This is a genomic window from Mesobacillus persicus (genome assembly GCF_900109925.1).
GTDB lineage: Bacteria > Bacillota > Bacilli > Bacillales > Cytobacillaceae > Mesobacillus_B > Mesobacillus_B persicus.
The window spans coordinates 1-230,686 of the sequence record NZ_FOBW01000001.1; the positions used below are offsets into that span (position 1 = coordinate 1).

The 230,686-nt window shown below is 39.9% G+C and carries 220 protein-coding genes, 1 tRNA gene, 3 pseudogenes, 4 riboswitches and 1 other annotated feature (1 of these 229 cut by a window edge); of the genes and pseudogenes, 161 read left to right on the forward strand and 63 right to left on the reverse strand.

The window, feature by feature from the left end; all coding sequences use genetic code 11:
* Positions 1 to 21 precede the first annotated feature (21 nt).
* From BMX30_RS00005 to BMX30_RS00075, 15 genes are all read left to right on the forward strand, one after another.
* Positions 22 to 95 (forward strand) — tRNA-Ile (locus BMX30_RS00005).
* 221 nt (positions 96 to 316) lie between these two features.
* A riboswitch (cobalamin riboswitch) is annotated at positions 317 to 515 on the forward strand.
* 144 nt (positions 516 to 659) lie between these two features.
* A complete protein-coding gene (locus BMX30_RS00010; RefSeq protein ID WP_090739897.1) occupies positions 660 to 1,637 on the forward strand; it encodes an ABC transporter substrate-binding protein in 978 nt (325 codons plus the stop codon).
* A complete protein-coding gene (locus BMX30_RS00015; RefSeq protein WP_090739899.1) occupies positions 1,600 to 2,658 on the forward strand; it encodes a FecCD family ABC transporter permease in 1,059 nt (352 codons plus the stop codon). The genes BMX30_RS00010 and BMX30_RS00015 overlap by 38 nt, the downstream gene beginning before the upstream one ends.
* Before the next feature lie 3 nt (positions 2,659 to 2,661).
* Positions 2,662 to 4,131 carry an adenosylcobinamide amidohydrolase gene (locus BMX30_RS00020; protein WP_090739901.1) on the forward strand — a complete coding sequence of 490 codons (1,470 nt, stop codon included), beginning with the start codon at positions 2,662 to 2,664 and terminating at the stop codon, positions 4,129 to 4,131.
* Positions 4,128 to 5,111, forward strand: coding sequence for an adenosylcobinamide-phosphate synthase CbiB (gene cbiB / locus BMX30_RS00025; RefSeq protein WP_090739903.1), 984 nt, complete (start codon positions 4,128 to 4,130; stop codon positions 5,109 to 5,111). Before BMX30_RS00020 ends, cbiB begins: the two co-directional genes overlap by 4 nt.
* On the forward strand, positions 5,068 to 6,156 hold the full coding sequence (gene cobD / locus BMX30_RS00030; protein WP_090739905.1) for a threonine-phosphate decarboxylase CobD: 1,089 nt from the start codon (positions 5,068 to 5,070) through the stop codon (positions 6,154 to 6,156). The genes cbiB and cobD overlap by 44 nt, the downstream gene beginning before the upstream one ends.
* Entirely contained in the window at positions 6,126 to 6,728 is a 603-nt protein-coding gene (locus BMX30_RS00035; RefSeq protein ID WP_090739907.1) for a bifunctional adenosylcobinamide kinase/adenosylcobinamide-phosphate guanylyltransferase, read from the forward strand. The genes cobD and BMX30_RS00035 overlap by 31 nt, the downstream gene beginning before the upstream one ends.
* Positions 6,729 to 6,840: 112 nt before the next feature.
* Positions 6,841 to 7,635, forward strand: coding sequence for an adenosylcobinamide-GDP ribazoletransferase (gene cobS / locus BMX30_RS00040; RefSeq protein WP_090739909.1), 795 nt, complete (start codon positions 6,841 to 6,843; stop codon positions 7,633 to 7,635).
* Complete coding sequence (locus tag BMX30_RS00045; RefSeq protein ID WP_090739911.1) at positions 7,593 to 8,210, forward strand: histidine phosphatase family protein; 618 nt, start codon at positions 7,593 to 7,595, stop codon at positions 8,208 to 8,210. Before cobS ends, BMX30_RS00045 begins: the two co-directional genes overlap by 43 nt.
* Complete coding sequence (locus BMX30_RS00050; protein WP_090740832.1) at positions 8,162 to 8,602, forward strand: bifunctional adenosylcobinamide kinase/adenosylcobinamide-phosphate guanylyltransferase; 441 nt, start codon at positions 8,162 to 8,164, stop codon at positions 8,600 to 8,602. Before BMX30_RS00045 ends, BMX30_RS00050 begins: the two co-directional genes overlap by 49 nt.
* A gap of 42 nt (positions 8,603 to 8,644) precedes the next feature.
* Positions 8,645 to 9,238, forward strand: a complete 594-nt coding sequence (locus BMX30_RS00055) for a cob(I)yrinic acid a,c-diamide adenosyltransferase (protein WP_090739914.1) — start codon at positions 8,645 to 8,647, stop codon at positions 9,236 to 9,238.
* Positions 9,231 to 9,722, forward strand: coding sequence for an ECF transporter S component (locus BMX30_RS00060; RefSeq protein ID WP_244532465.1), 492 nt, complete (start codon positions 9,231 to 9,233; stop codon positions 9,720 to 9,722). The genes BMX30_RS00055 and BMX30_RS00060 overlap by 8 nt, the downstream gene beginning before the upstream one ends.
* A gap of 8 nt (positions 9,723 to 9,730) precedes the next feature.
* A complete protein-coding gene (locus tag BMX30_RS00065; protein ID WP_342028051.1) occupies positions 9,731 to 10,450 on the forward strand; it encodes an ATP-binding protein in 720 nt (239 codons plus the stop codon).
* Positions 10,443 to 11,051, forward strand: coding sequence for a histidine phosphatase family protein (locus tag BMX30_RS00070; protein ID WP_090739920.1), 609 nt, complete (start codon positions 10,443 to 10,445; stop codon positions 11,049 to 11,051). Before BMX30_RS00065 ends, BMX30_RS00070 begins: the two co-directional genes overlap by 8 nt.
* 211 nt (positions 11,052 to 11,262) lie before the next feature.
* Positions 11,263 to 13,968, forward strand: a complete 2,706-nt coding sequence (locus tag BMX30_RS00075) for a PAS domain S-box protein (protein ID WP_090739922.1) — start codon at positions 11,263 to 11,265, stop codon at positions 13,966 to 13,968.
* A 184-nt stretch (positions 13,969 to 14,152) separates the two neighbouring features.
* Here BMX30_RS00075 and BMX30_RS00080 read toward each other — a convergent pair whose 3' ends face one another.
* Positions 14,153 to 14,734, reverse strand: a complete 582-nt coding sequence (locus BMX30_RS00080) for a hypothetical protein (protein ID WP_090739924.1) — start codon at positions 14,732 to 14,734, stop codon at positions 14,153 to 14,155.
* 196 nt (positions 14,735 to 14,930) lie between these two features.
* On the opposite strand from BMX30_RS00080, the gene BMX30_RS00085 reads away from it, so the two are divergent.
* Positions 14,931 to 15,485, forward strand: coding sequence for an HD domain-containing protein (locus BMX30_RS00085; protein WP_090739926.1), 555 nt, complete (start codon positions 14,931 to 14,933; stop codon positions 15,483 to 15,485).
* 51 nt (positions 15,486 to 15,536) lie between these two features.
* A complete protein-coding gene (locus BMX30_RS00090) occupies positions 15,537 to 16,562 on the forward strand; it encodes an ADP-ribosylglycohydrolase family protein (protein WP_090739929.1) in 1,026 nt (341 codons plus the stop codon).
* Positions 16,563 to 16,631: 69 nt separating this feature from the next.
* Here the strand turns inward: BMX30_RS00090 and BMX30_RS00095 are convergent, their stop codons facing one another.
* Entirely contained in the window at positions 16,632 to 16,811 is a 180-nt protein-coding gene (locus BMX30_RS00095; RefSeq protein ID WP_090739931.1) for an H-type small acid-soluble spore protein, read from the reverse strand.
* Positions 16,812 to 16,973: 162 nt separating this feature from the next.
* Entirely contained in the window at positions 16,974 to 17,324 is a 351-nt protein-coding gene (locus BMX30_RS00100; protein ID WP_090739934.1) for an ASCH domain-containing protein, read from the reverse strand.
* A gap of 156 nt (positions 17,325 to 17,480) precedes the next feature.
* Here BMX30_RS00100 and BMX30_RS00105 point away from each other — a divergent pair, with 156 nt between their 5' ends.
* Complete coding sequence (locus BMX30_RS00105; protein WP_090739937.1) at positions 17,481 to 17,858, forward strand: PH domain-containing protein; 378 nt, start codon at positions 17,481 to 17,483, stop codon at positions 17,856 to 17,858.
* A gap of 33 nt (positions 17,859 to 17,891) precedes the next feature.
* Here the strand turns inward: BMX30_RS00105 and BMX30_RS00110 are convergent, their stop codons facing one another.
* The 5 genes from BMX30_RS00110 to BMX30_RS00130 all read right to left on the reverse strand — a co-directional run bounded on the left by BMX30_RS00110 (position 17,892) and on the right by BMX30_RS00130 (position 20,800).
* Positions 17,892 to 18,737 (reverse strand): manganese catalase, encoded by an 846-nt coding sequence (locus tag BMX30_RS00110; protein ID WP_090739939.1) that lies wholly within the window; start codon positions 18,735 to 18,737, stop codon positions 17,892 to 17,894.
* A gap of 180 nt (positions 18,738 to 18,917) precedes the next feature.
* Positions 18,918 to 19,211, reverse strand: a complete 294-nt coding sequence (locus BMX30_RS00115; RefSeq protein WP_090739941.1) for a YetF domain-containing protein — start codon at positions 19,209 to 19,211, stop codon at positions 18,918 to 18,920.
* 44 nt (positions 19,212 to 19,255) lie between these two features.
* Complete coding sequence (locus BMX30_RS00120; RefSeq protein ID WP_090739944.1) at positions 19,256 to 19,948, reverse strand: DUF421 domain-containing protein; 693 nt, start codon at positions 19,946 to 19,948, stop codon at positions 19,256 to 19,258.
* Positions 19,949 to 20,139: 191 nt separating this feature from the next.
* Complete coding sequence (locus BMX30_RS00125) at positions 20,140 to 20,490, reverse strand: spore coat protein (RefSeq protein ID WP_090739946.1); 351 nt, start codon at positions 20,488 to 20,490, stop codon at positions 20,140 to 20,142.
* 19 nt (positions 20,491 to 20,509) lie between these two features.
* On the reverse strand, positions 20,510 to 20,800 hold the full coding sequence (locus BMX30_RS00130; RefSeq protein ID WP_090739948.1) for a ferritin family protein: 291 nt from the start codon (positions 20,798 to 20,800) through the stop codon (positions 20,510 to 20,512).
* Positions 20,801 to 21,166: 366 nt separating this feature from the next.
* On the opposite strand from BMX30_RS00130, the gene BMX30_RS00135 reads away from it, so the two are divergent.
* From BMX30_RS00135 to BMX30_RS00150, 4 genes are all read left to right on the forward strand, one after another.
* Positions 21,167 to 21,451, forward strand: a complete 285-nt coding sequence (locus tag BMX30_RS00135) for a YhdT family protein (protein WP_090739950.1) — start codon at positions 21,167 to 21,169, stop codon at positions 21,449 to 21,451.
* Positions 21,448 to 22,893, forward strand: coding sequence for a sodium/pantothenate symporter (gene panF / locus BMX30_RS00140; RefSeq protein WP_090739952.1), 1,446 nt, complete (start codon positions 21,448 to 21,450; stop codon positions 22,891 to 22,893). The genes BMX30_RS00135 and panF overlap by 4 nt, the downstream gene beginning before the upstream one ends.
* An 89-nt stretch (positions 22,894 to 22,982) precedes the next feature.
* Positions 22,983 to 23,360 (forward strand): MazG nucleotide pyrophosphohydrolase domain-containing protein, encoded by a 378-nt coding sequence (locus BMX30_RS00145; protein ID WP_090739954.1) that lies wholly within the window; start codon positions 22,983 to 22,985, stop codon positions 23,358 to 23,360.
* A 61-nt stretch (positions 23,361 to 23,421) separates the two neighbouring features.
* Positions 23,422 to 23,853 (forward strand): DMT family transporter, encoded by a 432-nt coding sequence (locus BMX30_RS00150; protein WP_090739956.1) that lies wholly within the window; start codon positions 23,422 to 23,424, stop codon positions 23,851 to 23,853.
* Positions 23,854 to 23,903: 50 nt separating this feature from the next.
* Here BMX30_RS00150 and BMX30_RS00155 read toward each other — a convergent pair whose 3' ends face one another.
* Together BMX30_RS00155 and BMX30_RS00160 are read right to left on the reverse strand one after the other, a co-directional pair.
* Positions 23,904 to 24,080, reverse strand: a complete 177-nt coding sequence (locus BMX30_RS00155; RefSeq protein ID WP_090739958.1) for an H-type small acid-soluble spore protein — start codon at positions 24,078 to 24,080, stop codon at positions 23,904 to 23,906.
* A gap of 20 nt (positions 24,081 to 24,100) precedes the next feature.
* Positions 24,101 to 25,495 (reverse strand): FAD-dependent oxidoreductase, encoded by a 1,395-nt coding sequence (locus BMX30_RS00160; protein WP_090739961.1) that lies wholly within the window; start codon positions 25,493 to 25,495, stop codon positions 24,101 to 24,103.
* Between the two features lie 318 nt (positions 25,496 to 25,813).
* On the opposite strand from BMX30_RS00160, the gene BMX30_RS00165 reads away from it, so the two are divergent.
* From BMX30_RS00165 to BMX30_RS00190, 6 genes are all read left to right on the forward strand, one after another.
* Complete coding sequence (locus BMX30_RS00165) at positions 25,814 to 27,526, forward strand: PucR family transcriptional regulator (RefSeq protein ID WP_090739964.1); 1,713 nt, start codon at positions 25,814 to 25,816, stop codon at positions 27,524 to 27,526.
* A 270-nt stretch (positions 27,527 to 27,796) separates the two neighbouring features.
* Entirely contained in the window at positions 27,797 to 28,987 is a 1,191-nt protein-coding gene (locus BMX30_RS00170; protein ID WP_090739967.1) for a M24 family metallopeptidase, read from the forward strand.
* 103 nt (positions 28,988 to 29,090) lie between these two features.
* On the forward strand, positions 29,091 to 30,284 hold the full coding sequence (locus tag BMX30_RS00175; protein WP_090739969.1) for a cystathionine gamma-synthase family protein: 1,194 nt from the start codon (positions 29,091 to 29,093) through the stop codon (positions 30,282 to 30,284).
* A gap of 234 nt (positions 30,285 to 30,518) precedes the next feature.
* A complete protein-coding gene (locus tag BMX30_RS00180) occupies positions 30,519 to 31,736 on the forward strand; it encodes a M20 metallopeptidase family protein (RefSeq protein WP_090739971.1) in 1,218 nt (405 codons plus the stop codon).
* Between the two features lie 21 nt (positions 31,737 to 31,757).
* A complete protein-coding gene (locus tag BMX30_RS00185) occupies positions 31,758 to 32,804 on the forward strand; it encodes a homoserine dehydrogenase (protein ID WP_090739974.1) in 1,047 nt (348 codons plus the stop codon).
* 30 nt (positions 32,805 to 32,834) lie between these two features.
* A complete protein-coding gene (locus tag BMX30_RS00190; protein ID WP_090739977.1) occupies positions 32,835 to 34,268 on the forward strand; it encodes an aldehyde dehydrogenase family protein in 1,434 nt (477 codons plus the stop codon).
* Positions 34,269 to 34,352: 84 nt separating this feature from the next.
* Here BMX30_RS00190 and BMX30_RS00195 read toward each other — a convergent pair whose 3' ends face one another.
* Positions 34,353 to 34,658, reverse strand: coding sequence for a spore coat protein (locus tag BMX30_RS00195; RefSeq protein WP_090739979.1), 306 nt, complete (start codon positions 34,656 to 34,658; stop codon positions 34,353 to 34,355).
* Complete coding sequence (locus tag BMX30_RS00200; protein ID WP_090739982.1) at positions 34,655 to 34,861, reverse strand: hypothetical protein; 207 nt, start codon at positions 34,859 to 34,861, stop codon at positions 34,655 to 34,657. Before BMX30_RS00200 ends, BMX30_RS00195 begins: the two co-directional genes overlap by 4 nt.
* 154 nt (positions 34,862 to 35,015) lie before the next feature.
* Here BMX30_RS00200 and BMX30_RS00205 point away from each other — a divergent pair, with 154 nt between their 5' ends.
* Genes BMX30_RS00205 through BMX30_RS00215 form a run of 3 tightly spaced genes read left to right on the forward strand, consistent with a single transcriptional unit; the run spans position 35,016 to position 36,762 of the window.
* Entirely contained in the window at positions 35,016 to 35,225 is a 210-nt protein-coding gene (locus BMX30_RS00205; protein ID WP_090739985.1) for a spore coat protein, read from the forward strand.
* A gap of 21 nt (positions 35,226 to 35,246) precedes the next feature.
* Positions 35,247 to 35,606, forward strand: a complete 360-nt coding sequence (locus BMX30_RS00210) for a spore coat protein (RefSeq protein ID WP_090739987.1) — start codon at positions 35,247 to 35,249, stop codon at positions 35,604 to 35,606.
* Between the two features lie 16 nt (positions 35,607 to 35,622).
* On the forward strand, positions 35,623 to 36,762 hold the full coding sequence (locus BMX30_RS00215; protein ID WP_090739989.1) for a zinc-dependent alcohol dehydrogenase: 1,140 nt from the start codon (positions 35,623 to 35,625) through the stop codon (positions 36,760 to 36,762).
* Between the two features lie 121 nt (positions 36,763 to 36,883).
* Here BMX30_RS00215 and BMX30_RS00220 read toward each other — a convergent pair whose 3' ends face one another.
* Positions 36,884 to 37,582, reverse strand: coding sequence for a YetF domain-containing protein (locus tag BMX30_RS00220; RefSeq protein ID WP_090739991.1), 699 nt, complete (start codon positions 37,580 to 37,582; stop codon positions 36,884 to 36,886).
* 188 nt (positions 37,583 to 37,770) lie between these two features.
* On the opposite strand from BMX30_RS00220, the pseudogene BMX30_RS23835 reads away from it, so the two are divergent.
* Positions 37,771 to 37,842: pseudogene (locus BMX30_RS23835) on the forward strand (YjcZ family sporulation protein); the annotation flags it as partial.
* A 117-nt stretch (positions 37,843 to 37,959) separates the two neighbouring features.
* Here BMX30_RS23835 and BMX30_RS00230 read toward each other — a convergent pair.
* The 3 genes from BMX30_RS00230 to BMX30_RS00240 form a co-directional block, all read right to left on the reverse strand.
* Positions 37,960 to 38,796: an STAS domain-containing protein gene (locus BMX30_RS00230; protein WP_244532466.1), complete on the reverse strand. Its 837-nt coding sequence runs from the start codon at positions 38,794 to 38,796 to the stop codon at positions 37,960 to 37,962.
* Between the two features lie 242 nt (positions 38,797 to 39,038).
* Positions 39,039 to 39,863, reverse strand: coding sequence for an alpha/beta fold hydrolase (locus BMX30_RS00235; protein ID WP_090739998.1), 825 nt, complete (start codon positions 39,861 to 39,863; stop codon positions 39,039 to 39,041).
* A gap of 177 nt (positions 39,864 to 40,040) precedes the next feature.
* A complete protein-coding gene (locus tag BMX30_RS00240; protein WP_090740001.1) occupies positions 40,041 to 40,139 on the reverse strand; it encodes a YjcZ family sporulation protein in 99 nt (32 codons plus the stop codon).
* A 268-nt stretch (positions 40,140 to 40,407) separates the two neighbouring features.
* Between BMX30_RS00240 and BMX30_RS00245 the strand changes: the two genes are divergently transcribed.
* Both BMX30_RS00245 and BMX30_RS00250 read left to right on the forward strand, forming a co-directional pair.
* Positions 40,408 to 40,995: a TetR/AcrR family transcriptional regulator gene (locus BMX30_RS00245; RefSeq protein WP_090740004.1), complete on the forward strand. Its 588-nt coding sequence runs from the start codon at positions 40,408 to 40,410 to the stop codon at positions 40,993 to 40,995.
* Positions 40,996 to 41,086: 91 nt separating this feature from the next.
* Positions 41,087 to 43,582 (forward strand): annotated as a pseudogene (locus BMX30_RS00250) (cytochrome P450); the annotation flags it as partial.
* Positions 43,583 to 43,768: 186 nt separating this feature from the next.
* On the opposite strand, the gene BMX30_RS00255 reads toward BMX30_RS00250, so the two are convergent.
* Positions 43,769 to 45,151: an MFS transporter gene (locus BMX30_RS00255; RefSeq protein WP_244532467.1), complete on the reverse strand. Its 1,383-nt coding sequence runs from the start codon at positions 45,149 to 45,151 to the stop codon at positions 43,769 to 43,771.
* A gap of 857 nt (positions 45,152 to 46,008) precedes the next feature.
* On the opposite strand from BMX30_RS00255, the gene BMX30_RS00260 reads away from it, so the two are divergent.
* The 4 genes from BMX30_RS00260 to BMX30_RS00275 all read left to right on the forward strand — a co-directional run bounded on the left by BMX30_RS00260 (position 46,009) and on the right by BMX30_RS00275 (position 51,549).
* Positions 46,009 to 47,859, forward strand: coding sequence for an assimilatory sulfite reductase (NADPH) flavoprotein subunit (locus BMX30_RS00260; RefSeq protein ID WP_090740010.1), 1,851 nt, complete (start codon positions 46,009 to 46,011; stop codon positions 47,857 to 47,859).
* 26 nt (positions 47,860 to 47,885) lie between these two features.
* A complete protein-coding gene (cysI, locus tag BMX30_RS00265) occupies positions 47,886 to 49,607 on the forward strand; it encodes an assimilatory sulfite reductase (NADPH) hemoprotein subunit (protein ID WP_090740012.1) in 1,722 nt (573 codons plus the stop codon).
* A gap of 259 nt (positions 49,608 to 49,866) precedes the next feature.
* The gene (locus tag BMX30_RS00270) at positions 49,867 to 50,472 is read left to right on the forward strand and encodes a hypothetical protein (protein WP_090740015.1); all 606 of its coding nucleotides are present in this window, start codon (positions 49,867 to 49,869) and stop codon (positions 50,470 to 50,472) included.
* A gap of 21 nt (positions 50,473 to 50,493) precedes the next feature.
* Entirely contained in the window at positions 50,494 to 51,549 is a 1,056-nt protein-coding gene (locus BMX30_RS00275) for an alpha/beta fold hydrolase (RefSeq protein WP_090740018.1), read from the forward strand.
* A 104-nt stretch (positions 51,550 to 51,653) separates the two neighbouring features.
* Here the strand turns inward: BMX30_RS00275 and BMX30_RS00280 are convergent, their stop codons facing one another.
* Positions 51,654 to 51,827, reverse strand: a complete 174-nt coding sequence (locus BMX30_RS00280) for an aspartyl-phosphate phosphatase Spo0E family protein (protein WP_090740020.1) — start codon at positions 51,825 to 51,827, stop codon at positions 51,654 to 51,656.
* A 470-nt stretch (positions 51,828 to 52,297) separates the two neighbouring features.
* On the opposite strand from BMX30_RS00280, the gene BMX30_RS00285 reads away from it, so the two are divergent.
* The 4 genes from BMX30_RS00285 to BMX30_RS00290 all read left to right on the forward strand — a co-directional run bounded on the left by BMX30_RS00285 (position 52,298) and on the right by BMX30_RS00290 (position 53,309).
* Positions 52,298 to 52,474: a DUF2187 family protein gene (locus BMX30_RS00285; RefSeq protein WP_090740024.1), complete on the forward strand. Its 177-nt coding sequence runs from the start codon at positions 52,298 to 52,300 to the stop codon at positions 52,472 to 52,474.
* A gap of 156 nt (positions 52,475 to 52,630) precedes the next feature.
* Positions 52,631 to 52,780, forward strand: coding sequence for a hypothetical protein (locus BMX30_RS23290; RefSeq protein WP_170843743.1), 150 nt, complete (start codon positions 52,631 to 52,633; stop codon positions 52,778 to 52,780).
* A gap of 51 nt (positions 52,781 to 52,831) precedes the next feature.
* Complete coding sequence (locus tag BMX30_RS23295; RefSeq protein ID WP_170843744.1) at positions 52,832 to 52,987, forward strand: hypothetical protein; 156 nt, start codon at positions 52,832 to 52,834, stop codon at positions 52,985 to 52,987.
* Positions 52,988 to 53,108: 121 nt separating this feature from the next.
* Positions 53,109 to 53,309, forward strand: a complete 201-nt coding sequence (locus BMX30_RS00290; RefSeq protein WP_090740027.1) for a hypothetical protein — start codon at positions 53,109 to 53,111, stop codon at positions 53,307 to 53,309.
* A gap of 130 nt (positions 53,310 to 53,439) precedes the next feature.
* Here the strand turns inward: BMX30_RS00290 and BMX30_RS00295 are convergent, their stop codons facing one another.
* Positions 53,440 to 53,928, reverse strand: coding sequence for an HIT family protein (locus tag BMX30_RS00295; protein WP_090740030.1), 489 nt, complete (start codon positions 53,926 to 53,928; stop codon positions 53,440 to 53,442).
* A gap of 577 nt (positions 53,929 to 54,505) precedes the next feature.
* On the opposite strand from BMX30_RS00295, the gene BMX30_RS00300 reads away from it, so the two are divergent.
* A complete protein-coding gene (locus BMX30_RS00300; RefSeq protein ID WP_090740031.1) occupies positions 54,506 to 55,549 on the forward strand; it encodes an ATP synthase beta subunit C-terminal domain-containing protein in 1,044 nt (347 codons plus the stop codon).
* Positions 55,550 to 55,616: 67 nt separating this feature from the next.
* Here the strand turns inward: BMX30_RS00300 and BMX30_RS00305 are convergent, their stop codons facing one another.
* From BMX30_RS00305 to BMX30_RS00315, 3 genes are read right to left on the reverse strand one after another with little or no spacing between them, the layout of a single operon-like run.
* Complete coding sequence (locus BMX30_RS00305) at positions 55,617 to 56,987, reverse strand: aldehyde dehydrogenase (RefSeq protein ID WP_090740034.1); 1,371 nt, start codon at positions 56,985 to 56,987, stop codon at positions 55,617 to 55,619.
* A gap of 51 nt (positions 56,988 to 57,038) precedes the next feature.
* Positions 57,039 to 58,238: an iron-containing alcohol dehydrogenase gene (locus BMX30_RS00310; RefSeq protein WP_090740037.1), complete on the reverse strand. Its 1,200-nt coding sequence runs from the start codon at positions 58,236 to 58,238 to the stop codon at positions 57,039 to 57,041.
* Positions 58,239 to 58,277: 39 nt separating this feature from the next.
* Positions 58,278 to 58,895, reverse strand: coding sequence for a TetR/AcrR family transcriptional regulator (locus BMX30_RS00315; RefSeq protein WP_170843745.1), 618 nt, complete (start codon positions 58,893 to 58,895; stop codon positions 58,278 to 58,280).
* Positions 58,896 to 59,079: 184 nt separating this feature from the next.
* Here BMX30_RS00315 and pdhA point away from each other — a divergent pair, with 184 nt between their 5' ends.
* The 9 genes from pdhA to BMX30_RS00360 all read left to right on the forward strand — a co-directional run bounded on the left by pdhA (position 59,080) and on the right by BMX30_RS00360 (position 70,614).
* Entirely contained in the window at positions 59,080 to 60,147 is a 1,068-nt protein-coding gene (pdhA, locus tag BMX30_RS00320; protein WP_090740042.1) for a pyruvate dehydrogenase (acetyl-transferring) E1 component subunit alpha, read from the forward strand.
* Positions 60,144 to 61,124 (forward strand): alpha-ketoacid dehydrogenase subunit beta, encoded by a 981-nt coding sequence (locus tag BMX30_RS00325; protein WP_090740046.1) that lies wholly within the window; start codon positions 60,144 to 60,146, stop codon positions 61,122 to 61,124. Before pdhA ends, BMX30_RS00325 begins: the two co-directional genes overlap by 4 nt.
* 195 nt (positions 61,125 to 61,319) lie before the next feature.
* The gene (locus tag BMX30_RS00330; protein WP_090740048.1) at positions 61,320 to 62,657 is read left to right on the forward strand and encodes a dihydrolipoamide acetyltransferase family protein; all 1,338 of its coding nucleotides are present in this window, start codon (positions 61,320 to 61,322) and stop codon (positions 62,655 to 62,657) included.
* Positions 62,658 to 62,714: 57 nt separating this feature from the next.
* Entirely contained in the window at positions 62,715 to 64,079 is a 1,365-nt protein-coding gene (locus BMX30_RS00335; protein WP_211482042.1) for an FAD-binding oxidoreductase, read from the forward strand.
* Between the two features lie 225 nt (positions 64,080 to 64,304).
* On the forward strand, positions 64,305 to 65,072 hold the full coding sequence (locus BMX30_RS00340) for a hypothetical protein (protein WP_090740052.1): 768 nt from the start codon (positions 64,305 to 64,307) through the stop codon (positions 65,070 to 65,072).
* A 71-nt stretch (positions 65,073 to 65,143) separates the two neighbouring features.
* The gene (locus BMX30_RS24195; RefSeq protein WP_342028052.1) at positions 65,144 to 65,662 is read left to right on the forward strand and encodes a hypothetical protein; all 519 of its coding nucleotides are present in this window, start codon (positions 65,144 to 65,146) and stop codon (positions 65,660 to 65,662) included.
* A 22-nt stretch (positions 65,663 to 65,684) separates the two neighbouring features.
* Positions 65,685 to 65,969 carry a hypothetical protein gene (locus BMX30_RS00350; RefSeq protein ID WP_090740055.1) on the forward strand — a complete coding sequence of 95 codons (285 nt, stop codon included), beginning with the start codon at positions 65,685 to 65,687 and terminating at the stop codon, positions 65,967 to 65,969.
* Positions 65,970 to 65,990: 21 nt separating this feature from the next.
* A complete protein-coding gene (locus BMX30_RS00355) occupies positions 65,991 to 69,644 on the forward strand; it encodes a multicopper oxidase domain-containing protein (protein ID WP_090740058.1) in 3,654 nt (1,217 codons plus the stop codon).
* Positions 69,645 to 69,726: 82 nt separating this feature from the next.
* Positions 69,727 to 70,614 (forward strand): LSm family protein, encoded by an 888-nt coding sequence (locus BMX30_RS00360; protein ID WP_139195369.1) that lies wholly within the window; start codon positions 69,727 to 69,729, stop codon positions 70,612 to 70,614.
* 425 nt (positions 70,615 to 71,039) lie between these two features.
* Here BMX30_RS00360 and BMX30_RS23160 read toward each other — a convergent pair whose 3' ends face one another.
* Positions 71,040 to 71,558: a hypothetical protein gene (locus tag BMX30_RS23160; RefSeq protein WP_139195370.1), complete on the reverse strand. Its 519-nt coding sequence runs from the start codon at positions 71,556 to 71,558 to the stop codon at positions 71,040 to 71,042.
* 629 nt (positions 71,559 to 72,187) lie between these two features.
* On the opposite strand from BMX30_RS23160, the gene BMX30_RS00370 reads away from it, so the two are divergent.
* Positions 72,188 to 72,439 (forward strand): hypothetical protein, encoded by a 252-nt coding sequence (locus BMX30_RS00370; protein ID WP_090740067.1) that lies wholly within the window; start codon positions 72,188 to 72,190, stop codon positions 72,437 to 72,439.
* A gap of 214 nt (positions 72,440 to 72,653) precedes the next feature.
* On the forward strand, positions 72,654 to 72,902 hold the full coding sequence (locus tag BMX30_RS00375; RefSeq protein WP_090740070.1) for a hypothetical protein: 249 nt from the start codon (positions 72,654 to 72,656) through the stop codon (positions 72,900 to 72,902).
* A 93-nt stretch (positions 72,903 to 72,995) separates the two neighbouring features.
* Here BMX30_RS00375 and BMX30_RS00380 read toward each other — a convergent pair whose 3' ends face one another.
* The 3 genes from BMX30_RS00380 to BMX30_RS00390 all read right to left on the reverse strand — a co-directional run bounded on the left by BMX30_RS00380 (position 72,996) and on the right by BMX30_RS00390 (position 75,444).
* On the reverse strand, positions 72,996 to 74,402 hold the full coding sequence (locus tag BMX30_RS00380; RefSeq protein WP_090740072.1) for a hypothetical protein: 1,407 nt from the start codon (positions 74,400 to 74,402) through the stop codon (positions 72,996 to 72,998).
* 101 nt (positions 74,403 to 74,503) lie between these two features.
* Positions 74,504 to 74,965, reverse strand: coding sequence for a hypothetical protein (locus BMX30_RS00385; RefSeq protein ID WP_090740074.1), 462 nt, complete (start codon positions 74,963 to 74,965; stop codon positions 74,504 to 74,506).
* 62 nt (positions 74,966 to 75,027) lie between these two features.
* On the reverse strand, positions 75,028 to 75,444 hold the full coding sequence (locus BMX30_RS00390) for a hypothetical protein (RefSeq protein WP_244532468.1): 417 nt from the start codon (positions 75,442 to 75,444) through the stop codon (positions 75,028 to 75,030).
* Between the two features lie 267 nt (positions 75,445 to 75,711).
* On the opposite strand from BMX30_RS00390, the gene BMX30_RS00395 reads away from it, so the two are divergent.
* From BMX30_RS00395 to BMX30_RS00420, 6 genes are all read left to right on the forward strand, one after another.
* Positions 75,712 to 76,314 (forward strand): SCO family protein, encoded by a 603-nt coding sequence (locus BMX30_RS00395; protein WP_090740077.1) that lies wholly within the window; start codon positions 75,712 to 75,714, stop codon positions 76,312 to 76,314.
* Between the two features lie 210 nt (positions 76,315 to 76,524).
* Positions 76,525 to 77,481, forward strand: a complete 957-nt coding sequence (gene msrA, locus BMX30_RS00400; RefSeq protein ID WP_090740079.1) for a peptide-methionine (S)-S-oxide reductase MsrA — start codon at positions 76,525 to 76,527, stop codon at positions 77,479 to 77,481.
* Positions 77,482 to 77,580: 99 nt separating this feature from the next.
* Positions 77,581 to 77,844 (forward strand): hypothetical protein, encoded by a 264-nt coding sequence (locus BMX30_RS00405; protein ID WP_090740081.1) that lies wholly within the window; start codon positions 77,581 to 77,583, stop codon positions 77,842 to 77,844.
* A 195-nt stretch (positions 77,845 to 78,039) separates the two neighbouring features.
* Entirely contained in the window at positions 78,040 to 78,471 is a 432-nt protein-coding gene (locus tag BMX30_RS00410) for an SRPBCC family protein (protein WP_090740084.1), read from the forward strand.
* Complete coding sequence (locus BMX30_RS00415) at positions 78,472 to 78,798, forward strand: ArsR/SmtB family transcription factor (RefSeq protein WP_090740086.1); 327 nt, start codon at positions 78,472 to 78,474, stop codon at positions 78,796 to 78,798.
* A 361-nt stretch (positions 78,799 to 79,159) separates the two neighbouring features.
* Positions 79,160 to 79,918 carry an AAA family ATPase gene (locus BMX30_RS00420; RefSeq protein ID WP_090740088.1) on the forward strand — a complete coding sequence of 253 codons (759 nt, stop codon included), beginning with the start codon at positions 79,160 to 79,162 and terminating at the stop codon, positions 79,916 to 79,918.
* Positions 79,919 to 80,033: 115 nt separating this feature from the next.
* Here BMX30_RS00420 and BMX30_RS00425 read toward each other — a convergent pair whose 3' ends face one another.
* The 5 genes from BMX30_RS00425 to BMX30_RS00450 form a co-directional block, all read right to left on the reverse strand.
* The gene (locus BMX30_RS00425) at positions 80,034 to 81,401 is read right to left on the reverse strand and encodes an MATE family efflux transporter (RefSeq protein WP_090740090.1); all 1,368 of its coding nucleotides are present in this window, start codon (positions 81,399 to 81,401) and stop codon (positions 80,034 to 80,036) included.
* A gap of 444 nt (positions 81,402 to 81,845) precedes the next feature.
* A complete protein-coding gene (locus BMX30_RS00435) occupies positions 81,846 to 82,922 on the reverse strand; it encodes a polysaccharide deacetylase family protein (protein ID WP_090740094.1) in 1,077 nt (358 codons plus the stop codon).
* Positions 82,923 to 83,169: 247 nt separating this feature from the next.
* Entirely contained in the window at positions 83,170 to 83,562 is a 393-nt protein-coding gene (locus BMX30_RS00440) for a GNAT family N-acetyltransferase (RefSeq protein WP_090740095.1), read from the reverse strand.
* 139 nt (positions 83,563 to 83,701) lie between these two features.
* Complete coding sequence (locus BMX30_RS00445) at positions 83,702 to 84,604, reverse strand: C40 family peptidase (RefSeq protein ID WP_244532469.1); 903 nt, start codon at positions 84,602 to 84,604, stop codon at positions 83,702 to 83,704.
* A 218-nt stretch (positions 84,605 to 84,822) separates the two neighbouring features.
* Positions 84,823 to 85,008, reverse strand: a complete 186-nt coding sequence (locus tag BMX30_RS00450; protein WP_090740096.1) for a hypothetical protein — start codon at positions 85,006 to 85,008, stop codon at positions 84,823 to 84,825.
* Between the two features lie 382 nt (positions 85,009 to 85,390).
* Here BMX30_RS00450 and BMX30_RS00455 point away from each other — a divergent pair, with 382 nt between their 5' ends.
* The 3 genes from BMX30_RS00455 (at position 85,391) to BMX30_RS00465 (ending at position 87,892) form a co-directional block, all read left to right on the forward strand.
* Positions 85,391 to 86,152: a class I SAM-dependent methyltransferase gene (locus tag BMX30_RS00455; protein WP_090740098.1), complete on the forward strand. Its 762-nt coding sequence runs from the start codon at positions 85,391 to 85,393 to the stop codon at positions 86,150 to 86,152.
* 111 nt (positions 86,153 to 86,263) lie between these two features.
* Positions 86,264 to 86,650: a hypothetical protein gene (locus BMX30_RS00460; RefSeq protein WP_090740101.1), complete on the forward strand. Its 387-nt coding sequence runs from the start codon at positions 86,264 to 86,266 to the stop codon at positions 86,648 to 86,650.
* 228 nt (positions 86,651 to 86,878) lie between these two features.
* Positions 86,879 to 87,892 (forward strand): DUF3231 family protein, encoded by a 1,014-nt coding sequence (locus BMX30_RS00465; RefSeq protein WP_090740104.1) that lies wholly within the window; start codon positions 86,879 to 86,881, stop codon positions 87,890 to 87,892.
* 362 nt (positions 87,893 to 88,254) lie between these two features.
* On the opposite strand, the gene BMX30_RS00470 is transcribed toward BMX30_RS00465, so the two are convergent.
* A complete protein-coding gene (locus tag BMX30_RS00470; protein ID WP_090740107.1) occupies positions 88,255 to 89,385 on the reverse strand; it encodes a S1C family serine protease in 1,131 nt (376 codons plus the stop codon).
* Positions 89,386 to 89,402: 17 nt separating this feature from the next.
* Positions 89,403 to 90,614, reverse strand: coding sequence for an FxLYD domain-containing protein (locus tag BMX30_RS00475; protein ID WP_090740109.1), 1,212 nt, complete (start codon positions 90,612 to 90,614; stop codon positions 89,403 to 89,405).
* Between the two features lie 284 nt (positions 90,615 to 90,898).
* On the opposite strand from BMX30_RS00475, the gene BMX30_RS00480 reads away from it, so the two are divergent.
* Positions 90,899 to 91,333, forward strand: a complete 435-nt coding sequence (locus BMX30_RS00480; protein ID WP_211482043.1) for a hypothetical protein — start codon at positions 90,899 to 90,901, stop codon at positions 91,331 to 91,333.
* Positions 91,334 to 91,541: 208 nt separating this feature from the next.
* Here BMX30_RS00480 and BMX30_RS00485 read toward each other — a convergent pair whose 3' ends face one another.
* Both BMX30_RS00485 and BMX30_RS00490 read right to left on the reverse strand, forming a co-directional pair.
* Positions 91,542 to 92,069, reverse strand: coding sequence for a polysaccharide deacetylase family protein (locus BMX30_RS00485; protein ID WP_090740846.1), 528 nt, complete (start codon positions 92,067 to 92,069; stop codon positions 91,542 to 91,544).
* A 122-nt stretch (positions 92,070 to 92,191) separates the two neighbouring features.
* Positions 92,192 to 93,196 (reverse strand): glycosyltransferase family 4 protein, encoded by a 1,005-nt coding sequence (locus BMX30_RS00490; protein ID WP_090740112.1) that lies wholly within the window; start codon positions 93,194 to 93,196, stop codon positions 92,192 to 92,194.
* Between the two features lie 643 nt (positions 93,197 to 93,839).
* Here BMX30_RS00490 and BMX30_RS00495 point away from each other — a divergent pair.
* The 3 genes from BMX30_RS00495 (at position 93,840) to BMX30_RS00505 (ending at position 97,859) form a co-directional block, all read left to right on the forward strand.
* A complete protein-coding gene (locus tag BMX30_RS00495) occupies positions 93,840 to 94,703 on the forward strand; it encodes a mechanosensitive ion channel family protein (protein WP_090740848.1) in 864 nt (287 codons plus the stop codon).
* A 237-nt stretch (positions 94,704 to 94,940) separates the two neighbouring features.
* Complete coding sequence (gene dacB / locus BMX30_RS00500; protein WP_090740115.1) at positions 94,941 to 96,443, forward strand: D-alanyl-D-alanine carboxypeptidase/D-alanyl-D-alanine endopeptidase; 1,503 nt, start codon at positions 94,941 to 94,943, stop codon at positions 96,441 to 96,443.
* 822 nt (positions 96,444 to 97,265) lie between these two features.
* Complete coding sequence (locus tag BMX30_RS00505; protein ID WP_090740118.1) at positions 97,266 to 97,859, forward strand: kinase; 594 nt, start codon at positions 97,266 to 97,268, stop codon at positions 97,857 to 97,859.
* A gap of 121 nt (positions 97,860 to 97,980) precedes the next feature.
* Here the strand turns inward: BMX30_RS00505 and BMX30_RS00510 are convergent, their stop codons facing one another.
* The gene (locus BMX30_RS00510; protein ID WP_090740121.1) at positions 97,981 to 99,363 is read right to left on the reverse strand and encodes a class II fumarate hydratase; all 1,383 of its coding nucleotides are present in this window, start codon (positions 99,361 to 99,363) and stop codon (positions 97,981 to 97,983) included.
* Positions 99,364 to 99,569: 206 nt separating this feature from the next.
* Here BMX30_RS00510 and BMX30_RS00515 point away from each other — a divergent pair, with 206 nt between their 5' ends.
* Positions 99,570 to 100,220 (forward strand): acetate uptake transporter, encoded by a 651-nt coding sequence (locus BMX30_RS00515; protein WP_090740124.1) that lies wholly within the window; start codon positions 99,570 to 99,572, stop codon positions 100,218 to 100,220.
* A 179-nt stretch (positions 100,221 to 100,399) separates the two neighbouring features.
* Here BMX30_RS00515 and BMX30_RS00520 read toward each other — a convergent pair whose 3' ends face one another.
* Positions 100,400 to 101,215: a S1C family serine protease gene (locus BMX30_RS00520; RefSeq protein WP_090740126.1), complete on the reverse strand. Its 816-nt coding sequence runs from the start codon at positions 101,213 to 101,215 to the stop codon at positions 100,400 to 100,402.
* A gap of 7 nt (positions 101,216 to 101,222) precedes the next feature.
* On the reverse strand, positions 101,223 to 101,522 hold the full coding sequence (locus tag BMX30_RS00525) for a hypothetical protein (RefSeq protein WP_090740129.1): 300 nt from the start codon (positions 101,520 to 101,522) through the stop codon (positions 101,223 to 101,225).
* Positions 101,523 to 101,662: 140 nt separating this feature from the next.
* On the opposite strand from BMX30_RS00525, the gene BMX30_RS00530 reads away from it, so the two are divergent.
* Positions 101,663 to 101,953 (forward strand): DUF1292 domain-containing protein, encoded by a 291-nt coding sequence (locus BMX30_RS00530; protein ID WP_090740131.1) that lies wholly within the window; start codon positions 101,663 to 101,665, stop codon positions 101,951 to 101,953.
* Positions 101,954 to 101,972: 19 nt separating this feature from the next.
* Here the strand turns inward: BMX30_RS00530 and BMX30_RS00535 are convergent, their stop codons facing one another.
* Positions 101,973 to 102,812 carry a hypothetical protein gene (locus tag BMX30_RS00535; RefSeq protein WP_090740134.1) on the reverse strand — a complete coding sequence of 280 codons (840 nt, stop codon included), beginning with the start codon at positions 102,810 to 102,812 and terminating at the stop codon, positions 101,973 to 101,975.
* A gap of 32 nt (positions 102,813 to 102,844) precedes the next feature.
* Positions 102,845 to 103,336, reverse strand: coding sequence for a MarR family winged helix-turn-helix transcriptional regulator (locus BMX30_RS00540; RefSeq protein WP_090740137.1), 492 nt, complete (start codon positions 103,334 to 103,336; stop codon positions 102,845 to 102,847).
* Positions 103,337 to 103,570: 234 nt separating this feature from the next.
* Here BMX30_RS00540 and ilvA point away from each other — a divergent pair, with 234 nt between their 5' ends.
* The 3 genes from ilvA (at position 103,571) to BMX30_RS00555 (ending at position 107,269) form a co-directional block, all read left to right on the forward strand.
* Entirely contained in the window at positions 103,571 to 104,779 is a 1,209-nt protein-coding gene (gene ilvA / locus BMX30_RS00545) for a threonine ammonia-lyase (RefSeq protein ID WP_090740139.1), read from the forward strand.
* 721 nt (positions 104,780 to 105,500) lie between these two features.
* Positions 105,501 to 106,349 carry an aldo/keto reductase gene (locus BMX30_RS00550; RefSeq protein WP_090740142.1) on the forward strand — a complete coding sequence of 283 codons (849 nt, stop codon included), beginning with the start codon at positions 105,501 to 105,503 and terminating at the stop codon, positions 106,347 to 106,349.
* A gap of 14 nt (positions 106,350 to 106,363) precedes the next feature.
* A complete protein-coding gene (locus tag BMX30_RS00555; RefSeq protein WP_090740145.1) occupies positions 106,364 to 107,269 on the forward strand; it encodes a macrolide 2'-phosphotransferase in 906 nt (301 codons plus the stop codon).
* Positions 107,270 to 107,403: 134 nt separating this feature from the next.
* Here the strand turns inward: BMX30_RS00555 and BMX30_RS00560 are convergent, their stop codons facing one another.
* Positions 107,404 to 107,736: a DUF3889 domain-containing protein gene (locus tag BMX30_RS00560; RefSeq protein WP_090740147.1), complete on the reverse strand. Its 333-nt coding sequence runs from the start codon at positions 107,734 to 107,736 to the stop codon at positions 107,404 to 107,406.
* A gap of 500 nt (positions 107,737 to 108,236) precedes the next feature.
* Between BMX30_RS00560 and BMX30_RS00570 the strand changes: the two genes are divergently transcribed.
* The 7 genes from BMX30_RS00570 to BMX30_RS23300 all read left to right on the forward strand — a co-directional run bounded on the left by BMX30_RS00570 (position 108,237) and on the right by BMX30_RS23300 (position 117,255).
* Positions 108,237 to 110,165, forward strand: a complete 1,929-nt coding sequence (locus BMX30_RS00570; protein WP_090740153.1) for an endonuclease MutS2 — start codon at positions 108,237 to 108,239, stop codon at positions 110,163 to 110,165.
* A 164-nt stretch (positions 110,166 to 110,329) separates the two neighbouring features.
* On the forward strand, positions 110,330 to 110,779 hold the full coding sequence (locus BMX30_RS00575; RefSeq protein WP_090740155.1) for a GNAT family N-acetyltransferase: 450 nt from the start codon (positions 110,330 to 110,332) through the stop codon (positions 110,777 to 110,779).
* 248 nt (positions 110,780 to 111,027) lie between these two features.
* Positions 111,028 to 112,257, forward strand: a complete 1,230-nt coding sequence (locus BMX30_RS00580; protein ID WP_090740158.1) for an MFS transporter — start codon at positions 111,028 to 111,030, stop codon at positions 112,255 to 112,257.
* Positions 112,258 to 112,313: 56 nt separating this feature from the next.
* Positions 112,314 to 113,870, forward strand: coding sequence for an acyl-CoA carboxylase subunit beta (locus tag BMX30_RS00585; RefSeq protein WP_090740161.1), 1,557 nt, complete (start codon positions 112,314 to 112,316; stop codon positions 113,868 to 113,870).
* Positions 113,871 to 114,239: 369 nt separating this feature from the next.
* Positions 114,240 to 115,763 (forward strand): glycine betaine uptake BCCT transporter, encoded by a 1,524-nt coding sequence (locus tag BMX30_RS00590; RefSeq protein WP_090740164.1) that lies wholly within the window; start codon positions 114,240 to 114,242, stop codon positions 115,761 to 115,763.
* A 169-nt stretch (positions 115,764 to 115,932) separates the two neighbouring features.
* The gene (locus tag BMX30_RS00595) at positions 115,933 to 116,994 is read left to right on the forward strand and encodes an LLM class flavin-dependent oxidoreductase (RefSeq protein WP_090740167.1); all 1,062 of its coding nucleotides are present in this window, start codon (positions 115,933 to 115,935) and stop codon (positions 116,992 to 116,994) included.
* Between the two features lie 93 nt (positions 116,995 to 117,087).
* Positions 117,088 to 117,255 (forward strand): hypothetical protein, encoded by a 168-nt coding sequence (locus BMX30_RS23300; protein WP_170843742.1) that lies wholly within the window; start codon positions 117,088 to 117,090, stop codon positions 117,253 to 117,255.
* Positions 117,256 to 117,380: 125 nt separating this feature from the next.
* Here BMX30_RS23300 and BMX30_RS00600 read toward each other — a convergent pair whose 3' ends face one another.
* Entirely contained in the window at positions 117,381 to 117,830 is a 450-nt protein-coding gene (locus BMX30_RS00600; protein ID WP_090740169.1) for a S1 domain-containing RNA-binding protein, read from the reverse strand.
* Positions 117,831 to 118,054: 224 nt separating this feature from the next.
* On the opposite strand from BMX30_RS00600, the gene BMX30_RS00605 reads away from it, so the two are divergent.
* The 8 genes from BMX30_RS00605 (at position 118,055) to BMX30_RS00635 (ending at position 127,079) form a co-directional block, all read left to right on the forward strand.
* The gene (locus BMX30_RS00605) at positions 118,055 to 119,500 is read left to right on the forward strand and encodes a DEAD/DEAH box helicase (RefSeq protein WP_090740172.1); all 1,446 of its coding nucleotides are present in this window, start codon (positions 118,055 to 118,057) and stop codon (positions 119,498 to 119,500) included.
* A 152-nt stretch (positions 119,501 to 119,652) separates the two neighbouring features.
* Complete coding sequence (locus BMX30_RS00610; protein ID WP_090740175.1) at positions 119,653 to 119,868, forward strand: DUF2187 family protein; 216 nt, start codon at positions 119,653 to 119,655, stop codon at positions 119,866 to 119,868.
* Between the two features lie 359 nt (positions 119,869 to 120,227).
* Positions 120,228 to 120,419, forward strand: a complete 192-nt coding sequence (locus BMX30_RS00615; RefSeq protein WP_090740177.1) for a hypothetical protein — start codon at positions 120,228 to 120,230, stop codon at positions 120,417 to 120,419.
* A gap of 93 nt (positions 120,420 to 120,512) precedes the next feature.
* Positions 120,513 to 120,665 (forward strand): hypothetical protein, encoded by a 153-nt coding sequence (locus BMX30_RS23305; protein WP_170843747.1) that lies wholly within the window; start codon positions 120,513 to 120,515, stop codon positions 120,663 to 120,665.
* 184 nt (positions 120,666 to 120,849) lie between these two features.
* Positions 120,850 to 124,071 (forward strand): DEAD/DEAH box helicase, encoded by a 3,222-nt coding sequence (locus BMX30_RS00620; RefSeq protein WP_090740850.1) that lies wholly within the window; start codon positions 120,850 to 120,852, stop codon positions 124,069 to 124,071.
* Positions 124,072 to 124,238: 167 nt separating this feature from the next.
* On the forward strand, positions 124,239 to 124,577 hold the full coding sequence (locus tag BMX30_RS00625; protein ID WP_090740180.1) for a hypothetical protein: 339 nt from the start codon (positions 124,239 to 124,241) through the stop codon (positions 124,575 to 124,577).
* A 230-nt stretch (positions 124,578 to 124,807) separates the two neighbouring features.
* Positions 124,808 to 125,788 carry a DNA-binding transcriptional repressor DeoR gene (locus BMX30_RS00630; RefSeq protein WP_425283725.1) on the forward strand — a complete coding sequence of 327 codons (981 nt, stop codon included), beginning with the start codon at positions 124,808 to 124,810 and terminating at the stop codon, positions 125,786 to 125,788.
* 76 nt (positions 125,789 to 125,864) lie between these two features.
* On the forward strand, positions 125,865 to 127,079 hold the full coding sequence (locus BMX30_RS00635; protein WP_090740183.1) for a NupC/NupG family nucleoside CNT transporter: 1,215 nt from the start codon (positions 125,865 to 125,867) through the stop codon (positions 127,077 to 127,079).
* An 81-nt stretch (positions 127,080 to 127,160) separates the two neighbouring features.
* On the opposite strand, the gene metH is transcribed toward BMX30_RS00635, so the two are convergent.
* From metH to BMX30_RS00655, 4 genes are read right to left on the reverse strand one after another with little or no spacing between them, the layout of a single operon-like run.
* Complete coding sequence (gene metH / locus BMX30_RS00640; protein WP_090740185.1) at positions 127,161 to 130,616, reverse strand: methionine synthase; 3,456 nt, start codon at positions 130,614 to 130,616, stop codon at positions 127,161 to 127,163.
* The gene (locus tag BMX30_RS00645) at positions 130,609 to 132,459 is read right to left on the reverse strand and encodes a bifunctional homocysteine S-methyltransferase/methylenetetrahydrofolate reductase (protein WP_090740187.1); all 1,851 of its coding nucleotides are present in this window, start codon (positions 132,457 to 132,459) and stop codon (positions 130,609 to 130,611) included. The genes metH and BMX30_RS00645 overlap by 8 nt, the downstream gene beginning before the upstream one ends.
* Before the next feature lie 5 nt (positions 132,460 to 132,464).
* Positions 132,465 to 133,643, reverse strand: a complete 1,179-nt coding sequence (gene metC, locus BMX30_RS00650) for a cystathionine beta-lyase (protein WP_090740189.1) — start codon at positions 133,641 to 133,643, stop codon at positions 132,465 to 132,467.
* On the reverse strand, positions 133,643 to 134,755 hold the full coding sequence (locus BMX30_RS00655) for a methionine biosynthesis PLP-dependent protein (protein WP_090740191.1): 1,113 nt from the start codon (positions 134,753 to 134,755) through the stop codon (positions 133,643 to 133,645). Before BMX30_RS00655 ends, metC begins: the two co-directional genes overlap by 1 nt.
* Positions 134,756 to 135,036: 281 nt before the next feature.
* A riboswitch (SAM riboswitch) is annotated at positions 135,037 to 135,147 on the reverse strand.
* 271 nt (positions 135,148 to 135,418) lie between these two features.
* On the opposite strand from BMX30_RS00655, the gene BMX30_RS00660 reads away from it, so the two are divergent.
* Positions 135,419 to 135,688 (forward strand): hypothetical protein, encoded by a 270-nt coding sequence (locus tag BMX30_RS00660; RefSeq protein ID WP_090740193.1) that lies wholly within the window; start codon positions 135,419 to 135,421, stop codon positions 135,686 to 135,688.
* 138 nt (positions 135,689 to 135,826) lie between these two features.
* On the opposite strand, the gene qoxD is transcribed toward BMX30_RS00660, so the two are convergent.
* The 4 genes from qoxD to qoxA form a co-directional block, all read right to left on the reverse strand.
* A complete protein-coding gene (qoxD, locus tag BMX30_RS00665; RefSeq protein WP_090740195.1) occupies positions 135,827 to 136,108 on the reverse strand; it encodes a cytochrome aa3 quinol oxidase subunit IV in 282 nt (93 codons plus the stop codon).
* Position 136,109: 1 nt separating this feature from the next.
* Complete coding sequence (gene qoxC, locus BMX30_RS00670) at positions 136,110 to 136,706, reverse strand: cytochrome aa3 quinol oxidase subunit III (RefSeq protein ID WP_090740197.1); 597 nt, start codon at positions 136,704 to 136,706, stop codon at positions 136,110 to 136,112.
* Positions 136,706 to 138,652: a cytochrome aa3 quinol oxidase subunit I gene (qoxB, locus tag BMX30_RS00675; RefSeq protein WP_090740199.1), complete on the reverse strand. Its 1,947-nt coding sequence runs from the start codon at positions 138,650 to 138,652 to the stop codon at positions 136,706 to 136,708. Before qoxB ends, qoxC begins: the two co-directional genes overlap by 1 nt.
* Positions 138,653 to 138,726: 74 nt before the next feature.
* Positions 138,727 to 139,626 (reverse strand): cytochrome aa3 quinol oxidase subunit II, encoded by a 900-nt coding sequence (qoxA, locus tag BMX30_RS00680; protein ID WP_090740201.1) that lies wholly within the window; start codon positions 139,624 to 139,626, stop codon positions 138,727 to 138,729.
* Between the two features lie 433 nt (positions 139,627 to 140,059).
* On the opposite strand from qoxA, the gene BMX30_RS00685 reads away from it, so the two are divergent.
* The 12 genes from BMX30_RS00685 to ppdK all read left to right on the forward strand — a co-directional run bounded on the left by BMX30_RS00685 (position 140,060) and on the right by ppdK (position 153,959).
* A complete protein-coding gene (locus BMX30_RS00685) occupies positions 140,060 to 140,485 on the forward strand; it encodes a hypothetical protein (RefSeq protein WP_090740202.1) in 426 nt (141 codons plus the stop codon).
* Positions 140,473 to 140,760: a YxcD family protein gene (locus BMX30_RS00690; protein WP_090740204.1), complete on the forward strand. Its 288-nt coding sequence runs from the start codon at positions 140,473 to 140,475 to the stop codon at positions 140,758 to 140,760. Before BMX30_RS00685 ends, BMX30_RS00690 begins: the two co-directional genes overlap by 13 nt.
* Positions 140,761 to 140,837: 77 nt before the next feature.
* Positions 140,838 to 143,420 (forward strand): DEAD/DEAH box helicase, encoded by a 2,583-nt coding sequence (locus tag BMX30_RS00695; protein ID WP_090740206.1) that lies wholly within the window; start codon positions 140,838 to 140,840, stop codon positions 143,418 to 143,420.
* 119 nt (positions 143,421 to 143,539) lie between these two features.
* On the forward strand, positions 143,540 to 144,808 hold the full coding sequence (locus BMX30_RS00700; RefSeq protein WP_090740208.1) for a LysM peptidoglycan-binding domain-containing protein: 1,269 nt from the start codon (positions 143,540 to 143,542) through the stop codon (positions 144,806 to 144,808).
* Between the two features lie 99 nt (positions 144,809 to 144,907).
* Positions 144,908 to 145,055: riboswitch (FMN riboswitch) on the forward strand.
* Positions 145,056 to 145,194: 139 nt separating this feature from the next.
* A complete protein-coding gene (ribD, locus tag BMX30_RS00705; RefSeq protein ID WP_090740210.1) occupies positions 145,195 to 146,277 on the forward strand; it encodes a bifunctional diaminohydroxyphosphoribosylaminopyrimidine deaminase/5-amino-6-(5-phosphoribosylamino)uracil reductase RibD in 1,083 nt (360 codons plus the stop codon).
* Positions 146,278 to 146,290: 13 nt separating this feature from the next.
* Positions 146,291 to 146,947, forward strand: coding sequence for a riboflavin synthase (gene ribE, locus BMX30_RS00710; RefSeq protein WP_090740212.1), 657 nt, complete (start codon positions 146,291 to 146,293; stop codon positions 146,945 to 146,947).
* A 13-nt stretch (positions 146,948 to 146,960) separates the two neighbouring features.
* Positions 146,961 to 148,154, forward strand: a complete 1,194-nt coding sequence (locus tag BMX30_RS00715; RefSeq protein ID WP_090740214.1) for a bifunctional 3,4-dihydroxy-2-butanone-4-phosphate synthase/GTP cyclohydrolase II — start codon at positions 146,961 to 146,963, stop codon at positions 148,152 to 148,154.
* A gap of 14 nt (positions 148,155 to 148,168) precedes the next feature.
* Positions 148,169 to 148,639 (forward strand): 6,7-dimethyl-8-ribityllumazine synthase, encoded by a 471-nt coding sequence (gene ribH, locus BMX30_RS00720; protein ID WP_090740216.1) that lies wholly within the window; start codon positions 148,169 to 148,171, stop codon positions 148,637 to 148,639.
* 190 nt (positions 148,640 to 148,829) lie between these two features.
* Positions 148,830 to 149,582, forward strand: a complete 753-nt coding sequence (locus tag BMX30_RS00725) for an exodeoxyribonuclease III (protein ID WP_090740218.1) — start codon at positions 148,830 to 148,832, stop codon at positions 149,580 to 149,582.
* Positions 149,583 to 149,824: 242 nt separating this feature from the next.
* Positions 149,825 to 150,478: a transcriptional regulator CcpN gene (ccpN, locus tag BMX30_RS00730; protein ID WP_280139913.1), complete on the forward strand. Its 654-nt coding sequence runs from the start codon at positions 149,825 to 149,827 to the stop codon at positions 150,476 to 150,478.
* Positions 150,475 to 151,296: a pyruvate, water dikinase regulatory protein gene (locus BMX30_RS00735; RefSeq protein ID WP_090740220.1), complete on the forward strand. Its 822-nt coding sequence runs from the start codon at positions 150,475 to 150,477 to the stop codon at positions 151,294 to 151,296. Before ccpN ends, BMX30_RS00735 begins: the two co-directional genes overlap by 4 nt.
* Complete coding sequence (gene ppdK, locus BMX30_RS00740; protein ID WP_090740222.1) at positions 151,296 to 153,959, forward strand: pyruvate, phosphate dikinase; 2,664 nt, start codon at positions 151,296 to 151,298, stop codon at positions 153,957 to 153,959. The genes BMX30_RS00735 and ppdK overlap by 1 nt, the downstream gene beginning before the upstream one ends.
* A 189-nt stretch (positions 153,960 to 154,148) precedes the next feature.
* Here the strand turns inward: ppdK and guaC are convergent, their stop codons facing one another.
* Positions 154,149 to 155,132 (reverse strand): GMP reductase, encoded by a 984-nt coding sequence (gene guaC, locus BMX30_RS00745; RefSeq protein WP_090740224.1) that lies wholly within the window; start codon positions 155,130 to 155,132, stop codon positions 154,149 to 154,151.
* Between the two features lie 254 nt (positions 155,133 to 155,386).
* Here guaC and BMX30_RS00750 point away from each other — a divergent pair, with 254 nt between their 5' ends.
* The 18 genes from BMX30_RS00750 (at position 155,387) to BMX30_RS00835 (ending at position 174,219) form a co-directional block, all read left to right on the forward strand.
* Entirely contained in the window at positions 155,387 to 157,063 is a 1,677-nt protein-coding gene (locus tag BMX30_RS00750; protein ID WP_090740226.1) for an ABC1 kinase family protein, read from the forward strand.
* Between the two features lie 116 nt (positions 157,064 to 157,179).
* On the forward strand, positions 157,180 to 157,608 hold the full coding sequence (locus BMX30_RS00755; RefSeq protein WP_090740227.1) for an EamA family transporter: 429 nt from the start codon (positions 157,180 to 157,182) through the stop codon (positions 157,606 to 157,608).
* A 7-nt stretch (positions 157,609 to 157,615) separates the two neighbouring features.
* A complete protein-coding gene (glsA, locus tag BMX30_RS00760) occupies positions 157,616 to 158,557 on the forward strand; it encodes a glutaminase A (protein ID WP_090740229.1) in 942 nt (313 codons plus the stop codon).
* A gap of 187 nt (positions 158,558 to 158,744) precedes the next feature.
* Complete coding sequence (locus BMX30_RS00765; protein ID WP_090740231.1) at positions 158,745 to 159,104, forward strand: Na-translocating system protein MpsC family protein; 360 nt, start codon at positions 158,745 to 158,747, stop codon at positions 159,102 to 159,104.
* Between the two features lie 203 nt (positions 159,105 to 159,307).
* Positions 159,308 to 159,613: an iron-sulfur cluster assembly accessory protein gene (locus tag BMX30_RS00770; RefSeq protein WP_090740233.1), complete on the forward strand. Its 306-nt coding sequence runs from the start codon at positions 159,308 to 159,310 to the stop codon at positions 159,611 to 159,613.
* A gap of 140 nt (positions 159,614 to 159,753) precedes the next feature.
* Positions 159,754 to 161,403 carry a DEAD/DEAH box helicase gene (locus BMX30_RS00775; RefSeq protein ID WP_090740235.1) on the forward strand — a complete coding sequence of 550 codons (1,650 nt, stop codon included), beginning with the start codon at positions 159,754 to 159,756 and terminating at the stop codon, positions 161,401 to 161,403.
* Between the two features lie 2 nt (positions 161,404 to 161,405).
* Positions 161,406 to 162,011, forward strand: coding sequence for a branched-chain amino acid aminotransferase (locus BMX30_RS00780; protein ID WP_090740237.1), 606 nt, complete (start codon positions 161,406 to 161,408; stop codon positions 162,009 to 162,011).
* Positions 162,012 to 162,123: 112 nt separating this feature from the next.
* Positions 162,124 to 162,522, forward strand: coding sequence for an acyl-CoA thioesterase (locus BMX30_RS00785; RefSeq protein ID WP_090740239.1), 399 nt, complete (start codon positions 162,124 to 162,126; stop codon positions 162,520 to 162,522).
* An 89-nt stretch (positions 162,523 to 162,611) separates the two neighbouring features.
* Positions 162,612 to 163,364 (forward strand): SDR family NAD(P)-dependent oxidoreductase, encoded by a 753-nt coding sequence (locus BMX30_RS00790; protein WP_090740241.1) that lies wholly within the window; start codon positions 162,612 to 162,614, stop codon positions 163,362 to 163,364.
* Positions 163,365 to 163,812: 448 nt separating this feature from the next.
* A complete protein-coding gene (hutP, locus tag BMX30_RS00795) occupies positions 163,813 to 164,250 on the forward strand; it encodes a histidine utilization transcription antiterminator HutP (protein WP_090740243.1) in 438 nt (145 codons plus the stop codon).
* Between the two features lie 107 nt (positions 164,251 to 164,357).
* Positions 164,358 to 165,893 carry a histidine ammonia-lyase gene (gene hutH / locus BMX30_RS00800; RefSeq protein ID WP_090740245.1) on the forward strand — a complete coding sequence of 512 codons (1,536 nt, stop codon included), beginning with the start codon at positions 164,358 to 164,360 and terminating at the stop codon, positions 165,891 to 165,893.
* Positions 165,894 to 165,922: 29 nt separating this feature from the next.
* Entirely contained in the window at positions 165,923 to 167,590 is a 1,668-nt protein-coding gene (gene hutU / locus BMX30_RS00805; protein ID WP_090740247.1) for a urocanate hydratase, read from the forward strand.
* Positions 167,591 to 167,719: 129 nt separating this feature from the next.
* Positions 167,720 to 168,985 (forward strand): imidazolonepropionase, encoded by a 1,266-nt coding sequence (gene hutI / locus BMX30_RS00810; protein WP_090740249.1) that lies wholly within the window; start codon positions 167,720 to 167,722, stop codon positions 168,983 to 168,985.
* 119 nt (positions 168,986 to 169,104) lie between these two features.
* Positions 169,105 to 169,318: a binding site (T-box leader), on the forward strand.
* A gap of 59 nt (positions 169,319 to 169,377) precedes the next feature.
* The gene (proB, locus tag BMX30_RS00815) at positions 169,378 to 170,463 is read left to right on the forward strand and encodes a glutamate 5-kinase (RefSeq protein WP_090740252.1); all 1,086 of its coding nucleotides are present in this window, start codon (positions 169,378 to 169,380) and stop codon (positions 170,461 to 170,463) included.
* Between the two features lie 15 nt (positions 170,464 to 170,478).
* Positions 170,479 to 171,726 (forward strand): glutamate-5-semialdehyde dehydrogenase, encoded by a 1,248-nt coding sequence (locus tag BMX30_RS00820; RefSeq protein WP_090740256.1) that lies wholly within the window; start codon positions 170,479 to 170,481, stop codon positions 171,724 to 171,726.
* 48 nt (positions 171,727 to 171,774) lie between these two features.
* The gene (locus BMX30_RS00825; RefSeq protein ID WP_090740258.1) at positions 171,775 to 172,881 is read left to right on the forward strand and encodes a branched-chain amino acid aminotransferase; all 1,107 of its coding nucleotides are present in this window, start codon (positions 171,775 to 171,777) and stop codon (positions 172,879 to 172,881) included.
* A 79-nt stretch (positions 172,882 to 172,960) separates the two neighbouring features.
* Entirely contained in the window at positions 172,961 to 173,218 is a 258-nt protein-coding gene (locus tag BMX30_RS00830) for a hypothetical protein (RefSeq protein ID WP_090740260.1), read from the forward strand.
* 77 nt (positions 173,219 to 173,295) lie between these two features.
* Entirely contained in the window at positions 173,296 to 174,219 is a 924-nt protein-coding gene (locus tag BMX30_RS00835) for a CBASS cGAMP-activated phospholipase (protein WP_244532470.1), read from the forward strand.
* Between the two features lie 39 nt (positions 174,220 to 174,258).
* Here BMX30_RS00835 and BMX30_RS00840 read toward each other — a convergent pair whose 3' ends face one another.
* Entirely contained in the window at positions 174,259 to 175,068 is an 810-nt protein-coding gene (locus BMX30_RS00840) for an AAC(3) family N-acetyltransferase (RefSeq protein ID WP_090740264.1), read from the reverse strand.
* A 222-nt stretch (positions 175,069 to 175,290) separates the two neighbouring features.
* Between BMX30_RS00840 and BMX30_RS00845 the strand changes: the two genes are divergently transcribed.
* The 6 genes from BMX30_RS00845 to BMX30_RS00870 all read left to right on the forward strand — a co-directional run bounded on the left by BMX30_RS00845 (position 175,291) and on the right by BMX30_RS00870 (position 181,149).
* A complete protein-coding gene (locus tag BMX30_RS00845) occupies positions 175,291 to 176,487 on the forward strand; it encodes an iron-containing alcohol dehydrogenase (RefSeq protein ID WP_090740266.1) in 1,197 nt (398 codons plus the stop codon).
* A gap of 39 nt (positions 176,488 to 176,526) precedes the next feature.
* Positions 176,527 to 177,984 (forward strand): CoA-acylating methylmalonate-semialdehyde dehydrogenase, encoded by a 1,458-nt coding sequence (locus BMX30_RS00850; RefSeq protein WP_090740268.1) that lies wholly within the window; start codon positions 176,527 to 176,529, stop codon positions 177,982 to 177,984.
* A gap of 277 nt (positions 177,985 to 178,261) precedes the next feature.
* Entirely contained in the window at positions 178,262 to 179,128 is an 867-nt protein-coding gene (locus BMX30_RS00855) for a dimethylarginine dimethylaminohydrolase family protein (protein WP_090740270.1), read from the forward strand.
* A gap of 197 nt (positions 179,129 to 179,325) precedes the next feature.
* Entirely contained in the window at positions 179,326 to 179,916 is a 591-nt protein-coding gene (locus tag BMX30_RS00860) for a class I SAM-dependent methyltransferase (protein WP_244532471.1), read from the forward strand.
* Positions 179,917 to 179,979: 63 nt separating this feature from the next.
* Positions 179,980 to 180,753: a class I SAM-dependent methyltransferase gene (locus BMX30_RS00865; protein WP_090740272.1), complete on the forward strand. Its 774-nt coding sequence runs from the start codon at positions 179,980 to 179,982 to the stop codon at positions 180,751 to 180,753.
* Between the two features lie 90 nt (positions 180,754 to 180,843).
* On the forward strand, positions 180,844 to 181,149 hold the full coding sequence (locus BMX30_RS00870; RefSeq protein WP_090740274.1) for a hypothetical protein: 306 nt from the start codon (positions 180,844 to 180,846) through the stop codon (positions 181,147 to 181,149).
* A gap of 94 nt (positions 181,150 to 181,243) precedes the next feature.
* Here BMX30_RS00870 and BMX30_RS00875 read toward each other — a convergent pair whose 3' ends face one another.
* Positions 181,244 to 182,404 (reverse strand): glycosyl hydrolase family 18 protein, encoded by a 1,161-nt coding sequence (locus BMX30_RS00875; RefSeq protein WP_090740276.1) that lies wholly within the window; start codon positions 182,402 to 182,404, stop codon positions 181,244 to 181,246.
* 239 nt (positions 182,405 to 182,643) lie between these two features.
* Here BMX30_RS00875 and BMX30_RS00880 point away from each other — a divergent pair, with 239 nt between their 5' ends.
* The 7 genes from BMX30_RS00880 (at position 182,644) to BMX30_RS00910 (ending at position 190,068) form a co-directional block, all read left to right on the forward strand.
* On the forward strand, positions 182,644 to 183,498 hold the full coding sequence (locus BMX30_RS00880; RefSeq protein WP_090740278.1) for a MurR/RpiR family transcriptional regulator: 855 nt from the start codon (positions 182,644 to 182,646) through the stop codon (positions 183,496 to 183,498).
* Positions 183,499 to 183,523: 25 nt separating this feature from the next.
* Positions 183,524 to 184,906, forward strand: coding sequence for a YjiH family protein (locus tag BMX30_RS00885; RefSeq protein WP_090740280.1), 1,383 nt, complete (start codon positions 183,524 to 183,526; stop codon positions 184,904 to 184,906).
* Between the two features lie 28 nt (positions 184,907 to 184,934).
* On the forward strand, positions 184,935 to 186,068 hold the full coding sequence (locus tag BMX30_RS00890; RefSeq protein WP_090740282.1) for an amidohydrolase: 1,134 nt from the start codon (positions 184,935 to 184,937) through the stop codon (positions 186,066 to 186,068).
* 24 nt (positions 186,069 to 186,092) lie between these two features.
* Positions 186,093 to 186,902, forward strand: a complete 810-nt coding sequence (locus tag BMX30_RS00895) for a GNAT family N-acetyltransferase (RefSeq protein WP_090740284.1) — start codon at positions 186,093 to 186,095, stop codon at positions 186,900 to 186,902.
* A 2-nt stretch (positions 186,903 to 186,904) separates the two neighbouring features.
* Positions 186,905 to 188,014 (forward strand): o-succinylbenzoate synthase, encoded by a 1,110-nt coding sequence (menC, locus tag BMX30_RS00900; protein WP_090740286.1) that lies wholly within the window; start codon positions 186,905 to 186,907, stop codon positions 188,012 to 188,014.
* A 206-nt stretch (positions 188,015 to 188,220) separates the two neighbouring features.
* Positions 188,221 to 189,114 (forward strand): MBL fold metallo-hydrolase, encoded by an 894-nt coding sequence (locus BMX30_RS00905; protein WP_090740288.1) that lies wholly within the window; start codon positions 188,221 to 188,223, stop codon positions 189,112 to 189,114.
* 108 nt (positions 189,115 to 189,222) lie between these two features.
* Positions 189,223 to 190,068, forward strand: coding sequence for an MBL fold metallo-hydrolase (locus tag BMX30_RS00910; protein WP_090740291.1), 846 nt, complete (start codon positions 189,223 to 189,225; stop codon positions 190,066 to 190,068).
* A 203-nt stretch (positions 190,069 to 190,271) separates the two neighbouring features.
* Here the strand turns inward: BMX30_RS00910 and BMX30_RS00915 are convergent, their stop codons facing one another.
* Positions 190,272 to 191,414: a DUF2515 domain-containing protein gene (locus tag BMX30_RS00915; protein ID WP_244532472.1), complete on the reverse strand. Its 1,143-nt coding sequence runs from the start codon at positions 191,412 to 191,414 to the stop codon at positions 190,272 to 190,274.
* 80 nt (positions 191,415 to 191,494) lie between these two features.
* On the opposite strand from BMX30_RS00915, the gene shc reads away from it, so the two are divergent.
* Positions 191,495 to 193,381 (forward strand): squalene--hopene cyclase, encoded by a 1,887-nt coding sequence (gene shc / locus BMX30_RS00920; RefSeq protein ID WP_090740295.1) that lies wholly within the window; start codon positions 191,495 to 191,497, stop codon positions 193,379 to 193,381.
* A 70-nt stretch (positions 193,382 to 193,451) separates the two neighbouring features.
* A complete protein-coding gene (gene trpB, locus BMX30_RS00925) occupies positions 193,452 to 194,621 on the forward strand; it encodes a tryptophan synthase subunit beta (RefSeq protein ID WP_090740298.1) in 1,170 nt (389 codons plus the stop codon).
* Between the two features lie 53 nt (positions 194,622 to 194,674).
* Here the strand turns inward: trpB and BMX30_RS00930 are convergent, their stop codons facing one another.
* The 3 genes from BMX30_RS00930 to BMX30_RS00940 form a co-directional block, all read right to left on the reverse strand.
* Complete coding sequence (locus BMX30_RS00930; RefSeq protein WP_090740300.1) at positions 194,675 to 195,151, reverse strand: YndM family protein; 477 nt, start codon at positions 195,149 to 195,151, stop codon at positions 194,675 to 194,677.
* A 137-nt stretch (positions 195,152 to 195,288) separates the two neighbouring features.
* Entirely contained in the window at positions 195,289 to 196,725 is a 1,437-nt protein-coding gene (locus tag BMX30_RS00935; protein WP_090740302.1) for a carbon starvation CstA family protein, read from the reverse strand.
* A 310-nt stretch (positions 196,726 to 197,035) separates the two neighbouring features.
* Positions 197,036 to 197,827 (reverse strand): hypothetical protein, encoded by a 792-nt coding sequence (locus BMX30_RS00940; protein ID WP_090740303.1) that lies wholly within the window; start codon positions 197,825 to 197,827, stop codon positions 197,036 to 197,038.
* Positions 197,828 to 197,949: 122 nt separating this feature from the next.
* On the opposite strand from BMX30_RS00940, the gene pepF reads away from it, so the two are divergent.
* Positions 197,950 to 199,740, forward strand: coding sequence for an oligoendopeptidase F (gene pepF, locus BMX30_RS00945; RefSeq protein ID WP_090740305.1), 1,791 nt, complete (start codon positions 197,950 to 197,952; stop codon positions 199,738 to 199,740).
* Between the two features lie 130 nt (positions 199,741 to 199,870).
* On the opposite strand, the gene BMX30_RS23310 is transcribed toward pepF, so the two are convergent.
* A complete protein-coding gene (locus BMX30_RS23310) occupies positions 199,871 to 200,008 on the reverse strand; it encodes a hypothetical protein (protein WP_170843749.1) in 138 nt (45 codons plus the stop codon).
* Between the two features lie 133 nt (positions 200,009 to 200,141).
* Positions 200,142 to 200,227, reverse strand: a riboswitch (cyclic di-GMP riboswitch).
* Positions 200,228 to 200,399: 172 nt separating this feature from the next.
* Between BMX30_RS23310 and BMX30_RS00950 the strand changes: the two genes are divergently transcribed.
* The 4 genes from BMX30_RS00950 to BMX30_RS00965 all read left to right on the forward strand — a co-directional run bounded on the left by BMX30_RS00950 (position 200,400) and on the right by BMX30_RS00965 (position 205,697).
* Positions 200,400 to 201,407, forward strand: coding sequence for an NADP-dependent oxidoreductase (locus tag BMX30_RS00950; protein WP_090740307.1), 1,008 nt, complete (start codon positions 200,400 to 200,402; stop codon positions 201,405 to 201,407).
* A 179-nt stretch (positions 201,408 to 201,586) separates the two neighbouring features.
* Complete coding sequence (locus BMX30_RS00955; RefSeq protein WP_090740855.1) at positions 201,587 to 203,974, forward strand: penicillin acylase family protein; 2,388 nt, start codon at positions 201,587 to 201,589, stop codon at positions 203,972 to 203,974.
* Between the two features lie 242 nt (positions 203,975 to 204,216).
* On the forward strand, positions 204,217 to 204,843 hold the full coding sequence (locus tag BMX30_RS00960) for a DUF421 domain-containing protein (RefSeq protein ID WP_090740309.1): 627 nt from the start codon (positions 204,217 to 204,219) through the stop codon (positions 204,841 to 204,843).
* Positions 204,844 to 205,142: 299 nt separating this feature from the next.
* A complete protein-coding gene (locus BMX30_RS00965) occupies positions 205,143 to 205,697 on the forward strand; it encodes a TVP38/TMEM64 family protein (RefSeq protein ID WP_090740311.1) in 555 nt (184 codons plus the stop codon).
* Positions 205,698 to 205,782: 85 nt separating this feature from the next.
* On the opposite strand, the gene BMX30_RS00970 is transcribed toward BMX30_RS00965, so the two are convergent.
* The gene (locus BMX30_RS00970; protein ID WP_090740313.1) at positions 205,783 to 206,304 is read right to left on the reverse strand and encodes a hypothetical protein; all 522 of its coding nucleotides are present in this window, start codon (positions 206,302 to 206,304) and stop codon (positions 205,783 to 205,785) included.
* A 198-nt stretch (positions 206,305 to 206,502) separates the two neighbouring features.
* Here BMX30_RS00970 and BMX30_RS00975 point away from each other — a divergent pair, with 198 nt between their 5' ends.
* From BMX30_RS00975 to BMX30_RS01025, 11 genes are all read left to right on the forward strand, one after another.
* The gene (locus BMX30_RS00975) at positions 206,503 to 206,781 is read left to right on the forward strand and encodes a hypothetical protein (RefSeq protein ID WP_090740315.1); all 279 of its coding nucleotides are present in this window, start codon (positions 206,503 to 206,505) and stop codon (positions 206,779 to 206,781) included.
* Between the two features lie 155 nt (positions 206,782 to 206,936).
* Entirely contained in the window at positions 206,937 to 207,272 is a 336-nt protein-coding gene (locus BMX30_RS00980; protein ID WP_090740317.1) for a metal-sensitive transcriptional regulator, read from the forward strand.
* 21 nt (positions 207,273 to 207,293) lie between these two features.
* Complete coding sequence (gene copZ / locus BMX30_RS00985; RefSeq protein WP_090740319.1) at positions 207,294 to 207,500, forward strand: copper chaperone CopZ; 207 nt, start codon at positions 207,294 to 207,296, stop codon at positions 207,498 to 207,500.
* Positions 207,501 to 207,582: 82 nt separating this feature from the next.
* The gene (locus BMX30_RS00990) at positions 207,583 to 210,003 is read left to right on the forward strand and encodes a heavy metal translocating P-type ATPase (RefSeq protein ID WP_090740321.1); all 2,421 of its coding nucleotides are present in this window, start codon (positions 207,583 to 207,585) and stop codon (positions 210,001 to 210,003) included.
* A 12-nt stretch (positions 210,004 to 210,015) separates the two neighbouring features.
* Positions 210,016 to 210,138, forward strand: a complete 123-nt coding sequence (locus BMX30_RS24040) for a hypothetical protein (protein WP_280139918.1) — start codon at positions 210,016 to 210,018, stop codon at positions 210,136 to 210,138.
* A gap of 212 nt (positions 210,139 to 210,350) precedes the next feature.
* Complete coding sequence (locus BMX30_RS00995) at positions 210,351 to 211,718, forward strand: sensor histidine kinase (RefSeq protein ID WP_090740323.1); 1,368 nt, start codon at positions 210,351 to 210,353, stop codon at positions 211,716 to 211,718.
* 48 nt (positions 211,719 to 211,766) lie between these two features.
* On the forward strand, positions 211,767 to 212,441 hold the full coding sequence (locus tag BMX30_RS01000; protein WP_090740325.1) for a response regulator transcription factor: 675 nt from the start codon (positions 211,767 to 211,769) through the stop codon (positions 212,439 to 212,441).
* An 11-nt stretch (positions 212,442 to 212,452) separates the two neighbouring features.
* Positions 212,453 to 212,689: a hypothetical protein gene (locus BMX30_RS01005; RefSeq protein ID WP_090740327.1), complete on the forward strand. Its 237-nt coding sequence runs from the start codon at positions 212,453 to 212,455 to the stop codon at positions 212,687 to 212,689.
* A gap of 155 nt (positions 212,690 to 212,844) precedes the next feature.
* Positions 212,845 to 214,053: a cell wall-binding repeat-containing protein gene (locus BMX30_RS01010; protein ID WP_090740329.1), complete on the forward strand. Its 1,209-nt coding sequence runs from the start codon at positions 212,845 to 212,847 to the stop codon at positions 214,051 to 214,053.
* Positions 214,054 to 214,288: 235 nt separating this feature from the next.
* Positions 214,289 to 214,735, forward strand: a complete 447-nt coding sequence (locus BMX30_RS23840) for a PCYCGC motif-containing (lipo)protein (protein WP_425283726.1) — start codon at positions 214,289 to 214,291, stop codon at positions 214,733 to 214,735.
* 9 nt (positions 214,736 to 214,744) lie between these two features.
* Positions 214,745 to 215,449 (forward strand): c-type cytochrome, encoded by a 705-nt coding sequence (locus BMX30_RS01025; protein WP_090740333.1) that lies wholly within the window; start codon positions 214,745 to 214,747, stop codon positions 215,447 to 215,449.
* Positions 215,450 to 215,554: 105 nt separating this feature from the next.
* Here BMX30_RS01025 and BMX30_RS01030 read toward each other — a convergent pair whose 3' ends face one another.
* The gene (locus BMX30_RS01030; protein ID WP_090740334.1) at positions 215,555 to 215,800 is read right to left on the reverse strand and encodes a CUE domain-containing protein; all 246 of its coding nucleotides are present in this window, start codon (positions 215,798 to 215,800) and stop codon (positions 215,555 to 215,557) included.
* A 180-nt stretch (positions 215,801 to 215,980) separates the two neighbouring features.
* Here BMX30_RS01030 and BMX30_RS01035 point away from each other — a divergent pair, with 180 nt between their 5' ends.
* The 5 genes from BMX30_RS01035 to BMX30_RS01055 all read left to right on the forward strand — a co-directional run bounded on the left by BMX30_RS01035 (position 215,981) and on the right by BMX30_RS01055 (position 220,251).
* Positions 215,981 to 216,712, forward strand: coding sequence for an urease accessory protein UreH domain-containing protein (locus BMX30_RS01035; RefSeq protein ID WP_090740336.1), 732 nt, complete (start codon positions 215,981 to 215,983; stop codon positions 216,710 to 216,712).
* Between the two features lie 93 nt (positions 216,713 to 216,805).
* A complete protein-coding gene (locus BMX30_RS01040) occupies positions 216,806 to 217,624 on the forward strand; it encodes an undecaprenyl-diphosphate phosphatase (RefSeq protein ID WP_090740338.1) in 819 nt (272 codons plus the stop codon).
* 213 nt (positions 217,625 to 217,837) lie between these two features.
* Positions 217,838 to 218,809, forward strand: coding sequence for an oxygen-dependent tRNA uridine(34) hydroxylase TrhO (trhO, locus tag BMX30_RS01045; protein WP_090740340.1), 972 nt, complete (start codon positions 217,838 to 217,840; stop codon positions 218,807 to 218,809).
* Between the two features lie 136 nt (positions 218,810 to 218,945).
* Positions 218,946 to 219,245, forward strand: coding sequence for a DUF3219 family protein (locus tag BMX30_RS01050; RefSeq protein ID WP_090740342.1), 300 nt, complete (start codon positions 218,946 to 218,948; stop codon positions 219,243 to 219,245).
* A 1-nt stretch (position 219,246) separates the two neighbouring features.
* The gene (locus tag BMX30_RS01055) at positions 219,247 to 220,251 is read left to right on the forward strand and encodes an LLM class flavin-dependent oxidoreductase (protein ID WP_090740859.1); all 1,005 of its coding nucleotides are present in this window, start codon (positions 219,247 to 219,249) and stop codon (positions 220,249 to 220,251) included.
* Positions 220,252 to 220,293: 42 nt separating this feature from the next.
* Here the strand turns inward: BMX30_RS01055 and BMX30_RS01060 are convergent, their stop codons facing one another.
* Positions 220,294 to 220,545: a DUF2533 family protein gene (locus BMX30_RS01060; protein ID WP_090740344.1), complete on the reverse strand. Its 252-nt coding sequence runs from the start codon at positions 220,543 to 220,545 to the stop codon at positions 220,294 to 220,296.
* A 367-nt stretch (positions 220,546 to 220,912) separates the two neighbouring features.
* Here BMX30_RS01060 and fabF point away from each other — a divergent pair, with 367 nt between their 5' ends.
* From fabF to BMX30_RS01075, 3 genes are all read left to right on the forward strand, one after another.
* Complete coding sequence (gene fabF / locus BMX30_RS01065) at positions 220,913 to 222,154, forward strand: beta-ketoacyl-ACP synthase II (protein WP_244532486.1); 1,242 nt, start codon at positions 220,913 to 220,915, stop codon at positions 222,152 to 222,154.
* Positions 222,155 to 222,483: 329 nt separating this feature from the next.
* Positions 222,484 to 222,852 carry a replication termination protein gene (locus BMX30_RS01070; RefSeq protein WP_090740347.1) on the forward strand — a complete coding sequence of 123 codons (369 nt, stop codon included), beginning with the start codon at positions 222,484 to 222,486 and terminating at the stop codon, positions 222,850 to 222,852.
* Between the two features lie 148 nt (positions 222,853 to 223,000).
* Positions 223,001 to 223,675 (forward strand): NUDIX hydrolase, encoded by a 675-nt coding sequence (locus BMX30_RS01075; protein WP_090740349.1) that lies wholly within the window; start codon positions 223,001 to 223,003, stop codon positions 223,673 to 223,675.
* Here BMX30_RS01075 and BMX30_RS01080 read toward each other — a convergent pair.
* Entirely contained in the window at positions 223,672 to 224,493 is an 822-nt protein-coding gene (locus BMX30_RS01080; protein WP_090740351.1) for an MBL fold metallo-hydrolase, read from the reverse strand. The genes BMX30_RS01075 and BMX30_RS01080 overlap by 4 nt on opposite strands.
* Positions 224,494 to 224,751: 258 nt before the next feature.
* Here BMX30_RS01080 and ilvD point away from each other — a divergent pair, with 258 nt between their 5' ends.
* Positions 224,752 to 226,437, forward strand: a complete 1,686-nt coding sequence (gene ilvD / locus BMX30_RS01085; protein WP_170843751.1) for a dihydroxy-acid dehydratase — start codon at positions 224,752 to 224,754, stop codon at positions 226,435 to 226,437.
* 189 nt (positions 226,438 to 226,626) lie between these two features.
* The gene (gene htpG, locus BMX30_RS01090) at positions 226,627 to 228,504 is read left to right on the forward strand and encodes a molecular chaperone HtpG (protein ID WP_090740352.1); all 1,878 of its coding nucleotides are present in this window, start codon (positions 226,627 to 226,629) and stop codon (positions 228,502 to 228,504) included.
* Positions 228,505 to 228,548: 44 nt separating this feature from the next.
* On the opposite strand, the gene BMX30_RS23315 is transcribed toward htpG, so the two are convergent.
* Entirely contained in the window at positions 228,549 to 228,722 is a 174-nt protein-coding gene (locus BMX30_RS23315) for a hypothetical protein (protein WP_170843752.1), read from the reverse strand.
* Positions 228,723 to 228,874: 152 nt separating this feature from the next.
* Between BMX30_RS23315 and BMX30_RS01095 the strand changes: the two are divergent.
* Positions 228,875 to 229,816: pseudogene (locus BMX30_RS01095) on the forward strand (SDR family oxidoreductase).
* 110 nt (positions 229,817 to 229,926) lie between these two features.
* Positions 229,927 to 230,686 carry the beginning of an AAA domain-containing protein gene (locus tag BMX30_RS01100; protein ID WP_090740354.1) on the forward strand. The gene runs 1,490 nt beyond the window's last position, so only the first 760 of its 2,250 coding nucleotides appear in the window; the start codon lies at positions 229,927 to 229,929; the stop codon falls past the right edge of the window.

The following is a 230,686-nucleotide window of genomic DNA, read 5'->3' on the forward strand; positions in this document are numbered from 1 at the left end:
AACGAAATGCATAGACAATAGGGGCCTATAGCTCAGCTGGTTAGAGCGCACGCCTGATAAGCGTGAGGTCGGTGGTTCGAGTCCACTTAGGCCCATTTATAATAGGTTGCTTTAATACTCCATATATTTTCAGGGTGATTGCTTTATCGCAATCACCCTTTTTGTATATCGTTTTATTAGTAACGGCTCACCCTGTGTCATTTACTTATTCGCGTAGTTAATTACTGTATGAGGGCAATTCGACAATTTTTCGCAAATTTAGAAAAAAGTCTGTCCATTAAACTCCTTATAGGTGTATAATTCTTTTTAGCGGAAAATTTCATAATGAAGAATGGGTGTCTTTTAAAAAGATTGTATCTTTTTAAGACTTAATAGGGAAGTTGGTGAAATTCCAACGCGGTCCCGCCACTGTAAATGGGAGCTTATTGCATTAGCCACTGTACCATTAGGTATGGGAAGGCGCAAAACGAGCGATGACCATGAGCCAGGAGACCTGCCTGATTCTTTGCACCACAAACCTACGAGGATAGGAGGTGTTTGGCAGGATTACATACATACGTAAGTACCTATACAAACATCTCCATGTCTCTAGTGGAGATGTTTTTTTTGTAAAAAGGGAAGAAATAGAGATTCCCAATTACTAAATGGAGGAATGAAGGATGAAGAAGCTTTACACCTTATTATTTGCCTTATTATTGGCGGTGGGAATCCTCACTGGCTGCGGAGGTAGTCCTGAAGAGCCAACAGTCGAAACCCCAAATGAAGAGAATCAAGCTAGTGAACAAGAGGAAGCAAGTTTTCCTCTTACAATAACGGATGCCCTCGATAATGAGGTTGTCATTGAAGCAAAACCAGAGAAAATTGTGTCTTTAATCCCAAGCAATACTGAGATTGCATATGCATTAGGTTTAGGGGAACAAATTGTCGGGGTGTCTGATTTTGATAATTTCCCTGAAGAAGTAGTAGAAAAAGAAAAGATTGGTAATATGGAGATTAATATTGAAAAAATTATTTCTTTATCCCCTAATCTTGTTCTTGCTCATGCATCGAGTGCTCATAACTCAGAAGCTGGTCTACAGCAGCTAAAGGATGCAGGAATTGCTGTTCTGGTTGTAAACGATGCCCAAAATTTAGAGGATGTGTATAAAGGAATTCTTATGGTAGGAAGTGCGACAGGCGAGTTAGATGAGGCAGAAACAATTGTTGCTGATATGAAGGAAAAGATAGAAGAAATTCAAGCAAAAGTAAAAGAAATAAAAGAAACAGATCGTAAGACAGTGTTTGTTGAAGTGTCACCAGCACCTGAAATTTATTCTGTAGGTGCTAATACCTTTATGAATGAAATGCTCCAAATCATCAACGCTAAAAACGTAGTAAGCGAAGACGGTTGGCCGAAAATGGATCCGGAAGCAGTTATCGAGAGAAATCCGGATGTCATTATTACGACTCATGGATATTACACAGGCGATCCTGTAAGTGATGTGGTAAGTCGAGATGGCTGGCAGGATATTACAGCAGTTAAAAACGAGCAGGTTGTGGATGTCGATTCAGATATGGTTACCCGAACAGGTCCAAGGATTGCTCAAGGAGTAGAGGAAATTGCAAAAGCTGTTTACCCGGAAATTTTCAACCAATAAATATTTAGCTTATTTACTGGCTTCCGTATTTCTTTTAATGGCAATGCTATTAGGAATATCGATAGGTACGGTTTCCGTGCCTATCTTGGATATCATTGGAATCATTGGTGCTGAAATTTTCCGCTATTCACTAAATGAAAGCATTGATCCAATGCATAGCAATATCGTCATGAATATTCGGTTGCCACGGGTGATTTTGGCTGGGTTAGTTGGGGCGTCTCTCGCAATTGCGGGAGCCGCCTTTCAAGGTTTATTGAGAAACCCGTTAGCGGATCCCTATACCCTTGGTGTTTCCTCTGGTGCATCAGTTGGTGCGGTCATTACGCTTTTCTTTGGAGTTTCCATTCCACTAGCGGGAATGTTTACCCTACCAATATTAAGTATTACTTTCGCCTTTTTAACGATTATGATGGTATTATTTTTTGCTCGTAGAATTGACCGAGGAATGAAGGTAGAAACAATTATTTTAACCGGAATTATTTTCAGCTCGTTTTTAGGGGCATTTATTTCCTTGATGATTGCGCTGACCGGCGATGAATTAAGACAGATTATTGGTTGGCTCATGGGGAGTGTCTCGATGCGAGGATGGGACTACATTAACATCATCTTCCCATTCTTCTTAATTGGCTCATTCATTCTATTAATGAATGCTAAAGAAATAAATGCTATGTCTTTTGGAGAGGAAAGGGCCCAGCATATTGGTGTAAATGTTCAAAGGAGAAAAATGCTTGTCCTTATTGCGGGTTCCATATTAACTGGGGCTGCTGTTGCCGTTTCTGGGACCATCGGGTTTGTTGGACTAGTTATCCCACATTTAACGCGGCTATTATGGGGACCAGATCATCGCCATTTACTACCATTGTCTATTTTTACGGGAAGTGGATTTCTTATTTTAGCAGATTTAGTGGCACGCACGATTATATCGCCAACGGAACTCCCGATTGGTGTGATTACATCAATGATAGGAGCTCCCGTTTTTGCGGTCATTTTAATGAATAGACGGAAGGAAAGAAGAGGGTAAAGGATGCTTAAGATTCAACAATTGACAGGCGGATATACTGGAGAGGCTATCCTAAAAAATATCTCTTTTGAGGTTGAAAAAGGAGAATTATTTGGAATTCTGGGACCAAATGGGAGTGGGAAAACCACCCTGCTAAAAATGTTAAGCGGGGTACTTCCTTTCTCTAATGGTAATATTCTTTTAAAAGATAAACCACTAAAACAATATAGTGCAAGGGAACTAGCGAAAATTATCGCTGTCCTTCCACAGCATTCTAGTCAGGCGTTTTCTTATACCGTCAAAGAAACGGTGTCCCTTGGCAGGTATGCTCATCAACAAGGGTGGTTTCAAACATGGTCAGAAATGGATGAACAAATTGTTCGGCAGGTAATGGGACAAACGGGAGTTGCCCAGTTTGAAAATCAGGACATACAACTGCTTTCAGGTGGGGAGAGACAGCGAGTTTTTTTGGCGCAGGCTCTTGCACAAGAACCGGAGATTTTATTGTTGGATGAACCAACGAATCATCTTGACCTATCGTTTCAAAAGGATTTACTGGACCGATTAAAAGGATGGACAAATGAACGCAATTTGACGGTAATTTCCATTTTTCATGACTTGAATTTGGCCGGGTTATATTGTGACCGTCTCCTTCTCATGGAAAACGGGAAAATTAACCTGGACGATCTCCCAAATGAAGTGCTTCGTGAAGAAAGGATTCGAGCTGTTTATAAAACGAAAATACAAAAACAGTCACATCCAAAAGTACCTGCTCCGCAAATGGTGTTGTTACCAGAAATAAAGGATAATCAAACTGACGACGTCTCAATCGATGAAGCGCTCTTACAAATTTCAGGAGAGTATCTCGCTCTAAAGTCTCCAATTCCTCTTCGCACGATGTCTTCAGGAGTAGTTGGCTCTGGGACTGGTTGGCATAAAGTGTTTATCAACCGTCATGTTGATAAGAATTATCATTGTGATGATTATCGTGATGATATGGTTGCCTTTATAAAAGAGAATGACTTTGAACCAGGAGAAACGGTCGGAATGATGACGGCTGTTATGATCGAGGATGTTGACTATCAGCTATTACGAGATGTAGATTTTTCCGTGTTAATTGTCGTTACAGCAGGGGTTGGCAATGCCATCGATGCTTCAAGAAGTATGGAACATACCTTTCAGTTGTCCCCTGGGACAATCAATACGTGGGTGTTTGTCAATGGCCACTTGACCGAGGAAGCTTTTATCCAAAGTATCATGACAGCTACTGAAGCGAAAACAAAAGCCCTCCATGAACTTGAAGTAAGAGATAAGGTTACAGGTTCAATTGCAACTGGGACTTCAACGGACAGCATTTCGATTGCGGCTACGCAAAGGGGGCGTCACCTTGAGTTTGCTGGTACAATTACACCTCTAGGTAAGTTAATAGGTAAAGGCGTTTATGATTGTACGATTGAAGCCATTAAGAAAAGCCGACAAAGGGTGAAGATATGATTCTATATCATCTGATTGCTCTTACTTTTGCCGTTCTAATTGATCTCGTAGTTGGCGACCCACCAAATTGGCCTCATCCTGTAAAATGGTTTGGTTCCCTGATTAGTAAATTAGAGAATAGATGGAATAAAGGAGTGTATCAGAAAGAAAAGGGCCTCATGATGGTGCTAACGGTATTAGTTGTTGTAGGAGGGTCGTCGTTCCTACTTGTGGTTGGTGCTTATTCTATACACCCTTTGGTGGGGATCGGGATTGAAGCGATTTTAATTGCGACGACCATTGCCCAAAAGGGTTTAAAAGAAGCGGCGTTAACTATTTATAGGCCACTCGAAAGAAACAACCTTGCGGAGGCCCGTGTCAAGTTATCGTATATTGTTGGTCGAGATACCCAACATCTACAAGAAGAAGAAATCACAAGGGGTGCTGTTGAAACGGTTGCTGAAAATACGAGTGACGGAATTACTGCTCCTTTGTTTTGGGCGCTAATAGGGGGGGCTCCGTTTGCAATGGTGTACCGAGCGATCAATACATGCGATTCGATGGTGGGCTATAAGAACGAAAGATTTCGTGATTTTGGCTGGGCATCAGCAAGGTTTGATGATATCGTGAACTGGATTCCTAGCCGCCTGACATCCATGTGTATGCTAATAACTAATCAACCAGAGTTAATATCCCGCACAAGGGCTAGAAAAATAGTATGGAGGGATGCGAAAAAGCATCCTAGTCCCAATAGTGGCTGGGGAGAAGCAGCGGTTGCCGCAATCCTTGGTGTCCAGCTTGGGGGGATTAACTATTACAAAGGAGTCATTTCTAATCGAGCAAGGATGGGCGATCCAATAGTCCCATTAGAAAAGAATCATATTTTAAAAACCAACCAAATTGTGACGAGAACTTTACCATTCTACTTACTATTATTATGGACAGGAGGGGTATTGATTGAATTGGCCCGAACATGGATCAAATCCGCATTATTTATATGAAGCATTAAACAAGGAGTTTCCAGATAATAGGGTTGATTTCAGTGCCAACATTAATCCGCTTGGACCTCCACCACTAATCAAAGAAAATTGGAATTCTTTGTTGAGCACCATTAGTGATTACCCTGATCCAAATGGTATCGAGCTAAGAAAAAGGATTGCAAAAACGGAAGGATTGGATGAGAACCAGGTCCTTATTGGGAATGGTGGTGCCGAAATGATCTCACTTATTGGTCGGCTTCTTACTGGCCAACGGGCACTGATTGTGCAGCCCGCCTTTTCCGAATACGAGCAAGCCTGTCGGGTGAATGGTGCCATTGTAGATTATCACCAGTTAACATCAGGAAGCTGGGACCTAGATTTAGAGAGTTTGCACAAAAAACTGAGGGATACGGATGCGGTATTTATTTGTAATCCTAGCAATCCAACAGGAGTTTATTATTCCAAACCAGTTTTGATGGAATTACTTTTCGCCTGTAGAGAAAATAATTGTCTCCTTATAATTGACGAGGCATTTTACGATTTTATTTATTATTATGAATCTTTGGTTGAATACATAGAAGAGTTTCCTAATTTACTTATTATTCGTTCGATGACGAAAATGTATGCTATGCCTGGCTTGAGACTTGGCTATTTGCTAGCAGACGCAAGGGTAATTGAGAGGGTTGCGAAATTTCAGCCGCAATGGAGCATGAATGCGATTGCGCTGAAAGCAGGGGAATGGTGCCTAGAAAGTGAAATTTATAGAAAGGAAACAATAAATCTTATTGTACAGGAAAGAAAGCGACTCTTTGCTTTCTACCATGGTGTACAATTCAATGTCTCACCGTCTGAGACAAATTTTTATTTACTAAAGGATCCTGTTCTCGATGATCAGATTCCTTTATTTCGATTTTTACTTGATAAAGGCATTGTACCTAGACATACAATGAATTTCCCTGGCCTTGAGGGTAAATGGCTTCGGTTTGCGATTAAAGCTCCGGTTGAAAATGACCGATTGATGGAGGCGATTGTAGAGTGGCGGAACAATCATTCCTCATCTTTATAAGCGGTGGCGTTCGAAGTGGGAAAAGTCAGTTTGCGGAAAAGCTTGCGGTTGATTTATCAGGATTAACTCCAGATAGAACCGGTAATACTCCATATCAGCTACATTATATCGCCGCAGGTCAGGCAAGTGATGAAGAAATGAAAACGAGGATCTTACGACATCAAACAGATCGTCATTTTAGTGGACTAAATTGGATTACCTGGGAACAACCTACTGAGCTAACAAAGCTTTCCGAAGTGTTCAGTAAACATGATGTTGTGCTCCTAGATTGTTTAACGACCTTACTAAACAATGAATTTTTTAAAGAGGAAAACCTGTGGGGAAATATCCTGTTTCAAGAGCAGATAATGGCAGAGATACTCGAAGCTATCGAGAAGATTACGAGTTCTTGCCATGCTTTAATTGTTGTTAGCAATGAGGTTTTCTATGATACAAGCGGAGATCAAGAGCTCATTTATACATATAAAAAAATACTGGGAAAGCTTCATCAGAAAGTAGTCGCAAAGGCACAAAAGGCCTATCTTGTTGAATCCGGGATTCCTCTTTTAATGAAAGGGGGAAAGTCCATATGAAAGGAAATACGTTTCAAGGTAAATCATTTAATGGTGGTAATAGCATAGCTGTAACTCGGATCATTGGTGCGTATCGGCTCTATCTGAGAAAATATAATTGGAGAAGCATATCATGAAATGGCTTAAGGGTTTATTAATCAATTTTCAATTTTTCACAAGCATTCCAGTGCCTTTTACGATACCTATGGACCGAGAGCATTTGGGGAAGGCGATTAAGACCTTTCCTTTGCTTGGCTTGGTACAGGGGGGGCTTTATGCAGGTATTCTCTTTGCCCTGACCGAATGGACGATGTTTTCAAGTTTAACAGTGGCCATTGCACTTTGGTTAGCCGGAATTATTTTCACTGGTGGCATTCACCTTGATGGTTGGATGGATGCCAGCGATGCCTTTTTCTCGTACCGTGATCAAGAAAAACGTTTAGAAATAATGTCTGATCCAAGGTCTGGCGCTTTTGCGGTCTTGTCGGTCATTGTCTTGCTAGGTACGAGGTTCTTTTTTATATATGAAATTGTTTTAATGCATGAGCCGATAACCTATATATTAGTAGCATTCATTCCTATTTTAAGCAAAATGGTCATGGGGGTTCTTTTATTAACAATACCTTCAGCGAAAAAGGAAGGACTGGGGACGCTTTTTAAAGATGCAGCAACAGATAAGACGTTGCTTGTTTACCCCATTTATTTGGTTATATTTATTGCTGCTAGTATCGGATTCATTGGTGATGGGGCCATGTTTGGAATCTGTGCTATGATTCTGGCCGCATTTCTACTTATTATTTATTTAAAGAAGAAAACAATTAGCTGGTTTGGAGGTATGACAGGTGATGTTCTTGGAGCCAGTGTGGAAGGGACAGGACAGCTTTTATGGATGACATTGTGGTTATTACATTATTTCGCCATGGGGTAACCGAGGAAAATAAACGTCAAGCCTATTTAGGCTGGAATGATTCTCCGCTTCTCTTCGAAGAAAAAGAGAGGTTATCTAAATTGCAGCTTAGAGATGAAATGGTTTTTTCAAGTGATTTAGGTAGATGCTTGACGACCGCTGCCATTCTATTTCCTCGTACAACACCCGAAATAATAACAGAATTGCGTGAACTGCATTTTGGGGAATGGGAAGGGAAGACCTATTCAGAGTTAGTTCAGGATATTCTCTATGAACAATGGCTGAACGATTTTTATTCCGTAAGGCCACCTGAGGGTGAATCATTTCAGGAATTTGCTCTACGAGTAAATGGTGGTTGGGAGAAGGTAAAGAAGGACTTGGAAGAGAATAATCAGACTAGAGCTACAATCATTACCCATGGGGGAGTGATTAAATATTTATTGTCGCAACTTGCTCCAGAAGAGAAGGAGTTTCACGATTGGAAGGTTCCTCATGGAAATGGATTTGAACTTAAGTGGAACAAAGACCAATGGAGGAGGGGAGAGCGTTGCATTTCGTTACAGGAGGTGCCTTTAATGGCAAATCCAAATGGGTGAAAGAATATTATCAATTAAACAATACACATTATGAGTGGATATCTGCTTATCAGCGAAAGGCTGTTCCCGAAAAGTCGGAGAGACCCGGTAGCGGAAGCGTAATTGTTTTAGAAGGAATCGAAATGTGGGTAAAGGATTGGGTGGAAATATTTGAGGTTCATGAAATCCGTGAAAAATGGCAGGATCTACTACGGCAATGGGTAGAGTGGGAAAAGCAACACCCCTTGTGTAAGGTTATTATAATAGGAAATGACCTTTCTAAAGGGATTGTTCCAATTGATGCCAAACAAAGGAAATGGCGGGATGTAACGGGATGGATTTACCAAGATACGGTATCTGCATCACAGCGTGTCGATTTGGTTTGGTACGGGATAAATCAACAAATTGGATAGGCAAAAATAGCATCACATATTTTAGGAAAAGGGGAGATTGGAATGAAATTATATACAAGAACAGGGGATAAAGGAAAAACGAGCTTGATTGGGGGCCGAGTCGATAAGGATGATGTCCGTGTTGAGGCCTATGGAACAGTGGATGAAGTGAATTGCTTTGTTGGCCAGGCCGTGACACAGTTGAACTCGGATATTTTTCAAGATGTGTTAGCAGACCTTGAAAAAATTCAACATGAGCTTTTTGATTGCGGTGGGGATTTGGCCAATGTATCGAGTAAGCGTGAACTAAAACTGACAACAGAATCAATTGACTATCTTGAAAAACGGATTGATGAATTGATTGTCGAAGCTCCTGAACTTGAACGGTTTATTTTACCTGGCGGTGCTCCAGCAGCTGCATCCATTCATATTGCAAGAACAGTCACACGAAGAGCTGAGAGATTAGTTGTTACATTAAGTAAGACAGATAGTGAAGTTCCTGAAACAGCGCTCAAGTACTTAAATCGGTTATCTGATTACTTTTTTGCTTTAGCAAGGGTGATTAATTTTAGGTTGAATCAGAAGGATGTAGAGTATGTCCGTAGTGCGAAGGTTTTTCGTGATGGAAAGCGGAAGGAAGAAAAACAAGGTGAGTAAAAAAATCACACTGACTTCCCTTCTTATCGCGCTAACGGTGGTCGGAGCAACAATCAAGGTTCCAGCCATTATTGGGAGCGTGGCTTTCGATTCGTTTCCCGCTCTCCTTGCCGCTGCACTGTTGGGTGGCCCTGCTGGTGCTGTCGTGGCTGGTATGGGTCATTTGCTCTCCGCTTTGATGGGAGGTTTCCCCCTTGGTGCACTTCATGGACTGGTTGCTATTGAAATGGCCTTGCTCGCTTTTATCTTTTCGTTTTTTTACAGCTCAGGGAGAAGTTGGGTTGCAGCGATTCTTTTTGTATTAGGTAACACCTTTGCTGCCCCGCTTCCCTTTTTGTTTATAATGGGAGAAGCCTTTTACTTAGCGTTACTACCAAGTCTTTTTGTGGGTTCCTTATTAAACATGGCTATTGCTTTGGTGGCAATTCCTAGGTTAATAAGTATTCTTGGGCCGAGACTTTCAGAAGGTAAGGTTAACTTATGAGGGATGTTTTGTTTATTCCATTTAATCAGGAAGAAGAACTTGTCATCGCTAGTGACAACAGTGGCGCCATCGGGATGAAAGTAGACGACGAAGTCAAGGTCCCATACGAAACGGTTGCCTATTTCTCGTTTCGGGTGGCGGCAATGGAGTGTATCTCAGCAGGAGGGGAACCATTTGCTGTAACACTACAAAACTTTTGTGGAGAATTGGCATGGGAACACCTGAGGGCCGGAATTGAAGAAGGCCTAGAAGAGCTGGGACTAGCCGAAGTAGAAATTACGGGTAGCACAGAAAGTAATTTTAGCTTAAAACAGTCTGCGATTGGTGTAACAATCCTTGGAAAAAAGAAAATAAGCAAGCTAGACAAACAACTTAATTATTCACCTCAATTAGAAATAGCCGTCATTGGCTCACCGCTAGTGGGCAATGAGGTGATTGAAAAGGGGGCGGAAGTTGTCCCATTATCGACGTTTTATGAGATCAACTCTCTAGAGAACGTCAGCACTTTACCCGTAGGTTCAAAAGGAATCCTGTTTGAACTCAATCAATTGTTTAGCAATCTGAAATTTTCCGAGACTGATATAAACTCGAACATAGACCTTATGAAATCATCGGGACCATCAACGTGTTTTATCGTTGTTTATCCTATTGAAAAACAGGATGAAATTGAAGGGATAGCAGGCACTTTATTACATAAAGTTGTAGGAAGGAGGAGCTCTCATGCTTAAGGTATATGTAGTCCGTCACGGTGAAACGGAGTGGAATGCAGAGAAACGAACCCAAGGACGGTTGGATTCAAAGCTAACCGAAAAAGGGAAGAGAGATGCCAATTTATTAGGGGAGCGCTTAAAGGGGGTCAACTTTACTCGGATATTCAGCTCGCCAAGTAACAGGACCATGGAAACAGCAAAACGTGTAAAGGGTACGAGGTCAACTCCAATTGAGACGGATGAAAGATTATATGAAATCGATTTAGGAGCCTGGCAAGGAAAAACAGAAGAAGAGATAAAAACACAGTATCCGGAGCAGTTTCATTTTTATTGGAATGAGCCACAGCGGTTTGAAAATATACTCGGAGAAAATTTCTTGGACGTTAAAAAAAGAATTGAGAAATTTTTTAATGAACTTGAGAGAGAGACCCCTACTGGCAATTTACTCGTGATCACCCATGGAGTAGTTATTAAGTCTTTGTACAGCCTCTGTAGAAATGCTGATGTGGAAAAAATATGGGACCCGCCCTTTATACACGGGACTAGTTTGACAGTTATAGAGATTCATGATGGCGTTAAAAAAATTATGCTTGAAGGATGTATAAGCCATAGCAGCTAGACTTGTATTTAGAGTCTAGTTTTTTTATGTTCGATATGTTGGAGGACTAGTTCATCAAACTCTAAGCAGGATTTTAAAATCCTAAGTAAATCTCTTAAAAATGATGATATAATACCTTCATGTGATAAAAATACAATATGATTAATATTCTTATCATTTATATAAATGTTATCCAACAACAAGGAGACTGTTTTTTTAGGAGAGAGGTACAATGGTAATCTTTTACGAGAAGGCGCATTACGGTGGTCCTGTACGCACTGTTTCAATAGATGAAATGAAATCAATGCTAGATTTGCATTCTTTTCTGCTAGGAATGATTACGCGAGGGGATTCTTTGTCCCAAATTTTAGAGACATTATCTTTAACACTCGAAGAGCACTTTAAACGGAAAATGCATTGTTCGATTCTGTTAGCAGCAGAGGAAAATAACCTAACCGTTGGCTCAGCTCCAAATCTTCCAAATGAATTTAGTGAGATGCTTCATCCGGTCAAAATAGGGCCATCTGAGGGTTCATGCGGAACAGCTGTTTATCGAAATGAACCAGTAATTACAATAGATATCGAAAAGGACCCTTTATGGGACAATTATCGTGATAGGGTGTCAAAGTTTGGAATCAAGGCTTGCTGGTCCATCCCAATTTCAATTGGTGATCAAGTAATGGGGAGTTTTGCCGTATATCATACAGAAATTTGTAGGCCGACGGAATATGAATTTGAGATCCTTAAAACCTGTGCAAATTTGGCTGGATTCGCGATTGAGCGGGATAAGAGGATTCAGCTGGAAAAGCAGTTGAAAGAAAGTGAACAGCGCTTTAAATCATTATTTGACCATTATCCTGAATCCATCCATATGATTTCATTAGAGGGGGATTTTTTAGGATGTAACGATAAAGCCCTTTCAGTGTTCGGGTATGAACCGCAAGAGTTTGCAGGGAAAAAGTTCCACTCTTTCGTACTTGAAGAAAATAAACAGGTTATAACTGCATTTAATAAAGCAATCGAAGGAAACGTTCATCATTGTCAATGTAAAACCATTCATAAAAACGGAAACGCGCTCTTTATTAATCTGACCTTTTTACCGATTCTCGTAAAGGATAGCGTAGTAGGAGTATACGGTATTGCTCGGGATGTTACCTATGAGAAGCTTCTAGAACAGGAGTTGTCCGTTAGCCATAAGGAAATTGAACATATTCTAAAAAATCACCAAGGAATGATTTTTAAATATAAAAAAGAAAATGGTCAGTTTATTCATACGTTTGGAGCAGGGCAATTATTTGACCGACTTGGAATGCCTTTAGAAGAATTTACTGGTAAAACATTAGCTGATATTCTACCGGCCGATGAGGTAGCTCGTAAGATTGTTTATTATGAGAAGGCGTGGAAAGGCTTACAAACAAGCTACGAGGCTAGTGTAAGGGATATAGATTATGTAGCAACTTTACGGCCTATCTTTGAAGAAGGGAAAGTCACTGAGGTCATTGTTTCTTGTAGTGATATTACCGAACTGAAAAAAACGCATGATGATCTTAGAAAAACACAGGAACTGATGGAATCCTTTGTCCATAATACAGGCGATGCGATTGCTACAATGGACATAGAAGGGAAACTAACTTTTGCCAATCAAGCTTATGTGGAAATGTTCGGATATCCTAAAGGAGAAAATTGCATTCCGAGTATACCGGATAATTATCGCAACGAATATCGGCTCCTTTTAGATACAGTTAAAAATGGTACAAAGGTAAAGGGGCATGAGACAGTACGTAAAAGGCTAGATGGGGATATCGTTCCTGTAAGCGTCACATATGCTCCCTTAAAGGATAAAAACGGTTCATTTAATGGGTTTTCCGCTATTATTCGCGATATAACTGAGCAGAAACGAATAGAAAAGGAGCTAGAAGAAAACAAGCAACGTTACCAATCGTTATTTTTTTCTAATCCTGATTTAGTTTACAGCCTTGATTTGGAAGGCGTCATCACGAATATTAACCCTTCAGTTCAGAGGTTAATCGGGTATTCTCCCGAACAAATCATAGGGGAAAACTTTCGTCTCTTCGTTAATGATCAATCTCTATGTCATACGGAGGCAAGGTTTAAGGAGACGATGAAAGGGATTCCACAGACCTACGAAACGGGGCTTTTCCATAAGAACGGCCAAACTGGTTTCTTTCATATAACAAATCTACCTATTATTGTGAATAATCAAATCGTTGGTGTATACGGGATAGCAAAGGATATTTCTGAGATAAAAAAAGCGGAAGAATATCTCCGGAAATCAGATCGTTTATCTGCGATTGGTCAGTTAGCCGCGGGAATTGCTCATGAAATACGAAATCCGCTTACTTCCATAAAAGGTTTCTTGCAGTTCCTACAGGAAAAAAGCCAAAATCAGGAATACTTTGAGATTATGCTCCGTGAAATCGACCGGATTGAATTAATTACAAATGAGTTTCTTATTCTAGCAAAACCACAAGCCAAAAAATATAGCCAGACATCAATCAAGTCTATCCTGCATGGCTTCCTTCCATTGGTGGAAACACAAGCGAACTTGAGCAATATTGCGATTAAAACGGAAATCGATGAACTGATTCCTGCCATATATTGTGACCCTAACCAAATTAAACAGGTATTCCTAAATATAATGAAGAATTCAATTGAATCAATGCCGGAAGGCGGAAAAATTAAGATTAGGGTAATGAAGAAAGACGGCCATATAAAAATATTAATTGAGGATAGCGGCTGTGGCATTCCACCTGAGCGATTAAAGCGGATTGGTGAACCGTTTTATAGTACGAAGGAAAAGGGAACAGGTCTTGGGCTGATGATTATTTTTAAAATAATAAAAGAGCATAAAGGAAGTATTCAGATTAACAGTGAATTGAATGAAGGGACCCAGGTGGAAATCTGTATTCCATACTAAGTAAAATCTGTTGCCTGCTGCGTCTCGCTAGGTGAGAGGAGGGGGAAATCTAGATATACTCTTATTTTCCTGTTCGTACCTTATCACTCGTATTAGTCCGCAATTTTTTTATACAGGGAACGATAATTTTATTATGTAAACTTATGAACTTGTGAGGGTGAAAAAGGGGGGATTCCCCTTTTCCCTACTCATTCGCTCTACCTCCAAGGGTTACGGTGACACTAACTTTTCCTTGCTGGTTTTTATTTACTATAACGACGAAATTCCCCGGCTCGTCCCCTCTAAAGCTTTGGCTAGAAACAGTATCCCTTAAAGATTCACTTCGATATTGAATAATTTCTTGGTCACTATCTTCATTTATTCTTTTTAATTCCATGGCGTCTGCTGGAATTCTTTCTCGTATATACGAATCCATTTGCTCTTCAGTCAAGGGATGTCCAGGTTTGTATGCAAACTGGTATTGAACATTTACCGCACGGTGTGTTTCGTACGTAACAATCATGAATTCTCCCTGATACCTGGCAATTTCCAAATCCCCATAGTTTTTGCCGTAAGCGTGATCAAACTGATGACGGGTAGCACCAATCCCAACTTCTTCTGAAATCAGAGAGGTGTTTTCAGGCTGATCTTGTGTTTTTGCGCGTATTTCTTCTCGTGAAGGGTTATTTAGGTCTTCGAGAATGACGATTTTTTCCTCATCGGCATTACAAGCCGTTAAAACGGCGAAAAGGATTAACGAAATGGCCAAGAACATCATTCTGTTCATTCAACGATCTTCCTTTCTAAATATTGTATTTTTTAGCATTCCCAAAATAAGACTGAGTATGAAAAGGATATCGAACCTCTTATTCTTGTTTAGACGTATTTTTCTGTCCCTAGTTATATTTCCAAAATGAATTACACAACACACAAAAGTGGTAAAATAAGTGAAAGAAGCAAATTTCGAGGGGGGATAATCTTAAATGGAACTTATAGAGAAAGCACTTCAAGTTGCGACGCAAGCTCATGATGGACAATATCGTAAAAATACAAAGATTCCTTATATCATGCACCCAGTAGCTGTAGGGATGATATTGATGAAGGCTGGCTATGAGGATAATTTGGTCGCGGCCGGAATCCTTCATGACACTGTAGAAGATACCTCTTTAACCTTAAATGAAATTAACCAATGGTTTGGGCCGAAAATAGCTGAAATTGTTGATGGGTGCTCAGAACCCAATAAGTCACTCAGTTGGGAGCAGAGAAAGGAACACACGATTCAATTTTTAGCATCAGCTCCTGAAGAAATTAGAATTGTAGCATGTGCAGATAAATTACATAATATTCGATCCATCTTACATGATTTTGTATTAGAGGGGGATGAAGTCTGGTCTCGCTTTAACCGGGGACGAGAGCATCAAGAATGGTATTATCGAAGCATAGTAAAAAGCCTTGGGCATAAATCGAAGTTTAAGCTGCTTGATTATTTGAATGCAGATGTGGATCAATTATTCGGCGTAAATCCGGAATTTAGATAAGAGAAGGGGATTTTTCCCTGGCTCAAATGATGAGAACATACGGAGGATAATATGCAGAATTTGTATCGAGGTTGTTTAATTGGCGGGGCTATTGGCGATGCACTTGGCTGGCCTGTAGAATTTATGAGGCTCGAGGAAATCAGAAACAAGTACGGGGAAGAAGGAATTAAGACTCTCGATATCCGTCCCGGTGGTCCTGCTGAAATAACGGATGACACGCAAATGACGATGTTTACGGCTGAAGGACTGCTTCGTGCAGAAAATCGGGGGAACAATAAAGGAATTGTCGATGTACCAACGATGGTTTATAAAAGTTATTTGCGTTGGTTGTCAACACAAGGGATTGAAACGGATGTAGAGAAGGATGGCTGGATTTATCCCATTAATGTTTTACATAATAGAAGGGCCCCTGGTAACACTTGTTTGAGTGCGTTGCATAGTGGGACCATTGGACAAGTTTCAACGCCAATCAACGACAGTAAAGGTTGTGGTGGTGTGATGCGGACCGCACCTGTTGGTTTACTTTATCCTAAGGAAAGAGCCTTTCAACTGGGAAGTGAACTAGCAGCGATTACTCATGGGCACCCTAGTGGATTTCTGTCTGCTGGTGGTCTGAGTTATATAATTGCAAGCATTCTTGAAACTAGAGATTTACCATTAGCGGTAGAGCGGATGGTGGAGGAATTAGCAAATTGGCCGAATCATGAGGAATGTAGCACACTGGTAGAAATGGCGCTGAAGCTTGCCTACTCTGATGTAGATGACGAAGAAGCCATTCGGACCTTAGGTGAAGGATGGGTTGGCGAAGAAGCATTGGCGATTTCGATTTTTTGCTCTCTAAGATATCAAGACGACTTTCAAAAAGCAGTCATAGCCTCTGTAAACCATAATGGCGATAGCGATAGTACGGGAGCAATTACTGGTAACATTTTGGGAGCCCTATTAGGGTTAGAGGGGATTCCAGTACAGTGGATAAAAGATGTTGAGCTTAAAGATGAAATCATACAGTTGGCGGACGATGTTTTGACTAGATATGAAGAGAGTGAATCCTGGCATAGAAAGTATCCTGGATGGTAAGGGGAAAATGGCACCCGGAGTCAATTTAGTCTCTAGTGCCATTTCTAATTAGGTGGCTTAAAGCTAGATTTATTCTTCCTTTAAATCATTGATAGGTACTGGCATTGGTTCATCCCGAGTATCTCTGCCCGTGACGGTTGCCATTTGCGATGAATCATCTACATTCTCAATCCAGACGGGTACTCCGTGATAGTTGACAGGAATTTCTGCTTTGGAAGATAAAATTTGTTTGACACGATTCAAGTCCATAAATAATCACCTCGAAATTTAGTTTCTTTGGAAGTCAAAGTAAAGCCCTAATATGAAACTAAACATTAGTATTTTCTATTTACCGTAGATTATCAGGAGTTTACATGTAAATTTATGTAAAGTGGCAGGCACCATCCAATTTCTGGATGGTGCCTGCATAGGTTATTGGGTGATTGGGCTAAATTCGTGGACCCAGACGACTGTTTCTGGATTCCATGTCATGCCGTGATGGGAGGATAAGACAGCCTTCTTATAGTCTTCTACTGTGCTAAACCCATCTTGAAGAACATCTTCATCCGTAAGGCTTCCTAACGTCATAGAGTAGACTCGGTTGATGACAAACTTTTTATTGCTAAGAGTGAATATTTCGCCGACATCGGCATAGCGACCATTTCTGCGGACAACGGTTCTAGTGCCATTAATTACATTTTCAATGTCTTGTGGTCTTACGACAAGACGCTCAATTGGACCCGTCTTTGGTGACAACTCGTTAAGTGTTTTTTGATTATCCATTGAAAAACCTCTTTCTATCTTAATTACCTTTATAATGTAACATAAAAAGAAATTAGATCAGGAAAGTACAAGCGAACATTTTATGAACAAACAAGAGGGATACTAATGTGGTAAGTAGAATATAAACAGTAATAAAGATGGGGAAGGTGGATGTAAATGGGATTCTTAGATGGTCTATTAGGGAATGTATCCGAGGTTGATGTCAAAGAGGTAGAGCGCGAATTAGAGATCATTGTTACCGATGATGAGCAGGTTGAGAAGGCCTATAAATTAATTCGTGATTTAATTGTGTTTACAAATCTACGCCTGATTTTAATTGATAAACAAGGAATGACAGGGAAGAAAGTGGAGTATCATTCTATTCCATATAAAAGCATTACCCATTTTAGTGTAGAAACAGCGGGCAGTTTCGATCTCGATGCAGAATTGAAGATTTGGCTATCCGGGTCACAACAGCCAATCTCCAAGCAGTTTAAAAAAGATAAAAATATCTATGACGTACAAAAGGCACTCGCAACATATATAGCAAAATAAAGAGAAGTTTGCCGGTTGGCAAACTTCTTTTATTTAGTGTGCAGATGGTGGTGGGGGCATATCGCTTGGAATGGTCCCGTGAACGTATAATGGAGCCGGCTTTAAAATCGGAATTTGTCCCATTGCTTCGGGGTCAGAAATGTATTCAAATTCACCCTTGCCATCAAAGCTCGGACCCGATGCCCAACGTCCTTTCTTGCTCTCATTCCCTTTTGAGAAATCCATAAAGGAGTATGAAACTTCTTGTTTTTCGTACTCAGTGTTAAAAGTACTTGGTACTACAGGTCCCTCACGTTCTTCTAATTCATGGATAGCAGCTAACCATTGATTCTGGTGCATCGTGTCTCTTGCAATTAAAAAGGAAAGCATATCGCGTACACCCGGGTCATCCGTGATTTCATAAAGACGGACTGCCTGTAGTCTACCTTGAGATTCTGCATTAAGATTCGCTCTAAAGTCGGCCAATAAGTTGCCGCTAGCAATTGTATAGCGAGCCGTCCAAGGATAACCTACACTATCATCTGGTTTAGCACCAAGACCACCGACAATCGCATGCTGTGGGTTCATTCCACCCATAACTGCGCCAATAACAGGATCCTTCGCTGCTTGTTCCTGTTCTTCGATTGGTGCATTATCAAGGAGCTGCGCAATCATTGTAGCTAACATTTCAACATGGGCAATTTCTTCTGTTCCAATGTCAAGAATCATGTCACGATATTTTTGGTCAGCACGGCAGTTCCAGCCTTGGAATAGATACTGCATCATAACGGAAATCTCACCAAACTGCCCACCTAAAATTTCTTGAAGTTTTTTCGCATAAACTGGATCTGGACGCTCTGGCTTTGCATTGTATTGAAGCTCTTTAATATGATAAAACATTTCAAATCCTCCATTTCATTACGCAGTCATTTTATTATTTCGTAATTTGGCCAGGAGTATGTGTGAATTAGTACGTAAGAAAGAGGAATCACTGTCTAGCTTGGAAATAAGGTTTTAGAATTTGCCCGTAAAACCACGTGGGCTTGCCCAGTGGAGTAAGTCAGAAAATCTCGAAGATGTCTAATGTAAAAGATTTTTACACTCATTAATAAACAATGACCCATCCTGTTGGACTTCAGCATGAATAACATCTGATACCGAGTGTATCCCAAGTTGTTTTAATTGCTGGTCAAGCCATTGTTCATCAAGGTTTAGCTTCTCTAAGTTAGTTGTATTGGTGACACCGTTAGAAATAACTTCCGTAGGGTATGGATAATGTATGTTTTCAAAATGGCTCATATCAATATAATCTGACTGGTATTTCGGTTGGAGAAAAGATTTGACCACTTGAACTAGTACTTGCTGCAAACCCATTAAATCACCACCTAATATTATTTTTAGAGAGGTATCTCAATCATCTAAGGAACAAAATCCTGCCGCTTATCGATATATAATGACCCATCCTGTTGGACCTCAGCGTAAAAAACTTCAGAGACCGAGTGAACTCCTGATTGTTGTAATTGTCTATGTAACCATTTTTTATCAAGGTTGAGTTTTGACAAATTATTTGTGTTAACAATACCGTCTGAAATGACTTCTGTTGGGACGGGGAAGTGTGTGTCTTCCTGTTTATCTTTTAAGTTGCTTCTATTCGTTTGGATGGATTCGTTTTTCATAACTGAAAGAGTACCGTCCACCTCAAAAATGGCGAACTTCACATCAGTTAGTGAAAAAACATCTTTCTCCCTAAGCATGGCACGAAGAGAATCGACGTCAAGTTGAACTTTCCTTAGGGCTCTTTCCATTATTCTCCCTTGTTTGATGACAATAACCGGATCGCCGTCAATAAATTTCCGGAAGGCCCTAGACTTCATGTCAATATATCCTATCAATAAGGTTAGTAGAGTCCATCCTACTAGGGCGAGGATTCCATTCCTTATGCTAAGCGAATGGTCAATAATGAGAGAGCCACCTAGAGTACCAATTGCCATAGCTGAAACAAAGTTAAATAAAGTTAACTGACTTATCTCTTTTCTCCCCATAAACATGGTCAACAATAACAAGGCGAAGAAGGAAACAGTCAACCGAATGAACAATTCTTGTAGCTCCACAAGAACTCCACCTTTCAGTGTAATGTTGCACAAAGAATCATAAAATCAGGATGAAAAGGGGGCCATTTTCTAAAAATGGTTGAATTGAGAACGATTTAGAAGGACATCGAAAAGATAAATGTAACGTGGCGAGCAAATCAGATGGTTATTAATAGAGGGGCTAGAGTGTAAAACTCTAGCCCATTTCAAGTTTATTGATACGGAAATTGCGAAGAGTAATTGCTAAACTGTTGATAGGCTTGGTCAATCGTTTGTTGTTTTTCAGCTTCTAGCTTATACACACCATTCTTAAACATCAGATTGAAAAGCTGACGACAGCTATCATGGGTCTCTTGAAGAATTTGAGTCATATCGTTATACAACTGGTCATGGCTGGCTTCACGAACGGCGATATTCAAACTATCTGTAATATATTTACAGGTACTTAGGCCATCGTTAATAAAATCCCGATCATTCATTTCAGGACCTTTAACTTGTGGCAAATCTAGGCCTTTTGGATTTTTAATCGTACTGCTGTTTTGCGATTGCTGTTGGTTTTGCATCCATTTTCACCTCGTTTTATTAATGCTGTTGGTTTTGGTTTTGATTCTGATTTGGACTAGGGACATTAGCCATAGTTGCATCGTTATTTGTCTGTAAGTGTGCCAATAATCTTTGATAGTGATTTTGATGCATTCTTCCTGCGTTGTCGAGAGCTTGTTTCATTTCCTGATCAGATACTTGCTGAGCAAGATGATGGAACTTTTTTAAAGCGAGTAGTTCCCAAGATAGGGCATCTTTCAAGTAAAGCATATCCTTAGTTGTAATAACTTGAGGAGGAGTTTGCATAGGTGCTTGTTGAGTATTATCCATAATTTCGCTCCTTGCATTGTAATATTTTGACAAGGTTAGAGTGAGCATATTCATGTGTAAATATTCGTAATTTGTGTGATTGAACACGTTTAAAATTTCTTAGGTAGTCTTTTTTTAGTTTCACCTAAGATCAAAATAGATCAACACAAGTGTCCTGAACTGTGATTAAACTAGCACCTTGTTTAAATAGCGCGCAAACAGATGCTTTCGTAGTAATAAGTAAATGGACAAGTGTCCACAGAGTAATGGAGACAAAAGCTGCTAAACTATTCAAAAAAAATAATACTATAATGTGGTGGTTTATATTAAAATACAAATGAACGTACTAGGATAGTTATATTTGAACAACGTGAAAGGAGTCAGGCAATGAAAAACGGAATCAGTGATAAAGATCCGCGCTTTAAAATAGCCCAAAGGGAAGCTTGGATTGGCGTTATTTTGGTAATTATTAATTTTGTTTGGTGGTTTGGGTTTGCGTACGGAATGGGTTCCGAATCTGTCGAAAGCTATACGTATATCTTCGGTTTGCCAGCTTGGTTTTTCTTCAGCTGTGTAGGTGGGTTTGTTTTAATGGTGATTTTAGTAATATTAGCCGTTAAGCTTCTTTTTAAAGAGGTCCCATTCGATGACGAAACGGAGGGGACAAGATGAACTGGGCGGTAATAATCCCTTTACTTCTTTTCTTAGTCATCATCTTTATTATTGGATTTTGGGCGAGTACTTACTTGAAGTCTTCGAGCTCATTTTTACAAGAATATTTTCTTGGTGGTCGTCAGCTCGGTGGATTTATTTTAGCGATGACGATGACAGCAACTTATGGTAGTGCGAGTAGCTTTATTGGTGGGCCTGGAGCTGCTTATACTCAAGGATTAGGCTGGGTATTGCTCTCCATGGCACAACTTGCAACTGGATATTTCGTTTTAATGATTCTAGGTAAGAAATTCGCTATTGTAACTCGGAAATACAAGGCGATAACACTTGTCGACTTTTTAAAAGAGCGATATCAAAGCAAATGGGTGGTACTTTTATCTGCTGCGAGTATTATCATTTTCTTGTTTTCAGCGATGGCTGCGCAATGGGTCGGTGGTGCTAGATTAATTGAATCACTAACTGGGCTTTCCTATACGAGTGCATTATTTATTTTTGCAGTATCTGTCCTTATTTATGTTATTATCGGTGGTTTTAGAGCGGTTGCACTCACGGATGCTGTGCAAGGGACGGTGATGTTTTTTGGGACGCTCATACTATTGGTGGCGACGATTATTGCTGGTGGAGGGATCTCGAACATCGTTTCGGATTTAACGGCAGAAAATCCAAACCTTATTACCCCATATGGTTTTGATGGCGGATTGACTCCATTATATGTCTCGTCTTTTTGGATCTTAGTCGGTGTCGGGGTAGTCGGACTTCCGCAAATAACGGTTCGAGCAATGTCTTATAAAAATGCAAAATCGATGCATCGAGCGATTATTATCGGAACGATTGTCATTGGGTTTATTATGTTAGGAATGCATTTAATCGGTGTGTTTGCTCGTCCAATATTGCCTGGAATAGAAGTAGGAGATACAGTCATGCCGTTATTGGCAATGGAAGTTCTCCCAGCTTGGCTCGCGGGACTCGTACTTGCAGCACCAATGGCTGCCATTATGTCAACGGTTGACTCTTTACTATTACTAGTTAGCTCGGCCGTTGTCAAAGATATCTATTTAAATTATATAAAACCTGATGCTAGCAACCAAACAGTGAAAAATATGAGTTTTGGAGTGACAACGATTCTTGGGGTTCTAGTCTTTTTAATGGCCCTTAGCCCTCCAGACTTAATTATTTGGTTAAACTTATTCTCGTTTGGTGGTCTTGAAGCGGCGTTTATTTGGCCAGTCGTCATGGGGTTGTATTGGCGCACCGGAAACAAATATGGTGCGATTTCCTCGATGATTGTAGGTGTTGGGTCTTATATTCTGTTCCACCTATACTTTCCTAATCCATTTGGAGTTCATACGGTTGTTCTACCTATTATTTTATCCCTTGTTGCTTTTATTGTGGGGAGCTTGGTGGGAAAACAACGGATTACGGAGTCGGTCAAGGTTGCATAAAAAGAAACGCTTGGAGTGGGTCCAGGCGTTTCTCTCTCTAATTTAGTAAGTTATAAACCATAAACATTAAGAATTCGGAGGTCCATTAAATGAAAGAAGTACAAGCTTTTGCTGATACGTTTCAGAAAGAGATGGGGTGGGTGATTAGTGATGAGAGCTTTGAGAAGAGTAGGGCCTCCCTGCTAAACAATTATATGCTACTGACAACGGAAATGGCTGAAGTAGCTGAGGAGCTGCGCAAGGCGTTTAATATAGCCTACCGCTCCATTCAGAACGGGATGGAAGAGAAACAGGCGTTTGAAGAGGCAAAGGGTTTGGTGAAGGAAAATATCGGAAAAGAGCTCGCTGACTGTCTAGCCTATATAATGAAGTTTTATAATTATTTTGACATAGACGCCGAAGATAGCTTCTATCAAAAAATGGAGGAAGTGAAAAACCGGACGAATAAAGACGTAACCAGAAAATAGGATGGCACCATCCAGTTTGTGGAATTCGAACGCAGGTATTATACATAGGGAGATGGAGTAGGTGAAATTGATTTTTTCTCTACTGGCTTTAGCTGGTGGAATTGCTATGGGAATCCAAGCAGTCGTAAATGGGGGATTAGGAAAGAAAGTCGGAACGTTAGAGGCTTCTTTTATTTCTTTTTTTATTGGAACAGCTGCCTTATTTTTTCTTGTCCTCTTTTTGGGAAAGGGGAATCTACTAGCAATATCCGAAGTACCCAAGGGACAACTAATCGGCGGGTTACTCGGGGCATTCTTTGTCGTTGTGCTAGTGATTGTTTCACCAGAGATTGGTGTCACAGCAACACTTATTTCAGTCATTGTTGGTCAATTATTAATCGGATCTTTAATCGATCATTTTGGCTTGTTCGGAGGAGAACGGTTTCCGATAGATTTTAAAAAGGGGATTGCTTTATTGCTAATGCTTGCCTCTATCTATATATTCCAAAAATAGTAAAGTGCCAGGCACCATCCAGATAACTGGATGGTGCCTGGCACTTTACATTATTCTTCCAATCCATCGATGCTAACGAGCTGTTTTTCTTCGTGTGTTCCTCGTGCTGTGATAACGGCCATGCTGGATGTTTGGTCGACGCTTTCAATCCAGATGGGTATGCCGTGGAAATGAACAGATATCTCTTCTTCAGAAGCAAGGATTTCTTTCACACGCTCTAGGTCCATTTGAACTCACCTCGATGGTATTATGTCCGAATTGTATGGTCATTATGAGCACTGGAAGTTCCTGTTGCTACTTTCTTAAACAGAATGGCTTTTAATACTTTCGGACTAAACAATTTCACCGGATGTGCTTTAAGATGCAGGACATGGATAAAGGTTTCATAAACATCTTTGTTTGTTGCACTAGCGGTTACGACCTTTTTTATATAGGATTGCAAAAATGGTAAACCAAGAAATCTCTTTCCTGTTGTATGGTTGAACCGAAAATCCTCCGTTAAAGCGATCATCCATGGAATATCAAGAAGTTTACTAAACTTACGGTGTGCAAATTGAGATATTTGGTTAAGAGATCGATTTTTGGTTGCTTTTTCTAAGACTTCCTTTAATGCCGTTGCCTCAAGGGCAGAGAGACTCATCCCTTGGGCAAATACTGGATCAATCCGGCAAAAGGCATCACCCATGACCACTAATCCGTTTGGAAATTTTTTTAGTTTGTCATAATGATATCTTCGTAAGGAAGGAAAACGATAGATACTTACTTCTGATGATGGTTTCCCGCGGTCTATCGCTTGATAAATCGTCGGATGGTCTAGGGCTGCTGCATACTCTAGAAATGAATGGTCATCGGCAGGGGGATTTTCAATACCATAGCCAAGCAAAGTAACCATCCACTTATTATCCTCGATTTTATAGATGCCCCCTCCACGTGCTTGTCCTGGTGGGTTCGGATAAATGAGTAATCCTTTCCAATCTTTTTCTATTGGTGAGAGTGTGTGGTAGGCCCTACTAGCATAAAACAGATCCACTTTTACTTCTGTTTTTTCAGGCTGAGGATAACCCAACTGCTTCAACCATTTTGGCGTTTGCGTGGCTGCACCAGAAGCATCGATGATTAAATCAGCATTGAATTCTTTGATTACTCCAAAATTTGTTCGGTATGTAACGCCGGTGATTTTAGTTTTATCAGGATTCGTTAGAATCGTCGACACCTTTGCACCATAGATAAAATGGATATTATTAATCTGTTCAAGTCTGCGCTGAAGGTGGCCTTCTAAGAACGGTCGACTTTGTTGTAAGGTTTGAATATCTGAATGATGCTTAATTTTCCAGCTTCCATGATGGTACCAGGAAATGTCTTTTGAAAAATTAGATGGAATGGCTCCTGAAGTCAGAAGTTCATTTGTAATTCCAGGGAAAAGATCTTCAAGAATGTCCTCGCCACTTTTTAATAGAGCATGACCATGTGATCCTTGAGGAACTCCACTTCGCAAAGAAGTTTGGTCGCTCTCTTTATTTTTATCTAGTACCATTACTTCGTTAAAATAATCGGAAAGCACTCGAGCTGCTAATTTACCAGCTATACCTCCGCCAATTACAATGGCACGTTGCCCAAGTCTAGACTTACTTCCTGTTGCCATATTGAATAATCCTCACTTTAGTTCAATTTACCTACCAGTATACCAAGTTACTAAACCATGCACCACCAATGAAGTGATGGAAGATAACTGGAAGGTGCCAGGCACCTTCCAGTTATCTTCCATTTCAGGTCGCGTATGAAATAAGTAAAATTCATATTATATGTTTTTTAACAATACGTATGTAGTATATATTGTATTGGTTGGTTGCAACTTGGTTGTCGTTTTCATATTGTTGCCGAACAACATAAATCCTATCTTGTTCACGATAGTCACTGTCGAATCCTTAGCCATAGGGGTTATAGGTCAAAGGGGGATATTATGAAGCTTACAATCGGCGATGTTTTAAAATTAGATATTATGAAAACCGCTAGCATAAGAACGGGTGAAGAGCATGTTAACGAACGGTATGTTCAATGGATTTCTGTCATTGAAACACCCGTTGAGAACTTTGTTCGTCAAAACGAATTAGTGTTGAGCACAGCGATTGGCAGTGGGCACGATTTAATTCTGTTTAAAAAATTTGTTGAAGATATAATTGAATCCGAAGCATCAGCCCTCTTGGTCGCATTAGGGCGACATATTTTTGATATTCCGAAGGAGGTATTGGATTTAGCAGAAGCACATGACTTCATTTTAATTGAAATCCCTTGGGAAGTTCGGTTCGGAAATATCATTGAAGAGGTTATGAGAGAACTAAACAATCGTCAGCAAAAAGATAGGGAAAGGTCGGAAAAGATTCAACAGGAGCTATTAAAATTAATTCTGCAAGAAAAGGGCCTTAAGCAAATCCTGCATTTCATTGAAAAACAGGTTGGTTATCCTCTTGTTATTACCGATCGCGGAGGGATCATTCATGAGCATTACAATCACTCTCATAGGCTTATAAAAAGTTGGAATGATTATGTAATAGAAGGTGTCATACCGGTTAAAGAAGGGACTTCACTATTACCGCATGATCCAATGCTCCACAAATTTCAACTGATTAAACTTGAAGGATACACAGCTCTTCAACTCCCAGTATTTCAAGTTTCAGGCGACATCCAAGGATATTTGTATTTGTTATTACCTCCCCAAGTGCCTGTCGACTCCTTTTTAACAAACTACATTGTTACCGTGTTAGAACATTCCACTACTACCATAGCTCTCTGGCTATCTCGTAAAAATGCAATCGAAAAGACGGAAATGCGTCTTCGCAGTGACTTTGTTTTAGAACTGGCTAAGGGGAACATTCATTCGTGGAATCAAGCAAACTCTCGAGCTAAATTATTAGGGTATAATTTAAGGTTACCCTATTTTTGTATTTTGGGTTATCCAGAAAATTTACAAAATTTATATGAGAAAATCAAAAGAGAAGAAGGTTCATTTAAGCAATGGATTGAGAGTATGATTCGTTATATCGAAGAAGAAATTTATTACGCTGCACAATCGTTAAAACGAGAAATTATGATGACTTATGAGGAGGATCAATTGCTTATTTTTATCGAAACTCTACCAGGTCAAACAAATGAAAACCCCGCTGCGTTTCTGGATCTTGTAGAGCGTCGCCTTAGAAATTTATTGCCTGATGTCGTTCTATCTTGGGGGATTGGCAATTACCATGAAGACCTTAATGGATTTAAAAAAAGCTATGAAAATGCCAAGTTAGCTTTAACAATTGGTCAACGGAAAAACGGAGCAGGTAACCGTACATTATACGAACAAACACATATCGACCGAATCCTCCTTGCCATTGCTCAGAATGAGGAAATGAAGGAAGTGATCTTGTCAACGATTAAACCTCTTGTCCTATATGACCAGCAAAGAAATATGGATTTAATCGGGACCTTAAACTCTTATCATCAATGTCATGGAAATGTGAGTCAAACCGCCCGATTTCTAAATCTTCATCGACAGTCCCTTTTATATCGGCTCCGTAAGATTGAATCATTGACTGGGTTATCTCTTGTCGATCCAGATGATCTATTTTTATTAGATTTAAGCATTAGGATTTGGAAGATGGGTCACTATGAGGGGAGTAGAATAGACACATAAGCCATAGTAATAAGAGGCTTAATAATTAAGGTCCAACGACGGCGGTTGCTCAATATTTGTTGAGCAATCGCCGTATTTTTATATCCAATTTTGCCCTTAATGGGGAGAATCCCGAATTAGGTATCTACCTATTTTCAGATAATTTGACAGGGGTGCTAGCTAAAAGTTCATACATGTTGACGAATGACCATTTATTCCCTTTTTTACTATTATAAAATTAATCAATTGATTTAAATGCTTAATACAGGAGAGAGCAGGAGGAATGTTCCTATGGGTTTTGGAACAGCAGAATATCTGGAGAGAATTCGTAAAACGAAGGAAAGAATGGCAGAAAAGGGAATAGAAGTGTTACTTGTGACCGACCCAGCGAATATGAACTATTTATCTGGCTATGATGCATGGTCCTTTTATGTTCATCAAATGTTAGTAGTCATTGATGACGAGGATCAGCCACTTTGGATTGGAAGGGGGCAGGACGCCAATGGAGCCAAGTTAACAACCTGGCTGTTTCATGAAAATATCTTTCCCTATCCAGATGATTATGTTCAATCTACCACAAAACACCCAATGGACTATGTTGCAGAAATTTTAAAACAAATCGGTCAAGATCAACGGTCCATAGGAGTCGAAATGGAACATTATTATTTTACGGCTCAATGTTATATGAGATTAAGTGCCGGACTACCTAATGCCACCTTTAAAGATGCCTCCCATCTCGTCAACTGGGTACGTATCGTGAAATCAGATGTCGAGATTGAGTATATAAAGCGTGCGGCGAAAATATCTGAGTTAGCGATGAATAAAGGAATCGAGTTAATTGATATAGGAGTGCGGGAATGTGATGTCGCTGCTGAAATCTTTCAAACACAAATTAAGGGTACTGCTGAATTTGGTGGCGACTATCCAGCAATCGTTCCTTTGCTTCCCTCAGGAGAGAGAACGAGCACACCACATTTAACATGGACCGATGAAAGGTACGAAAAAGGAGATATTGTCACTTTAGAGTTGGCAGGCTGCTATAAAAGGTATCATTCTCCACTTGCGAGGACGGTTAGCATCGGAAAGCCAGAGCAGAAGGTTCAGACACTGTCAGATATTGTCGTCGAAGGACTAAATGCTTGTCTAGATATGATTAAACCCGGAGTCTCTTGTGAGGAGATTGAAGAGACTTTTAGGAAAACCATAGCAAAAATTGGTGCAACAAAGGAATCACGACTTGGATATTCAATGGGTCTAAATTACCCACCTGATTGGGGAGAGCACACAGCAAGTATCCGTCAGGGGGATAAGACTATCCTAAAGCCAAATATGACCTTTCATCTCATTCCTGGTATATGGTTGGATCAGTACGGGTTTGAGGCGAGCGAGTCGATTCGAATCACAGAAACTGGCTGTGAAACATTTGCATCCTTACCAAGGCATTTAATTATAAAAGATGGATATTTAGAGGGCATTAGCTAGCGTAGCGAAAACTCGGCCATCCACTTACGTTAGATCGATGGATTGCGAAAATGGGACGTTCGATTCTGTAGTCCCAGTGGAAATTTTTGTGAGGAGTGATCTTATGAAAGATAGTAAAGTTGGAACAAAAGCTGTTTGGGCTGGAGAAAAGGATTATTTGGTTCATGGAGCGACCCAGGTTCCCGTCGTGTTGAGCGTAGCGTACGGGTACGATGACATGGATGAATGGTACGATGTAGCGGTCGGAAAGAAAAAGGGGCATATTTATGGTCGTAACACGAACCCTACCGTCCAATCATTTGAGGATAAAGTGAAAATTTTAGAAGGGGCGGAAAGTGCAACGAGCTTTTCTACTGGGATGGCAGCCATTAGCAATACGTTGTCAACGTTTTTAGTTCCTGGTGACCGGATTGTCTCCATTAAAGATACGTATGGTGGGACAAATAAAATTTTCACAGAATTTCTACCAAGGCAGCAGGTTGAGGTCGTTCTTTGTGATACAGGTGACCATGAACAAATGCTGAAGGAAGTCGCGAAAGGTTGTAAGATTCTCTACTTAGAGTCGCCTACAAATCCGACTGTAAAAATTACCGACATTGAGCGAATGGCTAAGGCTGGAAAAGAAGTAGGTGCATTGGTGATTGTCGATAATACTTTTGCTACACCTTTGAATCAAAATCCGCTATCACTAGGAGCTGATTTGGTTCTCCATAGTGCAACGAAATTCTTAGGTGGTCATGCAGATGCATTAGGGGGAGTTATTTGCGGTCCAGAAGAGCTTATCGAGAAAATTTACCATTACCGGGAAATTAACGGGGCAACGATGGATCCAATGGCGGCTTATCTGATGTTACGTGGGATGAAGACTTTGCATCTACGAGTTCGTCAGCAATGTGAAAACGCAATGGCACTGGCAAAGTATCTACAAACGGAAGAGTTAGTTGAAGGGGTTTATTACCCGGGGCTAGAAACGCATCCGAACCATGATATCGCCAAGAAACAAATGAAGGATTTTGGTGGCATGCTTAGCTTTGCCGTGAAAGGCGGAGTTGACACCGTACGAAACCTGCTTCCTAAATTGCAATATGCGAATCGTGCGGCAAACCTTGGTGCAGTGGAAACCACAGTTGGTCCTGCTCGGACAACAAGCCATGTAGAATGTACCCCGGAGGAAAGGGCGGCAATGGGAATTCCTGAAGGGTTGATTCGCGTTTCTTGTGGGATTGAAGAAATTGAGGATATTATTGCTGATTTTGAACAGGCGTTTAATTTTATTAAAGAGAATGAGCTTTGTTAAAAGGGGATTCCCCCAAAATGGAGCTTACTGGACTTCTGCGGTAGTAGGGACAGAAGAGACGTTACATTATGTCTAAAGGGTGAGGGGACTGCATAGTCCCCAGGCAGATCCTATTGTGCACAAATGTCCCATTCTGAAATGAGTACACAAGTTTAATAGGAGCTGACGATTAAATAATTATCTACGAAATTAGGTGTGAATTCCGTATCTTTTATAGAAAGAAGGGGGAGATTGATGGCACAGTCTGACCTTATTTTGGAGAAAGTAAGTTCATTGTCCGATCGATTGGTTGAATGGCGCCGTATGTTTCATCAAAATCCGGAACTCAGTTTTCAAGAGTTCAAAACCTCACGTTTGGTTGCTGAAACGTTACGTTCGATAGCTGGGATGAAGGTTGAAACCGGTATTGGCGTGGAAACTAGTGTAGTAGGGACGTTAACTTATGGTGAAGGACCCACTATTGCGATTCGAGCGGATATGGATGCCTTACCTATCACCGAGGAAAACCGTGTCATTTACGCTTCTAAAAATGATGGAGTGATGCATGCGTGCGGGCATGACGCTCATACTGCTATATTGCTAGGGGTAGCACATGTCCTTGGAGAGGTGTTTCAAAAAGGTCAAATGTCGGGTACGGTGAAATTCATTTTTCAACCGGCAGAGGAGAACACAGATGAAAACGGCCTGTCGGGTTCTCCATACTTGATTCAAGCGGGCGTTTATGATGGTGTCGATGTAGCGTTAGCTCTTCATATGTGTCCGTGGCTTGAAGTGGGGGCCTTTCAAGTGAATGATGGTTACAGCATGGCAAATATCGATGTATTTGAAGGAAGAATTTATGGCACAGGAGGACACGGGGCTTATCCGGAGCTAGGGACAGATCCGATTTGGATGCTTGGTCCAGTAATGCAAGCGTTGCATGGAATTATTTCACGGAGAATTTCTGCTTTAGATTCCGGAGTAGTTAGCATCGGGCAAATTCATGGAGGTACAGCCAGTAATATTATCCCATCAGAGGTCTCCCTCGAAGGGACGATTCGAAGTTATTCTCCAGAAGTTCGCGATCTATTAGCTGTAGAATTGGATAAGGCGTTTTCGATTGTAGAGAATTTTGGTGGACGTTATTCCCTTCAAGTTCATAAAGGGGAACCAGCATTGAAGAATAGTTCGATTGTTAATTCGTGGTTGGTTGAGACCATCAAGGAGCTTTATCCAGAATTTGTTATTACCGACGGCCAATTCGGTATGGGGGGAGAAGATTTCGGATATGTGACACAAAATCTACCGGGCTCGATGTTTTTCCTCGGGTGTGCTCGTTGTGAGGGAAGTCATCGGGATTTACACACGCCCATCTTCGATATTGATGAAGCTTGTTTACCTATAGGAACGGCAGTTTTATCACAAACGGCTGCGAAGTTTTTAAGAGGGGAAGTGACTCTCTCAGAATCTTAATCTAGTGGGGGTGTTTAGAGGATGACTAAAAGGTTAGCTTTTATTGGTTTTGGCGTAGTTGGCCAAGGGCTTGTTGAAATTTTACGCGATAAAAAAGAAGTTCTGAAACGAGAAGAAGAATTCGACCCTGAAATTGTCGCAATCTCGGACTTAATGAAGGGGTCGATCTACCATCCAGATGGTCTAGATATCGATACCGCAATCAAGGTATTACAGGAAACGGGGAATCTTGAAAACTATCCAGCTAATTCTGGGTTAATAACAGGTTGGGATAGCTTAAGGACGATTCGGGAATCGAATGCCGATACGATCATCGAAGTTTCTTATACAGATGTTAAAACAGGGCAACCGGCAATTGACCATTGTAAAGCTGCATTTGAGAGTGGGAAAAATGTTGTGATGACCAATAAAGGACCTGTTGCACTTGCATATAAAGAGTTAAATGAAATGGCTCAAAAACATAATGTGTCCTGGGAATTTGAAGGCACGGTCATGAGTGGAACTCCCGCATTAAGAATGCCGATTGCGACACTTGCTGGTAATGAAATTACGGAAGTGCGCGGAATTTTGAATGGCACGACAAATTTTATCTTAACGAAGATGGAAACTGATAGAATGAGCTACGAAGAGGCATTAAGGCAAGCTCAAGAATTAGGGTACGCTGAGGCTGATCCAACAAGCGATGTTGAGGGCTATGATGCACGGTATAAAATTGTGATTCTATCGAACCATGTGATGAAGGCCCCACTAACGGTTGAGGAGGTTGCATGCAAGGGAATTACAGATCTGACGATAAAAGACATCGAAGAGGCGAAGGCAGAAGGAAAGCGTTGGAAGCTAATAGCGAAAGCCCGTACAGAGCGAGGAAAGGTGCTAGCCTCGATTGGTCCAGAAAAAGTAGATCTATTAGACCCGCTTGCTTCAATCAGTGGTGCGACGAACGCGATTAGCTATGAATGTGATCTTTTAGGAACCGTGACATTAAGCGGTGCAGGGGCTGGAAAAAAGGAAACGGGATTTTCCTTGTTAATCGATCTCCTAACCATTCATCGTGAAAAGCGTCCTTAAAGATTAATTCATGGAAAGGCGGGAAGGCTGATGAGAACGCAAATGACTGGTCGCAAAATGTTTTTTGCTGGGAAGTGGGTTGGAAGGAATAGAAGCATTGACGTAAGGGACCCACAGGATAACAGCCTTATTGACACAGTACCAGCTGCTACAGCCGAAGATATTCTTCAATGTGTTGAGGAGGCAAAAGAGGGAGCGAAAATGGCTGCTGCGATGTCTGTTCATGAGCGAATGTCGGTGATTAATAAAGCGGCAGCTTATATTGAGGCAAATCAGGAAGTCTATGCTTATACGATTTCCCGTGAAGGGAGTAAAACGATACGTGAAGCAACAAAAGAAGTAGAGAGATGCATACAAACCTTGAGAATTAGTGCTGAAGAGGCGAGGAGAATCCACGGTGAGACGATTTCGTTCGATCAAATGCCAGGGAGCGAAAATCGGGTAGGGTACTATCAGCGAATTCCGATCGGAATCATTGGCGCAATCACTCCGTTTAATGATCCTTTAAATTTGGTTGCACACAAGGTTGGGCCTGCGATTGCCGCTGGCAATGCTATCATTGTCAAGCCTGCAACGGTCACGCCACTTAGTGCATTACTGCTAGCTGAAGCATTTGCTGAAGCTGGACTGCCAGCGAGGGTGTTATCGGTTATTACTGGCTATGGAAGTGAAATTGGCGATGCTCTCGTTACTCATCCTGCAGTTCGAATGATTTCGTTTACTGGAGGCCTCGAAGCGGGTGAAGGAATTGTTCGCAAAGCGGGACTTAAAAAAATCAGCATGGAGCTGGGGTCGAACTCTCCAGTTATTGTTCTAGAAGACGCCAATCTAGAAGAAGCAGTAGCTGCAACAGTTTCCGGTGCGTTTTGGGCGGCAGGACAAAATTGTCTAGGTGTCCAGCGAGTATATATTCAAGAGCAAATTATGGAAGCATTTCAGCTTGCGTTTGTTGAAATGACCAATCAGTATCGTGTTGGGAATAAACTATCTGAGCAAACGGACATGGGACCTTTAATAAGTGAAAAGGAAGCAATTCGTGTTGAAAACATCGTCAATGAAGCAATTGAAAAAGGTGCTCGGTTGTTAACGGGTGGAATTCGTGAGGGTGCATTTTATTCACCGACTGTTTTAACAGATGTACCGGAGAATTGTACGATTTCGAAGGAAGAAATCTTTGGTCCGGTTGTTCTTCTGTATTCGGTCGAGAATCTTGATTTAGCAATAAAGAAAGCAAACGATGTGGAATACGGATTACAAGCCGGTATTTTCACAAATGATGTGCGGAAAGCACATGAAGCGATTGCCAAGCTAGATGTTGGTGGCATTATGGTTAACGACAGTAGTGACTACCGTATTGATGCAATGCCTTTTGGAGGAGTGAAAAAATCTGGCCTCGGCCGCGAAGGGATCAAATATGCCATCGAAGAAATGACAGAACCAAAAGTCGTGTGCTTCAAATTATAGACGGGTGCCAGGCGCCATCCAGAAACTGGATGGTGCCAAACTGGATGGTGCCTGGCACCTTACATTTATATACATAATGCAAGATTACATCATTTTATTTGCGAGATTGAGGGCGGTTTTGGATGCTGTTAGGTCAACTTGTAATTGGTCGGCCAAATGATGTGGGTGATAATACCCTTTGGCGACCATATAATTAGTGATTTTTTCATGTGTTTCGATTGCATCTCGTAGTTGTTCTCTTAAAGCTTCTTTTAACTCAGGTGTGGCTGTTTCTGTAATCGCAACCGCATAGTTTCTAATCCCAGATTTAATGGAAATTAAAAAATCAGTTGCAATGACTTGATCGGTCATACCGCCCATTCCCATCATATTTTGCATTAACTGATTCATGCCTGTTCCTCCCGATTTGTTAAAAACTTTGTCAATTGGTGTATATGTTGACTACAAAGAGTCGCATCGCTTTCTAGGATTGTTTTCAACTCTTCATCCTGAGCAAGTTTGCTCATCGTTGATGACTTTGTAAGGCTAAGATTTTTGAAGGTCAATATCTCATGGACATCAAGTGTCTCGTGTAAGCCTAAGAACTTTGTCATGTTATTCACTCCATTTTCCCATTTTTACTCTCTTTTATTATCCATGTTGGCCTCAAGTTTATACCGAACACCTTAATGTAAGAATATCCCACAGAAATCTCATAACTAATGGGGGAAAATACATTTGTCGATAACCATTTTGGAGGTGGCTTTTATGGAAAAGGAAACTTTGGCACTGCACGAAACACTCGAAGCCCATGAAATTTTAAATTTTAAAACGGTTTGCTTGCTAAGGTCCAAATTAATGCAAGGAATTTGTTTTGATAATGATTTAAAAGCTTTGATGGAAAAAGATGTTCAACAATCTATTAAGGATATAAATGAGCTAGTTGGCTATTACAAACAAAACGAATTACTACACTAATGATTTCGGAGGTGATAAAACATGAAAGATTACTTAGATCCGAGAAATGCAGAAGGGATGCCAAACCTAGCTGATTCTGCATTCGCTATGGACTTTTTATTAACAGTTAAAAACGGAATACGTAATTATAGTTTTGCCCTCACTGAAACAGCTAGTCCTGAACTAAGGAAGGTACTAACGAGACAAATGGAGGCTGCAATGGATTTACATGGTGAGATTGCAGATTTAATGATTGAAAAGGGATGGTTAAATCCTAATGATTTTAAGGCGCAATATGAGGTGGATTTAAAGGCAGCAGAGACGGCCGTTCAAATTGCCGAGTTAAATTTATATCCGAACGATACAGACCGAAGAGGTATGTTCGCTACACCAGATAAATAAAAGGAGGGATGCACTAGTGAAAGCTGTAACGTACCAAGGCATTAAAAACATAGAAGTCAGAGAGGTTAAGACTCCTGATATAAAAAATGCGGATGATATTATTGTGAAAGTCACTACATCAGCAATCTGTGGTTCTGATTTGCATCTGATACATGGGATGATTCCTAACTCACCTACAGATTTCGTCATTGGTCATGAACCGTTAGGAATTGTTGAAGAAGTAGGTCCAGAAGTAACTAAAGTCAAAAAGGGAGACCGTGTAATTATTCCGTTCCAAGCGGCTTGTGGACACTGCTGGTACTGTAACCATGATCTGACGAGTCAGTGTGACAATTCAAACCCTCATGGGGAAATGGGCGGATTTTTTGGTTATTCGGAAACAACAGGAGGCATCGCTGGTGGACAGGCCGAATATTTGCGTGTCCCTTATGGCAACTTTACGCCATTTAAAATTCCCGAGGATTGTGAAGTTGAGGATGAAAAGCTGGTTCTACTCGCTGATGCAGCAGGTACCGCCTATTGGAGTGTGGAACATTCGGGGGTAAAAGAAGGGGATACGGTGGTCATACTTGGCTGTGGACCAATAGGCCTTTTGGCGCAAAAGTTTGCTTGGTTAAAAGGAGCGAAACGGGTAATTGCCGTTGATTACATTGATTACCGTCTCCAACATGCTAAACGGACCAATAAAGTTGAAATCATTAATTTTGAACAGCATCAAAACACAGGAGAATATATTAAGGAAATCACTCAAGGTGGAGCAGATATCGTAATCGATGCAGTTGGTATGGATGGAAAATTCACCCCGATGGAATTTCTAGCCACGGGTATAAAAATGCAAGGTGGTGCAATGGGAGCACTTGTTATCGCTAGTCAGGCCGTTCGTAAAGGGGGAACGATTCAGGTAACGGGCGTTTATGGTGGGAGATATAATGCCTTTCCGCTAGGAGATATCTTTCAACGGAACGTTGATTTAAAGACAGGACAAGCTCCAGTTATTCCTTATATGCCAATTCTTTATGATTTAGCTAATAAAGGTACTGTAGACATGGCAGACATAATTACCCATGTCCTTCCATTAGATCAAGCAAAACATGGGTATGAAGTCTTTGATACGAAAACCGAGGATTGTATAAAAGTGGTTTTGAAACCACATTAAAAAAGGGTGTTTCCGTAAAAATTGGGTATTAAATCCTAAAGGCGAAGCAGATGTTCTTATTAGGTTCATAAAACAAAAAAAGAACTGCTTACTTAATAATAAAGAGTAAGCAGTTCTTTTTTTAATGTAATAAGTTCTGTTTACTGTCAGTGAAAAGTGTACCATCCTGCTGGACTTCTGCATAAAAAACATCAGAAACGGAGTTTACACCTGCTTGTTGTAATTGTTGTTCTAACCATTTTTCATCAAGGTTTAGTTTGGATAAGTTATTTGTTAAAATCCTACCATCAGTAACTACCTCAGTTGGAATTGGAACAGCCTTTTTAGTCGAACTTACCTTATTCATATCACTCTTTGTAAGTGGTTGCCTGGGTTCCTTTGGCATCACCGATAGCTTCCCATTTGTTTCGAAAATTGCATAATCGACATCAGCTACTGAAAAAATACTGTTTTGTCTTAACATCGCTTTCAGTGAGTCAATATCTAGTCGGCTTTTACCTAGAGCCCGCTCAACAATCTTTCCTTCTTTGATGACTGTAATGGGGTCACCGGTAATAACCTTTCGAGCTTTTTTGGATTTGATATCAATATAATCCATTAAAAGAGTGAAAGCTGACCAGCCTACTAAAGCTAGTACTCCATTTTGAATGCTCAGATTTTGATTCACAACAAGATTCGCCGCAATGGAACCAATTGCAATTGCAGAAACGAAATTAAAAAACGTCATTTGACTAATTTCTTTTCTTCCTAGAGATCTTGTTAGGAAAAATAACACAATAAAGCCTATAGCAATACGAATAATTAGTTCAGGAATATCCATTATGCACCATCCTTTTTAGTTTCCAACATATGTTATTTATTTGTTGACTAAAGGCATTTTATTCACAAATGATGAGAGGAAATGGATAATTTACCACCGAGTATTGGTCACTTGAGCCCAAACATAAAATAGACAAATTACATAATTTAATAGTGATTTAAAACCATGGAGGTGTAGTTATGAGTGGAGTGAAAGGTGGATACGGAGCAGGATTTGCTTTGCTTGTAGTCTTATTTATTCTTCTAATCGTCGTTGGTGCCGGAGGATATGCTGGTGGTGGAGGATACGGATATGGTCCAGGATATGGTTATGGAGTTTGGTAAACTATGAACGTAAAAAGCAAGCTTCGCCTAGAAGCTTGCTTTTGAATTTATGGATTAATGGACCTCTACTTCGAGGAATTTCTTCAACGTAAGTTGCAGTGTCCCTCTTGTCTCCACATTTTCTCTAAAGGAAATACCTGAGTGGATCATATTCTTGACTAACTCAGGGCGTAATCCCGTAAGGACTGACTCACACCCCATCATTGAAATTCCATTTAGGATTTTTTGAAAATGGTCAATAATATTTTTCTCCATTGTAACGATACCCGAAAGGTCAATAATCAGGGTTTGAACCTTTAAATCGGCGATTTCCATTAGTACTTTCTCTTCAATTGTCTTAATTCGATAAGAATCTATCATTCCGATTAAAGGCAAAACAGATACATTTGAACTGACTGGAATAATCGGAACTGATAAATGTTCAACTAATTTTCTTTGTTCACTAATTAACTCATCTTTGTAATGAGAATAACTCAGAAAAAAATTATTTAGAAACTGATCAATTTGATCGTTGATTCGTTTTTCTTGGGTATAAAACCGATCAAGATCGTTCGACTTATTGGTTAAACGATCGAACTGGTATAGGAAATACCACAGTGTACGCCTAATGGCTTGAACCCATTCTAATTTGAAGGCGAGTGTAAGCGAATGCTTCGCCCAAACAATCCCTTCTTGTTCAGCGAACTTGACAAGTTCATCCTCTTTTTGTTCAACAGCGTATAATACTAATTTTTGGGCATTGGCTAAGAGGTCAATATTACCGGTTTTCAATATATCTTTTATTTTGGATGCTACATTAACTGCTTCAGATAAGAGTTTTTTCTCAAAGCTGGGTTTATTATCGACGATAAATTCTGTTATATAATCCCTCGAGTTAAAAGTTAAGTCCACAAAGGTCACCTCTTTTACCATTTCTTGTAAAAATCAATATCGAACACCTTTTGTTTTTAGAGCTCTGTTAATGGACATTGTTGATTTTACTAACCAAAAGGGGATGGAGCAAAAACAACATGATAGAAAACAGAAGTCCTTTACAAGGAATTATTTCCACAATTGGGATTTTACACTATGAATATAGTGGAAAGCAATGTGATTTAACAAAAAAATGACATTTATCCTAGTAGATTCTAAGTTTAGTGCTGGTATAGATATCTATTCAAATGACTGATTAGTTCATTTGCAAATAAACTGGGATTATCCAACATCGAATAGTGTCCACTGTTTGGAAGAATTTTTAGTTGAGAACCTGGAATGGTTTTGTGTAAAAGCAAGCCCCAGTATGGAACTAGATAACGATCATGTTGGCCCCATATTAGAGTGGTTGGAAAGGGTAAACTTGTTAATTTTGGCACAAGCCATTCCGTTTGGCTGTGGTGGAGGGCCAGTGATGCTTGTTGGAGGTGCTTGGGTCCATCAGGGTATGAAAATGGGGCGACAAAATTTTCAATTATTTTTGGTGTTAATACTTGTGGGTAATAGAGACCTTCCCGAAGCATACGTTCTATAAATAATGGAGAGGGTTCAAATTCAAAGGCAATCGGCCAGCGAATAGAGACAACTTTTGGCAAAGGCCAGTTGGCAAATGCAACTCCATCTGCAATCACCATACTTTTCATAACCTGAGGATAGGAAACAGCGATATTCTGAACAACCCCACCACCTAAGTCGTGTCCGACAAAATGGGCTTTAGGTATACCAAGTTTATTTAGGAGTTGAACAACGTAATCAGCTTGTTTAGGTAAAGTTAATTCCGAGGCGCTGGCGCGGTCAGACTTTCCATAACCAATCATATCAACCGCAATGAGTTTGAACTTCCCGTGCAAGAAAGGAATCACTTGGTCCCATAAATGAGAGTTAGTTGGAATTCCATGTATAAAAACAACTACATTATTTGATGGCGCGTCATAAAAACGATAATTCATCTGGAAATTTCCGACCTGCATTTTATATTCCGGCAAAATACACTCACTCCTTAAAATTTGTACTGTAATCAGAGTAAATGGTATGCAATTAGTGCTAATATATTGCCTGTCAGTGTAGGTAGAGAGAATATTTTCGGTATGCTTTGTACCCGCATATAAAAAAGCAAGCCCCTATATCTAGAAGCTTGCTTTGATATTCTATCGTTTTATATTCTAAAATGTGAAATATCCGCTAGCCCCTACGATGATTAACAGAATGAAAAGCACCACGATAAGGGCGAAACCTGTACCTGCATATCCTGTTCCGCTCATTCGTAATCACCTCCTAACTTTCTACACTACATACTCTATGCAGTTAACGGAATTGCGTTCATGTATTCCTACCCTTTGAAACTTTTAATTTTTATTTAGAGCTTATCCCGATTAGTTGGGGGGCAATTGGTGAGGGATCAACTAGAAAAAGGCTGGTAATTGTCGAAATTTGTTGGCAGATTTTGTATGTTAACCTATTGTAATAATTTTCATAATAATATATAAATTAAGTTAGTAAGTATTCACTAACCGAAAGAGTGGGGTTGCGATGGGAGCGAAAACAGACACGAAGAAAAAAATCATTCAGAAGGCGCGAAAGCTGTTTGCCGAACGAGGGTTTAGTGGCGCGACTACGGCTGAAATTGCTCGTCGTGTTGGAGTATCCGAAGCAGCTCTTTATAAGCATTTTAAGAGCAAGAAAGAGATTTTTCTAGCTTGCATCACTCCTTCTGTCCATGTGAAATTGGATGAAAATAAAGAACCTGATGTTCAGGATATTATTCAAGCTAGAATGGATCTAGTTCGTAACAATCTGGACAGCTTTAATATTCTTTTTCGAGAGTCACCCTACCATCCCGAGCTTGCGAAAATGTTTTTAGATCAAGTCTACGCACAAGATCAGAATATGAAGCAACTGATGAGCAAGGTCTCAGACGGGAATTTAACTACTGCCCAATCCCTTCTTTACGAAATTGCGATAACGAGTGCAATCTGGGCAATCCTTAACTTTGAGAAAATACAGGAGCAGGTCACATCTGAGCCTTCAGAGAAAATGACTTTTGGAAATGTGGCAGAAGAAATTGCCGGATTCGTTTTAAATGGTGTGTCAGGAAAACAGGAAATCAATAATGGGTAAAAAGATTTGGCTTATGCTTATCGGAGTTTATAAAAAATAACTCGGTGAGGGCCTTTCTTTAGATATAAAAATATGTTTGGGGGAAATTTTTATGGAGAAGCTCATGCGACTTCCACAGCCGAAAACGTTTGGGCCGCTTGGCAACGTGCCTTTAATTGACAAAGATGCGCCAACCTTATCATTATGCAAGCTGGCAGAGGAGTATGGCCCCATTTTCCGAATGGAGTTTTTTGGGGGATTTTCAACGATTTTTCTTTCTGGCCACGAATGGGTAGCTGAAGTATGCAATGATTCGAATTTTGACAAGAGTCTTGCCGGCGGCTTGCATTTTGTTCGTGCCTTTGCGGGAGATGGCCTGTTTACAGGGAAGACACCGGAACCAAATTGGCAAAAAGCTCATAACATCCTTGTTCCTTCTTTTAGCCAGCAAGCGATGAAAGGGTATCATTCCATGATGGTCGATATAGCTTTGCAGCTTGTCCAAAAATGGGCACGGCTGGATAAGAATGAGAGTATTGACGTGCCTGATAATATGACAAGGCTGACCCTAGATACCATTGGTCTATGCGGATTTAACTATCGATTTAATAGTTTTTATCAAGAATCCCATAATCCTTTTATTCTAAGTATGGTAAATGCGTTGGATGAAGCGATGCATCAGAGTGTCCGGCTACCAATCCAAAACAAATTATTACTCTCTAAGAAACGACAGTTTGAAAGTGACATTCAATCGATGTTTTCGCTTGTTGATAAGTTAATTAAGGAAAGACGGGAAAATGGAGATCAAGGGGAGACGGACCTGCTAGCTCGTATGTTAAGCGCCAAAGATCCTCAGACTGGGGAACAACTAGACGATGAAAATATTCGCTATCAGATCATTACCTTCCTAATTGCAGGGCATGAAACAACAAGTGGACTTTTATCATTCGCTCTTTATCTGATGTTAAAGGACCCAGATGTGATGAAGAAGGCGTATGAAGAAGTCGATTCGACTTTGACTAGTCACCTTCCAAGCTATGAACAGGTAACAAAGTTAAAATATATTAGGATGATTTTGAATGAAGCATTACGCCTATATCCAACAGCTCCGCAATTTACACTGTTCGCCAAGGAGGATACCGTTTTAGGCGGTAAGTATCCGATTAAGAAACGGCAAAATGTTGCGATACTCCTACCTCAGCTTCATCGTGACAAAAATGCGTGGGGTGAAGATGCTGAAGAGTTCCGTCCAGAGCGGTTTGAGGATCCGAAGAAGGTCCCACACGATGCCTATAAGCCATTTGGAAATGGACAGCGAGCCTGTATTGGAATGCAGTTCGCTCTCCACGAAGCAACATTGGTTCTAGGAATGATTCTACAACACTTTGAATTAATTGATCATACAAACTATGAGTTAAAGATAAAACAAACAATGACTCTGAAACCAGGCGATTTTACGATGCGCGTCAAATTAAGAGATAAAAAAATCTTAGACCCATTTGCTACAACAACAGTTACGAGCTCGGCAAAGCCGAAACAGCAGGCTCAGAGCGGCAAACTTATCGGGGTAAATAATCGTCCTTTACTTGTGCTCTATGGTTCTAACATGGGAACAGCAGAGGGAATTGCCCGTGAAGTTGCAGACGTTGCTAGTCTACATGGGATTAGAAGTGAGGTTGCAACGCTTGATGATAAAATTGATCAATTACCAACAGACGGTGCCGTTATCATAGTCACGTCCTCATATAATGGAAAACCACCAAAAAATGCACGGAAATTTGTCAAGTGGTTGGATACCGTTGAGCCCGGACAGCTAAAAGGAGTTCAATACGCAGTGTTTGGGGCAGGGGATCGAAACTGGGCAAACACTTATCAAAATGTTCCGAGCTTAATTGATGAGCAACTTGCACTTAAGGGGGCTACAAGGTTCTCTGTACGAGGTGAGGCGGATGCAAGTGGTGAGTTTGAAAAGCAATTGAAAGCATGGAAAATGCGCCTATGGGAAGAAGCATTACAAGCATTTGAATTAAAGTGGGAATCAGATGAAAAGCAGCCCGATAGTGGACTAATTATCGAGTATATCTCGAACCAAGAAAAGACAGTAGAGGACAACACGTTAAATCCTAATTTGCATGAGGTTTTAAATATCTCAACATCTGAAGGGATTGAGTTCCAGGAAGGTGATAAAATTGGGGTTTTCCCAAGCAATTCTCCAGAACTTGTTAACCGTGTGATAAAACGCTTTAAACTAGAGGGGAAGGAGCAGGTTATTTTAAAAGCTAGCGCGGGTACTTTCGGACACTTCATTTTGGATCGACCTGTGACGCTTAAGGACATTCTTAAAAATAGGGTGAATCTGCAACAACCTGCAACCCGTAAACAATTACAGGAACTCGCGGTTTATACAGTTTGTCCTCCTCATAAATTTGAACTAGAAGCAATAATGGAAGAGGGGATATACGAGAACCGGGTCTTAGAGAAGCAATTATCGATGCTCGACCTTCTAGAAAAATACGAAGCGTGTGAACTACCATTCGAACGGTTTTTGGAGCTAGTGCCTCCCCTTAAGCCAACATACTATTCTGTTGCACCTGCAAAACAAACAAGTGATACAGGGTCTGTTTTCGTGTAAGTATTTGGTCCATTAGATAACAGGAAAACGGTCATGTTGTGTGTTCCATGAAACTATTCATGGGGCACTTTTTTTGTGCAGTTTCCACCCATCTGGGGGAATAGTCACAAATACAAAAAAAGCAGAGAGATAGGGTAAAGTCAGTTCTCTCTGCTTCATCGCTTATTTTATTTTACGTTTGTGTAAATCAGCAAGGATTTGCGGGTATAGTTTATCGAGTTTGTACATTGACATTAAGATTGCCTGAAGAACTGCTAAACCTAATGGGAGGTAGATATTTAGAACAATTATCATCGATGTTGCTGCGGGTGTTTGTTCTTCCGCGGCACCTACATAACCTCCAAATGCCAGTAACCAACCGATCAAGGCCCCACCAAGACCGGCGCCCACTTTCATTCCAAAACTAGCTGCACTATTTACAAGACCTTGTGTTCTAAAGCCGAATTTCCATTCTCCATATTCAGCGGTGTCATTGATCATGGCATATAAGAACATAATGGTAGGGACTAAGCCAAAACCTTGAACGACTGTTCCTGTAAGGAAGATTGGAAGACTTGTTAGGTCAATTAATTTAATAATTGGGCCGAAAATACCAATAATTGAGACAATAAGAGCAATATTCCGCTTTCCAAATTTGTCAGTAAGTTTTGCTGCAAAGAAAAATCCAATCATAGATGGTAAAAACAACAATAAGCTAGCGATAGAAAAATAAGCGGCATTCCCCAGGATGTACGTTGTATAGTACAATCCTGCTCCTGTTACGAGGGCATTAAGCGTATATGTGATAACACAGTAAAGGGTCATGATCAGCCAATACTTGTTTGTGAATAAGGCCTTTAATCCGATTTTAAGTGGAACGATCTCTTTGTTTAGGGCAGCAGAGCCCTGTCCAACTCGTTCCTTTGTTGACCGGAAAGCTAGATAACTTGTTACCATGATCGTGACCCCACTAAATGCGGCAACGACCGTCCATCCTGTTTTCCCCCCGATCGCACTTGCTACAGGCTGAGCTAGGATCATAATTGAGAGTGTAGCCAACATCGTAAAAATGCCAGTATAAATGTTAAGGATTGAACGCCCCTGAGGTTCTTGTGTCATTAGACCAAGCAGCGTTTTGAAAGGAATCGAGATGGCTGTATAAACCAAAATTACGAGAATATAAGTCACATAGGCATAAACGATTTTACCAGAAGTACCAATATCTGGAACTGAGAAGAGTAGAATCGTGGCTAAACCGAGTGGTACCCCCATCCATAATAACCAAGGACGAGCCTTTCCATGTTTGGATTTCGTTCGGTCTACGAGCGTACCCATTCCAATATCCGTTACCCCGTCAAACAGCCGGGCAACAAGCATAAGTGTTCCGACTACCCCAGCGGATATTCCGGCCACATCTGTGTAGTAATAGGTCAAAAACGTTCCCACTAATGTCCAGGTTAATATTACCCCAAAAAAACCAAGTCCATAATTCACCATCTCCTTATGACCTGGTCTTTCAACTTGAACTACTGTTGATGGTTGAACCTGTTGTTTTTCTGCAATCATTTCTACATCCCCCTGTAAGTGTAATCTTTCTATCGTTGTATGCGGTTACATTTCACCTAAAAATGAAACGTACTAACCGTTCGGTATGTAAAGTATAACTCACATTTTCAGATAATTCTACATATTTTTTATAGTTTTTATTTTTAATTTTTAAGGGTGTTATAAAGGATGATTCGAAAGGTAAGTGTTGTGAAAATAGAAACCTGTTAATAATCAACGAGAACTCGTCTTCATTAAGACGTTAAAGATGAAAGTGGGCGAGGAATTAGTGGAAACCATCTTCATTTAATAATGAAGATGAAACCCAGTCAACATCAACTTTGAGGATGCCCTGCTAACGCTATGGGTACTCTGGTTTCGAAAGGCTCAGAGGGTACCTACGAAAACATATGGATTAGGTTCCGAAGGTTTCAGAGGGAGCTACGAATTTCAAGTGGATTGGGTTTCGAAGGTTTCAGAGGGAGCTTGCGAATGCCAAGGGAATGCGGTTCTAAAGGGGATTGAGAGATATCCCTAAAGTGATTATTCAGTAAATGAAAAAAATGATTGGATCTTTTCAGAGATTGAAACTCTAGATTTGATTTAAAATAAAGTATTCCTATTTGTTCACTTGTATTTATTTTAAAAATGAGCTTTTAATGATAAAATGAATAACGAGAGGAGAAGAAGCTACATGGGGTCAATTAAAAAGTTAGACAAAATAATCGTTTAATGTATAAAACCGACTTGACTTATAGGAATAGTAAAATTATTATAAACTTAATCATTTTTTGACTTTAAACTTATTTTGCATTATGAATCTAGCGAAATAATGACAAAGTACGACAAGTATAGAATCCTTTGTGAGGTGGATATTGTTGCAACTTCAGGTATTGAACAGTCCGTTTAACCAGGAGCAGGCAGAGCTCCTTAACCGTCTTCTGCCGACCTTAACTGAATCACAAAAAGTCTGGTTGAGTGGTTTTCTTGCTGCCTCTCAGTCGGTTTCCTCAGCTGCTGCACCTATAGATACACCATTAGCACAAGCGGTAGAACACCCTAACCAGAACAAAATGCAAGCAATTTCTAAAGAGGTGACGGTTCTTTACGGTTCACAAACAGGAAATGCGCAAGGGCTTGCAAAAAAGGCAGCTAGCAAGCTTGAAGAGAAAGATTTCCAAGTTACGGTTTCGTCGATGAGCGATTTCAAACCGAATAACTTAAAGAAAGTAAAGAACCTACTCATTCTTGTTAGTACACATGGGGAAGGGGACCCGCCAGATAATGCGCTGTCTTTCCATGAATTTCTGCACGGAAGACGAGCACCTAAGCTAGAAGATCTCCATTTCTCTGTATTATCACTTGGGGACAGCTCGTATGAGTTTTTCTGTGAGACAGGAAAACAATTTGATCAGCGACTTGAAGAACTTGGAGGTACGAGGCTTTATCCGCGTTTTGATTGCGACCTGGATTTTGATGAGCCGGCGGCGGAGTGGCTTGAAGGTGTCCTTAGCAGTTTAACTGAAGTGCAGGGCGGAACCGAAGCCCAATCAGGAAATGCATCTCCTGACGTTCCAACGACAACTCAAGTGGCTGAATCTGTGTACTCGCGAACGAATCCATTTAAAGCTGAAGTTCTTGAAAATTTAAACATAAATGGTCGTGGTTCCAATAAAGAAACACGCCATCTTGAATTATCACTAGAAGGGTCTGGTCTTTCCTTTAAACCCGGAGATAGCCTAGGAGTCTATCCTGAGAATGACCCCGAACTAGTACAAATGTTAATTGAAACATTGAACTGGAGCCCAGAACAAACGGTGACCATTAATAAACAGGGTGACATCCGCTCCTTAAAAGAAGCGCTGATTTCCTATTATGAAATTACTGTTTTAACAAAGCCACTATTACAAAAGGTGGCTGACCTTTCGAAGCATGAAGATTTGCATGCGCTTTTGGCTAAAGGAAATGAAGAACAACTTAAAGCCTATATCGATGGCCGTGATTTGCTTGATTTAGTTCGTGACTTCGGACCATGGGGGAGCTCGGCACAAGAGTTCGTTTCCATTCTTCGAAAAATGCCATCTCGGTTATATTCAATAGCCAGCAGTTTAACGTCCAATCCAGATGAAGTTCATTTAACGATTGGCGCTGTCCGCTACGATGCACATGGCCGCGAGCGCAAAGGGGTTGCCTCTATTCTATGTGCAGAGCGTATACAACCAGGGGACACTTTGCCTGTTTATATTCAACATAACGATAACTTCGCTCTTCCAGAGAATCCGGAAACGCCAATAATTATGGTGGGACCGGGAACAGGTGTAGCGCCTTTCCGTTCGTTTATGCAGGAGCGAGAAGAAATTGGCGCAGAGGGAAAGTCTTGGATGTTCTTCGGAGATCAGCATTTTGTCACGGATTTCCTTTATCAAACAGAATGGCAGCAGTGGTTGAAAGACGGTGTCTTAACGAAAATGGATGTCGCATTTTCTCGTGATACGGACGAAAAGGTCTATGTGCAACACAGGATGCTTGAGCAAAGCCAGGAGTTATTCGCATGGCTACAAGAAGGAGCAGTGGTATACATCTGCGGGGATGAGAAGAACATGGCCCATGACGTCCACAATACCTTGATTGAAATTATTGAAAAAGAAGGCAGTATGAGCCGTGAAGAAGCGGAAAACTATCTAGCCGAGATGCAACAGCAAAAACGTTATCAACGTGATGTATACTGATTGGATTTGAAAGGAGATTTATCAACATGGTGAAACAAATTTTAGCAAGACCAGATGGCCCACCAAGCGATGTTGAGGACATAAAAGAACGAAGCGATTATTTGCGTGGGACATTAAAAGAAGTCATGCTAGATCGTATTAGCGCAGGAATTCCTGACGATGACAACCGATTAATGAAACATCATGGGAGCTACTTACAGGATGACCGTGATGTGCGGAATGAACGTCAGAAGCAAAAGTTAGAACCAGCGTATCAATTTATGCTTCGCGTTCGTATGCCCGGTGGTGTATCAACCCCATCTCAATGGCTAGTAATGGATGATTTGGCTGATAAATATGGAAACGGAACGTTAAAGCTAACAACACGTGAGACCTTTCAAATGCATGGAATTTTAAAATGGAATATGAAAAACACGATTCAGGAAATCAACGGCGCCCTTTTAGATACCATTGCTGCCTGTGGGGATGTGAACCGTAATGTCATGTGTACATCGAACCCCTACCAATCTGAGATACATGCTGAAGTTTATGAATGGTCGAAAAAATTAAGCGATGATTTATTACCACGCACGAGAGCTTATCATGAAATCTGGCTCGATGAGGAAAAAGTGGCTGGCACTCCGGACGTAGAGGAAGAAGTGGAACCTATGTATGGCCCACTCTACTTGCCTCGTAAGTTTAAGATTGGAATTGCTGTTCCACCATCAAATGATATTGATGTTTTCTCACAGGATCTTGGATTTATTGCGGTTATTGAAGACGATAAGCTAGTCGGATTTAACGTCGCAATTGGTGGAGGGATGGGCATGTCCCATGGGGATACATCTACGTATCCACAGCTTGCCAAAGTAATTGGTTTCTGTCAGCCAGATAAACTCTATGAGGTTGCCGAAAAGGTTATTACAATCCAACGTGATTACGGGAATCGTTCCGCACGTAAAAATGCTCGCTTCAAATATACAGTCGATCGACTAGGGTTAAATACTGTGAAGGAAGAATTGGAAAACCGCCTTGGCTGGACTTTAGGGGAGGCTAAAGCCTATCAGTTTGACCATAACGGTGACAGATATGGCTGGGTTAAAGGTGTAAAAGGTAAATGGCACTTAACGTTATTTATTGAAGGTGGACGCATTGCAGATTTTGACGATTATAAGTTGAAGACAGGCTTGCGTGAAATTGCTAAAATCCATACAGGGGATTTCCGCTTAACCTCAAATCAAAACCTGATAATCGGGGATGTTTCTACTCAGAAAAAGAAAAAAATAATCGAATTGGTGGAAAAATACGGTTTAACGGATGGCCAGCAATATTCGGCGCTGCGCCGCAGTTCGATGGCTTGTGTTGCTCTTCCAACATGTGGATTAGCAATGGCAGAAGCAGAACGTTATTTGCCCACTCTAGTAGATAAAATAGATGAAATAATTGAAGCAAACGGCCTACACAACGAAGAAATTACGATACGGATGACCGGGTGTCCAAATGGCTGTGCTCGTCACGCCCTTGGTGAAATTGGTTTTATCGGAAAAGCTCCTGGCAAATACAATATGTATTTAGGTGCAGCTTTCGATGGTAGTCGCTTAAGCAAAATGTATCGGGAAAACATTGGTGAAGAAGAAATCTTAAATGAACTTCAACAGATCCTTCCACGTTATGCAAAAGAACGTGAGGATGGAGAGCACTTTGGAGACTTTGTCATCCGTGCTGGTATCATTAAAGCAACAACTGACGGTACGAATTTTCATGAATAATAGTTAAAAAGGCAGGTTATTCAACCTGCCTTTTTTAATGTTTTCAAAATATTCATTTTTACACAAAAAAGTATATTGTATTCCTCATGTCTTACGGTGTAAAATTATGGAGAAATTAGGAATTTTTAAGGGAAATTAAATGTATGGGCGTGATAATGGGTGCATATAAGATGTTAGCTATTGTCACCAAAGGATTTATTTTTTTGAAATAAAAATGAATGACTATTCATTCGAGACAAATTAATAGGGGTGAAGGGAAATGTCTGATGAAAATATGAATAATCCTTATGAGTCTTTTAGACGATTAAGTGAAATGTGGGAAAAAGGCTTAAATGACCTATTGATTCAATCAATCGACAATCGTGAGTTGATTCGCATGACACAACTTGGGGTTGGGGTTCACTCAAGGTATATAGAGAGGCTAAAAAGAAATCAGGAATTGATGGCTAATATCATGAACATTCCTACTAAAAATGATGTAGCGAATGTAGCAAAGCTTACTGTACAAGCAGAAGAAAAGGTAGACACTCTCCAACAGCAAATTTGGAGTTTACAAGATAGCTTCGCTCTAGCGAATCAAGAGCAACACAAGCTTCTTGCTGAAATCATGGAATTTACCAAACAACTCCATACTGAATGGGTTCATTCGGCAAAGGATTTAGCAGAAGCTAAAAAAATCACCACCGAAATGAAGAAAATGAGGCAAGAGCTTGTAGAGGCAAGGGACTTGAAGACAAACCTTTTAGAATTAAAGCAGGAACTCATTCATTTTTCTGATCTGAAAAATGAAGTCAATGTTTTAAGAGAGCTATTGAAAAAGGAAAAAGAAGATACTGCACTAGCTGTAGCAGGTGCAAAAGAATAACCTGAGGGGGAGTAGGACGGTATGGCGGCAATCACTCGATTCAAACTACCAGTAACGAATTTAGAAACAGAACGTGAACGTTGGCATCAACTTTATAATGTTTTACATGAGCCAAAGCCTGAAATCAAGTCTTCACCTAGACAGTCAGTCTGGAGGAAGAACAAGTCAGTTTTATGGTTTTATCCGGCTCAAGAGAAAAAACACGATGTTCCTATCTTTATGGTTTATTCGCTTCTAAACAAACCGTATATCCTTGATATTTCAGAGGAAACTAGCGTGATTGGAAACCTCAATAAACAGGGGTATGATGTCTATATGTTTGATTGGGGTTCGCCGGGGCTAGAAGACAAGGGAATAACCTTGGATAACTACGTTCTAGATTATTTGGAAATGGCAGTTAGGGTAGCTTTACGACATGCTAAAGCCCCGGAGATTTCCTTAGTTGGTTACTGTATAGGTGGGACTTTGTCGGCTATGCTGGCTTCGATAACAGATCTGCCAATTAAAAATTTAGTTTTAGCAGCTGTTCCCATTGACTATAGCGATTTTATTTTACCTGATAAATGGGTTAAAGCCATGCATGACGGAACCTTAAGTCTGGATCGAATGATTGATGCTTACGAAGTTATCCCTTCCGAATTTTTGTATACAACCTTTTTAGCTCTACAGGGTTTCAACATCGGACCTAATGTTAACTTAGTTACTCGGGCACATGATAGAAAATATGTTGATAAATGGCGGAGAATGGACAAGTGGACGAGGGATGCGGTTACGTTTTCGGGAGCTGCCTTCAAGCAAATGCTAAATGACTTATACAAAGATAACAAGCTTGTTAAAGGAGAAATGACTCTTGCTGGAAAGAAAGTAGACTTAAGCAAAATTAAATGCAGCCTTCTTGTCATTACGTCTACCAGGGATGAGCTAGTACTAGAAAGCCAGAGTCTCCCTGTTATGGAGCTTGTTTCAAGTGAAGACAAAACGTATCAGCTTGTGGAAGCTGGACATGTGTCAATTTGTTTGACAGGCCAGTTCGCTTTTGCTGTTGAACCATGGCTTTCTACTCGGTCCAAGTTTTAGGGAGATTAATATAAGAAGAATTGAAAAAGCGGGAAGACATTATCATGTCCTCCCGTTTTATTTTATATATAAGACAAATTAAATCGCCATAAATAAACAATGTCTTAAATAGGATATTGTTCAAGATTATTTTTCATAGCAAGAGTAATTAGTTTGTCTAAATCTTGGCTTATTTTTAATGTTTCATGGGAGGAGATCCCTGTTATAGAGGCAGTATGGGTCATTTCTAACCGTTTCACTTCAATCGACCGTTCAAGGTTTACGTGATTGTTTACCATTAAAGCACCTCCAGATTTTTAATCACCAATCAATATTGTCACCATATAAATCCATATTACAAGGTATAGATTACTAGTTTTAACCGAATTGATGAAATTTTTGTGTCAGTTTTTATTTTGCTGAATAGATTAGTTACAAATGTAAGCGTATACATTTTTTCGAATATATGACAAGTACTAAGAATAAAAATCTTATACAAAGCTTTTTTGAATAGAAAAGGCAAGAAAATAAGGTGCATTAAATGTGCCAATTCAAATAGTATGTTCTTTAACCAAATTTTCAGGGACAAACAATATTCGAACAAAGAAAAATCCTGTTAGAAATGTTTACAAAACCAGTGACTTTTCACTCTAGTTATATTATATTTTGATTAGTCAGAATTTTTAATTAATGTTTGGTAAACATGCATTTTTATTTTTTTAAAATATGTAAGAGCAAATAAAAGTTTATTTGAAAAGGAGATGTCGATATGGGGACTAGAAAAGCAGTTGTTGGTGATAAAATTATCTCAGTTAAAGGGATTAAAGGCAAAGTCGAAAAGGTAAAAGAGAATTCTGTTATTGTTGAAATTATCGAGAATTTATCTGAGTATGAGTTCATGAATAACCGGACAGTTGTTTCCCATAAAAATTATATGGTTATATGAACATTTGATGAGTTTTAATATTTAGACTAATATTTGCCTTTCTCAAGGTTAAATCCACTTTAGGATTTCAACAATCCTTACGAAAACAGCCTAACATAATATTTCTTTATATTGGAAAACTATGCCCATCTTCAAAATAGTGGGAGGTAGTTTGCGATGGATAAGGAAAAGCTTGATGAACTTCTTCGTGAATATGGATATCCGCAAGAGGCAATTAATCGGTTTATGAAGGAAACTGAGGAATTAGACTTTGAGGAAGCAAAGAAACGAATCATGCCTTATCGGGACATAACAGCTGATAGATAGAAAACGAAGCGGTGGCTTATTATTCGATTTACTTAGAAGAAAGGTGATCCAATGACCAAAAAGCAAGAGCGCAAGGAGCAGGAACATAAAAAGCCTGAAAACGGACTTTATGGGATAGATGCAGACACCAGCTTGCAGTCAGTTAACTTCGCGACAACCGAGAATGCCTATTTGAACGAGCATTTTCAAGAGGAAGCGGATGATTAATGATTATTTTGAGGCTTGTAAGAGGTAACCAACCTTTTTACAGGCTTTTTTGCCTTTTCTACCAATTTTATGACATTTTTGTAGTTGAAGATGTTACAATGTAGGGGTTAGGGGGGATTGTATGGTTATTCAGTCAAATATGTCTTCGAAAGCAATCATCGAAATTTGGGGAACGACAATAGATGTGTTTAAAAAGTTTAATGTCCCGATTGCTGGGGATCCGCTTAAGACACTAGTTGATGATGACAAACTTCCAGAGATACTTAAAGAACTGAACCAAACAATTGGGAGCTCTAGTGTTACTTGTACCGAAGGTGGTTGACATATACAGTTGGATAGGGTAGGTAACCCCAGTTAAATAACTCGTTGTTCGTTAAAATCTGACTATTTTTATATAATAAAATAATACGAAAAAGACTTGAGGAATGTAAGCCTTAAGTCTTTTTTTAGTATTAGAATGAGGTTAGAGCGATTTTTAATTTTTTAGTCGCTTCAAGCACCACTCTAATATTTTCATGATTGTTCATTTTGTGTCTAGCATGGAGCAGGACAGGTCGTACGGATTCCACCGATCGTCCAAACTCGTTCATCCACTCATATCTTGGAACCATCCAAGTATGAAAGTGGTGGGTCGTATCTTCATTATAAAAATAATAAACATGTTCGATACCTAAAACTTCCCGTTGCGCCTTCCTAATTTTCGTGATGGTATTTATATAATCAAGCTTCTCCTCATCAGTCAGTTCATCAAAACTCTTAATATGTCGTTTGGAAGCGAGGATGATTAAGCCTTTAATTGGATAGGCAACATCTTGATGGGCATGAAAATGATTGGTTTCAATCACCGCACCTCCATCTGGCTTAACCAAACCGCTAGTTAAAGCACAGCTTAGACATTCAACCTCGACCGTTTTTCCAGTTGATAAAGTAATACTTCTCATTCGATGCCCTCCTTCATTGAATTCTAGTGATTCACACTAGGCTTATTGCTGCCTTATTAATTATAATTCTTTTTTATTGAGACATTCAGTTTAATTACAACAACCTACCTCTGTATTTCTAAATATTGCTGACGTAGGCTTACTGTGAAATCCTTTATGTAAGGGTTAACTTTTTTCTGGATTTTCCTTGTTTTCTAGGACTTTTTAAATAACGCTCTTTTCGGAAGAATTCCGCTTAGTTAGTAATTTTTATAAAAAATAGCTTAGTTAGACGGAGAAATTCCGCTTATTGACTCGAAAAACGTGAAAATGTGGCATTTTGCTTGCATAACCGGAAAATCTCCCCTTATTTACCTAGAAACGAGCTCCATTCTGTAATTAACCGGAGAACCTCCGCTTATTTTTCTTTTGCTGGTTTATCAATATTTCAAAAAGCAACAAACTTTGAGAAGAGAGCCTTAAATAAAGATTAGCAACAGTCATCTAGATTGTTAAAAAAATAATTACGTTTAAAAGTAACTACCGCTTGCTCTTTAGAGTAATATGTATTACTTTTAAAAGTAAGGAGGGGAATAAAATGGAAAACTTAAGATTAAATGTTCCGTTGCTAAGGCGAAGGGTACCAAATCTTACGAGTGCTGCACGTTCAGTTGGATTAAGGCCTGCAACAGTTTCAAACCTGTGTACAGGCAAAATACCAGTTGGCCGCTCCGAGGTGCGTACCTTAGTGGCACTTGCGTCATTGGCCCAATGTACTTTAGACGAGTTAATTTTGAGAGGGGAGACGGTTGAAATGATTGAAACGAAAATTAAAACATTAGATTTGTTTGCGCCTATTGTTAAAGGGGGAACGGTTGGACTTGTTGCTCGACCAGGTATGGGGCAATTAGTTGTGCTTACTGAGTTGTTTTACAGATTAACAAGAGAAGGATATAAAACCATCTTTCTAAAACCCCAGGAAAACTATCCCGAATTAAGTGACACGATTAGTGAAGTAGATATAGTAGTTGACTCCATTGAAAAAGCGTTTGAAGACATCAAGGCAGTCGGAGGAAGTCATGATGTGATTTTTGCTGCCGATCGGTCGCATGTTCTGACCGGAGAAATCTATGACTTGCAACAAAAGATAGAGGAAGCCGGTGTTCAATCGGTGACGACCTTCCTTCTTGATTTAAAAGGAGCGTCTGTTGATGAGGATTTACCATATGGTCCATTAGAAACATTATGGCAATTTGACGCCGACCTATCTGCTCGTCATAAATATCCAGCTGTTAACCCAATTTACTCAACATCATCCGTATTAGAAGGAGCCCACCTAGATCAAACCCATCTTACCATTCAACAAAGAGCCCAAAAACTTTTGCGCCGTTACCGTGAATTACGTTCGCTGGTTAATGTAAAAGGGATAGACGGAATCCCGGCTTCAGAAATTCAAGTCTTCAATCGAGGGGAACGCTTAGAAGCCTACCTTACCCAGCCATTTTATGTCGCAGAAACCTTTACAGGGCAAAAAGGAGAAAGTGTCGAGCTTGAAACGACAATTAACGATGTACGGAAGATTATAGACGGAGGGACAGATTCTAAAGAGCTTGAGAAACTGAACTTCATCGGGAGCTTATAAATGCTTCACCAAGAGGCTTTAACCATGAAAATGGAAGGTGCCAGGCACCTTCCATTTTCATGGTAACTTACTTAATGAATTTTTTAATTTTTTTGAGTCCGTCTTTCATATTTGGGTAGCGGAATGGGAGGTCGAATTTGGTTGTTTGTTTTAGAACGCTTTTTTCATGTGAGAATGTGTCAAAGCTACCCTTTCCATGATAGGCTCCAATTCCACTTGTACCGACGCCACCAAACGGGAGGTGGGGGGAACCAAGGTGGTAGACGGTATCATTAATGCAACCACCACCAAACGTTACTTGGTTCAACACTTTGGTCTGTATATCGTCATTTTCCGAAAACAGATATAGCGCTAATGGCTTTGGATGGTTGTCGATTCCTTCAATGGCTTCCGCTAAATTCTCATATTCCAGGATTGGTAGAATCGGTCCAAAGATTTCATCCTCCATGACAGCATCTCCCCAATTGATTTCAGTAAGGACAGTTGGTTCGATCCTTAGCCTCTCAGGGTTAGAGCTTCCTCCAATTAAAACCTTGCCATTATCTAGAAATGTTTTAAGTCGGTTAAAATGCCTTTCACTAACAATTCGTGTGAAATCGGGATTTTCTAATGGCGTATTTCCATATAACTCCTTAATTGCATCTTTAAATAATTCAATAAAGGGATCTCTAATGCGCTTATGAAGGTAAAGATAATCAGGCGCAACACAGGTTTGGCCAGCGTTGACAAACTTGCCCCATGCGATTCGTTTCGCTGCTAACTTCAGATTCGCGTCTTCGTGAACGATACATGGACTCTTTCCACCTAACTCCAAAGTAACTGGAGTTAAGTTTTTAGCCGCAGCTTCCATAATGACCTTCCCAACCGGCACACTCCCGGTAAAAAAGATGTAATCAAACTTTTCTTCAAGCAAAACTTGGCTCGTTTCGACCCCACCTTGAACAACCGCGATAAACTCTTCAGGGAAGGTTTCTGCGATGAGTTGAGCGAACACTTCAGACGTGTTTGGAGTTAACTCTGAAGGTTTAATAACCGCACAATTTCCCGCCGCTATAGCCCCGATTAATGGAGCCACAGCTAGCTGAAATGGATAGTTCCAAGGAGCAATAATAAGCGCTACGCCGTAGGGTTCTGGATAAATATAACTGGCAGACCCAATATGAGTAATAGGCGTTTTAACCTTTCTAGGTTTTGCCCATGATTTTAAGTGGTTTATGGTAAACTTGATTTCTTCAAGTACAATCATGATTTCGGTTGTGTAGGCATCAAATTCTGACTTGTTTAAATCAGAACGTAGGGCTTCCATTAGAGGTTTTTCATAGTCTCTAACGGCACTTCGTAATTTTTCAAGAGCTTCGAGACGGTAAGATAGATCTTTTGTTTTTTCTGTACGGAAGAAGGATTTTTGTCTTGTAAGTAGTGAGCTGTAGTTTTCCATCTACACAGCCTCCTCAATTCAAATAAATTTTTAGCTTAATCATAAGTATACCTAATTTTTAATGATTTGATAGAGAGAATACAAATCCCCTTTGGAGAGTATCTTCGGTACTGGGTAAAGCGGATTCGCTTCTTTGTAGGCCCTGTCAATCATTAACGGAAGATCAGACTCATTAATCCCATTAACCTTATTTGGAATATCCATTTTTTCATTTAATTTCTTAATTGCTTCAATAAACTGTTGGGCTTTTCTTTTGTTCGTGTCATCGGCATGACCAACTCCGACCACATCTGCAAGATCTGCTAAACGTTCATATACACTATCGCCATAGTACTCTAGGACGTGTGGGAGAATAATCGCATTGGCAAGACCATGGGGAACCGAGTAAAAGCCTCCAAGGGTATGAGCAATCGCATGTACATATCCAACATAGGCACGGGTAAAAGCGATTCCCGCCAAATAAGCTGCCCTTTGCATATTTGTTCGGGCCTCAAGGTTCGCCCCATTGTTATAGGCCTCCTCGAGGTTTTGAAAAATTAACTTAACCGCTTCTCGACTACATTGTTCAGTTTCAGCTGTATTGCTCTTGCCAATATATGCTTCAACTGCGTGGGTTAAAGCATCCATGCCTGTTGTTGATGTAATATGTGTGGGGAGGTTAACAGTCAGTAAGGGATCGAGAATCGCATGGTGGGGAATAAGGGACATATCATTAATTGCATACTTCTCATGGGTCTTACTGTTGGAGATGACGGCCGCAACGGTTGCTTCACTCCCAGTACCTGCTGTGGTTGGAACTGCAAACAGGGGAGGAATCTCTTTGCGCACCTTTAATTGCCCCTTTAGCTGGGAAAGCGTCTTATTTGGTCTGGCCACACGGGCGCCAACTGCCTTTGCACAATCCATCGGTGACCCGCCCCCAAAGGCGATAATCGCCTCGCAATGCTTTGCGATATAAATTTTCAAAGCTTCCTCGATGTTTTCGATTGTCGGATTTGGCACTGTCTCGTCGTAAACTGAAAACTCTACCCCTCTCTCTGTTAGGCCTTCAAGCAACCCTTCCATTATTCCAAGGGTGACAATGCCTTGATCAGTGACGATTAATACGTTTTTAATCCCTCTGTCTTTCAACAGGTTCGGGAGCTCAAGTACACTATTTGCTCCTTCCAACAACTCGGGCTTTCGCCAGGGGAGGAGTGGGGAAATCAGTCTGAATGACTTCTGGTACAGCCTGTAATAAAGGGTTTTCATCTAATTATTCCCTCGCTTTCGATTAAATTAATTATCTCTCTACCGATACAAACCGTTCACATACATTTGTGCTAGACTACTAGCGATGACTCGATAGTCCTTATCTGTTTGTTTGAGGGCAACTTTCCACATATACTTTTCACCTGTGTAAAATAACACTCCAGCGACTACTTCAGGATCAAAATCCTTATGTCGTGTTAGACCTTTTTCCATTGCCTGTTTAACATTGTCGGAAATGCGTTCAATGAATTTTTTGATGAAATTCTGCCAGTTTTCATTGATTATATGCGACAACCCGATAGCTTCATGTAAAACTTTCAAAGCCAGTTGATATTTAATTGCAAGTTTAAGAAAGTTTTCTATGTTTCTTTGGGTGACCGCTAGGGACTCCTCCTTCGAATTGACAGTAAATTCTCCATTAGCAATCTGGTAAAACTCCTCCAAAACTTCTTTTATTATCGTTAAAAAAATTTCTTCCTTTCCCCCTGGGAAATGGGTATAAGCAGTTCCATATCCAATTGATGCCTTCTTAGAGACCATGGCAATTGTAGTCTCTTTAAAGCCAAATTCAATGAATAACTTTTTAGCGGATTCAAGGATCTTGGTTCTGGAATGTTCACCTCTGACCTTTCGTTTATCTTCTAGATTGTGGGTCAATTTAATCAACTCCTGCTCCTATTCTTTTTTTGTCGAAATCAAAGGTTTTGTTGTCTGAAAACTTAAAAGATTATAAAAATAAATTGACTCGATCATAACATAGACACTATACTAAAATCAAAAGATATTGACACCATATCAACTTCTTTTTTTATATTAATCTATTTAAGAATGGGGGATTTGTATGTGGTTGGAACCGAATGAAACGATTGTGAACAAGGTTCAGGTTTTGGATGAAACAGGAAAGTTAATTGGATCACACCCTGATGTGAATGATGATGAACTGTTGGCACTATATAAATGGATGGTTCAGGCGAGAACCTTTGACCAGCGCGCGCTTAAGCTACAGCGTCAGGGGAGAATCGGTACATATGCACCAATGATAGGGCAAGAGGCGGCACAGGTTGGAAGCGCTTTCGCTTTGAAGAAACAGGATTGGATTTACCCTAGCTATCGGGAAGTCGGTGCCTGTCTTGTTCACGGAGTGTCAATGGAGAACTTTTTCTTATATACAATGGGCCACATAAAAGGTGGAACTTCAGCACAAGGAACCAATGTTTTTCCTGTACAAATCATTATAGGTGCGCAGTGTTTGCACGCTGTCGGTAGTGCGTGGGCATCAAAGTATAAGGATGAAAGCAGTGTCAGTGTGGCTTACATCGGTGATGGCGGAACATCGCAGGGTGATTTTCATGAGGCGTTGAACTTTGCAGGTGTTTATAAATTGCCTACGGTCTTCTTTGTTCAAAATAACCAATGGGCCATTAGTGTACCTAGGTCGAAACAAACGGCGAGTGCGACGATTGCCCAAAAAGCAGCTGCCTATGGGATCACAGGAATCCAAGTAGATGGAAATGATGTGCTAGCGGTTTACTCAACGATGAAAGAGGCATTAAGACGTGCCCGTGAAGGAAAGCCAGTGTTGGTAGAAGCAGTTACCTATCGTCAAGGTCCGCATACGACAGCTGACGATCCAACCAAGTATCGTCAAAATGGTGAGCTCGAACAATGGCTTGCAAAAGATCCCCTTAAGCGCATGAAAGCCTTTCTTATTGAACGTGGGATTTGGAATGAAGAGTTAGAACAAGTAGAGTTTGAAACTGCAAATGACAAGGTGACAAAGGCATTCGAGATAGCGGCAAGCACTCCTAGCAGTAAAACTGTTGAAGTGTTTGATTTCGTCTATGAACAAAAGCCAAGCCAGCTTGCTGAACAACAAAACTCAATTCAGGTAGAGGGGGTAGTAAAATGACAGCGATGACAATGATTGAAGCGATAAATTTTACGCTAAAAAAAGAAATGGAGCGAGATCAAAATGTCATTTGTTTAGGAGAAGATATTGGGAAAAATGGTGGGGTGTTTCGAGCCACCGATGGCCTGCAAGAACTTTTTGGAGAAAACCGTGTTGTCGATACTCCCATTGCTGAATCCGCAATTGTTGGTGCTGCTGTTGGGATGGCGACAAGAGGGTTGAGGCCAGTAGCTGAAATCCAGTTCCTCGGCTTCATTTATGAAGCGATGGATCAAATGGCAGCACAAGCTTCACGGATTCGCTTTAGATCTGGGGGAACAATTACCGCACCCATGGTTGTTCGTGCACCGTTTGGTGGCGGAGTAAGAACACCTGAGCTTCATTCTGATAGTTTAGAAGGGTTGTTTTTACACTCGCCTGGGATGAAAGTCGTTATGCCAAGCTCAGCCTATGATGCGAAAGGCTTACTGGCATCTGCGATAAGGGATAATGATCCGGTGCTATTCTTGGAACCGATGAAACTATATAGAGCGTTTAAAGAAGAAGTACCTGAAGAGGATTATCTGCTTGGAATTGGTAAGGCAAACATTTTAAAAGAGGGAGAAGACTTAACGATTATTACCTACGGTCCAACGGTACCACTCGTAAAAAATGTCGTTGCAGAAATCGAGAAAACTCAAGGTCTATCAATTGAAATTATCGATTTAAGAACCATTTCCCCTCTAGATGAAGAAACGATTCTTTCTTCTGTCCAGAAAACAGGCCGTGCCGTCATTGTTCATGAAGCGGTGAAAGCGGGAGGACCAGGTGCAGAGATATCAGCGTTGATCAATGAAAAGGCATTATTCCATCTAACTGCTCCAATCATTCGTGTTACCGGGTTCGATACACCATACCCAGTTCCATCGGTTGAAGATGACTGGTTGCCGAATGCGACTAGAATTGGCCAAGGAATAAGAGAAGTGTTATCTCACTAATTTTAAGCTTTGTTAAAGGACACTGTTGATTGGAGCGGAAGGCACTCGACTCCTGCGGGAGTACGGGGCAGGGGAGACCCCACAGGCGCGTTAAGCGCCGAGGAGGCTCCCCGGCACGCCCGCGGAAAGCGAGTGCCTGGAGTGGAAATCAACAACCAAGTTTAACAGAGCAAATTTTAAAAGGAGTTGCATCATATGGCGTACGAATTTAAACTCCCTGACATTGGGGAAGGTTTACATGAGGCACAGGTCCTTGCGTGGTTCATCAAGGTCGGCGACTATGTAAACGAAAATGACAATATTGTTGAGGTTCAAACAGATAAAGCGGTTGTTGAAATCTCTTCCCCTGTATCCGGAACCGTCCAGGCTCTAGGAGCGGAGGAAGGTGAAGTCGTAAAAGTAGGTAATACATTGGTTACGGTCCTTGAGGAGGCTAAAATAGGGAGTCATCCTCAGCAAGAACAAACAGAAAATTCGCCCCAACAAGATTCAACGCATTTAAATTCACTACAAAGTTCAACAGCACAGCAAAAAGAAGTCACAGCTACTCAACCTAAACAACAGCATATTTCAATTCAAGCATCAAATGCACCAGCAACTCGTCCGATAAAAAAACGCGTGATTGCAGCACCGTCTGTTAGAAAGTTGGCTAGAGAATTAGGGATTGATATAACCGATGTTCCCCCAACAGGAAAAGCAGGGAAGGTAACCGATGAAGATGTGCGGAACTTCCAGAGGCAATCGGCACAAGAGACAGCGGCAGCCCTAGCACCTGAAATCGAGGTTAAAGAAACGGAACAGACGGTAGATATACCAAAAGCGTTGGAGAATAGTGATCGTAGAGAAGCAATCCAAGGGATCAGGAAGGTTATCTACGATAATATGAGAAAGTCAAAATCAACAGCCATCCATTGTACAGGAATGGACGAAGTGGTCATCACCAAACTCGTTGACGTGAAAAAACAGCTGCAACCCTATGCTGAAACGATGGGTGTGAAACTGACTTATTTGCCGTTTTTTGTAAAAGCTCTATCGAAAGCATTAAAGCATCACCCGATATTTAATGCATCAGTTGATGATGAAAAAATGGAAATCGTTTACAAAAAAGACATCCATATTGGGATTGCTACCGCAACCAATGAAGGACTGATCGTACCTGTAATTAAACATGCAGATCGCAAGACAGTATTGGAAATTGCTCAAGAAATTCAGGACCTTTCCAAACGATCACGGGAACGTAAGCTAAAACCGGCCGAGTTGACTGGCAGTACGTTTACGATTTCAAACACGGGTGCTAGCGGTGGTTGGTTTGCAACACCAATCATTAATTACCCAGAAGTAGCGATATTAGGAGTACATTCGATAAAGAAACGCCCAATTGTCGTGAACGATGAAATTGTGATTGGGCATGTAATGGGTACGTCGTTAACGTTTGATCATCGCATCATTGATGGTGAGCCGGCGAATAACTTTATGGCACGTGTCCATGCCTATATTGAAAACCCTGAAAGGTTGATTTTAGAGAGTTATTAAATGCTTGTTGGTAGGACGGGCTAGGAACCTATATTAGTAGATTCGGAGGTTGCCTTTATGACATTGATGTATGATCAATTATTAAACATCATCCGAGATGTAGACAGAATCTCTCTTAATGAAACGATTCTTGAACAGCATAGCAAAGGAATGACCTACCATACTCCACAAAAACCTGAACTAGTGGTGTACCCGCAAACGAAAGAGGAAGTAAGTCAAATTCTTACTTATGCAAATGAAAGGTGTATACCTGTCACGCCATTCGGAGTGGGAAGTAGTCTTGAGGGGCACATCATCCCTGCCCAAGGCGGAATTACAGTCAATCTTTCACTAATGAACAAGGTGGTGGAAGTTCGCCCAGAAGACTTTTTGGTAAAAGTCCAGCCAGGAGTAACCAGAAGTCAGTTAAATAAGGAATTGAAAAGGCATGGGCTGTTCTTTCCGGTCGACCCTGGAGCTGATGCAACGATTGGTGGAATGGCCTCGACAAACGCCAGTGGCACGAATAGCGTTAAATATGGAACAATGAAAGACCAAGTGTTAGGACTAGAAGTTGTTCTGGCTGATGGTCGTGTTGTCAGGACTGGGGGAATGGCTGTTAAATCATCTGCTGGCTATAACTTGACTAGTTTGCTCGTCGGCTCTGAAGGAACTCTAGGAATTATTACGGAGATTACGTTACGCCTTCAGGGCATTCCTGAAATAATCGTAGCAAGTAGAGCCCTTTTTGCTTCCATTGAGGCAGCGGGTAATGCTGCAGCAGCTATGTTGAAATCGGGCCTTGATTTAGGAAAGGTTGAGTTAGTAGACCAAGCAACGATTCAGGCTGTTAATGCTTATAAAAACACCGATTATCAAGAAGTTCCAACCTTGTTCATTGAAATGAGCGGCAGTGAGCAAGCCGTTAAAAAGGATATGGAGCTAGCTCAGGAAATAGCGGTGGAAGAAGGCTGTCAATTGTTTGAATCTGAAAGTGACTCACTTGCAAGAGCAAAGCTTTGGGAGGCAAGACATCATGTTGCCTTTGCCATTCAGGCTGCTAATCCAGGAAAAGGTTTGTTATCAACAGATGTGTGCGTCCCGATTTCGGAACTTCCTAATGCGATCAAGGAAACGAGGAAGTTGATTGAACGGCACGGAGTGGAAGCCGCAATCTTTGGTCATGTTGGAGACGGAAATTATCATGCGGTGCTTTCAATTGATGCAAACGATCCGGAAAGTGTGAAAAAAATTGAAGAGATTAATCAACAGATTGTGGCTTATGCGTTAGCAAAGGGTGGAACATGCACTGGAGAGCATGGAATCGGTTTAGGGAAAAAACAGTTTTTACGTTTAGAGCATGGTGAGGCTGTTGACATTATGAAAGAGATTAAGGTGGTCTTTGATCCAAAAAGAATTTTAAATCCAGGAAAAATCTTTTAAATATAATCTCTATCCATATACGAAGAGTAACGGCTCCTTTCGATCGAAAGGGGCTTTTATTGTGGGCTGATTAGAAATTTAGTACGATCGTGCGATAAAGGGCACGTGCTCACCAACTTTTTGCCTGTTTTATGTAGGTATTCGTTTGTTTTCTTATAATCTATATACCATATAATGCCACCAACCATAGGATATAAGGACTATGATTAGGGGGGAGGGAAAAGATTGAGAACGGGGATGCGGCATCAAGAATACATTAAAGCCTTACTTGAAAAAAGGGCAAAAGAGCAAAGAAAAATTAATCCAATACATGAAACAGGCGAGAAACTTACTTCCCCTCCAAGTGCAACGACCCTAGAAGAAAACAAATTACTAACGGAGTATATCGAACAGGCAAACTTGCAAAAACTTGCGAGTTCAATTCCAACCCAAAAACACCCATTATTCCTGAAAAAGTTCTTCAAAATGAAAAGGAATCAGCAAGTCGTTGTATATGTGAATAAGAATGACAGCGTTTATGAGGTAATGGGTAGAGTCAGTACCGTTGGGCGCGACTTTGTCATGTTGAATAATTTAACAGATCGTATATGGATTCCCTATGGTGTGATTAGCTCGGCAAATATCCCATCAGGAGTCCCAAACTTTACAAACTCACATCAATACTTTCTCTATGACAACGAGTTGAAAAAGAAACTGATGACGAACTTTGGAGACACCGTTTCAAAAAGAGACTTACTGAAGCAACAATTTTATGAAGAAACACTAAGGACCAATGTAAACTCATGGAGAGGACTTTGGGTCGAGGTGACTAGTAACGCGAAAAGTTATATTGGTAGGATCGAGGTTTCTGAGAAAAAGGGGCTAACACTAAGAAGTATGTTCGATGGTAATGAAATACAATGGGCGGATATAACTCATATCCAATCGATTGGTTCAATTTCTAAATGGAAGCACTGTTTCAAGGACATATGGAACAAGATGTTTTCAATTTAGGAAAATAGTCGTTGCCTTGAAGACTTGTCAGAATATGATGACTATAACATAACGAATGGAGGATGAAATCTGTGTCAGAAAAACATTCAAAGTCTGAAGAAGAAGTAGAGATTGAGGTCAAACTTAAAACAGAAGTGAAAGACGAGATGGGTGACCAATTTGACTACCACGAAGATAAAAAGGAGGTCGAAGAAGCAGTAGATAAGCATAAGCCGGATGTTGAAGAAGAGGAAGAGGCAGAGGAAGAAGAACAGGAAGAAGAAGAAGAACAGGAAGAAGAAGAAGAAGAGGAAGAGAGTCCCGAGATTGAAAGCGATGACCTCTTTCGTCAATTTGAGTACCTTATGGGTGACTCGGTCTTAATTGTAACGGAAACTCAGCAGCTAAATTTATTAGGGCAAACGTTCAGACCTATATTCTGCGGAACCGTTTGCGAAGTTGAAACCGGTCACATTACATTGTTCCCAGTAACCATTAAACTACTAAATGCACCCTTTCATCAATCCCCGTTTCCGCTCTCAATCCCTTTTGAAAAAATTGCGCACTTTACCCCTGATTTCGATTGCAATATGAGATTTCCACTAGTCTAAAAATGGAAAAGGAGGTTTATCAATGTCACAACAGTCAATTAACCAATTACATGACGAAGGCTTAATTGAGCATTTTACGATGGGAAAGGGGTACCGCGTGTTTATTTTAACCCCGTCTTACCCATTTATGTTTATTGGAGAGATTAAGGATGTCAGGGATGACATCGTTGATATTTGGGTCGAAACCACCCATTTTTCACAATTGGAAAATCGTCTATGGCATATCCACATCGACAATATTGAAGTGTTTTATATTGAACGTGAAGGAGAACCAGAGATTCCAAGACTCAGTGAAGATTACTATTAATTTGTTGAAGGGGGGAAATAAATGTTAAGAAGATATCATGTTGTTGGAATTCCAATAAGGATTGTGGTAAACAATTTTGGCGACCACAATCCTGATGGAAGAATATATGTTTTAAAGGAAAATGAAGAAAAAGTTAGAGACTTGGTAAGAAAGAATCCATTTACCCCTGTTGATTTAGTGGAGCCACTTACAATTCGAGCATGTGAAGGAGATACAGTCGAAATATTGTTCGAAAACCAGCTTCCATTTGACGCTGGAATGCATTTTCAAGAAGCAGATTATGATGTGTTTGATTCTGATGGAGCTGATGCAGGCCTTAATCCTGATACGACTGTTCCTTGTGGAAAATCAATTCTTTATCGAATTTATGCCTCCCGTGAAGGCACCTTTTTCTTTACGGACCTAGGAAATGTTTCTAGTACAGAAAAAGGGTCAAGCATACAAGGGTTATTTGGCGCCCTTCTAGTACAGAGAAGAGGATCAACATGGACAGATCCGGTGACGGGTGGTCCGTTACACAGTGGCGTTTATGCAGATATTCACCATCCGTTTTTACCATCTTTCAGAGAATATGCTTGGTATTTTAGCGATGAAATGGAAATTGATGATTTGACTGGTAATAGTCCATTGAATCCGATGACCAACCAAGAAGGAGAGTCTTTTCATGGTGTAAACTTGCGGTATGAACCAATGGCCAATCGAAAACGCCTCATTGATGAAGGTGTTGTTTGCCCGGATTGTGATGCAGAGGAAGTCCACCATGATTCTTGGGTTTTCGGTGATCCTGCGACGCCGATTCTTCGAGGCTACAAAGGGGACCCGGCTATCATTAGGCTGATTCATGGAGGCGCAAAAGAAACACATGTTTTCCATTATCATGTGCATCAATGGTTAGGTGACCCGACGAATACTCAAGCAGAGATTCTTGACTCTCAGGCGATTAGTCCTCAATCTCATTACGATGTTCAGCCACTTTATGGGCTTGGTAGTCTTCACGGTGCGATTGGCGATGTGATTATCCATTGTCATTTATATCCACACTTTGGAGCCGGGATGTGGGGGATTAATCGGATTTTTGACACTCTTCAAGACGGAAGTCAGTGCTACCCGAATGGAATGCCAATTGCGCCGCTCAAACCTTTACCAGATAGACCAGCGCCACCGGAACCGACACCCGAACGACCTGGGTTTCCAAACTTTATTCCAGGAAAAGTAGGTTTCAAAGCACCGAGACCACCTTTAGGAATTGTTGGTGGACGTGAAATGACTGAATTAGAAAAAAATACGGCTATTCCAAATGCAAGGCCAGGGGCTGTATTTGCTGAGCCGACTTTAGAAAATGCAAATGTAGTGGAATTTAATGTTTCGGCTATCGAGTTACCAGTAGTCTATAACAAGCAAGGCTGGCACGACCCGAAAGCGAGGTTTTATGTGTTTGATGAGGATTTAGATGACATCTTATCAGGGAAAAAGGAACCAGAACCACTTGTCTTTCATGTCCCAGCTGGTACTGTTATCCGCTTTAATTACACGAATAGGTTGCCGCATATCTTAGATGGAGACGCCTTTCAGTTGGTGACGAGAACGTATGAATCCGGATATCATATTCACTTTGTGAAGTTTGATGTGCTTGTTTCAGATGGAGCGAACACAGGGTGGAATTACGATAGCTCAGTTCTTCCGGGGGAGACCATCCAATATGAGTGGTACGCAGACACAGAGTTGAAGGCCTTCTTCGTTCATGACCATCTGTTTGCGAACTCGCATCAGCAACACGGCATGTTTGGGGCTGGTGTCGTACAACCAAGGTTTTCGAAATTTTTCGACTCCTGTACAGGGGAAGAGGTGGACCACGGTACACAAGTGACGGTATCCCATCCACTTATTCCGGATTATCGGGACTTCTCTTTATTTGCCCAAGATTTTACGATGTTATTCGATAAGGATGGTTGTCCAATCCAACCTCCTCCATTCCCAGGCTCAGAAGATGATCCCGGTGTGTTTGCCGTTAATTATAAGTGTGAACCACTAAAGTTTCGGTTAGGAGAAGATTGTGACCCAGCGTATTCCTTTAGTTCTTATGTAAATGGGGATCCAGTTACTCCAATTTTAAGAGGATATGCAGGAGATCCAATCCGAATCCGGCTTTTACAGGGAGCACATGAGGAGTCACACAGTTTTAATGTTCATGGTCTTAAGTGGAAAGAAGAACGACCAGATTTGGGTTCGCATTTCAATTCTCAACAGCATATTGGCATTTCAGAATCGTTCACGTTTGAAACAGAGTTGAAAGGACCGGGCGACTATCTGTGGGCGTTTGAGACAGAAGAAGATGTTTGGCTCGGAACATGGGGCTTGATTAGAGCATATGAAGAGCTTGTCGACGATTTGATTGTCCTTACAGACAAATCCTGTCCGCCACCACGGACAAAACCGCTCCCGTGTCCGACAGGGAAGCCACCAGCACGTGCAGAGCCATTATCGACTTTGCCGCCACATGCAACTCCATGCGCGCCGGTCCGAAGGTATGATGTGGTCGCCTTCCAAACACCAATCATTTACAACTCATATGGTGACCATGATCCGTATGGGATAGTCTTTGCCCTTGCGGAGGATGTGGATGACATCCTTTCAGGTAAAAAGAATCCTGAACCACTAGTCCTGAGGGCCAATGTGGGAGATCTGGTTGAGGTGTCACTCACGAGTCGTCTGAAATTTGATTTATTTCCATTTAAAGACGGAATTCATCCTTACCCGCCAGTAAAAGAGCAAGCGTTTTATCCACCGTCTCTACGAATTTCACTCCACACTAGTTTACTTGATTATGATGTTCGAACATCAAGTGGGGATACGGTTGGCTATAATCCGGATCAGACAGTTGGACCAGGTGAGGTAATCACTTATCGTTGGTTTGTGGATGGGCAACATGGAACCTGCGCCATGTGGGATATGGCAGATTTAAGAAATCACCGTTCATTTGGGACCTTTGGTGCTTTTATCGCAGAGCCGCGCTTTACGACGTACCATGACCCTTATACGCTAGAAGAGGTTAAAACGGGGGCGAACGTTGTACTGAAAAACCCACTGGTTCCAACGACTAGAGAGTATGTGCTGATTATGCACGACGGGGTCCGACTTGAAGATAAAAATGGTCAACTAATTGTTGACCCAGTGGATGGAATCATTCCGGGTATAGAAGAAGAAGAGGCGGGTGATCTCCTAGACACCTATGATAATGGTTCCCGTGGATTCAATTACCGGAGCGAGAGGTTAATTAACCGCTATCGTGAGCTTCCAAAACTCAGTAAGTTATTTTCATCAGAAGTGTTCGGTGATCCTGCAACACCAATATTTGAAGCATACACTGGTGATGCTGTAACTTTCTGTTTGACGAACCCTTCAGAACGAAGAAGAGCACACACTTTCCATCTCCACGGCCATTACTGGAAATTTGACAGTAAAGATTTAGATTCCCGGGTTCAGTCCTTCGAAGGACATATTGTCGCAGGGTTTACGGCTGATTTACGATTAATTGGTGGTGCTGGTGGAGTGTATAACTTCCCAGGTGATTATCTCTATCGTTCTGGAAATATTAGGTGGGATATTGAACAGGGAATGTGGGGGATCTTCAGAGTCCATGACAAGCTCAAGTCGCATCTACCAAAACTAGAATAAAGGATAAGAAAACGGGGGAGTCACTCCCCCGATATAAAGAAAGGATGTGAAAAAATTGACGAATGAATATGAGGGAAATTTAATGAGTAATTGTGTTCCACTAGGAGAACATGATGATTTCTGTATTCCAGTGGAATGTTGTCCCGAAAGAATACCCACACCACTATACCCTTCTCCTAATTCTCGTTTACCTCATGAAGAACTTGAGGAACTTGAGGCAAGGATAGAAGAGGCCAACAGGCTCCTACTAGACTTAGGTTTGTCTGAACGTGGCAATGGGTTTGATGATGATTTTGAGGAATTAAACGAAGAAGCACGGATGAGAGCTTTTGACGGCTTAGTGGGTCAGCTTGTTCGAGTGAAAATTGATTGTGAGGCCGAAGAGGAAGAAGAACTGTTTGAATCGGTTCGTTCAACCACTAGTGGTTCTCCTCATCGTATTAAAGGAGTTAAAGCGAAAAAACGAGCTAATGGATTCACTAGAAAGAAAAGGAAGGTTAAAAAGAGATCTTTGAAAAGAACGAGCGTACCAGTTACAACTAAACAAGCAAAAAGAACTGTGGAAGGTAGAGTTCACCTGGTTGGTCGAAACTTTGTCCTTCTTAAAAACGAGGAAAAGGAAATCTTTATCCCGTTGCTTAAAGTATGCTCAATCTTTCTGAAAAATCGATACGCGACGCCTGCCAACGAAGCGGACTTGCTATGTATTGACCCTTGCTTCAGAAGAGCATTAACCTTCCAATTTGGCGAAACAGTTGCTTCTTCCCCTGAATTAATTCAACTCTTTTACAGGATCCCCCTTAATATTTATCTACTACTCTTGGAGGGAAAGAAAGTTAGAGTAAGATTAGCTGACCGGTTAGTGGTTGGCACCCTAATAAAAGTAGATAAAGAACAGATAAGATTATGCTTGAAGAATGACAAGGAAAAAACCATCTCACTCAACCAGATTTGTACCATTTTCCATTAAGCAACTTAAAGTTACGCATTTTTCTAGACCCGATTAGAATCGGGTTTTTTGTTGTTAAGGAATTTATAAAAGTTTGAGGGTGTGGATAATTGTGTTCGTACTCTGTATCCAGCTCCAGCGCCTAGCTCCTCGGGTCATAAGCTTGTCTAGCTGCGGCTCCTAGGGACTCGGAAGACATAAGCCACTCCCTTTCAGAAGGAAAAAGCACCTTCTTACAGGGCGCGGTCGTCCGTGTGCAGTCGTCTCCGCTTTTCGTACAATCCGGCCAGAAGGTTAAAGAGCAACCTTCTGGCCGGCTCGTCTAGACTCACGTAGCTGATCAAGGCGCTTGCGCTTTTGTTCCTTTGGCCTAATGAATCATAAAAAAGAAAGGTGCAAAAGTCGACAGTTATTGACCTTTGCACCTTATTCTTTTTAGTACTTTTCTAGAGCTCAATTGAACAGATTTTGTCAAACGGAATGATGCGGTAGCGGTGTTTTTTGCCTTTGCTTGTTTTTCGTTTGCAGCTACCAGTCCTTTTTAGTTTTGCTTTTTTACGCTTGCTGCGGATTTCTACGAAGTTTGTGCCAACAAAACAAACTCGGCCCTTAATATCCTTTTCTTCACCTTCACAATCCACTTTCAGTTTGACGTCACAGTCTAGGAGTTGTCGGAAACGGAACGCTAAGCCTCCTTGTAACCCACCCAAGCGGAGCCTAAAATCATGGCTGCACAAATGTCCGAATCTAAAGTGACCCGAGCAATAGGAACAATGGCAATCTCTATGAGAATGGCCCTTACACCCATGATGATGGCATGACCCATGGTGGGGGAAAGAGTGGTGATGATGATTATTAAAATGGTTATGGTGAAAGAAATAACTATGAGCATGCCCGTAATGACGATGATGATCATCCCCAAAATGACTATCGTGATGGCAGTGATTATGGTGAGAATAACTCATTTTATAGCCTCCTTTCAATAAAATTTATGCTAGTTTTTGAGAGTTAAAGTGACTTTCTAGTTTGTCTCTTTTTTCTTCTGCTTTTCGAATCTTTCAATAAGAATTTCTTCTACTAACTCTTCTAATAATTCTTTAAATTCTTCCTGGTCGACACAAACCTTACAGTTCTGCTTCTTTGGTTTGAGAGGAGTTAACACTTTAAACTCAGTACAGCAGCAACAACAACCAAAGTTACTGTGTTGGGGTGAGTACGAAGGTGAATGGCTTATTCTTGAATGAATAGGTGAATGGTGGTGATGTCTATGGCTATGGCTGTGGCATGTACATTGTTTACTGTGATTAAAATGCATGTTATGGTGCGGGCCTCTACAGCAATGTGAATTCAAATAGGTCATAATAGTCCCTCCTTTCATCGTTCTGTAATATTTTATGCATATTTAACCTAAATGCATAAACGGTTGTCCGCTTTTGAAGTAAAATGGGTAGCAATTTATAATTGTGAATTATTATAAATTTTTGATTTTAACCAAGAAGTTTGTGATTATGGGGATGTTTGTCTACACCCATTTTCGTTTTGAAAATATATTATATTGACTAGATGAATATTTTTCGTGAAAGGAAGGATAAAAGTGACCGAGAAGAATCGAGAAACGATGAAGGACGTTTTATTGAAGCTACCGCCTAATTATATTGTCGGAGCACTATATGTAAACGGGGCAAATATTCCTGTAGCCCGTTTTATTAATTACTCTAAAGGTCTAGCTTATTTCATCGGACCTGATTTAGAGGTAATCCTGATAGATGGGGACAAAATTGATGGCATGAGTTTTACTACTGAAGCATGTTGTGGAGATGAAGAGGAAGAGTTTGAATCATTCTAAGCTTCACCTTTTGATCTTTCTTACAGTGTTTAAAACATGCTGTGAGTATTATGTTGTAGAATTTGCCTGTAAAACCACGTGGGCTTGCCACTAGAGTAAGTCAGTAGCCTCTTTTTCTATTAACTGGCTGTTTGTCCATACGTTTTACGATCAAAGGAATATATTATACTATCCTTAATCTTTAGGGAAATCCTTTAAGAAGGAGGTGTAATTTATGACACAATTTAAAAAGTCGATGGAAGACATCTTGAAAAAGTGTCCACCAGGATACCAGGTTTCTAACCTAATGGGATTTGGCACACCGGTACCTGTTACCCATTTTTCGAACTATGACGATGGATTGGCTTATTTCATTGCTGATGGCCAAGTTTGCGTATATGAGGGTGACAAAATTCATGGGATGATGTTTGGTCCTGCGGATGCTGCTGGTGAATTAGAGGAGGAAGAAGAAGATGAGGCGTAAATCATAGCTTCCAATCTTCAAAGATAGCTGGTTTATGATAAAGCCAGCTATCTTTTTTTTTGAAAATACCTATAAAGGAGCATACTAATAATGCTAGTCGTCGCTTTCATAATCAACATCATTCGCAAAAATGATCCCGTCGATTCTATGGCTTTCAATTGAAATTACATTTTCATCATCAAAGAAATATACGAGTTGTTGGTCAGGTACGTATTGAATAAAAAACGATACATAAATTTCAGTTCCATTTGTAATGATTGATCTTACAGGGTAATTTGAAGGAAGAGATTCAAATAACCTAACCAACCCTACTTTCTCTTCAATTTCATTAACATTATCATCATGCTCGCTGGAAAAAGAAAAGGAGTCATGAGTCCTTTGGTGATGTTCTTTCTCTTTCTTATCCGAGTTGTCTGTTGAGACACGGTGATTCTCAAGTAATTCCTGGTTAGCCTTTTCAGGACCTTCAGGTAGTGGATTGACTTGTTTTGGATGTTGATGGTTCTCTTTCTCGTCCTCAACCTCATCAGTTGAAACAGCGTTCGTGCTGGTATCCTCGCTCTGATTCTCTAATGAATCACTTTGATCAGCATCGTTTTCAGTTTTGGTTTGTTCTGTAAAAATTGGCTCCTCAGTCTGTTGCGCGGTCTCTATATGGTTTTTTTGGCTAAAGTCCATGTATTCCTGAGAAGATGACGATGAAGATGATGACTCCTCATCTGGAAGGAAATACTCCTCATCGCTAATTATTTCATCCATAGATGAAGATTCAGTGTCGGTGGATTGGTGATCATCATTTTTCAAAGTAGTAGCCAATGCTCCCAGGATGGCGGATACGACAACAAAGCCACTTAATTTACCCAATGATGAAGGTTCATCGCTAGAGGAAAGCGGCTCATCATCTCCACTTGATTCAATGGAAGAAGATGATTCCTCGTTTGAGACTTCGTAATCAATGCTACTGGACTCATCCGGTGAGGGGGCAGAGTCATCGCAACAGGTAACCGTTTCATCCTCCACACTTGATTCAATGGAAGAAGATGACTCCTCGTCTGAGACCTCCGAATCAATGCTACTGGATTCATCCGGTGAGGGGGCAGAGTCATCGCAACAGGTAACCGTTTCATCCTCCACACTTGATTCAATGGAAGAAGATGACTCCTCGTCTGAGACCTCCGAATCAATGCTACTGGATTCATCCGGTGAGGGGGCAGAGTCATCGCAACAGGTAACCGTTTCATCATCTCCACTTGATTCAATGGAAGAAGATGATTCCTCGTTTGAGACTTCGTAATCAATGCTACTGGACTCATCCGGTGAGGAAGAATCATCGCAAGAGAAAGTCGATTCATCATTTCCACTTGATTCAACGGACGAAGATTCCTCATGAAAATTTTTATGAAAGAAGGTTTGTTGATTAACCTCCTTAAGAAACTTTTGAATCTGGCTTATATAAAGACTAGGGTTTAGGTTCCGAACGAAATAGGGGAAATTCTCCAATGAGCCTCTCTCCTCTGTATTTTTTTATTAATATATGACTCTAGACTAACGATGTGAGGTTTCTTATTACGTTCAGCGAATCACACTTTTGAACTGTGCAATTATAATCGCTTTGCTAATGTTAGCATGCTAGCTGAAAGCAGTTGAATCCCTAGGCTTAACAGCGACATAAATAACATCATGTCCTGCTCTGCCCAAAGGTCAGCTGGAAGACCGCATAGACTAGGGTCTAGTGCAACAGCCCCTAGCATAGATCCCATGATCCCACCAACGCCTCCATTAAATACACCTGCAATAAACGATTGCATATTGACCATCGAACCAAACAAAGCACCAATTACGATTCCTAGGAATAATGTGAACGTACTGACAACCTCAAGATGCGTAGGAAACAGTAAGAAAAGGTTAAGAGCTAAAACAAAACTACAGGATGTACTAGCTAAAAAAGTAACAGTGAAACCAAATCTCTCACTAAACAGATAACGCTGCCGGTTTAAGGAGAGGTAGGCCCAAGCTGTCACTAAGGTATTAATAAAGGTGATTAAAACCAAGAAAAGGACCATGATTTCCCTCCAAAAAACTTCCTTAATATGACGAATGCCTCAGTTGAGAGCTTTTATATAGATTAAGATCGATAAGCTGAAGTAAGTAATAGCAAATAGCAACTTAAAATAAATACCTCAATGAACAGAATAAACATGGGACCTTCAGATGCCGCTGCACCAACCATTGGCGACATAATCCCCATCATAAGTCCATTAATATACCCGGTTAAAACGGTTTGGTAATCAAATAAAGCACCGAATAACCCTCCTGCCACAATTCCTAATAGCGCTGTTGAAATGGTTACCTCGATGAAATGTAAGGGAAAAAGGTTGATCAATATCACACCAGTTCCGAGTGCCAACCCACCTCCAGCGGCCATTGCAATATTCATCCCTAAGTGGAAGCCGATTAATTTTCGCCGGGGATATAGGAAAAGGTATGCCATACTTGCCGAAGTCAAATTTAACAGTAGAAACCAACCAATCCATTGTGGCACAATGATTCACCTCAGTATTTCATAGGCTCAGAATGTCTTTAGCCCTTTGTAGTTTTTGGGATTAGATGGTCAACAGATGATAAATGCCCACCCATATTCTCCATTAGTTCACTTTATGCATGATTTAGGGTTTAGGTGTTTGCTAATGTCATTATGATTTTTCATGGTAAAGGCCCTTATTATGATTGTGAACATCACCTTTGTTACTCCGTTCCATAAGATACTAGAAAGGGTTTATGTAAGAAAAACTAGCTGTGAGGGATAACCATGCGGAAGAAGGTTTCATATGTTTTAATCAGTCTTATAATTTTAGCGATAGGAATATTTGCGCTGAATAAGGTCCTGAGCACGGGTAAAGAAATGCCGGTACTCGACGAGGCTGTTCCATTTGTGATGAAGGATGCCTACCATGAATCTTACGACTCTAATAATCAAAAGGTTAAACTCTTGGCCTTTTTTTACACCAATTGTCCAGATATATGTCCACTAACAATGATGGATTTCTCACTTCTTCAACAAGGTTTACAGGAATCAGACCTTTTTGGGACAGAGGTGGAACTGGTGGCCATAACTCTTGATCCTGAAGTTGACACTTATGATGTTATTAAGGATTATGCAAAAAACTTTAATGCGAATCGTGATGGATGGAGGTTCCTAAGAGGGAGTCCTGAAGAAACAAAAAGAATTGCTGACTCCTTTCATATGAAATATAAAAAAGTTGAAGGAGATTATATTGCACATAATACAACGATGTTTTTAATTGACCAAAACAATAAAATTAGAGGGTTATACGATATGGCGAACGCAAAGGAAAGAGTGGATACGGAAGAAATTATGAAGTCTATTGAAAAGTTGGTTCAATCCAAGTAATAATAATATATCCAATTTATTTGCATAGCAATTAGCGATAGAACCTTTCAAGAGGGGGAAGAGTGATTGTATTCCCCCTTATAAACAGCAGAATAGTTGCGAGAAAATGTGTAAACGTGTAGCCTTTATAATTAATAGCATCTTCATGGTGTAATCGAACTGTTTTATTTTAAAATAGGGAAGAGACTTAATTATAAGGAGTTGGCGTTAATGTCTGAACAATTTGAGAAGGCAACATTTGCTGGGGGCTGTTTCTGGTGCATGGTGCAGCCATTTGATGAGCAACCAGGGATTAAGGAAATCGTTTCAGGCTATACAGGGGGGCATAAGGAAAACCCTACATATGAGGAAGTTTGCTCAGATACAACTGGACATTATGAAGCCGTTCAAATCACATTTGATCCAGAAGTATTTCCTTATGAAAAATTGCTAGAGTTGTTCTGGCAGCAGATTGATCCAACCGATGAAGGTGGACAATTTAATGATCGTGGGCTCTCATATCGTACAGCGATTTTTTATCACAATGAAGCACAAAGAGAAATGGCTGAAGAATCCAAAGCTCAAGTAGCTTCAAGTGGTCGTTTTCAAAAACCAATCGTCACAGCGATTTTGCCTGCATCGACTTTTTACCGTGCAGAGGAAAAGCACCAAGATTATTATAAAAAGAATTCCTTTCATTACAACCTTTACAAAGAAGGGTCTGGGAGAGCACGCTTTATCCGTGAAAATTGGAAGAAGACAAAAAGTGAAGAGGACTTACGCAAGGAGTTAACGCCGATTCAATATGAAGTGACTCGAAATAATGCGACAGAACCTCCTTTCCGTAACGAGTTTTGGAATCATACGGAAGAAGGAATTTACGTGGATATTATATCAGGTGAGCCGCTGTTTAGTTCTAGTGATAAATATGATGCGGGTTGTGGATGGCCGAGCTTTACCCAGCCAATCCGTCGTTCTGAAATAGATGAAAAGCTTGATACCTCGCATGGCATGAGAAGAATAGAAGTAAGAGGAAAAACCGCCGATACGCACCTTGGTCATGTATTTGACGACGGACCAGGCCCAGATGGAGCAAGATATTGTATTAACTCTGCTGCCTTAAGATTTGTTCCAAAAGATAAACTAGAAGAAGAAGGCTACGGCGAATTTCTTTCGTTATTTATGTAAGTATATGTAAGGTGCCAGGCACCATCCAAAAATTGGATGGCGCCTGGCACCTTTTTGTTGGAAAAGCTGATGGTAAGAACTCTATGAGGTGATTATGGAATGCAGAATATTAGCGGAAATATCTTAACTGGTGGGTTTGATGAGGAAGGAAAGGTATTTACGATTGAGACCGTCAAAAATTTTTATACCGAAACAACCTTAAAGGAGCACCAAGTACAAAGTTTGTGTAAATACTTAAGTGAGCATCAAGACGAGGACGGACAGGTCGTCTCGCTTTTCGATCAAATGCTGATTCGATTATCGCAATCCGAAGTGCAATTGTTGTTAACAGACCTGGAAAGAATTAGATTGATGTACCATTAGTAGATTGTGAGCCATTAGTTAATATTATTTCGGCTTCTCTAACAGAGAGGAAAGGATTAGCAGGGTGTATATTGGTACATTTCTATATTGGTCATTAGCTGTCAATTCTAAATTTATTGACATGAAACCAGAGGGTGTTATAATTTAAACGTGAAACCAAAAGGTGTTATATACTATTGACGATAGGAGAATTAGATGGAAACAAACAAGCAAACCACAGTCCCTGAAATTAAGCAAACAATCTTAATTGAAGCACCAATCCAGAAGGTTTGGAATTTCGTATCAACTTCGGAGGGGATTGAAGCATGGTTCATGCCGAATAATTTTGAGCCAACAGTGGGTCATGAGTTTCATGTACAATCCCCATTCGGTCCATCTCCATGTAAGGTGTTAGATATCGAAGATCCGAACCGCCTCTCATTTTCTTGGGATACAGATGGATGGATTGTCTCCTTTATCTTAAAAGAGGTAGATGACAAGACTGAATTTACCCTAATACATGGTGGTTGGAAACATCCGGATGAAGTTATTGGAAAAGCAAACGAGACAAGCTCTGTTATCCGCGAACGTATGGCTCAAGGTTGGGTAGGTATTGTAGAGAACCTTAAAAAGGTTGTTGAGAAGTAAGTGCCAGCAGCAAAGCATGATGTATTTCAGGCTATTGCCGATCCAACTCGCCGTGAGGTACTTAAAATCCTTTCTAAAGAGGAAATGCCTATTTCAAGAATAACTTCATATTTTCCTGTAAGTCGGACTGCAATTGTAAAGCATCTACAAATTCTTTCCGATGCAAAGTTAGTAAGTGCGAGAAAACAGGGAAGGGAAAAAATATATGCCCTTCATGCCGAGCCTCTAAACGATGTCAAAGAATGGTTGGGTTATTACGAACAGTTTTGGCATAATAAATTGGCTATATTGAAACATCTTGTAGAACACGAAGAAGATAATAAGTAAATATTGGTCTAGTGCCAATCATCATTCCGAAAAGTGGTGGTGAATGGTACTAGGAATTTTGATAATGGTCAATAAGAGGTGCGTAATGGGGATTCGCAAGAGAGCATTCAAAAAGAGTAAAAAACGAAACAAGAATGCTTATACCTTTTGGGATGGGGTTAGTGACGTCTTGTTTTATATCCCTGAACTGATCATGCTGCCTATCCGATTCTTATTATCTTTTTTTCGCTCTCTTTTAAGAGCAATCTCCGAACCTATTTGATGGAGTTTAGTAAAGAGTAATTACAATGTAACGACTCCACCGCTTTTATTGAATCCTTAAATACATAAAATTAATAGAACAATCTAGGTGGTGCAAAGGTTGAAATTAAATAAAGATACTCAATACGTTCGAGGAGCATATCTAAAAAGAGATTTGATAACTTCATATGAGGATTTCCCCTTTAATCTACCTGCAATCCGTAACTTTCGAGATTTAAATTTTCACCCTAGTGTTACGTACATTATTGGGGAAAATGGGATGGGAAAATCTACTTTGCTTGAGGCAATTGCCATTGCGTTAGGATTCAATCCAGAAGGTGGGACATTAAATTTTAGATTTTCAAGTTTTGATTCACATTCCGAGTTGGACCATTTTCTCCGGCTTATAAAGGGTGCAAACAGAGCAAGGGATCACTTCTTCTTCCGCGCAGAAACCTTTTATAATGTCGCAACTAATATTGAAGAGTTGGACAGAGAGCCTTCTAGTGCTCCCAAAATAATTGATTCCTTTGGAGGGAAATCACTCCACGAGCAATCGCATGGCGAGTCCTTTTTCGCTGCTTTTATTGAGCGATTTCAGGGGAACGGGTTGTATATTCTTGACGAGCCAGAAGCGGCGCTATCTCCAGTCAGGCAAATGTCCATGCTAGCAAGGATTAATGACCTAGTGAATCAAGGCTCACAATTTATCATTTCCACCCATTCACCTATTATTATGGCCTATCCAGATGCGCAAATCATTCAATTGACAGGAGAGGGAATGACTGAGACAACATTGGAAGAAACAGATCATTATTCCTTTATGAAGCAATTCTTTGATAATAAGGACCGGATATTGCATCATCTTTTCAATAAATGAAATGAAGCAAAGCAATGATAAAAAAGTGACTAGGAGAGGAGTTACCTGCCTAGTCACTTTTTTCGTCTGAAGCTTTCATACACCGAGAAAGTATATTCAACGTAGGGTTGCGGGTTTATATAGAGTCACCGTGAACCTCGGTGATTTTACGTTGAACAACTCGAAGTCGAAATAAAAAGCCAATTGCTGCAAAGGTGAGCCCTAGAGAAATGCCAATCCAAAATCCAAATGGGCCCAGTTCTGTAAATGCTGCAAGCGAGTAACCGGTAGGAATACCTATGATCCAGTAGGCGATAAACGTAATAATAAAAGGTAGCTTCACATCTTTATAGCCTCGAAGAACCCCCTGTAACCCTGCTTGTGCTGCATCAGATATCTGGTAAAAAATCGCAATAATAAAGATTTGTCCTGCTAAGGCAACAACGTTTGCATCCTGAGTATAAAGGTAAGCAATGGGCTCCCGGAAAAAGTAGAGAAACACGGCTCCTACCATTAAGAAGCCAATTCCACCTAAAACACCGATATAACTATATTGTTTTGCAGTTTGATATTTACTCCCCCCGACTGAAAATCCAACAACAATCGTCAATGCCATTGAGATGCTCAGTGGAATCATAAATATAAGCGATGTAAAGCTTAGGACAATTTGATTTGCTGCGATTGTAACTGTTGAAAACATTGTGCCGATAAAGAGTGTTACCACTGAAAAAATACTTGCCTCAAAGAAAATCGATAATCCGATCGGAATTCCTATTGATAGCTGTTCTTTCCATGCTGTCCAGGAAGGTTTTACCCATTTCACAAAAAGTTGATAGTTCCTAACGCTTTCTAATTTAAATGTCATTAGAATACTGAAAAAGAAAATGATCCAATAAGTAGCAGCCGTTGCGTACCCAGCTCCAATTCCACCAAGTGCTGGTAACCCAAAATTCCCGAATATAAAACCGTAGTTTAATAGTACATTGAAAGGAACAGCGAGTACCGTGATAAACATCGTAATTCGAGTATATCCATGGCCATCAAAAAAGTTTCGAAGGACGTTGGCTAAAAACAAAGGAATGATTCCTAGTGATAGTCCGATTAAATAATGAAAGGCAATCCTGTGTACTCCTGAATCTAAACCCATAAAGGTTAATATGGGATCGAGGACGAAATAACCAATCACAACGACCAAAATCGATAGGATAACTGCTAAATAAAGCGATTGGGTTACCGAGTAATGGATTTTATCATGCTGTTTTTTCCCTAAATACTGGGCTACGATAGGTGTGACCGCTAGTAAGATTCCATTTATCCCTGTGAATATAGGCATCCATAAACTTGAACCAATTGCAACACCAGCTAGATCATCTGTTCCAACCCGACCGGACATCATTGTGTCCACTAGGTTCATGGCGTATAAGCTTATTTGCGTAACCATAATCGGCCACAGGATGGAGAGAAATAATATTAGTTTACTCTTAGTTGTCTCTGCATGGTACATGTATTTCCCCCTATGTATAAGTTCATAAATTGTTATCAGTTCCTCACGGAAATCGTTAACGGTAAAAAGGATATCAACAAGCAATTTTAGCAAAGGTTAGTTATAATTTCAATGGAGTTTTTAATGGGCTTTTTAAATAATAGGGTTGAGTTTACTAAAAAGTTGATTGTATGGGCATTCGAGAATCCTCGATAAATGTATCAACATTATCTCGGTACTGTGTTTTTCGACTATGTTAAAAAGTTCTGTGGGAGTGGGGCCTCTCAGTATGAAGCTGAGCAGAATGAGGAACTTATTGGATTTGCAACGCTTTACTCTACTTTTAATACCTTAAAAGTAAAAAAAGGGGGGAAGAGGTCGGAGTGGTTGGTATATGAAATTCGGTAAGTGTGGTTTGGCATGTTTCAAAAAACCAGATAACCCAAAATGGTTATCTGGTTTCTCTTATTGAGCTAATAAGGTTTGGATGGTAACAAATTGATAACCTCGTTTCTGCAAATCATCAATAATTTGGGGAAGTGCTTTAACTGAACCGTCTAAAAGTCGCCCTTCTTGGAAGTTATGTTGTAGGACGATTCCTCCAGGGGTAGTCTTATTGTTTACAATCTCTAAAATTTGTTCTGCTGATGCCCCACTCCAGTCGAGGGTGTCGACTGACCACATTATGTTTCTCATCCATAAGTCATTTAAGATCTTTACATCTGCTTTTGTTACTGCTCCATATGGTGGGCGGAAAACATCAGGTTTCCTGCCAATCACTTGTATCATCTCTTGCTGGGTTTTGATAATTTCTTCTCGTACAGTGGATGACCATTGTTTTCTCAAATCCGGATGATTAAAGGTATGGTTGCCAATTGCGTGACCCTCATTAACTATCCGTTGCATAATCTCTGGGTGAGAACGCAATTTTTGTCCCATCACAAAAAATGTAGCAGGAACACCTTTCGTTTTTAAAATATCAAGAATTTGAGGGGTATAGAAAGCTTCAGGACCATCATCAAACGTCAATGCGACAAGCTTTTTAGATGTGTTTCCTTTTTTTATTGAATTCGGCCTTACAGTTATATTAGAGGTGATAAAGGTCCGATTAAGCTCTTGGTCATATCTTACAATCATGCCAAGCTTTTCTGCTACATCCACAAGTGGAACGAATATTTGTCCTTTAAATTCAATTGCTTCAGTGGTTAGCGTTCCTCTTTTCCATGTATTATTTGCCCTAACGTATTCGTCCGTAAACTTCTTTCCGACTGGAAGAGCTATTTTTTTTTCTTTGGCTTGGAAAACAACGGACTGATATTCTTTATCCCAGTCAACCAATGCGCCGGAATGCTTGAAAAATAATGCAGGTACTAGCAAATGATTATTTCTCATTAAGTATTTGGTATTTATCGGTTCGTCATCAATGTAAATGGGAGCCTCAGGAAGCATTGATTCTTCAGCTAGAACATTCGGTGGAATAAGAGACATCATGAGAAAGATAATGAGACCTTTGTATACTAACTTATTTAAGTGACATTTCATTACTGTGTTCTCCTTCTTTTTATATAAGGTGTAAAACGACGACAACAGTTTCGTTTAATTTCATTTTCATCTTAGGATTATATGAATGTGAGGAGGTTATTCATTTGTTTTTCGATTATGGGTTAGTTGTAGATTTATGGGGACAGTGAAGAGGGGCATTCAAAGTTTTAAGTTGAAAAATCCTTTGAATGTCCCTAGGGTTCTTTATTTTATCCCCATTTTGCAGGGGGGTGTTCAAACATGTTTATTAAATGGTAACGGGTCGCTTGTTTTTATGTTCCATTTTGGTTTCTTTCGCTAGATCCAATTTTTCTAAAAATGAAGCTGTTGTTTCGGTGGGTGATAAAGTGTTGTCAGGGTAGATTTCTAATAATGCTTCGACCATCAGCTTTCCAAATCCCTTATCACGATGCGAAGGGTTAACGGAAAGATGGTGTAATAAGATTTCCTGATCATTCAATTCAATGCCGACAACCCCGATAATTCCCTCTTCTTCTTTCCAAAGATACAATTGAAGGTTTTGTTCCTTGTCATATTCATTTATCGTTTTTAATAGATTTTGTAGTTCCTTTTCATTAGGATTAAATGATAAAAGCCCCATAGCGATTTTTTCGTAATTTTTATTATAACGAATCAACATCGAGTTATCCCTCCCAGATACCCTGCTCGATTAACGAGAGAGCATGAAACTATTGTTCGTATTTTCTACGAACTTTCTCTATACAGCAAATCCATATCGATAACTACATTATGACATAAAATGGATTTTATGTTATCCGTTAAATTCTGCGAACTCGTCCGTTAAACGTTTCTTGCCAATATCCTGATGTCATATCGGCAATGGCTACCCCAGTGGAGCTTTGCGAACCTATAAATTTTCCGTTTCCAATATATATTCCTACATGACCATCTTTTTTATATGTATCAAAGAAGACAAGGTCACCTGGTTGAAGGTCGCTAAGTGGAATTGGCTGTCCAGCATGTTTCAATGAATCTGTTGTGAGACCAACTTCAATGTTTGCCTCGGAAAACGCCCAATGAACAAAGCCAGAACAATCGAATCGTCCATTAGCAATATCTGCTGCATTTCTCCCTCCGCCATATACATAGTTGGAGTTACCGATTTTTCGGATGTTAGTCAGTTCGGTAAGTTTTATTTTTAATACCTGTTTTTTATTTTCATAATGGTGCTTCGCTATTTCCTGTTGTTCCAATAGTTCAATGTCATTTTCAAGGGTACTAGTAACAGCACCATTTTGTTTGTTATCATCTTTAAGTCTAGATGATTGATGAAGGAGCTCGAAGTAAGTACCATTCACTCCTTTTTCCTTATATGTAATTGCACGTTCTTTAAGTATTTGATTTTTATCATCGATGCTTTGACGAATGGTCTTAATATCATTTTCTACTTGTTTGACTTCGGATTCAAGAGTTTTATAATCGGATTCGGCCATTTCCATCCATCTGGATTTTTCAGCAACTATATGGTTTAACTCTTCCAATTGACTATCTAAAATGATAAGATCCCTTTCAAGGTTTGATTGCGTCGATTTCAATTCCGTTAAAATCTCTTCTTGCTTTGGATTCATAATAAATTCAGCTTGTCCTTTAGGGATAAAATATTCATAACCCCCGACAAATAAAAAAATTAATCCTATCAGGATAGACACCTTTTTTTTCATATGTATCACTTCCTTTTATTTAGCAGTTATCGATTTTAACTAAATATTTTAATATTCTGATACTTTTTTCAGATTATATCAAACAACTTTATCAGTTACGTAATAATAGCATTACATTTCTATTGCAGAGACTGGTGGTTCATTTATTCTACTCGCAACAAGTGCAGACCATTAAGACAAAACAAAAGGAAGGTATCCGAACCTTCCTGAACCTTTGATTAAGAGCGTTGTACTGTAGAAGAGGAGAAGTTCTTAATCATTTGCTGTAAGTTTCTTTGTCCTTCTCTTAATCTAATCGTCTCTTCAATGATTTTTTGAAATCCTTCTAATTCTCGATCGGATGCGTTCAATAATGACTTTGGTATACCTTCGACGATTTGTTGTAGGGAGAGTTCCATGGCCATATTTATAACCACCTTTCTAATTTTTCGTTAGAAATCGTTATCTTTTACTAATATCTTTTATAATAATTGCTTTTTTCCTGCCAACATGTTAAAAAACTTCTCAACAATATTCAGCAAAATATACAATAGAATAAAGAAAACTAATTCATTCCCACAAAATCCGACGGAAAGTTTGTGGTGTTAATTGGAAAATGTAGAAAAAATTATAGGGTGTAGCTATAATTATATTTGAGTTAATTGGAAGAATCTTCATATAAAAAATTATCTGAGGGATTGCAAGTAGTGTTGCAGATGGTGAGATTTTAACAACTTATTGCATGGTTTTCTTAGAGTTGATTCTTTTCGATTTATAAAATTTATCTTTTGAAAGTTGGGGGAACGAATGGTTAGTTATTATGGAAGGCTTTCATCAGAAGTATATAATTTGGATAAGCCTGTAGGACACTCTTTTGGGGATATTGAGTTTTATCAGGAACGATTGTTTTCTTGTGAAGGGAAGGTTTTAGAACCTGCAACAGGCACTGGGCGTATTCTCATTCCGCTCCTTGAAGCTGGATTTGATGTGGAAGGTTTCGACAGTTCTGTTGAAATGCTGACGGTTTGCCGTGATAATTGTGAGGTCAGAGGACTAGCCCCTAAGCTTTTTGAAGCAAATATGGAGTCTTTTAATTTAGACTCGAGGTATGATGCCATTATCTTGCCAGCGGGTACCTTCTTGTTGATTGATGATCGTGAACGGTCGATTAATACATTACGAAATTTTCATCACCACCTTTCAGATGGTGGAAAGCTGATTCTAGACTTATTTTTACAGACGGATGTTTCGATAGGAAAGGTTACGACTAGAACGTGGGAATGTGAAAACGGAAATTTAATTACCCTACAAAGCTCTGTTATTCAAGTAGACTACTTGAATCAGTATACGGTTTCTCATGGCCGGTACGAAAAATGGCGCAACGGTGTCCTAATTCAAACGGAACTTGAACCATTTCCACTACGGTGGTATGGGATAGAAGAATTTAGGATGATCTTGAAAGAAGTTGGTTTTGAGGACATTGTTATATCAGCGGATTACCAATATGGGCAATACCCAGAAAACGCTGGCCAAGTGATTACCTTTGAAGCAAAGGCCAAAAAAAGGTAGGTGCCAGGCACCATCCAGATTTTAGTGGGTGTCTTATTGGCTTGTTCTGATCAGGATATTTTCTCTTTCTTAACGCAAAATAAAAGAAAAGAGGAAAAGGGTCTGATATAGGTGAAGAAAACAGTAGTATTCATAACGGTTCTTTTTTTTATTACATGCCTTATGATGAATAACAGTAGTGCCTCAGATCATTTAGAAAAAGATGATTTGGAGAATGTAACGATTAGTTTGTTACATCCGGCCGTAGTTCAATCATTGAAAAAGCACTATGGGGGCATTACTCAATTTGAAAATTTGGAACTAGTGAAGATTGTGCCTCGGCAAACGCCTGCTGATTTAAAAGATGATTCAGCTTTTAAATCACCAGGTTCCGTCTATGACCTAACAGTACAACTTGTTGCAATTGTTGGTGAAGGAAAAAAAGAAGGCGTCACCATTATTCTAAGCAATGAGTTTTCAAAGAATGGATTTGAAGTTGTTTCATTTGAGACCGATTAATTACATCCTTAGGACTGCTCCTTTAATTGGGAAGCAGTTTTTTTTGTAAGGAATGTAGCATCAACCCTGTTAGCGTCTTATAGTTAAGGGAAAAAGTGGTAGGTGCCAGGCACCATCCAGGAAGTGGAAATCATTAACGAGCAATAGTTTACGGCACGCATTAGAATAATTTGGACTAAAAACATTTAAACTAATTGAAGGTCTAAATTGAAAACAGGGGGGAGTTTCATGGATGATACAAGCCATAGTAAGGTTCGGTTAACATCGGCAGAAATTGCAAATTTATGGTCTCAATATGTAAATGACAGTATGTCTATATGTATTTTAAAGTATTATTTGAAGAACGTTCAAGATAAAGACATTAAGTCCATTCTGGAATTTGCTTTAGAGTTATCAGAAAGGCATTTAGAGAAAATAAAGGAATTCTTAGATGAGGATAAATATCCGATTCCAAAGGGATTTACAAATGAGGATGTTAATCCTGATGCTCCACCATTATTTTCTGATATCTTCATGCTTATATATATGCATATTATGACCATTCATGGGTTAACTGGGTATGCCGGGGCTGTAAGTACGTCAATTAGGAAGGACCAGATTAGCTATTTTATTCAATGCAATACAGAAGCAATGGAGCTTTATAAACGGATATTAGAGGTTTTGGTCGATAAAGGAATTGCAAGTCGACCGCCTAATATTAATGCTCCAGAAAAAGTGGACTTTGTAAAAAAACAGAGTTTTTTAACAGGATGGTTTGGGGATCGTCGTCCTCTAAATGCAATCGAAGCAAGCGGTATATTTTTTAACATGAAAAAAAACGTAGGCAAGATTGTGCTTGAAATAGCATTTAGTCAGGTAGCTCAGTCACAGGAACTACGAGAATATTTTCAACGTGGCCAAAAGCTTTGTGATAAGCATTATGAGATTTTTGGTGATTTATTATCGGAGAGTAACTTACCGTCACCCCCAAAATACGATTCTGAAGTATCAAGCTCTACTGTTTCACCGTTTTCAGACAAGCTAATGTTATATCAGATTGTTACATTGATTTCTACAGCGTCTGGATATTATGGAGCGGCTTTTTCGTTGTCGCAACGGCGTGATTTGGCAACTAAATATGCGATACTCATCGCTGAAATTGTAAAATACGCAGAAGATGGGGTAAATATATTAATTGATCACGGGTGGATGGAACAGCCACCAACATTTGATGATAGAAGAGAATTAGCTTCTAAAAAGTAACTTTGTTAGGCTGATAAGAAGAAGTGCATAAAAAGGGGTGAGCTTTTTATGCTCACCCCTTTCTGATCAATGAGATTTGGAACTTTACTTTAAGAATACTCCGGTGCTTAAGCGAAAGCAGGCATTCTCATCATATTTAAAAGCCTTGAAGCGCTACTGCTAATCGCGAATGCTGCTCTTAAAACCCTAATAAACAAGGTTGGTAATAAGCGAAAAAGAATATTCAAAGTAAATCCCTCCACATTGAAGTTTAGTGTTATTGAAACACTACTTATAGGATGTCCCTAATATTGAAATTCGATTTAAATAATGAACGATTTTAACAAAAAACTGGATGGTGCCTGGCACCATCCAGTTTTCTCCTATTCGAGGGTTTCTCCTTTACCGGAGATGATTTTTAATTGATCGTTCTCATAACTTAACTCGTAAGTGACTTTATAGTTTGCTGATTTACTGGAATCTTTATTTCGTTCTTCTGCTGAGATGAGGGCGATGACATTTGCAGAGTCACCTTCTGTTGTTACTGTAATATCTTCTACAAAGACAGCTGTAGTATTAATATAGCCTTTTCGAAAGTGTTCATAACTCGTTGTGGATTGCCATGAGCTTCCCAGAAGAGAGTAGGCTGTGACATAATCACCGAGGTTTAAACTTTCATAAAAGTAATAAATCACATATTCAGCATAATCGCCAACTGAATCTGTACCCTCATATAACGATTCTTCGGCCTTATATGTCACATTAGGTAACGTAGTCATGGGGGTTTCCGACCAAGCTTCAATAAGGGGAAGTACATCGACGATTGGAATACTAAACCCAATTGTCCCTTGATTTGAGGCAGCTGAATTAATACCTAATACTTCGCCTGTCTTACGGTCGATTAAAGGCCCGCCGCTATTTCCTGGTGCGATAGGGGCCGAAATTTGGTATACATCGTCATAGTCAAATGGATCAATATTCAAATCACGGTCTAGACCACTAATGATCCCAGTGGTGACCGTGTTTTGAAATCCTAGGGGACTACCTAGTGCCAATACTTCATCACCAATCTCGGCTTTACGAGACCGTGAAATTTTCAACGGTTCTACTTTCTCTAGGCCAGGAACGCGGACAATAGCAATGTCCGTATCATTGCTAATTCCGATTACTTTCCCTGTAAATTCCTTCGAATCTGTTGATTTTACTTTGACTTCTTTTGCGTTTGTGACGACATGTGCATTCGTGACGATATCGCCTTTATCGTTGTATAGGAATCCGGAACCAAGGGACCCATCCTCTAGTTCAATTTTGACAACAAGTTTTTGAGTCTGGTGTATGATCTCTTTAAAGTCTTTAGTCTCTTGTTGATTCGGTATTGTAGCATCCTTTTCAGTTACTAGGTTAGAGGAGGCTGTCAGTTGCTTAGGTATATCCTCTTTTAAAAATAAGAAGGCATAAAAACCTCCCCCAAAAATTAGGAGGGTCGATACAATACTAATTATCCACTGTTTCATTTTTAGTTACCGCCCCCTCAATTGAGATACCAAGTAATATTATCGACTTCAACATCCCCGTCCTGATTGAATCCATAATAAACGTCTTCGAACGAACCCGATTCTCCGGGACTCAATTCGTACGGATAAACGGAAGTGGTACCAGTATCCAGATGCTCATTATTTTCATCATAGATAGAGTAATGGATTGTAACAGAGGTTATCGCCTTTGTCGCCACATTTTTAACTGTACCAGATAAATAAAGATCGCCATATTTATCCACATTCACTGTAAAATCATCTACTTCTACAGCTGCTGTGCGATTTTTCAAATCCTCTTGAGCAGCCATTTCCATAGCTTGTTCAATTCTTTGTTGTTCTGCTAATTCAAATGCAGCTTTTTCTTGTTCCACACGTTTTTTTAATGCTAATAGTTTTTCATTATTAATGGCATATTGTAGGCCTTTATCAATCGTGTAAAAGGCTTGAGTAAATTGCTTGTTTGCTAATTTATTTTCTGCTTCATCAATACTAATTTTAACGATTTTACTTAAGATTTCGCTCTTGACTGCACTAGCTTCTTTATTTGGTAAGGAAGCTATGATGGATAATTTACCGGCCAATTGATCAATTGTTTCTAGGTCATTAAGCTCTTGTTTTATCGTTCCGACTTTAATGCTAACATCTTTTTCATCCATTTGTTCGTAGAATGGGATAAAAAATGGGCTATGATTTAGGGCTACTTCATCTCTTAAATTAGCAAGTTCCTTTGAGGCCTGAGAAAATTGCGTTTTCTTAATATTTTCGTTTATCTTGTTTAGCGTCATTTCGTATTCAATTGCCTTATTAATTACGTTTATATTTAGTTCCAATGTAGTGAAGCCTGGACGACTTGACTGTGCTTCTAACAAAAGTTGCTTTGCTTTTTCATAATCCCCTTGTAAAGCTGTTTCTTCGGCCGTTTGGTTTAACTCTAACACATCCTTATTTAAGCTTTTTTCCTGAAAATAATAGATAGTTAGACCAGAAGTGACGAGTAACAAACTTAAAATAGGGAGAAGAATAGGCAAAATTTGAACGAAGTGTTTTTGTTTACGTTTAATTTCTAAGCTGGCTGCTTCCTCAAGATGATAAGAATCTATATCCACAGAATCTAGTTTTAATTCAACATTTGTTTCTATTTTTACCCCGCATTGAGAGCAATAGTTGGAGTTCTTAGCAAGCTTCTCCCCACATTGGTGGCAATACATTCAAAAATTCCCCCTTGGAGCCTATCTCTAAATAGTCATTTTATCATACATTCCCTATTGAACATCGCAAAAATTATTTCCTTTTTCCTGGAAGGTGCCAGGCACCTTCCATTAAGGCACCTTCCATTATCTTCCACGAATTGTAATTTAGTTAACTTCTTGGAATTGGAAATTAATTTTTGGGTAAAAACGGGCGGATGTCTATTACATAATTCATGTATAGGAATAGGATGGTAACGTAATTGATATAGACGAATGAAACAAATTTGGAGGGAATGCTCATAATGTACGGACATCAACCATTTCATATGAATCAGAGGACTTCGGGATTTGGACCACTTGGAGCAGGATTAATTGGAGCCGGTTTAGGCTACTTAGGCGGAGAAATATTAGACGGCCCGGACGGGTACGCAGGCCCAGGGTACGGCGGGTTTGGATCACCAGGATTTGGTCCAGGGTACAGCGGGTTTGGATCGCCCGGATTCGGCCCAGGATACGGTGGATTTGGAGGCCCCGGGTATGGAGCCGGCGTAGGAGGATTTGGAACACCAGGATATAACCCAGGTTTTGGCGGATACGGTGGCCCAGGATACGGTGGATTTGGAACGCCAGGATATGGCCCAGGAGGATTCGGAACACCAGGATTCGGCCCAGGATATGGTGGCTTTGGAGCCCCAGGATATGGCGGCGGATTAGGTGGATTCGGTACGCTAAGATAGCGCCTTGAATTCGATAGAATTCGATATCTGGTTTGGTTCAGACAATTGTTAAAAAGGTAATTCTCAAGGGGTAAGACTAGCAAACTTTTCTATGATCAAAAACATGATATTTTAAAACACGGCCTTCATTGTGAAAAGCCGTGTTTTTATTGCGAATATTATACATTTAACGACCCACACAACTACTAAATAAAAGGTAAAACTATGACTATAAATTCGTAAAATGATATCCTCTATCTTTTATTTCTTGAATTAGCTCTGGGAGAATATCCAGTGTTTGATGTAATTCATGAAGAAGGATAATTGATCCATCTTCTAGATGGTTAATTACGTTTGTAATGATTTGTTCTGGTGAATCTTTAAGCTCCCAGTCCATTGAAGCGATTTTCCATAAAACAGGAACCAAGTTTAAAGCTCGAGCCGCTTCTATTGTGTCGTCGTTGTACTGTCCGAATGGCGGACGAAAGTAGGTGACTTTATTTCCAATTATAGATTCTATCTTGGCAACACTATGCGCAAGGTCACGATATTGGCCTTCATAGTTTAATTTTGATAAGTCGCGATGTTTACAAGAGTGGGTCCCGATTTGGTGGCCTCCAGCTAATACTCGTTGCCATGGGCGTTGATTATGTAATAGACGAGATTGCCAAAAGAAGGTTGCCGGAACCTTTTCTTCCTCTAAGATATCGAGTATCTCGGGGAGAACACGACTTGGACCGTCATCGAATGTTAACATTACTGAGTTCAGAGCTTTGTTTTTTACCGATGTTATGACTTGAGAATCAGTAGAGTCGTACACGACCCTAGAGCTGTTAACCACTCATGGACTTTTCACTGATAAACTCTCCTCTCAAATTTTTATATATTCTTATGAAGGATATTATTATAAAGTTTTAATAATGACTTTGCTTCATTTGAATTTGAATGGTGTTTATGAATATGCTCTTTTCCTGACTGTGCTAATTCATCCCTTTTTTTAGTGTCAACCAATAGACACTCTGCACACTCAAGGAATTCGACTAGGTCTTTGTAAACAAAGCCAGTCGTGCCATTGTTGACAAGACTCCGATTACCATGATTATCAGAGACCAACACAGGCAGACCGTTAGCCATGCCCTCCATGATGGCAGTTGATTGCCCTTCCGAATGAGAGGTGTTAAGGAGAGCATCGGACTGTCCATATATTGCTCCCATCTTTTCATGAGGGACCTCACCTATATATTGAACCCAATCCGAATATTGCTGGACTAGTTCTTGCACAACATTACCTTCTGAAGCTTCTATGATTGGTCCGACGATTACAAGTCGGATATTGGGGTGCTTTTTATGTAAAACCTTCAGAGCTTTGATTGCGAATGGGACGTTTTTAATCTTGCGAATTCCGGCTGGAAGAACAAACATAAAAGTGTCCTTTTCCTTTATCATGGGGAAATCAACATCCTCAAAATCGCTAGTATCTTGTGGGATGACAACAATTTTATGGGCTACCGAGGGTACTTCTTGTTTTAAAATCTGTTTTGCTTCCTCGTTAAATACATGAACAGCTGATGCTTCAACGACAGATTCAATCACATCAGCCCGTCTTTTTTTATCAAATAAATCATTGTTTAAATCGGTTCCTGTCATCGTTACGATATAAGGGTTTATTTTATGTTTAAGCTGTTGTTTAAATTTGTAAAAACGATAGGAGTTAAAGCCGTGTATGATATCCGCAGGTGGAAGAACTGTAATTGTCTGGTCCTCCGTCACTGATATTATCTCCGTTTCTACGTTTTCGGCCGCTAATTTCTCAGCAATACGCTTTACAGTTACCGTATTTCCACGTGGTTGGTGGAAATTAGGCGTCACTAACAATATTTTCATATCGACACATCCTAATAAATAGATCTGTTTACTCTTAGTTGTAATATAGGCTTTGAAATAAACTAAGTGTGGATATATCATAGCAAAATTATAATGGTTGAACCAATGATAAAAACTTAGGCATGGAGCTTCTCCCTCCGCAGTTTAATATGAAAACTGTTTTCTTAAATAGTGTAATCTTGGTATATAACCATTTACAGTAAATTAGCGGGGAGATTGCTTCATTTAGTAAAACCTAAGTCGGTGGCAATCAGGTGATGACAGGACTACGGCCTCCCTTAAGGGCATGGGTATGCTAAAAAGTGCAAAGTTGGGGACCAATCGTGCACTTCTAACTAGAGAAAGAGGTCTTGAACTTTACAGGTTCCGTCTTGCAAAAGACTAGTATGGTTTTATAGATGGAAGTTTTGCGACTGGAAAAATCTCGAGGTATTTCCAGGGAAAGGAAAAACTTCGACAAGAATAGAGATGAAGTAAGTGGTTTTTTCTTTCTTTTGAACTATCCTTCGACAAAAAGTAAGAAATTTCATTGTCATAAGTGTTTAAGGTATACTGGTTCTGGGTAAGGAATATAATCTGGTATGTTTTTATAGGTCCAGATTAACTGCAAGAATTTCATATGGATTAGGAAGGAATGGTAGTGTTGTTTGACTTAGGAGATTTTAATTGGGAAGCATTGCTTATTAGTACCGGAATTATTATTTTAAAAGTAATCGGTATATTTATTGCTTTTGCGATTGTAAAAGCTATAGGGAACAAGGTACTTGAACGCACATTTAGCAGATTGATGAAGAGGGAGGAAATATCGCAAGGACGAGCTTTAACCTTGCAAAAGTTAGCAGAGAATATTTTGTCTTATGCGCTTATTTTTATTCTAGTTGCTTCATTGTTTAGCATTTTCGGGTTATCAGTGGCAAGTCTAATTGCTGGGGCGGGGATTGTCGGTTTAGCAATCGGTTTCGGTGCTCAAGGACTAGTCAGTGATGTGGTTACAGGCTTTTTCTTATTATTAGAAAAGCAAATTGACGTCAATGATTATGTGACGGTCGGAGCAATGGATGGAATCGTTGAATCTGTCGGTTTGAGGACTACACAAATCCGTAGTTTTAACGGAACCTTAAACTATATACCGAACCGTGAAATTACTAGTGTAAGCAATCACTCACGTGGAAACATGCGTGCGCTTGTGGATATTGGTATTTCATATGATGACAATATCGATAAGGCTATTGAGGTTATGCAGAGAGCTTGTGATCTAGTGGCTGCAGAGAATCCAGTGATCGCAGACGGTCCGAATGTAATTGGCGTCCAAGCATTCGGTTCATCCGAAGTAGTGTTACGCGTTATCGCGAGAACGGAAAACGGGGAACAGTGGGCAGTTGAGCGTCAGCTTCGTAAAGCAATCAAAGAAGCATTTGACGCCAATGGAATTGAAATCCCATTCCCACATCAAGTACTCATTCAAAAAAACAGTGAAAACCAAGGGCAGTCCTTTGGACAAGCCTAAAATTTGTAAGGTGCCAGGCACCATCCATAATTTGGATGGTGTCTGTTTTTTTTGACTTTCCGCGTGACTACTAAAGCTTAGATGCCCACTTAAGTTATGAAGACTCTTTAATTGTTATATTTGGGTAACAAATTCCTAGCCATATTATGCAGCTTAAAACCTCTTCATTCTGATGGTTTGTAAGCTTTACATTGTGGAATAATAATGAGAAAACATCAACGACGGATGTGAAGAGTTGTGCAAACGAATCAAAGTTTAAGGTATTTATGTTTAGTCTTCCTCTTGGGATTGCTTATATTTTTACCGGTACCCATTCACGAAAAGGCAGAATCCATTACTACTACAGAAAGTCTACGATTTGGAACAGCGACTAAAATAGAGTCCATTTTAAAGGATGAACGCCTACGGGGTGCTGTCACTGGTATAAGCATCCGCAAAGCGGATACTGGTGAGGTTTTATATTCTTCATTAGCTGATGTCCGGTTGCATCCAGCTTCGAATATGAAGCTATTAACTGCGGTGGCAGCATTGGAACAGCTAGGACCGGAATATCAGTTCTCTACTGAAGTATTAACAGATGGGCAAAAAAGAGGCAAAACGCTACATGGGAATCTCTATTTAAGAGGTAAGGGAGATCCGACCTTAATGAAGTCAGATTTTGAACGCTTCGCCAAGGAGTTGAAAGCCCAAGGGATAAATAAAATCCATGGGAACTTGATTGGGGATGACAATTGGTATGATGATGTGCGGCTATCTGAGGACTTAAATTGGTCGGACGAGTTTACCTATTATGGAGCCCAAGTATCAGCATTGACATTGTCTCCGAATGCTGATTATGACACGGGTACGGTAATAGTTAACGTTAGCCCTGCTACAAAAGAGGGGAAGACGGCTGTTGTAGAAATTACGCCTAGTACGGACTATGTACAAGTTTTAAATAAAATGAAAACAGTTGGAAAGGATGGGGTCAAGAAGATTTCAATTGAAAGGGAGCACGGAACCAATCAGATAGTTGTTAAAGGGACGATTCCGCTAACTAGTAAAAGGTCAAAATCATGGGTGGCTGTTTGGGAACCAACGGAGTATGCACTTGATGTCTTTAAAAGGACCCTCGTGGAAAATGGAATAAAGTTCAGTAGGACCTCTAAGGTGAAAACTGGGAAAACACCAGAGTCGACAAGCTTGTTAACTTCAAAAAAATCAATACCTTTAAAAGAATTGCTGATTCCATTTATGAAGTTGAGCAATAATGGTCACGGTGAAACCCTAACAAAAGAAATGGGCAGAGTTATATACGGCGAAGGAACCTGGGAAAAGGGCCTTCAAGTCATAAGGGAGACGGTGATGAGCCTTGGGCTAGATGAAGATACTATTGTACTTAGAGATGGTTCAGGCATGTCCCATAAAAATTTGATTCCGGCTAACGAACTTACCAAGTTGTTATACTCCGTCCAAAGCAAAAGCTGGTTTAAAAATTTCGAGAATTCATTGCCAGTCTCAGGAGATCCCGAGCGTTTAATTGGCGGGACATTACGTTCACGGATGACAGAAACACCAGTAAAAGGGAATGTGAAAGCTAAAACAGGAACCTTAACAGGTGTATCCACGCTTTCTGGATATGCAAAGACAAAGGCTGGCGAGGAATTAATCTTTTCAATTATGATTAATAATTATTTGGAGTCTTCTCCAGTAAAATCGATTGAAGATTCAATAATGAAGGCTATTGTGGGCTCAGAATAACCCAACGAACCAGGCTCAGTATGGGGCCTGGTTCGTTCTTTGAGTATTTAATTTAGCAGGGCTTAGTTGGATGATTAGTGCTTTCCAAAGGTAAGGCGGTGGTTAGAAATGATGTTATAGGGAGTCCATATTTAAAATGGACTTTCCATTGACATCGAGAGAAATAGGTAAGTTCTTATTGGGATTGATATTAACCCATTTAATTATAATAGATAGGATACGTTTCGATAAGTATGAAACGATTATCTTTTAATTAAGCATGTTTACATAACATTACTATCGTACCCTATAAGGTGCTCAATAACCCAAAAAAACTGGATGTGTATGATGAAAATGGAAAAAATCCATTCTTTAAGCTATTTAGTAATATCATAGCAATATAATATCAAGTGATATCAAAAAGCTAGCAATAACTATCACTCTATTGGTTGCTCAAAGTTTAAGAAAAAGAATGTGTAGGCAAAGGGTTCAACCACATGTAGAGGCACCATTTACCTTGTTTATATAATGATAATCGCTTTGTCATAAATAGGTATATTTTGCTTTTTCAAAATAAGATTCTCTTAGTAAAATTATAGTGATAAGGAGTACACAAAAATTCTGGTCAGATACTGATTAAACGAAAGGAGAGGAATAATGCCTAGTTTACTCGAAGCTAGAATGGCAGTTCACGAAATAGGCGGCTTTGTAAAACGAATTTTTCGAATCTAAAAAGAATCTAATTACATATATTTTTTAGCACATCCAATCAATTCGTTGTTCATTATGACCTACAAATATAGATAGAAGTAACGAGTAATTTAGTAAAGGTGAGGGCTAAATTTGGAAAAGAATTTGTTAGCAGTAGTTAATGAAATTTTAAAAATTAAAAAAGGCCAAAGGTTTATTATCGGTATCGATGGATTAAGTCGGTCAGGGAAAACAACACTTGTACAGAAACTAAGTAAGCAACTCGAGAAGGAAAATACTGAAGTTTGCGTATTTCATTTAGATGATTTCATCGTTGATAAGAAACACCGGTATCATACTTCAAATGAAGAATGGTACGAGTATTATCATTTACAATGGGATGTTGAGTGGTTAAAAGAGAACTTATTTCAAATGCTAAGAAGCTCAACCGTGCTTCAACTACCATTCTACGATTCTGTTAACGATTCTCATGAATTGAGGAGATATATTATACCTGAAACGTGCTATATCCTTATCGAAGGAGTTTTCCTCCAGCGAAAAGAATGGAAAAGATTCTTCGACTATACCATTTTTCTTCAATCTTCAAGGGAAAAAAGATTTAAGCGTGAATCGCCTATGACACAAAGAAACATGGAAAAATTCAAAAAGAGGTACTGGCAAGCAGAAGAATATTATGTCAAAACGGAGTCGCCGGAGAGACAAGCGGACCTAGTTCTTTTTAATTAGAAGGGAGACGAATTGAATCTCCCCTTTAAGAAGGTCAACCAACATATACTACCTTGTCGTATTTGGATACTCATATCATGCAGGTGCCAGGCACCATCCATTTTTTGAATGATTCCTTAGCTTATACCATGCTTCTTGGATCCAATAGCTTTTCGAGTTCTTCTGTTAGCATGCCTTTTTCTAGCAGAACTTGTTTTATCGGTTTATTTTCTTCATCTGCTTGTTTTCCGATTTGAGAAGCGAGGTCGTAGCCTAGTTTAGGACTTAATGCTGTTACCAAAGCAAGACTGGCTTCCATCCAGTTTTTACATATTTCTTCATTTGCTTGAATCCCGCTGACACATTTTGTGATAAGAGTTGGAATTGCGTTGGATAGTAAGTCAATGGACTGAAGCAAGGTGTGAGCAATGACCGGCATCATCACATTTATTTCCAATTGCCCTGCTATCCCGGCTGTAGAGATAGCCGTTTCATAACCAATTACCTGGCAACAGACCATATGAGTCATTTCTAAAATTGCAGGATTGACTTTTCCAGGCATAATCGTAGACCCTGGCTGTACAGACGGGAGCGTAATTTCTGCCAATCCTGTTCTTGGGCCCGAACTAAGGAGGCGCAAGTCACTTGTGATTTTAATTAAATGAATAGCTAGTTCCTTTAAAGAAAGTACCGTACGGAATGCTGCATTCGTATTTTGTGTGAATCCAAATAAGTTGGATGGTTCGCGGAAAGGTAATTTTGTACGATTACATATTTCCTTTATAACTTTCGGTGTATAGCCCGAAGCAGTGTTCATTTTTGTTCCGATAGCACTACCACCCAAGCCAATCTCATACAAGACGTCTAGATTCCGTTCAATCTGTTGTCGACAAGATTTAATTGTATCTGCAAACCCAGAGAATTCTTGGCCTAAGCGAATAGGAACCGCATCATGTAAATGGGTTCGGCCTGATTTCAAGATGGGCATAAACTCTTCGGCTTTTCTATCCAACTCCAACTCCAACTGTGAAATTGCTGGGAGGAGCTTGTGAACAAGATTTTCAGCTGCTGCGATATTAATTGCGGCATGAAAAGTGTCGTTCGTTGATTGCGACATATTGACATGATCATTTGGATGGACGCGATTTTCCTGTGAACGACCTAATATTTCTGAAGCTCTGTTTGCAATAACCTCATTGGCATTCATATTTTGTGAAGTTCCTGCCCCAGCTTGATACACATCAATAACAAATTGATCATCCCATTTTCCCTCAATTACTTCTTCGGAAGCTGCAATAATAGCTCCTCCCATTTCAGGTGAAAGTTTGCCTATTTCCATATGTGCTAAGGCTGCAGAGGCTTTAATAATTCCCTGAACTCTAATAAGAGAACGAGGGAAACGAAGTCCGCTAATTTGAAAATTATCTACAGCGCGTTGGGTTTGTGACCCGTAATACGCCTCCTTAGGAACCATTATTTTGCCCAAAGTATCATATTCCTCGCGATATTGGTTAGAAGAATTCATTTTTCTCTCCTTTAGAATGAAAGTTACTATGAATGGTATTGTTTCCAGAAAGGTGGGTTTATACCCAATGTTTGCCTTTGAAAAAGCCATTTGAATAAAAGCGAGGGCTAGGGAGCTGCCCTAGATGAATTGGTATAAAATGTTGTGGACTTTTTGGCAGTTCTCCTGTATTTTATTTAAGTATGTTTTTTTTATAGGAGGAAAATATGGAGTCTCAAACTACAACACAGGTTAAAATTCAAACTGCGGATCCATCGGCGATAGGACTATTTGGTCTAGCGATGGTAACGCTTGTCGCCTCTTCTCAAAAGCTAGGTATAACAGATGGGCTTTCATTTGTTCTTCCATGGGCATTTTTCCTTGGTGGAATTGCGCAATTGTTTGCAGCCACTCAAGATGCTAAACATAATAATACATTTGGAACAACCGCATTTGGTGCCTTCGGACTGTTTTGGTTTGGTGTCGGAACGTCATGGTTGATTCAATTAGGATTTTTTGGTGAAACACTGGCTTCCAATGCGGATCCTCGACAGCTGGGTGTTGCGTTTGTTGGGTATCTCATCTTTAGTTTGTTTATGACCATAGGAGCGATGGAAACACATAAAGTCTTGTTCTTTATTTTTGTATTTATTGATTTCTTATTTATCGGCCTTGCATTAAGCAGTTTTGGTATTTTCCATGAAGCGACACATATGCTTGCAGCTATTTCCGAATTAATTATTGCATTATTATCATTTTACGGTTCAGCAGCGGCTGTCTTAAATACACATTTTGGTCAAGTTGTTTTACCAGTTGGAAAGCCATTTGGAATTTTTAAAAAGAATGTCCAAACGACAGCAACCAAAAAAGTAGCATAGATTAGAGAGAGGCGCTCACAAATGAGCGTCTTTTTTGCACCTACATCATTGAGCTTTTCATTGGTCAAGGATAGTATAATTGGTCAAACTAATCATACAAAGAAAAAACAACAGGCCTATGCTCATTTAGTGAGTACAGGCCTGTCCCAAATTCTGGATGGTGCCTGGCACCTTCCGTTTTATTCCATTCCAGTTTGTAAGATTTCTTCGAGGTAAATGGCGGGGATAGCGACGCCAACTCTTTTGTTGCTTTCAGGTGAAGAAATGGTGGCAAAAATGATTCCGATTACTTCACCGCTCTGGTTAATTACAGGACTACCGCTATTGCCCTTGTAAACCGGTGCATCAATCATCATGACGGGTACCTTCCAGTCCTGTAATAGGATAGGACCTGCGACGGTACCCTCATTAGCAATTTGGGTAAAAGCGAGCGGATTGCCAATAAATATAATGTTTTCACCTTCCGAAGCTTCCCAATCTTTTTCAAGATTAAGGGGGAGAACAGGTAGGTTATTGCCATCTATGTCTACAAGAGCAAGATCTAGCTCTTTACTTTTAGCAATCACCTCACCTGTATACGATGATCCGCCCTGAAAATGAACCTTCACCCTTCCGGTACCTTCGACAACGTGTTCATTGGTCACGATTAATCCCGCTTGGTGAATATTAAACCCAGTTCCCTTTGTACGATCCCATTCAATTGTTACAACAGACTTTTTATGTTCTTGTACTACATGATTTTGTGACAGTTCATTTGATGCCTTTAAAAATTGGATTGCAGGAATATTAAAAAGGTTAAACCAGATTTGTAGTCCACTAATTAACAACGAAAACACAAGCAGGACACTTATGAGTTTCAAGATAAAGGATTTCCGCTTTTTTCTCCGCTTTTTTTCTTTCTCCCATTCTTCATCCTGTTCATTTAAATAAAAGGCTTCCCATCCTTCATTCGTTTCCGGTTGTTCTTCAGTTGTTTTATTAAATTCATTATTCATGGTCTGATTACTTTTTCCTATTATTGATTTCCTCAGTCACAACAAATGCAAGGTCATCATTTCCGAAGAGGGAAAGTACCCCAAGCAACGTATCATCAGGCACTTCACCGGCTTCTTCTTTAGGGACCGTTAATTCAATGGCTTCACGTAATGCTTGGTTTTCTGATTGATTGGGATAGGCACGTAAATACATTTCTTCTGGTTCAAGATTATGATTGACGCACCACTGGGCAAAGACGAGAATCATCATTTTTTCTTCCCCTTGATAGTTTTCGATGATTTTATCCTCTAATTCTTTTTGCAACATATCGATTCTCCTTTTTAGCATTTGTCACTAATTATACTGCTAAAATCAATAGAATGAAAAAAGAATAAGCTGTGTTTAATATTAATACTAGGGGAAGATAATGAGTATGAGTTTAAATTTAAACGAGAGGGGTCTTTAATATGGCAAAAATAGAAATTGGTGAAGTGTTTACCATCAGCGATGAAAACGAAGAAGAGCAGGAAGTTGAAGTGCTGGCTACGATGACATTAGAAAACACTGAATATGTGGCGGTGAGTTTTGCGGAAGACTTAAAACAGCCAGGTGATGAAGATATTGATGTGTTCTTTTTAAAAGTGGATGAAGATGGAGATTTCTCAGCAATCGAAAGCGACGATGAGTTTGAAAAAGTGTCTTCCGCGTTTGATGAGATGATGGATGAAGAAGAAGTGGATACAGAAGGAGAGCGCTAAAAAGCGCTCTCTTTTTAATCTAAAGGTCTTTCTTATACACTAAGTTATGATAATACCTTGAAGCAATAATCATAAGTAAATGATAAGGAAGATTAGGGAGTCCTTTTTTATTACCGATCAATTTTAGCCAATTTAATTTTATTAAAATAAAGTCTACTACCAAACGAAAGCACAAAATACCGATCTGTGAGCGAACTTTATCCACTTTCATAGCCTTGGCTGTGAAAAAAGACAAGACAATTGAGTACAAAGGTCCGATGATAAAATGTTCTCGCCAAGAATGAAAAGAACCAAATCCAAATCTGATTTTCCTCCTAACAGCCCTCACAAATAAGAGATTGACACAAGTAATTAAGATTAAATGAAATTTGGAAGCAAATAAGACGGCTGGATGGCCTTGTTTTAAATATTGATACCATTTATCACTAATCAAAAAATAAATCGGAATCAATAACGTGGTGTAGGAAGTTTTCCACCAATGGTGTGTATAAACCCCCATTTTAACAAACAACTTTTCAATTATGGAAAAATATAGACTGGCACCTAACTTGAATTTCCAATCTAAGTGAAATGAAGTAATAAATAATGCTGTAAAAGGGACGAAGATGGCTTGTGAAAATATAGCTCCAGTGATCTCATCTAACTGTTTATTTCTAAAAATACTTGGTCTATACGAGTATGCCTTAAAAAGGTTAACAACAAAATAGTCAAAGAGATAGGCTAACCCAATATTTGACGATAATAATAAAAACAGCCTTTTGCGGTCTTTATTTTTATAAAAACTAAAGACTAGTAACGAAGTATGGATGAAGAGCAAAATCAAATAAGGATATTTATTGTACTTCTTTGGTCTTCTCATAAATGACTCCCTTCGACAATAATCAATCAAGCTTAAGCGTAATCCAAACCTTCCAATTTCGCTTCTAGCACCTTAAGCTTAAAATCTTCGCCCTTATGGATTTCAAGAATCTTTTTTCCTATATTAATAAATTGGTTAATTTCCTCATTAGATAAATGGGATAGATTTAGTGGGAAGTTGTCGACCTTTTTAACCGATTCAACAATCCTCATTAAAATAGCCATTCCTTCATTTGTAATCGTCACTTTTTTATATCTTGCCCGTGATTGGTCTGTAGTTATAAGGATATATCCTTTGCTCTCAAGTGGGCGGACCAACCGTGTTACTGTTGAAAGATGCCAACACCCTAGGTCACTTATTCGTGTTGGGCTAAGCGATTTGTTATTTGTTGACAGTAAAAATAATATATGTTGTTGAGCGGGAGTAAGGTCAAATGTTTTTCCTATTTTTGCCCACCCCTCTTCCAAACAGAAATACAGTGCCCGAACCATTAGTAGCGTATTTTGTTTAACAGATAAATCCATATCAAACCTCCAGGTTGCTTTTACAATTGTAGATACAAGTATATCTTTTGAAAGTAGCGAAAATATATGCACTAACAAAAGTGGAGATACGAATAGGCACTTCAACGTAAGATGAAACCTATCAAGATCTCATCCTAAATATAAATACTTGAATAGCCATTTCTTGATATGTAGAAAATAAAGGGAATGCTTTAATACTGATAAAGTACCGATAGTACGACAAGGAGGGAATACATGGTTTCCTTTGATGACATAGTTAACGCTCATAAAAAGATGTTTGGTATCGTACATAAAACACCGCTAGACTTTTCGAAAACCTTTAGTGAATTTGCACATAATGAGGTGTATTTGAAGCTTGAGAATCTACAAAAGACGGGCTCCTTTAAAGTGCGCGGAAGTTACAATAAACTGATTTCTTTAAGAGAAGATGAGTTACAAAAAGGAGTGGTGGCTGCTTCGGCAGGGAATCATGCACAAGGTGTTGCTTATTCTAGCAGTATGCTAGGTATTCCTTGTACGATCGTCATGCCAAAAGGAGCTCCGTTAAGTAAGGTCGAAGCAACCAAGGGATACGGTGCACATGTTGAACTTCAAGGTAATGTGTTTGATGAAGCGTTAGCTTACGCTTTGGAATTGAACAACCAAACAGGGGCTGCATTTGTTCATGCGTTTGATGATGAAGCAGTAATTGCAGGACAAGGAACCATCGGATTAGAAATTATGGACCAACTTCCCGATGTGGATGCTATCGTTTGTCCGGTAGGCGGCGGGGGGTTAATTGCTGGTTTGGCTGCAGCTGTTAAAGAAAAGAATCCGGCGATTCAAATATATGGTGTGGAAGCAAAAGCCTGTCCAAGTATGGCCCAGTCCCTGAAAGAAAAGAAGGCAATTACGTTCGATGCTGGTCCGACGATGGCAGATGGTATCGCGGTTAAAACACCGGGGGAGCGCCCATTTCAGCTAGCTCAAAAGTATGTAGATGGTATGGTTTCTGTCGATGAAACTGAAATTGCTCAGACAATGCTTATGCTTCTTGAACGGAACAAATTGCTTGTTGAAGGGTCTGGAGCTGTATCCCTAGCCGCCATGTTATTCCAAAAGCTGCCGATTAAAAATAAAAAAGTTGTTTCTGTCATCAGCGGAGGAAATGTAGATGTAAGTTTCGTTTCGCGAATTATCGAGAGAGGAATGGTGGAAGCGGGCCGATTTGTCCGATATAGTACGATCCTTCATGATAAACCAGGAAACCTAGAGAGAATTCTGCAGGTTGTGACCGAACGACAAGGAAATATCTTAGACATCTCATTAAATCATATGGGTGATAAAATTTATCCGGGCTATGCGCAATTGATTGTATCTGTCGAAACAAGAGACCGACAACATATCGAAGAAATTTTTGAAGCATTTAAGCAAAAAGGTTTCACAACAGAAATCGTTATATAGGAAAAAAATGGGTGGTGCCTGGCACCATCCATTTTTCTGTAAATATAATACGAAACAAGGAGCTTTACCACTTTGAATCAGGTGGAACCCAATTCAACTAGGTGAACACCATGTATGTTGAAAAGGATTGGATAAAAATGGATGTTAAGGTTTAGACGTTTTAGACGCCGTAGATTTCCTTTGCCTTATTTAACAGCGATTGCTTTATTACCTTATGTACTACCATCGCCTTATCCTTATTATCCTTATTATTAATATAAAGCTAGACCGTTTTCTTAATGATAATTCAGTTGAGACAAGAGATGAAGGGAAATGTCCCCTTAATGCGGGGGGGGGGGGCCACTGAAATACGAAATATAGGTAGACCTAAGTGGAGCAGGTACAGCGGAAAAGGTCTACATCAAGCGAATGAAGACGAAGTCTGGAGGAAAACAGAGCGAGAGAGGTCGATGAAACCAAACCGTTAATGTAATTGTTTGCTTGATTTCGTCTCTAGTCTGGTCACATTGAACCCCGTCAATGTGACCTTTTTCTGTTATCTCAATCCCATACTCACTGCATTTTCATGACTATGGGCATTGACGACTGTGAATCAATCTTTAATAACTAGGAGTGGAAAACTTGATAAGTGTGGTCTGCTATTTTACTATCAGAGAGGGAAAGGGATAAATTCAAATTAGATATTTATTTTGGCTTGCACTTAACTGTTAGGAGAAAAAAGATGCGATATAATCAATTGGGTAATTCTGGGTTGAAGGTCAGCGAAATTAGTTTAGGAAGTTACTTAACCTTTGGCGAACGAGTTACCGAAAAAGAGTCTGTTAAAACCATACATAAAGCGTACGAGTTAGGGGTTAACTCATTTGATACGGCAAACGTTTATCAAAATGGCCATGCTGAAAGAATACTCGCTTCTGCCTTAAAGCCATTTGCTAGAGATGAATATGTGATAGCTACAAAGGCTTATTGGCCAACTGGAAAGGGGCCTAACACCCGAGGATTATCAAGGAAGCATCTCCTTGAACAGGTCAATACTAGTTTAAGAAGAATGAAACTCGACTATATTGATCTTTTTTATTGTCACAGCTACGACCATGAAACCCCAGTTGAAGAAACTCTTAAAACGCTCGATGACTTAATTAAGCAGGGGAAAATATTATATGCAGGGATCAGCAACTGGAACTCAGAACAAATCACACATGCTATAAAGATAGCAGATACGTATTTGTTAAACCGAATCATCGTTCACCAATGCGAATATAGTCTGCTTAAAAGAGATATAGAATCTAGCATCATTCCTGCTTCTAAAGAAGTAGGTGTATCACAAATTGTCTTTAGTCCACTTGCGCAGGGCATATTAACAGGGAAGTATAATGAGCAAACACCTAAAAATAGCAGGGCCACAAATCCAAACGTAAATAAATTTTTTAAGAAGCTATATACAAATCATTCCGTTCAAAAGGCACGGAAATTGGAAGAGCTAGCTTGGAAGCTGATTAACACGAATAGAGTGATTGCTAATTTAGTCATCTTTTCTATGCATAATAAAGACGGACGAAATAACGGTTAAGGGGAAGTGAAAAAATGAGGCTCTCAAATGAACAAGTGATAAAGTTAGCAGAAGAGCACGGACTTGTGTTGAACAAGAGCTCCTTAGAACGGAATGAGTCGGGGTTAGATTATCTCGTAGTAATGTGCACTGACATGAACGGAGAGAATTGGGTTTTGCGAATTCCTAGGAGAGAAGACGTAATAGACACATCTGCAAAAGAGAAAAAGAACCTGGACTTTGTAGGGGGCACCAAATTTCCGATTCAAATACCTAAATGGGAAATCTATACGGATGAGTTGATTGCGTATAAATTGTTAAACGGAGTCCCGGCTGGAACCATTGATCCGGATGATAATGAGTATATATGGGAAATTAATGATCAAAATGTACCCGATGCCTTTCATACGACACTAGGAGAAGCAATGGTTGCTTTACATCGTCTCTCACCTACTGAAGCAAACCAAGCCGGAATCGCATTCTTTCTTCCAGAGGATCTAAAGAACTCAATGAAAACGAGAATGGATAAGGTGAAAATAGAGTTCGGCGTGAATGAGGACCTTTGGAACCGATGGCAAAGTTGGTTAGAGAATGATCAGTTATGGCCCCAGGAAACAGCGTTTATTCATGGTGATTTGCATCCAGGGCATATATTAATCGGTGAAAATGCGCAAGTTTCTGGTTTCATTGATTGGACAGAAGCTCGATTTGATGACCCGGCACATGATTTTGTTGCCCATCTTGTAGCATTTGGAGAAGATGCCTTAAAGGAGTTAATTGAATCCTACAAAAAAGCTGGAGGCTATGTTTGGCCGTTGATGTTTGAACATATTCACGAGCTGGCAGCTGCTTATCCAATGGTTATTGCTGAATATGCAATAAAATCAGGGTCAGAAGAGTTTGAAGCAATGGCGAAGTATATGCTTGGTGTTGCAGAATGATCAACCTAAATTAATTAAGGCAGTTCTTTTGAGTTAACTAGAACCACTTGCGGAAACATAGACATACATAAATGGCGGGGTGTGCGGATCTTTTTAGGGAAAAAGAGACAACTAAACGGATGTCTCTTCTTCTCTTAAACCCTATTGTATTGCTGTCTTGTTGTTTCTCCAGAGGTAATATCAATGATTTCTTCTGTTTGTTTGTCAAATGTGATAGTAATTAATAATCCAAATTCTCTTGTATCCTCTTTTAACCATAATTTAAATTTTTCAGTGGAGGTGCTCGTTCCGGTATCCCTTCCAATATGGTGATAGTCAATAATATCAGCATTTGGGTATCTTTCCTTTGTTTCTTTCATGGCCACTTGCCCCCATTTTGCATAGGGTGGTATTTGTGCCTGAACACCGATCGTCCAATAAAAAATCCCTATAAGTAAAAGGAATGGAACGGTTCTAAGTAATTTCATGGAATCACCTTTTTTCTTATAGGTTTTGCTATTTTATTTAAGTTAGTCTGGTTTTAATTACCTATTAATGAACGTAAAAGAAATGTAACATCTCTCTTCAGCCTTTTTTGGCTTATGGGAATGTTTGGGGATTTTAGAACTTTACGAAAACTGTTAGCCATGTTATATTAAATTTTGTAAAGAACATTTATTTATATAAGGGAGTATGTTGTATGTTAGGTGTCGTTCTTAACTAATCCAACAAATTGGATAAAGTCATCCATAGGCTTGTTTATTTTTTGTATAAACGAAGTCTTATTTGATTGTGGAATGAAGTTAAGAACAATGGACAAAACATGCATACTATCTTCAACGATTGTAGCTGTGTACCCATGTGTAAACAGCTTTTTATTTTGGTTGAAATTAGTATAGTGACAAACAGGCGCAATCTGTTTGTTGGCTTTAATGGCCGCGTTGACATTGTTCAACGCGGCTATTTTTATTTTAAGGAGGAACCGAAATTGAACGATCATACGTTTAAGGTACTGGAATTTGGTCTGATAAAAGAAACAATCGCTAGCTTTGCTTTAACAACAACGGGCAAGGAAAACGTCCTTGCGCTTGAGCCCTCTACAAATATAAAACAAATTGAAGCCTGGCTAGATGAGCTTTCAGAAGCTGTTGAAATTATGAATAAATCGACAAGTGTTCCTGTTCATGGATTAGAGGGAATGGACCTGCTATTGCGAAGTTTAAACAAAGGGGTACCTCTTCGTCCGGATCAGCTTTCAAATTTAGGGGGTTTTTTAGATAACTGTGGCAAGATGCGCCGGTTTATGAAGGATAAAGAATGGATTGCACCAAGAGTATCGAGTTATATCTTTTCGATTGAAGAACTACCAGCACTAGAGGAGGAAATCATTCGTTGTATCCGCAATGGTGGAGTAGATGATTATGCCAGTAAGGAGCTATTAAAGGTAAGGAAGCAAATATCAATTCAGGAAGACCGTCTCAAGGAAAAAGTGTTCCAGATGGTTCGTTCCAGTAAATTAACCTCTTTTCTACAAGAAAATGTTGTTAGCCAGCGTGATGGACGGTATGTAATACCGGTTAAGAAAGAATATCGAAACAAAATCAAGGGGGCGGTTCTCGACACTTCAGCTTCTGGGGCAACGCTGTTTATTGAACCAGAGGAAATCGCCCTCCATCAAGAACAGCTTACTTATGTAAAAGCAGAGGAAGAAGCAGAGGTTCAAAAGATTTTATTGTATTTAACAGGTCTTGTCGAACAAAATGAGCAGCAAATTCGTTTGGCAGTTGAAACCATGGTGCATTATGATGTGTTATTTGCCAAAGCGAAATACAGCAGGACGATTAACGGAAAGAAACCAAAAGTGAACCAATCCCATTACATCCAATTGGTGGATGCGCGCCATCCTCTTCTCGGTTCGCAGGCTGTTCCACTAACGTTTGAGCTAGGAAAGCCTGAAAATGCTCTTGTGATTACTGGGCCGAACACAGGTGGAAAAACGGTAACGATTAAAACGGTGGGGCTTCTAACACTAATGGCTCAAACAGGGTTACATTTACCTGTTGCAGAAGGTAGCTCAATTAGTGTGTTCCAAAACATTCTAGTCGATATTGGAGACGGGCAAAGCATCATGGAAAATCTCAGTACCTTTAGCTCGCGCATAGTCAATATCATCGAAATTTTAAAAGAAACCAATGACCGAAGCTTGGTTCTCCTAGATGAGCTAGGTTCGGGAACAGATCCGGGAGAGGGAATGGGCCTGGCAACCGCCATTCTAGAGCAACTGTACGCCAAGGGAGCTACTCTGTTAGCGACCACTCATTATAGTGAGATCAAAGAATTTGCCGACCAGCATGAAGGGTTTATCAACGGGTCAATGGAGTTTGATTTAGAGAGCTTAACACCGACCTATAGATTGAATATTGGAAAAGGAGGAGAAAGTCAGGCTTTTGCGATTGCGTTAAAACTTGGCATCCATCCCAAAATCATTGAACGTGCACATGAGATTACGTATAAGGAAGGAAAATCTTACTCTGAAGATGAGGGGGACTCTGCAGTTATAAGGGAGCGTAAAAAACAGATCATCGTGAACAGGCATCAGCAAAGAGCTAGGAAAACGATAGGTGTTAAAAGCAAGGTTCCCACTTTTAAGCAAGGAGATAATGTAGCCATCTCCCCGGCAAACGTGTTTGGGATTGTCTACAAAGGCCCTGATGAACAAGGAAACTACATTGTTCAGGTAAAAGGAGAAAAGGCGACCTATAATCATAAGCGGCTAAAGTTGCACATTGCGGCAAATGAGTTATATCCAGATGATTATGATTTTGATATCATCTTTGAATCGGCTGAAAACCGGAAGAACAAAAACATACTTTCACGTAAGCATGTAGATGGATTGAGCATTTTACATGAGGAGTGAGATAAGGTTAGAGAGTTGAGCTTGGAGACAGGCTCTTCTTTTTGTTTTTAAATAGAGGATTTTTTGGATAAGTAAGCGAATTTATGTTTGTCTTAAAAAAGAAATTCAGGTTAGCTTCAACCCTCAGTAGAGGGGGGATTTAATATTAAATTGGAGGTTCATTCGTGCTTCATTTAGAAAAAGTAAATCAAGCAAATTGGCTAGATGTGATTCGGCTATCTAGTGGCAGTGACCAGAAAAATAGAATTTTCGAAGATTTCATTGCATCAAATTGCCTGTCACTCGCTCAAGCCAGTCTTTCAGAAAACTGGACAACAAAAGCGATATATGATGATAAAACTTTAATAGGTTTTACAATGTATGGATATTCTGAGGAACTTCAAGCTTATGAACTTTGTAGATTAATGATTGATTACCATTTCCAAGGAAAAGGTTATGGAAAGAAGGCTTTAAGACAGATTGTTGAGAAAATGCAAAGCCAATACGGATGCTCAGATATTATCATTTGTTTTATGCCGGATAATACTAGAGCTAAAAATCTCTATGAAAGTTTTGGTTTTAAGGATACAGGAAAGACAATTGAAGATGAACTAATTTATTCTCTTAATGTGTGAAGGTTTCTGCCATGTAGGAAAAAATAGAGGAACACTGCAAAATCAGGTTGTCCTATTAGTAGGCGAAGTTACAAACCAAACCATCCTTCACAGTTACTTGCAGTTGATACCCAGGTATAAACACAAGCCACTAGCTTGAAAAGGGCTTCGATATTGGTTAAAACATCCTGAAAATAAAAGGGAGAACCGTAAAAAAAGGTAATACCTTGGAAGGTGCCAGGCACCATCCATAATTTGGAGAGGACCATATGAAAAAAAATCTATCCGTTTTTCGAGAAGAAAAGAATTATGCTAGGTTTTTAAGCTCTGTATTTATTAGTGGGGTTGGTGATTGGTTTCATAGTGTTGCAGTATTCAGTTTGTTATTACAGCTAGAAAGTACTGGAATGGCACTAGGAATTACTATGGCACTACGAGTGTTGCCACATTTACTATTTGGACCATTTGGTGGTTTATTGGCGGATCGGTTTTCAAGAAAGAAGATATTGGTAAGCTGTGATGTGATTCAAGCACTAGCTGCACTCTCATTACTGCTTGTCTCAACAGCAGATGATATTTGGCTGATTTATGTTTCGACTTTTGTGTTAATGTCAGCAACCGCCGTGCAAATGCCTACTCGCGCAGCTTCTATCCCATCGTTAGTAAAAAAAGAGAACCTTTTGAAAGCGAATTCAATGAATTCAGCTTCAGTCGGTTTAGTGATGGTAATTGGGTCCATGTTAGGAGGTTTCGTTACTGCAGCCTTAGAGATTGATATAGCTTTTGTGGTTAATGCGATAACCTTATTGGTATCGGCGTTCATCATGCTCTCCATAAAGTTTCCTCATTCTAAGAGCCTTGAGTTAAAAGAAAAACTTTCTTTAAAACGTTTTAATGTGCTATTACCCATTATCAAGGATTCTCGGATTCTTCAATTAGTTATGATCTACTATGTTTTATGGGCAATTGGTGGCGGCATTATGAACTTAATACCAAGTGTATTTGCATTTGATGTGTACAACCTAGACAATCTTGGGGTCGGAATTTTATATGCATGCTTCGGTTTGGGACAAATTCTTGGCGGGTTCGTATCCAGCTATATCGAGAAATGGCCTAGTCGAGCAATCGCGATTGGTTTTCTTATAGAAGGAATTGCTTATCAATTCTTTAGTATTTCGCCAAACATTATTCTAGGTGGTCTTATGTTGGTTCTTGCCTTAGCAGGGGTAACGGTTGGAAACACGTTTGTAAATACGATTGTCATGCAATATGTTCCGGAAAAATATTTAGGTCGCTTTTTTTCATTGATTTTTACATCTGTAAACGTCATTCTTGGCACTACGATGATTATCTCTGGAGCATTACTAGCGAAATTATTACCACAGCAACTAGCGATGCTTTCTGGAGTACTGATTACGATACCAGCTATCATTATTGGCTACAATCTTTGGAGAATAAAAATACCCCAATCTCAAAATAATGATACGTTAAAAGCATAGATTTATAGATAGAATAATAACTTTGTTTTAATTAGTAATTAGGGAGGGACCGGGTAATGAGTTGGGAATCAGAAATAAAAGAATTGAGACAACGCGAAGAGTTAGCACGTAGAATGGGCGGAGAAGAAAGGGTCAGTAAGCATAAATCATTTGGAAAACTAACCGTGCGTGAAAGAATTGACTGTTTACTAGACGATGGCACTTTTCATGAGTCCGGTGCAATTGCCGGAAAAGCAAAATATGACGATGATGGTCAGTTAATTGATTTTACACCTGCTAATTTTATTTTAGGGACCGGTAGAGTGAATGGGCGTAAAGTAGTCGTTGGCGGGGATGACTTTACTGTCCGTGGTGGGGCGGCAGATGGAGCAATCTATGGAAAGCAGGTGTATGCGGAAAGATTGGCCCATGACCTTCAGATTCCGATCATACGCTTAGTTGATGGTACGGGTGGGGGTGGTAGTGTCAAAACGCTTGATTCTAGCGGTTATACGTATATTCCCGTTAATCCTGCATGGGATTTAGTTGTTTCTAATATGGAACGTGTTCCGGTAGTGGCTGCATGTATGGGTTCCGTTGCTGGCTTGGGGGCAGCTAGAGTAGCAGCATCCCACTTTTCTGTTATGATTGAGGACACATCCCAATTGTTTGTTGCTGGCCCACCGGTGGTTAAATACGGAATGGGACAGGACCTTACAAAGGAAGAGCTTGGGGGCATTCAGGTTCATCGGTCTAGTGGCGCGGTTGATAATATTGCTGGTTCTGAGGAAGATGCATTTGAACAAATCAGGACCTTTTTGTCTTATCTTCCGTCAAACATATGGAAGCTACCTCCTGTCGTCCAGGGTGATGATACTCCCACTAGAAGGGAAGAAAAGTTGCTTTCGATTATTCCGAAAAATCGTCGAGCCCCATATAAAATTCGAGAATTGCTACCGTTATTATTTGATCAAGGATCTGTTTTTGAAATGGGTCGGTACTTTGGGGGCGGCACGGTTACCTGCTTTGCTCGTCTCGATGGTTACCCAGTTGGTGTTCTAGCTCCGGACCCTTATGTTAATGGTGGCGGGTTAACTGCTGAAAGTTCTGAGAAACTAGAGAGGTTTGTGGACCTTTGTCAAACCTTCCATCTGCCTATTGTAAACCTTGTCGACCAGCCTGGAATGGTGATTGGGCTGCCATCTGAAAAGAAAGGAACGATTCGTAAGGGGGTTCGCGCAATTTCTGCGGTTTATCAAGCGAACGTACCTATGGTTGAAATCATCATGCGACGAGTTTTTGGTGTCGGTGGTGCAGGTATTTCAAATAGGCATGGACTAAATCAAAGATACGCATGGCCATCTGGAGATTGGGGTTCTCTTCCCGTTGAGGGAGGAGTCCAGGTAGCCTATCGTCGCGAGCTTGAAGCGAGTGAAAATCCCGAGGCGCTCTTAAATGAACTACTCGAAAGGATGGAAGCTGTTCGTTCTCCATTCCGTACAGCAGAAGCGTTTGGGGTGGAGGAAATGATCGACCCTAGGGATACGCGTCCGCTTTTATGTGAATGGGTAAAGGACGCATACGAACTCCTTCCTCAACAATTAGGCCCATCTCAGCATGGGATGAGACCTTGATTCTATTGTATCCTTGATAGGCTAAAAAGCTAGGGATTAGAACTGAGTAGGGATTTTTTTACCCATTCGGGGGAATCTAATGAAACAATCAAAGCCGTACCTGGTAAAACAGGAGGCTTTTTTTATTTTAATGTAAAATACTAAGTGGGCAATGATTCTTTATATTATGGTAAACATTGCCTTTTAACTTGTTAGGAGGATATGAGGGGCAAAGCCGAAACTTCTTTTCAAAAATAAATCCTACGATGACATAATTTCGACTTTTTTATTGCAGAATAAACATTGAACTGATAGAGTGAAAATGGTCTGTCTGGGCATTAGCTTAGGTAATATGAAGATTTATACATAAGAAAAAGAAAGGAACATTCGATGAAAAGAGTATCTAGCGTTTTTTGGATTACAGTTGCGATTGTCCTTGTAGCAGTCGTATTTGGTGTTAGTGCACCAGATAGTTTTGAAGAAGTAACAGGCAATATACAGGCTTTTCTTACTTCATCATTTGGTTGGTATTATTTAATTTTAGTAACGGTTATTACGATTTTTTGTATCTTCCTTATCTTTAGTCCGGTTGGTGCAATCAAACTAGGTAAGCCTGATGAAAAACCAGAGTTTTCGAAAGGTTCATGGTTTGCGATGTTATTTTCCGCAGGGATGGGAATTGGACTTGTCTTCTGGGGAGCAGCTGAACCTCTTTCGCATTTCATGGCTCCACCATTGGCGGAAGGTGCTTCAAATGCTGCGCATAAAGAAGCGATGCGATATACCTTTTTCCATTGGGGAATACATGCATGGGCAATATATGCAATTGTAGCTTTGTCATTGGCATATTTCCAATTTCGCAAGGGGGAGCCTGGCCTTATCTCAGCTACCTTGAAGCCTGTTTTAGGGAAGAGCATGGAAGGTTGGCTGGGAACGGTTGTAGACGTACTTGCGGTGTTTGCAACAGTTATTGGGGTTGCAACGACTTTAGGATTTGGTGCCGCCCAAATTAATGGGGGACTATCCTATTTATTGGGAGTTCCGAATAATTTCTTCGTGCAATTTATCATTATCGCAGTTGTTACTGTATTATTTATGATTTCAGCGTCAACTGGCTTAGGTAAAGGGATTAGAATTTTAAGTAATGTTAATATGATTTTGGCGGTTGGTCTGTTAATATTAATGTTCATTGTTGGACCTACTATTTTAATCTTGAATATGTTTACGGATTCTATTGGTGGATACATTCAAAATATCATTCAAATGAGTTTCCGAATTGCTCCGTTGAATGAAGAGCATCGCTCTTGGATTAACGGATGGACAATTTTCTACTGGGCATGGTGGATTTCATGGTCCCCATTCGTAGGGATATTTATTGCCCGTGTATCAAGAGGGAGAACCATTCGAGAGTTTTTAGTTGGTGTCCTATTGCTCCCATCACTAGTTAGCTTTTTCTGGTTTGCAGTTTTTGGTAATTCTGCAATTAATGTTCAAAATGCAGGAGTTGTTGATTTGTCTCAATTTGCAACAGAGGAAGTTTTATTTGCGGTCTTTAGTCAATTCCCATGGTCAACAGTTTTATCGGTTGTGGCTGTTGTCCTCGTAAGTACTTTTTTCATCACTTCTGCGGATTCCGCAACCTTTGTACTCGGTATGCAGACTACTTATGGATCATTAACACCACCGAATAGAGTAAAATTCACATGGGGAATTGCGCAATCTGCAGTTGCTTTAATTCTTTTATATAGTGGTGGATTACAAGCACTTCAAAACGCTTTAATTGCTGCAGCATTCCCATTTTCATTTATCATGGTACTCATGATGATTTCTCTATATCGAGCGTTAACCAAGGAGAAAAAGGAGCTTGGTTTATACTTCAAACCGAAGACAAAGAAAAAGTTCCCTGATATGTAAGTTAAGGAGTGTGGAAAGAAGTTTGGGCTTAGCCTAAGCTTCTTTTTTTATTTTTTATTTAGTCTGTTAAGAGTTTAACGGGCTTGGTAAGAAGTAAAATGATATGATAGATAGGAGAGGGTTAACTAACTATTAAAGCCACCAAATCTTGAATAAGGGGTATTTCATTGTGGAAATAGGAATAAGTACGTTTGTCGAAACAACACCGGATGTTAATACCGGAGAGGTAATTAGTCATGCACAGCGAATCAGAGAAGTTGTTGAAGAAATTGTTCTAGCGGATCAGGTGGGGTTGGATGTCTTTGGTGTTGGGGAACACCATCGTGAGGATTTCGCGGCTTCTTCTCCAGCGGTCATATTAGCTGCAGCTGCGTCCAGGACACAACAAATTCGATTGACTAGTGCTGTAACAGTTCTCTCATCTGCTGATCCTGTACGGGTGTTTCAGGACTTTGCAACGGTGGATGCAATTTCAAACGGTCGTGCCGAGATTATGGCAGGACGAGGGTCATTTATCGAATCTTTTCCTTTGTTCGGCTATGATCTAAAGGACTATGATGAATTATTTGAGGAAAATCTTGAGTTATTACTTAAAATTCGAGATTCTGAAAAGGTCACGTGGCGAGGTGGGCACCGGCCGGCCATTGAAAATTTGGGTGTATATCCGAGACCAATCCAAAATCCATTACCTGTGTGGATTGGAAGCGGTGGGAATTCCAACTCTGTTATGCGCGCTGGTCTACTTGGGTTACCACTTGTTTTAGCGATTATTGGTGGCAGCCCGTTACAGTTTGAACCACTTGTACGACTTTATAAAAGGGCAGTGGCCCATGCCGGTCATGATCTTTCAAAATTGACCGTTGCGTCCCATTCACATGGATTTATTGCGGAGGATACACAAACAGCTGCTAACAAGTTTTTCCCTTCAACCCAACAAGTCATGAACAAGTTGGGCAAAGAGCGTGGCTGGGGTCCATACACCCGCTCGAGCTTTGATGCTGCCCGTAGTTTTGAAGGAGCATTATATGTAGGGGACTCAAAGACTGTAGCCGATAAAATTATCCATCTACGAAAGAATGTCGGCATTACACGTTTTATGTTACATCTACCAGTGGGTACCATGCCTCATGAAGACGTAATGAGAGCAATAGAACTGTTAGGAAAAGAAGTAGCACCCATCGTTCGTGATGAGGTATCTAAGTGGGAAAATTCCGGTAATGAAACAGTGTAGTCATATCCTTTTAGGATACATAAGAATCAAGGTAAAAATGTAAAAGTTTAAACAAACCCACTCTAGGGAAAGAGTTCACTAGAGGTGATATTCGTGAAAAAAGAATTGGACAAGGATTACACACCAAAAAACAGCTCAATGGCAAATACTGTCGAGGAAATGAAGAATTTAGGGAAGCAGATGGAAAACTTGCGCACCAATAAAGAATTAAAAGAGGATAATAAAATCCCAGACCCCGTACAAAGGAAGACGAGAGATTAGTCATAAGGGATTGGATATTGAGTAATGCGGTTCGATTAGAATTGTTATACTCAAATAAAATAGGCAAGCCAGTTTACCTGACTTGCCTATTTTCAATCTATTCATCTGGGTGAAAAAGTAGCAGGTTATCCGCGTCTTCCGCCTCTACCGCCTCGTTTTGTTTCCGTATTTCGTTTGAGAGAAGTTAAGTTCTCTTCACTAGACTTTAGAAATTTAGCCATTTTATCCTCAAAGGTTTCCTTTGGTTTAAAATTACCTTTTGGACGGAAATCCTTAGATCGGCTATCGGGTCTGCCCTGACGTGGAGGGCGCTGGGAATAGGAAGAAGTTTGACCTTCTGGCCTATCAATCGCTTTTTTAATCGATAAAGCAATTTTACCATCTTTCTCACTAATTACTTTCACTTCAATTTGGTCGCCTACTTTAAGATGGTCGTTCACATCTTTGACATAACTATCTGCAACCTCACTGATATGCACAAGACCTGTTGAGCCTCCTGGTAATTCCACGAATGCTCCAAAATTAGTGATACCTGTTACTTTACCTTGTATTTTGCTACCTACTTCAACTGACATATAAATATGGTTCCCCCTCAAAATTGTTAACACACACATAATTATAGCAAATTTGGGAAATAAATCACTATCTGAACTATTTTCCATTAAAATTTTTTTTTACAATGTTTTTTGATCAATAATAAGATTATACTGAATGATTGACCAGAGTCAAATAATGAATATGATTTTTCTTTAAGAGAATCCTTATATTGACTTAATAATAATATAAATGAGGTTTTTATATGAATGACAAAAATTTTGAAATTTATCAGTTAAGCGATGAAATAAATAAAGCACTAACTTTATTAAAGTATACTACCCCGACCCAGGTTCAAACAGAAGTTATCCCCTTAGCGTTACAGAATAAAGATGTAGTGGTTAAATCGCAAACAGGCAGTGGGAAGACAGCTTCCTTTGGCATTCCTATTTGTGAGATGATTGATTGGGAGGCAAAGAAGCCTCAGGCCCTGATTCTTACCCCAACAAGAGAGCTTGCAGTCCAAGTACGTGATGATATCACAAATATTGGAAGGTTTAAACGAATAAAAGCAATGGCTGTATTTGGTAAAGAACCGTTTGCGAAACAAAAGGAGGAACTACAACAAAAAACACATGTGGTCGTCGGTACACCTGGTCGAGTCATTGACCATATCGAAAGAGGAACTTTGGTTTTGGACCAGATTAAGTATTTGATCATTGACGAGGCAGATGAAATGCTTAATATGGGCTTTATTGACGAGGTCGAGTCAATTATAAACGAAGTCCATTCAGGTAGAGTAACGATGGTCTTTTCAGCGACATTACCAAAGGATGTTGAAAACCTCTGCCATCAATACATGAAGGAACCGAATCATATAGAAATTATTTCTACTGGGGTAACTACTGACACAATTGATCATTTCTTAATCCAGGTTAAGGAGGAAGAGAAGTTGTCAGTTTTGAAAGATGTCACTGTTGTTGAAAACCCTGAGAGTTGTATTATTTTTTGCCGGACAAAAGAACATGTCGATCGAGTGTATGCTGATTTAGATACTTCCAATTATTCATGTGAAAGGCTACATGGCGGCTTAGAACAAGAAGACCGTTTCGCTGTGATGAATGGGTTTAAAATGGGCAATTTCCGATATCTAGTGGCGACGGATGTAGCAGCAAGAGGGATTGACATTGATAACGTCACCCTTGTGGTTAATTATGACGTTCCAATGGAAAAAGAGAGCTATGTTCACCGTACAGGAAGAACAGGAAGAGCTGGGAACAAAGGAAAAGCAATAACCTTTGCGACTCCATATGAAGGAAAATTTGTACAAGCTATTGAAAGGTACATTGGTTTTGAAATACCGGCCATGGAGGCTCCGAAACAGCAGGAGGTTGCTAAAAATAAGGCTGCGTTTGAGGAAAAAATCGGTGGTCGTCGAGTGGTTCATAATAATAAAACAGCACGAATTAATAAAGGAATTACGAAACTTCATTTCAATGGTGGGAAAAAGAAAAAGTTACGTGCTGTAGATTTTGTTGGTACAATCGTTAACATTCCTGGGATAATAGCAGAAGACATTGGAATTATTACCATACAAGACAATTTAACGTATGTTGATATCCTTAATGGAAAAGGTTCACTAGTTCTACAAGCGATGGAAGATACAACAATTAAGGGAAAGAAACTGAGAGTGACTAAGGCGTTAAAATAAAAGCATTCAATTCAAAGGATTTTTTGGAGAACGAGTGTACTCATCTGGACTATTCTCTCCAATCTTTCCCTACATGATAAAAATCCATAGATGTTGTACAGAGGATGCTCCGAGGCCATACTAACAAAACAAGAGGATAAGGGGGAACTGATATGCCAGAAGAGACTAATGAGAAGCAGGAAAAGAGTATTGTAAAGGCAAACATTGGGGATATGATTCAAATTTCAAAAGGAACAGAAAAGGGCACTAAGGGGAAAGTAGTAGCAATTCGGGAAAACTCTGTTATTGCCGAGATTGGTATAAATGTAAAAAAAGATGAACCAATTAAAACAGTTGTTAATCATAAAAATTATAAGTTAGTTAAGTAAGAAACGACTTCAGTGCCTGACTCCCAATTGTTACAATCACGCGAAGGACAGGCACTTTTAAAAAGGCTGTGTTATAGGACATTCTTGATTTTTTACAAGGGAGAGGAAGGCACGAAGACTCCTTGAAAATGAACGGCATTTTCTCGTGCGTGGGCCTATTCAAGGAAGCTATTCAAAGTCCTGCGGGAGTACGGGGCTGGGGAGACCCCACAGGCGCTTTTGCGCCGAGGAGGCTCCCCGCAACGCCCTTGGAAAGCGGAGTGCCTGGAGCGGAAATCAACAACTAACTTTAAGAAGCTTTAAAAATGAAGGAGATCTAAGAATCAAAAGCCATGGACACATAATAGGAGTTGGACCTATTGAAATACTTTCAATCTCAAATGAAACAACTGGTGAAAGAAAATAAAGAATTACAGATCAACTTAAAAGAATTAATGAAAGAGCATGCACTTGAGAAAACCTTTGCATTAAAAGCATTGTACCATTCTGAAGTTGCTGATGGAGGAAAGTATCAATCAGCCTACCAAGCACTAGACCAACCAAAAGGATAAAGTTTCACCCCCTAAATTCTGGAATTTGCCTGGCACCTTCCAGAATTTATAAATAGTCAGGCAAGAGGACAAGCTATTGTTGGAGGTGAGTACTTGGAAAAGAATGAAAAAGGTGGATTTCTTCCGAATCAAACAACTAAGCAAGGAACAGGGTTTATCGCTTCTCTTGAAAATTTAAGTGAAGATCTCCTGCAACTTGTAACCGACGATGTTCCAAGCGATGACAGGGAGAATAAACTTCAATAACTATTAAAACGCCGGACATTATGGCGTTTTTTTTTGCCTTTTTCTTGTAGGAGATAATCTGCTGTTTTTTTACTAGTTATGGTACAATCGTGAAATAGATAAATAAGCTGATGGTGGATTTTTTTTATAAATGAGTTTGTACATGCAGATTAGAGCGATAACCATTCAAGAAGGAGCGAGATTTTTGAACATAAAACTGAGTCATAAAATGATCAAAGAACAGTGCGGCACCGTCTCCTTCAAAAGAGGGGACGCTTTTTATCGTACAGATAAAGTGACATTCGTAGACTTTTCAATGAGTCGTTGTAAAGCAACTGTTAGGGGTGTAGAAGATTTCCGGGTCTCAATCGAAACGACACCTAATGGTGATCTTCTCACAGACTGCACCTGTCCAAAATTAGCCTCTGTTCAAACCGACTGCCAACATATTGCCGCTGTATTAATCTCTATTTACGAGCAACAGCGAAAAGGCATAACTCCAAATAATCGCAAAATGCTGAAACACAGCACTCATGAACATCAGGAAGTAACAGATAGTTTCCTCAACCTCTTTCATGTTCAGCCAACCAAACCAAGTGGTTATCAAAATCATTTTGAGCATCGGAAGGTTCTTGAAGTTCAGATCATATTTAAGTTAGTTAAAGATAAATACGAGCAAACACTGATTGGAATCGGAGTAAAGGTTGGATCGACGCTTATAAATTCCATTCGTTCATTTTTAATGAATGTAGCAGAAGGAAACACTTGTAGGATTAGTCAATCACTTTTATATGACCCTAGCCTCCATTGTTTTGATCATGAAACGGATGCTGTTCTTCAACATCTTATTCAAGTGACGCGCGATGAGGGTGCCACTGGTTCAGAGGGAAGGGAGGGTAACGATTATTCAACGATTTACCAAGAGCAAATCCTAATTCCACCTTCTGCGTGGGAAACACTTCTTCCTGCTTTAAGGAAAGCTCCCACAGTAAAAATCGAGATGAACGAGAAAGTCATGGATCTCGATTTTACAAATGGAACACTTCCCCTCCAGTTTGATTTAACACAAACGGAGAGTGGCCACTTTCAGCTTAAAATTGACGGCCTATCCCGTATCAGCGTTTTAAAGTCCTACCAGGCGGTGCTAGTAGAAGGGAAACTTATTCCTATCAACTGGGAGGATATTCACCGGTTAACCGATCTAATTCAGATGTTAGAAGATTCCGGGAGGTCCCAACTACCAATCACGAAAAATCAACTAGGTTTCTTTATGGAAAAAGTAGTTCCAGGATTAAAAAAGTTGGGCGTTGTCCGAATCCCAAGTGCCATAACGAGCGAATTCATTGAAACACCACTTGTGGCTAAGCTTTACCTGGATCGTGTGAATAATCGCCTGCTTGCTGGGCTCGAGTTTCACTACGAGCATATTGTGTTTAATCCGTTAGACAGTCAAGAAGTTCGTGCAGCTTCCATCCTGATTAGAGACGAAGCGAAAGAGGCTCAAATCCTTCAGCTGATGGAGGATAGCTCCTTTGCTACGACGGATAGCGGTTATTATTTGCACAATGAAGAGCTAGAATATGAGTTTTTATACAATATGGTTCCGAAACTTCAAAAAATTGTTCAAATCTATGCTACGACATCGGTGAGGAACCGAGTCTTTAAAGGTAATACCTTTCCGAAAATCAATGTGAAGATTAAAAAGGAACGAACCAATTGGCTCGAATTTAAATTTGAAATGGACGGTCTTCCTGAAAGGGATATCAAAGAAATTCTCCAAGCACTTGAAGAAAAACGGAAGTATTATCGTTTACGAAACGGTTCGCTTCTATCACTAGAAACAAGGGAGTTTGAAGAAATCAATACTTTCCTAAAAACAATCCCTGAGCAAACTGAGGCTTTTGAGGGAGAATGGAATGTGCCCATCGTCCGCGGACTTCAACTCATTGAGACCGTTGAAGGTGACAATGCGTTCACTTTTGAGGACTCTTTTCGAAAGTTTCTAGAGACGATACATCATCCAGATCTGCTAGATTATGAGGTACCTTCTAGTTTAATTCCGGTTTTAAGGGATTACCAGGTGCACGGCTTTAAATGGATGAAAACACTAGCCACGCTTGGCTTTGGTGGGATATTAGCTGATGATATGGGTCTAGGAAAAACCGTTCAAAGCATTGCTTATATTCTCTCAGAGCTCGAACCTATTCGCTCTAAAAAGCAACCAGTTTTAATTGTTTGTCCTTCCTCTTTATCCTATAACTGGATCAATGAACTCATGAAGTTTGCTCCCGAGCTACAAGCCATTGTCGTGGATGGAACGCAGCGGGAGCGTGCTGAACTTCAGAAGGAAATAATGGATATGGATGTCGTGGTTATATCCTATCCGTTATTGCGGAGGGACCTTCATTGGTACGAGAAGCAATTGTTCCACACCATCTTTTTTGATGAGGCTCAAAATTTTAAGAACCCACTTACACAAACGGCCAGAGCAGTAAAAAAATTACAAGCCCAGCATAGATTCGCGCTAACAGGTACACCCGTGGAGAACTCTCTGGAGGAGCTATGGTCAGTCTTTCATGTTGTCTTCCCTGAACTGTTTCTTAGCTTAAAAGAGTATAGTCATTTAACAAAGGATACCATCTCACGAAGAATCCGACCTTTTATGCTTCGAAGAGTAAAAGAGGACGTCCTATCCGAGCTTCCAGAAAAGACGGAGTCCTTGAAATCCATCGAGCTGCTTCCGAATCAGAAAAAGCTCTATGCTGCCTATTTAGCTAAGCTTCGCCATGATACCTTTAAACATTTAGATAAAGAAACGATAAGAAAAAATAAGATTAAAATCCTTGCTGGATTGACGAGGTTAAGGCAAATCTGTTGCCACCCTGCCTTGTTTGTAGACGGGTATAAAGGTAGCTCAGCAAAATTTGAACAATTAATGCAAATTGTCGACGAGTCAAGGCACTCTGGACGTAGGGTATTAATTTTTTCACAGTTTACGAAAATGTTAGAGCTAATTGGTAGGGAGTTAGCCATTCGTGGCTTGCCTTTTTACTACCTTGATGGACAAACTCCAGCAGAAGAGCGAGTGAGCATGTGTAATCAATTTAATGCCGGTGGGCGTGACTTCTTCTTGATTTCATTAAAAGCTGGAGGCACTGGACTGAATTTGACAGGAGCAGATACTGTAATATTATATGATCTTTGGTGGAATCCAGCAGTCGAAGAGCAAGCGGCCGATCGAGCTCATCGGATGGGACAAACAAACCCGGTGAAAGTCATTAAATTGGTTTCAAAAGGGACAATTGAGGAAAAGATGAATGAACTACAAGCGAAAAAGAAGCGTATGATTGAGGAGATTATTGACTCTGAAGATCCTGGATCTTCAACTTTGACGGATGACGATATCCGAGAAATATTAATGATATAAAATATTGACCGGTAATAATAACGTATTTTCTAGGGCACCTTTCATTGGTAAAGGTGTCTTTTCTTTTATAAACAAAACAAACAAAACAATTTAAACCAATCATCATCAGGAATATTCTTTAAGGTCATACTTTACATATATCACTAATCGGAAAGGGGAGAGAAACGATGCCACGGAAGACTGCGCAGGTTGAAGAGGTCGCAGAAGAGAATACCAACGAGCAACTAGATCAGGAACAAGCCATCAAGGGCGAAACCAACACGGATGAAATTGCGAGTCTAAATCGGATGTTAGGGGCTGTTTTGACCTATCTATCAGATGATGAAGTAGAAGAAATCGATATTGAATTCCTTCTTGAAAATACAGAAGGTCTTCGAGAGTGGTGGGATAAATTTCGAGAAAGCAATCGAAAATCAATTGAAGAGGAAATTAAACAATCATTAGGAGAACTGTCTTTAGAAGAATTAGAACAGATTCGAGAACAGATAAAAGAAAAAAAAGAATAATTATTCATTTATAGTTCTGTTTTGCTATCGAGTGCAATTCTTATAGGAGTGCTTTTCTTTTGAAATGTGAAGAGTAAAAAAGCCCTTTGTAAGTCTAATTGTACTGAACAAGATTCATACGTGGGAATCTTCAAAATAAACTTAGTTTTACAAATGTAAAAATAGACTTTTACATTTTCTCAAAAAAAAGCTACACTAAGAAAGTGTTTTCAGACCAGTTAAATAAGGTGATGATATTGGAAAAGGATGGCAAAGCAAGCAAGATCATTGAAGCAGCGAAACTTTATTATTTACTTGACTTCACACAAAGTGAAATCGCAAAAAAACTAGGCGTTTCCAGGCCCACTGTTTCACGGCTTCTCCAACAGGCAAAAGCAGAAGGTATTGTCCAGATTAAGATTAATGATCCGACCGAAGAAGTAGAGAAACTGTCTAAGGAATTAGAAAATAACTTTCGGTTAAAAAAAGCCCTCGTTACCTCTGTTCCAGCTTATGAGGAACATCTTATTAAAAACTACTTAGGTGGAGCAACAGCTGAGTATTTAAATCAAATAGTGAAAGACGATGACATCATTGGCGTCACATGGGGAACCACTCTATACCATGTTGCCATTGAATTAAAGCAAAAGTTTGTGAGGAATGTTCAAGTGGTCCAGCTTAAAGGAGGGGTGAGTCATGCAGAGACAAACACTTACGCCTCTGAGGTCTTGTACTTATTTGGGAAGGCTTTCAACTGTACACCTCATCATTTACCTCTACCCGCCATTGTTGATCACGTAGTTGTAAAGCAGGCGATGGAACAGGACCGTCATATCCGAGCTATTATGGATTTGGGAAAACAGGCCAATATAGCTGTAACAACATTGGGTTCTGTTAAGAAGGATTCTCTTTTGTTTAAAATGGGTTATTTCACAGAGGCCGATTTAAAATCGCTGAACCAGGAGGCGGTAGGGGATATTTGCTCTAGGTTCTTCGACCAAAACGGTTTGATATGCAATCAGGATTTGAACGAACGGACATTAGGTATTGCGTTAGAGGCTCTAAAGGGCAAAGAACACGCGCTTCTTGTTGCTGGTGGTGCTGATAAGATTAATGGGATATATGGAGCGTTAATGGGCAATTATGCAAACACTTTAATTACAGATCAATTTACAGCTAGATTTTTATTAGACAAGCTAGCTAAAAATGAACAAGAAAATTCACTGACTTAACTGTCTCTGAAAGATCATCCAATAAAAGAATAATACAGGTTAACAATCAACAAGATACTACTAAGAGGTGAGCAGCATGAATTATATTTGGGGATTATTGGGAATTATCACAGTATTAGCGATTGCGTTTTTATTGTCTTCCAACCGTAAAGCGATTAAGCCGAGAACGATACTTGGTGGCTTGGCAATACAATTTATTTTTGCTTTTGTTGTATTAAAGTGGGAAACAGGACGATATGCTCTAGGGCAGGTTTCACAAGGAGTCCAGAATGTCATTGATTATGCCAATGAAGGGGTAAACTTCTTATTCGGAGGTATATTTCAAGCAGAAAACATTGGGATGGTTTTTGCCTTTCAAGTGTTGCCTGTCGTGATTTTCTTTTCTTCCTTAATTTCAGTTCTTTATTATTTAGGAATTATGCAATGGGTAATTAAAATTTTAGGTGGTGCGCTTTCAAAGCTGTTAGGGACAAGCAAAGCAGAGTCCTTATCCGCTGCAGCGAATATTTTTGTTGGTCAAACGGAAGCGCCACTTGTTATTAAGCCATTTATTAAAATTTTAACAAAGTCAGAGTTGTTTGCTGTCATGGTTGGAGGGCTTGCTTCTGTAGCCGGTTCCGTATTGATTGGGTACTCACTTTTAGGTGTTCCACTTGAATATCTATTAGCTGCAAGCTTCATGGCAGCGCCGGCAGGTTTGGTACTTGCAAAAATGATTGTACCTGAAACAGAGGAACCTCAAAACACTGCTAACCTTGAAATCGAGGACGATAAAGAAGCGGCAAACGTCATTGATGCTGCTGCAAATGGAGCTTCCGTCGGGCTTCAATTAGCTCTTAATATTGGAGCAATGCTATTAGCATTTATTGCATTGATTGCATTAATCAATGGGATTTTAGGTGGAATAACGGGATTATTCGGTATTGAAGGTGTTACGCTTGAAAGCATCCTTGGATATATATTTGCACCATTAGCATTTGCTGTTGGTGTACCTTGGAACGAAGCAGTCAAGGCAGGAGCGTTCATTGGTCAAAAGCTTGTTCTAAATGAATTCGTTGCTTATGCTTCATTCGCTCCACAAATCCCAGAGCTATCTGCTAAAACAGTAGCAGTAGTAAGTTTTGCCTTATGTGGATTTGCCAATGTTTCTTCACTCGGCATCCTTCTTGGAGGATTAGGAAACCTAGCACCTGAGCGTCGTGGCGATATTGCCCGAATGGGTGTCCGTGCTGTCATTGCCGGAATGCTGGCTTCTTTGCTCAGCGCAGCGATGGCGGGGATGTTGTTTTAAATAGGTCGTAGCTCCGATGTTTAAAAATGCAAAAAGGACCAAATCACTAAGTGATTTGGTCCTTTTTTATTATGTTTCACATTAGCCATTGCGCAAAACGTTAAAATACCTTGCTTCCGGATGGGAGAAAACGAGGGCTGTGACGGAAGCTTCAGGCTCCATCATGCAGCCGTCCGTTAAATTGATCCCAATATCTTCAGGTTGGATTAATTTAAACAATTTCTTCTGGTCATCAAGCTCCGGGCAGGCAGGGTAGCCGAAGGAGAATCTTTGGCCCTGATATTTTGCTGCGAACCGGTCTTTCATCGACATGCTTGTTGGGTCAGGGAAGCCCCAGCGGTCACGCATCTGACGATGAATCAATTCGGCATATCCTTCAGCCGTTTCCAATGCTAGTGCTTGTAATGCATGACTCTCAAGGAATCGCCCTTCATTTTTCAACCTCTCGGCGACCTGACGAATCCCTTTCCCGGCAGTCACAGCGAAGAATCCGACATAGTCCATTTCAGAATCACCGACAGGCCGTAAAAAGTCTGCGAGGCAAAGTCCCGGGTCCACTTCTTGGCGAGGGAACTCAAAGGTTTCAATTATCTTCTCTGAGTTTTCCGATTCATAGATATGAATCTTGTTTCCATCTGCTTGTGCAGGAAAGAACTGGTACATGGCTCTTGGTGTTATCCAGTTATTGGCCGTGGATTCAGCGATCAACGACTCAACCACATCATTGACCATAACGGCCTTCTCATCGCCCTCAGCAAGGAGGTTCTCAATTTTCCCTTTCACACCAAGATGATGGCCAATCAACATCTGTTTATTGATATAAGGCTCAATATGCGCGAGTGTATAGGATTTTAATAGGTGTCTTCTTAAGTCCTGTGGTTTATACACTGGCGCCGTACGGATTGTCTTCTGGCGAGTTAGAACCGCTGTCGCCGCTCCGGATGGACTCATAATCGGTGCTCGCTGGGCTAACTCTTGTGCTTTTGTTTGTTTTTCGGTGACGATTTTTTCTAGTTCAGTAGGATCGCCAAGTTGATTCGCTAACGATAAACCGTTCATCGCATCTTTTGCATATAAAACAAGTCCATCGTATTGGGCGGCAATTTTCGTATCCGTAAACTTTCTTGTGAGAGCGGCACCACCAACGAGTATTGGTACATCAATCCCAGCTTGCTTCATATCATTCGCAGTTAAGACCATCTGCTGCGCTGACTTAACAAGCAGTCCAGATAATCCTACGATCGTTGGTTTTTCCTTTTTGATTGCCTCAATTAAGAGGTTAGGGGTAACCTTGATTCCTAAATCGATGACCTCATAACCATTATTGCTTAAGATGATATCGACGAGGTTTTTCCCAATATCATGAACATCGCCTTTCACCGTAGCGAGAATGACTTTCCCTTTTGTAGAAGAGCTGTCGTTTTTCGACATATGTGGTTCAAGATGAGCGACAGCTGCTTTCATTACTTCAGCGCTTTGCAAAACTTCTGCAACAATCAACTGATTATCGTTGAATAGCCGGCCCACTTCTTTCATCCCATCCATTAAAGGACCGTTAATAATATCAAGTGGGGCAGGGTAGCTATTCAATGCGATGTCTAAGTCTGGAATGAGTCCTTCTTTCGTGCCTTCAACAACATAGTATCCAAGACGTTCTTCAAGCGTCATATCCGGAATCGAACTTTTAGCTTCTTTTTTCTTTCCACGATAAAACTCGGTAAACGTAGCAAGCGTCTTATCCGTTGTGTCAAAAAGGAGTTCTTCAGCCATTTTTATTTCTTCTTTAGAGATAGAGGCAAATCGCTCAAGCTTCTCAGTATTTACAATCGCATAATCAAGACCTGCCTGTGTGCAGTGATAAAGGAAGACTGAATTTAAAACTTCTCTCCCAACAGGTGGAAGACCGAAACTAACATTGCTAATCCCGAGGATGGCTTGCGTCTCTGGGAATTCTTCCTTGATTTTTTTAATTCCATCTACCGTTGCTTTCGCTGAACCGATATATTGTTCGTCACCGGTTCCAACAGGGAAGACTAATGGGTCAAAAATGAGATCCTGCGGCGGTACGTTATATTTATTTACTAAAAGTTGGTAGGAGCGTCTAGCGATTTCTAACTTTCTCTGGGCCGAAACACCCATTCCTTTTTCATCAATCGTTCCAACAACAACAGCGGCGCCATATAGATGAATCAAGTGTGCCATCGCTTCAAATTTTTCCTCGCCATCCTCAAGGTTGATGGAATTAATAATGGCTTTCCCTTGGGAATAGCGAAGAGCCTTTTCAATCACTTCAATGTCGGTTGAATCAATGACTAGGGGAACTTTTACTTTTTTAACCACTTCTTTAATAAATTGTTCCATATCCTGAAGTTCATCCCGATCAGGGTCTGCAAGACAGAGGTCAATGACATGGGCACCATTCTTAACTTGTGCTCGCGCAATTTCTGCTGCCTCCTCAATTTTCCCCTCGGAAATCAAGCGTTTAAACTTTCTTGAGCCAATGACATTCGTGCGCTCTCCAACCATGATCGGTCTCAAGGTCGGATCGTCATATATAAACGGTTCTATACCAGAAACCATATGCTGTGCAACTGGTTCTTTTTGGCGTGGTTGATAGGACTTCATTGTTTCAGCAATTGCTTTTATATGAGCAGGGGTTGTTCCGCAACACCCTCCGACAATATTCAGCCATCCTTCCTGTGCAAAACCGGCCAATTTTTGTGCCAATGTTTCTGGAGTCTCATGATAAATTCCTTCTTCGTCGGGAAGACCAGCATTCGGGTAACAGCTGACAGCAGGGGTAGCCAGGTTAGCCAATGACCTTAAGTGTTCCTGCATAAATTCTGGTCCCGTCGCACAGTTTAATCCAATGGCAATTGGGTTCATATGCTCGATGGAAATATAAAACGCTTCAATTGATTGGCCAGCGAGGGTAGTACCCATCGGTTCAATCGTTGATGAAATCATTAATGGGATTTCAAATCCTCTTTTCTTAAAAGCTTGCTTGAGTCCGATAAAGGCTGCTTTAACATTCAATAAGTCTTGACTGGTTTCAAGCAAGAGAAGGTCGACACCACCATCTAGTAAACCAAGTGCCTGTTCCTCATAGGCAATAGCTAACTCTTCAAAGGTGGCACCACCAGTAACACTTAACGTTTTGGTCGTAGGACCCATTGCTCCTGCTACAAAGCGGGGCCATTCAGGTTTAGAAAATTCCAGTGCTACTTTCTTTGCCAGCTCGGCAGCAACCTTATTAATCTCATAAGCCCGATGACCTAGGTCATAATCATCAAGAACTAGGTTGGTTGCGCCAAAGGTGTTTGTTTCCACAATGTCAGCACCAGCTTCAAAATATTCACGGTGGATGTTCTCAATCACCGAAGGCGCTGTAAGGTTTAGGTTTTCATTGCAGCCTTCATAGTCCTCTCCACCGAAATCGGCGGCAGATAGATCTGCTTGTTGAAGCATCGTACCCATTGCTCCATCCATAATGAGGATTTTCTTCTGCAACTGTTCGGTAATTGAAGCTTTAGACATTTTGTTTCCTCCTTGAAACACGATTGCTGTATTCTCGAGCATATTCGGCAAGTTCAACCGTCATTTCATAATTCATAAACGGGGTAATTAAATAAATGCCATTGAATAGTTCGGCGGCTGTCTCGATAAGTGATTTGGTAATCGCAATGCCTTCCCGTTTTGATTGAGTTGGATTATCTTTTAATTTAGCCATGGTATCTAGAATGTTCTGAGAGATCTTGATTCCAGGTACTTCATTATGAAGGAACTCAGCATTTCTACTACCTGTTAATGGCATAAGACCAATGTAAACAGGGGCGTCTAAATGCTTGGTTTGTTCATAAACGTCTAAAAGAAGTTTTTCTGAATAAACAGGCTGGGTGATAAAATAATCAGCGCCACATTTAATTTTCTTTTCCATTCGAGCAACAGCCTTTTCGAGTGAACGAACATTAGGGTTTAAGGCAGCAGCAATTGAAAATGCACCTTTTTGCCCTAAATCTTTTCCAGAAAAAGACAAACCGTTGTTGAACTGTTTAATCAACTCAATCAGTTCAAAAGAAGCAACGTCGAAAACAGAAGATGCACCGGGAAAGTCACCAACCTTAGCCGGGTCACCAGTTATGGCCAGGATATCGTGGAGACCAAGAGTATGAAGTCCCATTAGATGGGATTGTAGGCCAATGATATTCCGGTCCCGACAGGTGAGATGGACAAGTGGCCGTAAGCCAATCTGTTCTTTAACCAAGTGACCAAGAGCTGAATTGGATACCCTCGGCGAGGCAAGGGAGTTATCCGCCAGCGTTACTGCGTCGATTCCGGCCTTTTTTAGCGCTCTAGCACCTTCGAAAAATTTGGTAGTATCAAGTTTTCGTGGTGGATCGAGCTCGACGATGACCGACGGGCGGGTTTTGACAATCTCATGTAGAGCTGGCTCAGCTCGATTGATTGTCGGTGATTGGACTGTAATCTTGTCCTTATATTTAACTACTGTTTTTTCTGAGATTGGTGCTAAACCCTTCAGCTCGGCTGCAAAGGCACGAATATGTTCTGGTGTCGTTCCACAACAGCCTCCGAGAAGCCTGACACCTTGCTCACGAAATCTTCGAGCCGATTGTCGAAAATAATCCGCACTGCTCTCAAATTGAAATTTCCCATCTGTGTAAGAGGGAAGTCCGGCATTCGGATAAGCAGATAGAAAGGCTTTCTGCGGAAGTTCGACTTCTTCTAAAGAAGAAATCATATGGTGAGGACCTAGACGGCAATTCAGCCCGACCACATCCGCACCAAGGGATTCTAACTTTTTGAATGCATCATTTAATCTTGTTTGATCCTGCAGCAATCCTTGCTCTTGAAGAGTTACTTGTGCAATCAGAGGCAAATCTGTCTCTTTACGGGCAATTGCTAAAACTGTTTCAAGTTCAGCCTTATCATAATAGGTTTCAAGAAGGATGCCATCAACACCCTCAAGTAATAAACAATAAAGTTGCTCCCTGAAACTTCTCTTTATTTCTTCTAGTGAGACGTTGTTTGGTCTGATTCCGCGGTTTCCCCCAATTGTTCCCAAAACAAATGCCTTATTTGACGCTGCCTTTCGGGCATGTCGCACTCCTAAACTATTAATCTCCTTTACTTGATCTTCAAGTCCATACCTTTGAAGTTTTAAATAGTTCGCAGCATATGTGTTCGTTTGGATGACGTCAGCTCCTGCTTCAATATAAGCTTGATGAATTCGAACGATATCATCTGGACGGGAGAGGTTAAATTCTTCGAAGCAATTATCAGTTCCATAGGAATGCAGAAGCGTTCCTATCGCCCCATCTGCTATTAATATTTCATTCTTCAACCTTTGCAGGAAACTCATCGGATTCATCCTTCCTTAATTAAATTACGAGAGGCAATATCAAGTGCCTGTGAGAAATCGTTAATAATATCCTCTGTGGACTCTAATCCTACTGAGAGGCGGAGAAGAGTATTGCTAATTCCACGCTTAAGTCGCTCACTTTCAGGCATAGCGGCATGTGACATTTTTGTCGGGTAGGAAAGAATAGATTCTACTCCTCCAAGACTGACCGCAAAGACTGGGAGTTTCACGTTATTAACAAATTCATTAAACAATGACTCATTCTCTAGTTCAAACGAGAGGACAGCACCAGGGCCCTTTGCTTGTCGGCTATGAATCTCATACTGTGGATGGTTCTCTAAGCCAGGGAAATGAACCTTCTGAACAAGAGGGTGGTCTTGAAGGAACGCAGCAATCTTTTCCGCGCTTTCTTGGGATTGCTTCATTCTTACTGACAAGGTCTTGATTCCTCTCATTACTAACCAAGCATCTTGAACTCCTAACACAGCACCAAAAGAATTTTGTAATGTATAAAGTTTCTTGCCAAGCTCCTCATCCTTCACTACAGCTAGGCCGGAAAGGGTATCACTATGTCCTCCTAAAAACTTTGTTGCACTGTGAAGGACTACGTCGACACCAAGCTCGAGTGGTCGTTGAAGGTAAGGAGTCATAAATGTATTATCAACAAACGTAAGCGCACCGATCTCCTTAGCAATTTCACAAACAGCTTTAATATCAGTTACTTTCATTAATGGGTTTGATGGAGTTTCCATATAAAGTAACTTCGTGTTTGGACGGATGGCAGCTCTTACTTCTTCTAGATTCGTCATATCAACGAAGGTATGTTCAATGCCAAAGCGGCTGAGCACCTGGGTAACCATCCGGAATGTACCACCATAGACATCCTCGGTAACGACAACATGGTCTCCTTGAGAGAGCAGAAGGAAGGCAGTAGAAATCGCGGCCATCCCTGAAGAAAAGGCAAAGCCACGAGTTCCGCCCTCCATGTCGGCAATAATATCTTCTAGCGCTTCACGTGTCGGATTCAGGCTTCGACTATAATCAAATTTCCCAAAGCTATCCACTGACGGTTGATGAAAAGTAGATGCATATTGTACTGGGACACTGACTCCTCCAGTAGTTGGGTCAAATTTATGTTTATTATGTAGAAGTTGGGTTTCAAATGTAAAATCGTTTTTTGTCATTAGAATTCCTCCTGTTTTGCTGCTTTTGAAAAGGCTTGATCAAGATCGCTCATTAAATCTTCCACATCTTCAATTCCAACAGAGAAGCGAAGCAGGCAGTCATCGACACCGTTGGCTTCCCGAACTTCCTTTGGAATGTCTGCATGGGTTTGTGTTGTTGGGTACGTGATAAAGCTTTCAACACCACCTAAGCTTTCGGCAAAGGTAATAAGATTAAGATTTTGTAAAAAAGGATTTACCCAAGTTGCATCCTTAACGCGGAAGGAAAGCATTCCGCCACGTCCTGAATATAGAACATCGGTTACGGCATCATGTTCTTTCAAGTAATTCACTAGAGCCTGAGCGTTCCGTTCATGACGCTCCATTCTTAAAGATAATGTTTTCATTCCACGAATTAACAACCAAGAATCGAAGGGACTAAGGACAGCGCCAGCTCCGTTGTGGTGAAGGAATAATGCTTCACCTAATTTATCACCCTTAGAAACAATCAAGCCTGCTAAAACATCATTATGTCCGCCTAGATATTTAGTACCACTGTGAATGACAATATCGGCACCTAAAGTAAGTGGCTTTTGAATAAGTGGGGTATAGAATGTGTTATCAACAATTACAAGAATTCCTTTTTCTTTCGCAATCTTTGCAATCGCTTCGATGTCCGCAGTTTCCATCAAAGGATTTGTTGGGGTTTCAATAAAAATGGCTTTGGTGTTTGGTGTAATTGCAGAGCTTACTTCATCCAAATCACTCATATCAACGTAGTGAGAGTTTAATCCCCATTTTTTAAAGGTTTGTTCAAGAATACGATAGGTACCTCCGTATAAATCCTTTGATACAATCCACTCATCCCCAGATTGAAATAGGGAGATAATCGTAAAAATAGCGCCCATTCCTGAGCTACAGGCAAATCCACGATCTCCTTCTTCTAAGTCGGCAATCGCTTTTTCAAGAATTTCACGAGTTGGGTTTCCAGTTCGGACATAATCATAACCACTTGACTGTCCGATGCCTTCATGGCGATAGGCTGTTGATAGATAAATAGGTGGGTTGACTGTTCCAGTAGCCGTTTCACTACGATTACCAATTTGTGCAAGTTTTGTATTGATTTTTACCATGAATAACACTCCCTATGTTTGTACTTTCTAATAGATGCTTTGATTCGATAAAAAAACAAAAGCGCAAGCGCCTTGATCAGCCCTGAAAGGCATAAGACGAACCGGCCAGAAGGTTGTACTTTAACCTTCTTGACGGATTGGCTTATGACCCGAGGGGCTAGGCGCTGGAGCTGGATGTAGAGAACAAAAACAATTTCCACACCCTAGATTTTTATAGATTCCTAAACAATAAAAAAAGTCTTCTATAAGAAGAAGACTTTGTTTTTGCAGTACGAATCTTCTTCTCATCTGCCAAGTTTAACAACTTGCTGGACTTAGCACCTTTTCAACAAGTAATGCTGAAGGTTGCTGAGGTATCACAGGGCCAGACCCTCAACCTCTCTGGATAAGAAACGGGTTAATTTATAATTTTCTCTAAACTTTACTACAGTAAATCGGTAAATGTCAATGGAATTTGTATAATATTCTAGTGAAAGAATAAGTTTGAAAAAAGTGTGAAAAAAGATTGATATTTTTGTGAACATTTTGTGTCATTTTTCATTTTTTTTGTTAAAATAGAAACATCATCCAATTGATGAGTTTTAATACCAACTTATTGCTTCTTAATTAGTATTCTTGAATTTAGGGTTTGAAAGCGCATTCATTACAAAGGAGATGAACAGGATGGAAGCTTATAGCAAATTATTGAATTGTGTGAAGTTTGTGGGGGGGAGTATCCTTTCTGTTGGAGTATTAATGTTTTCGTATGGTTTCTTTATTAGTAATAGTATGCTTACAGGACTTGGATTAGGGGCTGCTGTAGGAGCCATTTTTATCTTTATCATGGGTGTGTTTTTTGTAGTAACAGAAGAGATGTTGGAGAATACAGATAAGGGGACCATTGTAGTGCCAGCTAAATACAGCAAAAACGTAGTTCCTTTCAAGTTAAAATAAAGGCTGGTTTCATAAGTTTAAACCGAAAGCCGATTTTAACGAAACTTCAGCTCTATTCTATTAATAAAAGTAAGTCTTAGCAAAGAGCGAAATAAAAGAAGGAGCACCTATAAAGGCACTCCTTCTGTCAGATTGTAATTACATATCCCAAACCATTGCCAACAAGGTTCCAAAGATGGTCACAAGAGCAATGATTAAGCCATAATAAACGTTAGTATAAATGGCTGCCTTATCTTCCGTTTCACCGGCATGCATAAATACTTTTAACTGAACACCCGCCTGGACAAAGGCAGTGACAAGAAGGATGGTCATGCCGACTGCAAAAGGCATATCCAGAAAATAAACAGCTAAAGCAATGACCGTTAGAAGTAAGGAAAACGCAAATCCAATAACCTGTTTAGCAGGGAATAATTCTTTCATCTTACATCATTCCTTTCAGGTAGATGAAGCTGAAGATGAAAATCCAGACTACATCTAAGAAGTGCCAGTATAGAGAGAAAATGAATGATTTATTGGCTGTTTGTGGAGTCAAGCCGCGCTTTTTGACTTGTAGGATAATATACAATCCCCAGAACAAACCTAGCGTTACGTGAGCTCCGTGTGTTCCTAATGTTGTTAAAAGGATAGAAGTGAAAGCACTTGTTTGAATCCCTGCACCAACATGAACATAGTGAACAAATTCATAAATTTCAACACCCAAGAAGGCTAACCCTAGTATAAGGGTCACTGAGAAAAAGGTAAGCATAGCCTTTACTCTACCTAGGCGCATGGCGTGTACACCTAAGCCAATTGTGAAACTACTAGTTAAGAGCAACAGTGTTTCGATTAATACTGGAGTGATTTCAAAGATTTCTGCTCCACTTGGTCCGCTTCCTGTACGGTCAACTAATGTGAAGTAGGAAGCGAATAAAGTGGCGAAAAGCATGATTTCTGCACCAATAAAAATCCAAAACCCTAAGATATTTAATTTATTCTGGTCTGTACTATATTCAAGTGGCAGCGAGTGATCGATTTTCATTATTTAGCACCTCGCATTTTCGTTTCTGTCTCTTCGATTTCTTTTACAGAAATATGATGACCATGATCTTGTTCAAATGATCGATGAGTCATAAAAGCAAAGATTCCGAGAGTTGCTATGATTGCCGGAATCCACAAGCTAAAGATTAGGGCAAATCCCCAGATGAAGAAGATGACACTCATTAAAAATGGTGCACCACTGTTATTCGGCATGTGAATTTCTTCGTATTTACCTTTGAAGAGGACATGACCTTTTTTCTTTGCATCCCATAAAGCTTCACTTGATTTAACTTCTGGGAGGACAGCAAAGTTATATTCTGGTACCGGATTATGTGTTGCCCACTCAAGAGTACGAGCATCCCATGGATCGGAACTGATATCTCTTGAAGCGTAACGAGTGCTGTAATAGATGTTATAGACTATTAACGCAAAACCAATAGCCATAATACCTGACCCAACGAAGGAAACCATATTTAATGGTCCAAATCCAGTAGCTTCAGAGTATGTGTACATACGACGTGCTTGACCATCTAGACCTGTAATGTACATTGGCATAAATGCTAGTAAGAAACCAATGGATAATAACCATGCTGTCCATTTACCAATTTTCTCGTTCAGCATGAAACCAAACAGTTTTGGCCAGTAATAAGTTAGACCCGCAAGCATCGCAAATACAACACCAGGAATGATTACGTTGTGGAAGTGAGCGACTAAGAACATCGTATTATGATATTGGTAGTCAGCTGCAGACATCGCAAGCATTACTCCGGTTACTCCACCAAGTGTAAAGAGTGGAATAAACAGAACCGCATAAAGCATCGGTGTAGTGAATTCAATTTTCCCTTTCCACATTGTTAACAACCAGTTGAAGATCTTAACTCCTGTTGGAACGGCAATTGCCATCGTAGTGATGGAGAAAATACTGTTTGTTAAGGCACCTTGACCCATCGTGAAGAAGTGGTGGGCCCAAACCAGGAATGACATTAGTGAGATAACAACCATGGAAGCAACCATGGATTTATAGCCGTATAGGTTACGACGTGAGAATGTCGAGATAACCTCACTGTATATACCAAACGCTGGTAAGATTAAAATATAAACTTCAGGATGTCCCCAAACCCAGAAGAGGTTGGCCCAAAGCATATCCATACCGCCGTTTTCCATTGTAAAGAACTGAGTTCCAAATAAACGATCCATTGTTCCCATTGCTAACGCTACTGTTAGGACAGGGAAGGCAAACACGATAATGACATTCGCGATAAATGAAGACCATGTAAACATTGGCATTTTCATTAGTGTCATGCCAGGAGCTCTCATTCTAAGAACTGTGGTAATCATATTAATACCTGTCATTAAGGAACCGATCCCAGAAATCTGGAGGGCTATCATATAATAATTTGTTCCTACCGATGTACTGAACTCATTTCCAGCAAGTGGGAAATACGAAGTCCAGCCGGCATCCGGTGAACCACCAATGACGAACGAGATATTAAATAACATGGCTCCCATAAAGAATAACCAGAAGCTCAGTGCATTTAATCTTGGGAACGCTACGTCACGTGCTCCAATTTGTAATGGAATAACGATGTTCATTAAGGCGAAAATAAACGGCATCGCCATAAACATGATCATTACAATTCCATGTGTTGTAAAAATTTCATTATAATGCTGTGAATCTAGCAATGTATTTTCGGGGGCGGATAGTTGAGCACGCATCATAATCGCGTCGACACCACCGCGGAAAAGCATAATTAATGCTGAGATTAAATACATAATACCAATTCGTTTGTGGTCAACAGTTGTCAACCATTCACGCCATAAGTAGCCCCATTTTTTAAAGTAGGTTAAACCTACAACGAGCGCTATCATAACCAATCCTATGGCAACCATGGATGCGTATATCGCAGGGCTTGGATGTGGGACCGCAAACCGTTCAAAGAATTCCATCCGTTTGTTCTCCTTTCGAGAAAAAGATTTATATCAATTAAACTAGGAATTAATAAATCTTATATAATCTAAATTTAATGATCGTTGTGCTCAGAGTGTCCTTCACTTGTATCTTCGCTAGAGTCAGATGAATCCGTTGAACCGTGGTTGTGCCCTTCAGGAGCTGGGCTAAAGTCTAAATGTGTTCCAGTAAAGGTCATTCGACCAAGGTGTCCAGGTTCTAGCAATTCATTGAATTTTTCTTCAGTAATAGGAGAGGCTGTATCCTTTACTTCTTCAACCCATTCTTCAAATTCTTTAGGGGACATAGCGGTAACGTCAAATGTATTTTCTGCAAATCCTTTCCCACTGAAGTTCGCATTTCGGCCCATATACTCACCTGGTACGTCAGCGGCTAAGTGTAAAGTGGTAACCATGTCACTCATGGCATACTTTTGACCACCTAGCTGTGGAATCCAAAAACTTGTGATTGGTCCAAAGGAATAAAGCTTAAATTCTAGGGCTCTGTCGGTCGGAATGTACAAATAGTTAACTGTTTCAATATTTTCTTCTGGATAACTAAAATGCCATTTCCAGTTGGAAGATGATGCATAGACAACTAAAGGTTCTTTATCTTCATAACCTTTTGGGGTTGCTTCAACAATATAGTTACTTTGAACAGATACAAAGGATAGGTATCCTACGATAAGAACTGGAATTCCAACACAGATAGCTTCAACCCAGGGATTTCCCTCGATATGTGGCGGTTCATAATCTGGACTCTGTTTGGAGGCTCTGTACTTAATTAATACAAAGATTAATATCGCAAAAACAACTAGGACAATAAAGGACATAATACCAATAGAGAGCATTATATCGTGTGCTAATCTTTCAGCCATTGGGCCTTTTGGGTCAAGGACCATTAATGGTTCGCAACCAGCCAAAACTGCAGTTAATGTCATGATTACTGAGAGTAACGCCCATTTCAATTTCATAAAAGTTCCCCTTTCATAATTTACAAAACAACAAAACCTTGATTATTATAGCACAATAACATGTTAACTTCTTCACAAAACGTTTATTTTTTTATGTTAATATCAAGGTAAGTTGTGGGAAAGTGTGATTTACATCACACAATCTCCCGTTTAGAATGATTTTAACATAGAAGTCATTCGTAATTATTGACCTAATTGTGACCAATTAGTGAAAACATTTTATCCCAAATAAAAAACAGTTTTGATAGAACTATAGTCAAAAGGACAAAATAAGGGGTATGGGACAAAATATATAAAACACTATATAATAGGAAGAAACCAATATGAATTTGATTGCAATTGTGTTTTTATTAAAATATATAAAATAAATGAAACCTCTTCACATGTTCGTTCGTATAACTTCTATGTGAGAGCAAAAATCAGGAGGATGAAAATGGGAAAAAAAATTATGGCAGCATTTGTAGCATTAACGATTATTTTTTCACCAATTGGAAATGTTGTTGTGCAAGACCTTCAGCAAACAGAGGTAAGTGCGAAAAAATACAGATCTGGTTCTAAAGGTTTTAAACCAGCACCGAGCCAGAATCAAAATAATGTTAATCGCCAAAACAACACAGTCAATAATAGAAACAATGCAACGACAACAAGAAATAATAATGGCGGCTTAATGCGTGGCATTATGTACGGTGGTCTTGCTGGTTTGTTATTTGGTGGATTATTGGCAGGAATGGGTGGTTTAGGCCCAATCCTCGGAATGGCTATTAATATTATTGGGATCTTGCTTGTTTTCATGCTGATTAGCCGTTTAATTACCGCATTCAAAAAGAAACGCGAGGAAAATGACCCGTGGCGCCGTTAACCATAAACGAGCAGGATGTTGTTAATGCTATTTGTTTATATGTCGCTGATAAAAAGCAAGTCCCACCAGAAGAAGTAGAAGTAGATTTGATGTTCGATGATGATTATGGATTTTCTGCAGAAACCTTTGTCCAGGGACGAAAACAAATTCTTGTAAAGCAAAATATGATTGAGGCTCTTCGAATGTGGTTAGACCAGGTTTTAGGGAGGGATCCTTTTTCAGGAATTGAACTTGTTCTTGATGATGAGGAAGGTATCATCGCTATAATTAGATAATAATCTTCGCCTGTCTATAATTGGACAGGTTTTTTTACATATAATAATAAAAACGGACGGAGAAAGGGGACAAACAAATGACAAAATTGGAAGATATATACCCTGCCGCCATTGAGCAGACAAAGCAAAAACTTATCGAGGATGTCGATAATTATTTAGAGAAGAATGAAACGATCCCTTCTTATATGGAATACATTGAAGAACGAAGACAGTTTATTGAGCAAATTTGGATAAATGTATGGATCAATAAAGCATCCAATGATGTTCCTAAGAAGGAAAAAAAGCAATTCTTGAAAAATAAAGGATATGAAACCGAAGGGGTAGATAAAAAAATCATCAATAAGTTGTTTCGGGATGAAATAAGGAATGAGAAAAGTTTTAATGCCATCCAATGGCTTGATAGCAAGTTTGCTGAAGATCGTGAAGGCTGGGAGAAAAAAGCATACAGAGCCCAAGAAGCATACCTGGCTAGACAAGCAAAAGCTGAAGTAGAAAAAGAGCAAAACGCCTTTGTTTTTGAGTTCCAAAAGTGGTTTGAAAACTATTTAGAGAAAAACTTTGTGCTCTTTTACCTTTATGTTCGTTACTATGCTGCCAAACAGGTGAGTCGTGATTTACAAAAGAATCCAAAATACAAGTATGTTGAACCTTTTAGGCTTGAAGAGAAATTAGTGGTTGATGGTAAATTTAATCAAGATGATTACCGGACAGCAGCAGATTTTTTTAATGAATTAACGGGTGGAGTTCAAGCTTCATATGATTGGGGCCAACGTTCCTTTGAGTACGAAACTTACTATGACTTTTATGAACAAGCTATTTTGGAGTATATGTATAAGTTAATCCCAAAAAAAGTAACAGATAATCTACCTCAAAACCTAAATGCCAAGTACAAAGAGTTATTTCAACAAAACTTTTCTGGCGCTAGGATTGTGGAATGGTTTGATGATGAATGTTTGGATCTCACTGAAAAAATCATACAGGAGCTTGAAATCGAGTACCTTGATGATCTATTAAAATTAGTCGACATTCCATTTGACGAGTCTAAACATCGTGAAATTTATGAAACAGATGTTGCTGAACGTGAACGGAAAAAGGCAGAGGAATTAGCTGAACTGGAGCGAAAAAAAGCAGAAGAAGAACGAATTATGGATGACATCTTTGGTAAAGCATATATCCCCTCTGTTGGTTCGAACTTGAGATATGTCTTGCATATTGGTGAGACAAACACCGGTAAAACCCATCATGCCCTAAAAAAAATGAAAGCTGCGGAAAGTGGACTATACCTAGCACCACTTAGACTCTTAGCTCTTGAGGTTTTCGATAAACTAAATGGGGAAGGTGTACTTTGTTCATTGAAGACAGGAGAAGAAGAGAAGTTAGTTGAAGGAGCAACTCATATTTCGAGCACGGTGGAAATGTTTCACGAAAAGGATTTCTATGAAGTGGTTGTCATTGATGAAGCGCAAATGCTGGCTGATAAAGATCGAGGATTTTCATGGTATCGGGCAATAACAAAGGCCAATGCAAGAGAAGTACATATTATTGGCAGCTGGAATATTAAAGATATGCTTTTTAATCTTTTGGAAGGTGTCGAGCTTGAGATTCATGAATATTCTCGGGACACTCCACTTGAGGTGGAGAATAAAGAGTTTGAACTAAAACACACGAAAAAAGGCGATGCACTCATATGCTTTTCACGTAAAAGAGTGTTAGAAACAGCTGCCAAATTAAAGCGTAGTGGTCATTCCGTGAGCATGATTTACGGAAGTATGCCTCCAGAAACAAGGAAAAAGCAGATCGAGTTATTTAATTCTGGACAAACAAAGGTAGTTGTCGCGACAGACGCAATTGGTATGGGCTTAAACTTACCAATCCGGCGAATTGTGTTTCTTGAGACCGAAAAATTTGATGGCACAAGACGAAGAAGGCTTACATCTCAGGAGGTCAAGCAAATCGCAGGACGAGCTGGGCGGAAAGGGATTTATGACATCGGTAAGGTGGCATTTACCGCTGATATAAAACATATGAACAGACTATTAGAACAAATGGATAATCCTGTAGAGACATTTGCGATTGCACCAACATCTACCGTATTTGAACGTTTTCAGCATTATTACCGAGATTTAGGGACCTTTTTTGAGCTTTGGGAAAAATTCAACTCGCCTAAGGGAACGAAGAAAGCTTCACTTACAGAGGAACAGGACTTATATGAACTGATCCGGGGAACGCCGATTGAAGCGAGATTTTCAATGATGGATTTATACGGTTTTCTTCATTTGCCATTTTCAAAAAAAGAACCCGGATTGGTGCGGCAATGGTTGGATACAATGATGGCGATTACAGATGAGACTGAAATTCCCGAGCCGATTATAAAACGAAAAGGACTAGAGGATTTTGAATTATCCTATAAAGCCATTGGGCTCCACCTGTTATTTTTATATCGAATGGGAAGACGGACTGAGGCCGTTTACTGGGAAAGAGTACGCACGGAAATCAGTGACGAGGTGCATGATTCGTTACGAGACGAAGTAGAAAATTTCCGCAAAAAATGCAAACGATGTGGGAAACCGCTTCCGGAAGATTCATCTTTCCCTATTTGTGACCCTTGCTTCCACGGCAAATTCAGACGAGAAAATCGTGGTCGAAGGCGACGTGCGTAACGTCCTATACGACATTAAGCATATTCCTATATGAACACCATAAAATGGTTAATAAGTAGGATTTTAACGTGTAGAGAGCACTAAACATTCTACTTAAAGAACCGAAAAGGTGTGGTTGAATGGGTGTGCATGTTGTACAAAGCGGGGAAACTCTTTGGGCCATTTCAAGGATGTATCGAGTTTCGATTTCTGAGATTATGTCGGATAATGGGTTGCCATCAACAAATTCCCTAACTCCTGGACTTGCACTCTATATTCCAAGGGACCAGTCACCATACCGTTTATACCGTATTAAGTCTGGGGATAGTCTTTGGAAACTAGCCGTTCTATATAATACGACACTTGAAGCCATCACCGAGGCTAATCCTGCACTCGCTCAAAACTCTTTAAGTGTTGGGCAGATTATTACGATTCCCACAGACGTTAAAGTGGAAATGGTCACGCTCGGTTTTATTGTTCCATACTCACAACAAGCCGCCATTGAACAAGTTTCTAGGTTAGCAGGACAGATAACTTATTTGGCAGTGGCGGCTTATTCACTTACAGCTGAGGGCTATGCCTATGTACAACTTGAAGACCGTGAGCTAAGCTCTACAAGTAAGAGGCTAGGGCTTAATCCTTTATTAATGATACGCAATCAAATTGGTAGCGAGTTTAGTGCCGAATTAATTGGGAGAGTGCTTGAAAACCCCGATTTTCGTAAAAATCTAGTTAACAGCTTAATCGCATTAAGTCGAGAACGTGGATATAGCGGTATTAGCATTGACTTTGAATTTATACCTCCGGCAAGGCGGAGTGATTTTCTCGCATTCCTTAGAGAACTTAAAGAGGCACTTGGAACATTGATTCTTCATGTAAACGTTCACGCGAAAACTGAAGATATACCCAATAATCCGATTATCGGTGCCTATGATTACCAGGGGATAGCACGAATTGCCGATATCGTAGCCGTGATGACGATTGATTATGGTTATCCAGGTGGCCCCCCTGATCCGGTATCCCCTGCTTGGTGGATAGAGCAGGTAGTTATGTATTCACTCACCCAAATAAATCCTAAAAAACTCCAGATTGCGATGCCTCTTTATGGATATGATAAAATTGTTCCGGACAACACAACGATTGCAAGATCTGTAATGGCAGCGCAGAACGTAGCCCTCGCTCACTGGCGACCTATTCAGTATGATGAACGTGCAGATTCGCCCTTCTACCAATACCGGCAAAATGATCAGGAACATTTCGTTTGGTTTGAGGACATTAGAAGTTATATTGCAAAATATCGGCTTATTGATTTATATGGACTATTGGGAACGACCTTTTGGCAATTAAGCCTGCCAGCCCCACAAAACTGGGCTTATGTCAGAGACAGGGTTAACATTATTAAATCTTGATAAAAAGGAGAAAGGGGAAATCTTTCTTCTTTTTTTATATTATGAATAATTTTTCTTTTCTTTTTTGTTATAAAAAGCATATAATAAGATTTAAATATAATATTCCTTCGGGGTCGGGTGTAATTCCCAACCGGCGGTGATGAAGCGTTGGCTTCTTAGTCCGTGACCCGGTTAACGTATACGTTAAGCGGTGGATCTGGTGAAACTCCAGAGCCGACAGTTATAGTCTGGATGGGAGAAGGAAATTTTAAAATCTTGGGTTGTAATCATGGGTGAAGTCTGCTCGTTTTTAACCCTTAATTTTCTATTGCCATTTTAAGGACCCTGAAGTATCTGTATTTAGAGATGCTTTTGGGTCCTTTCTTGTTTGCTAGGAGGCTGTTGGAATGAATGATCAAGAGTATATGAAGATGGCGATTGAACTGGCGAGAAGTGCTGAGGGTCAAACCTCGCCTAATCCGATGGTAGGTGCTGTGGTTGTTAAAAACAATCAAATTGTCGGAATGGGTGCTCATTTAAAAGCAGGAGAGCCCCACGCAGAAGTCCATGCAATTCGGATGGCCGGAGATAAGGCAAGGGGAGCGACGATTTACGTTACACTAGAGCCCTGCAGCCACCATGGGAAGACCCCCCCATGTGCTGACCTTATTATTTCAACTGGCATTGAAAGGGTTGTCGTGGCTTCGACAGATTCCAATCCGCTTGTATCAGGACGCGGTATTAGTAAGTTGAGAGATGCCGGGATCGTGGTGGATACCGGAGTCCTAGAACATGAAGCTCTCGAATTGAACGATGTTTTCTTTCATTTTATCGAGACAGGCTTACCATTTGTCACTTTGAAATCGGCTGCAAGTTTAGATGGGAAAACAGCGACGGCCACAGGAGAAAGCAAGTGGATTACCGGAGAGGCTGCAAGACAGGATGTTCATCGTCTTCGCCATGTACATGATGCCATTTTAGTAGGAGTGAATACAGTTCTGACCGATGACCCAAGCCTAACCACTAGGCTACCGGGAGGCGGGAAAAATCCGGTCCGCATTATTCTTGACTCAACACTCCGAACACCAATGGATGCTCGAGTCATTGTAGATGGAGAGGCTGCTACATGGCTAATAACCACCACCAAAGCTAATTCAGATAAAATAGCCGTGCTGGAAGCTGCCGGTGTTCAAGTGATTCAACTCGAGACAGACAGAATAGACATTCGTGATGTTTTAAGTGCACTTGGAAATCGCGGCATTACCTCTGTGTTCGTAGAAGGTGGGGCCGAAGTTAATGGAAGCTTTCTTAAAGCAGGTGCCTTTCAACAGGTTATCAGTTACATTGCTCCGAAACTAATTGGAGGAAAGCTGGCCCCGTCAGTTTTCGGTGGAGAAGGAATCTTACATATGGATGATGTCGTGGATCTACAAATCAAAGATGTAACAAGGATTGGTGAAGATATCCGCGTAATGGCTAAGCCACGATAGGGAGTTGATAACGATGTTTACTGGAATAATTGAAGAAATTGGAACGATTGCTGGAATTCGTAGGACAGGCCCGATGTTTGAAGTCTCCATTCATGCTGAGAAGGTACTGAAGGATGTAAATCTAGGGGATAGTATTTCAATTAATGGTGTTTGTCTCACTGTTACTTCGTTTACAGCTGGGAAGTTTTCTGTTGACGTCATGCCGGAAACGGTAAAAGCAACCAATATCGGAGCGCTCCAACCTGGCTCAAAGGTTAATCTGGAGCGGGCGATGGCAGCAGGAGGCCGGTTTGGCGGACATTTTGTTTCCGGTCATGTTGATGGCACTGGAATAATTGTCCGAAAAGAACGAGTAGAAAATGCGGTTTACTATGAGATTGAAGTAGGTGAAGACTTAGTTTCCGGTATGATTATGAAAGGCTCTGTTACAGTTGATGGAACAAGCTTAACCATCTTTGGTCTATCAGAGAACACGTTTACGATTTCCTTAATTCCACATACGATGGAAGAAACGATAATCGGCCAAAAACAATCCGGTGATATGGTGAATATTGAGTGCGATATGATTGGTAAATACGTGGGACACTATTTAAGAGGCACAGGACTTGGACAAGGACAAAAGAAAACTTCACTGACGAAAAGTTTTTTAGAAGATAATGGATTTGCATAAGGGGGGAAGGTAAATGTTCGATAAAATTGTAGATGCAATTGAGGATTTGAAAAACGGGAAAATTGTGATTGTCTGTGATGATGAAGACAGAGAAAATGAAGGAGACTTTATCGCCTTAGCCGAAAAAACTACCCCGGAGACAATTAATTTCATGGTAACGCATGGGCGTGGCCTTGTGTGTGTTCCGGTTGAAGAAGAACTGGCACAAAAGCTTCAATTGAATGCGATGACCTATGATAATACGGATCCACATGGAACGGCTTTTACGATTAGCGTCGACCATCGCAGCTCTACTACTGGGATCTCTGCTCACGAGCGGAGCACAACGGTTCAGGAATTAATTAACCCAAATTCAAAGCCTGCTGATTTTAAACGACCAGGACATATATTCCCATTGGTTGCGAAAAAAGGTGGAGTATTAAGAAGAGCTGGTCATACGGAAGCAGCGGTAGATCTTGCGAAAATGTCTGGATCCGCACCTGCGGGTGTCATCTGTGAAATTATGAATGAAGACGGCTCAATGGCGAGAGTTCCGCAATTAAGGGAAATTGCCGATCGATTTGGTTTAAAAATGATTACTATTAAGGATATGATTCATTATCGTAATCAACAGGAAAATCTGGTTCAAAGAGAAGTTGAGATCGAACTTCCGACAGAGTATGGGGATTTCCGAGCGGTTGCTTATACAAATGCTGTGGATGGGAAAGAACATGTTGCTCTTGTCAAAGGCGATGTTACGACAGTAGAACCAGTACTTGTCAGGGTTCATTCCGAATGCCTCACAGGTGATGTGTTTGGGTCATTCCGTTGTGATTGCGGGCCTCAGCTTCATGCTGCCTTAAGCCAGATTGAAGCAGCGGGCAGAGGTGTACTCCTGTATATGCGTCAAGAAGGTCGAGGAATTGGTCTGATTAATAAGATGCGGGCTTATAAGCTTCAGGAACAAGGTTTGGACACAGTAGAAGCGAACGAAAAACTAGGATTTGGACCAGATCTCCGCGACTATGGCATTGGTGCCCAAATTTTGAGAGACCTTGGAATTCGTCAGATGAAGCTATTGACAAACAATCCAAGAAAAATTAGCGGACTAGGTGGTTACGGTCTCGAAGTCGTAGACCGGGTCGCTATTCAAATGGAAACAAAAAAAGAAAACGAGCACTATTTAAAAACGAAAAAATCGAAACTAGGTCATATGCTTCATATATAATAGGGGGAATTATAATGGCGAAAACATTTGAAGGAAATTTAGTAGCAACAGGATTAAAAGTCGGCATCGTAGTTGGCCGTTTTAATGAGTTTATCACAGGAAAACTCCTCGGCGGTGCTCAAGATGCTTTGAAAAGACATGGTGTGGCTGAAGAAGATATTGACGTAGCTTGGGTACCAGGTGCATTTGAAATTCCATTGATTGCCCAAAAAATGGCAAACAGTGGTCGCTATGATGCAGTAATTACATTAGGTACTGTTATTCGCGGGGCAACTCCTCATTTTGATTATGTCTGCAATGAGGCTGCAAAAGGAGTTTCTGCAGCTGCAATGAACAGTGGAATCCCAGTCGTCTTTGGTGTTCTTACAACGGATTCTATTGAACAAGCGATTGAAAGAGCTGGTACAAAAGCAGGGAACAAAGGCTGGGATGCTGCCTCATCAGCGATTGAAATGGCAAACCTTTGCCGTAGCTTAGACCAGTAAAAATTGGATAGGACTCCTCGGTTAATTGTATTTAGATTTTGTATTATAATTTTAAGGATAGCCGTATTAGCTATCCTTATTTTTATTGCTTTTATTGATTTTGAGGAGCATTTTGTAAAAATGGGTTAAAATGATGATTATTATTGAAGTGCCATCAAGATACTACAGATAAAATTGAGGGGAATATCTTATGAAACTTATATCTTGGAATGTAAATGGGCTACGTGCTTGCTGCAATAAAGGATTTTTAGACTATTTTAAAGAGGTAGATGCGGATATTTTCTGTGTTCAAGAAACAAAGCTACAAGAGGGACAGATAAGTTTAAATTTAGAGGGATATCGTGATTATTGGCATTATGCCGTTAAAAAGGGGTATTCAGGTACAGCCGTTTTTACGAAAATAGAACCAATCTCGGTCCAATATGGAATAGGTATGGAAGAATATGATTCTGAAGGGCGAGCAATCACCCTTGAATTTAATGACTTTTATTTGGTGAATGTGTACACGCCAAACTCCCAGCGGGATCTTGCCCGTCTATCATTTCGTTTAACATGGGAGGATCGACTACAAGAATATTTGCTTGGTTTAGATAAGGTAAAACCAGTTGTTCTCTGTGGAGATTTAAATGTTGCTCACCAAGAAATAGATTTAAAGAATCATAAATCGAACAAAGGGAATTCAGGGTTCACTGTCGAAGAGCGTGGAAAGATGACAGATTTACTTGCCAGTGGATTTATCGATTCATTTAGACATATGCATCCTGACCAAGAAGGGGCTTATACTTGGTGGTCCTATATGAATAAGGTGCGTGAGCGAAATATTGGCTGGAGGATTGATTATTTCATTGTTTCGGAGAAATTAGCACCTGCAATTTCAAAAGCCGCTATTGATTCTGAAGTGCTGGGAAGTGACCACTGTCCGATTTTACTTGAAATGATTTAAGAGAGTTTTATTCAAATTAAAAAAGATCAAGGCTGATCCAATATACGGGGTCAGCCTATTTTTTTTGTTGTCGACAGATTGATTAGGTGTAATAATTCGAAAATTTGTCAAATAATAAAAAATCTCTTGTACCGAATAATGTTTAAATGTAATATACTATATATAAATAAGCATAACACAATTGAGCGTTTTGAAAAATAATGATACATATTGATGTGTTCCTATGAGGGGCGGTGATTCCAATGAAACTATCAAAACGTCAACAGGAGATTTTAGAGATTGTCAAAGAGGATGGACCGATTACAGGAAAACAAATTGCAGAAAAGCTCTCTTTGACTAGAGCAACGCTAAGGCCGGATCTAGCGATTTTAACGATGGCTGGAAATCTTGATGCAAAGCCACGTGTTGGCTATTTTTACAATCCCCAAAGTGAAGCAAGGCAAAATGCTGCGAGCTTAGCAAAACAAATTGTAAATAATTATAAAGCCCATCCAATTGTTGTTCAAAAATCGGCTTCCGTATATGATGCAATTGTGCAAATATTCCTAGAGGATGTTGGTACTTTATATGCAGTGGATAAGGATGGCCTTTTAGCAGGTGTCATTTCCCGTAAAGATTTGTTGCGGGCTGCCATTGGCAATAACAATCTTGAAGAGCTGCCAGTTAGCGTAATTATGACAAGGATGCCCAATATCGTAACGGTCCAGTATAATGAAACCCTTCTCGATGCAGCAAAAAAGTTGATACACAATCATATAGACTCTTTACCAGTTGTAAGAGAAGTGGATGGGGAAAACCAGCTTTATGAGGTAATCGGGCGAATCACGAAAACCACGATTACACGAGCATATGTTGAGCTTCTTGAAACTGAAGGATTGGAAGTGAAGTTGCTTTGAAAAAAAAGGAAGTTGTTTACGTTGTTTCCGACTCTGTAGGGGAAACCGCTGAATTTGTTGTAAAAGCTGTTGCTACCCAGTTCAACGGGGGAAGTGTTGATATTCGAAGGAACTCCTATGTAGAAGATGTAGAAGATATTGAAGATGTTCTCGTTTTAGCGAGACAAAGTAACCAATCGATTATTGCCTATACAATAGTGATTCCGCAGTTAAAAGACTATCTTGATAGGCGTGCTACCGAAGAAGGCATCTTGGCTGTTGATTTATTAAACCCATTAATGAACGCCTTTGAACAAAAATTCGAAAAGCCACCTAATCAGCAACCAGGGTTAATGAGGCAGCTTGATGATGATTATTTCCGTAAAATCGAAGCGATAGAATTTGCGGTTAAATATGACGATGGCCGTGATCCTCGTGGAATTGTTCGTTCCGACATTGTCTTAATTGGTGTGTCACGGACATCAAAAACACCGTTGTCGATGTATTTGGCACATAAAAGGTATAAGGTGGCGAACGTACCTCTCGTCCCTGAAGTAAAACCGCCGGATGAATTGTTTAATGTACCTCGTTCGAAATGTGTAGGTTTGATTATCTCTCCAGATAAGTTAAATGAAATACGCACCGAACGCCTGAAAGCACTGGGACTTACCTCACAGGCCAATTATGCAAGCTTTGAACGCATATTAGAGGAACTTGACTACGCCGAAAAAATTATGAAACGTGTAGGTTGCCCAGTCATCAATGTTTCAAATAAGGCCGTGGAAGAAACAGCAAGCCAAATTTTAGACATTTTAAAAAGCGAAAGGAGCTATACATAATGAACAAATTTGTGTATATGTTCAATGAAGGAAATAGTGAAATGAAGGAACTTCTAGGTGGAAAGGGAGCCAATCTTGCCGAAATGACGAGCATTGGACTTCCTGTTCCCTTTGGCTTTACAATCTCAACGGAAGCATGTAATGCCTATTATGACGCTGCTAAAACAATCCCAGTAGAAGTACAGGATGAGATTTTACTAGCATTAAATAAACTTGAAGCAAACACAGGGAAGAGACTTGGAGATCCAGAAAACCCACTTTTGGTTTCTGTCCGGTCGGGTGCTGTTTTCTCCATGCCGGGCATGATGGACACCATCCTAAATCTAGGCATGAATGATGAAACGGTAGAAGGAATGGTTCGCCTGACAAACAATCCACGTTTCGCTTACGATTCCTACAGACGCTTCATTCAAATGTTCTCAGATGTCGTTCTTGACGTTGACACGTTCTTTTTTGAGCGTTTATTAGAGGAAACGCGTGAAGAAAAGGGATATCGTTCCGACCCAGAACTTACCGCTGAAGATTGGAAAGAAGTGATTGCTGGTTATAAGCAAATCGTGAAAAAGCATACACGCAAGCCCTTCCCGCAAGACCCGAAAGAGCAATTATTCTTGTCTATTAATGCGGTGTTTGATTCTTGGAATAACCAAAGAGCAATCGTGTACCGCCGCCTGAATAAAATTCCTGGCCATCTTGGTACGGCGGTCAATATTCAAAGTATGGTCTTCGGGAACATGGGGAATGACTCCGGTACAGGTGTTGCTTTTACTCGAAATCCATCGACGGGCGAACATTTACTCTACGGTGAGTATTTAATTAATGCCCAAGGGGAAGATGTTGTTGCGGGGATACGTACACCACAGCCGATCAACACATTACAAAACGAAATGCCTGAAGTCTATGAACAATTTGTAGCTACATGTAAACAGCTTGAACAACATTATTTGGATATGCAGGATATTGAGTTTACCGTAGAACGTGGGCAGTTGTTTATTTTGCAAACTCGTAATGGAAAGCGTACCGCTCAAGCTGCCATTCGCGTTGCGGTTGAAATGGTCAAAGAAGGAATTATTAGTAAAAAAGAAGCGTTACTTCGCGTGGACCCAGAACAATTGAACCAGCTATTACACCGCCGGATTGATGATACCTTTGTCCGCACTCAGTTAGCGAAAGGACTACCTGCTTCACCAGGAGCGGCAACTGGTGCAGTCGTATTTGATGCTGATGAGGCTGAACTCTTAGCTAAGGACGGTAAAAAAGTCATTTTAGTTCGTCAGGAAACAACACCGGACGATATTCATGGAATTATTGCTGCCCAGGCTGTTATCACCAGTCGTGGTGGAATGACGAGCCATGCGGCTGTTGTAGCACGAGGGATGGGGAAAGCTTGTATTTGTGGTTGTGAAGCGATGAAAATCGATTTACAAGCAAAAGAGTTTCATGTCAAGGAAACAGTTGTTAAAGAAGGCGACATTATAACGATTGACGGTGCGACCGGAGAAGTGATGCTTGGTGAAATCCCAATGATTGAACCAGAGCTGTCTTCCGAATTCCAAGAGCTTCTAACATGGGCGGATGAAGAACGTCAACTTAGGGTTCGTACGAATGCTGATAACCCTGAAGATTCACAAAAAGCACGGGAATTCGGTGCTGAGGGAATTGGACTTTGCCGTACAGAACACATGTTTATGGACCCAACTCGTGTTCCAATCGTTCAAGAGATGATTCTTGCTGAAACCTTCGAAGACCGGCAAGTAGCACTAGCTAAACTTTTGCCAATGCAACAAAGTGATTTTGAAGGCATTCTTGAGGCAATGCATGGTTTCCCAGTTACAATCCGTCTACTTGATCCACCGCTTCATGAATTCCTTCCGGACAAAGAAGAGCTAATCGTTGAAACGACTAAGTTGCAGTTATTAAATCCGGAATCAAAAGAATTAAAAGAAAAAGAACTACTATTGAAGAAAGTACGTCAACTTGATGAGTTTAACCCAATGCTTGGTCATCGAGGTTGTCGTCTGGGGATGATTCACCCAGAAATTTATGAAATGCAGGCTAAAGCAATATTCTATGCAGTGGCCGAGTTGGCTGAAAAAGGAATTGAAGCAAAACCGGAAATCATGATTCCACTTGTCGGGCATGTCAACGAGCTAAAAGAAATGCGTCAGCTCGTGATTGAGGCTGCGAATCTAGTAAAAGAGGAAACAGGTAAGGACCTCATCTACACGATAGGGACGATGATTGAAGTTCCACGTGCAGCCCTTACAGCGGACCAAATTGCTGAAGAAGCAGACTTTTTCTCATTTGGGACGAATGATTTAACACAAACCACTTTTGGCTATAGTCGGGATGACGCGGAAGGAAAATTCCTTCAGAACTATATTGAGAATAAAGTATTAGCAGAAAACCCATTTGCTGTCCTAGACCGTGAAGGTGTTGGTAAGCTTGTTGAGATGGGGGTTAAACTTGGTCGCCAAACAAAGCCTGAATTGAAAACAGGCATATGTGGTGAGCATGGCGGCGAAAAGAGCTCGATTGAATTCTGTTACCAAACAGGGTTAGATTATGTTAGCTGCTCCCCGTACCGGGTACCAATTGCCCGTTTAGCAGCCGCGCAAGCGACCATTCGTTATAGTAAGGAAAAAGAGCTAGTAGTAAAGTAATAGAATGAAGCAAAGAAGGGGAATCTCCTAGATGAATTGGTGATTCCCCTTTCATTTTAGAAAATATATTTGTGACCAGTTGCATCAGTTAGCATGTCTTTTGTTACGGTTATAGTATTGGTTAAAAAAGCGAAAAAGCTGTTCGTCAATAAACAGCTTTTTCGCTTTTTATCTTGATTTCCTCATTGATTAATACACTTTATCTCCGTTAAAAATAGAATTCTTCACGACAACATAATCAACATTGCGGATGGAGCTTAGTTTGTCTCCACCGGCATAGGAGATGGATGACTGTAGGTCCTGCTCCATTTCAGTTAACGTTTCTTGTAGAGGCCCTTTGTACTCAACAAACATTTTTTTTCCTTCGACGTTTTTCTTTTCGCCTTTTTGGAACTCTGAAGCGGAGCCGAAGTATTCCTTATATAGGAAACCATCACGCTCAACGGTTTCGCCAGGAGATTCTTCGTGACCGGCAAATAGTGAACCGATCATGACCATTGTCGCACCAAAGCGGACAGATTTGGCAATATCTCCGTGTGTACGAATTCCACCATCAGCGATAACGGGCTTACTTGCAGCTTTAGCACACCAGCGTAGGGCAGCTAATTGCCAACCACCAGTACCAAAACCGGTTTTAATCTTGGTGATACAAACTTTACCAGGGCCAATTCCTACTTTTGTTGCATCAGCTCCCGCGTGTTCTAACTCTCTTACTGCTTCTGGAGTACCGACATTACCGGCAATAACAAAACTATTAGGCAAATTCTTTTTAATGTGCTTAATCATTTCAATGACAGCATTTGAATGGCCATGGGCGATATCAATGGTGATGTATTCTGGTACAAGTTGCTCCTCTTTAAGTTGTTGGATGAAATCGTATTCGTCCTCTTTCACGCCGACACTAATTGATGCGAACAATCCTCGTGCATGCATGTCTTTTACGAATTCAATGCGCTTTTCAGGCTCAAAACGATGCATGATATAAAAGTAATCATTCTCAGCTAAATAAAGAGCGATTTTTTCATCAATAATCGTTTGCATATTGGCAGGAACGACTGGCAATTTAAAGGTACGTCCTCCTAGAGTGACACTAGTATCACATTCAGAACGGCTGTTAACGACACATTTTGCAGGAATCAACTGAATATCTTCATAATCAAATACATTTTCCATGAATTACACCCCTAAAAACGAATGTTATATTAATTTGTTTTAAAAATCGTTCGGACATTACGTAATATACCTTATTTTTAATAATCTGTCAAAGTGATTTTGAACATTTTTATCTTTGGCTTTTTTAACTTTCAAGGGTGAACACGATCAGAGCATTGTCACCTATTTGTCTTCTAACAATCTCTGGAAAAGATGTTCCGATGCTATAATATAGGTAGAAATCTCCAAATTCTCTAGAATACTAAGGTGATGGCATGGTAACAAATCGGATACGGCAAATGAATCGATATCGAGAGATTGTTTCAATCATCGCTAGAAATGGATACGTATATATAATAGAGGAAATCGGTCTTCGACATCTGGTGAGCACGAAAGAGCGTGTACTAACGGATTTTCGGGAGGGGAATGTAAAGGAGTACGCAAATCGAATACGGAGCTTGTTCGAAGAGCTTGGACCGACTTTTATTAAAATTGGTCAAGTTCTCAGTATCCGAAGTGACTTTCTCCCGGTTGAAATAATCCGTGAACTAGAAAAGCTACAAGACCATGTTCCATCTGTTCCAGTAGCAGAAATTAATGAGAGTATTAGAAAAGAACTAGGCAAACCGGTTGAGGAAATTTTCCTCCAGTTTAATGAAAAATGCGTAGCTGCAGCTTCGATTGGGCAAGTTCACTCGGCAATTTTGAAAACAGGGGAACATGTAATGGTCAAGGTCCAACGGCCGGGGATTCACAAGGTCGTCTATACGGATCTAGAAATACTAAAGGATTTAGCTATCCTCCTAGAGAAGCGATATAAACTGGCAAAAGACTACCGTTTATCCGCAGTAGTGAATGAGCTGTCCAAATCGATAAAAAAAGAATTAGATTATTTGCAAGAGGCTCGTAATACGGAAACGATTCAATTGCAATTTAATGGTCATGAACGGATAAAAGTACCAACTGTTTACTGGGATTACACGACCTCACACATCTTAACAGTAGAGGCGATGCCGGGGGTGAAAATAACAGATCGTCTGATTATTTCTTTGCCCATGGAAAGGAAAAGAAAAATAGCGGACCTACTTGTAGAATCTTTTGTCGGTCAAATTTTTGTTGAGGGATTTTTTCATGCTGATCCGCATCCGGGAAATATCAGGTATGATTATGTGGAAGACCGTCTTGGGCTCATTGACTTTGGCCAGGTAGGAAGTCTTACCGCGAGGATGCGGTATGATGCAACCACCCTGCTAATTGGCTTAATGCGAGAAGATACCGATACGATTGTAAAAGCGCTCTATCGACTTGCTGACGTGCCACCCACTGTAAATGAAAAGAATTTTTATGATGATATTGAACGAATCCGAAAGCGGTATATTCATATTCCTTTAGGTGAGCTGAACCTAGGCTTGGCGATTCAGGAAGTTTTTGCATCGGCACAGGACCATCAGATTATTATTAATAGTGAGCTTACGATGACCGCGAAAACACTTATCACAGTGGAAGGAATTATCAAGGAGATTGATCCGGACATTAATTTACTTACACTTGCGAAACCATATGGAGAAAAGCTCTTGTTTGACCGTTATAACCCTGCCAATATGGGCAAACGAATGTTAGAAAATGCGGAAAGTTTTTCTGACTCTTTGACCAATATGCCTGGGAAAATTGAAAAGCTTGTAAATCAATCGATAAATGGTGAATTAACCATAGTGGCAAGTCTTTCGGAAATAAAAGAAATTCTAAAAAAATTAGACCGAGTGAGCAATAAGATTAGCTTCAGCCTAAGTATGATCGCTTTTAGCATTGTTCTATTAGCTGTCGTTATTGGTGTTACCTTTGGAAATGCTTCCTTCCCTACTGGGCTACCAATTATTGAAGTAAGTATATTTATTGGGTTCTTCATGTTTTTATGGATTTTAGTCTCGATATTTAAGTCAGGTTTGTTTTAAGTGAGTAAGGAGAAAAGAGCGATGTTTCCGCATCGTTCTTTTTTTGCATGTTTAGAGAGCTCGAATGAAACCATAAGGTTATAGGAAAACAATTCGATGTTGCTAGGAAGGGGATTATTATGTCTTGGCTTATTTATGCAATACTTTCCGCTGTGTTTGCTGCACTCGTGTCAATCTTTGGCAAAATCGGCTTGCAGGATATTGATTCTAATACGGCAACAGCGATACGGGCTGTCATTATGACTTTGTTCTTATTTGGAGTGGTCATGTTTCAAGGGAATTTAGGAAAAGTACCAGAAATTTTAGAGGATCGTAAAGCCCTTTTATTCATTGTTCTTAGTGGCGTGGCCGGGGCAACATCGTGGATTTTCTATTTTCTAGCATTAAAGTTTGGCGAAGTCACACAAGTTGCACCGATTGACAAACTAAGTGTTGTTATTGCTGCTGTGCTGGCGCTATTTTTTCTTGGAGAGAAAATTAGTATGCTAAACGGTTTTGGGATTTTACTTATTACTGCAGGGGTTATTTTAACTGCTTTAGGATAATTAAGGGATGGTGGTAATTTTGCCTTGCCAATCGAATGAAGAGCTAAATGCGCTTGTTATGGAAGCAAAAAAGCAAACGAAGCACGGAAAAGTGGCCGATTATATTCCGGCGTTAATGAAAGCGAACCGGGATGATTTGTCCGTTGCGATTTATCATCAAGATGGAAATTGTTATTCTGCGGGAGATATCGAGCAAAAAATTACTTTGCAAAGTATTTCAAAGGTGCTGACTTTGGCCTTGGCATTGATGGATTGTGGAGAGGACGGAGTGTTTCAAAAAGTTGGCTATGAGCCAACGGGAGATCCCTTTAACTCGATCATTAAACTTGAAACCAATCGCTCCGCGAAACCATTGAATCCTATGATTAATGCAGGAGCCCTAGCCGTTACGCACTTAATTAAAGGGGAATCAGTTGAAGAACGGCTCCAACGCATCCTTGAATTCATCAGAGATTTAGCCGGTCATAGTGAAATCTCCTATTCCAAAGAAGTTGCTACATCTGAGTTTGAAACCGCCTATTTGAATCGCTCCTTAAGTTATTATATGAAGCAGGATGGGATCATTGACGAGGACGTTGAGCAACTATTAGATTTGTATACAAAGCAATGTGCGATAGAAATGGATTGCTTAGATCTTTCGAAAATAGGACTCGTGTTTGCAATGGATGGCATTGATCCAGTTAGAGAAAAAAGGATTATTCCAGCTGAGGTTGCCAGGCTGTGCAAGACATTTATGGTTACTTGTGGAATGTATAATGCATCAGGAGAGTTTGCTGTTCGCGTTGGTATCCCAGCAAAAAGTGGAGTTTCAGGTGGAATCATGGGGTCAATTCGTAACCGCTTTGGCATTGGCATTTTTGGACCGTCACTTGACCAACAGGGAAACAGCATTGGTGGTGTAAAATTGCTTAAGATGATGTCTGAAAAATATAATTTGAGTATTTTCTAGAACAATTACCTTTACAAATCAATGTATATTTATTAAAATCTTAAAAAGATTATAACTGGTTAATTATCCTTATATTCTCAATACCTATATTGTTTTAGCACGCTTTACTTCTTTCGTTTTCGTTTAGTTAACTTGAAAAAAACAATCGTATGAGATATGGATGATTTCCATCTATGTGGGAGGAAACATGTCAAAAGGGGAGCTTGAAAATAAGATTTCCCGTCTAATTACTCAATGGGAAAAAGATTATCTAGGTCGGGGCTCACTGACAGTAAAGACAGATATTTTAAGAAATATGATTATTGTCAGTTTAAAAGGAGTTCTTACTCCTGCTGAAAAAACGGTTGCAGCAACTTTTGAAGGAATGATGTCTGTGAAACAGATTCGGGCCACATTGGTTGAATCTGGGACAGACCAATTAAAAGAAATCATGACTGACCAGTTTGGAATTGAAGTGATTAGTTTCCATACTGATATTAGCACCCAAACAGGGGAGCGCCTGATGATTTTTATTATGCAAGAGAATGTCGAAGCCACTATTGCTTAATTGGGAGATCTTTAAAAACAAAATGTCATTAAAGATAAACCGGTCTTTGAGAAGGGGGTGCGAGCTCCTTTTATCCATGGACCGGTTTTTATTTCAGTCTAAATTTTTAAATGTTGTGAATTTGAATTTATGTTTTCATTTTTGCCTACATTGGTAAAACTATGCTATTGTAGGAATGATGATGGTAGAAAAGAGGGAAAACAATGAAATGCAAAATTAACAGAAACGCAGCAAAGGTCTTAACAGAGATGTTAAGTACAGAAGAAGCGGAAGGCAAAATGATTCGTGTAGCCATTGACTATATGCATGGAGATCATGCTCATTATAATATTGTTTTTGATACGCCAAAAGAGCATGATGAGATTGTAAAAACAGACAAGGGGATTGATATTCTACTTGATTCAAGGGAAGAATTTCTTGACGGTGTTTGGATCCAGTATTTTTATGTCCCAAAAGAGGATTTTGTGATTACAAACCCTTCAAAAAGTCCACATGTACATAGACATTAAACGTCCTATGCAACGTGATTTTTGGTCACGTTGTTTTTTATTGGACAATGAATATTTGCTAGTTTAAGGATAAACACTCATTATAGACAGATTTAGTATTGAAAAATCACATTAAGTTAACGAGAAGGTAGGTCATTTAATTGCCTGATTTTAGTTCTTTAGGTATATCAGAAGCTTTAACTAGAAAACTGCGAGAGGTTGGCATAATCGAAGCCACTCCTATCCAAAAACAAGCGATTCCCTATGTATTGGACGGAAAAGATTTAATTGCGCAAGCACAAACAGGAACGGGGAAAACATTTGCCTTTGTATTGCCCATCCTACAGAAGATAAAGCCAGATGCAACTTCGATTCAAGCTCTTATTGTCACTCCAACGAGAGAATTGGCCTTGCAAATAACAGAAGAAGTGAACAAGCTAATCGCGAATATCGACGGAATGGAAGTATTGGCTGTTTATGGTGGCCAGGACGTAGAAAAGCAGTTAAAGAAATTGAATAGAAATGTTCAAATTGTTGTTGGAACACCCGGCCGCCTACTAGATCATATTAGCAGAGGGACAGTTCAACTGTCTGATGTAAAGCACCTAGTTTTAGATGAAGCAGATCAGATGCTACATATCGGATTTTTAGATGAAGTCGAGAGAATTATTCATGAAACACCTGATAGCCGACAAACAATGCTGTTCTCAGCAACCATGCCACAGGAAATCAGAAAGCTGGCTCGAAAGCATATGCAAGACCCAGAATATGTCCAAGTTGAAAAAACACAGGGTCCAGCTGATAATGTAAAGCAGATTGCGATTCACACGGTTGACCGTGCAAAACAAGCGACGTTAATTCAATTAATTGAAACACATCGGCCGTTTTTAGCGGTTATCTTTTGCCGAACAAAACGAAGAGTGAGTAAGCTCCAAGATGCGTTAAAGGCACATGGTTTTTCAAGTGACGAGTTACATGGAGATATCTCACAAGCAAAACGCGAGCAGGTCATGAAGCGTTTTCGGGATGCTGAGATTCAATTATTGGTCGCTACCGACGTGGCTGCAAGAGGTCTTGATGTAGAAGGGGTTACCCATGTTTTTAATTACGACATTCCTCTAGATGCTGAAAGCTATATTCATCGGATTGGGCGAACTGGTCGTGCAGGGATGACGGGTTTAGCGATTACTCTGTACGCTTCAAAAGACCGACCACTTCTTGACGAAATTGAAGAAAGCTTAAAGATTCGTATTGATAAAAAGAACGTTGGGAATACCGACAGCGAGGATACGGAAGCTACGGGCGAAAGAAAACCTCGACGGCCGAAACAAGGAAGAAGTCGTGACAAAGCTCAGGGCACGAGAAGCCGAACAGGTAAAACGGGTGGTGAGCAGGGAAGGAACAGCCGCAGAGAAGATCGTAGGGAACAACCACAACCTCGAGCAGAACGCCGCCACAGCAGGACAGATGACAATCAAAGTCGAACGGACCGTGGTCAAAATAAGACGGAATTTGCCCGGACCAAAAATGAACGTGTACAGGGCGGAAAATCAGATAGAAATAAAAATAGACCGGAGACAAGACAAGGGGATGCTGAGCGAAATCAAGGCAGATCCACTCAGGGGTTAAGAAGTAGGGCGTCCGATAATGGACAACAAAGAGGTGTGAAACGAGAGGGCTTTAATGAAGGCCGAAAAGATAGCAACTCATCACATAACAACTCAACTAGAAGAAGTAATCAGAAGTCAGGTTCTGCACGGCAACAAACTAAAATGAAAACAAGCCAGGGTCAAAGAAGAGGGAGGCAATAGATATGCTCGGAAAAAGAGTAGAAAAATGGATCAACGACACTGTAAAAGAGAGTGGAGATAACAAAACAATCGAGCTCTATCAGGAAGAAATGGAGTTTGCTAAGAAGAGGCAGCTTTTTGGGGAAGGTATAAAAATTGTCGAGAAAGCCCCTACCGGACGATTTGATGATGCCTATCTTGAACGGGGGGATAAAGAAACAAACGAGTTCCTCGGTGAAGAAGGTGCAAGCTTTTTGGACCAGCCTATTCAGTATTTCAAGAAACATAAGACTGAATTTATGTACATGGAATCAAAATGGTTTGACCTTGTGAGTGTCGATGCTGTTTCTTTTGAAGTGGACGATGTATTTGGTACCTATAATGCCATGCTAGGTTTGAAGTTACAGAAGAAATTCGATCAGCGAATTAAGTCTTTCTTTGCTAAAGAACTCGATAGCGAGGATGCTCGAGTGGATTTGATGTTTGATGCAAATGAGGGAATATGGAATGTTAACTTCGCCTTAAATAATGTAGCAGGCTTTAACGAGGAAATGACGATTCGAGAAGCATATACGCTTATCTATCAATTTCTCTTTAAACTCGGAGAAGCCATGGAAAAAGAAGATTAAGTTCGGAGCCTCTTTCGTTAATGAAGGAGGCTTTTAAATTTTTACAGGAATCGGTAAGTTTGTGGCGAATAAGACTATAATCTCAGTAAAGTCAGAGGAGTAGAGGTGACCTATGTTTGAAAAAATAATTGACCCAAGAATGTCCGAGACAGACAGGGCAGGCCATATTAATAATACTGTCATTCCTGTATGGTTTGAGTCTGGAAGGGACGAGATTTTTAAGCTTTTCACACCAGATTTAAGCAAAGATGATTGGAAAATGGTGATTATTAACTTCAACGTTGATTTTGTTCAACAAATTTATTATGGGAAAAATGTACAGGTTAAAACGTGGATAAAAGAAATAGGAAATACGAGTCTAAAAGTGTACGAAGAAATTCACCAAGAGGGGAAGCTTTGCGCGAAAGGGTTTGCCGTGTATGTAAACTTTAATTTTTCTGAGCAAAAATCCGAACGGATTCCTGATGATATTCGTGAAAAGCTTAGTCAGCATCTGGTTAGTGTTGAGTAATATCCAGAATAAATTGAATATTTATAAAATAACGGATATAATAAATCTATGTTTGTACATAAATTACTAGACTGAGGGAGGAATAGTTTATGAGATTAGAAGGAAAAGTCGCCATTGTTACAGGTGGTGGCGGTGGGATTGGCCGATCAACATCTTATTTATTTGCGAAGGAAGGCGCGAAAGTGGTTGTTTCTGACGTGAATGAAGAAAGCGCTTCCGCAACTGTTGCTCTTATCAAAGAAGCTGGCGGCGATGCTATTTGTGTTTCGGCGAATATGGTGAATCCTGATGAAGTAGAACAACTAATTAATAAAACCGTTGATACATATGGCGGAATTGATATTCTCTTCAATAATGCCGGCGTTGGTGGAGAAGAAGTGAAATTGGCTGATGTGCCAGTCGAAGAATGGGATCGCGTAGTGGATATTAACCTTAAAGGGGTATTTCTAGGGATGAAATTTGCCCTCCCCAAAATGGAGCAGCGTGGCGGGGGATCCATCATAAATACTTCAAGCTTATTAGGATTCAAAGGGAAGAAATATGTTGGTCCTTATAACGCCTCTAAGGGTGGCGTCATCCTGTTAACTAAAAATGCAGCATTAGAATATGGCAGTAAAAATATTCGCGTAAATGCGGTTGCACCGGGAGTTATTGATACAGATATCGTTCAAGGCTGGAAAGATGATGAGCGGAAGTGGCCAATTATTGCTTCGGCGAACGCTCTACGCCGGGTTGGTCAGCCAGAAGAGGTTGCTAAAGCCGTGTTATTTTTAGCTTCTGACGATTCTTCCTATGTTACAGGTTCCACTATTCATGTTGATGGTGGTGGATTAACTTTCTAGAATGACTAGAGAGGTTGTATTTATACAACGATATAGCACACTGGTGTCTCTAAGCCAGTGTGCTTTTTTTTAGCTGTTATCTAAAAGATTGCTGCTTTTCATTGTCTTTATAAATGAGAACTTTGGATCAAACCGGTTGATTAGAGCGGAAGGCGCTTGACTCCTGCGGGAGCAGCGGGACAGGTGAGACCCCACAGGGGCACAGCGACGAGGAGGCTCACCGCCCGCCCCGCGGAAAGCAAGCGCCTGGAGCGGAATCAACCTTTCCTTGTTCAAAAGCAACAATGTTTACAATAACAGCCTTTTTCAAAAACCCCTTTAGTATGTTATCGAATTACTCTATTAGAATACTAAAATTTTCCAATTCCATTGACATTCTTTCAATTGAAAGAATAAAATAAAGATAAGTTATTAGTGAATAGAGGAAATTCAGAAAATAGAGGTTATTATGAGTCAGAAACTAGCAATTGGAAAGTTAGCAATTTTACTGGCATCTTTATCCGAAGAGGAATTAGCGGGATTCCGCCCTGCATTGCAGGAGGTAAAGTATTGCCAAGGGAAAGTCGGCAGCATGAATATGCAGAAAGTGATTTCCGCAGTGGAAACAGCGGCAAAGCGTAATGAACTGATTCAAGATCATTTATATCGGGAAACACATTCCCTCTATCATGCGATTTTAGAAGGAATAGAAGGGGTTACTAGAGGGAAGCCAGCGATTGGTGAAATGAGTAGGACAGTTGGTCTCCGGTTTGCGATTGTCAGAGGGAGACCGTATAACGAACCTCAAGAAGGCGAATGGATTGCAGTTGCATTTTATGGAACGATCGGCGCACCGGTAAAAGGTGCAGAGCATGAAACAGTTGGGTTAGGAATTAATCATATCTAAAAGACATTGCCTATAGTCTATTAGTCAGTAGGAGGCGATGATGGTATCTCTATGCCATTGTCGTCTCTTTTTATTTGCCCAGAAAATTAGGAAGGGTTGATTTTCAGATGATCGAGTTAACAGGAAATTCATTAACGTTGGAACAAACCAAACAGGTTTGTTATGAAGGAGACATTGTAACGATTTCTTTAGATAGTATGCAGAAGGTAGTGGAGAGTAGAAAAGCGGTTGAGAAAATCGTGGCAGATAAACGAACGGTTTATGGAATCAATACGGGATTTGGCAAGTTTAGTGATGTAATGATTGAAGAAGATGATGTCAACGTTTTGCAAGTGAACTTGATTCGATCACATGCATGTGGAGTGGGTGAACCGTTTCCAGAGGTTGTTTCAAGGGCGATGATTCTGCTTCGACTGAACGCTCTGTTGAAGGGCTTTTCCGGGGTGCGCCCTATAATAGTTGAACGTCTGTTAGAACTACTGAACTTGCAGATTCATCCTGTTATCCCACAGCAAGGGTCCCTTGGGGCCTCTGGAGATTTAGCACCGCTTTCGCACCTTGCCTTAGTGCTGATGGGGGAAGGTCAGGTCTATTATGCAGGCAAAGTGTGGCCAACCGCGGAAGTTTATAAAATGGAAGGATTAGAGTCTATTAGTCTCCAGGCTAAAGAGGGCCTTGCGTTAATCAATGGAACGCAGGCGATGACGGCAATGGGCGTTGTTAACTGGATTGAAGCCGTTGATTTGGCTTATCAAAGTGAATGGATTGCCGCACTTACATTAGAGGGCTTAGAAGGAATCATCGATGCCTTTCATCCTTTCATTCATGAGGCGCGTGGCTATCAGCAGCAGATTGCTGTCGCTGAACGGTTCCGGAAGTTACTTGCAGGAAGTAAATTGATAACAAAACAAGGTGAAAAGCGAGTACAGGATGCCTATTCCTTGCGCTGTATTCCCCAGGTTCATGGAGCCTCTTGGCAGGCCTTGGATTATGTAAAAGAAAAGCTAGAAATTGAAATAAATGCAGCCACCGACAACCCGTTAATTTTTGACGCTGGCGAAACCGTCATTTCAGGAGGCAATTTCCACGGTCAGCCGATTGCGATTGCGATGGATTTTATGAAAATAGCTGTTGCTGAATTCGCTAGTATCTCTGAACGCAGGATTGAACGGCTTGTAAATCCACAATTAAATGATTTGCCGCCGTTTTTAAGTGCACAGCCCGGTCTTCAGTCAGGGGCAATGATCATGCAATATGTTGCTGCTTCACTTGTTTCGGAAAATAAAACGCTCGCCCACCCGGCTAGTGTTGACTCCATCCCGTCTTCAGCTAATCAAGAAGACCACGTAAGTATGGGGACGATTGCCGCCCGGCACGCTTACAGCATTATTCAGAATGTGCGCAGGGTACTCGCGATTGAATGTATTTGTGCCCTCCAGGCTGTACAGTACCGTGGCATCGATAAGATGGCACCACAAACGAAAACATTCTATGAAAAAGCAAGGGAAATTGTTCCTTCAATTATCGAGGATCGCGTGTTTTCTGAAGATATTGAACGAATGACAAAGTGGCTTAAAAAAAATAACTGGCAATGGAGAGCTCTGATCTCGGAAATTTCTTTAAATAAATCATTAGGATATTAAAAGTTAAGAAGTGGAGAGGGGAAATTAACATGGAAACAAATACAAATCGGACGATAAGAGCTAAAAGAGGATTAGAACTTGAGTGTAAAGGCTGGGAGCAAGAAGCAGTTTTAAGAATGCTTTACAATAACTTAGATCCTGAGGTAGCAGAGAAACCGGAAGACTTGGTGGTTTATGGAGGAATCGGAAAAGCAGCCCGGAACTGGGAAGCATTTGATGCGATTGCGAGCACATTAAGGCGGCTTGAGCATGATGAAACGATGCTCGTTCAATCAGGAAAACCGGTGGCCGTTTTTAAAACCCATCCAGCAGCTCCACGGGTGTTATTATCCAATTCAGTCCTGGTGCCAAAGTGGGCAAATTGGGATCATTTCCATGAGCTTGATCAGAAAGGTCTGATGATGTATGGACAAATGACTGCGGGAAGCTGGATTTATATTGGAACTCAAGGAATCCTACAGGGAACATATGAAACGTTTGCCGAGGTTGCACGACAGCATTTTAATGGTTCACTTACAGGGACGATTACGTTAACAGCCGGACTTGGTGGCATGGGAGGAGCTCAACCTCTAGCTGTGACAATGAATGGTGGCGTTTGTCTGGCTGTTGATGTAGATCCTGTGCGAATTAAGAAACGACTAGATACACGTTATTGTGATAAAATCACTGATTGCATTGATGAAGCTATTGACTGGGCCCAAACCGCGAAGTCAAAAGGGGAAGCTTTGTCTATCGGACTTATTGGTAATGCGGCTGTGGTTCATCATGATTTGTTAAATAGGAAGTTTGAAATTGATATAGTCACTGACCAAACCTCAGCACATGATCCTTTGAACGGCTATATTCCGGAAGGACTGACATTGACGGAGGCAACTGAGTTACGCCAAAAGGACCGTACAGAATATGTGTTGCGCGCTAAGCAGTCTATGGCGAAACATGTGATGGCTATGTTGGAATTTCAATGTCGTGGTTCGGTGGTGTTTGATTATGGAAACAACATTCGTCAGGTTGCCAGCGATGAGGGGGTCGAACAGGCCTTTGCTTTTCCCGGCTTTGTTCCAGCCTTTATACGTCCTTTGTTCTGTGAAGGAAAAGGGCCGTTCCGCTGGGTAGCTTTATCGGGAAACCCTGAAGACATTTACCGCACAGATCGCTTAATCAAAGAATTATTTCCAGATAACAAGCCATTGCTTCGTTGGATTGAGATGGCTCAAGACAAAGTTGAATTCCAAGGACTTCCGGCAAGAATATGCTGGTTAGGCTATGGAGAACGGGTCAAGATGGGTCTTGCGATTAACGAGCTTGTGAGAAAAGGAGAATTGAAGGCTCCAATTGTAATTGGTCGTGATCATCTTGATTGTGGGTCAGTTGCGTCTCCAAATCGGGAAACGGAAGCCATGAAGGATGGAAGTGACGCAGTTGGTGACTGGGCGATTTTAAATGCCCTTGTAAATGTCGCTGCGGGTGGCTCATGGATTTCTGTTCACCATGGAGGTGGAGTTGGAATGGGATATTCGTTACATGCTGGGATGGTTGTCGTAGCAGATGGTTCTGATCTTGCTAAAGAGCGATTACAAAGAGTCTTAACCACCGACCCGGGAATGGGGATTGTCCGACACGCAGACGCAGGGTATGAAAAAGCGATAGAGGTTGCAAAGGAAAAGGGCGTTGATATTCCAATGTTGGATTGCGATTGATAAGGTGATTATGCCGAAATGGATTTAATTTAGCTAATGTTTAGGCTTAGTGTTGCTTTTGTACGATGTTGATGGATACAGGGATTACTAGTCTAGACAAGTTTAAGCCTAATTTCAGGAGGTTGGAGGATGAGTTACGATTTACTCTTATATAATATCGGGCAGTTGATTTTACCGAAAAGTAGCGAGAAGCCGTTAAAGGGTAAACAAATGCAGGAGCTACCGATAAGGAAGAATGCGGCTATTGCTGTTAAAGATGGAAAGATTGCTTGGATCGGAAATTCTGAAGAGTCTGATGGTGTTCAAGCTAAAAAAAAGGTAGATGTTAAGAACCGGGTTGTTTCTCCTGGTCTTGTCGATCCTCATACCCATCTTGTATTTGGAGGTTCTCGGGAAAACGAATTAGCATTAAAACAGGCTGGGGTACCGTATTTAGAGATTTTAGCGAGCGGAGGAGGAATCCTCTCGACTGTTGAATCAACCAGAAAAGCAACCCAGGAAGATCTTATTGAAAAAGCAAGTTTTCATTTAGAAAGAATGATTTCCTATGGTGTCACAACAATTGAGGCAAAAAGCGGGTATGGATTGGAGCGTGATACTGAATTAAAGCAACTACGGGTGACCCAGAGACTTAGAGAGAAATACCCAATTGGTATTATTTCAACATTTTTGGGGCCACATGCGATTCCGAGCTCCTATCGGGGAAAGGAAGATATCTTTCTCACAGAAATGGTGGATATGCTTGAGGAAATAAAAGCCGAAGGACTTGCAGAGTTTGCAGATATTTTCTGTGAAACTGGCGTTTTTACGATAGAACAATCTCGTGATTTTTTACAAAAAGCGAAAGAAAAGGGACTCGGCATAAAAATACATGCCGATGAAATTGACTCATTAGGTGGTACGGAGTTAGCTGCAAGTCTTGAGGCTGCAAGTGCAGATCACTTAGTAGCTGCTTCTGATAACGGAATTAAAGCCCTTAGTAGTAGTGATACCGTCGCCGTTCTTCTACCAGGAACCACTTTTTACTTGGGGAAGGATACTTATGCTCAAGCGCGTAAGATGATTGACGAAGGCGTGGCTGTTGCACTCGCAACCGACTTTAACCCCGGTAGTTGTGTAACTGAAAATCTACAACTTATTATGGCCCTCGCCGGTTTGAAGTTGCAGATGACAGCAGAAGAAATCTGGAATGCGGTCACCGTTAATGCAGCGCATGCGATTGGGCAGGGAAGGGTCGCAGGAACAGTGGAAGTTGGAAAACAAGCTGATTTCGTCATTTGGAATCTACCAAATTATCAATATTTACCGTATCATTTTGGGGTGAACCACGTATCAAGTGTTTATTGTCGTGGGAATAAACTATGGGAAAGTCATGGAGTAGAAAACCCTGTATAGGTCTACAGAATGAGAGGTAGACTGAAAAAGTTAGAAGAGAAATAACTTCTATTATTTTCTAAAATGGGCTTCAAAGTATCTTGACTTTTTGCTTTGCTCATCTTAATATTTATAAAAACAGTTGAACGTTAATGGAGGATTAGTACGCGGGTCTTTATGTGTTAGAGAGCAGGGTTATTTGCTGGAAGACCCTGTCACATTTAAGCCGCAGAACCTACCTCCTGAGTCCTATGCCAAACATGGGCGCCAACCTAGCGTTATCAGGCAAAGCGGGATGTGCTAGTCGCATCCAATATAGGTGGTACCGCGGAAGTAAGCCCTTTCGTCCTTTATATTTAGAGGATGATTGGGCTTTTTTTAGGTTGTTATCATTTTAAGGGAGCTTTTACAAAATGGAGAGAAAACGAATTGTTGTAAAAATCGGAAGCAGTTCATTAACAAATGATAAAGGTGAAATCGATCAGGAAAAGTTAAGCGATCACGTACAAGCAGTTGCTTCCCTCAGAAAAGAGGGCCATGAAGTGTTAATGGTCTCCTCCGGAGCGGTGGCAGCAGGGTTCACTCGGTTAGGTTACCCGTCAAGACCTGTGACTTTGAAGGGAAAACAGGCTGCAGCTGCCGTTGGGCAGAGTCTATTGATTCAATCTTATATTGAGCAATTTAGCCAGTTTTCCATTATTCCTGCACAAATTTTACTGACAAGAACTGATTTTACAAACCGAGAGCGCTATAAAAACGCCTACGCAACGATAATGGAGCTACTTGAACGTCGTCTTTTACCGATTATTAATGAGAATGATTCCGTATCTGTCGAGGAATTGACATTCGGTGATAATGATATGCTTTCAGCTCTAGTTAGCGGGCTTATCCATGCCGATCAACTAATCATTTTAACAGATATAAACGGTCTTTATGATTCTGATCCGCGAAATAACCCCGAAGCTAGAAGGTTGGATCTTATTGAGAATATTACAGATGAAATGGTTGGCTTTGCAGAAGGTTCAGGCTCGAAGGTAGGAACTGGTGGAATGCGCTCAAAATTATTGGCCGCAAAGACCGCATTGTCTCTAGGGGTTCCGGTGTTTATTGGACAAGGAAAAGGAAGTAGGAAGCTAGTTGAGATTCTTCATGGAAATGGTGATGGAACCTATATTGAAAATAAAAGCCTCCCAGCGATTAATACGAGAAGACAATGGATTGCCTTGCATTCTGAGGTTTCAGGGGCCATCTTTGTTGATGAGGGAGCTGAGAATGCGATTGTTTTTAATGGGAAAAGCTTGCTTCCTGCAGGTGTAACAAAGATAAGAGGAACGTTTGATTCCGGAGATGTAGTCGAAGTCTTTGGTCCTGGTGGTTTGTTGGGCAAAGGGGAAGTCACCTATTCAGCAGACGAATTAAAGACTGTGCTCGGGAAAAGTAGTGAAATTGAAATGCCGTTAATGGAAGTCATCCACCGCAATAAGTGGGTAAAAGTATAGATTGGAGGAAAAACAATGAGTGAGGTTAAGAATAAAGGTCAGGCAGCTAAAAACGCTAGTCATTTACTAGTAGGTGTATCTACAGAAGAAAAAAATGCAGCCCTTAAGTTGATTGCGGATCAACTTATTCAAGACAAAGAAAGTATCCTTGTCGAAAATCAAAAGGATTTAGAGCAGGGAAGAAAAAATGGTCTTTCTGAGTCTGTTCTCGACCGTATTATGCTAAATGAAAAACGAATTCATGATATGGCAGATGCGATTCAGTTATTGGTGGAATTAAAGGATCCAGTCGGAGAAAACCTTGAAACCATTCAAAAGGACAACGGCTTAATCATTAAGAAAAATCGGGTCCCTATCGGGGTCATTGGGATGATTTATGAAGCTCGACCAAACGTAACAATTGATGCAGCAACTTTATCCTTGAAAACAGGAAATAGCGTCATTTTAAGAGGGAGTTCATCAGCACGATACTCCAACATGTCTTTAATTCAATCCATCCATCGAGCTTTGGAAAAAAGTACATTGCCGATTGAATCAGTACAACTCATTGAAGATACAAGTAGGGAAACGGCGAAAGAATTGTTTCATTTGAATGAGTTTTTAGATGTTCTCATCCCAAGGGGTGGAAAAAACTTGATTGATACAGTTGTGCGTGAGTCCACGGTGCCGGTATTAGAAACGGGCGCAGGGAACTGCCACATATTCATTGATGAAACGGCTGAATCAGAAATGGCTAAAGAGATTGTGATAAATGGAAAAACCCAGCGTCCATCGGTCTGTAATGCGATTGAAACGGTGTTAATCCATCAGGGGTGGTTTGAGCAGCATGGGGTGAAGCTCCTTGAGGTACTTGATGAACATGGGGTAGAGGTATATGGTGATGATCGGGTTTGTAGCTTGTGGTCAAATGCAAAACCTGCATCGGAAGAGGATTGGTACACAGAATATCTTGCTTTATCCGTAAGTGTAAAGGTTGTAGCATCTGTTGATGAAGCAATTGAACATATCAATAAGTATGGAACGAAGCACTCAGAGGCAATCATTACTGCTGATGAAAGAAATGCGGCAACCTTTTTAACAAAGGTTGATGCGGCCGCCGTGTACCATAATGCTTCCACTCGGTTTACCGATGGATTTGAATTTGGATATGGAGCTGAAATCGGAATTAGTACGCAAAAATTACATGCAAGAGGCCCGATGGGTTTACAAGCTCTAACTTCGAGTAAATTTTTTGTTTATGGGAATGGTCAAATTCGAAAATAAATGTCATAATATTATTAAAATATAATTAATTAGACAGGGGATTGAGAAATGACGGAATTTAAGATTGATATCACACTAACTGAAAACCCAAAACAGAAGCCAGATTTTGCTCATCTGGACTTTGGCAAGAACTTTACTGACCATATGTTTATCGTTGACTATACAAAGGGAAAAGGATGGCATGATGCTCGTATTGTTCCTTATCAGCCAATCACACTTGACCCAGCAGCAATGGTGTTTCACTACGGTCAGACAGTCTTTGAAGGACTAAAAGCATACCACACTAGTGAAGAGGAAGTTCTACTATTTAGACCTGATATGAATATGAAAAGGTTGAACCGTTCGAATGACCGACTTTGTATCCCGCATATTGATGAGGAGTTAGCATTAAATGGGATTAAAAAACTGATTGATCTTGAACGGGAATGGGTGCCTACTGCAGAAGGAACATCCCTTTATGTTCGCCCATTCATCATTGCAACCGAGCCTTATCTAGGTGTTGCACCTTCGAAGAGATACCAATTTATTGTGATTCTTTCTCCAGTAGGAGCTTATTATAAGGAAGGCATTAACCCAGTTAAAATTGCAGTTGAACGTCAGTTTGTTCGTGCGACGATTGGTGGTACAGGGAATGCAAAGACAGCAGGGAACTATGCAGGAAGCCTAAAGGCACAAGAAGTAGCAGAGGCCGATGGATATTCTCAAGTTCTCTGGTTAGATGGTCGGGAAAATAAGTATATTGAAGAAGTAGGAAGCATGAATATTTTCTTTAAAATAAACGGCGAAGTTGTGACCCCAATGTTAAACGGCAGTATTCTTGAAGGGGTAACACGAGACTCGATTCTTAAATTATTAGCTCATTGGAACATCCCAGTTTCTGAACGCAAACTATCAATGGAAGAGCTTTACGAGGCTTATCAGCAAGGTTTAGTAGAGGAAGCATTCGGTACTGGTACAGCAGCTGTCATTTCTCCAGTTGGTGAATTATTCTGGGAGAATGAAAAGTTAGTTATAAATGGTGGGAAGACTGGCGAGCTTTCTAAAAAGCTATATGATACTTTAACGGGGATTCAACTTGGTACAGAGTCTGATCCATTTGGTTGGACTGTCAAGGTTGAGAAGCAGGAGCCAGCAACTCTTTCACAGACGAACTAAGCTTTACTTTAAAGCGGGATATATTTGCAGGAAAACATCTTCTTTAGTCGAATTAAATTACCTAAGGGAGATGAGATAATTGGAAACAGTTATAATCGTAACTTTTAAGGTAAAAGGATTACCTGTCCCTATTAAGATTGCATCGCCAACTGAACCTACTATTAGTCAAATTTATAAAATGATCGCCGATATCGTTAAGAAAAACAATCTTGATGGAGATGTCCAATTTAAGAAGTTTTTGCAAGAAAATGAGCAAAAAATGTATATATATGAAATTGGCCCTAGAAAATGTGTCGTTCTAGTTGAAAAGCTTGAAAAAGTCATTGAGTTTCAGTGAAGGCCACAAGGAGTTTGAGTAAACAGTAATGTTTACCATTAATCTGGGTAAGCTATTTCATATTGCACACTTCTTAGGTGATCAAATTGAAAATCTTATGTATTGATGGTGGTGGTATTCGTGGTGTTTTTGCGATTGCCATTCTAAAAGCGATGGAAGATGAGTATCAACAAAAGATTAGCTCTCACTTTGACTTAATAGCAGGAACTAGTACTGGATCAATTGTCGCAGCTGCCATTGCTTTGAATACAGAGATGGGAGCGTTATTAGAGCTGTACTTAAAGTATGGGAAAAAGATTTTTTTGCGTGAAGCAAAGGTTGGTTTATTTAAAAGTGTTTATAGCGATCGTCAATTGCGAAGGCTTTTAAAAAAATCTTTTGGTGAAATGGAGTTAGCAGAGGTCTCGAAGCCATTATTGATTCCAACGGTTGATCTTACGCATGGAAAACCATACGTTCACCGTTCAAAGGGACCAAGTGAAATGAACGACGTCTCAATCAAGTTATGGGATGCCGTTCTTTCCTCTTGCTCGGCTCCAGTTTATTTTCCGCCCAACAATATTGGCAACAAATATCTCTCAATCGATGGTGGATTATGGGCGAATAATCCATCGCTTGTAAGCTTAACAGATGCTCTACACTATTATCACGAAAGTTTAGAATCAACTAATATTTTGTCAATCGGGACAGGAAAACAAAATATTGATTTTTCGATAGATGATGAAAAGTATTGGGGCATTAAACAGTGGCTTCCATTCGAGTTACCATCGTTAAAAGTAACGCCGAAATTAATTGATTTAGCTATGGATATTTCTTCGGAGTCGGTTTCTTATCATTGTCGTTTACTACTTGGTGATAATTATTTCCGAATCAACAAAGATTTAGGAGAAGAAATGCCGTTTGATGATGTGGATTATATGGATCAATTGATTCAATTTGGAAAAGAGACTTTTCTAGCGAATCAAGAAGAAATAGAGAGGTTTTTGTTTCAGCCGCGTTGAGTTGTTCAACGCGGCTATTTGTTTTGAATTTGTCTATTCCTATTCCTTAGGAACAGGGTGTTCTTTTAACCATTGAATCCCGAATTTAACTAAAGGGCGCATTTCGGTAACGAGAGTTTTGGCCATACCTAGTTTACCTTCAAGAATGTTGCCTTTATAATCGCGCACAATCTCAGGGAAACGGTCGGAATCCATATCAACACAATCATATTCCTTCCACACTCGTTGACCATCTAACATAATTGCTGCACCCTGCGGAGAAGTTGTTCGAGAATCTTGGCTATATTCTGCATAGTGGAGCGCTGTGCACGAGTCAAAGTCTGTACCGATAAGGATAATTTTTACGTTAGCTTTCATCATCTTTCCTAGTGGTGATTGTTCCCCAAAGGAGTCTTCAAGAGGCTGTTCGCTCATCCATTCGATTGAGTAGGCTCCCCATGCCATAAACGAATGTGCAGGGTGGGGACTTCTTACTGTATCAGGATGTCGATGAAAGCATTCTGCGATTTTCCCCATTCCTCTTAGTGGGGTTAAATCGGGATGATAGGCTGGATAGTACTCGCGAATAGATTGATGCCATTCCTCTGGAACCGGTGGTGCCATCCAGTAGGATGGATCTGAGTTATCTGCTGATTGGGCCGGCATAACGATTGTGCCCAAATCTGTTACCGTTTCAATCAGAGCTTCAACTACAGCCTGCGGACCTCCTGCAATCCAGCCCATTGAACTTAGCGAAGCATGTACAATTATATGATCTCCAGGCTTTATCCCGAGGTCAATTAATTGCTGTTTTATAGTTTCTTTTGATTGGAATTCAGGTGTATTGATAATTCGATTCAGTTCATTCATAAGTTCATCATCTCCCCATTAAAAATATATCATATAAAATATAAAGGAAAAGCATTCTTTTTGTTGAAGGTAATATAAAGCTATCTTCATAAATAAGTATTAAGATGGTTGTACTTTTTGGGTGGTAGTGTAAGTAAAATAGATTGAAAAATGTTAAAATTCAGGTATAAGTTTGTTTAGTTGCTTGTTTTGGAAAGAAGGAATGGGCGGGAGGATTACTGAATGGAAAATTTTGCTTTATTAAGATCACCGCAGACCATCATCTATGGACGGAATTCTTTTGATCAATCAGGAACTGAAGCTAGTTTGCTTGGAAAGAATGCCTTAATTATTAGTGATAAAATCATGAAAAATCTTGGGTATGTTGACAGATGTGAAACGATGCTAAAATCCCAAGGGGTTAATTTTAGTATCTATCTAGGGGTTGAGTCTGAACCAACTGACCAATACGTATCAGAAGCTATGTCAGTTTTTGTACAAGCTGGTTGTGACTTAATCATTTCCATTGGTGGCGGTAGTTGTATCGATACCGCAAAAGCTGTTTCTATTCTTGCAACGAATGGCGGATCTATAGGGGATTACATCGGTCAAAGGAAAGTAGCAAAGGTGAAACCTATTCCTCATATAGCGATTCCAACGACAGCAGGAACGGGTTCCGAAGCCACTGACGTTACAATTATCACTGATACAGTCACCGATATTAAAATGATGATTAAACAACCTGCGCTTATGCCAGCAGTGGCCATCGTCGATCCACTCTTAACCGTTTCTTCACCTCAACATGTAACCGCCGCAACAGGAGTAGATGCTTTAAGTCATGCCATTGAAGCGTATATTTCTCAGAAATCTCATCCTATGACAGACACACTTGCGCTTTCAGCGATGAAACTCATTGTAAATAATCTTGTTTCCGCTTATGAAGATGGAGAAAACCTCGATGCGAGAGAGGCGATGTCTTTAGGTTCAATGCAAGCAGGAATGGCTTTTTCCAACGCTTCGGTTTGTTTAGTTCATGGGATGTCTCGACCAATCGGTGCGTTATTCCATGTACCTCATGGTTACTCGAATGCGATGCTGCTTCCGGCTGTACTAGAATTCAGTCAGAACTCGTGTATCGAGCGACTAGCAGATGTGGGAAGAATATTTGACCCAAAACTTGAACAGGAATCAGACGAAGTCGCTTCTCTAAGTGCTGTTTCTGCAGTTAAAAAATTATGTCAGACATTGAACATCCCTAATCTTCGCGGCTGGGGAATTAACAAAGAACAATTTGACAAAGCCGTCAGTAAGATGGCTATCGATGCACTTGCTAGTGGCAGTCCTGGGAACAACCCAAGGGTACCCACACAGGAGGAAATTGAGGAGCTATATGACATTTGCTATAGCTATAATTTTAATGGTCCAGCAATCGTGAACTAACACCTTTACCAATTCTAATAATCAAAGGAGAGAGTGTGAATGACAACAACATCAACTAAGCTATTAAAAAACTACATAAACGGGAAATGGGTGGAAGCGAAAACAGATAAAAGTCAGCTTGTTCCCAACCCAGCAACAGGAGAAGCACTTGCGGAAGTACCGATTTCTACAAAAGAAGATGTGGATGAAGCGGTAGCCTCAGCGAAAATAGCCTTTAAGACATGGAGCAAGACACCTGTTCCAAAACGCGCTAGAATACTGTTTAAATATCAACAGCTCTTGGTTGAACATTGGAATGAACTTGCGACATTAATTACCAAGGAAAACGGGAAAAGTTTTAATGAAGCCTATGGGGAGGTACAGCGGGGAATTGAGTGTGTCGAGTTTGCAGCAGGTGCACCAACGCTCATGATGGGTCGTCAACTTCCAGATATTGCAACAGACATGGAATCGGGGATGTATCGGTATCCTGTGGGAGTAATTGGCGGAATCACTCCGTTTAATTTCCCAATGATGGTTCCGTGTTGGATGTTTCCTCTAGCAATTGCGGTTGGAAACACGTTTGTATTAAAACCGTCAGAACGAACTCCGATTCTTGCAAATCGTTTAGCAGAGTTGTTTTCAGAGGCTGGACTTCCAGATGGCGTGTTTAATATTGTACACGGGGCTCATGATGTAGTGAATTCCCTACTTGAGCATAAAGATGTACCAGCGATTTCTTTCGTTGGATCTCAGCCTGTCGCAGAATATGTTTATAAAACGGGTGCGTCAAATGGTAAGAGGGTTCAAGCATTGGCTGGTGCCAAGAATCATTCGATTGTGATGCCTGATGCAGATTTGGATTCTGCTGTTAAAGAAATCATTGCGGCTTCATACGGGTCGGCAGGTGAGCGCTGCATGGCTTGTTCTGTTGTCGTAGCTGTTGGCAAGGTTGCGGAACCACTTTTAGAGAAATTACAAGAAAAAGCAGACGAAATTAAAATTGGGAATGGCCTTGAGGAAGGGGTCTTTTTAGGACCAGTCATTCGCCAAGAACATAAGGAACGAACAGCTAACTATATTGAAAGTGGAGAACAGCAAGGAGCGATTTTAGTTCGTGATGGCCGAAAAGACGCAAAGTTCACTGAAGATGGTTATTTTATCGGACCGACTATCTTCGATCAAGTAAACCCTTCAATGAAAATATGGAAGGAAGAGATCTTTGCTCCAGTATTATCGATTGTGCGTGCTAACACTTTAGAGGAAGCAATCGAGGTTGCAAACGAATCTGATTTCGGCAATGGTGCTTGTCTATTTACGCAAAACGGCAGTCATGTGCGTTATTTTAGAGAGAATATCGAAGCAGGTATGCTTGGGGTCAATATCGGCGTCCCAGCACCGATGGCGTTCTTCCCATTTTCCGGCTGGAAAAACTCATTTTATGGAGATCTTCATGCAAACGGACAGGATGGAGTTGAGTTTTACACAAAAAGAAAAATGCTAACGGCACGTTGGTAAACTGATATTGTTAAGGACCGGTTGATTCTTTCAGCGGGTCCTTGAATTTTTCATTAGGGATATTTTTTGATGGATTAAAGTTTATATCGCAGAAAAAACTTGTATTTACGAGAAAAGAGCTTGCCATAGAATTCAAACACTCAATAGCTTATCATACTAAAAAAAAGGCTTTAGGATTTTAACATCAATATTTACGAAAATAGCCTTTTATAATTATTTCCTACCATGAAGGGGCATATTACTACCAAAGTAATTTTAATAATGGGAGGGCTTGTACATGACAGTTCATTCAGAAATTGAGCATAAAACTGCATGTTTTACCGAATACGATACATTAAAAAGAGTGATTCTTTGTCAACCTCAATATATGACCATTCGAGATGTCATCAATGAAACGCAAAAAAAGTTTAAAGATGAAGGAATACATATCGCAACGGCTCTTGAACAACATGAAAACTTTGTCCGGACATTGAGGGAAAACAATGTCGAAGTGATTTTACTTCCTTATCATAAAAAATACCCTGAGCAAGTGTTTACTCGTGATATTGGCTTCACGCTAGGGGAAACTGTATTTGTTGCCGATATGGCTAGTGATGTTCGCCAAGGAGAAGAAAATGTTTTGCGGCAATGGTTAGAGGACGAAGGATTTTCTTATTATAATATTGTCGGCGATAACATCGAAGGCGGAGATGTCATTATCGATGGGAAAACCATTTATGTTGGGTTGAGCGATCGAACTAATCAAAAAGCCGTGGATCATATAAGTAAGGTTCTAGCAGGTTTCGATGTGAGGGCGATTCCATTTACGGAAACTTATCTTCACCTTGATTGTGTATTCAATGTTGTATCTCCTGAAGTAGCGTTAATCTTCCCTGAGGCTTTAACCGAGGAAGACATCAAATTTTTTGGGTCACGTTATGAGTTGATTGAAGTTTCAAAGGAAGAGCAATTCACACTTGGAACAAATGTTTTATCAATTGGAAACAAACGTATTTTGAGTTTACCTGTAAATAAAGGAGTAAATAAACAACTACGTGACCGGGGATTTGAGGTAATTGAAGTGGACATTACTGAAATTATTAAATCTGGTGGTTCGTTCCGTTGCTGTACATTGCCAATTTTGAGAGAAGGAAATGGAGCCTAATCTAAAATTTTCACTCTAAATAATGAGGACTTATGGACCTAATCAGAATGATTAGGTCTCTTTATTCTGAATGAAAATTTTGATCTGTTGTTTTAAATAGACGATGGTAGAGTTCACATTGGAAAGTATTATGGTAAAATTCAGATAGCTTCCCTTTGTATAAAATCGGTAATTGAAGACAGGTGGAGGGTACATAAGTGAGTAAGACATTTTCAGAATGGTATGATTTTTTTATGAAACCATTAGAACAGGGGAAATTTAAGCGAGTTCGAAGTGATTTGCTCAAAGAATCTAACGGAAAAGTTCTTGAGCTAGGTTCGGGTACAGGAATTAATTTCCCTTTTTATCATGGTGTTGAAGTGACCGCCATTGAACCGAGTGAATATATGCTCAATCGGTCATTGAAACGAAGGGAGCAAGCAAAGGTACCAATCGAACTGGTACAGTCCGGTGCAGAACTATTACCATTTGGTGACAATAGCTTTGACACAGTAGTTGCGACGTTGGTTTTTTGTACGATACCAGATGTTGATCAAGCGATGGGGGAAATGAAGAGGGTTTGTAAACCGGATGGCAAGATTCTCATGTTCGAACACGTAAAGATGGACCAACCATTTTTAGCTAAATTGCAGGAAAGGTTAACACCCTACTGGAAAAAGGTTTGTGATGGTTGTTGTTTAAACCGTGAGACAGACCTTCTTGTAAAAAAGTATGGTTTTAAGATAATTGAAACGAGAGAATTCTACAGGGGTTTATTTGTCACTATGGTCCTTAATAATGAAAAATAGGTTTAAGCTGCTAATTTCATCATAAGATTTATATAAGGTGAAAGAAGGAATTGGGGTGGAAACTTGAACGAAAAAAAACGCGTTATTCAACAATTTGGTAAACACGCAGCCAACTATGTAACAAGTAAAACACATGCTAAGGGGGAAGACCTACAGAAGGTCATTGAAATTGTCGCTACACAGGAGTCTTCTGGTGAGTTGTTAGACATTGCGACAGGAGGAGGTCATGTGGCCAACGCACTGGCCCCTTATTTTAAACAGGTAGTGGCACTCGATCTAACGCCTGAAATGCTTGAAAAAGCGAAGGGATTTATTGAATCAAACGGGATTAGAAATGCAGCATTTGTCCAAGGAGACGCTGAGAATTTACCATTTCCGGATGAATCAGTTGGAACGGTAACTTGCCGAATTGCTGCACATCATTTTGGAAACCCAGATAGTTTTCTCAATGAAGTAAACCGTGTGTTAAAAGATAAAGGCTTATTTATTTTCGTTGATAATGTCGCACCTGAAATTCAAGCGTTCGATGAATTTTATAACCAGGTAGAAAAGAAACGAGACCCCAGTCATGTACGTGCATATAAAAAGTCTGAATGGATTTCAAAGTTTGAAAGAACTGGTTTTTACGTTGAAGAACTGGTTACTTTTAAAAAGAAGTTCATCTTTGATACTTGGTGTCAAATGATGGATGTGAGTGAAGAGGAGAAACATGAATTAAATACGATGATGGGGTCTGCTCCACGAGAGTTAATAGATTATTTTTCTATCGTCGTTCATAACAATCAAGTGCAATCCTTTCAGGGACAATCTGTGTTAATGGCTGTGCGGAAAAGGTAAAAGGTTCGCAAAAATATCGATTTGTGTCATGAAACAACCACCCAAACATATAATGACAGAGGAATTTTATTTATGTGGGGGAACTAGTTGATGAAGGTGTTCATTTTATCGTTATTGACCATTCTTTTAGGTGTATTAATTTATCTCCATGTCACATTAAACACCGCAAAGACGGTTTCAACGCAACTAGAAAAGGAGTATGTCACTTATAAATATACGATTACAAAAGTTGATGAATCTGGATATCACGGGGAAGCCGATCATGGGCAGAGCATCTACATAAAAAAAGAGAATGTAAATGTCCGTGAGCCACTTGAAGAAAACGACCGAATTATCGTTTATTTTGATAAGGAAGAACGAAAAGATGGCTTAGTAAAGATAGAGTTGGAAGAGTAGGATTAAAGATAGCTAGAGGTATTTGTTAATCATGTAGCTCTAAAAACGAATAAAAAAACACGAATTCATTAACGGATTCGTGTTTTTTCATTGTTTAGTTTCGTGTATATAATTTTCGATTGCTGACCGCTTGTTCTTGTAACTTGGCAGAAATAGATGCGGTCAAACTGTGGGGGCCAAATGCATCATGACCGGCCTCCCAAATCATCATGCCACCGAAACCATGTTCTAAGGCTAAGGCTGTTTTCCGTTCCATCGTTTTGGTTCCATTGAAATGATAGGTTGTCCCATTTAAATTTATTTTGTCCTGGTCTGGACTTTTTGAACTGTGTTTGATAATCGTTGCATAAGATACTTGTTTTACATTAGGATCTTCAGGCTGAGCATAAAATGGGACTCCTAAGACGAGCTTTTCTTTATCTAGTTGATGGGTTTCAAATAAGTCTGTCCAATAGCTTACGATATTCTCAATGAAGGAATATGGTGCTAGGTTCGCGGCATTGTAGCCTCCATCCCATTGTCCATCATAGGCCATGATATTCACGTAATCCACGTATTGAAACATGGTTGGTTCATAAACAACAGATGTAATCTCTGTTCCGGCAACACTATGCACTTTAGCATTTACGGCAATGGTGAGTTCTTTCCCATTGGGTTTAAGTTGGTCACTTAACATTTGGATAAAAGTTGTAAGATTTTTTGCATCTTCTTTCGAACGTGGGTGTTCGAAGTCGATATCAATTCCATCTAGATTCTCGCGCTCTACGATATTAATAAGCTCATTCACTAGTTTCGTCCGCGATGAAGAGGATGCTAGTGCTGTTTTAAAATATTCATAGGATTCTCCACCTGAAATGTGGTACCAACCTCCAACTGCTAAAAGGACCTTCTTATCTTGTTTATGAGCAATTTTCACGGTTTCTTGTAGGTTTTTTAATGCGGTGTCCCCATTTAGTAAAAGGTCGCCATCTTTTGTTGGATGACCAAATGAAAAAACAACATGAGTTAAATGGGTCATATCTAATTGACCTGAATCACGAAAATCTTGGACATAACCTATAAGAACCTTTGATTGTGATTCTGGAAAGTTTGGTGTTTGTTTAGGATTTGGGTTTTTCCCTGATAAAGGAGTTTCTATTATAGTAGCTTGTGCCACCTTTTCATCCGATTGTTGCTTCGAAAAAAGTACTCCAGAAAGAAATCCTCCACCAAAAAGGAAGACGGCTACAAGAGCAAAAAGAAGTTTTACCTTCATATACTTATACCTCCTTTATACATGCTTAAAGATTGTACCAAAAAAACTACCACATATGGGATGGTAAGAAATAACAGGTGTCAGGCACCATCCAGTTTATTGGAAACTATCGCGGTATGAATGTATAAATATCATAAAAAATGATTTATTATGCAAATTTATCTTGCCAAGGAAGGATTTCATGCTTTATATTAGAAAAAGAAGTTTTTCCTTCATCATTTCTTGAAAGGAGATGGCAAATGGTTGAGAAACAATTGAATGAACTTATTAAAGAAAGTTTTCCATCTTTGTCTCCTGGACAGAAGAAAGTAGCTGAATTTATAAAAAGTCATATGGATGAAGGGGCACTACATACGGCTTATCAGATTGGAAAACGAGCTGGTGTGAGTGAAACGACAGTTATTCGGTTGGCTTATACACTTGGATTTACAGGCTTTTCAGACTTGCAGGAAAAGATTCGTAAAGATTGGTTAGAGGATAAACATTCTTATACAAAGGAAGTTTCAGCTACAGCTGAAACTTCAGACGAAAACCAACTTTTTGAGAGAGTGATTGAACATGAGAAGAGCATTTTACAGCAATTGCTCCAACAAATTAGGCCTGAGGAATTAAGCAAAACTATTGATTGCATTATTCGGGCTGACCGAGTGTATATTGGTGGATTTGGCAGTTCATATGCTGCGGCTTACTGGTTGTTTTATTCTTTAAGGCAATTCAGGGAAAATATCTATCTTTCTAGTCCAAACGGGTTTATGCCGGAAGAGGTAAGTGAACTATCCGAGCATTCGATTATGATGGTCTTTGCCTTTCCAAGATATCGAAAAGAAACTCTTAAGCTTGTAAACTTAGCAAAAAAACAAAAGGCGACTGTAGTGGCCATTACAAATAGACAATTATCTCCCGTGGGGCAATTAGCCGATATCACGTTAACAACAGAGGAGCATATTGAATCTAGTCATAATTCAATCGCCTCAGTAATCAGTCTCCTCGAGGTACTAATGGCTGGAATCCAAAAAGAAGATAAAGACAGAATTAGCAGAAGGCAGCAGAAGTTAGAACAACTATATGCCGACCAAGGCTTATTCATTGAATAATAAAATATACTAGAGGTGTTAGTTCATGAGCAGTTTTGCAAAAGTAAAAGTAGAGAAGAAAATCCAGGAGAGTGTTTCCGTTAGTGATTATTTAAAATTTATTATTCCTTCGTTAATAGGAATCTTATTATTTATTACCCCAATTAAAACCGAAGATGGGATTACGATTCCTGTAGCGTTTTTATCTAATCAAATCAACGCAGCAATTGGGGATTATATTCCTGCAATGGTAGTAGGTATTATGGCGATATCGGTGCTAGGCTCTGTTATTGCCGCTCTATTTAAACCGAGTTTTATCACTCAAAATAAAACAATGAATACATTATTTAATGTAAGTAAGTTCTGGGTAATTGCACGTTTACTAGGTACTATTTTTGCATTTATTACGTTATTCCAAATGGGTCCTGAAATGATCCATTCTGAAAATACTGGTAGCCTATTACTCTATGATTTGATCCCAATTTTATTTACAACGTTTTTATTAGCAGGAATACTATTACCACTTCTTTTAAACTTTGGATTGCTTGAATTTATTGGCGCTCTATTAATGAAAGTAATGAGACCTGTGTTTACATTGCCTGGGCGTTCTTCACTAGACTGCTTAGCTTCATGGGTTGGTGACGGAACCATTGGGGTACTGTTAACAGCTAAACAATATGAAGAAGGATATTATACGAAGCGAGAAGCTGCCGTTATCGCAACAACTTTCTCGGTTGTTTCGATAACGTTCTCGATTGTCATTCTTCAATATTTAAAATTAGAAGCCTATTTTGTTCCTTATTATTTAACGATTATTTTTGCTGGACTTGTTGCTGCAGTTATCATGCCAAGAATTGCGCCACTCTCGAAAAAGGGTGATGTAGCCTATGAAAAAACAGAATTAAAGGTAGAGGAAACAATCCCCGCAGGAGTTTCCCAGCTTCAATGGGGACTTAATAAAGCAGTAGACAAGGCGAAGAAAAATGACCGTCTTTCGAATGTTTTTAAAGAAGGTTTACAAAATGTAATGGATATGTGGTTAGGAGTTCTACCTATCGTTATGGCGATTGGTACAGTGGCATTAGTAATCGCCGAATTCACACCGTTCTTTACCATCCTCGGAAAACCTTTTGAACCAATTCTAACGCTGATGCAAGTTCCGGAAGCTGCTGAAGCTGCCCAAACGATGGTGATTGGTTTTGCTGATATGTTGTTACCAGCGATTATTGGTTCAGGAATTGAAAGTGAGTTAACGAGATTTGTCATTGCATGTGTATCTGTTACACAGCTTGTGTACTTATCTGAAATGGGTGGTTTACTGCTAGGCTCTAAGCTGCCAGTAAGTTTTAAAGACTTAGTACTAATTTTTATCCTGCGTACAGTGATTACTTTACCTATTGTTGTTACGATAGCTCACCTTATATTTTAAGACCTAAAAAACGGGAGGAGGAATTCGAATGGATCCAATTAAGTTTATTGAGGACAAACGCCAAGAAGTTTTAAAAATCTATCAAGAGTTGCATGCTCTTGCTGAACCGAGTTGGAAAGAAGAGAAAACCTCCCGTTATCTCTTTGAAAAACTCATTGATTCAGGGATGAAAGTAAAAACATTTCCAGGTCATTATGGCATTATCGCAGAAATAGCAGGGGAGCGACCTGAAGTGATCGCTCTCCGTGCCGATATGGATGCCCTCATACAGGAGGTAAACGGCCAAGTTCAGGCAAATCACTCTTGTGGTCATGATGCACATAGTACAATGGTGTTGATGACGGCCCTAGCTTTAAGTAAAACGAAGCCTAAACACACGATAAGGTTTCTTTTTCAGCCAGCAGAAGAAGTAGCTGGGGGCGCATTAAAAATGATGGAAGATGGAGCCCTCACCAACGTGAATTTTCTAGGAGGGGTTCATCTCCGCCCCTCCTTCGAAATCCCGTACGGGAAAGCGGCACCGATTATTTTACACGGTTCAACAACGACGCTCAAAGGAGTCATTCATGGAGTACAGGCCCATGCGGCAAGACCTGAAGAGGGGAATAATCCAATTGAAGCCGCATCGTTATTGATTCAGGCCATCAAACAGATACGATTATCAAATGTAGGTCGTTATTCTATTAAAATAACAGAGCTGCATGGGGGCACAGTCTCCAATGCGATCCCAGAAACAGCGCGGTTCACCTTTGACCTTCGTTCAGAGACAAATGAAGGAATGAAGGCCTTAATTGCTAAAACAGATCATATCGTTCGGCAGATTGCCCAATTAACAGAAACTAAAATTGATTTTAGCTTAGATGATGAGTTTTCACCAGCGGCCGTCGAACATCCGCAGGCGGTAGAATCTGCTGAATGCGCAATCTCAGCAATCCTTGGTAAAGAAAATGTCGTTCCTATATGTGTGTCACCGGGAGCAGAGGACTTTCACTTTTATACATTAAAGAACCCAAGTCTCTCAGCAACGATGATTGGCTTAGGCTGTGGTTTAGCACCTGGTTTGCATCACCCTAATATGAGCTTTGATCTGGAAGCATTGATATATGGGACAAAAATCCTAACAAAAATGATGTTGGAAGCCGACCAGCGAAACTGGGTGTAATCTTAGCGGAATGGAGGACTAAATATGAAACAACAGGTGAATTCAACTATTGAAATCCGAAACCTGCAGACCGTAAAGGAACTAGAAGAAGTCCGTAAGTTAGAAGCAAATGTTTGGAGTTTCGAAGATTCGGTACCAGTGAACCAAACCATTACGGTTGTTAAAAATGGTGGATTCATTTTGGGTGCCTTTTTACATAACGAATTAGTTGGTTTTCAGTATAGTTTTCCAGGGTATGACGGAAACAAAATCTATCTATGTTCTCATTCACTAGGTATTCACCCTAAATACAGGAAATTAGGGATTGGTGAGAAGTTAAAGTGGGCTCAGAGAGAATTAGCTTTAGAGAAAGGCTATGATCTCATCACTTGGACTTATGACCCACTTGAAACAGTTAACGGAAATCTGAATTTACATAAACTAGGAGCGGTTTGTTCGACCTATCTCGTTGATGCGTATGGGGAAATGGACGATGGGTTAAATTCTGGCCTTCCGACAGATCGATTCTTAGTGGAATGGCGGACGAAGGACGAGCCGCAAACGCCTAGGTTGAATGTGAATGACCGTACGCATGTGATGGAGTCAATCACTCATGGTAGCTTCTTACACCCAGGAGATATAGATCTCTCCTCGGACAATCAAATTTTATTTGTTCCTGTCCCAGGAAACTTTCAAGAGATGAAAAAACATGATTTTTCGCTAGCATTAGCTTGGAGAGAGGCTACCCGGATGATTTTTACTCATTATTTAGACCATGGTTGGTTTGTGACGAATTTGGTGAAAGATGAAAACAATCCGACTCAGTACTTGTATCAATTGGAAAAGAGGTTTTAGAGGTGGAACTGAAATCAATCACTTTAAGGCATATTAAAATGGACTTGCTGTATCCATTTACGACAAGCGTAGGTACTGAGTATGATAAGGATATTATTTTAGTAGAAGCGCTTGATAAAAATGGTTTATCAGGCTGGGGAGAATCGGTCTCAATTGTTCAGCCCATGTATAACGAAGAAACGGTTCATACCAATTGGCATATCATGAATGATTTTTTAATTCCCTTACTAGTAAATGAGCCGATTATTCACCCTGATGAAGTGATTAAGCGATTTGAATTCGTTCGTGGCAATTTTAATGCGAAAGCCGCAATTGAAGGAGCAGTTTGGGATTTATTTGCGAAACAACAGAATCTACCCTTAGCTAAGGCCTTGGGTGGTGTAAAGGATAAAATTGAAGTCGGCGTTAGTGTCGGAATTCAAGAATCGGAATCTAAATTGCTTCAGCAAATTGAAGGGTATCTGCGGGAAGGTTATAAGAGAATCAAGGTGAAAATCAAACCGGAGTGGGATATCAAAATCCTTAGGAGCATCCGAAAGCAATTTCCAGATATTCAGCTAATGGCAGACGCGAACTGTGCTTATACTCTAGATGATCTTGATCATCTCCGTCATCTAGATGAATTCAATTTAACCATGATTGAGCAGCCGTTGGCACATGACGATATTATTGACCATGCCAAGCTACAGGCAAAACTTGTAACACCGATTTGCCTTGATGAAAGCATCCATAGTGCCGAAGATGCCCGAAAGGCGATTGAATTAGGAAGCTGTAAAATCATCAATCTTAAAATCGGCCGGGTGGGCGGTTTAACAGAATCAAAGAAAATTCACGATATTTGTGAAAAACACAATATTCCGCTTTGGTGTGGCGGCATGCTTGAAGCTGGAATTGGAAGAGCCCATAATATTGCGATTACTTCTTTGGCTAACTTTACGTTCCCAGGTGATACGGCACCTTCTTCTCACTATTGGAAACGAGACATCATTGAACCAGAAGTTGAAATGAAGGACGGGTATATCGTGATTCCGGATAAACCAGGGATCGGCTATGAACCGAATTTACAGGTGATTGATGAGTTAACAATTAACCAGAAAACCATTCATTTTTAAATTTCTTAGTCTAAATTAGCGGGTACGTCAATACAAATTAAAAAAATGAAATTGTTACCAAATGCTTTGATGATGGATTGTTTATTGCCATTATTGAAGCATTTTTAATTTTCAGAGCACTTCGGTTGATGAAAGATATAATTGTGCTATAATGAATGAATATTCACTCATTTTTGTGAAACTTCTTTCATTACGAGGTGGTAAAAATGCAACGCATCGGTCCAATAATGATTATTGAGGGTCCTAATAATAGCAGCAAGGTGCCGTATTCCAGAAGTTTGTATATTGATTGCTCTGAGAAGGTGTTAATCGACTCTGGTGCAGATCCTGAGAGCTTATTAAAGCTTGATCAAGAGTATGGGATTGAGTTGATTGTAAATACTCACTATCATCCCGATCACACGACACATAATTATCTGTTTCCAAATGCAACGAAATTAATCAATCCAATCGAGTATGATACGGCTCAATCGATCGAAGGAATTGCACGAGCTAACGGTGTCTATCAGGAGTGGGGACCCAAGGGAGTTGAGGTATGGAAGAAAAATCTTCCGCCAAAATGGATGAAGAGCTTGGGGCAACTGTCTGGAACGTATGAATACGAGAAAGAGTATGATTTCGGTGGGGTAAAGGTTGAATTTTTACATACACCAGGACATACTAGTGGTCTTTCCTGTCCTTATTTCACTGAACTTGGTGTCGTCTTTGCTAGCGATTATGATATGACTTCTTTTGGCCCGTGGTATAACGGAACAGACGGTGACATTGATGATTTTATTCGTTCAGGGAAAAGGCTACTGGAGCTTGATGCAGATACCTATATAACTGGTCATCAAAAGGGTGTTTTTACAAAACAAGAATTTGAGCAAGCAATGGATACCTATCTCGCTATCATTGAGAAGCGGGATGAAAAAATTGAGTATTATGTCCGTCAGGGGCTGACATTTGATGAGCTCACGAGCATTGGGATTTTTTATCCAAAGAGGACATTAGAGAATGGAATCCTTAAGACATGGGAGCGGACAGGAATACGCAAGCATCTCGAGCGGTTGGGCCTAACTGTGCCTGATGACGGTAAAGTATATGTGAGTAGCAAATGAGAGAAGAAATAGCTTACATGCTATTTCTTCTTTATTTTGGATAAGGAAAAATAAATAGGCGAAAACTATTATAGGTTTCACACACATTCTTAATAAGGTGGTTTATTAATGGAAAAAAACATGTCTTATGGAAGTGATTATAAATACGTTCCTGCCACTTCAATAGGTAGTGGAATTGGGATTGAGGTTCTGCCTGACCTTTATTCTCATACAGTTCAAATTGTGAATATCTGTTTGGTAGGAGATCCTAATAAAAAAGATTTCGTATTGGTTGATGCAGGGATGCCTGAATCAGCTGATGAGATTATTTCCGCAACAGAAGAACGATTTGGTGCGAATACACCACCAAAAGCGATTATTCTAACACATGGACACTTTGATCATGTCGGAGCAATCGTTGAATTGGTCAAATATTGGAACGTGCCGGTGTATGCTCATGAATTAGAATTGCCTTATTTGACTGGGAAAAAGAAGTACCCAGAACCGGATGCAACAGTGGAAGGGGGCATGGTGGCGAAAATGTCTCCAATGTTTCCGAACGAGCCGGTACAGTTAGGGGATCATGTTCAGGCACTTCCTGCGGACGGTAGCGTGCCGGAAATGCCAGGGTTTAAATGGATTCACACTCCAGGCCATACGGTAGGACATATCTCGTTATTTAGGGAACAAGACCGGGCGTTGATTGCTGGAGATGCTTTTATTACTGTGAAACAAGAATATCTTCATAAGGTGCTGACGCAAGAACAGGAAATTAGCGGTCCGCCACGTTATCTGACGCCTGATTGGAAGGCAGCTAAGGAATCGGTACAAAAATTGGAGGCGCTTAAGCCATCCGTTGCTGTTACAGGGCATGGATTACCGATGGCCGGTGAGTTGTTGGCGACGAGCTTAGATAAACTTGCTCGTGAGTTCGATCAAATTGCAGTACCGGATTATGGGAAGTATTTGAATTAGGTTGAGTTGGAAGGGCAGATTTAGAGTCTGCCCTTTTTTGTTTCGTGGCATATAGCTATGGGGTTACCAATTCTGAGCTACGTCAATTTCTTCGGCTTCCAACCTCCCGATCCACTACTCATCTGTTTTCCTTACTGAATCTTCCTTATAATGGTAGCACACGTAACCGAATTTTTTTTCAAAAGAGTAACCATGGCAGGAGGTTAGTCGAAAATCGAAACTGCCTTATTAGCAATAGCAGCGAGCTCGAGGGTTTCAAGTGTGCGGCAGTATTCACTTTGTATCTCTCCATTTGCCGTTACATTGTCGTCTTTAAGGTAGTATACGACCTTCCAGTCATCGAACCAATCAGCAATCTCTGCCTCCTCATGTGTTTGGTCCTTCCAAGCTAGCTCCAACTTTGGACTATAAATGCGTGGAGAACCAGTTGTCAGCTTACAAGCGACAATTCTTGGTTTCCATTGTAAACTAGGAACCCCTTCATCCACATAATGGAAAAGGTGTGGCCAATAATCCATTCGCGAACCTGTGTGAGGGTGTTTAACAGCCCAGCTTTCAATTGCTTTCAAGCGTTCTTGATCACCAAAGAGAATCTTATACAAACGTTTCCCGATTAAAATTCGTTCGTGCATGCTTTCGAAGTGATGAACCGTATTTCCAACCAGCTTTGTTTTATCATCACTCGAATAAGGAAAGAGAATATGATTCATCGACAAAAGATCCTGGAGCTTAAATTCAAAAGTACTTAACACTTTCTCTTTATAAACTGGATTTTGGACTACTCTTGATTCGAGATAACTTTGCTCGTTAATTACTAGGGCTATCGTTACTAAAGAGGAGTCACGAATTTTCCAGAAATGATTCCAAACGGTTTCCATAAAGGTGGATACACGCAAATGAGGCAAGAGGTGAAAAAGGTTTTGAGATTGACCCAAGCTCTTTTTGTACAGCAATAATTGCGGAAAAGCATCTTGAAAAATAAGCCAGTTGCTACGTTCTAGAAAATAAAAGAAGGATTTTCTTTCTTTTAAGGTCATGAGCTTACTCAAAAACCCACCCTTTAAATCAGTCATATTATAGCCACCATTACGCGAGACCATATGAGCCATAAAAGACCAATGGATTTCTGGGTGTTCTTGATAAAAATCTAGGTAGGCTTTTGTCCTGGTGATATTATTTTTATTCAAAGTGTTTGTTTGCTCGTTGATTTCTTTAACAAGGTTTCGTTCTGTAGGTGTTAAAGTCGGGAGAAGACTAGGCTTTTTAATTTGTTTTTTTAACTCTTTTTTAATTTTTAAAAGAGAGGGCGAAAGTGATTTTGATTCATCTTTATTAAACAGAAACAATGGATTCACCTCTCTGATGAATGGTTCTTTTGTCCAATGAATATGTATGGATGAAGTCATTCTTACAGGAGTGGACGGTAATGACGGATAGACTAGTAGTGGAGGGAATGGAGCGAATAATTGAAACCTTAAAGCAGGATCAAGCTCCTAATGGCACCTGGAATTATCCATTTGAAACAGGAATTTCTACTGATAGTTATATGATCATTCTATTAAGGACATTAGAAAGTCATGATGAAAACTTGATAAAGCAGTTAACGGAACGCATCTTAAGCAAGCAACAGGACAACGGAGCATGGAAACTTTTTTATGATGAGGGAGCAGGCAATTTGACGGCAACCATCGATGCATACTATGCACTACTTTATTCTGGGTATTATCCTAAAAACGACAAGCGGTTACAGGCTGCAAAAAGATTCATCCTAGCTAACGGTGGCTTAGAGAAGGCACATATGTTCACAAAAATCATGCTTGCCGTGACAGGACAACATAAATGGCCTGTGTTCTTTCCAATTCCAATTGAAGTCATCTTAATTCCACCAACCTTTCCAATTAATTTCTATAGCTTTTCAGAATACGGAAGAGCAAACATGACTCCGATAATGATCCTTGCCAATCGGAAGTTTCATATCAAGACAAAGGAAAGTCCTGACATGACCGATTTATTTGTGAGCCGGGATAGAAATTTTTATCATACAAGGGAGGAAGAACAGTGGCGTTCTTTTTATAAGGATGTAAAGTCTTCCATAAAAAAAATCGTAGGTTTTCCACAGGAACTTCATCGACTGGCTATAAACGAAGCGAAACAATATATGCTTAACAGAATCGAACCGGACGGGACGTTTTATGGTTATTTTAGTTCAACCTTTTTAATGATCTTTGCACTCTTAGCTCTTGGGTATCCGAAAAATCATCCAACGATAACAAACGCTGTTAACGGCCTAAAATCTATGAGGACAGAACTAGATGGTCACCCCCATATCCAGTACACAACGGCAACCGTGTGGAATACATCCTTAATCAGTTATGCACTGCAGGAAGCAGGTGTATCCCCTAAGGATCCTATGATAAAACAAGCAAATGATTATTTGCTTCGCCGGCAACATGTTAAATACGGTGACTGGGTCGTTCATAATCCACATGCATTTCCAGGAGGATGGGGCTTTGCCGATGTTAACACCATTCACCCTGATGTAGATGATACAACCGCATCTTTAAGGTCTATTGCAAGTGAGGTTACCCTTCAACCAAATGTTCGCGGGGCTTGGGAGCGTGGAACTTTGTGGGTATTATCAATGCAGAATGATGATGGTGGGTGGCCAGCCTTTGAAAAAAATACTGATAGTAAGTTAATAAAGCTCTTGCCCGTTGAAAAAGCAGAGTATCTTTTAACTGATCCTTCTTCAGCAGATTTAACAGGCAGGACATTGGAATTTCTCGGTTCATCTACAAACCTCGTTAAAACTCATCCAGCAATAAGTGCCGGTATCGATTGGCTCATCCAAAACCAAGAGAAAGATGGTTCTTGGTATGGACGGTGGGGAATTTGCTATATTTATGGAACTTGGGCCGCTGTCACTGGATTAAGATCCGTTAGAGTTCGCTCAAATAATTCGACAATCAAAAAAGCGGTAAATTGGCTTGAAAGCATTCAAAACCCCGATGGAGGGTGGGGAGAATCGTGTAGGAGCGATTCAAATAATGAGTATGTGCCATTAAAAGCTAGTACATTAACACATACAGCTTGGGCGTTGGATGCTCTTATTTCGGTATCGGAAAAGCCAACCAGAGCAATTATCAAGGGGATAGAATTTTTAGTGAAAAACCTTGATAGAGAGGACTGGACGACAGACTATCCAAAAGGGCAGGGAATGGCTGGGAATTTTTATATTCATTATCATAGTTATCGATATATCTTTCCGTTGCTCACCCTCGCCCATTACCGAAACAAATTTATGGAAAATTAATCGAATATTTGTTAAATTTAAAGAGTAAAGGTTTACTGAAAAAATAGTTGAGAAGGAGTCGAGAAGAGAAATGACGAGTATGAGCACAGAGACGAAGGGCTTTTATGGAGAGTTTGGCGGGAGTTTTGTTCCTGAGAACCTTCAAGAAGTAATGGATATCTTAGAAGAACAATTTTTAAAGTATAAAGATGATCCCGAATTTCAGGAAGAATTTAAGTTTTATTTAAAAGAATATGTAGGCCGCGAGAATCCGCTTACCTATGCTGAAAATTTAACAACTCAACTTGGCGGGGCAAAAATTTACTTAAAACGAGAAGATTTAAACCATACAGGTTCGCATAAAATTAATAATGTGCTAGGTCAAATTTTATTAGCAAAACGCATGGGTGCAAAACGCGTGATTGCAGAAACCGGTGCGGGCCAGCATGGAGTTGCAACGGCTACCGTTTGTGCAATGTTCGGGATGGAATGTATAATCTACATGGGGAAACTAGACACCGAACGCCAAGCGCTAAACGTGTTTCGGATGGAATTACTAGGTGCGAAGGTCGTTGCGGTAGAAGCGGGACAAGGGCGTTTGAAAGATGCTGTTGATGCGGCGCTTGGAGATTTAGTAGAAAACTACCAAAACACCTTTTACCTGCTAGGTTCAGCTGTCGGTCCTCATCCATATCCTGAGATGGTCAAACACTTTCAATCGGTTATAAGTGAAGAATCTAAACGGCAGATTCTAGAAAAAGAAGGGAAGTTGCCTACCGCTGTCCTTGCTTGTACAGGGGGAGGAAGCAATGCAATTGGTTCATTCGCTCATTATATTGATGAACCAGGCGTTCGGTTAATCGGTGTCGAGCCTGCTGAAGCCGCGACAATGGCCGAAGGTGTTCCTGCTGTGATCCATGGTTTCAAATGTTTGACATTACTAGATGAACAAGGTCAACCAAAACCTACCTACTCGATTGCAGCCGGTTTAGATTATCCAGGCGTTGGACCTGAACATAGTCAGCTGAAAGTTAGTGGGCGTGCGGAGTACGTAACCGCTAGTGGCCAAGAGGCATTAGACGCTTTTCAGTTACTGTCCAAGACAGAAGGGATCATCCCTGCGCTTGAAAGTTCTCATGCTGTTGCTCACGCGGTAAAACTGGCTAAAGAACTTACAAAAGATGATATCATTATCATCAATGTGTCTGGCCGTGGGGATAAAGATGTTGAACAAGTATTTAAGATGTTAAATCAGAAATAATTTGAAAGCAGCCGTCCTAAAGACAGGCTGCTTTTTACTTACAAAAGTGAAAGTTACTTTTGTTTTTCTTCGTTATTATTCCCCTCAGGACTTCTCACATCGGGTTTGACAGGAGCGAATTCCTCTGCATTCTCAGCTGAGTATTGTAAACGAGGCAATTCCCCACGATTATTAATCGTACTGTCCCCATCGACAATATTTTTCTTAAGGTATTGGTGAAAGAAAAATTCAAAAAGCGTAACTCCAATAGCTGCAACCAATGAGATTCCAAATGTACTCACGCCAACAGTCATATTGAGCGTTAGCAACCAAAGGAGAGCAAAGGATAAACCGAAATCAGCAATGGTCGCTGTAACATTGTTTGTTCTCGGCAGAATCAGCATATCCCCTAGTAAATAAGAAGCAACACCAAGTACTAAAGATATGACAAAGATATTCGTAAATGCCATTCCAAAGAACAAACCGAGAACGACATATAAAAGAACAAGGCACGCAATAAATTTTATTGCAATCGCTGTTAAATGCTTCATGCTGCAAAACCTCCTATGTACAATATTTTGTTTGATTTCCTGATTTATTATTCAAGGGGGATATGTAGATTGTCATGAGCAAAAAAATAAAAAAAAGACGGGGGGACCCCCGTCTTATAAAACAAATAAAATTAAGTTTAGGCAGCTTTAGTTGTAAGGTTGTTTTTAGAAATGCGCCGGTATTTTATGATTTGAATCATATAAAGAATCGCAATAAAGGTTGTTAGAATCGCACCGATGACAAGTGATGAGTTATAAGCTAACTGGAAACCTTCAGGTGCGTAAAAAATATAGGTCGTAACAACCCCAGTCATAAACAATGCTGGTATTCCGGAAATCCAGTGGAACTTTCCATACTTTAGTAAGTAAGCTGTCCCAGTCCATAACATCGTAGTGGCGACTACCTGGTTTGTCCAGCCAACATATCTCCAAAGGAAAGTATAATCAATCGTGGATAGAAAAAATGTTGGTACTCCTACGGCAACTGTTACAAAGAAAACTTTCCATCTTCCATCCATATTTATAACAGAAGATAACATGTCTGTAAGCATCATTCGTGAAGACCTTAGTGCAGTGTCGCCTGTGGTGATAGGCAGGATGATTACCCCTAAAATCGCTAACACTCCGCCTAGTGTACCTAGTAAAGTTTGAGAAATTTCATTAACTGCACCTGCCGGTCCACCAGCGGCTAATGCCTCCTGCAAGCCTCCGGTACCTCCAAAAAAGGTCATTCCAGCGGCTGCCCATACCATAGCGATAATTCCCTCACCAATCATTGCTCCAAAAAATACTTTCCGACCTTCTGATTCTTTTTTTAAGGTACGCGCTACGATTGGACTTTGTGTTGAATGGAAACCTGAGATGGCACCACAAGAGATTGTCACCATTAATAACGGCCAAATTGGGAGTTCTCCTGGATGAAGGTTTTCAAGTGTTAAGTTAGGGATTGGCTTCCCGCTGAACAATAATGCAATGGCAATCGAAATAGCCATAAAGATAAGAATTGCCCCAAAAACAGGATAAATTTTGCCGATAATTTTATTTACTGGTAAAACAGCCGCGATAATAAAGTAGAGAAAAACCAGAACCAGTGATCCAATAAAACTTAGAGATGTTAAACTTGAGATTAATTGAGCTGGTCCTGCTGTAAAAGCCGCAGCTACTAGTACCATTAAGATCAATGAAATCACATTAATAAATTTTTTCACATGTTTTCCAAGATAACGACCTACAAGGCCGGGGAACTGCTCGCCATTATGTCTCAAAGACATCATTCCTGAGAAATAATCATGTACAGCTCCAGCAAAGATACAGCCGATGACAATCCAAATAAAAGCAACTGGGCCATAAAGGGCACCTGCAATCGCTCCAAAAATTGGACCGAGTCCTGCTATATTTAGGAGTTGGATTAAACTTCCTTTCCACCAACTCATTGGAACATAATCAAGACCATCTGATTTAGTAAAAGCTGGTGTAGGATTTGTATCATTGATGCCAAAAATACGCTCAACTACTTTTGAATAAATAAAGTAACCAGCTACCAATAAAAGAATTGAACCTAAAAAAGTAACCATTTGAATCCCCCTGAGACGAAAATATATTATCTGAAATTTTAGACTTGAGGATATTTTACTGTTTTAGAATAATAAAATCAATGTATTTTCTGAAAAAAAAATGAGTTCAAAAAATTAAAGCGTTTACAAATATTTATCATCTCTTTTTGAATTGATATCGGATTTATTAAAGGGGGTTAATATTATGGCCGAGTTTATGGTGCGACAAAGAACACAGCTAGCTTAATGAATAATATTGCTTTATATAAAATTGGATAATATTAAAGCTTTTCTATATAACGAAAAAAAGAGCTAGAAAGAATGATTCTTTCTAGCTCTTTTTAAGTTTTGATGGATTGTTTATTTTATATTGAACAGGTTCACTGATGATAAACTCTTCGTCAACGTCTTTGCCCTTGGCCAATTTCTTTTTAACAATTTTTCCGTCAAATTCAATGATTTCACCAGGGGCTAATTCAAACTTTTTTAGTGTTTTCGAGTGAGCACACCAGGCAAGACCAACATCTATTTGCTCGTCTTGGTGGATGATGACTTTATCTAAAATAACGACTTCATCATTTTCTTCGTTAAAATGATTCCAAGTTAAAGCGAATTGCCTTACAACTGCTGTAAAATGAACTTTCTCCTCGGGGAGAACTAGTTTAGCTGACTTGTCCTTTTTTACTTCTGCACTCTTTTTACTCGTTTTCGGTGCTTTACTCTCTTTGGTATTCGTTTTCTTCTCCGGCTCTTTCACATTTACTGGAACCGTTGGTTTCTCGGAACTTGGAGCTGCCGAATTGGAAATCACTGCTTTACCAAAGTTTGACGATTGCATTTCCTTTAAATAGGCAGGGTGAATACAACTGAGGTTGCCATCTTGAAATTCGATAATAACCGTATTGAAATCATCTGTTTCACCGTATACTATGTATCCTCTGATAGACACTAAACGTTGATGATCTTTGTCCTTATACCAGAACTGTTCCTTCCCTGCAGATAAACCCCATTCTTTTACTTTTTCAGCATAATGGTCTGCATCTGTGAATGTTTCGTAATTGCCTACTGGAGGAATATAATGTGTACGACTTGAATCTTCGATATGTGGTAAAGTGACTGCCATGGTTCCACATCCTTTCTTTCTACACCATTGTAACCAATTAATCTTTTGATTTGAAGGTTTTAGGACACCTCCATTAGAATATACTCATGAATAAACCATCTTGTAAACAAAGGAGTGTTTAAATGACGACTTTTAAAAACCGAACGGAAGTACCAGAGCAAGAAAAATGGAATTTGGCTGATATTTATTCCGATCTTGCACAGTGGGAAGAAGACTACCGTCAAATTAAAATAATGGGCGAGTCCTTGAAGCAATATGATGGCGGTATTCACGACGGTTCAAGTTTGTATCATTATTTAAAGCTTAGAGAAGAGCTATCTTTTTTATTTGGAAAGGTTTTTGCGTATGCCATGTTGAAGGTGGATGAAGACACGAGGGTAACAGGTTCACAATCTTATCTTGACCGAGCGAGGCAGTTAAGTGTAAAAGTTAGCTCATCAACATCTTTCTTCATGCCTTTTTTATTAAGTTTATCCGAAGAAACATTAAAAGAATACATAGCCTCTGAGGAGGGATTAAAGTATTTCGAAGAAGACTTAATGGAATCGTTTCGTTATAAATCACATGTCTTGAGTAAAGAACAAGAAAGTATATTGTCTCAATTAGGAGAGGCTCTTTCCGTTCCAAGTCAGGCGTTTGGGATGATTAATAATGCGGATATAAAATTCGGTGAGGTCACAGGGGAAGATGGAGAGAAAATTGAACTCACAAGAGGGATGTACTCTAAGTTAATAGAAGATGAAGATCGAGAAACGCGACAAGAAGCTTATAAGGCTTATTATCAACCTTATCTTGGAATGAAAAATACAATTGCGACCACACTTTCGAGCGCAATAAAAAATAATGTGACGACAGCGCGACTTCGTCAGTATCCATCTGCATTAGAGAAGGGGCTTTTTGGAGATAAGGTTCCTCGGGAGGTTTATGAAAACCTAATTCAGACAACGAAAAAGCATATTGCACCTATGCATCAATATACGAGGATTCGTAAGAAAAAACTCGGACTTCAAGAACTGCGTCAGTATGATTTGAGTGTCCCACTAGTTAGTGGCGTGAAGCAGGTAATCTCCTATGATGAGGCTTTTGAAACAATGTGTGATGCATTAGCACCACTGGGCAATGAGTATATTGAAATCCTAATGACCTTTAAAAAGGAGCGTTACTTAGATGTTCGCGAAACTCCGGGGAAACGTTCAGGAGCTTATAATCTAGGCGTATATGGGGTGCATCCTTATATCCTATTAAATCATCAAGATGATTTGGACAGTTTATTTACTCTGACACATGAATGCGGACATGGGGTTCATAGCTGGTTAAGCTCTAAACACCAGCCTCAGATTACCGCCCATTACAGCATTTTTGTTGCAGAAGTAGCTTCGACTGTAAATGAAGTCCTATTGATTCAGTATTTATTGAAGAAAGAAAATGATTCTCAAGTAAGAAAGCACTTACTTAATCATTTTATCGATCAATTTAAAGGGACCTTTTTTACGCAGGTAATGTTTGCTGAGTTTGAGAAAAAGACACATGAATTGGCAGAAGCTGGGGCGCCATTAAATGTTGAAGTGTTTAATAAAATTTATGAGGAATTGTTTAGGGAATACAATGGTGACGAAATCGTACTAGATGAGGAGGTAAAATACGGATGGTCTAGAATCCCTCATTTTTATAGGCCATTTTATGTCTATAAATATGCTACCGGCTTTGCTGCTGCTATCCACATTGCAACAAAGCTTCTTGAAGGGGATGAGAACACGTTAAGTAATTATCTGGATTTCTTGAAAAGTGGAAGCTCAGATTATCCATTGGAATTATTGAAAAAGACTGGTGTGGACTTAACTACTCCAGAACCGATTGAAAATGCGCTAAAGAAATTCACCGAATTAGTTGAAGCGTTTTCGGAAGAAATATAAAGGTAAACGATAATAAAAACGATGTTCGTTAATCGAACATCATCTAAGAAACATTTAAGGGTGCGTTATGAAAATAAAAATGGGAAAGGAGTAGTAGTCTCCTTTCCCATTTATTTGTCCTTATAATCGATTAAACATCAATCGCTTTTCCTATAATTTGGATGTCACGATAGATTTGCTCTTTCATTTTTGGATCCTTACAATTTTTGTAATCTGTAAATAATTGACCAAGCTTCTCAATTAGGCTTAAAATTTCCAAATTACTCATCGTTACCTCCTCATTTAAGGGAAAGCATAAGGATGCACCGTCACTTACCAATTAGATTCACTTGTCACGCATGATGCCTTTTTTGCAATAAAAAATGACTACTCGAAAAACCGATTAGTCACTTCCCATCTTAATCGGTAGCTGGCTGGCGTGGTATCTTATACTTTAGCCCCTATAGCTTTGCGTCTCCATTTTTCAATGGATTTGCCTTTATCAATATTGTTTTTAACTTATAGTTAAATTTATTTTATCATAAACCTTTTGTTTTGACCACTAATAAAAAACTATCTTTATGGTGTTATCCTTTTTTGAGAGGGATTTCAAACTTTAAACAGAATAGGTAATAGGTGAAGTCCAATAAATTGTGAAGGGTATGGAGGGATTCTATATTATGTCGAATAGGAAAATTTTATTAGCAAGTAGGCCGGTCGGAATGCCTGATGAAAGTAATTTTAATACAATCGATACTGATATTCCTGAGATAAAGGATGGAGAAGTACTGGTTCGATCCGTTTATATATCAGTTGACCCTTATATGCGTGGTCGGATGTCGGATGCAAAGTCTTATGCTGAACCATATAAAGTCGGAGAACCTATCATCGGGGGAATTGTCGGACAAGTAATGGCTTCAAAGAATACTCGGTTCGAAGTGAATAGCTACGTTGAAGGCCGGATGGAATGGGCGGAATACAATGTATCCAACGGCAGCAATATCCGTAGACTTAAGCCAGAGTTGGCACCGGTCTCAACCGCTCTACATGTGCTTGGAATGCCGGGCTTAACTGCCTATTTCGGATTACTGCACATCGGTCAGCCGAAAGAAGGAGAAACTGTGGTAATTTCAGGGGCATCAGGTGCTGTTGGGACGATTGTTGGACAAATTGCGAAACTGAAAGGATGTAGGGTAGTAGGGATTGCAGGTTCAGCTGAAAAATGTGAATTTTTAACTAACGAGCTTGGCTTTGATGCGGCAATAAATTATAAAACTACTGCTAATCTCTTCGAAGCATTAAAGGATGCTTGTCCAAATGGAGTCGATATTTATTTTGATAACGTTGGTGGAAGTGTTACAGATAATGTCATGAAACTAATAAACTTTCAATCTAGAATCATTATTTGCGGACAAATTTCGCAATACAATCTAGATAAACCAGAAATGGGTCCTAGAGTGATGGATAAATTGCTGAAAACCAGTTCTCTCATGAAAGGATTTATCGTTTCAGACTTCGCTGAACATAACAAGGAAGGTTTAGTTAATTTAACAAAATGGGTTCAGGAAGGAAAAATTACCTATCGGGAAAACATAGTTGAAGGCTTTGAAAATACAATTGATGCCTTTTTGGGACTATTCCGTGGGGAGAATATCGGCAAGCAATTAGTCAAAGTAGCAGATGAATAATAAATAAGAAAAAGTGAATCAAGGAAAGTCTAATAGAGTTTGACTCATTTTTCTACTAAAAAAGGTTCTTCACAGTTGTGGAGGCCTTTTTATATTGCCTTTCCTAACCATAAGGTTTTCAGAAGAAAAGAGGATATTGACAGTATTTGTTGAAATTAATAAATATTCAGATAATTATAATGACAGGGGTGGTGGATTTGGAAACGTCTTTACAAAAACAAAGTCAACGGAAGACAAGACTTTGGAAGAAGGTAGGTTTATGGTCAGGTGGTGTGTTAATCCTGCTATTGGCGATTGTTCTTATTGGGGGAAATCTGTTTCTTTCTAGAGGATTACCTAAAACGACAGGTGAAATTGAGCTCGCTGGATTGACTGCTCCTGTTCAGGTTATCCGAGACTCTTCTGGAGTTCCTCATATCAAAGCGGAAAATGAAAAAGATCTTTTTATTGCTCAAGGCTATATTCAGGCTCAGGATCGTCTGTTTCAAATGGACCTCAGCCGAAGACAGGCATCAGGTCGGTTATCAGAGGTAATCGGGGAAGCGACCGTCAATAATGATAAATTTTTTCGGACTTTAGGGTTAAGAAGAGCAGCGGAAGCTTCGTATGAGCAATATTCGGAATCGGGAAAAGATGTTTTGGGTTGGTTTGCAGACGGCGTTAATCTTTATATGGACGAACTGCAAGAATCAAATAAATGGCCGATTGAATTTACTCTTCTTGGTTATAAACCCGAACCGTGGATTCCAGTAGATTCATTAACAATCGGTAAATATATGGCCCATGACTTAGGAGGTCACTGGGAGAATCAGGCGTTCAGACAGTATCTTCTACAGAATTTCCCGGAGGAAAAGGCTTATGACTTGTTTCCGACCTACCCTGAACAGGGACCTTATATAATAGCTAAAAATGAGTTAGATATTGAAAAAAGTTTTGCGCATGCCGTTATTCCACATGAGTTTAATGGAAGTAATAATTGGGTGGTTAGTGGAGAAAAAACTGTCTCAGGCAAACCTTTGCTAGCGGATGACCCTCACCTTTCATTAGCGACACCATCCATTTGGTATCAAATGCATTTGGAGGCACCTGAAGTAAATGTAAGCGGTGTTATATTTGCGGGAATCCCAGGGATTATTCTTGGTCATAATGACCACATAGCTTGGGGCGTAACCAACACGGGTCCGGATGTTCAAGATTTATATATTGAAAAAAGAAATCCGAAAAACAAAAATGAGTTCTTATATATGGACAATTGGCAAGAAGCAACTGTTATCAACGAACCGATAAAGATAAAAGACGGTCAAACGATTGACTACCAAGTGACAATTACACGTCATGGTCCAATTCTCTCGGAATTTGCCGCAGAATTGGGGAGTAATACAGCTTTGTCTTTAAGATGGACGGCACATGATCCGTCGGCCGAGCTTGAGGCAGTCTTAAATATGAATAAAGCAAAAAATTGGGAAGAATTCGAGATTGCACTGGAAAAGTTCGAAACTCCCGCTCAAAATTTCGTTTTTGCTTCCGCCGATGGGACAATTGCCTATAAAGGCAATGGGAAAATTCCAATACGGAAAGGCAATGGGTTAATACCAGTCCCTGGTTGGAATGATGAACATGAATGGACTGGTTATATTCCATTTGATGAGCTGCCACGTGTCGTAAATCCGAAGGAAGGTTTCATCTCAACTGCAAACAATAAAGTGATTTCAGACGATTACCCTTATCATATTAGCAACCACTGGGCTCAACCATACCGCCAATTGAGGATTCAAGAGGTCTTAAGCAAGAAAGACCAATTAACAGTTGAGGATATGCAGGCTTTACAGATGGACCAAAAGAATTTGCAGGCGCAAGAATTTGTTCCAAAGTTTCTTGCGGCCCTCGAAGGAGTTTCAGATGAGCAACAAAAGCAAGCGCTAGATATACTAGAAAAGTGGGATTTCGTAGATTCAAAAGATTCAGCTGCACCTGTCATTTTTAATATTTGGATGACGAAAGTTCCAGAGGTTCTTTTTACAGAGCATATACCTGAAGAGACATTGAAATTATTTCAAGGCCAAAAGCCAGTAGTTGACGAAATGCTACGAAAGGCTTTACGAGGAGATTCAGGTCCTTGGATCAAGGAAGCTGGAGGAATTGAAAAAGTGTTGGTAGATTCTCTTTCCTTAGCCATCAATGAAAGTATCGAAAATCAAGGCAAGAACCTTGAGAAATGGGAGTGGGGAGAATTCCATCAGGTGCGTTTTAATCATCCACTCTCAAGTGTGTCCCCATTACAGTATTTATTTAACTCTGAGGGTGGAATCCCTGTAGGTGGAAGTAGTGTAACCGTTCAAGCGGCTGCTTTCACAAAAGAAGGAACCGTAAACCACGGCGCTTCTTGGAGATTTGTTATTGATGTAGCTGATTTATCCACAGGCTATCACCTTGTTGGTCCAGGACAATCTGGTCATGTAAAAAGCAAATGGTACGACGATCAAATGAAGGATTGGGTTGAAGGAATTTACCATCAAACGAAAACCGTCAATCCAGAGGGGGATAGATTGACATTAGTTCCTAGCTAAGAAGCGACGTTAGTCGCTTTTTTTTTGCCTGAATTTCTTAGTTTAATCCTAATATTTTGAGCTTTTTTGGAAAGAATACAAACGGGTTTAAAGATAGAATTTATCGTTCTTAATTAATTTATTAGCTCTGTTAAAGGGCAGTGTTGATTTTGCTAACCGTTGATTGGAGCGCATATCAACATCCTTGTTTAACAGAGCCAGTTATTTGAAATGCTATCCTTAAAAGAAACGAGGTCGCTTAAATGGATTTGGATTTGATTTGGAAGGCGGTCATCATTGTAATAGGTGGTACAATGCTTTTACGTATCGCTGGGAGAAAATCAATTTCTCAGATGACCCTAGCGCAAACTGTAATTATGATTGGGATTGGATCTTTATTAATTCAACCAATAGCGGGGAGAGGAATCTGGTCGACACTTGTGGTAGGGGGTGTCTTAGTTGTTACCCTTTTTGTAATGGAGTTTATTCAAGTGAAATCGGATGGGGTAGAGAAATTGATTACAGGTAAGTCAAAAATATTAATCGAAAACGGGGAATTGAATGAAAAAAACCTTAAGAAGCTAAGGTTTACTGTCGACCAATTAGAAATGAATTTAAGACAGAAAAATGTGACAAGAATAAGTGATGTGGAATGGGCTACATTAGAACCGAATGGGCAGGTTGGTTTTACCTTGAAACAAGAAGCACAGCCTATAACGAATAAACAATTTCAGGCCTTGCAACAAGATATTCAACAAATAAAAGATTTACTATTATTACCTACAATCCACCCTAAGCAACAATCGCAATCAAATGAAAGTCAAAATTTATTTACCGAAGTCGACCGTAAAGCACATAATGAAAATGTTCCGCCTAAGCATTTGCAATAAACAAGAAACCTGCCAACGGTAAGATGGCAGGTTTCTTAATGGGTTTATTCTCTCAAACACCTTTTTCAACAAGGCAATTTGCAAAAAGTTCGCTATTGTAGCGAAATGAGTTCATAAAGATCTAATCTTAGGTGAACTTTAGCTTGAAATCGTTAGTAAACCTGATAGCATGAGTATTATGTGGGTTTAGCCCCCTTTTTACTGTCCTAAAGGGAACCAATTCTTTAATCTTCGTCCTTGTGGACTGATGCACAACTTAATATAAAATTTCTTTTCTAAGTCAAGTTTAGGAGCATAAAGTGGAACAATTTCTACCTAATAATAGTCTACTTGCCATCATTATTAGTTTGTTAATCAATATATTTATTGCCATCGCGGGAATACTCCCAAGTGCATTTATTACAGCCGGTAATATACTGTACTTTGGATTTTTTAATGGCTTAATTGTCTCGATAATAGGAGAAGCCTTGGGAGCAGTCGTAAGTTTCTATTTATATCGAAAGGGCTTCAAAGCAATAGAGCGCAAATGGGAGAATAAGCGAGACAATCGTTTATTGGAAAGGCTGAAGGAAACAAAAGGAGTAGGAGCAGTACTTCTAGTGATTGGATTAAGGGTTTTCCCATTCATTCCATCAGGACTTGTAACCCTTGCAGCTTCTATGAGTAAAATGAAACTAATCCATTTTGCTGTTGCAAGTACTGTAGGGAAAATCCCTGCGTTATGGATTGAAGCATATTCTGTTCATTCTGTCCTAAACATGGAAACAAAATATCAAATATGGACGGCATTGATTGGAATTGCTGCTGTTATTAGTTATTTCACAGTAACAAAACGGAAGAGAAGAAAGGAATAATTTTATGGGGCTTCCTGTTAAAAAATATAAAAGTAATAAAGAAAATCTAGCAGTTGCCTTTCTGCTAGATTTTTTCGCCTTCTTTTCATCCGGTTTTAAACATATTTTTTATTGAATTCATGGTGTTTACTTGCTCTTGTATGGAGCTTTCGGGTGAAACCTCTTTCATGTTTTGTTCAAGGAAATGATGGTAACGACGCTGTAAAGAGGCTTGTTGCAAGGCCATGTTTATATGGATGTCGCGAACATTTTGTGCTTTCATTCGTAGTGCCGAATTAAAATTATCGTTTGCCATTGTTTTGGCTGTGTTTTTTAACTCTATAGCAACATTCTTTTCTTTTGGGTGTGCATTTTGATCTTGGCACTTGATGGATACTGGGTCTAACTCGTTAAGTGCAGCAACAGTCACAAGTTCATTTTGGTTTGGGTCCATCAAAAGAAGCATGACCTTTACATGATTGCGCATGATAACAATTTGCTCATAAATAATTTGCTTTAATTCATTGCTGTGAACACTACAAAAGGCAGATTCGAGCCGTGCTAAAACTCCTTTGTGAATCATTAAATGTTCTGCCATGAGGCTTAAATCAATTGATTTTAGAATCATAAGTAAACATCCATCCTTTCATGGCTTATGTTTATTTCAAAAGGTATTTAATCATTCTTAATACCCTGATGAAATGTGACAAATAAATGAAAGAGGTTTAAGGTCCTATTTGTTCATGCTCTCTCTCCATACTTTCTTCATGATTTCCTTTTAAGGTTAAGGACAAGAACAAAATTCCTCTAAAAGGAGAAGAACAAAATGAAAAAGACCTTTGGAACAGTCATTTTAACAGCAGCTTTATTAGTAGGTGGGGGTGCGGGTCTTGTATCTGCAAGTGAAACTCATGAGACTCAGCCGGTACAAACTGAATTAAAATGCGGGGGTGAAATGGATCATTCAACAATGAACTTTGGGCAGATGAAAAAGCATATTCAGAAAATGCACCCTGAACTAACGAATAAAGAAGTGATTGAACACTATAAAACGATGCATGGTACAGGTGGATCTTCGAACAGCAATAACTTTCAAAAAATGTAATACCAAAGCTGCTGATAAATCAGCAGCTTTGTTTGCGCAATCGGAAAAGAAAATACAAGAAACTGCTAATGTGAACAATTTATGAATAACAAATCAAAGCACTTTACATACTATAGAGGGGTATAGTAACATGTAGCTATCGAGGAGGTGGTGTAATGGAAATCATTGACCCTAAAATTGTTCCACAAACCTGTGAAGGCGGCTGTTCAGATCGTAAAAGTCATCATTCAGATAAGCTAAAGAGCAATATGGTTACAAGGCTTAATCGCATTGAAGGCCAAATTCGGGGAATAAAAGGGATGATTGAAAAGGATACTTATTGTGATGATGTCATTACACAGATTTCCGCAACTCAAGCAGCACTCAACAGTGTAGCAAAGATTCTCTTGGAGGGCCATATGAAAAGCTGTGTGGTCGAACGAATTCAGGAGGGTGACGATGAAGTTGTTGATGAACTGCTTGTAACCATTCAAAAATTAATGAAAAAATAAAGGTTTGAGAGGGGTATTATAGTGGAAAAAGTAACATTAAACGTAACTGGTATGTCATGTGGACATTGTGTTAAGGCAGTGGAAGGTAGCGTTGGAGCTCTTGAGGGTGTAAATAGTGTAAAAGTAAACCTTGATGCCTCAACAGTTGATGTTGAGTACAACAACGAAACCGTTACACTTGATAAAATTAAAGAAACGATTGATGATCAAGGATATGATGTTGCTTAATTGAAACAAAATGCGTGCTAATTTTTAGCACGTTCATTTTTACAAAAATATATACCCTATATAGGTATGGGGAGATGAGTTTATGAGTCAAAGTGTTAAAGAAACCACCTTGCAAATTTCAGGAATGACTTGTGCAGCTTGTGCGGTAAGAATAGAAAAAGGTTTAAAGAAACTCGATGGGGTTGAAGAGGCGAATGTCAACTTAGCTCTAGAAAGATCTTCCATAAAATTTGACCCTGCGGTGACCAATGTTTCGGCTCTTGAGAACAAGGTAAGGGACCTGGGATACGAAGTGGTTACCGAAAAATCAGAGTTTGATATTTCGGGCATGACTTGTGCTGCCTGTTCGACTAGAGTTGAGAAAGGACTAAATAAGCTTGAGGGAATTTCAAGCGCGAACGTCAATCTAGCGTTAGAAAGGGCAACTGTGGAATATAATCCTTCGATTATCTCAAAAACCGACATTATTAAAAAAGTAGAGGCATTAGGCTATGGGGCTCATTTAAAGCAAGATGAAAGTAAACAAGAAGCCGCTGACCATCGACAGCAGGAAGTCGAAAGACAGACTGGTAAGTTCATCTTTTCTGCCATCCTTTCCTTGCCGTTGCTCTGGGCTATGGTTGGGCACTTCTCGTTTACTGCTTTTATTTATGTACCTGACATGTTCATGAATCCATGGGTTCAGTTCGCCTTGGCGACACCTGTTCAATTCGTTATTGGTAAGCAGTTCTATGTTGGTGCCTATAAAGCTTTGAAAAACAAAAGTGCAAATATGGATGTTTTAGTTGCTCTTGGGACATCGGCTGCGTATTTTTATAGTCTCTATTTATCGTTTGCATCCATCGGGGGCAATGCTCATACAGTTGAGCTTTATTATGAAACAAGTGCTGTATTAATTACATTAATTATTCTTGGTAAGTTGTTCGAAGCAAGAGCAAAAGGTCGTTCGTCTGAGGCGATTAAAAAATTAATGGGCCTTCAAGCAAAAACAGCAGTCATTGAAAGGGATGGGCTCGAACAAGAGGTTTCTTTAGATGAGGTTATTGTTGGCGATATTATTCATGTAAAGCCTGGTGAAAAAATTCCGGTGGACGGTATCATCGTCGAAGGGCAATCCGCTATTGATGAATCCATGTTGACAGGAGAAAGTGTCCCTGTTGATAAAAAATTTGATGATGAGGTCATTGGATCAACAATAAACAAAAATGGATTCATAAAAATTAAAGCAACGAAGGTCGGCAAAGATACAGCTCTTGCTCAAATCATTAAAGTTGTGGAAGAGGCACAAGGATCGAAGGCTCCCATTCAACGGTTAGCGGACCAAATATCAGGTATTTTCGTCCCGATTGTAGTTGGTATCGCTTTAATCACATTTTTAATCTGGTATTTTATGGTTGTTCCAGGAGATTTCGCCGAGGCATTGGAAAAAATGATTGCTGTCCTTGTTATTGCTTGTCCGTGTGCGCTCGGACTTGCAACGCCAACATCGATTATGGCAGGTTCTGGGCGCGCCGCAGAGTTTGGAATTTTGTTTAAAGGCGGCGAGCATCTAGAGATGACTCACCGTATTAACTCCGTTATCTTAGACAAAACCGGAACAGTGACAAATGGAAAACCTGTTTTGACGGATGTATTTCCAACTGATTCATTCGTAGAAGCTGAGTTTCTTTCTCTTGTTGGCTCTGCAGAAAAACAATCAGAACACCCTTTAGCTGAAGCAATTGTTGCTGGGATTAAAGAACAGGGAATAGAATTAAAAGATGTTCAGTCATTTGAAGCGATTCCAGGATTCGGTATTAAAGCTACGGTAGAAGGTAAGGATCTGTTAGTTGGAACACGAAAATTAATGAACAAATATGAAATTAGCATTTCTGATTCCCTTGAAAAAATGGATACACTAGAACGCGAGGGAAAAACAGCGATGCTTGTTGCAGTGGATGGGAAATTTGCTGGAATGGTTGCGGTAGCTGATACAATCAAAGAAACTTCAAAAGCAGCTGTTAAACGTTTAAAAGATATGGGACTTGATGTCATCATGATTACCGGTGACAATCAACAAACGGCTAAATCAATTGCAGCGCAAGTCGGTATTGATCATGTCATTGCTGAAGTTCTTCCTGAAGGGAAAGCGGATGAAGTGAAGAAACTACAAGCCGAAGGCAAGAAAGTCGCGATGGTTGGCGACGGAATCAATGATGCCCCAGCACTTGCTGTTGCTGATATCGGCATGGCGATTGGAACAGGAACCGATGTTGCGATGGAGGCTGCCGATATCACTCTCATTCGTGGGGACTTAAACAGTATCGCTGACGCAATCTTTATGAGCAAAAAAACGATAAAAAATATTAAACAAAATCTCTTCTGGGCGTTAGCTTATAACTCACTTGGTATACCAATTGCAGCAGTAGGTTTCCTTGCTCCTTGGCTCGCGGGTGCAGCGATGGCATTTAGTTCTGTATCCGTTGTGTTGAATGCACTACGACTACAGAAAGTTAAATTGTAAAGGAGTCTTATGATGATAAAAAAGTGGACGATTGCTGGTATTGTTTATTTGCTCCTTGTCATCGGTGGATATGGTATCTATACTACCACCTTTCAGCCAGATACAACGCCTTATATGGAAGAAAAAAACCATTAAAATTATGGATCCGAGTCTTATCGGGTCCATTTTTTTTATACTGTGTAAAACGTGGCTGTTGACTTCGCTTCATTCAACTGGATAAAATCAACTACTTCCTATAACTATAAATGCAAATCTAGATATTTTCATAATTTCTCCATACAATCTCAATAATTTTCGTCTATGATAAACCTATAGTCTTTTACAACTAACTCCTTAGGAGCATTACAATGAAGCGAAAGTTAAAAATAAATAGCATTTCAGTAAAACTAGGTATTTTGTTCAGTGGAATTTTTATTGCGTTATTTTTCATTTTAGGCTCGATTTTATATGGTGCGTTCACCCATTTGTTTATTGATTATATTAAGCAGGATCTAGTGGTTAGAGCCAATAATCATGCGAATGTCTTAGGCCAACATTTTCACCATGAAACGATTTCACATGTCGTGAAAATGGAAACGGATGTAACGACAAACGTATTGATTGCAGATTCTGAGCAAAAGGTTCTCGATTCTTCCATAGAGCCAGACAAGGATATGAATGATCATATGCTGCCAGTCGGTCAAAAACATTCTGGAGGGCTGCTTGAAGAGGATTGGCGTGAGCACGATTATCTTATTTCAGTTTCGCCAATTGGCAATCATGAAGGATATGTTTATATGTATTATCCAACTAGTATTCTTAGGGAGATTGTGTTTGTCATGAATATTGTTCTGATCGTGACTGGACTGGGTGTTGTCCTTTTGGCATTAGGGTTGATTGGATTTATGTCAAGGATGCTAACGCAACCACTCATTACTATGAAGGAAGCAACCAATAAAATGGCATTAGGCAAATATAAACAACGGATTCCAGTCAGTGGGGATGATGAAGTTGCTCAATTGGGAGAATCGATTCAATCGTTAGGAGAACAGCTTCAAGATTTTGAGGATAGTCGAAATGAATTTCTCGCTACAGTTTCTCATGAACTTCGGACACCATTGACTTATATAAAAGGTTACAGTGATATTTTAAATAAAGGAATAGTGAAGAAACAAGAAGAACAAGTGGAATATTTAAAAATCATCAATAAAGAAGCGAACCGGATTACTTTTCTAGTCAATGATTTATTTGACATGAGTAAGTTCGAAGTTGGTAAATTTGAGTTAAATAAAGAGCTTGCGAGTATCAATCCGATTATTAAAAAAGTTGTATCGAACCTGAAACCTGAGGCTGATGAAAAAGGATTAATCCTAACGGCATCTCTATCTGAAGTTACATACATCTCTATTGATAGTCAAAGGATGGAACAAGCGATTTATAATTTGGTAGAGAATGCCATCAAGTATACAAATGAGGGCAAGGTTACTGTTAAAACTTATCAAAAAAATGAATTAATAGTGATTGAAGTGGAGGATACAGGAATTGGTATTCCTACAAACCATCTCTCAAGTATTTGGGAACGTTTTTATCGTGTCGACAAATCCCGAACGAGGAAAACGGGTGGTAGTGGACTGGGGCTGTATGTCGTTAAGAATATTATCCAATCTCATAATGGCGATATTAGAGTGGAAAGTACAGAAGATAAGGGATCTACTTTTACGATTCACCTAAATTAATGGTTATGTTAAAGCTAAGCCAAATTCATAAGTAAATGGAGACTAGCGATGAAAAAAATCTTGGTTGTGGATGATGAATTTCAAATGAGGCAGCTGCTAAGGTTATATTTACAGCAGGAAAATTATTTGGTTGAAGAAGCGGAAAACGGTAAGGAAGCATTTGATCTTATTGTAAGAAGCGATTTCGATTTAATGATTCTCGATGTGATGATGCCGATAATGGATGGGTGGCAAACAATCGAACAGGTCCGACAAATATCGGATATTCCAATTATGATGCTAACAGCAAAAGGGGCTGTTGAGGACAAAGTAACCGGGCTAACACGTGGTGCAGATGATTATTTAGTAAAACCGTTTGAAGAAGCGGAGTTGATGGCAAGAGTTCAAGCCTTATTGCGAAGATCTAAGTCAAACCATATGGAAGCTGAAGTATTAATTTATAAAGGGGTAAGGTTAAATCTATCAGCAAGGGATGTATCCTTTGCTAATAAAAAGCTGAATCTGACTCAAACCGAGTTTGATCTTCTCGAAGCTATGATTAAACACAAGGGGAAAGCTTTATCGAGAGAACAGCTAGTTGACCTTGTCTGGGGAATTGAGTTTATGGGGGAAGATCGGACGGTTGATTCTCATATTAGAAATTTACGAGATAAATTGAAAGTAGCTGGAGTAGATAAATCCTTTGTTCAAACGGTCTGGGGTATCGGATATAAAATAGAATAAGGTGAAAATATATGAAGAAGTATCTCCCACTAATGGTCTTGATTTTCTCTTCTGCACTTGGGTTGTCATTTCTACTAGTTGTGCTTCGGGTGATTTGGTTTCCCCCTGCATCAATGGGTATGATGATGGGAAAGCATAGGATGTTTCATCATCTATCCTATTTGTTTAGTCAAACTTTTTTGTTCACTTTCCTTATCGGGATAATTGTGGCTATTATCTGGTTATTATTTAAAAAAACAAATAATTAAGTAAAAAAACTTACTGGATAATCTAGTAAGTTTTTTTACATAAGGCAATTAAAAATATGAAAACTTATGTTTGAAAAGATGTAGAGTCTGCATTCTTTTTGCATCTTTATATTGTATCTTTTAATAGAATCAATTAGTGAAAAGGAGAATCAATAATGAAAAAAGGTTGGTACATATTATTAATTGTTCTATTATCCCTGGGGTTAGCTGCTTGTAACCAGGATGAAGAAGAGAAGGAGACAGCTGATGAAAATAAAGTTGAAAAAACTGAAGAATCAGCTTCTAAAGATGAAAATCAAGCTGATGACGAGGTTTACAGCACAAAGAATGTCACTCGGCTGAATGTAGAAAATATTGTCGATGCAGCCATTATGACTTCAAGAACTATTTGGCCAGCAACCATTGAAGAAAACAAACCGAAAACGGTGATTCTTGTTCCTACAGACAATTGGCAGATTGCTTTGGCTTCCGCTGATATGATTCATCATCCAACAAATGGTCCTGTTTTGTTTTACGACCAGGATCAAATCTCTGATGAGACTGTTAAGGAAATTGAACGTTTAGCTCCACTTGGAGGAAGCGACGGAACTGAAGTAATGCTTATGGGTGAGCCAAATCAAAAAATAGTTGACCAGCTGAAGGATTATTCTGTTCAGCAGGTAAAAGGCTCTGACCCAGCTGAGTTTGCAGCGAAGATTGATGAAGTGTATGCAGAAGCAGCTGGAGAGTTGCCAAACAGTATCATCATTGTATCTGCAGAAGAAGAGGCAAAGCTCTACTCGCTGATTGCTGCTAACTGGATTTCGCATATGTCGGAACCAATCTTATATATCACAAAGGACGGAATCCCAGAAGCAACAAGAGAAGCAATAAATAAGCGTAACAATAAGGCAAACCTTTATATTCTCGGACCAGAAGAAGCTATTTCCAGTGAAATTGAAGACAGCTTGAAGGAATTTGGAACAGTGACTCGAATTGAAGGAAATACAGCTGTTGAGACATCGATTGCTTTTGCAAAGTTTAAAGATGAACAAACTGGGTTTGGTTGGGGAGTGAATGAACCAGGTATTGGGTTAGTATTCACCTCAACAGAAAAGCCTGAATATGCGATTACTGCAGCACCGTTTGCGCATCTAGGTAAGCATGCACCTCTCATCTGGCTTGAAAATGGTGAATTGGCAAACGAAACGCATGTATTCTTGGCCGACCGACAACCAACCTTCATCGATGATCCTACAGTGGGTCCATATAACCATGCTTACATCATTGGTTCAGGAGAGTCTATAACCATGGAAACTCAAGGAATGATAGACCAAATGCTTGAAATTGTTTCAGAGGGTGGAGGTGGACATGCCGGCCACTAACGATAAGTAAGATAGATAGGAAATAAATTCTAAGAAGCTGCTGCACAAGAAAGTGTAGCAGCTTTTAATTGTTACTTCAGGTTGAGATTTAAAGAATCAGTGACAAACTATGATGAGAATTCCAATGTTATTGTTTATACACTTTTTCTGCTTAATTTCTGCACACTTTTCTATTAAAGTTTAAATGTACTTAATTATTCATCTGCAAATAAGAGAATAGAAAGGAGGGACAAGGGTGAAACGTCTAGTTCTTTTATTGATGATGGGGATGTTCTCGCTGGGAGTTGCATCAGGTTGCAGTTCAAGTCAGGCGGAAGAAACGCTTGACGCAAAGCATAGTTCCATGCCGGACTATGTACTTAATTCATCACCAATCGTTCAGGAGACTTATGTAATGGCAGCGAATCATCAAGATGTATTGGCTTCTGTTCCTTGTTACTGTAACTGCTATGAGTCTGCTGGTCATACTAGCAATCTAAGTTGTTTTATTAAAGAGGTAGGGCCTGATAATGTTGTAACAGAATGGGATCCACATGGTATAGCCTGAGACATTTGTGTAGAAATCGCCCGGGAGGCGATTGATATTAATAATAGTGGAAAAGATTTGAAAGAAGTCAATCGGTTAATTACAAAGAAGTATGAAAGTTATGGAATTCCAACTCCTACTCCAATACCAGAATAGGGGATAACAATGAAAAAATGGCTGATAGCTCTTGGTGTATTTATCTCGGTTGTAATAATTGTGTTGTTGAGTCCTTCTCCTGATTTCAAGCCTCAGGCAGAAACGAACCTTATTGTAAAAGGGGAAAGAATCTATTCGGAATACTGTGTTGATTGCCATGGTGAAAATGGAAAAGGGGAAGGTGCTCAAATCGGGACAGCTTTAAATAATCAACATTTTTTAAGCACCTTTTCAAATAAAGACATTTTTAAAATTATTAATGAGGGTAAAGAACAAACGATGATGCCACAGTTTGGCTTTCTCGAAGAAGACAATATTAACGCTTTAGTCTCTTTCATCCGTAATTGGCAAACAGACACTTTGGAACTTGAAGCCCCATCTGTCATTGAAGGCAATGCTTCGAACGGAAGGAGACTTTACAATTTATATTGTATTACATGTCATGGGGAGACTGGGAGCGGTACTCTTACAAAAGCTGCCGCCATCGGAAACCCAATTACTGTAGAAAATATGACCCCTCAACAAATGTGGATTTCCACTGCATACGGTCGAGAAGAAACGAGAATGGGTCCATCTTTAAAAGGACAAGATGGAGTGCGTCAACTAGATGAACAAGAAATTAGCGATGTTATTACTTATATTCGCCAGGATTTAGTTCAACTATATGACCCAAAAGAGTCGAAGCATAGCACGCACGCTATTATTGAGGACTAAATATTTCTGTGGATCATTGAGCACTCTTTAAGAGAGTGCTCTTTATATTCAGATTAAGAGAATAATAAAAGGATTGGTCACTAGAACCAATCCCACATATGATACTTAAAATTTATTTAAACTATTCGTCGTTTGGACTGCTGGTGCAGCCTTGTTGCCGTTTCCGTGGCAAGAGATATACATTTGTTGTAGTTCCTCATCAGAGAAATCAGGATGCATTTCTTTCATAAATGGAAGCATTTCCTTAAAATTTGTACTACCTTCTCCAATTTCATCTGTTTGTGCAAGTGCAAACGTACCAGCACTTAAAAGAAATGCGATACTCATCAAACCAATCATCAGTTTTTTCAATGGTTTCAGCTCCTTTCTAATTTTTAATGATAGTAGGAGAAAATCAAGAATTGATGAAGAAATAAATCTAAGTTTTAAAAAATAAGAGAATTTGTCAAATATGTGAGCAAACCGAGGAATGCATATTTATTTGATAGTTTTACAGTATAATAACTTTATTCACATAGTGGGGGTATTAGTATGTATCAGTTTCTCTCAGAAATCAGTCAAGTCTTAAGCAGCCCCTTTTTTAATATCGTTAATGAAACGAAACAGTTTCCAATATTGGCAGCCCTGATTTTAGGTTTAATCGGCGCTTTGGCACCGTGTCAATTAACTGGAAACATTGGTGCGATTACTCTTTACGGAAGTAAGAGTATCCAAACAAGGCATCAATGGGTTGAAATTGGCTTTTTTGTTCTTGGGAAAATTGTAGTCTTTACCGCTTTAGGCTTGGCAGTTTGGGGATTAGGACGGGGGTTTCAAGATCTCCTCCCTGAGTTTTTTTCCGTTTTTAGAAAGTTTATTGGACCTTTATTTATTGTTATTGGCTTGGTGTTAGCTGGGATGATCAAGCTTCGCTGGCTTGATTTGCTGACAAAGCGGTTGCCCAAATTGGAGGGGAGCGGTAAAGCTGGATCTTTTCTATTAGGTGTAAGCTTTTCTATCGCTTTTTGTCCGACGATGTTTTCTCTATTTTTCTTTTCACTGATGCCACTTGTTGTAAGCAGCTCGTACGGTGCAGTGCTTCCGTCAATATTTGCTATTGGGACATCCGTTCCAGTTCTTGTTTTTGCAGGCATCATAACTTATATCGGTTTAGACGGTTCAATAATGAAGAAAAGTAGAAAAATTGGTAATTTCATTCAAAAAGCAGCAGCGGGACTTTTTATTCTCATCGGCATCCTCGATACGATCACTTATTGGTTGTGATGGGGGAGTGAAAAATCAATTCTAGCAATCTGAATGGAATATGCTAAAATAAACAGGATGTGTTTTTGATCTTAATATATAAGGAGAAAGTGTATGGAATTTGATTTAATCATCCTGCTAAAGTACTTATTTTTAGGTTTGTTACAAGGGTTCACCGAACCAATCCCGATTTCTTCAAGTGGTCATCTTGTTCTTGCTCAATATTTTATGGGCATTGAAACCAGGAGTTTGTCCTTTGAACTTCTTGTTAATGCAGCCTCATTATTAGCGGTCCTACTCATCTATAAGGAGGATATTATCCGACTAGCTAAAAATGGGGTGGGCTTTGTGATGACAAGGAACCCAGAATATAAAGCCGATTTTATGTTTATCGTTTATTTAGTGGTTGCAACGATTCCAGCAGGTGTCATTGGAGTATTGTTTGACGATGTGATTTCTGAAGCATTAAAAGGTGGTGTGCATATCGTCGGAATTACCTTGATTGTCACCGGAGTAGCGCTATTTCTTATTCGCAATCTTAAAGGCAGAAAACAGGACGGCGACATCACATTAAAAGATTCGATTATCGTTGGTTTTGCTCAAGCAGTTGCATTAATACCGGGGATTAGCCGTTCTGGAGCAACGATAGTTGCATCCATGGGTCTAGGGATGAAACCGGAAACAGCCTTGCGCTTTTCCTTCCTATTGTATATACCGGTAAGTGTTGGCGGCACGCTTCTTAGCATAACCGATATTGCCAATGATCCGAACTTGGCGCAATTGTTTATCCCTTACCTAGGTGCCTTCATTTTTTCTTTCATCGCTTCTTATTTTGCCCTAAAATGGTTTATGGGGATTATGGCAAAAGGAAACTTAATTTATTTTAGTATCTACTGTTTTATTGTCGGTGCAGCCGTGTTACTCTTTGCTTAAATATCAAACAAAAACTATCTCAACTTAGCGTGAGATAGTTTTTGTTTATTGTTTTGATTAAGGGAATCTTCAGCTAGGCAATAGAAACAAATTTCTTTACCACCGTTTAAAAGAAGGTTTATAATACGATAATAGTGATAAAATCACAGGACCTCGGACGGTAGAGTTCACGGTCTTTTTTTAATTCATATAAATTAGATTGGGTGGTTTAAGATGGAAAATACTTCATATCAAGTTTTACTCTATTATCAATATGTTCACATTGAAAATCCAGAAGAATTTGCAGCGGAACATTTGCGTTTTTGCAACGAATTAGGATTAAAGGGTCGGATTCTTGTAGCGAATGAAGGGATAAACGGTACTGTATCTGGTTCGGTTGAACAAACAGAACAGTATATGCAGGCTATGAAACAAGATCCGAGATTCGCAGATATGGTTTTTAAGATTGATGAGTCTACTCAGCATGCTTTCAAGAAAATGCATGTGCGCCCCCGTAAGGAGCTTGTTACCTTAAGGTTAGAGGATGATGTCAATCCTTTAGAATTAACAGGAAATTACCTAGAACCTAAAGAATTTTATGAAAAAATGCAAGAGGAAGATACGGTTGTCATCGATGCTCGTAATGATTATGAATATGATTTAGGTCATTTTCGTGGTGCTGTGAAGCCAGATATCAACAACTTCCGTGAATTACCTGATTGGATTCGCAATAATAAAGAAATTTTAGAGGGGAAGAAAATTCTTACTTATTGCACTGGTGGAATTCGTTGTGAAAAGTTTTCTGGCTGGTTAAAACAGGAAGGATTTGAAGATGTCTCCCAGCTTCACGGTGGAATCGTCACTTATGGGAAGGACCCAGAAGCAAAAGGTCAGCTTTGGGATGGTCAATGCTATGTGTTTGATAACCGAATTAGTGTTCCAGTGAACCAAGTGGAGCATGTAATCGTCGGGAAAGATCATTTTTCAGGTGAACCTTGTGAGCGTTACGTCAACTGCGCGAATCCTGAATGCAATAAAAAAATTCTATCCTCTGAGGAAAATGAGCATTTCTATATGCGTGGCTGCAGTCATGAATGCAGAACACATCCAAGAAACCGTTATGTAAAAGAGCATGAATTAACGGAAGAGGAAGTAGAGCAACGTTTAAAGAATATTGAAGAAAGAAATAATGTGGTTAATGGATAAAAGAAAGAATCTTTCACAAGGGGTAAAAGACTCTAGCTTTTATCCTTTTTTCGTTTAAAAAGTGTCTAAGCGAACGTTTTGGGGAAGGGTCTGGGCACCTGTTAGCGAAAAAATAAACGATTAGGGGGAATCTTTCTTGGTAAATGAAATTCAGTTAAACCAAATACCGATTCAAGTCTATGAGTATAAAGAAGAGAATCAACAGGGCTTACATAAAATTTCTGTTGGATTTAAGGTAACGAGTGAGGAGTATCATGATGTTGCAACATTACTATATAAGGAAACCTTTGAAGTAAGTGTGCCGGAACGAGAGTTGCAATTTAAAGGGAAAATCATCAATTATTCCACTTCCATTACGAATTTATACGAAAAAGGTCAAGTTGGCGATTATCTATTAAGTCTCCTTGAGGTTCAGAATGAAGAAAGAAGGAAGTAAAATGAAATTAAGCATTTTGGATCAAGCTCCCATTTCCGCGGGACAAACAGCTAGAGATGCGTTGGTTGAATCAATGAAGCTTGCACAGGCTGGGGAAAGATTGGGGTATAAACGATATTGGATTGCGGAACATCATGATCTGTCAGGCCTTGCCTGTTCGGCACCGGAAGTAATGTTAAGCTATATTGGGGCAAACACGAGTGAAATCCGGATCGGATCTGGAGCCGTTCTTTTGCCTCATTACAAGACATATAAGGTTGCTGAGGTATACAATATGTTGGCAACTCTGTTTCCAGGTCGTATCGATATTGGTATTGGCCGCGCACCTGGAGGATCTGCCGAGGCAACGAATGCTTTATCCGATAACTACTTGCAACAGGTTTGGAATTTGCCTAACTTAGTTACCGACTTGTTACACTTTTTAGATGATGATTATGTAACAGACAACCAGCATGCTAGTTTGTCAGCGGCTCCGGTGCCTGATATTTCCCCTGAGCCTTGGCTTCTTGGAACCGGTAAAAAAAGTGCGGACCTTGCAGCAAAAAAGGGACTTCCTTATGCATTCGGACAGTTTATGAGTGAAACGAATGATTTAGCGATCATTCAACAATATAAAGATCAATTTCAACCGCGAAAAGAGGGACAGAAACCAGAAGTAATTTTAACTGTTTCTTGCATTTGTGCTGAAACGAATCAGAAAGCAGAGGAAATTGCTTTAAGCTCACTTATTTGGTCTTTACAGAAAGAAAAAAGCGGAGGGAAGAACGGTGTTCCCGCAATACTTGACGCAAAAGAATACCTTCAGAATGAGCAGAACCCAGACGTTATCGATGTATTAAAGCAAAAGGTTATCATCGGTGATCCCGATAGGATTTCAACAAAACTGAAGGAGTTACAGAAACAATACAAGGCCGATGAAATCATGATTGTCACCATCACACATTCTCCGCAAGACCGAATTCATTCCTATGAATTAATCGCTAAAGAATTGATTGACGCCGTATAGGGCAAAAAATCCACCCTTTACAGTTAAGAGTGGATTTTTTCTTTATTTGGATTTTACATACTCCTGAACCATTTCAACGGTCACATATTTTCTTTTTGGGAGCATCCGCACGGTTAGTCGGTTCATTTGATTCGTAACTTGATTGATCTTATCAGTAGAAAATGGCTGTCCCTGTTTACATAATGCTATCGCTTCTTCAATAAACACTTCACGAAGTTCGTCTAATTTTAGAAATTCATTATAGGCTTTATTTTGATCTACTGCATGCTTTATTAAGTCTTTATGTACACTCATCGTTTTGCACCTCTAAATATATTTTTACTATTAGTAAATCTTTTTATCTACTATATCATATTGCAGTAGTGGGATTAAGTCTTACTTTTATTCTATTTAAAGAAAAGGCTCTGTTAAAGTTAGTTGTTGATTTCCGCTCCAGGCACTTCGCTTTCCGCGGGCGTTGCGGGGAGCCTCCTCGGCGCAAAAGCGCCTGTGGGGTCTCCCCAGCCCCGTACTCCCGCAGGAGTCTTCGTGCCTTCCTCTCCAATCAACTTGTAAAAAATCAACAATGTCCTTTAACACAGCCAAAGCAAAAAAGTTAAAAATATGCTACAATGTTTTACAGTAGATATTAGTACCTAGTCATAACAATATAGGGGAGAAGATTATGAAAAAACGCGTAGTCATTACAGGTATTGGAGCAGTGACTCCATTAGGAAATGATGTTTCTTCTAGTTGGGAAAACATTAAAAATAGTGTATCAGGAATTGCTCCAATTACAAAATTTAATACCGAAAATAACAGTGTGAAAGTAGCAGGTGAAGTAAAAGAGTTTAGCCCAGAGAATTTTATGGATATGAAGGAAGCAAGAAGAATGGGGCGCTTCACACAATTTGCAGTAGCTGCCAGCAAAATGGCTGTCCAAGATGCAGAGCTTGTAATTGGTAAAGACGTGAGTGCTGAACGTGTCGGTGTTTGGATTGGATCCGGTATTGGTGGTCTTGATGAGTTTGAAGTTCAGCATAAACGATTTCTAGATAAAGGCCCGCGCCGAGTGAATCCTTTTACGATTCCTATGCTCATTCCGGACATGGCTGCAGGCAGGGTATCGATCGAAGTAGGCGCAAAAGGGATCAATAACTGTTCAGTTACCGCATGTGCTTCAGGTGCGAACTCAATCGGAGACGCTTTTCGTGTTCTCCAAAACGGGGAAGTCGACATCATGATTGCAGGAGGTACCGAAGCCGCGATAACGGAAATGACGATCGCTGGATTTACGAATATGACAGCTCTTTCGACAAACCCGGATCCGCAAACGGCGAGCCGACCGTTTGATAAAAATCGAGATGGGTTTGTGATTGCTGAAGGTGCAGGTATTCTTATTTTGGAGGAATTGGAACATGCCTTGGCACGTGGGGCTAAAATTTATGGTGAATTGGTCGGATATGGAGCAACAGGTGATGCGTATCATATCACCACTCCATCACCAAAAGGAGAGGGTGCACAAAGAGCAATGACTCTAGCTTTAAAAGATGCTATGATAACTCCGCAAGAGATTGATTATATTAACGCACATGGAACTAGTACTCCCTACAATGATCTTTATGAGACAGAGGCAGTAAAGGCAGTATTCGGAGAACACGCCTACGAACTTTCGATTAGCTCTACAAAATCAATGACCGGTCATTTGCTAGGGGCCGCTGGAGCTGTTGAAGCGATTTTTTCACTCTTAGCAGTAAAAGAAGGGATAATCCCGCCAACAATCAATTATGAAACCAAGGATGATAGTTTAGATTTAGATTATGTTCCAAATGTCGCCAAAAAGAAATCTATAAATATGGTACTTTCCAATTCGTTGGGATTCGGTGGTCATAACGCTTCACTAATTTTTAAAAGATATCAATAACGTCCAAAGCCCGAAGTACAAACTTCGGGTTTTTTTCATGTATTTCGGCAATAACTACTACTTCAGTCAGGAAGTTTGGTAGATTAAAAGTGTTTCTTACACTATGTGCTAAATACACATTCAAAAAAATACCAGCTGCTCGCACCTAATCTTAGTGTAATTCACTAATATTAAGTCCGATGTAGGTAAACCAAAAACACTTTATGGAACAAAATGGTAGTGTGTATTTCGTACATTGTGCTATAATGTGATTGAATATTTAAATTATTTTACAACTAGAGTTCAATAACATAGTTATGTAAACCAATCCTGTATAGAGGTGAGGATCGATGACTAAAAAGAGGGAAAGTACTGGATTTCTCATTAAACAACGTGCTTTTTTGAAACTGTATATACTCACCAGCATTGAAAAAGAACGCTGGTATGGCATGCAAATATTAGATGAGTTGAAGGCAGCGTTTAGGCCATTTGGATATGAACCACAGCATTCTGAAATTTATCGAGCCCTTCATGACTTATTGGAGGACGGAATCCTAACTCGGAAAAAGATAATAGAAGAAGGATCAAGATACAAAGAAGTTGCTGTATATTCAGTTAAAAATAAGGATGAGGCAAAAGCCTATAAAAAACTAGTAAAAGCAGACCTAGATCGAGGGGAACAGTTATTACGTAAGGCGTTAAAGGACAATTTTTCATAATAGAACCTAGTTGACTTCGAAGCTCAAAAATCCACCTGAAATTAAGGTGGATTTCTTCTATATAAAAAGCTCAAAAGGAAGAATGATTGTGTATATAGATTAATAATGACTGTTTACTATTTAAAATAATGATAAGGGTGGCGTTACAGTGAAATCAAATCCGAAGCCTGCTTCTACAGTTGTATTAGTTGATCAGCATTCTAGGGTCTACCTGACAAAACGACCAAGCACAATGAAATTTTTAGGAGGCTACTATGTTTTTCCAGGTGGGGCTGTTGAACAAGGGGATATGGATATTGACACAGAACATATAAGAAATTGCGTAAGTGACGAAGCTTTTGGATCAAGTCATTATGTTGCGGCGGCCAGAGAGTTATTTGAGGAAGTTGGAGTTCTTCTTGCGAACAACCACGATGGGTCAATGGCAAATTTAAACCTAGGAACTGAAAGGGAATACCGCCGTCAGCTTCTTGCAGGGAATATTTCCTTCACAGAAATTTTAAGGCACGAAAATCTTTTTTTCGATTTTAACTTCTTGAACTATTTTGGTCACCGCATCACACCAAAGGAGAGCCCCATCCGATTTGATACACGTTTTTTTCTTGCAAAGCTTCCCAGTAATCAAATTCCCAAACCGGATGAAACAGAAGTTGAGGAAGCTTGTTGGATGTTTCCTGAAGATGCATTAATCGCTTACAAGGATGGCCAGATGCCGTTAGTCCCCCCAACGATTGATTCCCTTGAAACCATTTTGAATCATAAAGAAGGTGGGGAATTAATGTTGCCGAAACAGAAAAACCACCCGTTTCCATTTAAAAGTTAGGGTTTCATTAAATAATTGAGTTTATCTTGGATGATATATCCATCTTTTATTAGTTTTAACAGATGTGCTTCTGTTGTTCTTCGCGCCACTTCAAAGACACTTGGATGAATGTTATCTTGATAGATTAATTCGGTTAACTTAGTAGAAGTTAACTGCTTGTATTTTATAATCAGTTCTTTTATTTGCGTTTCGCGCATTAATCTTCTATTCAGAACAAAGTCAATCTGCCGCTGAGGGGATACTACCCAGTCTCCATGGCCAGGTCCTAATTTTACGAGATTCATGGTTTGTAAGCGTTTTAATGATTGGATATAGTCTGTCATATCACCGTCCGGTTTGCCAATCCAAGTTGTTCCTTCCGACAATATATTATCTCCGGCAAACAGGACTTTTTTCGAAGGAAGATAAAAGTTTAAATGACCAGCTGTGTGACCTGGGGCATGAAACACCACTACGTCGACTTCAGCAACTCTTATACTATCCCCGTCATCAACTGTGGTTACTTCTGTCATTGGATAAATAGCATTTAAGACAGCTTTTTGTTCCTTCCAGTGACAGAACACAGAGGGAGACCAGTCTACTAATTGCCGAACCCCTGGAGCATGATCAGGGTGGGCGTGTGTTAGCAAGATTGATTTAGGTGTAGCTAACCCGTGGTCCTTTATGGCCTGCTCTAATCCAAGTTTCGTTTCAAGTTGGTCATAGCCTGCATCAATCAATAAGCTTTCTTGATCATTACCAATCAAATAGCAATTGGTTGATGTATGAGGCCAGAGTGTTGGAGTTGGGATTGGTACACGGATCATTTTTATGTCCACAAAATCTTCCTCCCTAATGGTTTACACATATAAATTAGCTATAGGTAGTGTTAACTGTATATTACGAAGTTTTCCATCGAAATGAAAGGGTTTTTTATAAAAATTCTGAATAATAATACAATAACTGCTGGAAAATAGGATAAAGAGTTCGGATTTTATTTGTTAGAACATTTCACTTTTTCAAAAAACGTGTTATCATACCATATAATAATAGAATAATATTATTGAATTTAAAGATAAATGGAGGTCTAGCATCCTATGTCCGATGGGAAAATGAGAAGTGATATGATTAAAAAAGGCTACGACCGAGCACCGCATCGTAGCTTACTACGTGCAGCCGGCGTAAAGGAAGAAGATTTTGGGAAACCATTCATTGCGGTTTGTAATTCCTATATTGATATTGTTCCGGGTCATGTTCACTTACAAGAATTTGGGAAAATTGTAAAAGAAGCGATTCGTGAAGCGGGTGGTGTCCCGTTTGAGTTTAATACAATTGGTGTAGATGACGGAATTGCAATGGGACATATCGGAATGCGGTATTCTTTGCCGAGTCGTGAAATTATTGCGGATTCAATTGAGACAGTTGTTTCTGCTCACTGGTTTGATGGAATGGTATGTATTCCAAACTGTGATAAAATCACTCCGGGTATGATGATGGCTGCTCTCCGTGTAAATATCCCGACGATTTTTGTTAGTGGTGGCCCAATGAAAGCCGGTGTAGATAAAGATGGCAACCCACTTTCGCTATCATCCGTATTTGAAGGGGTAGGAGCTTACCAAGCAGGGAAAATCGACGAACAAGGCCTAATGGATCTTGAGCAGCTTGCTTGTCCTACATGCGGTTCTTGCTCAGGGATGTTTACAGCAAACTCAATGAACTGTTTAGCGGAAGGACTAGGACTAGCTCTTCCTGGTAATGGAACTATTTTAGCTGTAGCTGAAGAACGGAAGGAATTTGTTAAAAAATCTGCAAAACAATTGATGAACATCATTAAAGAAGACATCAAGCCTCGTGATATCGTGACAATTGATACGATTGATAATGCTTTTGCTTTAGATATGGCAATGGGCGGTTCAACGAATACCGTGCTTCATACGCTTGCCTTAGCACATGAAGCAGAAATTGATTACCCAATTGAGCGCATCAATGAAATTGCCAACCGAGTGCCACATCTTGCAAAGATTGCCCCGGCATCTGATTATCATATTGAGGATGTACATAATGCGGGTGGCGTAAGTGCAATCATCAATGAGTTGTTGAAAAAGCCAGGAGCATTAAATGGGGATTTAATTACGGTATCAGGCAAAACACTTAGAGAAAATGTGGCAGGCGCCGATATTTTAAACAAAGATGTCATTCGTCCATTAGACAACCCACACTCTGAGCGTGGTGGACTGGCCGTATTATTTGGAAACCTAGCACCAGAAGGTTCCATCATTAAAGTCGGAGCAGTCGACCCAGAAGTTGGTGGTTACCACAGAGGTCCTGCAATCTGTTTTAATTCCCAAGAGGAAGCCTTAAACGGGATCATCAATAAAAAGGTAAAAGAAGGACATGTAGTTGTTATTCGTTATGAAGGTCCTAAAGGCGGACCAGGAATGCCAGAAATGTTAGCTCCTACTTCCCAAATTGTTGGAATGGGACTTGGGGCAAAAGTCGGTTTGATCACCGATGGACGTTTCTCAGGTGCATCTCGTGGTATCAGTATTGGTCATATTTCCCCTGAAGCAGCAGAGGGCGGCCCAATTGCCTTCGTTGAGGACGGAGACATCATCGAGTTAGATCTAAATAACCGGACGATCAACTTGGAAATCTCAGATGAAGAATTTGAACAGCGAAAAGCCAATTGGAAAGGCTTTGAGTCATCAGTGAAAAAAGGCTACTTAGCTCGCTATTCCAAAATGGTAACCAACGCAAGTCAAGGTGGCGTTTTAAAAGTTTAAAGAAATTAAGAGGCAGTAGCTAGGAACTTAGTTCTTGGCTACTGCCTTTTGTTGTTTTTATTGACACTAGCCCATAAAATATGATATTAAATTATTGGGATTGTTTAGCACTCGAATAGGTAGAGTGCTAATCGTTGCAATATTTATCATACTAAATAAAATTTCTATTTATTCAAAGGAGAGGTATTCATGGAAAAGAAACAATTTCAGGCAGAATCGAAAAGACTATTAGAGATGATGATCAACTCTATCTACTCTAAGCGAGAAGTGTTTTTACGAGAGTTGATTTCCAACGCTAGTGATGCGATTGATAAAATCTATTACAAAGCATTGACGGATGACTCTTTGACCTTTGATAAGGATAGCTATTACATAAAAGTAGCTGCGAATAAAGATAATCGAACACTGAAAATCACGGATACTGGGATTGGTATGACAAAAGAAGAGTTAGAGAACAATCTTGGTATCATCGCGAAGAGTGGTTCTTTAGCATTTAAGTCTGAAAATGAAGCAAAGGATGGTCATGATATTATTGGCCAATTCGGGGTTGGATTCTATGCAGCGTTCATGGTTGCAGATGTTGTTACGGTCATCAGTAAGGCTCTAGGTAGTGACCAAGCCTATAAATGGGAATCTGAAGGAGCAGATGGATATACGATTGTTCCAGTTGAGAAAGAATCAGTTGGTACCGAAATTACGCTGAAAATTAAAGAAAATACAGAAGATGAAAATTATGATGAGTACCTTGAAGAATATCGTTTAAAGCAAATCATTAAAAAATACTCTGATTTCATTCGCTATCCAATTAAAATGGATGTGATCCAAAGAAGCCCAAAAGAAGATAGTGAAACTGAGTTTGATGAATACACTGAGGAACAAACCCTCAATAGCATGGTGCCGATTTGGAAGAAAAATAAAAGCGAGCTTACCGATGAGGATTATGCAAACTTTTATAACGAAAAGCATTACGGTTTTGATAAGCCGTTAAAGCATCTTCATATTAGCGTTGATGGTACGATTCGATATAATGCCATTTTGTTTATTCCAGAAAATATTCCATTTGATTATTATTCGAAAGAATTCGAAAAGGGCTTAGAGCTTTACTCCAATGGTGTATTAATTATGAATAAGAGTGCGGACCTACTTCCCGATCATTTTAGCTTTGTAAAGGGAATGGTTGATTCTGAGGATTTATCTCTAAATATCTCGAGAGAAATGTTACAGCATGACCGTCAATTAAAGCTAATTGCGAAAAACATTAATAAGAAAATCAAAAGTGAATTGCAAAGCCTGTTAAAAAATGAGCGTGAACAATACGTTAAATTCTTTAATTCTTTTGGCCGACAGTTGAAATTTGGTGTATACAATGACTTTGGTGCAAACAAGGAAACATTACAAGATTTATTGATGTTCTATTCTTCAAAGGACAAGCAACTTGTTACATTAGATGAATATGTTTCAAGAATGCCAGAAGAACAAAAATACATTTATTATGCTTCTGGTGATTCTGTGGAGAGAATTGAAAAACTTCCACAAACAGAACTTGTTGCCGATAAAGGTTATGAAATTTTATACTTCACCGAGGAAATTGATGAGTTCGCCATCAAAATGTTGATGAACTACAAAGAAAAAGAATTTAAATCCGTTGCTAGTGGTGACCTAGGAATTGAAGATGAAGATCAAGCAAAGGATGATTCAAAAGAGAGTGAACATAAAGAGCTCTTTGAGGCAATGAAAGAGATATTAGCAGGAAAAGTAAAGGATGTTCGTGTATCTAAACGTTTAAAATCTCATCCCGTTTGCCTATCGTCTGAAGGTGACATTTCCATCGAGATGGAAAAGGTTCTCAGTGCAATGCCTGATAATCAAAATGTAAAAGCCGATAAAGTACTGGAAATCAACAGCAACCATGAAGTGTTCCAATCACTAAAATCAGCATATGAAAGTGACAAAGAAAAACTTGATCTATATACGAACCTATTGTACAACCAGGCTTTATTAATTGAGGGCCTACCTATTCAAGACCCAGTTGAGTTTACAAACAATATTTGTAAAGTAATGGCTTAATTTAGAAAGCCCTGTATCCGCTAGCGGCATTCAGGGCTTTTTTCTTATATCTTAGGATAATACGGTTCATATCTAGGATTCGTATAATATGGTGGTCTAGGTCCGATTTTTGGAAGTTGGAAACCATAAGGATTGTGATTGTAAACAACGGTTTCTTTTTCATTGGATTGGTTTACTAATAATAGTTTTACTTCGGGGTTGTATACATAAGCTTGCAAGCTATTGACCTCCTATGCAATCTTCTATCCATTTAGTCTATTCATCCAATGTAGATATGGAGCCCGTCCTTATTTATAACATAATGGACAGACACTTCATTCGCCTAATTGACATAGTGTATTTGAGAAATTGTACTCTTCAGGAGGATGCTATGTCACATCATCATCAAAACCAAAATCAGCAACAACCAAATCACCAAGAATATCCGATGTACCCTAATTATGGCAAGATCACAGAATATAAAGACGTCCCGATCACTGTACCTGAGCAAAGGCAACTTCGCCAGCCTGGGGTAGAAAAGTTAATGGTTCCACGACCTATCATCGAGAATCCAAATTATCATGGTAGCGGGAAGTTAAACGGAAAAGTGGTTTTAATTACAGGTGGCGATAGTGGAATTGGAGCGGCTGCATCGATTGCGTTTGCGAAAGAAGGTGCCAATGTTGCTATTTCTTACTTAGATGAACACGAGGATGCCAACCGAACAAAAACGAGAATTGAAGAACTCGGGCAGCAATGTTTACTCTTACCTGGCGATTTACGAGATAAACAGCAATGCATTGAAATTGTCGAGAAAACGGTTCAGACATTTGGTCAGCTAGATATCCTTTGTAATAATGTCGGAATTCAGTTTCAACAATTAAGCTTGCTCGATATTACCGATGAACAATTTGATGATACCTTTAAAGTAAATATTTACTCTCATTTTTACACGACTCGAGCGGCGCTCCCTTACTTGAAGGCAGGTAGTTCGATTATCAACACTTCCTCTGTGGTAACTTATGTAGGTTTTGAGCAATTAATCGATTATACGGCGACAAAGGGAGCAATTATTGGGTTTACGCGCGCCTTGGCAAACAATTTAGTTGAGAAAGGGATTCGGGTCAATGCCGTTGCCCCTGGCCGTGTCTGGACACCGCTAATCCCAGCTAGTTTTTCCGCAGACCAAGTTTCATTGGTAGAAAATCCGATGCAGCGCCAAGCACAGCCATTCGAGCTAGCGCCCACGTATGTGTAGTTAGCCTCAGATGATTCTCGTTTTGTCACCGGACAAACACTGCATGTGAATGGTGGCCAAGTGATGTCCTCATAAAAATATGCGATAATAAAGACAACACTTGTAACCCATGTTATAAGTGTTGTCTTTTTTTATTTTGGCTCGAAAATAGACTTTATTTCAGAATTTTTAAAAAGGAAGAAAACATGACAAACACGAAAACCTATATAAAAGAATGGCAGCAAGCGCTGCAAAACGAAATCTCGTACTTAAAAAAATATGGTGGAAACAAGGAGAGTGTGACGAACGGGCGTCTGTTATCAAAAGATGTGCTATTCACCTATTATTTTGACACTTCAGGTTCGCTACGGATACCTGTCGGCTCTGCTATTCGTTTGGAATGGGGTGGGCTCAAAACGAAGGGGCGGGTGCTTTCTTCAGAAGGAAAAGGGGTTATTTTAGCGCTTGAGAAATATCTTGGTGACTTGATTTCCGAGGCGTTTCTCTTACATGATCCTTGGGAGCTGCTTGAACACTTAATCGAGCGCTTTGATGAAATCAAAAAGAACAAATCAAAAAGGTTACGTGTGAAAAGGCTGATGGATCCATCGATGGAAGCGAAGCATCCAACGGAGAAGATAAAAAGCAATGTTCATGAACTGATCTTGAGGTCGAAGTATAATCCTGTTACTTTTGTGTGGGGTCCACCTGGTACCGGGAAAACGCATACTCTTGCCAGAGTTACTGCCAATAAATATTTTCAGGAAAAACGCGTTCTCGTCTTGTCTCATAGCAATCAGGCAGTGGACGTTTTAATTGGTGAAATTTCTGCTTTTATAAAAAAACAAGATCGCTTTCGTGAAGGGGATGTCCTTCGCTATGGAACGAACACGGGAGAAGCCCTTGGGAGTCATACGGGAATTACAACCAATCAGTTAATTGAAAAGCTAGATCCCGAACTTTCGA

Bases quoted from the DNA above. Each gene is read 5' to 3' on its own strand.
- BMX30_RS00010 (WP_090739897.1), top strand. From the start codon at position 660: ATGAAGAAGCTTTACACCTTATTATTTGCCTTATTATTGGCGGTGGGA.
- BMX30_RS00020 (WP_090739901.1), top strand. From the start codon at position 2,662: ATGCTTAAGATTCAACAATTGACAGGCGGATATACTGGAGAGGCTATC.
- cbiB (WP_090739903.1), top strand. From the start codon at position 4,128: ATGATTCTATATCATCTGATTGCTCTTACTTTTGCCGTTCTAATTGAT.
- cobS (WP_090739909.1), top strand. From the start codon at position 6,841: ATGAAATGGCTTAAGGGTTTATTAATCAATTTTCAATTTTTCACAAGC.
- BMX30_RS00045 (WP_090739911.1), top strand. From the start codon at position 7,593: ATGGATGACATTGTGGTTATTACATTATTTCGCCATGGGGTAACCGAG.
- BMX30_RS00055 (WP_090739914.1), top strand. From the start codon at position 8,645: ATGAAATTATATACAAGAACAGGGGATAAAGGAAAAACGAGCTTGATT.
- BMX30_RS00070 (WP_090739920.1), top strand. From the start codon at position 10,443: ATGCTTAAGGTATATGTAGTCCGTCACGGTGAAACGGAGTGGAATGCA.
- BMX30_RS00075 (WP_090739922.1), top strand. From the start codon at position 11,263: ATGGTAATCTTTTACGAGAAGGCGCATTACGGTGGTCCTGTACGCACT.
- BMX30_RS00080 (WP_090739924.1), bottom strand. From the start codon at position 14,734: ATGAACAGAATGATGTTCTTGGCCATTTCGTTAATCCTTTTCGCCGTT.
- BMX30_RS00085 (WP_090739926.1), top strand. From the start codon at position 14,931: ATGGAACTTATAGAGAAAGCACTTCAAGTTGCGACGCAAGCTCATGAT.
- BMX30_RS00090 (WP_090739929.1), top strand. From the start codon at position 15,537: ATGCAGAATTTGTATCGAGGTTGTTTAATTGGCGGGGCTATTGGCGAT.
- BMX30_RS00095 (WP_090739931.1), bottom strand. From the start codon at position 16,811: ATGGACTTGAATCGTGTCAAACAAATTTTATCTTCCAAAGCAGAAATT.
- BMX30_RS00100 (WP_090739934.1), bottom strand. From the start codon at position 17,324: ATGGATAATCAAAAAACACTTAACGAGTTGTCACCAAAGACGGGTCCA.
- BMX30_RS00105 (WP_090739937.1), top strand. From the start codon at position 17,481: ATGGGATTCTTAGATGGTCTATTAGGGAATGTATCCGAGGTTGATGTC.
- BMX30_RS00110 (WP_090739939.1), bottom strand. From the start codon at position 18,737: ATGTTTTATCATATTAAAGAGCTTCAATACAATGCAAAGCCAGAGCGT.
- BMX30_RS00115 (WP_090739941.1), bottom strand. From the start codon at position 19,211: ATGGGTTTGCAGCAAGTACTAGTTCAAGTGGTCAAATCTTTTCTCCAA.
- BMX30_RS00125 (WP_090739946.1), bottom strand. From the start codon at position 20,490: ATGCAAAACCAACAGCAATCGCAAAACAGCAGTACGATTAAAAATCCA.
- BMX30_RS00130 (WP_090739948.1), bottom strand. From the start codon at position 20,800: ATGGATAATACTCAACAAGCACCTATGCAAACTCCTCCTCAAGTTATT.
- BMX30_RS00135 (WP_090739950.1), top strand. From the start codon at position 21,167: ATGAAAAACGGAATCAGTGATAAAGATCCGCGCTTTAAAATAGCCCAA.
- panF (WP_090739952.1), top strand. From the start codon at position 21,448: ATGAACTGGGCGGTAATAATCCCTTTACTTCTTTTCTTAGTCATCATC.
- BMX30_RS00145 (WP_090739954.1), top strand. From the start codon at position 22,983: ATGAAAGAAGTACAAGCTTTTGCTGATACGTTTCAGAAAGAGATGGGG.
- BMX30_RS00155 (WP_090739958.1), bottom strand. From the start codon at position 24,080: ATGGACCTAGAGCGTGTGAAAGAAATCCTTGCTTCTGAAGAAGAGATA.
- BMX30_RS00160 (WP_090739961.1), bottom strand. From the start codon at position 25,495: ATGGCAACAGGAAGTAAGTCTAGACTTGGGCAACGTGCCATTGTAATT.
- BMX30_RS00165 (WP_090739964.1), top strand. From the start codon at position 25,814: ATGAAGCTTACAATCGGCGATGTTTTAAAATTAGATATTATGAAAACC.
- BMX30_RS00170 (WP_090739967.1), top strand. From the start codon at position 27,797: ATGGGTTTTGGAACAGCAGAATATCTGGAGAGAATTCGTAAAACGAAG.
- BMX30_RS00175 (WP_090739969.1), top strand. From the start codon at position 29,091: ATGAAAGATAGTAAAGTTGGAACAAAAGCTGTTTGGGCTGGAGAAAAG.
- BMX30_RS00180 (WP_090739971.1), top strand. From the start codon at position 30,519: ATGGCACAGTCTGACCTTATTTTGGAGAAAGTAAGTTCATTGTCCGAT.
- BMX30_RS00185 (WP_090739974.1), top strand. From the start codon at position 31,758: ATGACTAAAAGGTTAGCTTTTATTGGTTTTGGCGTAGTTGGCCAAGGG.
- BMX30_RS00190 (WP_090739977.1), top strand. From the start codon at position 32,835: ATGAGAACGCAAATGACTGGTCGCAAAATGTTTTTTGCTGGGAAGTGG.
- BMX30_RS00195 (WP_090739979.1), bottom strand. From the start codon at position 34,658: ATGAATCAGTTAATGCAAAATATGATGGGAATGGGCGGTATGACCGAT.
- BMX30_RS00200 (WP_090739982.1), bottom strand. From the start codon at position 34,861: ATGACAAAGTTCTTAGGCTTACACGAGACACTTGATGTCCATGAGATA.
- BMX30_RS00205 (WP_090739985.1), top strand. From the start codon at position 35,016: ATGGAAAAGGAAACTTTGGCACTGCACGAAACACTCGAAGCCCATGAA.
- BMX30_RS00210 (WP_090739987.1), top strand. From the start codon at position 35,247: ATGAAAGATTACTTAGATCCGAGAAATGCAGAAGGGATGCCAAACCTA.
- BMX30_RS00220 (WP_090739991.1), bottom strand. From the start codon at position 37,582: ATGGATATTCCTGAACTAATTATTCGTATTGCTATAGGCTTTATTGTG.
- BMX30_RS00240 (WP_090740001.1), bottom strand. From the start codon at position 40,139: ATGAGCGGAACAGGATATGCAGGTACAGGTTTCGCCCTTATCGTGGTG.
- BMX30_RS00245 (WP_090740004.1), top strand. From the start codon at position 40,408: ATGGGAGCGAAAACAGACACGAAGAAAAAAATCATTCAGAAGGCGCGA.
- BMX30_RS00255 (WP_244532467.1), bottom strand. From the start codon at position 45,151: ATGATTGCAGAAAAACAACAGGTTCAACCATCAACAGTAGTTCAAGTT.
- cysI (WP_090740012.1), top strand. From the start codon at position 47,886: ATGGTGAAACAAATTTTAGCAAGACCAGATGGCCCACCAAGCGATGTT.
- BMX30_RS00270 (WP_090740015.1), top strand. From the start codon at position 49,867: ATGTCTGATGAAAATATGAATAATCCTTATGAGTCTTTTAGACGATTA.
- BMX30_RS00275 (WP_090740018.1), top strand. From the start codon at position 50,494: ATGGCGGCAATCACTCGATTCAAACTACCAGTAACGAATTTAGAAACA.
- BMX30_RS00280 (WP_090740020.1), bottom strand. From the start codon at position 51,827: ATGGTAAACAATCACGTAAACCTTGAACGGTCGATTGAAGTGAAACGG.
- BMX30_RS00285 (WP_090740024.1), top strand. From the start codon at position 52,298: ATGGGGACTAGAAAAGCAGTTGTTGGTGATAAAATTATCTCAGTTAAA.
- BMX30_RS23290 (WP_170843743.1), top strand. From the start codon at position 52,631: ATGGATAAGGAAAAGCTTGATGAACTTCTTCGTGAATATGGATATCCG.
- BMX30_RS23295 (WP_170843744.1), top strand. From the start codon at position 52,832: ATGACCAAAAAGCAAGAGCGCAAGGAGCAGGAACATAAAAAGCCTGAA.
- BMX30_RS00290 (WP_090740027.1), top strand. From the start codon at position 53,109: ATGGTTATTCAGTCAAATATGTCTTCGAAAGCAATCATCGAAATTTGG.
- BMX30_RS00295 (WP_090740030.1), bottom strand. From the start codon at position 53,928: ATGAGAAGTATTACTTTATCAACTGGAAAAACGGTCGAGGTTGAATGT.
- BMX30_RS00300 (WP_090740031.1), top strand. From the start codon at position 54,506: ATGGAAAACTTAAGATTAAATGTTCCGTTGCTAAGGCGAAGGGTACCA.
- BMX30_RS00305 (WP_090740034.1), bottom strand. From the start codon at position 56,987: ATGGAAAACTACAGCTCACTACTTACAAGACAAAAATCCTTCTTCCGT.
- BMX30_RS00310 (WP_090740037.1), bottom strand. From the start codon at position 58,238: ATGAAAACCCTTTATTACAGGCTGTACCAGAAGTCATTCAGACTGATT.
- pdhA (WP_090740042.1), top strand. From the start codon at position 59,080: ATGTGGTTGGAACCGAATGAAACGATTGTGAACAAGGTTCAGGTTTTG.
- BMX30_RS00325 (WP_090740046.1), top strand. From the start codon at position 60,144: ATGACAGCGATGACAATGATTGAAGCGATAAATTTTACGCTAAAAAAA.
- BMX30_RS00330 (WP_090740048.1), top strand. From the start codon at position 61,320: ATGGCGTACGAATTTAAACTCCCTGACATTGGGGAAGGTTTACATGAG.
- BMX30_RS00335 (WP_211482042.1), top strand. From the start codon at position 62,715: ATGACATTGATGTATGATCAATTATTAAACATCATCCGAGATGTAGAC.
- BMX30_RS00350 (WP_090740055.1), top strand. From the start codon at position 65,685: ATGTCACAACAGTCAATTAACCAATTACATGACGAAGGCTTAATTGAG.
- BMX30_RS00355 (WP_090740058.1), top strand. From the start codon at position 65,991: ATGTTAAGAAGATATCATGTTGTTGGAATTCCAATAAGGATTGTGGTA.
- BMX30_RS00360 (WP_139195369.1), top strand. From the start codon at position 69,727: ATGAGTAATTGTGTTCCACTAGGAGAACATGATGATTTCTGTATTCCA.
- BMX30_RS23160 (WP_139195370.1), bottom strand. From the start codon at position 71,558: ATGAGTTATTCTCACCATAATCACTGCCATCACGATAGTCATTTTGGG.
- BMX30_RS00375 (WP_090740070.1), top strand. From the start codon at position 72,654: ATGACACAATTTAAAAAGTCGATGGAAGACATCTTGAAAAAGTGTCCA.
- BMX30_RS00385 (WP_090740074.1), bottom strand. From the start codon at position 74,965: ATGGTCCTTTTCTTGGTTTTAATCACCTTTATTAATACCTTAGTGACA.
- BMX30_RS00395 (WP_090740077.1), top strand. From the start codon at position 75,712: ATGCGGAAGAAGGTTTCATATGTTTTAATCAGTCTTATAATTTTAGCG.
- msrA (WP_090740079.1), top strand. From the start codon at position 76,525: ATGTCTGAACAATTTGAGAAGGCAACATTTGCTGGGGGCTGTTTCTGG.
- BMX30_RS00405 (WP_090740081.1), top strand. From the start codon at position 77,581: ATGCAGAATATTAGCGGAAATATCTTAACTGGTGGGTTTGATGAGGAA.
- BMX30_RS00410 (WP_090740084.1), top strand. From the start codon at position 78,040: ATGGAAACAAACAAGCAAACCACAGTCCCTGAAATTAAGCAAACAATC.
- BMX30_RS00425 (WP_090740090.1), bottom strand. From the start codon at position 81,401: ATGTACCATGCAGAGACAACTAAGAGTAAACTAATATTATTTCTCTCC.
- BMX30_RS00435 (WP_090740094.1), bottom strand. From the start codon at position 82,922: ATGAAATGTCACTTAAATAAGTTAGTATACAAAGGTCTCATTATCTTT.
- BMX30_RS00440 (WP_090740095.1), bottom strand. From the start codon at position 83,562: ATGTTGATTCGTTATAATAAAAATTACGAAAAAATCGCTATGGGGCTT.
- BMX30_RS00445 (WP_244532469.1), bottom strand. From the start codon at position 84,604: ATGAAAAAAAAGGTGTCTATCCTGATAGGATTAATTTTTTTATTTGTC.
- BMX30_RS00450 (WP_090740096.1), bottom strand. From the start codon at position 85,008: ATGGCCATGGAACTCTCCCTACAACAAATCGTCGAAGGTATACCAAAG.
- BMX30_RS00455 (WP_090740098.1), top strand. From the start codon at position 85,391: ATGGTTAGTTATTATGGAAGGCTTTCATCAGAAGTATATAATTTGGAT.
- BMX30_RS00465 (WP_090740104.1), top strand. From the start codon at position 86,879: ATGGATGATACAAGCCATAGTAAGGTTCGGTTAACATCGGCAGAAATT.
- BMX30_RS00470 (WP_090740107.1), bottom strand. From the start codon at position 89,385: ATGAAACAGTGGATAATTAGTATTGTATCGACCCTCCTAATTTTTGGG.
- BMX30_RS00475 (WP_090740109.1), bottom strand. From the start codon at position 90,614: ATGTATTGCCACCAATGTGGGGAGAAGCTTGCTAAGAACTCCAACTAT.
- BMX30_RS00480 (WP_211482043.1), top strand. From the start codon at position 90,899: ATGTACGGACATCAACCATTTCATATGAATCAGAGGACTTCGGGATTT.
- BMX30_RS00485 (WP_090740846.1), bottom strand. From the start codon at position 92,069: ATGTTAACATTCGATGACGGTCCAAGTCGTGTTCTCCCCGAGATACTC.
- BMX30_RS00490 (WP_090740112.1), bottom strand. From the start codon at position 93,196: ATGAAAATATTGTTAGTGACGCCTAATTTCCACCAACCACGTGGAAAT.
- BMX30_RS00510 (WP_090740121.1), bottom strand. From the start codon at position 99,363: ATGAATTCTTCTAACCAATATCGCGAGGAATATGATACTTTGGGCAAA.
- BMX30_RS00515 (WP_090740124.1), top strand. From the start codon at position 99,570: ATGGAGTCTCAAACTACAACACAGGTTAAAATTCAAACTGCGGATCCA.
- BMX30_RS00520 (WP_090740126.1), bottom strand. From the start codon at position 101,215: ATGAATAATGAATTTAATAAAACAACTGAAGAACAACCGGAAACGAAT.
- BMX30_RS00525 (WP_090740129.1), bottom strand. From the start codon at position 101,522: ATGTTGCAAAAAGAATTAGAGGATAAAATCATCGAAAACTATCAAGGG.
- BMX30_RS00530 (WP_090740131.1), top strand. From the start codon at position 101,663: ATGGCAAAAATAGAAATTGGTGAAGTGTTTACCATCAGCGATGAAAAC.
- BMX30_RS00535 (WP_090740134.1), bottom strand. From the start codon at position 102,812: ATGAGAAGACCAAAGAAGTACAATAAATATCCTTATTTGATTTTGCTC.
- BMX30_RS00540 (WP_090740137.1), bottom strand. From the start codon at position 103,336: ATGGATTTATCTGTTAAACAAAATACGCTACTAATGGTTCGGGCACTG.
- ilvA (WP_090740139.1), top strand. From the start codon at position 103,571: ATGGTTTCCTTTGATGACATAGTTAACGCTCATAAAAAGATGTTTGGT.
- BMX30_RS00550 (WP_090740142.1), top strand. From the start codon at position 105,501: ATGCGATATAATCAATTGGGTAATTCTGGGTTGAAGGTCAGCGAAATT.
- BMX30_RS00555 (WP_090740145.1), top strand. From the start codon at position 106,364: ATGAGGCTCTCAAATGAACAAGTGATAAAGTTAGCAGAAGAGCACGGA.
- BMX30_RS00560 (WP_090740147.1), bottom strand. From the start codon at position 107,736: ATGAAATTACTTAGAACCGTTCCATTCCTTTTACTTATAGGGATTTTT.
- BMX30_RS00580 (WP_090740158.1), top strand. From the start codon at position 111,028: ATGAAAAAAAATCTATCCGTTTTTCGAGAAGAAAAGAATTATGCTAGG.
- BMX30_RS00585 (WP_090740161.1), top strand. From the start codon at position 112,314: ATGAGTTGGGAATCAGAAATAAAAGAATTGAGACAACGCGAAGAGTTA.
- BMX30_RS00590 (WP_090740164.1), top strand. From the start codon at position 114,240: ATGAAAAGAGTATCTAGCGTTTTTTGGATTACAGTTGCGATTGTCCTT.
- BMX30_RS00600 (WP_090740169.1), bottom strand. From the start codon at position 117,830: ATGTCAGTTGAAGTAGGTAGCAAAATACAAGGTAAAGTAACAGGTATC.
- BMX30_RS00605 (WP_090740172.1), top strand. From the start codon at position 118,055: ATGAATGACAAAAATTTTGAAATTTATCAGTTAAGCGATGAAATAAAT.
- BMX30_RS00610 (WP_090740175.1), top strand. From the start codon at position 119,653: ATGCCAGAAGAGACTAATGAGAAGCAGGAAAAGAGTATTGTAAAGGCA.
- BMX30_RS00625 (WP_090740180.1), top strand. From the start codon at position 124,239: ATGCCACGGAAGACTGCGCAGGTTGAAGAGGTCGCAGAAGAGAATACC.
- BMX30_RS00630 (WP_425283725.1), top strand. From the start codon at position 124,808: ATGATATTGGAAAAGGATGGCAAAGCAAGCAAGATCATTGAAGCAGCG.
- BMX30_RS00635 (WP_090740183.1), top strand. From the start codon at position 125,865: ATGAATTATATTTGGGGATTATTGGGAATTATCACAGTATTAGCGATT.
- metH (WP_090740185.1), bottom strand. From the start codon at position 130,616: ATGTCTAAAGCTTCAATTACCGAACAGTTGCAGAAGAAAATCCTCATT.
- BMX30_RS00645 (WP_090740187.1), bottom strand. From the start codon at position 132,459: ATGAGTTTCCTGCAAAGGTTGAAGAATGAAATATTAATAGCAGATGGG.
- metC (WP_090740189.1), bottom strand. From the start codon at position 133,643: ATGACAAAAAACGATTTTACATTTGAAACCCAACTTCTACATAATAAA.
- BMX30_RS00655 (WP_090740191.1), bottom strand. From the start codon at position 134,755: ATGGTAAAAATCAATACAAAACTTGCACAAATTGGTAATCGTAGTGAA.
- BMX30_RS00660 (WP_090740193.1), top strand. From the start codon at position 135,419: ATGGAAGCTTATAGCAAATTATTGAATTGTGTGAAGTTTGTGGGGGGG.
- qoxD (WP_090740195.1), bottom strand. From the start codon at position 136,108: ATGAAAGAATTATTCCCTGCTAAACAGGTTATTGGATTTGCGTTTTCC.
- qoxC (WP_090740197.1), bottom strand. From the start codon at position 136,706: ATGAAAATCGATCACTCGCTGCCACTTGAATATAGTACAGACCAGAAT.
- qoxB (WP_090740199.1), bottom strand. From the start codon at position 138,652: ATGGAATTCTTTGAACGGTTTGCGGTCCCACATCCAAGCCCTGCGATA.
- qoxA (WP_090740201.1), bottom strand. From the start codon at position 139,626: ATGAAATTGAAATGGGCGTTACTCTCAGTAATCATGACATTAACTGCA.
- BMX30_RS00685 (WP_090740202.1), top strand. From the start codon at position 140,060: ATGGGAAAAAAAATTATGGCAGCATTTGTAGCATTAACGATTATTTTT.
- BMX30_RS00695 (WP_090740206.1), top strand. From the start codon at position 140,838: ATGACAAAATTGGAAGATATATACCCTGCCGCCATTGAGCAGACAAAG.
- BMX30_RS00700 (WP_090740208.1), top strand. From the start codon at position 143,540: ATGGGTGTGCATGTTGTACAAAGCGGGGAAACTCTTTGGGCCATTTCA.
- ribD (WP_090740210.1), top strand. From the start codon at position 145,195: ATGAATGATCAAGAGTATATGAAGATGGCGATTGAACTGGCGAGAAGT.
- ribE (WP_090740212.1), top strand. From the start codon at position 146,291: ATGTTTACTGGAATAATTGAAGAAATTGGAACGATTGCTGGAATTCGT.
- BMX30_RS00715 (WP_090740214.1), top strand. From the start codon at position 146,961: ATGTTCGATAAAATTGTAGATGCAATTGAGGATTTGAAAAACGGGAAA.
- ribH (WP_090740216.1), top strand. From the start codon at position 148,169: ATGGCGAAAACATTTGAAGGAAATTTAGTAGCAACAGGATTAAAAGTC.
- BMX30_RS00725 (WP_090740218.1), top strand. From the start codon at position 148,830: ATGAAACTTATATCTTGGAATGTAAATGGGCTACGTGCTTGCTGCAAT.
- ccpN (WP_280139913.1), top strand. From the start codon at position 149,825: ATGAAACTATCAAAACGTCAACAGGAGATTTTAGAGATTGTCAAAGAG.
- ppdK (WP_090740222.1), top strand. From the start codon at position 151,296: ATGAACAAATTTGTGTATATGTTCAATGAAGGAAATAGTGAAATGAAG.
- guaC (WP_090740224.1), bottom strand. From the start codon at position 155,132: ATGGAAAATGTATTTGATTATGAAGATATTCAGTTGATTCCTGCAAAA.
- BMX30_RS00750 (WP_090740226.1), top strand. From the start codon at position 155,387: ATGGTAACAAATCGGATACGGCAAATGAATCGATATCGAGAGATTGTT.
- glsA (WP_090740229.1), top strand. From the start codon at position 157,616: ATGGTGGTAATTTTGCCTTGCCAATCGAATGAAGAGCTAAATGCGCTT.
- BMX30_RS00765 (WP_090740231.1), top strand. From the start codon at position 158,745: ATGTCAAAAGGGGAGCTTGAAAATAAGATTTCCCGTCTAATTACTCAA.
- BMX30_RS00770 (WP_090740233.1), top strand. From the start codon at position 159,308: ATGAAATGCAAAATTAACAGAAACGCAGCAAAGGTCTTAACAGAGATG.
- BMX30_RS00780 (WP_090740237.1), top strand. From the start codon at position 161,406: ATGCTCGGAAAAAGAGTAGAAAAATGGATCAACGACACTGTAAAAGAG.
- BMX30_RS00785 (WP_090740239.1), top strand. From the start codon at position 162,124: ATGTTTGAAAAAATAATTGACCCAAGAATGTCCGAGACAGACAGGGCA.
- BMX30_RS00790 (WP_090740241.1), top strand. From the start codon at position 162,612: ATGAGATTAGAAGGAAAAGTCGCCATTGTTACAGGTGGTGGCGGTGGG.
- hutP (WP_090740243.1), top strand. From the start codon at position 163,813: ATGAGTCAGAAACTAGCAATTGGAAAGTTAGCAATTTTACTGGCATCT.
- hutH (WP_090740245.1), top strand. From the start codon at position 164,358: ATGATCGAGTTAACAGGAAATTCATTAACGTTGGAACAAACCAAACAG.
- hutU (WP_090740247.1), top strand. From the start codon at position 165,923: ATGGAAACAAATACAAATCGGACGATAAGAGCTAAAAGAGGATTAGAA.
- hutI (WP_090740249.1), top strand. From the start codon at position 167,720: ATGAGTTACGATTTACTCTTATATAATATCGGGCAGTTGATTTTACCG.
- proB (WP_090740252.1), top strand. From the start codon at position 169,378: ATGGAGAGAAAACGAATTGTTGTAAAAATCGGAAGCAGTTCATTAACA.
- BMX30_RS00820 (WP_090740256.1), top strand. From the start codon at position 170,479: ATGAGTGAGGTTAAGAATAAAGGTCAGGCAGCTAAAAACGCTAGTCAT.
- BMX30_RS00825 (WP_090740258.1), top strand. From the start codon at position 171,775: ATGACGGAATTTAAGATTGATATCACACTAACTGAAAACCCAAAACAG.
- BMX30_RS00840 (WP_090740264.1), bottom strand. From the start codon at position 175,068: ATGAATGAACTGAATCGAATTATCAATACACCTGAATTCCAATCAAAA.
- BMX30_RS00845 (WP_090740266.1), top strand. From the start codon at position 175,291: ATGGAAAATTTTGCTTTATTAAGATCACCGCAGACCATCATCTATGGA.
- BMX30_RS00850 (WP_090740268.1), top strand. From the start codon at position 176,527: ATGACAACAACATCAACTAAGCTATTAAAAAACTACATAAACGGGAAA.
- BMX30_RS00855 (WP_090740270.1), top strand. From the start codon at position 178,262: ATGACAGTTCATTCAGAAATTGAGCATAAAACTGCATGTTTTACCGAA.
- BMX30_RS00870 (WP_090740274.1), top strand. From the start codon at position 180,844: ATGAAGGTGTTCATTTTATCGTTATTGACCATTCTTTTAGGTGTATTA.
- BMX30_RS00875 (WP_090740276.1), bottom strand. From the start codon at position 182,404: ATGAAGGTAAAACTTCTTTTTGCTCTTGTAGCCGTCTTCCTTTTTGGT.
- BMX30_RS00880 (WP_090740278.1), top strand. From the start codon at position 182,644: ATGGTTGAGAAACAATTGAATGAACTTATTAAAGAAAGTTTTCCATCT.
- BMX30_RS00885 (WP_090740280.1), top strand. From the start codon at position 183,524: ATGAGCAGTTTTGCAAAAGTAAAAGTAGAGAAGAAAATCCAGGAGAGT.
- BMX30_RS00890 (WP_090740282.1), top strand. From the start codon at position 184,935: ATGGATCCAATTAAGTTTATTGAGGACAAACGCCAAGAAGTTTTAAAA.
- BMX30_RS00895 (WP_090740284.1), top strand. From the start codon at position 186,093: ATGAAACAACAGGTGAATTCAACTATTGAAATCCGAAACCTGCAGACC.
- BMX30_RS00905 (WP_090740288.1), top strand. From the start codon at position 188,221: ATGCAACGCATCGGTCCAATAATGATTATTGAGGGTCCTAATAATAGC.
- BMX30_RS00910 (WP_090740291.1), top strand. From the start codon at position 189,223: ATGGAAAAAAACATGTCTTATGGAAGTGATTATAAATACGTTCCTGCC.
- shc (WP_090740295.1), top strand. From the start codon at position 191,495: ATGACGGATAGACTAGTAGTGGAGGGAATGGAGCGAATAATTGAAACC.
- trpB (WP_090740298.1), top strand. From the start codon at position 193,452: ATGACGAGTATGAGCACAGAGACGAAGGGCTTTTATGGAGAGTTTGGC.
- BMX30_RS00930 (WP_090740300.1), bottom strand. From the start codon at position 195,151: ATGAAGCATTTAACAGCGATTGCAATAAAATTTATTGCGTGCCTTGTT.
- BMX30_RS00935 (WP_090740302.1), bottom strand. From the start codon at position 196,725: ATGGTTACTTTTTTAGGTTCAATTCTTTTATTGGTAGCTGGTTACTTT.
- BMX30_RS00940 (WP_090740303.1), bottom strand. From the start codon at position 197,827: ATGGCAGTCACTTTACCACATATCGAAGATTCAAGTCGTACACATTAT.
- pepF (WP_090740305.1), top strand. From the start codon at position 197,950: ATGACGACTTTTAAAAACCGAACGGAAGTACCAGAGCAAGAAAAATGG.
- BMX30_RS23310 (WP_170843749.1), bottom strand. From the start codon at position 200,008: ATGAGTAATTTGGAAATTTTAAGCCTAATTGAGAAGCTTGGTCAATTA.
- BMX30_RS00950 (WP_090740307.1), top strand. From the start codon at position 200,400: ATGTCGAATAGGAAAATTTTATTAGCAAGTAGGCCGGTCGGAATGCCT.
- BMX30_RS00955 (WP_090740855.1), top strand. From the start codon at position 201,587: ATGACAGGGGTGGTGGATTTGGAAACGTCTTTACAAAAACAAAGTCAA.
- BMX30_RS00960 (WP_090740309.1), top strand. From the start codon at position 204,217: ATGGATTTGGATTTGATTTGGAAGGCGGTCATCATTGTAATAGGTGGT.
- BMX30_RS00970 (WP_090740313.1), bottom strand. From the start codon at position 206,304: ATGATTCTAAAATCAATTGATTTAAGCCTCATGGCAGAACATTTAATG.
- BMX30_RS00975 (WP_090740315.1), top strand. From the start codon at position 206,503: ATGAAAAAGACCTTTGGAACAGTCATTTTAACAGCAGCTTTATTAGTA.
- BMX30_RS00980 (WP_090740317.1), top strand. From the start codon at position 206,937: ATGGAAATCATTGACCCTAAAATTGTTCCACAAACCTGTGAAGGCGGC.
- BMX30_RS00990 (WP_090740321.1), top strand. From the start codon at position 207,583: ATGAGTCAAAGTGTTAAAGAAACCACCTTGCAAATTTCAGGAATGACT.
- BMX30_RS24040 (WP_280139918.1), top strand. From the start codon at position 210,016: ATGATAAAAAAGTGGACGATTGCTGGTATTGTTTATTTGCTCCTTGTC.
- BMX30_RS00995 (WP_090740323.1), top strand. From the start codon at position 210,351: ATGAAGCGAAAGTTAAAAATAAATAGCATTTCAGTAAAACTAGGTATT.
- BMX30_RS01000 (WP_090740325.1), top strand. From the start codon at position 211,767: ATGAAAAAAATCTTGGTTGTGGATGATGAATTTCAAATGAGGCAGCTG.
- BMX30_RS01005 (WP_090740327.1), top strand. From the start codon at position 212,453: ATGAAGAAGTATCTCCCACTAATGGTCTTGATTTTCTCTTCTGCACTT.
- BMX30_RS01010 (WP_090740329.1), top strand. From the start codon at position 212,845: ATGAAAAAAGGTTGGTACATATTATTAATTGTTCTATTATCCCTGGGG.
- BMX30_RS01025 (WP_090740333.1), top strand. From the start codon at position 214,745: ATGAAAAAATGGCTGATAGCTCTTGGTGTATTTATCTCGGTTGTAATA.
- BMX30_RS01035 (WP_090740336.1), top strand. From the start codon at position 215,981: ATGTATCAGTTTCTCTCAGAAATCAGTCAAGTCTTAAGCAGCCCCTTT.
- BMX30_RS01040 (WP_090740338.1), top strand. From the start codon at position 216,806: ATGGAATTTGATTTAATCATCCTGCTAAAGTACTTATTTTTAGGTTTG.
- trhO (WP_090740340.1), top strand. From the start codon at position 217,838: ATGGAAAATACTTCATATCAAGTTTTACTCTATTATCAATATGTTCAC.
- BMX30_RS01055 (WP_090740859.1), top strand. From the start codon at position 219,247: ATGAAATTAAGCATTTTGGATCAAGCTCCCATTTCCGCGGGACAAACA.
- BMX30_RS01060 (WP_090740344.1), bottom strand. From the start codon at position 220,545: ATGAGTGTACATAAAGACTTAATAAAGCATGCAGTAGATCAAAATAAA.
- BMX30_RS01070 (WP_090740347.1), top strand. From the start codon at position 222,484: ATGACTAAAAAGAGGGAAAGTACTGGATTTCTCATTAAACAACGTGCT.
- ilvD (WP_170843751.1), top strand. From the start codon at position 224,752: ATGTCCGATGGGAAAATGAGAAGTGATATGATTAAAAAAGGCTACGAC.
- htpG (WP_090740352.1), top strand. From the start codon at position 226,627: ATGGAAAAGAAACAATTTCAGGCAGAATCGAAAAGACTATTAGAGATG.